Annotated in this window: 217 protein-coding genes and 1 tRNA gene (2 of these 218 cut by a window edge); 99 read left to right on the plus strand and 119 right to left on the minus strand. The window is 34.3% G+C overall.

What is annotated here, in order from left to right; translation table 11 throughout:
• The 6 genes from ACFQ0I_RS01015 to ACFQ0I_RS01040 form a co-directional block, all read left to right on the plus strand.
• Position 1: a 1-nt sliver of an alpha/beta hydrolase gene (locus tag ACFQ0I_RS01015; RefSeq protein ID WP_379938553.1), read on the plus strand. The gene continues 941 nt to the left of window position 1, outside the view; only 1 of the gene's 942 nt is visible here; the start codon falls outside the window, past its left edge; only part of the stop codon is in view: it crosses the left edge, with 1 base visible at position 1.
• Between the two features lie 74 nt (positions 2 to 75).
• Positions 76 to 1,464, plus strand: coding sequence for a dipeptidase (locus ACFQ0I_RS01020; RefSeq protein ID WP_379938556.1), 1,389 nt, complete (start codon positions 76 to 78; stop codon positions 1,462 to 1,464).
• Positions 1,465 to 1,570: 106 nt separating this feature from the next.
• Positions 1,571 to 2,431 carry a DMT family transporter gene (locus tag ACFQ0I_RS01025; RefSeq protein ID WP_379938558.1) on the plus strand — a complete coding sequence of 287 codons (861 nt, stop codon included), beginning with the start codon at positions 1,571 to 1,573 and terminating at the stop codon, positions 2,429 to 2,431.
• Positions 2,432 to 2,668: 237 nt separating this feature from the next.
• Complete coding sequence (locus ACFQ0I_RS01030) at positions 2,669 to 3,034, plus strand: BlaI/MecI/CopY family transcriptional regulator (protein ID WP_379938560.1); 366 nt, start codon at positions 2,669 to 2,671, stop codon at positions 3,032 to 3,034.
• Positions 3,035 to 3,123: 89 nt separating this feature from the next.
• A complete protein-coding gene (locus ACFQ0I_RS01035; protein ID WP_379938561.1) occupies positions 3,124 to 4,875 on the plus strand; it encodes a M56 family metallopeptidase in 1,752 nt (583 codons plus the stop codon).
• Between the two features lie 122 nt (positions 4,876 to 4,997).
• On the plus strand, positions 4,998 to 6,098 hold the full coding sequence (locus ACFQ0I_RS01040; RefSeq protein ID WP_379938563.1) for a DUF4407 domain-containing protein: 1,101 nt from the start codon (positions 4,998 to 5,000) through the stop codon (positions 6,096 to 6,098).
• Positions 6,099 to 6,170: 72 nt separating this feature from the next.
• Here ACFQ0I_RS01040 and ACFQ0I_RS01045 read toward each other — a convergent pair whose 3' ends face one another.
• Complete coding sequence (locus ACFQ0I_RS01045; protein ID WP_379938565.1) at positions 6,171 to 6,449, minus strand: STAS domain-containing protein; 279 nt, start codon at positions 6,447 to 6,449, stop codon at positions 6,171 to 6,173.
• Positions 6,450 to 6,670: 221 nt separating this feature from the next.
• Here ACFQ0I_RS01045 and ACFQ0I_RS01050 point away from each other — a divergent pair, with 221 nt between their 5' ends.
• Positions 6,671 to 7,102: a YybH family protein gene (locus ACFQ0I_RS01050; RefSeq protein ID WP_379938566.1), complete on the plus strand. Its 432-nt coding sequence runs from the start codon at positions 6,671 to 6,673 to the stop codon at positions 7,100 to 7,102.
• A 188-nt stretch (positions 7,103 to 7,290) separates the two neighbouring features.
• Here the strand turns inward: ACFQ0I_RS01050 and ACFQ0I_RS01055 are convergent, their stop codons facing one another.
• From ACFQ0I_RS01055 to ACFQ0I_RS01085, 7 genes are all read right to left on the minus strand, one after another.
• Positions 7,291 to 7,869, minus strand: coding sequence for a PhnA domain-containing protein (locus tag ACFQ0I_RS01055; protein WP_379938567.1), 579 nt, complete (start codon positions 7,867 to 7,869; stop codon positions 7,291 to 7,293).
• A 125-nt stretch (positions 7,870 to 7,994) separates the two neighbouring features.
• On the minus strand, positions 7,995 to 8,825 hold the full coding sequence (locus ACFQ0I_RS01060) for a hypothetical protein (protein ID WP_379938569.1): 831 nt from the start codon (positions 8,823 to 8,825) through the stop codon (positions 7,995 to 7,997).
• A 213-nt stretch (positions 8,826 to 9,038) separates the two neighbouring features.
• Complete coding sequence (locus ACFQ0I_RS01065) at positions 9,039 to 9,401, minus strand: MmcQ/YjbR family DNA-binding protein (protein WP_379938571.1); 363 nt, start codon at positions 9,399 to 9,401, stop codon at positions 9,039 to 9,041.
• A gap of 38 nt (positions 9,402 to 9,439) precedes the next feature.
• Positions 9,440 to 10,189 carry a cyclase family protein gene (locus ACFQ0I_RS01070; protein ID WP_379938573.1) on the minus strand — a complete coding sequence of 250 codons (750 nt, stop codon included), beginning with the start codon at positions 10,187 to 10,189 and terminating at the stop codon, positions 9,440 to 9,442.
• Entirely contained in the window at positions 10,186 to 11,430 is a 1,245-nt protein-coding gene (gene hemW, locus ACFQ0I_RS01075; RefSeq protein ID WP_379938574.1) for a radical SAM family heme chaperone HemW, read from the minus strand. The genes ACFQ0I_RS01070 and hemW overlap by 4 nt, the downstream gene beginning before the upstream one ends.
• On the minus strand, positions 11,408 to 12,010 hold the full coding sequence (ruvC, locus tag ACFQ0I_RS01080; protein WP_379938576.1) for a crossover junction endodeoxyribonuclease RuvC: 603 nt from the start codon (positions 12,008 to 12,010) through the stop codon (positions 11,408 to 11,410). The genes hemW and ruvC overlap by 23 nt, the downstream gene beginning before the upstream one ends.
• Positions 12,010 to 12,633 (minus strand): cell envelope biogenesis protein OmpA, encoded by a 624-nt coding sequence (locus tag ACFQ0I_RS01085; protein WP_379938577.1) that lies wholly within the window; start codon positions 12,631 to 12,633, stop codon positions 12,010 to 12,012. Before ACFQ0I_RS01085 ends, ruvC begins: the two co-directional genes overlap by 1 nt.
• An 87-nt stretch (positions 12,634 to 12,720) precedes the next feature.
• Here ACFQ0I_RS01085 and ACFQ0I_RS01090 point away from each other — a divergent pair, with 87 nt between their 5' ends.
• Both ACFQ0I_RS01090 and ACFQ0I_RS01095 read left to right on the plus strand, forming a co-directional pair.
• The gene (locus ACFQ0I_RS01090; protein WP_379938578.1) at positions 12,721 to 13,638 is read left to right on the plus strand and encodes a lysylphosphatidylglycerol synthase domain-containing protein; all 918 of its coding nucleotides are present in this window, start codon (positions 12,721 to 12,723) and stop codon (positions 13,636 to 13,638) included.
• Positions 13,635 to 14,756: a glycosyltransferase family 2 protein gene (locus ACFQ0I_RS01095; RefSeq protein ID WP_379938580.1), complete on the plus strand. Its 1,122-nt coding sequence runs from the start codon at positions 13,635 to 13,637 to the stop codon at positions 14,754 to 14,756. Before ACFQ0I_RS01090 ends, ACFQ0I_RS01095 begins: the two co-directional genes overlap by 4 nt.
• Before the next feature lies 1 nt (position 14,757).
• On the opposite strand, the gene ACFQ0I_RS01100 is transcribed toward ACFQ0I_RS01095, so the two are convergent.
• From ACFQ0I_RS01100 to ACFQ0I_RS01120, 5 genes are all read right to left on the minus strand, one after another.
• A complete protein-coding gene (locus tag ACFQ0I_RS01100) occupies positions 14,758 to 15,234 on the minus strand; it encodes a hypothetical protein (protein ID WP_379938581.1) in 477 nt (158 codons plus the stop codon).
• Positions 15,235 to 15,588: 354 nt separating this feature from the next.
• A complete protein-coding gene (locus tag ACFQ0I_RS01105) occupies positions 15,589 to 16,263 on the minus strand; it encodes a response regulator (RefSeq protein ID WP_379938583.1) in 675 nt (224 codons plus the stop codon).
• A gap of 9 nt (positions 16,264 to 16,272) precedes the next feature.
• Entirely contained in the window at positions 16,273 to 18,111 is a 1,839-nt protein-coding gene (locus ACFQ0I_RS01110; protein WP_379938585.1) for a tetratricopeptide repeat-containing sensor histidine kinase, read from the minus strand.
• A gap of 108 nt (positions 18,112 to 18,219) precedes the next feature.
• Positions 18,220 to 18,366, minus strand: coding sequence for a hypothetical protein (locus tag ACFQ0I_RS01115; RefSeq protein ID WP_379938586.1), 147 nt, complete (start codon positions 18,364 to 18,366; stop codon positions 18,220 to 18,222).
• A gap of 352 nt (positions 18,367 to 18,718) precedes the next feature.
• Positions 18,719 to 19,723 carry a LacI family DNA-binding transcriptional regulator gene (locus ACFQ0I_RS01120; protein WP_379938588.1) on the minus strand — a complete coding sequence of 335 codons (1,005 nt, stop codon included), beginning with the start codon at positions 19,721 to 19,723 and terminating at the stop codon, positions 18,719 to 18,721.
• 165 nt (positions 19,724 to 19,888) lie between these two features.
• Here ACFQ0I_RS01120 and ACFQ0I_RS01125 point away from each other — a divergent pair, with 165 nt between their 5' ends.
• The 3 genes from ACFQ0I_RS01125 to ACFQ0I_RS01135 all read left to right on the plus strand — a co-directional run bounded on the left by ACFQ0I_RS01125 (position 19,889) and on the right by ACFQ0I_RS01135 (position 24,368).
• Positions 19,889 to 20,698, plus strand: a complete 810-nt coding sequence (locus tag ACFQ0I_RS01125; RefSeq protein WP_379938590.1) for an HAD family hydrolase — start codon at positions 19,889 to 19,891, stop codon at positions 20,696 to 20,698.
• Between the two features lie 102 nt (positions 20,699 to 20,800).
• Positions 20,801 to 22,864, plus strand: coding sequence for a protein-disulfide reductase DsbD family protein (locus ACFQ0I_RS01130; RefSeq protein ID WP_379938592.1), 2,064 nt, complete (start codon positions 20,801 to 20,803; stop codon positions 22,862 to 22,864).
• Between the two features lies 1 nt (position 22,865).
• Positions 22,866 to 24,368 (plus strand): aminotransferase class V-fold PLP-dependent enzyme, encoded by a 1,503-nt coding sequence (locus ACFQ0I_RS01135; RefSeq protein ID WP_379938593.1) that lies wholly within the window; start codon positions 22,866 to 22,868, stop codon positions 24,366 to 24,368.
• Positions 24,369 to 24,406: 38 nt separating this feature from the next.
• On the opposite strand, the gene ACFQ0I_RS01140 is transcribed toward ACFQ0I_RS01135, so the two are convergent.
• The 8 genes from ACFQ0I_RS01140 to ACFQ0I_RS01175 form a co-directional block, all read right to left on the minus strand.
• Positions 24,407 to 24,547, minus strand: coding sequence for a DUF5679 domain-containing protein (locus ACFQ0I_RS01140; RefSeq protein WP_308993201.1), 141 nt, complete (start codon positions 24,545 to 24,547; stop codon positions 24,407 to 24,409).
• A 396-nt stretch (positions 24,548 to 24,943) separates the two neighbouring features.
• The gene (locus tag ACFQ0I_RS01145; protein ID WP_379938595.1) at positions 24,944 to 25,360 is read right to left on the minus strand and encodes a PAS domain-containing protein; all 417 of its coding nucleotides are present in this window, start codon (positions 25,358 to 25,360) and stop codon (positions 24,944 to 24,946) included.
• Complete coding sequence (locus ACFQ0I_RS01150) at positions 25,360 to 25,773, minus strand: DUF7793 family protein (protein ID WP_379938596.1); 414 nt, start codon at positions 25,771 to 25,773, stop codon at positions 25,360 to 25,362. The genes ACFQ0I_RS01145 and ACFQ0I_RS01150 overlap by 1 nt, the downstream gene beginning before the upstream one ends.
• Positions 25,774 to 25,777: 4 nt before the next feature.
• On the minus strand, positions 25,778 to 26,188 hold the full coding sequence (locus ACFQ0I_RS01155) for a DUF7793 family protein (protein WP_379938597.1): 411 nt from the start codon (positions 26,186 to 26,188) through the stop codon (positions 25,778 to 25,780).
• Between the two features lie 191 nt (positions 26,189 to 26,379).
• A complete protein-coding gene (locus ACFQ0I_RS01160) occupies positions 26,380 to 30,099 on the minus strand; it encodes a sigma 54-interacting transcriptional regulator (protein ID WP_379938598.1) in 3,720 nt (1,239 codons plus the stop codon).
• A gap of 3 nt (positions 30,100 to 30,102) precedes the next feature.
• Entirely contained in the window at positions 30,103 to 30,474 is a 372-nt protein-coding gene (locus tag ACFQ0I_RS01165) for a response regulator (protein WP_379938599.1), read from the minus strand.
• A gap of 97 nt (positions 30,475 to 30,571) precedes the next feature.
• Positions 30,572 to 33,091 carry a sensor histidine kinase gene (locus ACFQ0I_RS01170; RefSeq protein ID WP_379938600.1) on the minus strand — a complete coding sequence of 840 codons (2,520 nt, stop codon included), beginning with the start codon at positions 33,089 to 33,091 and terminating at the stop codon, positions 30,572 to 30,574.
• 49 nt (positions 33,092 to 33,140) lie between these two features.
• The gene (locus ACFQ0I_RS01175) at positions 33,141 to 35,570 is read right to left on the minus strand and encodes a PAS domain-containing protein (RefSeq protein WP_379938601.1); all 2,430 of its coding nucleotides are present in this window, start codon (positions 35,568 to 35,570) and stop codon (positions 33,141 to 33,143) included.
• Positions 35,571 to 36,092: 522 nt separating this feature from the next.
• Here ACFQ0I_RS01175 and ACFQ0I_RS01180 point away from each other — a divergent pair.
• The 5 genes from ACFQ0I_RS01180 (at position 36,093) to ACFQ0I_RS01200 (ending at position 39,284) form a co-directional block, all read left to right on the plus strand.
• A complete protein-coding gene (locus tag ACFQ0I_RS01180; protein ID WP_379938603.1) occupies positions 36,093 to 36,323 on the plus strand; it encodes a 4Fe-4S dicluster domain-containing protein in 231 nt (76 codons plus the stop codon).
• A gap of 17 nt (positions 36,324 to 36,340) precedes the next feature.
• Positions 36,341 to 37,465: a 3-methyl-2-oxobutanoate dehydrogenase subunit VorB gene (locus tag ACFQ0I_RS01185; RefSeq protein ID WP_379938606.1), complete on the plus strand. Its 1,125-nt coding sequence runs from the start codon at positions 36,341 to 36,343 to the stop codon at positions 37,463 to 37,465.
• The gene (locus tag ACFQ0I_RS01190) at positions 37,419 to 38,195 is read left to right on the plus strand and encodes a thiamine pyrophosphate-dependent enzyme (RefSeq protein ID WP_379938607.1); all 777 of its coding nucleotides are present in this window, start codon (positions 37,419 to 37,421) and stop codon (positions 38,193 to 38,195) included. The genes ACFQ0I_RS01185 and ACFQ0I_RS01190 overlap by 47 nt, the downstream gene beginning before the upstream one ends.
• Before the next feature lie 2 nt (positions 38,196 to 38,197).
• On the plus strand, positions 38,198 to 38,758 hold the full coding sequence (locus ACFQ0I_RS01195; RefSeq protein WP_379938608.1) for a 2-oxoacid:acceptor oxidoreductase family protein: 561 nt from the start codon (positions 38,198 to 38,200) through the stop codon (positions 38,756 to 38,758).
• Positions 38,759 to 38,930: 172 nt separating this feature from the next.
• On the plus strand, positions 38,931 to 39,284 hold the full coding sequence (locus tag ACFQ0I_RS01200) for a hypothetical protein (protein WP_379938610.1): 354 nt from the start codon (positions 38,931 to 38,933) through the stop codon (positions 39,282 to 39,284).
• Between the two features lie 177 nt (positions 39,285 to 39,461).
• Here the strand turns inward: ACFQ0I_RS01200 and ACFQ0I_RS01205 are convergent.
• The 6 genes from ACFQ0I_RS01205 to dnaE form a co-directional block, all read right to left on the minus strand.
• A tRNA-Asp gene (locus tag ACFQ0I_RS01205) sits at positions 39,462 to 39,535 on the minus strand.
• 81 nt (positions 39,536 to 39,616) lie between these two features.
• Positions 39,617 to 40,546, minus strand: coding sequence for a DUF58 domain-containing protein (locus ACFQ0I_RS01210; protein WP_379938611.1), 930 nt, complete (start codon positions 40,544 to 40,546; stop codon positions 39,617 to 39,619).
• Positions 40,547 to 40,553: 7 nt separating this feature from the next.
• Entirely contained in the window at positions 40,554 to 41,099 is a 546-nt protein-coding gene (locus ACFQ0I_RS01215; RefSeq protein WP_379938612.1) for a ClpP family protease, read from the minus strand.
• A 78-nt stretch (positions 41,100 to 41,177) separates the two neighbouring features.
• The gene (gene trxA / locus ACFQ0I_RS01220) at positions 41,178 to 41,495 is read right to left on the minus strand and encodes a thioredoxin (protein ID WP_379938614.1); all 318 of its coding nucleotides are present in this window, start codon (positions 41,493 to 41,495) and stop codon (positions 41,178 to 41,180) included.
• A 205-nt stretch (positions 41,496 to 41,700) separates the two neighbouring features.
• Positions 41,701 to 42,558: a hypothetical protein gene (locus tag ACFQ0I_RS01225; protein WP_379938616.1), complete on the minus strand. Its 858-nt coding sequence runs from the start codon at positions 42,556 to 42,558 to the stop codon at positions 41,701 to 41,703.
• A 745-nt stretch (positions 42,559 to 43,303) separates the two neighbouring features.
• Positions 43,304 to 47,692, minus strand: coding sequence for a DNA polymerase III subunit alpha (gene dnaE / locus ACFQ0I_RS01230; RefSeq protein ID WP_379938618.1), 4,389 nt, complete (start codon positions 47,690 to 47,692; stop codon positions 43,304 to 43,306).
• A 240-nt stretch (positions 47,693 to 47,932) separates the two neighbouring features.
• On the opposite strand from dnaE, the gene ACFQ0I_RS01235 reads away from it, so the two are divergent.
• From ACFQ0I_RS01235 to rimM, 11 genes are all read left to right on the plus strand, one after another.
• The gene (locus tag ACFQ0I_RS01235; protein ID WP_379938620.1) at positions 47,933 to 49,057 is read left to right on the plus strand and encodes an ammonia-forming cytochrome c nitrite reductase subunit c552; all 1,125 of its coding nucleotides are present in this window, start codon (positions 47,933 to 47,935) and stop codon (positions 49,055 to 49,057) included.
• A 179-nt stretch (positions 49,058 to 49,236) separates the two neighbouring features.
• Positions 49,237 to 49,605 (plus strand): hypothetical protein, encoded by a 369-nt coding sequence (locus tag ACFQ0I_RS01240; protein ID WP_379938621.1) that lies wholly within the window; start codon positions 49,237 to 49,239, stop codon positions 49,603 to 49,605.
• A gap of 16 nt (positions 49,606 to 49,621) precedes the next feature.
• Positions 49,622 to 50,494 carry a DUF5777 family beta-barrel protein gene (locus tag ACFQ0I_RS01245; protein WP_379938623.1) on the plus strand — a complete coding sequence of 291 codons (873 nt, stop codon included), beginning with the start codon at positions 49,622 to 49,624 and terminating at the stop codon, positions 50,492 to 50,494.
• A 108-nt stretch (positions 50,495 to 50,602) separates the two neighbouring features.
• Complete coding sequence (locus tag ACFQ0I_RS01250; RefSeq protein WP_379938624.1) at positions 50,603 to 51,583, plus strand: 4Fe-4S dicluster domain-containing protein; 981 nt, start codon at positions 50,603 to 50,605, stop codon at positions 51,581 to 51,583.
• A 17-nt stretch (positions 51,584 to 51,600) separates the two neighbouring features.
• Positions 51,601 to 52,941, plus strand: coding sequence for an NrfD/PsrC family molybdoenzyme membrane anchor subunit (nrfD, locus tag ACFQ0I_RS01255; protein WP_379938625.1), 1,341 nt, complete (start codon positions 51,601 to 51,603; stop codon positions 52,939 to 52,941).
• Positions 52,941 to 53,840, plus strand: coding sequence for a hypothetical protein (locus ACFQ0I_RS01260; RefSeq protein ID WP_379938627.1), 900 nt, complete (start codon positions 52,941 to 52,943; stop codon positions 53,838 to 53,840). Before nrfD ends, ACFQ0I_RS01260 begins: the two co-directional genes overlap by 1 nt.
• Before the next feature lie 78 nt (positions 53,841 to 53,918).
• Positions 53,919 to 54,317, plus strand: coding sequence for a c-type cytochrome (locus tag ACFQ0I_RS01265; RefSeq protein WP_379938629.1), 399 nt, complete (start codon positions 53,919 to 53,921; stop codon positions 54,315 to 54,317).
• A 221-nt stretch (positions 54,318 to 54,538) separates the two neighbouring features.
• Complete coding sequence (locus ACFQ0I_RS01270) at positions 54,539 to 55,762, plus strand: hypothetical protein (RefSeq protein ID WP_379938631.1); 1,224 nt, start codon at positions 54,539 to 54,541, stop codon at positions 55,760 to 55,762.
• Positions 55,763 to 55,837: 75 nt separating this feature from the next.
• On the plus strand, positions 55,838 to 56,899 hold the full coding sequence (locus ACFQ0I_RS01275) for a lactonase family protein (protein ID WP_379938633.1): 1,062 nt from the start codon (positions 55,838 to 55,840) through the stop codon (positions 56,897 to 56,899).
• A 117-nt stretch (positions 56,900 to 57,016) separates the two neighbouring features.
• Complete coding sequence (locus tag ACFQ0I_RS01280; RefSeq protein WP_379938635.1) at positions 57,017 to 57,559, plus strand: 30S ribosomal protein S16; 543 nt, start codon at positions 57,017 to 57,019, stop codon at positions 57,557 to 57,559.
• Positions 57,560 to 57,698: 139 nt separating this feature from the next.
• Complete coding sequence (gene rimM / locus ACFQ0I_RS01285) at positions 57,699 to 58,223, plus strand: ribosome maturation factor RimM (protein ID WP_379938638.1); 525 nt, start codon at positions 57,699 to 57,701, stop codon at positions 58,221 to 58,223.
• 73 nt (positions 58,224 to 58,296) lie between these two features.
• Here the strand turns inward: rimM and ACFQ0I_RS01290 are convergent, their stop codons facing one another.
• Complete coding sequence (locus ACFQ0I_RS01290; RefSeq protein WP_379938639.1) at positions 58,297 to 58,746, minus strand: DUF2383 domain-containing protein; 450 nt, start codon at positions 58,744 to 58,746, stop codon at positions 58,297 to 58,299.
• A gap of 148 nt (positions 58,747 to 58,894) precedes the next feature.
• Between ACFQ0I_RS01290 and ACFQ0I_RS01295 the strand changes: the two genes are divergently transcribed.
• The 5 genes from ACFQ0I_RS01295 (at position 58,895) to ACFQ0I_RS01315 (ending at position 63,372) form a co-directional block, all read left to right on the plus strand.
• Entirely contained in the window at positions 58,895 to 59,614 is a 720-nt protein-coding gene (locus tag ACFQ0I_RS01295) for a tRNA1(Val) (adenine(37)-N6)-methyltransferase (protein WP_379938640.1), read from the plus strand.
• 164 nt (positions 59,615 to 59,778) lie between these two features.
• Positions 59,779 to 60,957 (plus strand): acyl-CoA dehydrogenase family protein, encoded by a 1,179-nt coding sequence (locus ACFQ0I_RS01300; protein ID WP_379938642.1) that lies wholly within the window; start codon positions 59,779 to 59,781, stop codon positions 60,955 to 60,957.
• Between the two features lie 176 nt (positions 60,958 to 61,133).
• Positions 61,134 to 61,898 carry an SGNH/GDSL hydrolase family protein gene (locus ACFQ0I_RS01305; RefSeq protein ID WP_379938643.1) on the plus strand — a complete coding sequence of 255 codons (765 nt, stop codon included), beginning with the start codon at positions 61,134 to 61,136 and terminating at the stop codon, positions 61,896 to 61,898.
• A gap of 58 nt (positions 61,899 to 61,956) precedes the next feature.
• On the plus strand, positions 61,957 to 62,856 hold the full coding sequence (locus ACFQ0I_RS01310; RefSeq protein WP_379939934.1) for a metallophosphoesterase family protein: 900 nt from the start codon (positions 61,957 to 61,959) through the stop codon (positions 62,854 to 62,856).
• Between the two features lie 51 nt (positions 62,857 to 62,907).
• The gene (locus ACFQ0I_RS01315) at positions 62,908 to 63,372 is read left to right on the plus strand and encodes a hypothetical protein (RefSeq protein WP_379938645.1); all 465 of its coding nucleotides are present in this window, start codon (positions 62,908 to 62,910) and stop codon (positions 63,370 to 63,372) included.
• Between the two features lie 7 nt (positions 63,373 to 63,379).
• Here ACFQ0I_RS01315 and ACFQ0I_RS01320 read toward each other — a convergent pair whose 3' ends face one another.
• The 14 genes from ACFQ0I_RS01320 to ACFQ0I_RS01385 all read right to left on the minus strand — a co-directional run bounded on the left by ACFQ0I_RS01320 (position 63,380) and on the right by ACFQ0I_RS01385 (position 75,102).
• Complete coding sequence (locus ACFQ0I_RS01320) at positions 63,380 to 63,709, minus strand: ferredoxin (protein ID WP_379938647.1); 330 nt, start codon at positions 63,707 to 63,709, stop codon at positions 63,380 to 63,382.
• Positions 63,710 to 63,946: 237 nt separating this feature from the next.
• A complete protein-coding gene (locus ACFQ0I_RS01325; protein WP_379938649.1) occupies positions 63,947 to 64,279 on the minus strand; it encodes a hypothetical protein in 333 nt (110 codons plus the stop codon).
• A gap of 6 nt (positions 64,280 to 64,285) precedes the next feature.
• Positions 64,286 to 65,713 carry an NADH-quinone oxidoreductase subunit N gene (locus tag ACFQ0I_RS01330; protein ID WP_379938650.1) on the minus strand — a complete coding sequence of 476 codons (1,428 nt, stop codon included), beginning with the start codon at positions 65,711 to 65,713 and terminating at the stop codon, positions 64,286 to 64,288.
• Between the two features lie 18 nt (positions 65,714 to 65,731).
• Positions 65,732 to 67,219, minus strand: coding sequence for a complex I subunit 4 family protein (locus tag ACFQ0I_RS01335; RefSeq protein WP_379938652.1), 1,488 nt, complete (start codon positions 67,217 to 67,219; stop codon positions 65,732 to 65,734).
• 9 nt (positions 67,220 to 67,228) lie between these two features.
• The gene (gene nuoL / locus ACFQ0I_RS01340) at positions 67,229 to 69,148 is read right to left on the minus strand and encodes an NADH-quinone oxidoreductase subunit L (protein WP_379938654.1); all 1,920 of its coding nucleotides are present in this window, start codon (positions 69,146 to 69,148) and stop codon (positions 67,229 to 67,231) included.
• 344 nt (positions 69,149 to 69,492) lie between these two features.
• On the minus strand, positions 69,493 to 69,873 hold the full coding sequence (locus ACFQ0I_RS01345) for a GxxExxY protein (protein WP_379938655.1): 381 nt from the start codon (positions 69,871 to 69,873) through the stop codon (positions 69,493 to 69,495).
• 298 nt (positions 69,874 to 70,171) lie between these two features.
• Entirely contained in the window at positions 70,172 to 70,489 is a 318-nt protein-coding gene (gene nuoK / locus ACFQ0I_RS01350) for an NADH-quinone oxidoreductase subunit NuoK (RefSeq protein WP_379938657.1), read from the minus strand.
• Positions 70,486 to 71,007, minus strand: a complete 522-nt coding sequence (locus ACFQ0I_RS01355) for an NADH-quinone oxidoreductase subunit J family protein (protein WP_379938658.1) — start codon at positions 71,005 to 71,007, stop codon at positions 70,486 to 70,488. Before ACFQ0I_RS01355 ends, nuoK begins: the two co-directional genes overlap by 4 nt.
• A gap of 3 nt (positions 71,008 to 71,010) precedes the next feature.
• Positions 71,011 to 71,487, minus strand: a complete 477-nt coding sequence (locus ACFQ0I_RS01360; RefSeq protein WP_379938660.1) for a 4Fe-4S binding protein — start codon at positions 71,485 to 71,487, stop codon at positions 71,011 to 71,013.
• Positions 71,488 to 71,492: 5 nt separating this feature from the next.
• Entirely contained in the window at positions 71,493 to 72,557 is a 1,065-nt protein-coding gene (nuoH, locus tag ACFQ0I_RS01365; protein WP_379938661.1) for an NADH-quinone oxidoreductase subunit NuoH, read from the minus strand.
• A gap of 10 nt (positions 72,558 to 72,567) precedes the next feature.
• Complete coding sequence (locus ACFQ0I_RS01370; RefSeq protein WP_379938663.1) at positions 72,568 to 73,689, minus strand: NADH-quinone oxidoreductase subunit D; 1,122 nt, start codon at positions 73,687 to 73,689, stop codon at positions 72,568 to 72,570.
• Between the two features lie 6 nt (positions 73,690 to 73,695).
• On the minus strand, positions 73,696 to 74,157 hold the full coding sequence (locus ACFQ0I_RS01375) for an NADH-quinone oxidoreductase subunit C (RefSeq protein WP_379938665.1): 462 nt from the start codon (positions 74,155 to 74,157) through the stop codon (positions 73,696 to 73,698).
• A gap of 10 nt (positions 74,158 to 74,167) precedes the next feature.
• A complete protein-coding gene (locus ACFQ0I_RS01380; protein ID WP_379938667.1) occupies positions 74,168 to 74,761 on the minus strand; it encodes an NADH-quinone oxidoreductase subunit B in 594 nt (197 codons plus the stop codon).
• Entirely contained in the window at positions 74,752 to 75,102 is a 351-nt protein-coding gene (locus ACFQ0I_RS01385) for an NADH-quinone oxidoreductase subunit A (protein WP_379938668.1), read from the minus strand. The genes ACFQ0I_RS01380 and ACFQ0I_RS01385 overlap by 10 nt, the downstream gene beginning before the upstream one ends.
• Positions 75,103 to 75,376: 274 nt before the next feature.
• Here ACFQ0I_RS01385 and ACFQ0I_RS01390 point away from each other — a divergent pair, with 274 nt between their 5' ends.
• The 8 genes from ACFQ0I_RS01390 to ACFQ0I_RS01425 all read left to right on the plus strand — a co-directional run bounded on the left by ACFQ0I_RS01390 (position 75,377) and on the right by ACFQ0I_RS01425 (position 83,052).
• Positions 75,377 to 75,805: a SoxR reducing system RseC family protein gene (locus ACFQ0I_RS01390; protein WP_379938670.1), complete on the plus strand. Its 429-nt coding sequence runs from the start codon at positions 75,377 to 75,379 to the stop codon at positions 75,803 to 75,805.
• A 6-nt stretch (positions 75,806 to 75,811) separates the two neighbouring features.
• Entirely contained in the window at positions 75,812 to 76,702 is an 891-nt protein-coding gene (locus tag ACFQ0I_RS01395; RefSeq protein WP_379938672.1) for a Fe-S cluster domain-containing protein, read from the plus strand.
• Positions 76,695 to 78,023: an electron transport complex subunit RsxC gene (rsxC, locus tag ACFQ0I_RS01400; RefSeq protein ID WP_379938673.1), complete on the plus strand. Its 1,329-nt coding sequence runs from the start codon at positions 76,695 to 76,697 to the stop codon at positions 78,021 to 78,023. Before ACFQ0I_RS01395 ends, rsxC begins: the two co-directional genes overlap by 8 nt.
• 2 nt (positions 78,024 to 78,025) lie before the next feature.
• Positions 78,026 to 79,036: an RnfABCDGE type electron transport complex subunit D gene (locus tag ACFQ0I_RS01405; RefSeq protein ID WP_379938674.1), complete on the plus strand. Its 1,011-nt coding sequence runs from the start codon at positions 78,026 to 78,028 to the stop codon at positions 79,034 to 79,036.
• Positions 79,037 to 79,038: 2 nt separating this feature from the next.
• Positions 79,039 to 79,635 (plus strand): RnfABCDGE type electron transport complex subunit G, encoded by a 597-nt coding sequence (locus tag ACFQ0I_RS01410; RefSeq protein ID WP_379938675.1) that lies wholly within the window; start codon positions 79,039 to 79,041, stop codon positions 79,633 to 79,635.
• Positions 79,636 to 79,640: 5 nt separating this feature from the next.
• A complete protein-coding gene (locus ACFQ0I_RS01415; protein ID WP_379938677.1) occupies positions 79,641 to 80,249 on the plus strand; it encodes an RnfABCDGE type electron transport complex subunit E in 609 nt (202 codons plus the stop codon).
• On the plus strand, positions 80,249 to 80,824 hold the full coding sequence (locus tag ACFQ0I_RS01420) for an electron transport complex protein RnfA (RefSeq protein ID WP_379938679.1): 576 nt from the start codon (positions 80,249 to 80,251) through the stop codon (positions 80,822 to 80,824). The genes ACFQ0I_RS01415 and ACFQ0I_RS01420 overlap by 1 nt, the downstream gene beginning before the upstream one ends.
• A gap of 179 nt (positions 80,825 to 81,003) precedes the next feature.
• Positions 81,004 to 83,052 (plus strand): M13 family metallopeptidase, encoded by a 2,049-nt coding sequence (locus tag ACFQ0I_RS01425; protein WP_379938680.1) that lies wholly within the window; start codon positions 81,004 to 81,006, stop codon positions 83,050 to 83,052.
• A gap of 90 nt (positions 83,053 to 83,142) precedes the next feature.
• On the opposite strand, the gene ACFQ0I_RS01430 is transcribed toward ACFQ0I_RS01425, so the two are convergent.
• Together ACFQ0I_RS01430 and ACFQ0I_RS01435 are read right to left on the minus strand one after the other, a co-directional pair.
• Positions 83,143 to 84,156 (minus strand): 2-oxoacid:ferredoxin oxidoreductase subunit beta, encoded by a 1,014-nt coding sequence (locus ACFQ0I_RS01430; RefSeq protein WP_379938682.1) that lies wholly within the window; start codon positions 84,154 to 84,156, stop codon positions 83,143 to 83,145.
• Between the two features lie 2 nt (positions 84,157 to 84,158).
• Positions 84,159 to 86,015, minus strand: a complete 1,857-nt coding sequence (locus ACFQ0I_RS01435; protein WP_379938683.1) for a 2-oxoacid:acceptor oxidoreductase subunit alpha — start codon at positions 86,013 to 86,015, stop codon at positions 84,159 to 84,161.
• Positions 86,016 to 86,187: 172 nt separating this feature from the next.
• Here ACFQ0I_RS01435 and ACFQ0I_RS01440 point away from each other — a divergent pair, with 172 nt between their 5' ends.
• The 3 genes from ACFQ0I_RS01440 to ACFQ0I_RS01450 all read left to right on the plus strand — a co-directional run bounded on the left by ACFQ0I_RS01440 (position 86,188) and on the right by ACFQ0I_RS01450 (position 90,826).
• Complete coding sequence (locus tag ACFQ0I_RS01440) at positions 86,188 to 86,538, plus strand: 4Fe-4S dicluster domain-containing protein (RefSeq protein ID WP_379938684.1); 351 nt, start codon at positions 86,188 to 86,190, stop codon at positions 86,536 to 86,538.
• A gap of 263 nt (positions 86,539 to 86,801) precedes the next feature.
• Entirely contained in the window at positions 86,802 to 90,332 is a 3,531-nt protein-coding gene (nifJ, locus tag ACFQ0I_RS01445; RefSeq protein ID WP_379938685.1) for a pyruvate:ferredoxin (flavodoxin) oxidoreductase, read from the plus strand.
• A 119-nt stretch (positions 90,333 to 90,451) separates the two neighbouring features.
• The gene (locus ACFQ0I_RS01450) at positions 90,452 to 90,826 is read left to right on the plus strand and encodes a HEPN domain-containing protein (RefSeq protein WP_379938687.1); all 375 of its coding nucleotides are present in this window, start codon (positions 90,452 to 90,454) and stop codon (positions 90,824 to 90,826) included.
• 39 nt (positions 90,827 to 90,865) lie between these two features.
• Here ACFQ0I_RS01450 and ACFQ0I_RS01455 read toward each other — a convergent pair whose 3' ends face one another.
• From ACFQ0I_RS01455 to trmB, 5 genes are all read right to left on the minus strand, one after another.
• Positions 90,866 to 91,111: a NifU family protein gene (locus ACFQ0I_RS01455; RefSeq protein WP_379938689.1), complete on the minus strand. Its 246-nt coding sequence runs from the start codon at positions 91,109 to 91,111 to the stop codon at positions 90,866 to 90,868.
• Positions 91,112 to 92,251 (minus strand): Mrp/NBP35 family ATP-binding protein, encoded by a 1,140-nt coding sequence (locus tag ACFQ0I_RS01460; protein WP_379938691.1) that lies wholly within the window; start codon positions 92,249 to 92,251, stop codon positions 91,112 to 91,114.
• A gap of 180 nt (positions 92,252 to 92,431) precedes the next feature.
• Complete coding sequence (locus ACFQ0I_RS01465; protein WP_379938693.1) at positions 92,432 to 92,761, minus strand: MGMT family protein; 330 nt, start codon at positions 92,759 to 92,761, stop codon at positions 92,432 to 92,434.
• A 3-nt stretch (positions 92,762 to 92,764) separates the two neighbouring features.
• On the minus strand, positions 92,765 to 93,394 hold the full coding sequence (locus ACFQ0I_RS01470; RefSeq protein ID WP_379938695.1) for a lysine transporter LysE: 630 nt from the start codon (positions 93,392 to 93,394) through the stop codon (positions 92,765 to 92,767).
• A 2-nt stretch (positions 93,395 to 93,396) separates the two neighbouring features.
• Positions 93,397 to 94,071 (minus strand): tRNA (guanosine(46)-N7)-methyltransferase TrmB, encoded by a 675-nt coding sequence (gene trmB, locus ACFQ0I_RS01475; RefSeq protein ID WP_379938697.1) that lies wholly within the window; start codon positions 94,069 to 94,071, stop codon positions 93,397 to 93,399.
• A 177-nt stretch (positions 94,072 to 94,248) separates the two neighbouring features.
• Here trmB and ACFQ0I_RS01480 point away from each other — a divergent pair, with 177 nt between their 5' ends.
• Complete coding sequence (locus ACFQ0I_RS01480; protein WP_379938699.1) at positions 94,249 to 95,307, plus strand: glycosyltransferase; 1,059 nt, start codon at positions 94,249 to 94,251, stop codon at positions 95,305 to 95,307.
• Here ACFQ0I_RS01480 and ACFQ0I_RS01485 read toward each other — a convergent pair.
• A complete protein-coding gene (locus ACFQ0I_RS01485) occupies positions 95,281 to 96,324 on the minus strand; it encodes a sensor histidine kinase (RefSeq protein ID WP_379938701.1) in 1,044 nt (347 codons plus the stop codon). The two genes, ACFQ0I_RS01480 and ACFQ0I_RS01485, sit on opposite strands and share 27 nt — an antisense overlap.
• Entirely contained in the window at positions 96,324 to 97,004 is a 681-nt protein-coding gene (locus ACFQ0I_RS01490) for a response regulator transcription factor (RefSeq protein ID WP_379938703.1), read from the minus strand. The genes ACFQ0I_RS01485 and ACFQ0I_RS01490 overlap by 1 nt, the downstream gene beginning before the upstream one ends.
• Positions 97,005 to 97,202: 198 nt before the next feature.
• On the opposite strand from ACFQ0I_RS01490, the gene ACFQ0I_RS01495 reads away from it, so the two are divergent.
• From ACFQ0I_RS01495 to ACFQ0I_RS01505, 3 genes are all read left to right on the plus strand, one after another.
• Positions 97,203 to 97,544 carry a T9SS type A sorting domain-containing protein gene (locus ACFQ0I_RS01495; protein WP_379938705.1) on the plus strand — a complete coding sequence of 114 codons (342 nt, stop codon included), beginning with the start codon at positions 97,203 to 97,205 and terminating at the stop codon, positions 97,542 to 97,544.
• Between the two features lie 43 nt (positions 97,545 to 97,587).
• Positions 97,588 to 97,692, plus strand: coding sequence for a T9SS type A sorting domain-containing protein (locus ACFQ0I_RS01500; protein WP_379939936.1), 105 nt, complete (start codon positions 97,588 to 97,590; stop codon positions 97,690 to 97,692).
• Between the two features lie 71 nt (positions 97,693 to 97,763).
• Positions 97,764 to 98,744 carry a LuxE/PaaK family acyltransferase gene (locus tag ACFQ0I_RS01505; protein ID WP_379938707.1) on the plus strand — a complete coding sequence of 327 codons (981 nt, stop codon included), beginning with the start codon at positions 97,764 to 97,766 and terminating at the stop codon, positions 98,742 to 98,744.
• Positions 98,745 to 98,876: 132 nt separating this feature from the next.
• Here the strand turns inward: ACFQ0I_RS01505 and tyrS are convergent, their stop codons facing one another.
• Positions 98,877 to 100,172 (minus strand): tyrosine--tRNA ligase, encoded by a 1,296-nt coding sequence (tyrS, locus tag ACFQ0I_RS01510; RefSeq protein ID WP_379938709.1) that lies wholly within the window; start codon positions 100,170 to 100,172, stop codon positions 98,877 to 98,879.
• 141 nt (positions 100,173 to 100,313) lie between these two features.
• Here tyrS and ACFQ0I_RS01515 point away from each other — a divergent pair, with 141 nt between their 5' ends.
• Positions 100,314 to 101,321, plus strand: a complete 1,008-nt coding sequence (locus ACFQ0I_RS01515) for an NAD-dependent epimerase/dehydratase family protein (protein WP_379938711.1) — start codon at positions 100,314 to 100,316, stop codon at positions 101,319 to 101,321.
• Here ACFQ0I_RS01515 and ACFQ0I_RS01520 read toward each other — a convergent pair.
• From ACFQ0I_RS01520 to ACFQ0I_RS01530, 3 genes are read right to left on the minus strand one after another with little or no spacing between them, the layout of a single operon-like run.
• Complete coding sequence (locus ACFQ0I_RS01520; protein WP_379938713.1) at positions 101,281 to 101,829, minus strand: DUF4296 domain-containing protein; 549 nt, start codon at positions 101,827 to 101,829, stop codon at positions 101,281 to 101,283. The genes ACFQ0I_RS01515 and ACFQ0I_RS01520 overlap by 41 nt on opposite strands.
• Positions 101,829 to 103,175 (minus strand): dihydroorotase, encoded by a 1,347-nt coding sequence (locus ACFQ0I_RS01525; protein ID WP_379938715.1) that lies wholly within the window; start codon positions 103,173 to 103,175, stop codon positions 101,829 to 101,831. The genes ACFQ0I_RS01520 and ACFQ0I_RS01525 overlap by 1 nt, the downstream gene beginning before the upstream one ends.
• Positions 103,176 to 103,183: 8 nt before the next feature.
• Positions 103,184 to 103,906: a polyprenol monophosphomannose synthase gene (locus tag ACFQ0I_RS01530; protein WP_379938717.1), complete on the minus strand. Its 723-nt coding sequence runs from the start codon at positions 103,904 to 103,906 to the stop codon at positions 103,184 to 103,186.
• 121 nt (positions 103,907 to 104,027) lie between these two features.
• On the opposite strand from ACFQ0I_RS01530, the gene ACFQ0I_RS01535 reads away from it, so the two are divergent.
• Together ACFQ0I_RS01535 and ACFQ0I_RS01540 are read left to right on the plus strand one after the other, a co-directional pair.
• Positions 104,028 to 104,675 carry a DUF4271 domain-containing protein gene (locus ACFQ0I_RS01535; protein ID WP_379938719.1) on the plus strand — a complete coding sequence of 216 codons (648 nt, stop codon included), beginning with the start codon at positions 104,028 to 104,030 and terminating at the stop codon, positions 104,673 to 104,675.
• 21 nt (positions 104,676 to 104,696) lie between these two features.
• The gene (locus ACFQ0I_RS01540; RefSeq protein WP_379938721.1) at positions 104,697 to 105,446 is read left to right on the plus strand and encodes a uroporphyrinogen-III synthase; all 750 of its coding nucleotides are present in this window, start codon (positions 104,697 to 104,699) and stop codon (positions 105,444 to 105,446) included.
• Positions 105,447 to 105,503: 57 nt separating this feature from the next.
• Here ACFQ0I_RS01540 and pckA read toward each other — a convergent pair whose 3' ends face one another.
• A complete protein-coding gene (gene pckA / locus ACFQ0I_RS01545) occupies positions 105,504 to 107,120 on the minus strand; it encodes a phosphoenolpyruvate carboxykinase (ATP) (RefSeq protein WP_379938723.1) in 1,617 nt (538 codons plus the stop codon).
• A 65-nt stretch (positions 107,121 to 107,185) separates the two neighbouring features.
• The gene (locus ACFQ0I_RS01550) at positions 107,186 to 107,569 is read right to left on the minus strand and encodes a DUF423 domain-containing protein (protein ID WP_379938724.1); all 384 of its coding nucleotides are present in this window, start codon (positions 107,567 to 107,569) and stop codon (positions 107,186 to 107,188) included.
• 79 nt (positions 107,570 to 107,648) lie between these two features.
• Here ACFQ0I_RS01550 and ACFQ0I_RS01555 point away from each other — a divergent pair, with 79 nt between their 5' ends.
• Positions 107,649 to 109,013, plus strand: a complete 1,365-nt coding sequence (locus ACFQ0I_RS01555; RefSeq protein WP_379938726.1) for a saccharopine dehydrogenase family protein — start codon at positions 107,649 to 107,651, stop codon at positions 109,011 to 109,013.
• A gap of 278 nt (positions 109,014 to 109,291) precedes the next feature.
• A complete protein-coding gene (locus tag ACFQ0I_RS01560) occupies positions 109,292 to 109,837 on the plus strand; it encodes a hypothetical protein (protein ID WP_379938728.1) in 546 nt (181 codons plus the stop codon).
• Positions 109,838 to 109,919: 82 nt separating this feature from the next.
• Here the strand turns inward: ACFQ0I_RS01560 and ACFQ0I_RS01565 are convergent, their stop codons facing one another.
• On the minus strand, positions 109,920 to 111,461 hold the full coding sequence (locus ACFQ0I_RS01565; RefSeq protein ID WP_379938730.1) for a glycine--tRNA ligase: 1,542 nt from the start codon (positions 111,459 to 111,461) through the stop codon (positions 109,920 to 109,922).
• Positions 111,462 to 111,691: 230 nt separating this feature from the next.
• Here ACFQ0I_RS01565 and ACFQ0I_RS01570 point away from each other — a divergent pair, with 230 nt between their 5' ends.
• On the plus strand, positions 111,692 to 112,369 hold the full coding sequence (locus ACFQ0I_RS01570) for a ComF family protein (protein WP_379938731.1): 678 nt from the start codon (positions 111,692 to 111,694) through the stop codon (positions 112,367 to 112,369).
• Between the two features lie 58 nt (positions 112,370 to 112,427).
• Complete coding sequence (locus ACFQ0I_RS01575; protein WP_379938733.1) at positions 112,428 to 114,035, plus strand: Ig-like domain-containing protein; 1,608 nt, start codon at positions 112,428 to 112,430, stop codon at positions 114,033 to 114,035.
• Here ACFQ0I_RS01575 and ACFQ0I_RS01580 read toward each other — a convergent pair.
• The 8 genes from ACFQ0I_RS01580 to leuS form a co-directional block, all read right to left on the minus strand.
• A complete protein-coding gene (locus ACFQ0I_RS01580) occupies positions 114,022 to 114,801 on the minus strand; it encodes an amidohydrolase (protein WP_379938734.1) in 780 nt (259 codons plus the stop codon). The two genes, ACFQ0I_RS01575 and ACFQ0I_RS01580, sit on opposite strands and share 14 nt — an antisense overlap.
• Positions 114,802 to 115,028: 227 nt before the next feature.
• Positions 115,029 to 115,520: a hypothetical protein gene (locus ACFQ0I_RS01585; RefSeq protein WP_379938736.1), complete on the minus strand. Its 492-nt coding sequence runs from the start codon at positions 115,518 to 115,520 to the stop codon at positions 115,029 to 115,031.
• A 59-nt stretch (positions 115,521 to 115,579) separates the two neighbouring features.
• Positions 115,580 to 116,725 carry a methionine aminotransferase gene (locus ACFQ0I_RS01590; RefSeq protein WP_379938737.1) on the minus strand — a complete coding sequence of 382 codons (1,146 nt, stop codon included), beginning with the start codon at positions 116,723 to 116,725 and terminating at the stop codon, positions 115,580 to 115,582.
• Positions 116,726 to 116,857: 132 nt separating this feature from the next.
• On the minus strand, positions 116,858 to 118,627 hold the full coding sequence (locus ACFQ0I_RS01595; RefSeq protein ID WP_379938739.1) for a MutS-related protein: 1,770 nt from the start codon (positions 118,625 to 118,627) through the stop codon (positions 116,858 to 116,860).
• A 79-nt stretch (positions 118,628 to 118,706) separates the two neighbouring features.
• Entirely contained in the window at positions 118,707 to 119,405 is a 699-nt protein-coding gene (locus ACFQ0I_RS01600; RefSeq protein WP_379938741.1) for a zinc metallopeptidase, read from the minus strand.
• Between the two features lie 141 nt (positions 119,406 to 119,546).
• A complete protein-coding gene (ald, locus tag ACFQ0I_RS01605) occupies positions 119,547 to 120,647 on the minus strand; it encodes an alanine dehydrogenase (RefSeq protein WP_379938742.1) in 1,101 nt (366 codons plus the stop codon).
• Positions 120,648 to 120,859: 212 nt separating this feature from the next.
• Entirely contained in the window at positions 120,860 to 121,135 is a 276-nt protein-coding gene (locus tag ACFQ0I_RS01610) for a SemiSWEET family sugar transporter (protein WP_379938744.1), read from the minus strand.
• A gap of 125 nt (positions 121,136 to 121,260) precedes the next feature.
• Positions 121,261 to 124,557 (minus strand): leucine--tRNA ligase, encoded by a 3,297-nt coding sequence (gene leuS / locus ACFQ0I_RS01615; RefSeq protein WP_379938746.1) that lies wholly within the window; start codon positions 124,555 to 124,557, stop codon positions 121,261 to 121,263.
• A 144-nt stretch (positions 124,558 to 124,701) separates the two neighbouring features.
• On the opposite strand from leuS, the gene ACFQ0I_RS01620 reads away from it, so the two are divergent.
• From ACFQ0I_RS01620 to ACFQ0I_RS01630, 3 genes are all read left to right on the plus strand, one after another.
• Entirely contained in the window at positions 124,702 to 125,619 is a 918-nt protein-coding gene (locus ACFQ0I_RS01620) for a DMT family transporter (protein WP_379938750.1), read from the plus strand.
• A 106-nt stretch (positions 125,620 to 125,725) separates the two neighbouring features.
• On the plus strand, positions 125,726 to 126,604 hold the full coding sequence (locus ACFQ0I_RS01625) for a cell division protein FtsX (RefSeq protein ID WP_379938752.1): 879 nt from the start codon (positions 125,726 to 125,728) through the stop codon (positions 126,602 to 126,604).
• 116 nt (positions 126,605 to 126,720) lie between these two features.
• The gene (locus ACFQ0I_RS01630; protein WP_379938754.1) at positions 126,721 to 126,975 is read left to right on the plus strand and encodes a DUF3098 domain-containing protein; all 255 of its coding nucleotides are present in this window, start codon (positions 126,721 to 126,723) and stop codon (positions 126,973 to 126,975) included.
• A gap of 2 nt (positions 126,976 to 126,977) precedes the next feature.
• Here the strand turns inward: ACFQ0I_RS01630 and ACFQ0I_RS01635 are convergent, their stop codons facing one another.
• The 6 genes from ACFQ0I_RS01635 to ACFQ0I_RS01660 form a co-directional block, all read right to left on the minus strand.
• Positions 126,978 to 128,102, minus strand: coding sequence for a glycerate kinase (locus ACFQ0I_RS01635; RefSeq protein WP_379938755.1), 1,125 nt, complete (start codon positions 128,100 to 128,102; stop codon positions 126,978 to 126,980).
• A 9-nt stretch (positions 128,103 to 128,111) separates the two neighbouring features.
• Entirely contained in the window at positions 128,112 to 129,803 is a 1,692-nt protein-coding gene (locus ACFQ0I_RS01640) for an alpha-amylase family glycosyl hydrolase (RefSeq protein WP_379938756.1), read from the minus strand.
• 49 nt (positions 129,804 to 129,852) lie between these two features.
• Positions 129,853 to 131,466, minus strand: coding sequence for a sodium:solute symporter family transporter (locus tag ACFQ0I_RS01645; protein WP_379938757.1), 1,614 nt, complete (start codon positions 131,464 to 131,466; stop codon positions 129,853 to 129,855).
• A gap of 20 nt (positions 131,467 to 131,486) precedes the next feature.
• The gene (locus ACFQ0I_RS01650) at positions 131,487 to 132,782 is read right to left on the minus strand and encodes an MGH1-like glycoside hydrolase domain-containing protein (protein ID WP_379938759.1); all 1,296 of its coding nucleotides are present in this window, start codon (positions 132,780 to 132,782) and stop codon (positions 131,487 to 131,489) included.
• Positions 132,779 to 134,125: a glycosyltransferase gene (locus ACFQ0I_RS01655; protein WP_379938760.1), complete on the minus strand. Its 1,347-nt coding sequence runs from the start codon at positions 134,123 to 134,125 to the stop codon at positions 132,779 to 132,781. The genes ACFQ0I_RS01650 and ACFQ0I_RS01655 overlap by 4 nt, the downstream gene beginning before the upstream one ends.
• A 193-nt stretch (positions 134,126 to 134,318) precedes the next feature.
• Positions 134,319 to 137,021, minus strand: a complete 2,703-nt coding sequence (locus ACFQ0I_RS01660) for a TonB-dependent receptor domain-containing protein (RefSeq protein WP_379938762.1) — start codon at positions 137,019 to 137,021, stop codon at positions 134,319 to 134,321.
• 141 nt (positions 137,022 to 137,162) lie between these two features.
• Here ACFQ0I_RS01660 and ACFQ0I_RS01665 point away from each other — a divergent pair, with 141 nt between their 5' ends.
• The 5 genes from ACFQ0I_RS01665 to ACFQ0I_RS01685 are packed head-to-tail and all read left to right on the plus strand — an operon-like array spanning position 137,163 to position 141,096.
• Complete coding sequence (locus tag ACFQ0I_RS01665) at positions 137,163 to 138,188, plus strand: LacI family DNA-binding transcriptional regulator (RefSeq protein WP_379938764.1); 1,026 nt, start codon at positions 137,163 to 137,165, stop codon at positions 138,186 to 138,188.
• A gap of 46 nt (positions 138,189 to 138,234) precedes the next feature.
• The gene (locus ACFQ0I_RS01670; protein ID WP_379938766.1) at positions 138,235 to 139,020 is read left to right on the plus strand and encodes an undecaprenyl-diphosphate phosphatase; all 786 of its coding nucleotides are present in this window, start codon (positions 138,235 to 138,237) and stop codon (positions 139,018 to 139,020) included.
• Positions 139,020 to 139,736 carry a tRNA pseudouridine(55) synthase TruB gene (gene truB, locus ACFQ0I_RS01675; RefSeq protein WP_379938768.1) on the plus strand — a complete coding sequence of 239 codons (717 nt, stop codon included), beginning with the start codon at positions 139,020 to 139,022 and terminating at the stop codon, positions 139,734 to 139,736. Before ACFQ0I_RS01670 ends, truB begins: the two co-directional genes overlap by 1 nt.
• 34 nt (positions 139,737 to 139,770) lie before the next feature.
• Positions 139,771 to 140,316 (plus strand): hypothetical protein, encoded by a 546-nt coding sequence (locus ACFQ0I_RS01680; RefSeq protein WP_379938770.1) that lies wholly within the window; start codon positions 139,771 to 139,773, stop codon positions 140,314 to 140,316.
• 57 nt (positions 140,317 to 140,373) lie between these two features.
• Positions 140,374 to 141,096 carry a hypothetical protein gene (locus ACFQ0I_RS01685; RefSeq protein ID WP_379938772.1) on the plus strand — a complete coding sequence of 241 codons (723 nt, stop codon included), beginning with the start codon at positions 140,374 to 140,376 and terminating at the stop codon, positions 141,094 to 141,096.
• Here the strand turns inward: ACFQ0I_RS01685 and ACFQ0I_RS01690 are convergent.
• A complete protein-coding gene (locus tag ACFQ0I_RS01690) occupies positions 141,080 to 141,697 on the minus strand; it encodes a thioredoxin family protein (protein ID WP_379938774.1) in 618 nt (205 codons plus the stop codon). The two genes, ACFQ0I_RS01685 and ACFQ0I_RS01690, sit on opposite strands and share 17 nt — an antisense overlap.
• Positions 141,698 to 141,881: 184 nt before the next feature.
• Between ACFQ0I_RS01690 and ACFQ0I_RS01695 the strand changes: the two genes are divergently transcribed.
• Entirely contained in the window at positions 141,882 to 142,445 is a 564-nt protein-coding gene (locus tag ACFQ0I_RS01695; RefSeq protein ID WP_379938776.1) for a DNA-3-methyladenine glycosylase I, read from the plus strand.
• Here ACFQ0I_RS01695 and aat read toward each other — a convergent pair.
• The 3 genes from aat to ACFQ0I_RS01710 all read right to left on the minus strand — a co-directional run bounded on the left by aat (position 142,442) and on the right by ACFQ0I_RS01710 (position 144,535).
• Entirely contained in the window at positions 142,442 to 143,071 is a 630-nt protein-coding gene (aat, locus tag ACFQ0I_RS01700; protein ID WP_379938778.1) for a leucyl/phenylalanyl-tRNA--protein transferase, read from the minus strand. The two genes, ACFQ0I_RS01695 and aat, sit on opposite strands and share 4 nt — an antisense overlap.
• A 112-nt stretch (positions 143,072 to 143,183) precedes the next feature.
• Complete coding sequence (locus ACFQ0I_RS01705) at positions 143,184 to 143,561, minus strand: DUF3127 domain-containing protein (RefSeq protein ID WP_379938780.1); 378 nt, start codon at positions 143,559 to 143,561, stop codon at positions 143,184 to 143,186.
• A 104-nt stretch (positions 143,562 to 143,665) separates the two neighbouring features.
• Positions 143,666 to 144,535 (minus strand): flavin reductase family protein, encoded by an 870-nt coding sequence (locus ACFQ0I_RS01710; RefSeq protein WP_379938782.1) that lies wholly within the window; start codon positions 144,533 to 144,535, stop codon positions 143,666 to 143,668.
• 212 nt (positions 144,536 to 144,747) lie between these two features.
• Between ACFQ0I_RS01710 and ACFQ0I_RS01715 the strand changes: the two genes are divergently transcribed.
• Together ACFQ0I_RS01715 and ACFQ0I_RS01720 are read left to right on the plus strand one after the other, a co-directional pair.
• Positions 144,748 to 145,899 (plus strand): sensor histidine kinase, encoded by a 1,152-nt coding sequence (locus ACFQ0I_RS01715; protein ID WP_379938784.1) that lies wholly within the window; start codon positions 144,748 to 144,750, stop codon positions 145,897 to 145,899.
• A gap of 2 nt (positions 145,900 to 145,901) precedes the next feature.
• The gene (locus tag ACFQ0I_RS01720) at positions 145,902 to 146,252 is read left to right on the plus strand and encodes a hypothetical protein (RefSeq protein ID WP_379938786.1); all 351 of its coding nucleotides are present in this window, start codon (positions 145,902 to 145,904) and stop codon (positions 146,250 to 146,252) included.
• On the opposite strand, the gene ACFQ0I_RS01725 is transcribed toward ACFQ0I_RS01720, so the two are convergent.
• Together ACFQ0I_RS01725 and greA are read right to left on the minus strand one after the other, a co-directional pair.
• A complete protein-coding gene (locus tag ACFQ0I_RS01725; RefSeq protein WP_379938788.1) occupies positions 146,247 to 146,636 on the minus strand; it encodes an HIT family protein in 390 nt (129 codons plus the stop codon). The genes ACFQ0I_RS01720 and ACFQ0I_RS01725 overlap by 6 nt on opposite strands.
• A 4-nt stretch (positions 146,637 to 146,640) precedes the next feature.
• A complete protein-coding gene (greA, locus tag ACFQ0I_RS01730) occupies positions 146,641 to 147,114 on the minus strand; it encodes a transcription elongation factor GreA (RefSeq protein WP_379938789.1) in 474 nt (157 codons plus the stop codon).
• 145 nt (positions 147,115 to 147,259) lie between these two features.
• Between greA and ACFQ0I_RS01735 the strand changes: the two genes are divergently transcribed.
• The gene (locus ACFQ0I_RS01735) at positions 147,260 to 147,685 is read left to right on the plus strand and encodes a hypothetical protein (RefSeq protein WP_379938791.1); all 426 of its coding nucleotides are present in this window, start codon (positions 147,260 to 147,262) and stop codon (positions 147,683 to 147,685) included.
• Positions 147,686 to 147,740: 55 nt separating this feature from the next.
• Here ACFQ0I_RS01735 and ACFQ0I_RS01740 read toward each other — a convergent pair whose 3' ends face one another.
• The 8 genes from ACFQ0I_RS01740 to ACFQ0I_RS01775 all read right to left on the minus strand — a co-directional run bounded on the left by ACFQ0I_RS01740 (position 147,741) and on the right by ACFQ0I_RS01775 (position 155,009).
• Positions 147,741 to 150,086 (minus strand): TonB-dependent receptor, encoded by a 2,346-nt coding sequence (locus ACFQ0I_RS01740; RefSeq protein WP_379938793.1) that lies wholly within the window; start codon positions 150,084 to 150,086, stop codon positions 147,741 to 147,743.
• 204 nt (positions 150,087 to 150,290) lie between these two features.
• On the minus strand, positions 150,291 to 150,698 hold the full coding sequence (gene arfB, locus ACFQ0I_RS01745) for an alternative ribosome rescue aminoacyl-tRNA hydrolase ArfB (RefSeq protein ID WP_379938795.1): 408 nt from the start codon (positions 150,696 to 150,698) through the stop codon (positions 150,291 to 150,293).
• A 2-nt stretch (positions 150,699 to 150,700) separates the two neighbouring features.
• Positions 150,701 to 152,242 (minus strand): DUF4301 family protein, encoded by a 1,542-nt coding sequence (locus ACFQ0I_RS01750; protein WP_379938797.1) that lies wholly within the window; start codon positions 152,240 to 152,242, stop codon positions 150,701 to 150,703.
• The gene (locus ACFQ0I_RS01755) at positions 152,242 to 152,811 is read right to left on the minus strand and encodes an AAA family ATPase (protein WP_379938798.1); all 570 of its coding nucleotides are present in this window, start codon (positions 152,809 to 152,811) and stop codon (positions 152,242 to 152,244) included. The genes ACFQ0I_RS01750 and ACFQ0I_RS01755 overlap by 1 nt, the downstream gene beginning before the upstream one ends.
• Positions 152,772 to 153,404 (minus strand): nicotinamide riboside transporter PnuC, encoded by a 633-nt coding sequence (gene pnuC / locus ACFQ0I_RS01760; protein WP_379938800.1) that lies wholly within the window; start codon positions 153,402 to 153,404, stop codon positions 152,772 to 152,774. Before pnuC ends, ACFQ0I_RS01755 begins: the two co-directional genes overlap by 40 nt.
• Positions 153,388 to 153,648, minus strand: coding sequence for a hypothetical protein (locus ACFQ0I_RS01765; protein ID WP_379938802.1), 261 nt, complete (start codon positions 153,646 to 153,648; stop codon positions 153,388 to 153,390). The genes pnuC and ACFQ0I_RS01765 overlap by 17 nt, the downstream gene beginning before the upstream one ends.
• A complete protein-coding gene (locus ACFQ0I_RS01770) occupies positions 153,645 to 154,382 on the minus strand; it encodes a geranylgeranylglyceryl/heptaprenylglyceryl phosphate synthase (RefSeq protein ID WP_379938804.1) in 738 nt (245 codons plus the stop codon). Before ACFQ0I_RS01770 ends, ACFQ0I_RS01765 begins: the two co-directional genes overlap by 4 nt.
• A complete protein-coding gene (locus tag ACFQ0I_RS01775) occupies positions 154,383 to 155,009 on the minus strand; it encodes a 4'-phosphopantetheinyl transferase family protein (RefSeq protein WP_379938806.1) in 627 nt (208 codons plus the stop codon).
• 135 nt (positions 155,010 to 155,144) lie between these two features.
• Between ACFQ0I_RS01775 and ahcY the strand changes: the two genes are divergently transcribed.
• Positions 155,145 to 156,461 (plus strand): adenosylhomocysteinase, encoded by a 1,317-nt coding sequence (ahcY, locus tag ACFQ0I_RS01780; RefSeq protein WP_379938807.1) that lies wholly within the window; start codon positions 155,145 to 155,147, stop codon positions 156,459 to 156,461.
• A gap of 209 nt (positions 156,462 to 156,670) precedes the next feature.
• On the opposite strand, the gene ACFQ0I_RS01785 is transcribed toward ahcY, so the two are convergent.
• The 4 genes from ACFQ0I_RS01785 to ACFQ0I_RS01800 form a co-directional block, all read right to left on the minus strand.
• Complete coding sequence (locus tag ACFQ0I_RS01785) at positions 156,671 to 156,943, minus strand: hypothetical protein (RefSeq protein ID WP_379938808.1); 273 nt, start codon at positions 156,941 to 156,943, stop codon at positions 156,671 to 156,673.
• 136 nt (positions 156,944 to 157,079) lie between these two features.
• The gene (gene rpmA / locus ACFQ0I_RS01790) at positions 157,080 to 157,340 is read right to left on the minus strand and encodes a 50S ribosomal protein L27 (RefSeq protein ID WP_379938809.1); all 261 of its coding nucleotides are present in this window, start codon (positions 157,338 to 157,340) and stop codon (positions 157,080 to 157,082) included.
• 24 nt (positions 157,341 to 157,364) lie between these two features.
• The gene (gene rplU, locus ACFQ0I_RS01795) at positions 157,365 to 157,874 is read right to left on the minus strand and encodes a 50S ribosomal protein L21 (protein ID WP_379938811.1); all 510 of its coding nucleotides are present in this window, start codon (positions 157,872 to 157,874) and stop codon (positions 157,365 to 157,367) included.
• A gap of 102 nt (positions 157,875 to 157,976) precedes the next feature.
• On the minus strand, positions 157,977 to 158,405 hold the full coding sequence (locus ACFQ0I_RS01800; protein WP_379938812.1) for a DUF4199 family protein: 429 nt from the start codon (positions 158,403 to 158,405) through the stop codon (positions 157,977 to 157,979).
• A 216-nt stretch (positions 158,406 to 158,621) separates the two neighbouring features.
• Here ACFQ0I_RS01800 and ACFQ0I_RS01805 point away from each other — a divergent pair, with 216 nt between their 5' ends.
• The 3 genes from ACFQ0I_RS01805 (at position 158,622) to ACFQ0I_RS01815 (ending at position 162,752) form a co-directional block, all read left to right on the plus strand.
• Positions 158,622 to 159,953: a M16 family metallopeptidase gene (locus tag ACFQ0I_RS01805; RefSeq protein WP_379938814.1), complete on the plus strand. Its 1,332-nt coding sequence runs from the start codon at positions 158,622 to 158,624 to the stop codon at positions 159,951 to 159,953.
• Positions 159,954 to 159,981: 28 nt separating this feature from the next.
• On the plus strand, positions 159,982 to 162,057 hold the full coding sequence (locus tag ACFQ0I_RS01810; RefSeq protein ID WP_379938815.1) for a M16 family metallopeptidase: 2,076 nt from the start codon (positions 159,982 to 159,984) through the stop codon (positions 162,055 to 162,057).
• A 185-nt stretch (positions 162,058 to 162,242) separates the two neighbouring features.
• On the plus strand, positions 162,243 to 162,752 hold the full coding sequence (locus ACFQ0I_RS01815; RefSeq protein ID WP_379938816.1) for a heavy-metal-associated domain-containing protein: 510 nt from the start codon (positions 162,243 to 162,245) through the stop codon (positions 162,750 to 162,752).
• A gap of 52 nt (positions 162,753 to 162,804) precedes the next feature.
• Here ACFQ0I_RS01815 and gldD read toward each other — a convergent pair whose 3' ends face one another.
• From gldD to mutY, 4 genes are all read right to left on the minus strand, one after another.
• Positions 162,805 to 163,386 carry a gliding motility lipoprotein GldD gene (gene gldD, locus ACFQ0I_RS01820; RefSeq protein WP_379938818.1) on the minus strand — a complete coding sequence of 194 codons (582 nt, stop codon included), beginning with the start codon at positions 163,384 to 163,386 and terminating at the stop codon, positions 162,805 to 162,807.
• Positions 163,386 to 164,690, minus strand: a complete 1,305-nt coding sequence (locus ACFQ0I_RS01825) for a gliding motility-associated protein GldE (protein WP_379938820.1) — start codon at positions 164,688 to 164,690, stop codon at positions 163,386 to 163,388. Before ACFQ0I_RS01825 ends, gldD begins: the two co-directional genes overlap by 1 nt.
• Before the next feature lie 53 nt (positions 164,691 to 164,743).
• On the minus strand, positions 164,744 to 165,208 hold the full coding sequence (locus ACFQ0I_RS01830) for a single-stranded DNA-binding protein (protein WP_379938822.1): 465 nt from the start codon (positions 165,206 to 165,208) through the stop codon (positions 164,744 to 164,746).
• Positions 165,209 to 165,308: 100 nt separating this feature from the next.
• Positions 165,309 to 166,358, minus strand: coding sequence for an A/G-specific adenine glycosylase (gene mutY, locus ACFQ0I_RS01835; RefSeq protein WP_379938824.1), 1,050 nt, complete (start codon positions 166,356 to 166,358; stop codon positions 165,309 to 165,311).
• A gap of 139 nt (positions 166,359 to 166,497) precedes the next feature.
• Between mutY and ACFQ0I_RS01840 the strand changes: the two genes are divergently transcribed.
• Both ACFQ0I_RS01840 and ACFQ0I_RS01845 read left to right on the plus strand, forming a co-directional pair.
• The gene (locus tag ACFQ0I_RS01840; protein WP_117173525.1) at positions 166,498 to 166,788 is read left to right on the plus strand and encodes an HU family DNA-binding protein; all 291 of its coding nucleotides are present in this window, start codon (positions 166,498 to 166,500) and stop codon (positions 166,786 to 166,788) included.
• Between the two features lie 393 nt (positions 166,789 to 167,181).
• The gene (locus tag ACFQ0I_RS01845) at positions 167,182 to 168,729 is read left to right on the plus strand and encodes an Rne/Rng family ribonuclease (RefSeq protein ID WP_379938826.1); all 1,548 of its coding nucleotides are present in this window, start codon (positions 167,182 to 167,184) and stop codon (positions 168,727 to 168,729) included.
• A 710-nt stretch (positions 168,730 to 169,439) separates the two neighbouring features.
• Here the strand turns inward: ACFQ0I_RS01845 and ACFQ0I_RS01850 are convergent.
• The 3 genes from ACFQ0I_RS01850 to ypfJ form a co-directional block, all read right to left on the minus strand.
• Positions 169,440 to 170,000 (minus strand): REP-associated tyrosine transposase, encoded by a 561-nt coding sequence (locus ACFQ0I_RS01850; RefSeq protein WP_379938828.1) that lies wholly within the window; start codon positions 169,998 to 170,000, stop codon positions 169,440 to 169,442.
• A 44-nt stretch (positions 170,001 to 170,044) separates the two neighbouring features.
• On the minus strand, positions 170,045 to 170,602 hold the full coding sequence (locus tag ACFQ0I_RS01855) for an REP-associated tyrosine transposase (RefSeq protein WP_379938830.1): 558 nt from the start codon (positions 170,600 to 170,602) through the stop codon (positions 170,045 to 170,047).
• A gap of 141 nt (positions 170,603 to 170,743) precedes the next feature.
• Positions 170,744 to 171,643, minus strand: a complete 900-nt coding sequence (ypfJ, locus tag ACFQ0I_RS01860) for a KPN_02809 family neutral zinc metallopeptidase (RefSeq protein ID WP_379938831.1) — start codon at positions 171,641 to 171,643, stop codon at positions 170,744 to 170,746.
• A gap of 173 nt (positions 171,644 to 171,816) precedes the next feature.
• Here ypfJ and ACFQ0I_RS01865 point away from each other — a divergent pair, with 173 nt between their 5' ends.
• A complete protein-coding gene (locus ACFQ0I_RS01865) occupies positions 171,817 to 172,956 on the plus strand; it encodes a lipid II:glycine glycyltransferase FemX (RefSeq protein ID WP_379938833.1) in 1,140 nt (379 codons plus the stop codon).
• Between the two features lie 86 nt (positions 172,957 to 173,042).
• Here ACFQ0I_RS01865 and ACFQ0I_RS01870 read toward each other — a convergent pair whose 3' ends face one another.
• The 4 genes from ACFQ0I_RS01870 to ACFQ0I_RS01885 all read right to left on the minus strand — a co-directional run bounded on the left by ACFQ0I_RS01870 (position 173,043) and on the right by ACFQ0I_RS01885 (position 176,612).
• The gene (locus ACFQ0I_RS01870) at positions 173,043 to 173,411 is read right to left on the minus strand and encodes a DUF4174 domain-containing protein (RefSeq protein WP_379938835.1); all 369 of its coding nucleotides are present in this window, start codon (positions 173,409 to 173,411) and stop codon (positions 173,043 to 173,045) included.
• A 151-nt stretch (positions 173,412 to 173,562) separates the two neighbouring features.
• Positions 173,563 to 174,594, minus strand: a complete 1,032-nt coding sequence (locus ACFQ0I_RS01875; RefSeq protein WP_379938837.1) for an aldo/keto reductase — start codon at positions 174,592 to 174,594, stop codon at positions 173,563 to 173,565.
• A gap of 266 nt (positions 174,595 to 174,860) precedes the next feature.
• On the minus strand, positions 174,861 to 175,820 hold the full coding sequence (locus ACFQ0I_RS01880; RefSeq protein ID WP_379938839.1) for an OmpA family protein: 960 nt from the start codon (positions 175,818 to 175,820) through the stop codon (positions 174,861 to 174,863).
• 27 nt (positions 175,821 to 175,847) lie between these two features.
• Positions 175,848 to 176,612: an exodeoxyribonuclease III gene (locus tag ACFQ0I_RS01885; RefSeq protein WP_379938841.1), complete on the minus strand. Its 765-nt coding sequence runs from the start codon at positions 176,610 to 176,612 to the stop codon at positions 175,848 to 175,850.
• A gap of 170 nt (positions 176,613 to 176,782) precedes the next feature.
• On the opposite strand from ACFQ0I_RS01885, the gene ACFQ0I_RS01890 reads away from it, so the two are divergent.
• From ACFQ0I_RS01890 to ACFQ0I_RS01905, 4 genes are all read left to right on the plus strand, one after another.
• Complete coding sequence (locus ACFQ0I_RS01890) at positions 176,783 to 180,205, plus strand: hypothetical protein (RefSeq protein ID WP_379938843.1); 3,423 nt, start codon at positions 176,783 to 176,785, stop codon at positions 180,203 to 180,205.
• Positions 180,206 to 180,262: 57 nt separating this feature from the next.
• A complete protein-coding gene (locus tag ACFQ0I_RS01895) occupies positions 180,263 to 180,652 on the plus strand; it encodes a hypothetical protein (protein ID WP_379938845.1) in 390 nt (129 codons plus the stop codon).
• Between the two features lie 80 nt (positions 180,653 to 180,732).
• Positions 180,733 to 185,046: a CusA/CzcA family heavy metal efflux RND transporter gene (locus tag ACFQ0I_RS01900; RefSeq protein WP_379938847.1), complete on the plus strand. Its 4,314-nt coding sequence runs from the start codon at positions 180,733 to 180,735 to the stop codon at positions 185,044 to 185,046.
• Between the two features lie 10 nt (positions 185,047 to 185,056).
• Entirely contained in the window at positions 185,057 to 186,181 is a 1,125-nt protein-coding gene (locus tag ACFQ0I_RS01905) for an efflux RND transporter periplasmic adaptor subunit (protein ID WP_379938848.1), read from the plus strand.
• A gap of 9 nt (positions 186,182 to 186,190) precedes the next feature.
• Here the strand turns inward: ACFQ0I_RS01905 and ACFQ0I_RS01910 are convergent, their stop codons facing one another.
• On the minus strand, positions 186,191 to 187,129 hold the full coding sequence (locus ACFQ0I_RS01910; protein ID WP_379938850.1) for a M28 family peptidase: 939 nt from the start codon (positions 187,127 to 187,129) through the stop codon (positions 186,191 to 186,193).
• Between the two features lie 168 nt (positions 187,130 to 187,297).
• Between ACFQ0I_RS01910 and ACFQ0I_RS01915 the strand changes: the two genes are divergently transcribed.
• Positions 187,298 to 188,851, plus strand: coding sequence for a leucine-rich repeat domain-containing protein (locus ACFQ0I_RS01915; protein ID WP_379938852.1), 1,554 nt, complete (start codon positions 187,298 to 187,300; stop codon positions 188,849 to 188,851).
• 58 nt (positions 188,852 to 188,909) lie between these two features.
• On the opposite strand, the gene ACFQ0I_RS01920 is transcribed toward ACFQ0I_RS01915, so the two are convergent.
• The 4 genes from ACFQ0I_RS01920 to ACFQ0I_RS01935 all read right to left on the minus strand — a co-directional run bounded on the left by ACFQ0I_RS01920 (position 188,910) and on the right by ACFQ0I_RS01935 (position 194,298).
• Positions 188,910 to 189,650, minus strand: coding sequence for a succinate dehydrogenase/fumarate reductase iron-sulfur subunit (locus ACFQ0I_RS01920; protein WP_379939938.1), 741 nt, complete (start codon positions 189,648 to 189,650; stop codon positions 188,910 to 188,912).
• A gap of 14 nt (positions 189,651 to 189,664) precedes the next feature.
• Positions 189,665 to 191,677 (minus strand): fumarate reductase/succinate dehydrogenase flavoprotein subunit, encoded by a 2,013-nt coding sequence (locus ACFQ0I_RS01925; RefSeq protein WP_379938854.1) that lies wholly within the window; start codon positions 191,675 to 191,677, stop codon positions 189,665 to 189,667.
• A 10-nt stretch (positions 191,678 to 191,687) separates the two neighbouring features.
• A complete protein-coding gene (locus ACFQ0I_RS01930) occupies positions 191,688 to 192,368 on the minus strand; it encodes a succinate dehydrogenase cytochrome b subunit (RefSeq protein ID WP_379938856.1) in 681 nt (226 codons plus the stop codon).
• Between the two features lie 133 nt (positions 192,369 to 192,501).
• Entirely contained in the window at positions 192,502 to 194,298 is a 1,797-nt protein-coding gene (locus ACFQ0I_RS01935; RefSeq protein ID WP_379938858.1) for a T9SS type A sorting domain-containing protein, read from the minus strand.
• A 201-nt stretch (positions 194,299 to 194,499) separates the two neighbouring features.
• On the opposite strand from ACFQ0I_RS01935, the gene ACFQ0I_RS01940 reads away from it, so the two are divergent.
• Positions 194,500 to 195,792, plus strand: coding sequence for an aminopeptidase P family protein (locus ACFQ0I_RS01940; protein WP_379938859.1), 1,293 nt, complete (start codon positions 194,500 to 194,502; stop codon positions 195,790 to 195,792).
• A 79-nt stretch (positions 195,793 to 195,871) separates the two neighbouring features.
• Here ACFQ0I_RS01940 and ACFQ0I_RS01945 read toward each other — a convergent pair whose 3' ends face one another.
• The gene (locus tag ACFQ0I_RS01945; protein ID WP_379938861.1) at positions 195,872 to 197,194 is read right to left on the minus strand and encodes an aspartate kinase; all 1,323 of its coding nucleotides are present in this window, start codon (positions 197,192 to 197,194) and stop codon (positions 195,872 to 195,874) included.
• Positions 197,195 to 197,428: 234 nt separating this feature from the next.
• Here ACFQ0I_RS01945 and ACFQ0I_RS01950 point away from each other — a divergent pair, with 234 nt between their 5' ends.
• A complete protein-coding gene (locus tag ACFQ0I_RS01950; protein WP_379938863.1) occupies positions 197,429 to 198,085 on the plus strand; it encodes a hypothetical protein in 657 nt (218 codons plus the stop codon).
• A gap of 27 nt (positions 198,086 to 198,112) precedes the next feature.
• Here ACFQ0I_RS01950 and ACFQ0I_RS01955 read toward each other — a convergent pair whose 3' ends face one another.
• Positions 198,113 to 199,801: an FAD-dependent oxidoreductase gene (locus ACFQ0I_RS01955; RefSeq protein WP_379938865.1), complete on the minus strand. Its 1,689-nt coding sequence runs from the start codon at positions 199,799 to 199,801 to the stop codon at positions 198,113 to 198,115.
• A gap of 172 nt (positions 199,802 to 199,973) precedes the next feature.
• Between ACFQ0I_RS01955 and ACFQ0I_RS01960 the strand changes: the two genes are divergently transcribed.
• From ACFQ0I_RS01960 to ACFQ0I_RS01970, 3 genes are all read left to right on the plus strand, one after another.
• Positions 199,974 to 200,753 carry an alpha/beta fold hydrolase gene (locus ACFQ0I_RS01960; protein WP_379938867.1) on the plus strand — a complete coding sequence of 260 codons (780 nt, stop codon included), beginning with the start codon at positions 199,974 to 199,976 and terminating at the stop codon, positions 200,751 to 200,753.
• 68 nt (positions 200,754 to 200,821) lie between these two features.
• Complete coding sequence (locus tag ACFQ0I_RS01965) at positions 200,822 to 201,079, plus strand: hypothetical protein (RefSeq protein ID WP_379938869.1); 258 nt, start codon at positions 200,822 to 200,824, stop codon at positions 201,077 to 201,079.
• Positions 201,080 to 201,147: 68 nt separating this feature from the next.
• Positions 201,148 to 201,396: a hypothetical protein gene (locus ACFQ0I_RS01970; RefSeq protein ID WP_379938871.1), complete on the plus strand. Its 249-nt coding sequence runs from the start codon at positions 201,148 to 201,150 to the stop codon at positions 201,394 to 201,396.
• Here the strand turns inward: ACFQ0I_RS01970 and thiL are convergent.
• Positions 201,386 to 202,426 (minus strand): thiamine-phosphate kinase, encoded by a 1,041-nt coding sequence (thiL, locus tag ACFQ0I_RS01975; RefSeq protein ID WP_379938872.1) that lies wholly within the window; start codon positions 202,424 to 202,426, stop codon positions 201,386 to 201,388. The two genes, ACFQ0I_RS01970 and thiL, sit on opposite strands and share 11 nt — an antisense overlap.
• Positions 202,427 to 202,681: 255 nt before the next feature.
• Between thiL and ACFQ0I_RS01980 the strand changes: the two genes are divergently transcribed.
• From ACFQ0I_RS01980 to ACFQ0I_RS02040, 13 genes are all read left to right on the plus strand, one after another.
• Positions 202,682 to 203,011 (plus strand): HesB/IscA family protein, encoded by a 330-nt coding sequence (locus tag ACFQ0I_RS01980; protein WP_379938874.1) that lies wholly within the window; start codon positions 202,682 to 202,684, stop codon positions 203,009 to 203,011.
• Between the two features lie 49 nt (positions 203,012 to 203,060).
• Positions 203,061 to 204,509, plus strand: a complete 1,449-nt coding sequence (sufB, locus tag ACFQ0I_RS01985; RefSeq protein WP_379938876.1) for a Fe-S cluster assembly protein SufB — start codon at positions 203,061 to 203,063, stop codon at positions 204,507 to 204,509.
• Between the two features lie 31 nt (positions 204,510 to 204,540).
• Positions 204,541 to 205,293 (plus strand): Fe-S cluster assembly ATPase SufC, encoded by a 753-nt coding sequence (gene sufC, locus ACFQ0I_RS01990; protein WP_379938877.1) that lies wholly within the window; start codon positions 204,541 to 204,543, stop codon positions 205,291 to 205,293.
• 77 nt (positions 205,294 to 205,370) lie between these two features.
• Positions 205,371 to 206,684 carry a Fe-S cluster assembly protein SufD gene (gene sufD, locus ACFQ0I_RS01995; RefSeq protein ID WP_379938879.1) on the plus strand — a complete coding sequence of 438 codons (1,314 nt, stop codon included), beginning with the start codon at positions 205,371 to 205,373 and terminating at the stop codon, positions 206,682 to 206,684.
• Positions 206,685 to 206,835: 151 nt separating this feature from the next.
• Positions 206,836 to 207,075, plus strand: a complete 240-nt coding sequence (locus ACFQ0I_RS02000) for a hypothetical protein (RefSeq protein ID WP_379938880.1) — start codon at positions 206,836 to 206,838, stop codon at positions 207,073 to 207,075.
• Positions 207,060 to 207,353 carry a type II toxin-antitoxin system RelE/ParE family toxin gene (locus tag ACFQ0I_RS02005; protein ID WP_379938882.1) on the plus strand — a complete coding sequence of 98 codons (294 nt, stop codon included), beginning with the start codon at positions 207,060 to 207,062 and terminating at the stop codon, positions 207,351 to 207,353. Before ACFQ0I_RS02000 ends, ACFQ0I_RS02005 begins: the two co-directional genes overlap by 16 nt.
• Position 207,354: 1 nt before the next feature.
• Positions 207,355 to 208,569: an aminotransferase class V-fold PLP-dependent enzyme gene (locus tag ACFQ0I_RS02010; protein ID WP_379938884.1), complete on the plus strand. Its 1,215-nt coding sequence runs from the start codon at positions 207,355 to 207,357 to the stop codon at positions 208,567 to 208,569.
• 166 nt (positions 208,570 to 208,735) lie between these two features.
• Entirely contained in the window at positions 208,736 to 209,812 is a 1,077-nt protein-coding gene (locus tag ACFQ0I_RS02015; protein WP_379938885.1) for a M43 family zinc metalloprotease, read from the plus strand.
• Positions 209,813 to 209,906: 94 nt separating this feature from the next.
• Complete coding sequence (locus ACFQ0I_RS02020) at positions 209,907 to 210,680, plus strand: META domain-containing protein (RefSeq protein WP_379938886.1); 774 nt, start codon at positions 209,907 to 209,909, stop codon at positions 210,678 to 210,680.
• Between the two features lie 130 nt (positions 210,681 to 210,810).
• Positions 210,811 to 211,233 (plus strand): SufE family protein, encoded by a 423-nt coding sequence (locus ACFQ0I_RS02025; RefSeq protein WP_379938888.1) that lies wholly within the window; start codon positions 210,811 to 210,813, stop codon positions 211,231 to 211,233.
• Between the two features lie 70 nt (positions 211,234 to 211,303).
• A complete protein-coding gene (locus tag ACFQ0I_RS02030) occupies positions 211,304 to 211,627 on the plus strand; it encodes a DUF59 domain-containing protein (RefSeq protein ID WP_379938890.1) in 324 nt (107 codons plus the stop codon).
• A gap of 65 nt (positions 211,628 to 211,692) precedes the next feature.
• Positions 211,693 to 212,199: a DUF2480 family protein gene (locus tag ACFQ0I_RS02035; protein ID WP_379938892.1), complete on the plus strand. Its 507-nt coding sequence runs from the start codon at positions 211,693 to 211,695 to the stop codon at positions 212,197 to 212,199.
• A gap of 78 nt (positions 212,200 to 212,277) precedes the next feature.
• On the plus strand, positions 212,278 to 213,204 hold the full coding sequence (locus ACFQ0I_RS02040) for a DUF3078 domain-containing protein (protein ID WP_379938894.1): 927 nt from the start codon (positions 212,278 to 212,280) through the stop codon (positions 213,202 to 213,204).
• A 55-nt stretch (positions 213,205 to 213,259) separates the two neighbouring features.
• On the opposite strand, the gene ACFQ0I_RS02045 is transcribed toward ACFQ0I_RS02040, so the two are convergent.
• The gene (locus ACFQ0I_RS02045; protein ID WP_379938895.1) at positions 213,260 to 215,521 is read right to left on the minus strand and encodes a transglycosylase domain-containing protein; all 2,262 of its coding nucleotides are present in this window, start codon (positions 215,519 to 215,521) and stop codon (positions 213,260 to 213,262) included.
• A gap of 21 nt (positions 215,522 to 215,542) precedes the next feature.
• Positions 215,543 to 216,757, minus strand: a complete 1,215-nt coding sequence (hflX, locus tag ACFQ0I_RS02050) for a GTPase HflX (RefSeq protein ID WP_379938896.1) — start codon at positions 216,755 to 216,757, stop codon at positions 215,543 to 215,545.
• A gap of 197 nt (positions 216,758 to 216,954) precedes the next feature.
• On the opposite strand from hflX, the gene ACFQ0I_RS02055 reads away from it, so the two are divergent.
• On the plus strand, positions 216,955 to 217,926 hold the full coding sequence (locus tag ACFQ0I_RS02055; RefSeq protein WP_379938898.1) for an endonuclease/exonuclease/phosphatase family protein: 972 nt from the start codon (positions 216,955 to 216,957) through the stop codon (positions 217,924 to 217,926).
• Here ACFQ0I_RS02055 and ACFQ0I_RS02060 read toward each other — a convergent pair.
• Genes ACFQ0I_RS02060 through ACFQ0I_RS02070 form a run of 3 tightly spaced genes read right to left on the minus strand, consistent with a single transcriptional unit; the run spans position 217,923 to position 222,625 of the window.
• Positions 217,923 to 218,300 (minus strand): hypothetical protein, encoded by a 378-nt coding sequence (locus tag ACFQ0I_RS02060; RefSeq protein ID WP_379938899.1) that lies wholly within the window; start codon positions 218,298 to 218,300, stop codon positions 217,923 to 217,925. The two genes, ACFQ0I_RS02055 and ACFQ0I_RS02060, sit on opposite strands and share 4 nt — an antisense overlap.
• A 50-nt stretch (positions 218,301 to 218,350) precedes the next feature.
• The gene (locus ACFQ0I_RS02065) at positions 218,351 to 219,787 is read right to left on the minus strand and encodes a DUF5689 domain-containing protein (protein ID WP_379938901.1); all 1,437 of its coding nucleotides are present in this window, start codon (positions 219,785 to 219,787) and stop codon (positions 218,351 to 218,353) included.
• A gap of 12 nt (positions 219,788 to 219,799) precedes the next feature.
• Positions 219,800 to 222,625, minus strand: a complete 2,826-nt coding sequence (locus ACFQ0I_RS02070) for a carboxypeptidase regulatory-like domain-containing protein (protein WP_379938903.1) — start codon at positions 222,623 to 222,625, stop codon at positions 219,800 to 219,802.
• 127 nt (positions 222,626 to 222,752) lie between these two features.
• On the opposite strand from ACFQ0I_RS02070, the gene ACFQ0I_RS02075 reads away from it, so the two are divergent.
• The gene (locus ACFQ0I_RS02075; protein ID WP_379938905.1) at positions 222,753 to 223,811 is read left to right on the plus strand and encodes an endonuclease/exonuclease/phosphatase family protein; all 1,059 of its coding nucleotides are present in this window, start codon (positions 222,753 to 222,755) and stop codon (positions 223,809 to 223,811) included.
• Between the two features lie 56 nt (positions 223,812 to 223,867).
• On the opposite strand, the gene ACFQ0I_RS02080 is transcribed toward ACFQ0I_RS02075, so the two are convergent.
• The 5 genes from ACFQ0I_RS02080 to ACFQ0I_RS02100 form a co-directional block, all read right to left on the minus strand.
• The gene (locus tag ACFQ0I_RS02080) at positions 223,868 to 224,305 is read right to left on the minus strand and encodes a hypothetical protein (RefSeq protein WP_379938907.1); all 438 of its coding nucleotides are present in this window, start codon (positions 224,303 to 224,305) and stop codon (positions 223,868 to 223,870) included.
• Positions 224,306 to 224,407: 102 nt separating this feature from the next.
• Complete coding sequence (locus ACFQ0I_RS02085) at positions 224,408 to 227,062, minus strand: TonB-dependent receptor (protein WP_379938908.1); 2,655 nt, start codon at positions 227,060 to 227,062, stop codon at positions 224,408 to 224,410.
• Between the two features lie 167 nt (positions 227,063 to 227,229).
• On the minus strand, positions 227,230 to 228,849 hold the full coding sequence (pgi, locus tag ACFQ0I_RS02090) for a glucose-6-phosphate isomerase (RefSeq protein WP_379938910.1): 1,620 nt from the start codon (positions 228,847 to 228,849) through the stop codon (positions 227,230 to 227,232).
• A 3-nt stretch (positions 228,850 to 228,852) separates the two neighbouring features.
• Positions 228,853 to 230,124 (minus strand): peptidoglycan DD-metalloendopeptidase family protein, encoded by a 1,272-nt coding sequence (locus tag ACFQ0I_RS02095; RefSeq protein WP_379938912.1) that lies wholly within the window; start codon positions 230,122 to 230,124, stop codon positions 228,853 to 228,855.
• A protein-coding gene (locus ACFQ0I_RS02100) for a tryptophan 2,3-dioxygenase family protein (protein WP_379938914.1) crosses the window boundary here: on the minus strand, positions 230,106 to 230,686 show its 3' portion. Its footprint extends 337 nt past the window's final position; only the last 581 of its 918 coding nucleotides appear in the window; its start codon lies off the right edge, out of view; the stop codon is at positions 230,106 to 230,108. The genes ACFQ0I_RS02095 and ACFQ0I_RS02100 overlap by 19 nt, the downstream gene beginning before the upstream one ends.

A 230,686-nucleotide genomic window follows, 5' to 3' on the forward strand; every position in this document is an offset into this window, starting at 1 on the left:
ACAATAAGCTTCTTTCAAAGAATCAATCAAAAAGTTTTCTTTTTCGTACTTTTGAAATAACTATAAAAATACTTCATGGATAACATACAATCTTATATTAAAGATCATAAAGACCGATTTTTAAACGAACTCATCGAATTACTTAAAATCCCTTCAATAAGTGCTGATTCTGCTTATAAAACTGATGTTTTAAAAACAGCCGATGCTGTTAAAACAAGCTTAGAAAAAGCAGGTTGCGACAGGGTTGAAATCTGTAAAACAGATGGCTACCCAATTGTTTATGGCGAGAAAATTATTGATAAAAATCTACCTACGGTTTTAGTATATGGGCATTACGATGTACAACCACCAGACCCGCTAAATTTATGGAACTCACCACCTTTTGAACCTGTTATAAAAAAGACGGATTTGCATCCAGAAGGCGCCATTTTCGCCCGAGGTGCTTGTGATGATAAAGGCCAAATGTACATGCATGTAAAAGCCATGGAATTTATGACCTCTACAAACCAACTACCTTGTAATGTAAAATTTATGATTGAAGGCGAAGAAGAAGTAGGGAGTTCCAACCTTGCCATTTTTGTAAAAAACAATCAGGAGAAACTAAAGAATGATGTTATATTAATTTCTGATACTGGCATGATCGCCAAAGATGTACCTTCTATAACCACCGGATTACGCGGATTGAGTTATGTTGAAGTAGAAGTTACGGGTCCCAACCGCGATTTACATTCTGGTTTATATGGTGGCGCTGTGGCAAACCCTATCAATGTGTTAACCAAAATGATTGCATCGCTTCACGACGAAAACAATCATATTACCATTCCTGGATTTTACGATAAAGTTGAAGAGCTTTCAAAAGATGAACGGGCAGAAATGGCAAAAGCACCTTTCAACTTAGAAAATTATAAAAAAGCATTAGATATAGAGGCTGTTTATGGCGAAACAGGATACACCACCAACGAACGAAATTCCATACGCCCAACTTTAGACGTGAATGGTATTTGGGGTGGTTATACTGGTGAAGGCGCCAAAACCGTTATTGCCAGTAAAGCCTATGCCAAAATATCCATGCGTTTGGTACCGCATCAAGACTGGGTAGAAATCACCGAACTTTTCAAAAAACATTTTGAAAGTATCGCACCAAAAGGCGTAACCGTAAAAGTAACACCGCATCATGGTGGTCAGGGTTATGTAACACCCATAGACAGCATTGGTTATCAGGCAGCAAGTAAAGCCTACCAAGATACTTTTGGCAAAACCCCAATTCCGCAACGTAGTGGTGGCAGCATCCCTATTGTGGCGCTGTTCGAGCAAGAACTTAAAAGCAAAACCATATTAATGGGCTTTGGCTTAGATAGCGATGCCATCCATTCGCCCAACGAGCATTTTGGCGTTTTCAATTACCTTAAAGGGATTGAAACCATCCCCTTATTCTATAAATATTTCACCGAACTTTCTAAATAATTTTTGGGTGTTACCACCTTTTACTTTTAAGAAGTAAAAGGTGGTCGCGCTTTACGCACTACACGGTAGTTTGCTCCAATCGCTAACACGAAAGGCTAACTTCAAAATGAAAAACCAACACAGCGAACACCTAATTTTACTTGTATTAGCTACTTTATTTATAAGTACTTCGGGTGCCTTGGGTAAATATATCGACTTACCAACACCTGTAGTTATCTGGTGGCGTTGCTTTTTAGGCGGCCTGTTTTTATATGCCTTTTGTAGATATAAAAAGTTCGAATTAAAAATACATTCCAGAAAAGATGCGATTGCGATTTTAATAAGTGGCCTGCTATTAGGCATGCATTGGATAACCTATTTTTACGCTTTAAAATTATCGAATGTGGCCATTGGCATGCTTTCACTGTTTACCTTTCCAATAATAACAGCGTTTCTTGAACCCCTATTTATAAAAGTAACATTCGATCCTATTTATCTTCTATTAGGAGCCATCATTCTATTTGGTGTTTATATGCTCGCTCCGGAGCTCGATATAGAAAGCACCCATGTAAAAGGTATTTTATTTGGGCTACTGTCGGCCTTCTTTTTTGCTTTGCGCAATATCATGTCTAAAAAACTAACCTTTAACTATAGTGGTACACACATTATGTTTTATCAGGTTATAGTACTGAGCATTGTTCTTGCGCCAACACTTTTTTATTATGGCACATCCGGAATAAAAACAGAATTCCCTTATGTTATTATGCTCGCGCTTATAACAACCGCTATCGGTCATACAATGTTGGTAAACAGCCTGAAGCATTTTACAGTAAGTACGGCAAGTATTATAAATGGCATCCAACCTATTTTTGGTATTATTATCGCCTATATTTTTTTAAATGAAATGCCAACATTTAATACGTTTATTGGAGGCTCGTTAATTCTTGCAACTGTTATAATTGAAAGTGTTCGGTCTAGGAATAAATAGAAATCATCATTTAATTTTTCAGACCTCACAGGTTTTAAAAACCTGTGAGGTCTTTTTTTATACAATTTTGTAACAAATTAGCTGCTTCAAACATTTTTAAATTCATACAACATTTATTATAAAAGTGTACGGTCTAGGAATGAGCAAACTATCTTAATGATTATATTTTACACTCTACATTTGTAGAATTAAAATATTTATTCTATGTTTGTAGAACAAATTCTAACTTTATAGAACATGCAATTATCAAAATCCGAAGAAGAATTAATGAATTACTTATGGGAGCTTGAAAAAGCATTCATGAAAGATTTACTTGAAATTTATCCAGACCCGAAACCAGCCACTACTACAGTTGCAACACTATTAAAGCGTATGGCAGATAAAGGTTTTATTGCCTATAAATTATTCGGAAATTCAAGAGAGTATTACCCATTAGTAAAAAAGAAAGACTACTTCTCTAAACATGTAAATAGTTTAATAAAAAACTTTTTTAACGATAGTGCATCTCAATTCGCATCTTTTTTTACCAAAGAAACCAATCTTACAAAAGAAGAGTTAGAGCATTTAAAAAAACTAATAGATACCGAACTTAAAAACAAATAGTCATGATAATTTATCTTATAAAATCAGGGTTATGTTTAGCTATATTTTATAGTTTCTATAAGTTCTTATTAGAAAAAGAAAGTTTTCATATGTTTAAACGTTTTTACCTTTTGGTGGCTTTAATATTAGCATTTGGTATTCCATTTATAACATTTACGGAGTACATTGAGGTTACACCTCAAATTTCCTTTTCAACTATACCAGAATTATCAAATGAAATTAACTCAACAATAGAACCTCAATTCACAAACTACATTCCAACTACCTTTTGGGCTATTTATGGCGTTGGTTTTTTCTTATTCAGCATAAAATTCATCAAAAATTTACTCAAAATAACAAACAAAGTTAAACGTAATCCAAAATTAAAAATCAAGCGTTTTACAAATGTTCTATTACAAGAATCCACTATACCTCATACCTTTTTTAGTTACATTTTTTTAAACAAGCAAAAATTTGAAACCAATCAAATTCCCAAAGAAGTTTTATTACATGAGGAAACACACGCGTTGCAAAAACACAGTTTAGATGTGTTGTTTATTGAAGTGTTACAAATCCTCTTTTGGTTTAATCCATTAATCTATTTTATAAAACACAGCATCAAATTAAACCATGAGTTTTTAGCAGATCAAGAAGTTTTAAATAAAGGTATTGCGCCTTCTGCATATCAACAAATACTATTGGCATTCTCATCAAATGCATCAGAACCTCAGTTGGCAAACGCCATTAATTATTCATCAATCAAAAAACGATTTACAGTCATGAAAACAAAAACAACAAAACAAACCTTTTGGATTAGAGGCTTTATTCTATTGCCTTTACTAGCTTTTTTAATTTATAGCTTTAGCGACAAAGTAACCGTAGAAAAAGAATTAAATTTAAATGAAAATAATTTAATTCAAAAATACGAGAAAACCATTCTAATTTTCATGAACTTTAAAGATGAACTTCTAATAAATGATGATGAAAAAACATATGAAATAAATGCGCTTAAGACTCAGTTAAAAATTTATTTAAATACACTTTCAGAATTACAAAAAGAAACTCTAACAGTAGACTTTAGGGCAGATTCTAAATGTTCTAAAGAAGCTATACTAGAAGTAAAAACCATTTTAAGAGAGCTTGGGCTATTTAAAGTAACTTTTAAACAAAATTCTACAATAACTGCGACGCCTGAAGAATTAATTGAATACAATAAAATGGCGAAACATTATAATGCTAAACCTGCAAATAACCGAATTATAGATTTATTGGATCTAAAACGATTAGAAACAATCTATGGTGTAATGACCGAGGAACAAAAAGCCAATGCTGAACCATTTCCTAATTGTCCACCTCCGCCGCCCCCACCTCCATTAGGTGTGCTTTTAGAAAATTATGATCACCCATCTGACGAATTGCAAAAGGCATACAACGATTACTCTAAATTAGCAGAAGCCTATGGAAAAGCAATGCAAATATATTTTAAAAACAAAGAAGGAAATATTAGTAATTTAACCATGCAATATAGAGATGTTATGATTCTTTATAAGCATCTAGAAAAAGTTGCAGAAAACGAAAAAACAAATACGATCCCACCACCCCCACCTCCACCTGCGCCAAAAGTGAAACAAGGGGAATTTTCTGATATTTCGCCACCTCCAACTCCTCCAACACCAAAATCACCTTTAGATTATGTTATAGACATGGCTAAAAAAGGAGCTACGTTTAGTTTTGAAGGAAAACCAATTTCTTCGGATGAAGCCATAGATTTATTAAAGAAAAACGATGAACTAAATATTTCATCGTATTCTAAAAACGGAAAAAATATAGTAAATATTCAAAGCAAACCTATCGAACATTAATTTCAATAAAGACTTTTATAGACCTGCTACGTTTAAACCTAGCGGGTCTTTTTTTGAAAATTATGTAACAAATTGATGCTGTTTACGTTCTAATAGTCAATCATCAATCAAAATCTATCATTATGTTAAAGCAATTCTTCATTATTTGCTCAGGCTCAGACACCGATATTTTAGAACAATGCTCTAAAGGCGAACAAAATAAATACGCCGGTATTGGCGCTACTGTTTTTTTTACGGCTTTTATGGCATTTATTGCTGCTAGTTATGCGCTTTATACCGTTTTCGACAATATTTACACGTCTGTTTTCTTCGGACTCATTTGGGGTCTTCTTATTTTTAATTTGGATCGCTATATTGTTTCAACCATTAAAAAAACAGGGAATGTTTTAGACGAACTTATTCAAGCAACTCCAAGAATTTTATTAGCGGTAATTATAGCTGTTGTAATTTCTAAACCATTAGAACTTAAAATCTTTGAAAAAGAAATCAACCAGGTGTTACTAGAGCAAAAAAACGACTTAACCCTTGCCAACCAAAATCAAATTGCAAAACAATTTAATCCTGATATTGACAATCTTAACAACGACATATCAGGTTTACAGCAACAAATAGCTGCTAAAGAAGCTGAAGTAAATACTTTGTACGACACTTATATAGCCGAAGCCGAAGGAACTGCTGGCACTAAATTATTGGGCAAAGGTCCTGTTTATAAAGAAAAGCGAGATAAACACGATGCTTTATTAGCAGAATTGCAACAGCTTAAAGAAGAAAACAAAGCAAAAATTGCAGATTCTGAATCTCAAATAGCCAAACTAAAAGGCGATTACCAAACACAGGTTATATCTACACAGCCTATAATTAATAATTTTGATGGGTTAATGGCACGCGTAAATGCTTTAGGCAAGTTGCCTTGGCTGCCATCTTTATTTATATTTCTGTTGTTTCTGGCTATTGAAACTTCGCCTATTTTTGCCAAATTACTATCGCCAAAAGGAGCTTACGATTTTAAATTAGAAGACCAAGAAACAGCAATAAAAACGAACGTACTTCAAAATAAAAAGCAGCGTGAAGTGATGATAAAAACCGACTTTACCATTAACGACAGGATTTATAGCGATTTAGAAAACGACGACGAGCTTTATACCTACAAGCGCACAAAAGTGAGGGAACTTATGCAGCTTCAGGCAGACGCCTTTTACAAACAACAACAAGACATACTATAGTTGCCTGTAATTATAGGCACAACTATGTTCAATGGAAAAATCGAGAGTTACTTCGAAAAATAATATTATAAATTATGCTGCCATTTCAGATTTGAAATGATTGTATAAATCTTTACATCCTAAACCAACAATTGATAGATTTTTATGTCTTGCAATGGCTTCTCTGTGTAGTTCTGCAAAGGCATTAACTGCATAGCGATCCATACTTGTTACATTCTCAATACTAATAGTAACGTTATCTAATTTATCAAAAATGTTTTTGAATTCACTTTGAAATACGCCTAAATTACTTTTGTTTAAACTACCTTGAATCTTATAAAAATTGTTGCAGTTAGTGATTTTTAATTCCATAATACGTTGAGTTAAAATTATTAAACAATAAATCTGGGCTATTAATCAGGGAATCATTACGTAAATATATAAATTCAAGTTACTTACGCACATTTTTTTCGACCAATATGTATTTCTTTAGACAAAGCAATTTTGTTTGTCATTTTTATCGATGAGTAACCAATTTAAAATAAAGATTTTGCTATTTTTACCAGCATCTCAAATAAACATCTATTCTATATATGAAAAAGTTAATCGTATTATTATTCTTGATTTCAACTTTTAATAGCTTTTCTCAAACCACAGAAAAAGAGGACAAAGATGCTATTATGGCTGTTTTAAAAGCGCAAAGATTGGCTTGGTCTAAAAATAATATTGCGGAATATATGGAAGGTTACTGGAAGAGCGACTCATTAAAATTTTATGGTAGCCATGGGGTAACCATGGGTTGGGAGAATACTTTAGAGCGCTATCTGAAAGCATATCCTACCGAAGACCATACAGGTAAATTAAGTTTTAAAATAAACGATATTTCCAAAATAAGTACTGATGCTTATTATGTTTTAGGTGAATACCATATAAAAAGAGAAGTTGGAAATGCTGATGGTATTTTTATGCTTGTTTTTAAACGTATTAATGGCGTATGGAAAATTATAGCAGATACTTCTTGCTAATTTAACGCCGACTTGATTTTAATTTCTGAACTGCGTTAGGGATAGCAGTGAAAATCCTTTTTAAAACCTTGGTAAAAACAAATTTTGGACTTAACTAATATTTGACAGATAGCCACGTCCTTCGTCCTCGCTATGAGTTATTAAAAAGATTGAAACGTATAGCCCGACCTTTAGGGAACGCCCAAATATTATAATTTTTTAACGTATTTAGTAATAATTACAATTTGCTGATTGTCTACTTTACCTTCAATATATTCGGCATTTTCGTGGTCTAAACGAATATTTCGCACCGCAGTTCCTTGTTTTGCCACCATACTGGAACCTTTTACCTTTAAATCTTTTACCAACACCACCGAGTCTCCGGCTTCGAGAATAACGCCATTTACATCGCGGTGAATTATTTTATTGGCTTCGTCTTCGTGCTCGCCAGTTGCCCGTGCAAGCGCTAAAGCTTCATCGTCTAGATACATCATGTCTAACAAATCTTTTGGCCAACCTTCGTTACGCAGTCGTTGCAGCATTCTCCATGCCATTATTTGAACTGCAACAAATTCGCTCCACATACTATCGTTTAAACAACGCCAGTGGTTTACATCCATTTGGGTGTTGCCTTCAATTTGGTCTAAACAGGTACTACAAACCAACAAGCTATTGTCTACACTCTCGTTTAAGGAAGGCGGAATTGTGTATTGTTTTAAGTCTTTGGTAGCTGCACATAATTCGCAAGTAGTGTTGCTTCTGTTTTGTAGTGTTTGTAATACGCTCATTGTATAATTTTATATTTTACAATATTACGTTTAATAAAAAGTTTCCGCAAGTTTAGATTCTTAAGAAGTTTTAAAACAAAAAAAGGACACCTCTAAGTGTCCCTTTTTTATATTTAATAATAGGATTATTTGGAAAGATCGTATATAAATGTGTACAGATAATCCCCATGAACCCCTGTAAAATATTTACCCCAGGCTTTACCTTTTGCTTTATTGGCTTCGTTGTCTGGAAATGCTGCATTCATTAACTCATTACTTCTATCAAACATTTTATCTAAATCGGCTAGCGAATCAATAAAAAACGCTTCCATAAACTCTGTTTTATCTGAACCCCAAGCATGTACATTTGGATAGTACGCTTTTACAACTTCATTTTTTTGAACAATCGCAGCATTACCTTCCAGTCTTAATTTTTCGAACTCTTCCATGGTGCCATCTTCTGGAAAAGCAAAATGACTTTTTCTTACGTAGCACACCATATCTTTTGTTGGTTTTTCGGCCATTAATTTAGCACCCGGTATAGTCGCATAAATTTCATCTGAATGTTCGTTGGAATAATAAGAGTTTAGGTTTTTCATGAATGCTTTACGCTTAGTTTCATCTGGCCATGCCGCCATTATTAACTCATTATTTCGTTTACCGAACTTACCTATATCTTCCCACGACGCAAATGTTTGTACCGTTAGAAACTCGGTATTATCGGCGGTCATATTATGCAAATAGCTGGAAGCTCCCATTATAAATTCATTTTTCATGGTTACTTTTTCATGGTATTCTTTCGCAGCCGCCTTCCATTCAGACATTTTAAAATCTTTTTTATTCATATTCCAGTGATTGGTTGTCACGGTAATAAACTCCGGTCTTTTCGGTGCATCTATTTGCGCAAAAATTGTCGTTGTACTAAACATTAATAGTGCTAGCACTATTACAGCAAAAAATTGGTTGTTTGTTTTCATAATTTTTAAAAATTAAAGTTAGTATAATGGTTAACTGATTAACATTACTACTTAGGACGAAAAATAAATGGGGAGTATTTCGCAAACGCTACTTTACTTTCTGTGGGGGAGAATTAATTTTTAAAACAACAATATACAAAATATTTTTTTACAAATATTTAATTTTCAACAATTTAAATAAACACACGAATTAACGTAAGAAAAAGAAACTTGTTATTTTAGACTTTCGCGAAGTTTTTTTGTCAAGCTTTTTACCACTAAATCGTATGAATGGTCTATAAGCTCCTGAATAAATTTGGGCTGCAAATCGCCATCTTGAATATATACGGAATTCCAATGCTTTTTACTCATGTGATATCCGGGTTGTATACTACTATATTCTGCTCGAAGTTCTTCGGCATAATCGGGATCGCATTTAAGATTTATAAATTTTTCACCCGATTCCCATTTTTTCAATCCAACTAACGCAAACATTTTACCCAAAACTTTAAAAACGAGTGTGTCTTCATCAAAGGGAAAATCTTCGGTGACACCTTTCTTTTTTAGACAATATTCGTGGATTTGTTCAATGTTCATTTTAAAAAATTTATTTTAAATTTTACATGAAATCTCAATCATTCCAAAATTTTAAATAACACCGGCTTACTTGGAGTAGCATCGTTTTCAAAAGGGGCAATTTGCAGATTTAAAAAATAGGTACCATCTTCAATGCTGTTTGGAACAAAAATAAACTCGGTTATGGTGGCATCCATTCTCAACGTTCCTTTGGTATTCCAAAAGGCATTATGTGCTAACAATTCGCAATCGTCTCTTTCTTTATCGACACTTGGTAAATCAACAAGTAAATGATTAACGCCTTTCTCCCTGAGGTATATAGCCACTTCTTCCAACAGATAGGTAGGATTAGTGTTGGAATATTGCTTCGATAATTTATCCGTCATATTAGGAATGGTTCTAAGCACAACGGCATCTCGTTTTTTATTTCCTAACGCAAATTGAATTTGCTTTTTTGAAATTACAAAATCACCTTTAAGCTTTTCTGGAGCTACCGTAATTACTTCGGCCAAAAAGAAAAATTGTTTTAAATTTTGATTGATGGAATGTACCGTTTCGGTAATATGACCAACACATTCTGTGTGTGTACCATGTGAATGCGGATTAAAGTAAATATTATTAAAATTGATGCAGGCACCATCTTTAACCGTTGCAACCCATTCCCCATCTTTTACAGGTTCTATTTTGGGCTCTTCTAAATACCATGCATTTACATTACTTTTTGAAGCACGCATGGGTATAGAAATATCTAAAGCTTGTGTTAAATCGATTTGATATTTTTTGGAATTGTACTGAATGGTTGCGATCATGATAAATTAATTTTAAAAAGGTCTGAGGCAATACCGTCGCTTAAAAATTTTCCTTTTTTAGTGACTTGTATTTTCCCGTCATTAAGATACAACATTTCATTTTTTAAATGAAAATTAGCCTGCTCTAAAAGATACTTTTTATACTGTTTTCCAAAATCTTGCTCAACTTTTTCTAAAGAAACCCCCCAAATGGTTCGCAAGCCAGTCATGACATACTCGTTATATTTATCGGTAATTGAAAGTATTTCCGTTTCTATGGGTAGCACATTTTGCTCTAAAGACTTAATGTATTTTGAGTTGTTTCGCACATTCCAACCGCGTTCGTTTCCATTAAAGGAATGCGCCGAAGGACCAATACCTAAATAGGGTTTCCCTTGCCAATAGGCCGAATTATTTTTACTGAAATAATCGGGCTTCCCAAAATTTGATAATTCGTAATGCACAAATCCACTAGCTTCCAATTTTTCAATTAATATATAAAACTGCTCTTGTGCCAAATCTTCATCTACATTTTTAATGACACCTTTTTTAATAAAAGTATCTAATGCTGTTTTTGGCTCGACGGTTAAAGCATAACTGGAAATATGCGGAATATTATAACTTAAAACGGTTTCTATATTTTTAATCCAGTTTTCGGTACTCAATCCGGGAATGCCGTAGATTAAATCAATAGAAATATTATCAAAATGTTTAGTTGCTTCTTCTAAACAATCCTTTGCTTCTTCGGCGTTATGGGCACGATTCATGAGTTTTAAATCGGCTTCGAAGAAAGATTGAATGCCAATCGAAAGTCTGTTGATTCCAATTTCTAGGTAATCTTCAAAAATAGTTCTCGACTGCGCTCGAACTGACACCAAATCGTCGGGGTTAGCTTCTAAAGTTATTTCAGGATTTTCAACAACGCTATAGTTTTTATAAACTTCAGAAATTAACAATCGTAATTCATCCATAGTCAATAAACTTGGGGTTCCGCCACCAAAATAGATTGTTTCTACGGTTTGATTTTTTAGTTCATCCTTACGCAAAACCAATTCTTTTACTAAGGCATTAACAAGTTCATTTTTCTTTTTTAAGGTTGTGGAAAAATGAAAATCGCAGTAATAACACGCTTTCTTGCAAAATGGGATGTGAATGTAGATTCCGGCAGCCCCACCTAACCTCCCCAAAGGAGAGGAAGACGTTTCTATTTTATTATAATTGTTTTCAACCAAAATAAAATTAGCTTTTATTCTTTCGTGCATTTACAACCGTCACTCCTTTTTTACCACCTTCAGAAGTCAGAGCGCTATTTTGTTTCACAAAAGCATCCCAACCGGAATAACTTTTACCAATTTCCACTTTCCCTGAATTATAAAAATGACATACCGCTGCTGCTAAACCATCGGTCGCATCGAGATTCTTCGGTAATGATTTTAAACCTAGTAAACTTTGCAGCATTTTGGCAACTTGTTCTTTACTGGCATTTCCGTTTCCTGTAATAGCCATTTTTATTTTTTTTGGAAGATATTCTGTAATGGGAATTTCTCTACTTAAACCAGCGGCCATGGCAACTCCTTGCGCTCTACCAAGTTTTAGCATACTCTGTACATTTTTTCCATAAAAAGGGGCTTCAATAGCAATTTCGTCTGGGTGATGCGTATCAATAAGTTCGATGGTACGCTCAAAAATGAGTTTTAGTTTTAGGTAATGGTCGTCGTACTTTTTTAAATCCAATTCATTTAACTGCAAAAAAGACATGGTTTTACCAACCACTTTAATAAGTCCGAATCCCATAATGGTGGTTCCAGGATCTATCCCTAGTATAATTTTTTCTTTACCCATTAATTACAGTATTTACACGCATTTAACGATACGGAAATACCCAATGTAACATACATTAAATCACCGTTAAACGAAAACCCATCAACATTTACATCATATTTGTCTTTTCCTGCTAAAGAATACACATAACCCAAATCGGTAAAAATAGACATAGAACTCGAGAGTCCGTAATGAAGTTCCATCCCGCCCAAAGCATTAAAAAAGGTGCTTCTATTTTCACTAAAATCGCCTAAAGGTTGAATAAAACTTATTCCAGGTCCCGCGTGTGCAACTACTGCAATCCGGTCTGGCAAAAAGCTTAATAGCGATCGAAGATTATAAACCATTTGAGCGTTTACACGCGTATAATTTAGCTTGTATTCTAATGAAGATTCATCATTTGTTGAACGATTAAAACCAACATCAAGTTTCGCGCCTAAGGTTCTAGAAAACATATGCTGCAAGCCAATGTTAACCGTTGGGAAATTAACATATTGTGAATAATAACCCCCATTATCAGTAGTTTCTTTTGGATTATTTACTCCAACAGCAAATTGAATTTTCCACAACTCAGAATTTGTTTGGGCATAACTTAGCGTTGACACTAAAACAGCTAAACTTATTAAAATTTTTATTTTTTGCATTTTAAAATATGAGGCGTTATGATAATAATCGTTTAATTTGTGACGATGCTAAGTGCTTTATCATACAAATCTAAACAATTCTTTTTTGTGCTTATTAAAATTAGCATTGTACTTATTGCTTTTTATTTTATCTACCAAAAACTTATAAATAATACCGATTTCATTGATTTTTTAACCCAAAAAAAGACTTTTTCATTTAAAAATATGTTGTTTTTGTTGCTTTTAAGTGGTTTTAACTGGTATTTTGAAATAATAAAATGGCAGACCTTAGTTACTCCATTAAAAAGAATCGGTGTAATGGAATCTGTTGAACAAAGTTTAGGAGCTTTAACAGCCTCCTTATTTACACCTAACAGAATTGGCGAATATGGCGCCAAAGCCATTTATTATCCTAAAGCCTATAGAAAGCATATTGTACTTATTAACCTAATAAGCAACCTGCTACAACAGAGCATTACTGTAATTTTGGGCGTATTAGGTCTTTCTCTATTTATTTTGAAATACCATATAGTTGCTTTTAACATGAAATGGGTACTATGGCTAATAATCATACTTGCTATTCTCGTATTGGCAGTTATACTACTGAGAAAATCCAAATACTTTATAAAATGGATTTATTTTGAAAAAATTAAAACATTCCTTTTAACCTATCCTAAAAAAACTATAGCATATGGGCTTGGTTTTTCACTGCTACGATATTTACTTTTTTCATTTCAATTTTATTATTTGCTAACTATTTTCGGAATTGAAATTTCTTATCTCGAGGCTATGCCCGCCATAACAAGCATGTATATTTTAGCTTCGGCCATTCCTAGTATATTTATTTTTGATGCCGTTGTAAAGGGTAGTGTTGCGGTTTTTCTTTTTGCTTTTATTGGCGTAAATTCCATTACAATTTTAAGTATCGTGGGTATTATGTGGCTGTTTAATTTTGCGCTGCCAAGTATTATTGGAAGTTACTTTGTTCTGAAATTTAAATTTCCAAAAGACCCTATATTATCATGACAATACTCAGCATTATAATAACCTTATTATATCTTATTTTAATAGGGAGTTTCGCTTTCGGATTTGATAAAGTCGCCATTTTTAAAATTAAAGATTCACTTTCGGTTACAAAATTTTCGGTAGTTATTCCTTTTAGAAATGAAGCTGAAAATTTACCGCTTTTATTAAACGCTATACATTCGTTACAATACCCAAAGGAACTATTTGAAGTTATTTTTGTTGATGACGAATCGGAAGATGATTCAGTCGAAATAATAACCAAAGCCACAGCACATTACCCTAATATAAGCGTTGTAAAAAACGAAAGAACGTCAAATTCACCCAAAAAGGATGCCATTTCAACAGCTATTAAGATTGCTAAAAACGAATGGATTATAACTACAGATGCCGATTGTGTACTGCCAAAATATTGGCTGAATAGTTTTGATGAATACATTCAAAAAACTAATGCTATCTGTATCGCAGCGCCTGTAAGCTACATGGAAATGAACAGCTTTTTAAACCGATTTCAAATATTTGACATGCTTAGTTTACAAGGCGCTACGATTGGGGGTTTTGGCATAAACAAACCTTTTTTGTGCAATGGCGCTAATTTTGCATACAAAAAAGAGCTTTTTTATACCGTAAACGGATTTGAAGGCAACACACATACTGCCAGTGGAGACGATATTTTTCTATTAGAAAAAGTAGCCAAAAAATACCCAACCCAACTTCATTATTTAAAAAGCGTACAAGCGGTTGTGTTTACCAAAGCACAACCAACCTGGGCTGCTTTAGTGTCGCAACGCGTACGTTGGGCTGCAAAAACAAGCGCTTATAATAATTGGTTTGGCAAGCTTACAGGACTCATTGTATTACTCATGAACACCCTTATTATTACCAGTACTTTACTTGTTATAGTTGGCGCTTTTAATGTGAAGGTGTTTTTTTACCTATTGATAATTAAATTCAATATCGATTTCTATTTAATATATAAATCGGCTGTTTTTTTTAATCAGAGAAGCGTGTTAAAAAGCTATATCGTTGCTTTTTTATTTTACCCGTTTTTTAGCGTTTATGTTGCAATTACTTCCATTTTTTCGAACTACACCTGGAAAGGACGTTCTTTTAAAAAATAAACTAATCTGCCTTAATAATTATAGGTAATTTAAACTCGGTTTTAACCTGTTGCCCGCGCTTAATAGCCGGATATATTTTGGGTAAAGAATCGAGGCTAGAGTGGATTAATTTCTCGATATCTGGAATTTCTTGAATTGTAAGACTATCAATTTTAACATCTATTAAAGAGATGACACCTGTTTCTGAAACCTGAAAACGCAGATTCAAAGTATCGGTCACATCATGCGTTACAATAATAGGCTCGTTTTCAAGATATTTTAGAATATGCTTGGTTAAAATTTCAGTAAAACAACGCGTTTTTTCATCCTTGGTTTCTAACGAATCACAATTTGAAAACGACGGATACACATCGACATCATTCCAATTAAATGTTTTTAGTTCTTCATTTAAAATAGCTTCCGAAGATGTTTTTTTCACATTAAAATACTCGCAAGAAACGAGGAATGTAACTAATAAAAAAACAATGACGTGTTTCATGAATTATAACTAGGCTGGAAAAGTACAATTTTTTTTAGATTTTAAAATCCTTAAAAGCAGTAATTTCTATAAATTTTGATTATTAAAATGACATAAACGAAGAAGCCCTATGGGTCTCTCACCTCCATAGGGCTATTGTAAATTGCTATTATCAACAAAAAAATTGAGGGATTACTAATTTTTCGAAGTGTTGATGCTACAAAGATAAGAAATCTTAACCTCTTCGAACTGCGGGAAACCCGTAACACCATTACGGGTTACATGCAAAACTCAACTATATCAGGCGTTTACAAAGGGTAAAAAAATGAAAATAAGACAAAAATATCTTTACAAGTAAGAATCAACTTCCTATTTTTAAACAAATCCTTTTGTTCTGGCAGCTTCTAAAAGTGTTTCGTCTTGACCGTCTTGAACCTCAAAAATTTCACGAAGTTGTTTTTTTCGCTTTTCAATGGCACTTAAAGAAATATCTAAATGTGATACTAAGTTTTTGGTTTTCACACCTTGAGATAACAAATGAAGTATTTTTCTATTTTTCTCGTCTATTACTATATCGCTTGAAATGGCTTTTCTTATAAAACTATTGACTGTACCACTATAAAATGGCGGATTATGCAACACACCTTGAAAGGCGCTCGCCAGTTCGCTAGAAGTTAAATCACTCTTAATTAAAAACCCTTCTGGATTTATGGTTTTAATAATATTATGAATTCTGAAAGATTCATTAAACATGGTTAAAATTATAATTTTGGCATTGGGCAATACCTTTCGCGCATACGAAGCTAAATCTTCACCAGAAGTCATTAATCCATCTTTTGATGGTGGTAAACTTATATCTACAAACAGCACATTATAGGGGGTTACCTTTTCTACAGATTTATCCATAAAGGCGATGGCTTCGTCGCAATTATTTGCAATGTCTATTTCTAATATTTGATGTTCTTTTTTAGTAAAAAGTAATGTGTTTTGATACCCTTCAATAATCATGGGGTGATCATCAATCATTAAAATTTTAATTTTCTGGTTCATATTTGGGGGTTAATTTATTGGCACTTCTATGGTAACTATTGTTCCTGAATCTTTTTTGGAAGTTATATGTATTGTTCCGTGAATATCTTGAATTCTAGAGTTCATGTTTTTAAGTCCAATTCCTGATTTAGCCTTATTTACATCGAAACCAGAACCATTGTCTTCAATCTTTAAAGTTATAATATTTTCGTTTAATTTTAAACTAATATTTACAAATGTTGCGTTGGCATGCTTGTAAATATTATGAAGCGTTTCTTGAATAATTCTGTAAATATGAATCTTCTTTTTATTAGACACCTCGTCCCAATCTATAGAATTGTCTTTTTCGAATTTATAATCTAACTTATAAACTAAAGTCTGAGTTTCTACTAGCGTTTTAATAATATCTATAAATCCAGAACCAGACACAAAATCGGTGTTTAATTCATGCGACACTTTTCGAATATCTTGCTCAATAACTTGAAGCTCGTTAATATACTGACTTCTGGTTTTTATGGCTTCTTCGCTACTATTAAAATTTAAACTATCTAAACTTAAGCGGGTACCAAACAAACGCCCTAAAATACCATCGTGTAATTCTTGTGAAATTCTTTTTTTCTCGATAGCTCTGGCTTCTTCAATACTTTCGTTTTGAGAAAGCATCAAATTATATATTTCTTCGTTGGTGGCTTGCTGGGTTTGAATAAACTGTAATTCTTTATTTTTATTTCGCTGATTAATTACTAAATACAGAAGAAAAGAAGCAATGATTAATACGACCGAGATAATTAAAAGCCACATACGCTCTTTCGCTATTTGAATATTTTCTCGTTCTAATTGACTGGTTTCAAAACGGATGCGCGCAAACTTATTTCGTATAATTCGTTCATTCTTTTGCAGGCTATCATTTAGATTAATATAAGCTCTTAAATGTTTGGCTGCAGCATCGCCTTCTTCAATTTTTGAAAGCAAAAGCAGCGATTTCAACAAATCGTCATTATGATACTTTTCTGAAATATCTTTAGCTATATAGGCATAATTCTTTGCCAGTTCTTTTTTACCCTGATCGTTATAGAACTCGGCTATATGTTGATTAATTATAATAGATGTATAACCTCTGTGATCTATACTGTCGCATATTTTAAGAGCTTTAAAATATAAATCTGGAAGTTGGCTGTACTGCTTTGATAAATACAATGTATTAGCATAATTATCAAGCACTAATGCATACATGCCTGGGTTCTCTTTACGCAATCCCTTTTTTTCAAGAATTTGTTTATAGTAATTTATAGCCAGATCGTACTGCTGCGCATTTTTATAAGTATTAGCAAGGTTATTGATGGTAGCATCAATAATGTATTTGTTATCGCCTTTTAATTCTTTTTTAAGCTCTATAGATTTATTAAAATATTTTACAGATTCGGCGTATTGATCCAGTTCTTTAAAAACAATCCCTAAATTATTATACACAAAAGACTTTAGCCTTATAATATCTTCTGTTTCTTTTAAGGATTCTAACAAGGTTAAGGCCTCTACAGACGCCACCTCACTACCTATAAAATCCTTTTCGTTTTTTTGAATAACAGCAATACCATATAAGGTTAAGGCTAGTTCGTATTTGGCATCTAATTCCTTAAATAGCTTTTCTGCTTTATGGTAATAATAAAAGGCACTGTCTGTTAAAGCCGAAGTCTTTCTATAAAATTCAGCAATGTTGTAATGTGCCTCTGCAATTGATAAAGAATCAATTTTTTTCGAATTATAAATATACTTTTTTACTGAATCGATTTTTTTTAAATCATTCGGTTTCTGACTAAAGGAATAACTTATAAAGCCAATAACAACTACAAAAAAGAATTTAAGCTTCAATGATTAGGAATTTGTAAGGATTCCTTCAAAAGTATTTATAATTATTTGATAAAAAAAGCCCTTTGCCATCAGCAAAGAGCTTTTATATAAACTATTTGATATTTTTAATTAATTATCAATATCACCACCAGTGTAAATGGTGTTTTGAGTTTCTGGACTTGCAAGTACATCATCTTCATTTAAATCTTGTTTTGTGCAAGACGTTAATGCTGCGAAAAATAATGCTAAAACTAAGGTAATTTTTAGGGCTTTCATATTTATTGATTTTAAGGTTAATTATTTTTTTCTAAATTTTTAATAAAACAGCAACTAAGACTTCAAATAAAAATCTTCGTTAGAGGGAAAAAATGGATAATTAACTTTAAAATCGCATGCATATAAAAACGCACAGACTTTGTTTACATACTATTTTGAGGGAAATGACTTTACAGTCAAAAAATGGATTAATGATTCTTAAAAAGCAGAGGGAGTTGTTTGTTGCGCTAATTAAGGAGTACTAATGTAAGGCAAAACAGGTTCATCAAAACAATATTTTCGATTAAATGTATTATTTTAACGATTAAGTGTTATTTATGTGTCGTTTTTAATCCTATTATTCGAAATAATCTTACAATGTTGAGTTGCTTTTTATCAAAGTGGTCTTTACTATTTTGGTTTTAATATCTTCTTCTGCGTCCTTATTTTGAAGCCTATTAATTAATAATTGTGCAGCATATGCCCCAATTTCTTTTGCATGCTGCCTGATGGTTGTAAGCTTAGGTAAGGTATGATAGGAATCTGATTTGCTAGCAAAACCTATAACCGATATATCCTTAGGCACTTTTAGTCCTAAATTAATCGCCGCATTAATGGCTATAATACCAGATGAACTATCGGCTGCAATAACCCCATCAATCGTTTTATTTTTCTTTAAAAAATTAAGTATCTTTTTTTGATGATCATCCTTTTTCTTAACCTTTAGTATTAAGTTCGGATTTAAATTGTGTTCTAAAATAGCCTTCTTATATCCGCGTTCTCTTAGTTTTCCAACGCTCAAACCATCTAAAGTAGTTATAAAAGCAATATTTTTACGTTTTTCTAAAACCATACTTTTGGTAGCGTTGTAAGTAGAATCAAAATCATCAACAATCACCTTATCGCACATTACATCATGCGCCACTCTATCAAACATTACAATGGGCAAACCTTGACTAATGGTTTTTTTAAAATGTTCTATTTCATTTTTCACTTGAGTTTCTTCAGCAACCGATAAAATAAAACCATCTACACTACCATTTGCTAATAAACGCAAACTATCTTTTTCCTGATCTAACGATTCATTAGAAATACATGTTATAATATTATAACCGTATTTCGCAGCTTCTCGCTCTATACCAAAAAGCACCTTAGCCAAAAAATGATTTAAAATATCAGGAATAATAACCCCTATCGTTTTTGTCTTATTTTGCTTTAAACTAAGCGCCACTTTATTGGGTTTGTAATTGTACAATCCTGCCAATTCTTTCACACGTCTAATAGTTTCTTCGCCAATTTCTTCGCTGTTGTTTAAAGCTTTAGAAACTGTAGAAATAGAAACATTTAACTCTTTTGCTAATTGTTTTAAGGTTACCATAATAATAGACGTGTAAATTAAATTTATCGCAATTTACAAAAATACCTGTATCAAAATAAGCTATAAATACGAAGCGAAGAAAATATTATTAACAAACCATGACTTTACCGCCTTACTAGCGCATATTCTAGTTAAGAGTAGTATTTTTGTAACTTAATTTTAACTATGGATTTTTCAAAAGTAAAACTAGTAGTTTCCGATATGGACGGTACGCTACTAAACACAGAAGGTGAAGTTAGTACCCGTTTTTTTAATCAGTTTTCGCAATTAAAAAAGCACAATGTCCATTTTGTAGCGGCTAGTGGACGTCAATTTCACAGCATTGTAGATAAGCTTCATACGATTCAAAACGATATTTCTATAATTGCTGAAAATGGCGGCATTATGAAATTTGATGACAAAGAACATGTTTTACTCAAATTAACAACCGAAAACATTACAATAGCCATTGAAACATTACGAAATATAAAAGATATTTTTATTGTTTTATGTGGAAGAAAATCAGCTTATCTAGAGACAAACGATTCTGAATTCATTTCGAGATTTAAAAAATATTATTCAAAATACAGCATTGTAGAAGATTTAACCAAAGTTACTAATGATGACTTTTTAAAAATCGCTGTTTTTCATTTTGAATGTTCTGAAACAAACATTTATCCGCATATCGCTTCTTTAAAACCGGATATGCAAGTACTAGTCTCTGGTCAAAATTGGTTAGATATTTCGCATGCCGAAGCAAATAAAGCCTATGCTTTACGTATTTTACAACAAGAATTAGGCGTTACAAAAGCAGAAACCATGGTTTTTGGCGATTACAACAACGATTTACAAATGTTAGAACTTGCCGACTATAGTTATGCTATGGCCAATGCCCATATTCAAGTAAAAAAAATAGCCCGTTACGAAACAAAAAGCAATGCAGAACAAGGCGTCGAAATTATTCTCGACGAATTAATTTCAACTAAAATAGGTTAACGCCAATTTGTTATAAAAAATTTAACACGAATAATTATTTAGGTATCTTATCTTGTGCCGACCAATACCGAAATAGTATTAGATAAAATTCAAAATTTACACATGAAAAAATTAGTTTTCATTTTCCTTTTAACATTCAGCACCGCCTTAATTGCACAAATACAAAATCCTATAAAATGGTCTACCTCGGTTGAAAAAATATCGGATAAAGAATACGATCTTGTAATTACTGCCGAAATAGAACAGGATTGGCATTTATACTCGCAATACACCGCCGATGGAGGTTCGTTACCTATTTTCATTTCTAAAAAAGAAGATGAAAAAAACTTCGAACTAATGGGGAAAGCTAAAGAAAGCGACACGGTTAAAAAGTACAATGATATCTTTGAAGTTTATGAAACGTTTTTCGAACATAAAGCCGTTTTAAAACAACGCATTTTGTTAAAAAACGACAATGTAACCCGTGCGAATATTAATTTAACCGGACAGGTTTGTAAAGAAGTTTGCCTTCAAATAGACGAAGATTTTAGTTTTGCTTTAACATCAAACAGTAATACTGAAGCCATAACAACAACTGCTCCCGCTAACAATGATGCGGTAAACAATTTACTTTATGGCATGTCTGTTGATGATCTTAAAAAATCTGATTTAGCCTGCGAAAACGGAAGCATCGCCAATGTTGCAACAACTAAAAACAACAGTAAATCGCTCTGGAATATTTTTGGTTTAGGATTTTTGGGCGGATTACTTGCTTTGTTAACACCTTGTGTATTCCCAATGATTCCATTAACCGTGAGCTTTTTTACAAAAAAAGGAACTCAAAATAACAAAGCCGGGGTATACAAAGCGCTACTTTATGGCTTTTTTATATTTGCCGTATACATTCTGCTAAGTGTTCCTTTTCATTTATTAGATACTGTTAATCCAGATATTTTAAACGACATTTCAACCAATGTTTGGCTTAATGTAATCTTCTTTTTAATCTTCATGTTTTTTGCATTTTCGTTTTTTGGTTATTACGAATTAACCTTACCGTCAAGCTGGACCAATAAAACCACACAAGGGGAAAATGCAGGTGGTATTTTAGGCATCTTTTTTATGGCATTAACTTTAGCCATTGTATCTTTTTCGTGTACTGGACCTATTTTAGGATCTCTATTAGCCGGTTCTTTAACTGCCGATGGTGGTGCATGGCAACTTACAGCAGGCATGTCTGGTTTTGGGGTTTCGTTAGGGTTGCCGTTTGCTTTATTTGCTATGTTCCCCAATTTATTAAATGCACTTCCAAAATCTGGTGGCTGGTTAAATACTACCAAAGTAGTTTTAGGATTTTTTGAATTGGCACTGGCCTTTAAGTTTTTATCGAATGCCGATTTAGTGAAACACTGGGGAATCTTAAAAATCGAACCGTTTTTAATATTATGGATTATCATTTTTGCTGGTTTAGCATTATACCTTTTTGGGAAAATTAAATTCCCACACGATTCGCCTATTAAAAAATTATCGTTTTCAAGAATATCATTTGGTATTCTGGTTTCTGCGTTTGTAATTTATTTAGCTTCAGGATTTAGGCTGAATAAAGAAACAAACACCTTTAGTTCGCTTACACTTTTAAGCGGATTAGCACCTCCGGTAGGCTATAGTTTTATGTACCCAAACGACTGTCCTAATAATTTAACATGCTTTAAAGATTTAAAAACTGGCATTGCCTATGCTAAAAAAGTTAACAAACCTATTATGTTAGACTTTACTGGTTATGCCTGTGTGAATTGTAGAAAAATGGAAGAACACGTGTGGTCTTCAAAGAAAATAGATAACTATCTTAGAAATGATTATGTGATTATTTCGCTGTATGTAGATGACAAAAAAGAATTACCCCAAGAAGAGCAAGTTTTGGTAAATAGAATAAATGGTGGAACGCGTAAATTAGTTAACTACGGACATAAATGGGCTAATTTTCAAACGCAGTTTTTTCAATCGAATTCACAACCATTTTATGTTATTTTAGATTCCGAAGGGAAAAAAATTATCAGTGAGGCGGTTGGTTATACCCCCGATGAAGTGGCTTATGCAGAGTTTCTTGAATGTGGTTTAACGATTTCAAAAGAACTAAGTCAAAAAGAATTCTCGGGATTTAATTTCACAGCGCCAGAAACTAATAAATAACATGGCAAATAACCGAGTAACCAATAAAGCAAGCAATACCAACCTAGAAGACTATTTTAAACCTTTTAGAAAGGATATTATTGGTTTAAATCAGGAATTTGAATCGCCTTATGGCATACAAAAGATTATTTATGCCGATTGGACAGCAAGTGGTAGATTATACAAGCCTATTGAAGAAAAAATACGCGATTCCATTGGTCCGTTTGTAGCAAACACACACACAGAAACGTCTATAACTGGCTCTACCATGACCTTGGCATACCATGAAGCCAGAAACATTATTAAAAGACATGTAAACGCCTCAACAGACGATGTACTTATTACCGTTGGAACAGGAATGACCGGTGCTATTAATAAGTTTCAACGTATTTTAGGATTAAAAGTTTCTGAAAACTTAAAAGATTACACACAAATTCCCGATGCGTTAAGACCCATCATTTTTGTTTCACATATGGAACATCATTCTAATCAAACCTCATGGTTAGAAACAATTGCGAAGGTTATTGTGATACCTTGTAATGATGAAGGACTTATCTGTTTTGAAAGTTTTAAAGCATTATTAGAACACTATCAAGAGCATCCCATAAAAATTGCCGCCATTACAGCCTGTTCTAACGTTACAGGTATTCGAACAGATTATTATCAAATAGCACGAATTATTCACGAAAATAATGGCTTATGCTTTGTCGATTTTGCATGTTCGGCTCCGTATGTTACTATAGACATGCATCCTGAAAACGAAAACGACTATTTAGATGCCATCACGTTTTCTCCGCATAAGTTTTTAGGAGGACCAGGAACTTCTGGCGTGCTTATTTTTAACAAAAAACTGTATAAAAATTTAGTGCCTGACAATCCAGGAGGCGGAACGGTTTCGTACACCAATCCATGGGGAAATCATGATTATATTGATGATATTGAAACCCGAGAAGATGGCGGAACTCCCGGTTTTTTACAAGCTATAAAAATTGCCCTATCCATTAAGTTAAAGGAAGCAATGGGTGTCGAAAATATTCTTGCCAGAGAGCACGAGTTAAATGCTATCGTATTTAAAAGGCTTTCAGACATTAAAAACCTTCATATTCTAGCTAAAAACCACACAAACCGATTGGGTGTTTTTTCATTTTACATTGAAAATGCTCATTATAATTTAATAGTGAAATTATTAAACGATCGTTTTGGAATTCAAACACGTGGTGGTTGTTCTTGTGCTGGTACTTATGGTCATTATTTACTGCACGTAAATCAACAAACATCTAGAGCAATCGAACAAAAAATACTGGAAGGTTGTTTAGTTGAGCGACCAGGTTGGATACGTATGTCGATTCACCCTACTATGACCAACGAAGAAATTGAAAATATTTGCAGCGCCATTGAAGCTACAGCGAAACATTTTGAAGAATGGCAAATAGACTACACACATGACGCCATGAAAAATGAATTTATCCACAACAGCCATATCGCCACAGAAAAGCATATAATAAAAAACTGGTTTAATTTATAGCTATAAATTAAACCAGTTTTTTTAAGTTATAAGACAGCTTATTTACCTAAGATTCTAAACATTCCTGTTCCGCAAGTAGGGCATTTACCTTTCATTGCTTTTCTACCATTTTTCATAGTAACTTCAGCAGCGTCTTTTATCTCTTTTTTGTCTTTACATTTTACGCAATATCCTTCCATGATTTGATAATTTTATTAAATAGTTAAATTAAGATTTTATAAATGTAAGTTTTATTCTAAGTGCGTGCAAATAAAATACTAAATTTATCTTAATTTCTTTAACGAATATCTGGAATTGGAGTTTCCTTTTCGACAAGTTGCCCCTACCGACTTTTTAAGTATTCCATTTATTTTTTAATCAGGAAGCTTTGTGTAAAAATTTTTACATAATAAGTTTACGAAAAATACAATGGCATTTTAATCAAAAAACACTTATTAAATACCATGTAATATGTTGTTTATCAAATTATTGCAAACTAAATATGATTGTCTATTGAAATAGGAACGTATAAATAAATGAAACGCCTTTCGATTTGTTTCCCGCTTTGAAATTAACTAAACTATAAAACCAACCAATTAAATAGCAATTGCGTTATTCTCATTTAACCTAACTTCCGAAACATCTAGATACATAGATACATAACTTTCAATATTGCCATTTATATCCTTTAAAGGCACAATCGTGGTTTCTAAGCAGAATAATTCGCCCGATTTAGCTCTGTTCTTTAAAACGCCTTTCCAAACATCGCCATTTTCTATAGTTTCCCACAAATTTTTGTAATACGGTTCTTTGTGAAGTTTTAAAGAAAACAAACTATTTACAACGCCTAATAGTTCATTTTCCTGAAATCCGGTTATTCTACAAAATCGGTCGTTGGCATAAACAATGCGTCCAAGCTTGTCTGAAACCGAAATAGCAACATTACTTTTTATAAATTGTGATATGGCCATTTCTGGGTTTATACGCCACATGTAGTGTTTAAGTGCTTCCATTAGTTGTGCATGTTTTTAGCTTCAATTGAATAATTCAAAGCATCATTATAATTATCGAATATTATAAATGGCTTAAGAGGTTCGTAAATTCTTTTATATGAATTAATTAATAATTTCATTTTTAATGAGTTAACAACATAAGCTTCGCTAATAATTAAATTATGAAACTCAAGACTCGTTGCCAATGTTTTGGCGGCATTTATAGAAAACGTTCCTTCCGTATTTCTTAAATCTATTAAAATGGGTACTTTTTTACCCTCGCATAACGTATTAACTGCTTTTAAATATGTTTCTAGTGTTTCTGTATTTAAATAGCGATGCGAATCAAGGTGCCGAATTTCACAAAACAATATTCCGTTATCGATCCAAAATTTAGACTGGTCTAATTGCAGGCTTTTGATTACGCTAGTCATATTATTAATAGGCGTTAAAAACATAATTGGTTTCTAAAGAATACTTAATGGCATTTTCATAACTCCTAAATACTTTATTAGGAATTACAGGGTCTTGAATCCTTTTGCAAAAAAGGATCGTGAATTGCATAAAATAGGAGTTTACTACAAAAGATTTTGAAAGTATAGCCATTTTAAGCTCTGGGTTTTTAGCCAGAATTTTAACAACCGAAAACGCATTGGCATTGCTAAGTTGTCTAAGATCTATAAGTAATGGATAATAACTTCCGTTTGATAATAAGGCTATGGCTTTTAAAAAGTCTTCTATAAAATCGTCTTTAAATTGATTATCGCATTCTTTGGGAATGAATACGCAAAAAAGAACACCATCTTCCAGCCAAAATTTTGCTTTTCTACATTTAATAGGATTGTTCATAACTGTTATTCAATTTAAAAACTGAACAACAACTGGTGTGCCAATTAATTCCTACGCGGCATTAAAATATATAACTAATTGATTTATAATATTTTATAAAATTACGCTCAAGGAGAGATGAAAATACTAACTCACGGTATACCGCAACTTAAACATGTAAGATTTTACAACCCACGGTATGCCGCTACTTTTTAAGGCTTAGAAATATCTAGTTTTGTCATTTTATCACGAAGTGTACTCGGTTTAAGGCCCAACAAAGTCGCTGCGCCATTATTACCACTAATTTTCCAATTACATTGCTCTAATACACGCAGAATATGCTGCCGTTGAACAAAATCTAGAGATAAGTTCTTACTATTAATAGATGATTTTGATTTTTGAACCTTAGATTCAAAACCAGGTATAATTAATGTTTCGTTTGCCGACAAAATGGAAGCGCGTTCTATTAAATTTTCTAATTCGCGAATATTTCCTGGCCAATTATAAGCTATTAATTGCGCCATCGCTTCATCTGAAATGTATTTAATATTTTTTGAATATGCTTTATTAAATTTATCCACAAAATGCTCAACTAACAATGGAATATCATCTTTTCGGTCTCTTAATGCAGGCACCGCAATTGGAAACACATTGAGCCTAAAATATAAATCTTCTCGAAATTGTTTTTTCTTGATTTCTTCTTTAAGATTTCTATTGGTGGCAGCAATCACTCTTACATCTAACTTTTTCATGCCAGTGCCACCAACAACCTCAATTTCTCCTTCTTGTAAAAATCGTAATATTTTGGGTTGCATATCTAACGGCAGCTCTCCAATTTCGTCGAGGAACAAGGTACCGCCGTCTGCCAATTCAAACTTTCCAATTTTATCGCTATAGGCACCTGTAAAAGATCCCTTTTTATGACCAAAAAGTTCACTTTCAATGAGCTCTCTGGGTATGGCTGAACAATTCACTTTAATTAAAGGTTTACTATTGCGAAGGCTGGTATTATGAACCGCCCTAGCCAATAACTCTTTACCTGTACCAGATTCCCCCGTTAGTAATACGGTGGCATTTGTAGGCGCTACTTTTTCTATTTCGGTAAGCACATTACTAAATGCTTCGCTGCCATACACCATTTCTTCATAATTGAAAACCAAATCGATCTCGTTTCTTAAATAGATGTTTTCTTGCTCTAAACGATTTCTTAGAATATTTAATTCTTTATTCGCTAGTATAAGTTGTTCATTAGCTAAAATCGCTTCTTTTTCTGCAATCTTTCGCTCGTGACTTTCAATCATTAACGATACTAAATTAGCTATAGAAGTTGCAAATTCTTCTTCTTCATAACTCCAAATCCTAGCCGTATCTATCTGCTCAAAACACAAAACGCCATAGGTTTCATTAACACCCTGAATAGGAACACTTAGTTTCGATTTTATATTTAACGGTATGAGGTATTCTTCGGTAAAACCTTTGGTGTATTTACTAGTAAAAACGTCGGGAGCGTTTATTGTTTTATTTTGCATTAAATAATCAAAAAAAGCCTCATTCCCTTGTTTACGTATTACCAAGCCACTTTCAAACTTCTTATCTTTTTTAATGAATAATTTTTCTGAAATTAACTCTGTTTTATCATTATTAAACTTCAAAACGTTTACCCTCTCAACATTTAAGGTTTCGGCCGAAAGCGCTGTTATTTTCTTTAAAGCTTCGTTGTAATCGGTGCCCACCAAGCTTGCCAATTCCATTATTACATTCTTTCTATCGGCAGATTTTTTGGCATTATCTTCTAATAACTTTCTGGCTTTATCTTCTTCAGACACATCTTTTACCGTTCCAAACAAGGCAATAACCTCTCCTTTATCATTTTTTATATTCCCTGATAAAAACGATGCTAAAAATTTTTCACCATTTTTTTTATAAAACTCCAATTGAAAAGATGTTGTTTCTCCGGTAGCTACTTCATCTTTTATAGCTAACATTAATTCCAAATCTTCTGTTTTAGCAAATGGGTAAGGTAAATTAATCCCAAGGAGTTCTTCTTCTGAATAACCAAGAATGTTGCTTAACGAATTATTCACCATTAAAATTTTACCTTCCAGATCTACGATTAACAAGCCCTCTTGCATGGATCTGATTAGCTTATCTGAAAATTCTTTTGCCGCTTTTAATGCTTCTCTGGCTTTAACTTTTTCTGATATATCTTGTATTGATGCAAAAAAGGCGACATCTGTTCCCTGATTATCTTTTACTCTAGAAATAGACATATATACCGGAAAGCGCTCACCATTTTTACGTTTAAAAACCGACTCGCCACTTTTGTCAATTCCTAATAAAGTTTTATCTACAATATCATTTATTTCGTCAAGATATTCAGGTGGCCAATACGGAAAAGGAGGTTTGATACCCAATAATTCTTCTTTGGAATATCCGGTAATTCTACATAATGCTGGGTTTACATGAATATGATTTTTATTGGCATCGATTACAGAAAGTCCATCCTGCATAGAGTCAATGAGGCTCTCAGTAAATTCTTTTGCTGTTTTTAGTTCTAACTCGGCTTTTTTGCGTTCGGTAACATCTCGGGCAACTCCCAATATTTTGCCGTCATTTTGAACCTTTGCCGATATCTCTAAATCAATAATAGATTTGTTTTTATGCGCAAATTTTCTTGAAAACACGATAGCCTCTCCTTCAAGTAACTTTTTTAGGTTTTCTTGGTCTTGAACTAAGTCTTCCAGAATGATATCTTGAATTTTAAATTTAGAAAACTCTTTTTCGGTATATCCTAAAACAACATACGATGCTCTATTGAAACTATATATTGTTCCGTCTAAAGAAAAACTTATAATAACATCTGTTGCCTGATCAAATAATAATTTATACGATTCGTCTTTTCTTCTAATTTCTTCGACCGTTCTGTACTTTTCAATGGCAATATTGGCTAAACTTACTGCAAAATTAAGCTCTTGAATCTCGTCTAGTGAAGGCGTTCTAACAGTTTTACTAGATATCGCCAAGGTTCCTAAAACCGTATTGTTTTTTGATAATATGGGTAAAGACCAACACGATTTTATATTGTGTTTTAATGAAATTTCTTTAAACTGGTTACATAATGCATCGTTACTAACATCTGAAACTATAACCGGTTTTTTGGTAAAAGCTGCTGCTCCACAAGAGCCAGCCTCTTTACTTACCGGAACTTTTTTTACTGCCGAATAGTAGTCTTTAGGCATTGAAGGTGCAGATTCCAAGCTAAGGTGAGCTCCGTCTGCATCCAACAATCTAATTGCGCCAAAATAATCTGGATGAATCGATTCGTAGTTTAAAAGTAATTTATCGAAAATTTTATTTAACGGGGTATTAACCGCTATTAAATCAAGTATTTCATTTTTATGAATTAATAATTGCTCTGCCTTTTTACGCTCAATGACTTCATTTCCCAGATCTAAACTTTTTTGTTCGAGCTTATTAATAAGGCGTTCGCTATATAATTTTAAAACCTCACCTTCTGATATTCTTACTTTTTTAGCGTATTTAACCTTGGTTTTTACAGAATCGAACATATCGTTTACAAGGTAAAGTAACTCGTCGTGATCTATTGGTTTTCTTAAAAACTGAGATGCACCTAATTTTAATCCGAATTCTTCATCTAATTTTTCGGTGTACGTAGAAGTGTAAAATATGAATGGAATATTTTTGAATACTTTTTCTTTTTTACAGGCCTGACAAAATAAATACCCATCCATAATAGGCATTAAAATATCTGAAATAATTAGATCTACATTACTATTTTCGTAAAGCATTTTAAGACCTTCCTTACCATTACTAGCTTCAATAACATTAAACCCTGCTTCTTCAAGAATAACTCTTAGCAAGTATAAGTTTTCGTATGTATCATCTACTATTAATACCGTTTTTTTACTCATTACTTATTTTGAATTAATAATACTTTCCATTTGTTTCACAAACGTTTCTGGGTTAATAGGCTTCTCTAAATACCCGTCTGCACCTGCTTCGATTGCTTTTTCTTTATCGCCACCCATCGCGTATGACGTTACCGCAATTATTGTGGTGTTTTTTGGCAATCCGTTATGTCTTAATTTGTTACATATTTCGTAACCATCCATATCTGGAAGCTGTATGTCTATTAAAATAATTTCAGGATTATTTTCATGCGCCATTCTCAACCCATCTAAACCATTAAAAGCTTTAAGAATTTTGTAATTACTTTTTTCGAGTAAATAAGATAACATATACATGTTTTGCTCATTATCTTCAATTATTAAAATAGTAGACTTCATAATTTTATGTTTGTATATATTTTACAATCAGTGAGTTATTTAAATATACTAAAATTGCACTCAAAAAAGCAAATCGCAAATTAAGTATTTATAATTTTTAAGATGGCTCTAACGGTAATTTAAAAGTAAACACACTCCCCTTGCCCACTTTACTTTTAGCTTCTATAGTACCTCCTAGTTTTTCGATTAAATTTCTACAAATGGCTAATCCCAGCCCTGTCCCTTCATGACTTCTACTTAAACCACTATCTAATTGAATAAATGGCATAAATAATTTATTAAGGTCTTTGGGAGCAATGCCAATTCCCTGATCTTTTATTTGGGTAATAAGCATATCATCGACGACATCTACCTGCACTGTTATACTGCCTTTATTAGAAAACTTAATAGCATTAGAAATCAAATTGAGCAATACCTGTTCAACGCGTCGTTCATCGCTATTTAAGGTGATATGCAATTGCGATATTTCTGTTTTAAATACCAGTCCTTTTTTAGCGGCCTGAGGCAATAAAAAGTCTAAAGTCTTTTCTAGTATTTTTAAATAATTAAAAGGATACAGAGAAACTTTTAATTTTCCTGCTTCAATTTTCGAGATATCTAACACATCATTAATTAAACCTAGCAGATGCTGCCCGCTAGTTTTAACCATGGTAAGTTGCTTTTTTTGTTCTTCATTTAAAGGGCCCGCATATTCCTTTAATAGAATACCCGTAAAACCAATTATAGAGTTCATGGGTGTTCTTAATTCGTGCGACATGGTGGCTAAAAACGAAGATTTCATTAAATCGGCAGATTGTGCCTTAACTTTTTCTTTTTCTAATTCCACAGATTGAAAATTTAAATCTTCTAACAGATTTAATAATGCTTCTTTACCTTCATTAAGCTCTTCGGTTCGTGAGTTTACTAATTCTTCGAGATTGTTTTTATAGTTTAACAATTCCCGTTCGTTTTCAATTCTTTCCGTAATGTCGGAAGCTATTCCAATATAGCCATATATATTATTTTTAGAATCGACTAGTTCTGTGGCTTTAACGGATAGGTAAATAACCTTTCCTTTTTTATCGAGAAATCGTAACTCTGTTTTAAATTCGCAATTATTAGAAAAGGCTTCTTGCCATTCCTTTAGCACTCTGTCTTTATCTTCTGGATGCAAGGCATTGTGCCAGCCAAAACGCATTGATTCTGTAAAATTCATGCCAGAATACTTCATCCATTCTTCGTTTACATAGGTACACTCACCTTCCATATTAATATTAAAAATGGCCACTGGCGCATTAGATGTAAGACTACGGTAAAGCAAAGCACTGTTTGTTAAAACTTCTTCGAATTCTTTCCTTTCGGATATATCTTGAATAATTCCGAAGGTTTTTATTGCAATTTGATATTCGTCGTAAACCGTTTCGCCATGATCGTTAACATACTTTATACGCTCATTACTAAGTTTTAATCGATACACGATTTGATAAGGCTTTTTATTTTTTACTGCTTTTGCATACGCCTCTCTCACCATGGCTCTATCGTCTGGATGAATAGTTTCAAAAAAGGCTTCAGAAGTTACTTTAAATTTCTTAGGGTCTTTTTCAAAGATCCTGAACATTTCTTTAGACCACGATAATTTATTTGTAACTAAATCTAACTCCCAACTACCTAATTTCGCTATTTGCTGTGCTTTATTTAGGTTGGCTTCACTTCGTTTAATTTGTTTACTGGTAGTTTCGTGCATTAAACTGAGTTGTGCTTCCTGCTTTTCAAGTTTTAAATTAATAAGTCTTTCCAAGCGTTCTGATTGTCCTGCAAAAAACCAAACACCCCAACCACCAAAAATTGCAACAAAAAACCCAATTAATGCAAACCATACAGCTGCGTTAACTTCTTGTTGTGCTGGAACCACATAGAGTTTCCACTCGCCGTAATCCATTTCAATGGGTACTGCATAATTTTTTAATGTAGCTATATCGCTTTTTAAAAAAAAATCTTCTTTCCCGGTATCTTGATTAACTCTTGATAATTGATATTTAAATTGATTAGCATTAGAAGCATCGATGTTTAGGTCGTTGAAAAAGGTGGAAAGTTTAGTAACTACCGCAGCAAAACCTGAAAATTTGCCTTTTATAAAAATGGGGTGCCTGCTTATCATGGCCACCCCACCTTGTTTTAAATTTACGGGACCTGCGATAAAAAAATCTTTTCTTTTAATGGTTGCTAAAGCACCACTACTGGCCGTAGAACTTTTAAGTATATTAAACCCAATAACTTCATTGTTTTTTAGCGGATATACGTGTGTTATAAACCCTTCGCTATCAACCAATTCTACCACATCAAAATATTTGTTTCTATCTAACAATTCAATTGCTATGGTGTCAAAATCTGTAGGTATGCCATTACGCTCTACTATGTAAGCCAGGGTTTTTGTAGCTGTATAGCTGTACATAACTAAGGCTTGTAACTTCTCTTTAATTAAATTTACATGATTAATTATTTCCTTTTTCTGATCATTTTCATTGATTACATACTTTTGATAAGCAATAATTTGTATAACAATTAGTAGACCTATAAAAGTTAAAATACCAGCAGCTAAGGGTTTCTTAAAAAAAAGATATATGGGATGACTTTTCATAAGTAAGCAAAATTAAGCAGGTATTTTCTTTTATACCTTAATTTACGCATCATTTTCTCGATTGTAATTCTTTAATAATGTTTTTAAGTTCTTTCATTTTTAATTCTCTGCCTACAAACAATTTATTCATGCGTTGTAATTCGGCATTTTTAAAATTAACTTCTTCGGTTCTTATTTTTACTAGTTCTTCAAGATTATTTCTATACTTTTCTAATTCTGCTTCAGCATTTTTCTTTTCAGTGATATCGACTACAGTAATCATAACATGATCTTCATTGTACAGTTGAAGTGCTTGCAAAGAGATTAATATAAAAAGTTCTTTTCCATTATTCAACAGGTATTTTAACTCGATGTTTGAGGCATAGCCTTTTTCACTAAACTCACTCCATAATAAGGCTTCATTTTCTAAGTTTTTCGGGTCATCAAAATTAAACAGTCCTATTTCTACGGCTGTTTTGCCTAACATGTTTTCTCTTTTAAAGCCAACAATGTTTGCTAAGGCATCGTTTACTTCTATAATCGTTTTTTCTTTATTTAATATGGCTTTACCAATAACATTCGACTCAAAAGCTTTTGAAAATTTTTCTTCACTCTGTTTTAATTCTATCTCGGCATTTTTACGATCGGTAATATCTCTAATTACTCCAATTAGAAACTTATGCCCATAATCATCGATAAAACGTGTTTTTTTAGTTGAAATAATACGTTTATCCGTTCCATTTAAGGTTAATGTTTCTTCATTAACGTTTTCTACCCCGGTGGTTAACACTTGCTTATCAATCTTTAAAAAACTTTCTTGTTCGTCTGGATGTACATTTTCTGCGAGTGTTTTGCCTATGATATCGGATCTCGTTAAATTAAAAATGGCACAAAATGCATCATTAACTAATATTAATCGGCTTTCTTCATCTTTTACAAATAAGGGGTCTCCGATATTGTTAATAATTGTATCTAGATTTTTTTCGCTTTCAATAATTTGTCCTTCAATTTTCTTACGCTCTGTTATATTTGTAGCTACAATACCTAATACCATTGGCTCGTTAGAAATTTTATCTCTTATTAAAAAACCAGACATTTCAATAGGGATTAACTTGCCTGTTTTAAAATTTTTAAACTCAACTTCTCCATTCCATTTACGTTCCTTATAAATGCTAGGTATATGTTCGTTAATAATTATATCGTGATAATTTTCTGGAAAAAATTCTGTTATTGAAGCTGGCAATGCGTCTTTTTCCGCCAAACCTACTAAGCTTCTACCATTAGAATTTAAATAAATAGGCACACCTTCTAAAGATGCTAAACCAACAAAATCGTCGCTAGTCTCTATTAATGACAACAACATTTGATTATTGCTTTCTGCCTCTTTCTTTTCGGTTATATCTGTAAAATATATGGTTAATCCTTCAGGCGATGGATAAATTCTGTTTTCTAGCCACATACGGAAAGGCGGGTAATATTCTTGCAAATACTGTGTTTGTTGCGTTTCTACAGCCTTATAATACAAATTATAGAAAGGCAAACCCACGCCTTCTGGAAATTCTGTCCAGATATGTTTTCCAATTAAACTCTCGGGCGATCTTCCTAAAATTTCACCAGCTTTAATATTAACATAGGTATAACACCAATTGGTATCTAAGGACACAAATCCATCAGAAATATTTTTTAAAGCGCTTTCTATTTGAGACACCAATTTTTTTTCAACCTCAGCTTTCTCTGCTTTTAGATTGATGTATCTTTTTCTATACTTGAATATTGAAAATATATCTCGATTTTGATTCGCAATAAAGGAAGCTGTTGATTTTGTTTCGTTATCAAAATATGTCACATAAAAATAGAGCAATATTGAAAACACAAGTGCACCCAACGATTTCCCTACAAGATGACTTACTAATGATGATTTAAATAACGGCGTCCCTGAGAACAAAGCAACATTAAAGGCAATGGCATCAAAAATTAGAATTGAAAAAAGCGTGATAAAAAGAATTGCAAAATAATGCAGTTTTTTAATTCTTGACACTAAGTATTGATACAGTATAAACAGCAACAAGAAATCTAATATTAAAATAGTGGTACCACCAATAAAGTATTTCAAATCTACTCTAAACAAAGAATAAGAATTTATCGATGCATTTTTAATTATTTCCTGTAAATAAGTAATTTCAAACATTAAAGTCATGATAATATTTGAGATTACAATACCAATAATAAGTGCCCTTGCACTGGCCACTCCTTCTTTAATATAAATGAGCAAAACCGCAAATAATACCGCACTAAACAAAATAATGGAACCCGGGTATATTACATAATCCGCAAAAAAATTAAAACTGAAAGCGCTGCCTAAATTAGCTTGCAAATACTGCAAGGAACCTAAAAGTATATAAAGCGGTGCTAAACCAAGTTTTACTCTAAACTTAAACAATATAAGTATGCTTGAAGCTACCAGTAAAAATTCTAAAAGAATAGTAGTATATAAGTTCATACAATTTTAATTTCAATACATGTATTTAAGCTAAACCTGTCTTTTAAATTGAAATAATAATTAAAACTTAACCACTAAACCAATTTCACAAAATCACCACTTAAATCTAACAACTTATTTATTATGAGGCCAATGCTTAATTAGTTTACAAAGCAATTAACTTACACGTATACTAAAACAGCGTTATAAAAATCATTGTAAGATACAATTTACATTTAAAATTATCAAACTACAGTTATTCAATTATTAAATATTTGTTTCACAACAAAAAGTATCGCAGTTTTCTGAAAAAGCTAACCGAAACTTGACTCTTTAGCGGCACTTCGAAAGCCTATGTATCTCCCATTTTTTAACAATTTAAAAATAAAATAAATTATAATTTTTACATCAAAAAAATAACATTGAATTACCGGAATCACATTTATAGAAATGTTGACATTTATCATGTTTTTTCTTGCTAACAAGCCATATCTTTAAGAATTATTTAATTATAGGTTAATATTAACAACTAATATTAAGAAAATGGCAAAAGTAAAAGGAGCAATAGTAGTTGATACAGAAGCTTGTAAAGGCTGTGAGGTCTGCATCCCCGTTTGTTTGGAAAATGTTATTGGTATGTCTACCAATATTAATCGTAAAGGCTACCATTATGCGGTTATGCAAAACCCCGAAGCGTGTACCGGTTGCACTAATTGTGGTATTGTTTGCCCCGATAGAGCAATTATGGTTTATAGAGTTAAAGTATCTGCTTAAAATAATAAAACTTAAACATGTCAGAATTCAAGTTAATGAAAGGAAATGAAGCATTGGCCGAGGCTGCTATACGCGCCGGAGTAGATGCTTATTTCGGTTATCCCATAACACCGCAATCAGAAGTTATAGAATACCTAATGGCAGAACAACCCGAAAAACGAACTGGAATGGTTGTTTTACAAGCCGAAAGCGAAATTGCTGCCATTAATATGGTGTATGGCGCCGCAAGTACCGGTAAAAAAGTATTAACCTCATCATCTAGCCCAGGTATTTCTTTAAAATTAGAAGGAATATCCTATTTAGCTGGAGCAGAATTACCTGCCGTTATTGTAAATGTGGTGCGTGGTGGTCCTGGTTTAGGCACTATACAACCATCGCAGGCCGACTATTTTCAATCGGTAAAAGGTGGGGGCCACGGCGATTACAAACTTTATGTACTCGCTCCTGCCTCTGTACAGGAAATGTCTGATTTTGTATCCGACGCCTTCAAAATTGCATTTAAATACCGTGCGCCTGTTCTTATTCTTTCAGACGGCCTTATAGGACAAATGATGGAAAAAGTGAAGCTTCGCGATCAGCAACCCCGCATGACGAACGAAGACATTATTAAAAATTATGGTTCGTGGGCCACAACAGGCAAAAAAGGAAGAGAACGTAATATAGTTACTTCTCTGGATTTGCAATCTGAAAAAATGGAAGCCAGAGTTCATAGATTAATGAAAAAATATGAGCGCATGGAAAAAGAAGATTTGCGCTACGAAAAAATATTATGCGATGATGCCGACTATTTAATTGTGGCTTATGGTTCTAGTGCAAGAATTAGTCAAAAAGCAGTAGAGCTAGCCAGAAAAAAAGGCATTAAAGCAGGTTTATTAAGACCCATAACCCTGTTTCCATTTCCAAAACAACCGCTATTAGAATTAACAAATCAGGTAAAAGGCATTTTAAGTGTTGAATTAAATGCGGGACAAATGGTTGAAGACGTTAGGCTTTCTGTAGAACATAAAGTACCTGTAGAACATTTTGGACGAACTGGAGGCATTATACATACGCCGGAAGAAGTTTTGGAAGCTTTAGAACAAAAAATTATAAAAAATGGAACTATTAGATATCATAAAACCCGAGAATCAAGTATTCTGTAAAACGCAATTAATGACGGATGCACCGCTGTCTTACTGCCCAGGCTGCGGACATGGTACAGTGCATAATTTAGCCATGGAAGTTATTGATGAAATGGGGATTGTAGAAGACACTATTGGCGTTGCCCCTGTTGGGTGCTCTGTCTTGGCTTATGATTTTATGAATATTGATATGACGCAAGCTGCCCACGGTCGCGCACCTGCCGTAGCCACTGCAATTGCCAGAACTTGGCCAGAAAAATACGTATTTACCTATCAAGGCGATGGCGACCTTGCCGCAATTGGTACCGCAGAAACCATTCACGCTTGTAACCGCGGCGAAAACATTGTTATTATATTCGTTAATAACGGTATTTATGGAATGACAGGTGGACAAATGGCACCAACAACTTTAGCGGGCATGCGCACCTCAACCTCGCCATACGGCAGAGAAATTGAAAGCATGGGAAGTCCGCTAAAAATTACAGAACTGGTTGCTAATTTACCCGGAGTTTTTTATGCCACACGACAGTCTGTTCACACCCATAAAAACGCAAGAAAAGCAAAAAAAGCTATTCAAAAAGCTTTTGAAAATATACGATTAAAAAAAGGATTATCGTTTGTTGAAATCGTTTCTAATTGTAATTCGGGTTGGAAAATGACACCTAATGAATCAAACATTTGGATGGAGGAACATATGTTTCCCTATTTCCCTTTAGGTGATATTAAAGTTGATGGAAAATTAAAATTGTAATCATGACAGAAGAAATTATTATAGCAGGTTTTGGCGGTCAAGGCGTCCTTTCCATGGGAAAAATATTAGCCTATTCTGGCATTATGGAAAACAAGGAAGTAAGCTGGATGCCATCCTATGGACCAGAAATGCGCGGTGGCACAGCCAATGTAACGGTAATATTAAGTGACGAACGCATAAGCTCGCCCTACCTGAAACTATACGACACCGCCATTATTTTAAACCAACAATCCATGGATAAATTTGAGGCTAGCGTGAAACCTGGAGGCATGCTATTCTACGATCCTAATGGTATTTATGATCACCCCACAAGAACTGATATTCAAATTTTTCAAATTGAAGGCACCAAATTGGCTTCCGAAATGGAAAATAAAAAAATTTTTAACATGATTATTTTAGGAGGTTTTTTAAAGATAAAACCCATTGTTAAATTAAAAAGCGTGATAGATGGTCTTAAAAAATCACTTTCGGAACGTCATCATCATCTAATTCCTTTAAATGAAAAAGCCATTTATGTTGGAATGAATAACATTAAACCAATAAAACAACTTGATTTAGTTTAATTAAAGAAAACACTCTAAACTATTTCTAACAAAACAATTAAGCATTCCTTTTTTCTTCATAGAGAAAAGGAATGCTTTCGATTCACGATTAAGTCATTTACCATACCCCCACATGATAATAGTCATTCATAAAAGCTATTATATATCATATTTTAGCCATTAAACGTAAGTTATGAAATCAAAGTCCTTATTATTTATCGGCATTATCTTATTAGTGGCGGGTATTCTTATTAAAAAAATGACGACCATGGATGCCGTTGGATTAGTTGCAATAATAACTGGGGCTACATGTAAATTAATCTACATTGTTTTTAAAATAAAAAACGGCGAATACAAACCAGGAACCGAGTTATATCTTTTAGCCTTAGGATTATTATTATTTTTTACAGGCATCTATCTAAGAGGTATACAACAAAACCTGATTCAGCCCATTTATTTGATTGTTTCAGGCATAACTCTTAAAATAATTTTTATCATTAAGTTTATTCAGATTATTCGATTGAATAGAAAGAAGGAATTGTCATAAAACAAAAAGCTATAAAACAAAAAAGCATCCCGATTTTCTATGAAGAAAAAAGGAAAGCTTCTCATTGGAATACCAAATTACTCTGGTAAACTACTCCCTAGATTTCTCTAGGAACAACACAACTTCTTATAAGTGCCAAAAAAAGCCCTAATCTCTTAGAGCTTTTAGCAATTTTTGCGGTCTGGACGGGACTCGAACCCGCGACCTTCGCCGTGACAGGGCGACATTCTAACCAACTGAACTACCAGACCGTTGCATTATTGCGGTTGCAAATATACACGCCTTTTTTAATATGTCAAATCTTTTTTTATATTTTTTTGAAACTATTTTCACTAAACAAAGGTTTTGCGCTCTATCATATACGTAGTGAGGATGTTATTAAAATTATCATTAACATCTGCTTCCACATATTTTATCTTGTATTGTAAACATTTTAGCTTTAAAGCGTCAAAATAACTGCTTACAGCTTTACTATAATTCTCTTTAATCGTATCAGCATACAAGTTAATATGCTCTCCTGTTTCCACATCTATAAACCGTTTTGGCTTATTATCGAACTCAAAATTTAATTCCTTTTCCTTATCAAACACATGAAATAAAATTACTTCGTGCTTATTATATTTTAAATGACGTAATGCTTCAAATAACTTGTTTTCATCTTCATTGGTTTGAAACATATCGGTAAATAAAAATATCATAGAACGTTTATGAATTTTTTCGGCTATTTCGTGTAGGTATTTATAGGTTTCTGTATGTTTACGTAAACGTCTTGAACTAACGGCCTCACTTAAATGATTTAATAGCATTTGATGATGACGCTCACTACCCTTTTCGGGGGCATAGTAATCGTACGCATCGCTATAAATACTTAATCCTACTGCATCTCTTTGTTTTTTAAGAATCTGCATTAAAGAAGCCGCAGCTAAAACTGAAAACGCAATTTTATTTAGATTATCGATAGAAAACGAGCGCATTTCAGGATAATGCATCGAGCTACTATTATCAATGATGATATGACACCTTAAATTGGTTTCGTCGTCATAACGTTTGGTATATAGTTTCTCGGTTTTCGCAAACAACTTCCAATCGATATGCCGCGTGCTTTCGCCTTTATTATAAATTTTATGCTCTGCAAATTCTGCCGAAAACCCATGGAACGGACTCTTATGCATCCCCGCAATAAAACCCTCTACCACTTGTTTTGCAAGTAGCTCCAGGTTTTTAAAACCTTCTGCTTTATTGAGTTCTTCCTGAATATCCAAATCAATATTATCCTAAAATAGCATCAACAATACCGTACTCTACCGATTCTTTCGCCCCCATCCAATGGTCGCGATTAAAATCTTTCATTACTTTTTCAAAAGATTGCCCACAATTATCTGCTAAGATTTGCGCACTCAACTCTTTTGTTAAAATAATTTCTTTGGCCGTAATTTCTATATCACTAGCTTGTCCTTGTGCACCTCCGCTTGGTTGATGAATCATAACACGAGCATGTGGTTGTATAAACCTTTTTCCTTTTTGGCCTGCGGAAAGTATAATAGACCCCATAGAAGCTGCAAATCCTGTACAGATAGTAGAAACTTCACTTTTTAATGACTTAATACAATCGTAAATAGCAAAACCCGAAGTCACATAGCCACCCGGACTGTTAATGTACAATTGAATATCTTTAGTTTCTAATGCATCTAAATACATCAATCTATCGATAACATGTTTTGCCGATTTATCGTCTACCTGCCCCCATAAAAAAACTTTACGTTGTTCTATAAATTTACTATCAATAGCGTCTTGAACTTTATTTTTATCACTCATGTTTAATTAATTTTCATCTAAAATAAAAAAAGGTTTACCATAACGGCAAACCTTTTAAGTTTTCTTTTTGTTTATCGACTATAAAAGTGAATCTATCGCCTCTGTATAAGCATTTTTAGGTGCTACACCAACTTGACGTCCAACTACCTCTCCATTTTGAAACACCAAAACTGTAGGTATATTACGTACTCCATATTTTGCAGCAAATTCTTGGTTAGCGTCCACATCAACTTTTCCTACTACTGCTTTCCCTTTATATTCTTCGCTAATTTGCTCTATTATTGGTCCAACCATTCTACAAGGACCGCACCAAGCTGCCCAAAAATCTACTAAAACTGGTTTACTGCTTTTCAGTACTGTTTCCTCAAACGTTGCATCTGTAATTTCTAATGCCATAATATTTATTGTTTTTAATTCGTATTCTATTTTCTTCGTACAAAATTAGTCAAAAAAAACTCGAAAGCTTACAGCGTTACTATTTGTTTTACTTATAACCTTATCAACAATGGCTATTTGGTTTTTTAGACTTATTAATATCCCTAAATATAATAAAAAAAGAGCTACCAAAATGAATAGCTCTTTTAATTTATTTCAAGAAATTTTAATGATGCCTTTTTCTACCTAATTCTATTTCGGTAACGCTGCCATCTGCTGCTGTTTTTATAGCAATATTATCGCAAGTACCATCGCCATAATCTACAGTTGTTACGCCGTTGGCATTAGTATAAGTTTTAATTCCAGAGGCAATATACTTACACTCTGCTGGCTTTACTAAAGCAGGATCTATCACCATGCTATACACCGCTCCGCTTGCATCTGTAAATTCAGAAGAACCCGTAATGGTTTTTTCATCGTCGGTACACGTATCTGTGTCTGCTCCAGCCGTAATTTCTACAGTTCTAGTACCTACTTTTGAAATAGTGCCTGCATCCGTTACTACAGAAATATCTACAGAACCTGTCATTTCCGGATTTCCATTGGCATTGCTTGCAGTATATGTGTACGATTTTGAACCATTTACTAAATAGCCATTTATACTTAAATTGGTAATTGTAATTGATCTTTCTGCACTTGTATCTGTTTTAGAACGCAGTTTAGTAATAGTTCCGGTAATGATATTACCATCGCTATCTGTACAATCGCCCGTAAACGTAATTGTTAATTTTCGTGTTGTATCTGTTTCTTCATAAGTAATATCGACACAGTCTTTAAAATACCCTGAGCGACCACGCTTCGAGGTGCCATCAGTTTTGGAGTCTAGCGATGTTTTACCCGTTGATTGATATACTCCAAAAGTACTTTCAGAATAAAGTGCTATGTTATCTAATACGCTTTCTGCTTCTTCAGCGATAGCTTCTGATGAAAAAGAATCATCACTTGATAGATTTGATGAATCATCATTTTGGCAGGATACAAATCCGAGTGCCATTAAAACCATTAAAATTTTAAATTTGTTCATAAATAGGATTTTTAAAGTTATTACAAGGTCTATAACAGTTTTATAGACCGATTTATTATATAACAAGCATTCTTTAAAAATTCCTACCCTTAAAAATGAATTATTTTTTGAATCACTCTTAAACTTCGCGTCTTTAATATCTAAACCTGCTAGCCCACAGCTACCGCTAAGCTCCAGCTTAGTGGCCGGATGAGTAAATGTAAAGTCGATTTAATTCTATAATTTGCGGATAGTTCTGTCCGCCACTAAGCAGAGCTTAGCGGGAGCGTGAGAAAACAAAATGATTGTATGATTTTTATTGTTGCCGCCACTAAGCTGGAGCTTAGCGGGAGCAGAGACATCTAATCACGCTGCTGCTGAATTATGCTTTGTGGCAAATTGAATAAGTGTAACCTAATTTAACTCGAAGATTTATCGCATGAAGTACGCAGCTACTGCTAAGCTCTGCTTAGTGGCCGCGTGAGTAAATGTAACGTCAATTTAATTCTATAATTTTTAACTAGTACTGCACTCGCAATAGCGATTGAAACGGCATCCTTTTTTGTGCTGATATTAACTTTGAATTAAGCATTTAACACCCATGAATATTTTAAACTTGATGAGATACTGAAACAAGTTAAGCACAAAAAAGATATAGTGGAAAGCGCGGTGCTTTAGCAATTGCCCAAATAATTAAAGCTTGAATGATACTATCACTTTTAGAATTATAAAATTTCATCCCGATAGCTATCGGGATTCGCAGGAATTAGTTTAACTTAAACATCACGTTTTCATTTTCTAACTCGTTTAAAAGTTCTTGCGATACTTTAACTTTTTGCTTTCTACTAGGCATTTGAAGCTTTATTTGTTCCTTATTATCGTATACCACGAAATTAAGCATTTGGCTACCCGGATGCATTTGCAACAGTTCTTTAAGTTTTAAGATTTTGGCTTCTTTTAAATCGTCGATATTTATTTGAATGGACAACTTTTTGGCATAATTTTCCATGACGTCGTGCAGCAATTGAAAACTATTAAATTGCAACCTAGGATCACTTTTCTTGCCCGTTTCTTTATTTACCCAACCTTCGCGAATCATGGTTTTTACAAATACGAAGTTGTTTTTCATTAAAAAGTGCCTGAATCTTAAATATTCTTCGCCAAATATTCGAAACTCGAAACTATCGGTATAATCTTCGACGGTAAACGATGCCCATCCTTTACCTTGTTTACTTACACGATGTTGTACATCGGTTACCACGCCGCCAAAAACTAATTCTCTATTTACATAGGGTTCCAAATCTTTAAACAATGCCAAACTCGCGTTGCAAAAGGTGTTCATTTCAATTTTAAAATCGTCTAACGGATGCCCTGAAATATAAATGCCGACTACTTCCTTTTCGCGTGCCAATTTTTCCATGGTACCCCATTCTTCGCAAGGTGGCACTTGTGGTTCTGCTATTTGAACGTCGCTAGCATCGCCAAACAAACTTACTTGCGCCGAATTTTCGTTCTCCTGATGCTTTGCTCCATAACGAATGGCTTTTTCAAGAAACGTAATCCCATCGCCTTCGTCTTGAAAATATTGTGCACGATGCGTTTCTTTAAATCCGTCGAATCCACCCGCAAGCGCCAAGTTTTCGAAAGCTTTTTTATTTGCTGCCCGCAGATCGATGCGTTTCGCAAAATCGAAAATAGATTTGTAGGGGCCGTCTTTTTTACGATTATCTACAATGGTAATAACCGCTCCATGACCTACACCTTTTATTGCGCCCATACCAAACCGAACCGCATTGTCTTTATTTACTGAGAATTTATAAAATGATTCATTCACATCAGGACCAAGAACATCCAACTTCATGCGCTTACATTCTTCCATAAAGAAGGTGACCTGCTTGATGTCGTTCATATTATTAGACAGTACCGCTGCCATATATTCTGCTGGGTAATGCGCTTTTAAATAGGCAGTTTGGTAGGCAATCCACGCATAGCAAGTGGAATGCGATTTATTAAATGCATAACTAGCAAAGGCTTCCCAGTCTTTCCAGATTTTTTCGAGTATTTTGGCGTCGTGACCATTAGCGCTTGCCTGCTCTACAAATTTGGGTTTCATTTTATCGAGAACCGCAATTTGCTTTTTCCCCATGGCTTTTCGCAGTACATCGGCTTCACCTTTTGTAAATCCTGCGAGTTTTTGAGACAGTAACATTACCTGCTCCTGATACACCGTAATTCCATAAGTTTCCTTTAGGTACTCTTCCATAGCATCTAAATCGTACTCGATAGGCTCTTCCCCATGTTTTCTGCGCACGAAACTAGGAATATACTCCATAGGCCCCGGGCGATATAGGGCGTTCATGGCGATTAAATCTTCAAAAACGGTTGGTTTTAAATCTTTAAGATGTTTTTGCATTCCGGGAGACTCATACTGGAATACACCAACGGTTTCACCTTTTTGGAATAATTCATAGGTCTTTTCATCATCTAGTGGAAAGGTGTCTGGATCGAGCAAAATGTTATGCTTCGCTTTCACGATTTTAACGGTATCCTTTATTAAGGTTAGCGTTTTTAATCCCAAGAAATCCATTTTCAACAATCCTGCTTCTTCAACAACCGAGTTATCAAACTGGGTAACATATAAATCGGAATCTTTGGCTGTGGCTACCGGAACAAATTTGGTAATGTCGTCTGGAGTAATAATAACCCCGCAGGCATGAATTCCTGTATTTCGCACAGAGCCTTCTAATGCTCTCGCAGTATTTACGGTTTCGGCTTCTAAATCGCTGCCTTCGGATATATTTAAAAGTTGATTTACTTTTTCTAAATCTTCAGCTCGAAACTTACTACTTAACTCCTTTTCACTTAAACCAAATATTTTATTTAGTTTAGACATGGTAGGAATTAGTTTGGCAATTCTGTCGGCATCAAACAAGGGTAAATCGAGTACACGAGCGGTATCGCGAATAGAAGATTTCGCCGCCATAGTACCATAGGTGATTATTTGCGCCACTTGATTGCTTCCGTATTTTTTAATTACGTAGTCCATAACCCTGCTTCTGCCTTCATCATCAAAATCAATATCGATATCGGGCATACTGATACGATCTGGATTTAAGAAACGCTCAAAAAGCAAATCGTATTTAAGCGGATCTATATTGGTAATCCAGAGGCAATACGCGACCACCGAACCTGCAGCAGAACCACGACCCGGACCTACCGATACATCCATATTGCGGGCTTCGCGAATAAAGTCCTCAACAATTAAAAAATATCCTGGATACCCCGTATTTTGAATTACCTCTAATTCGAAATCGAGTCGTTCTGTTATTTCATCTGAAAAATTTTCTCCATAACGTTTTTTAGCACCTTGATAGGTTAAATGCCTTAAATAGGCATTTTCACCGCGTTTTCCACCATCGATTAAATCTTCTTCATTTTTAAATTCTTCTGGAATATCAAACGCGGGTAATAACACCTCACGTGCCAAATCGTAGGCTTCCACTTTATCAATAATTTCCTGAATATTACTAATAGCCTCCGGAACATCTTTAAAGAGCGATTTCATTTCTTCGGGAGACTTAAAATAATACTCTTGGTTTGGTAAACCGTAACGATAGCCTCTACCCCGGCCAATTGGTGTGGCTTGCTTTTCGCCGTCTTTTACACATAATAATATGTCGTGTGCATTAGCATCAGCCTTTTTACAATAATAGGTGTTATTGGTAGCTACTAATTTAACATCATGTTTTTTAGAAAACTCTATCAATACGGGGTTTACACGATTCTCGTCTTCTTGATTATGACGCATTAATTCGATATACAAATCGTCTCCAAACAAATCTTTCCACCAAAGCAAGGCTTCTTCAGCTTGATTTTCACCAATATTTAAAATCTTACTTGGAACTTCGCCATACAAACTTCCTGTTAAAACAATTAAATCGTCTTTATATTTTTCTATTAATGCTTTATCAATTCGTGGTAAATAATAAAAACCATCTGTAAATGCTAATGATGATAGTTTGGCTATATTATGATAGCCGTTTTTATTTTTAGCCAGCAGTACTATTTGATAGCCATTATCTTTTCGGGTTTTGTCTGCATGATCTTCGCAAACAAAGAATTCGCATCCAAGAATGGGTTTTATTTCTGTGGCAGTAGGAGTTTCTCCTTTACTAATAGCGGCTTCGTTCTTAGATTTCACAACTCTATTATGGTTGCTAACTGCTTTTACAAAGTGAAACGCCCCCATCATGTTGGCATGATCTGTAAGCGCCACAGCGGGCATATTATATTGAGCCGCTGCAGCTACTAAATCGGTAACACTTATAGTGGATTGCAATACGGAAAATTGCGAATGGTTATGAAGGTGAACAAAATCGACTTCTTTTAAATCTGAGACGTTTTGCTTTATCTCTTCAGTAGAAATACTATCAACCTGTGCGCTTTTTAATCGCTCTCGGATGTTAGCACTTTCTCGTTTAAGATTGATATGCTTTAATCCGATGAGTTGAATTACATCTGGATTTGCCTCATTAAACTTACTAAAATAATCGGGCTGAACATCTAATTGTTCTTTAGTAAACTCTCCTTTTCTAATTAATTCGAAAAAGCATCGCGTAGTTGCCTCTACATCGGCAGTGGCATTATGTGCTTCTTTAAAGGGCTGGTTAAACAAAAACTCATGCAACTCGGTTAGGGTAGGCAATTTAAATTTTCCATAACGACCACCGGGAATCTCGCACAAACTGGCGGTATGTTCTGTACAGGTATCTAAAACTGGTAGTTCTTGTAATGGATTTGCCACATTGCCTCTCACAAATTCGGCGCCCATAATATTAAGGTCGAACTTTACATTTTGCCCAACTACAAACTTCGTTTTACTTAATGCTTCATTAAATTTTTCTAAAACTTCTGCTAAAGGAATCCCTTGCTCTTGTGCCAATTCTGTAGAAATACCATGTATTTTTTCGGCATCATATGGGATATTAAATCCGTCGGGCTGTACTAAATAATCCTGGTGCTCGATACAATTTCCTAAACCGTCGTGTAATTGCCATGCAATTTGAATACACCGTGGCCAATTATCAGTATCGGTAATAGGTGCGTCCCAGCGTTTAGGCAAACCAGTAGTTTCAGTATCGAAAATTAAGTACATTTTTATTTAAAGTTGTTTGGTTTTAAGTCGTTTAGCGTTTTTAAACGAAGATTATAAAAATACAGAAATATATCACTTTGAAAAGCAAAAGTTATTAAGAGTTTTAAACAAATCTGCGTGCGATTATGTCTTAAAAAGAATTATTCTAAAGTAAATTTCACATGACAAAAGTCATGTTATCTGTAACAAATGTTACCTACTTTTAACATAATTTAAAACTAAATTATCAATCTAGTCATTATGAAAAATTTCAAGCTAATACTAAACGTACTTGTTGTTGTAACAAGTTTTATGTTTTTTCAATGTACGAGCGACTACACACCTATTCCTGGTCCTGCAGGAGCAGATGGAGCTCAAGGTTTAGATGGTGCCGATGGTGTTGATGGTGCCGATGGTGGAAACACTTGCTTAAAGTGTCACAACAGCGATTACAAAGTAATTCAGAACAGCACTTATTTGTCGTCTGGCCATGATATAGCAGCTGCTCTTGCTGGTAGAAGTGGAGCCTGCTTAAATTGTCACTCTAATGAAGGCTATATAGCTTCTGTGGCATTACGCGACCTTACAACATCTTATGTAACCGGAACTGCAACAAAAATTACTTGTTCAACCTGCCACTCTGGAGGTCATACAAGTGCTGGGGTTGCTGTAAGCGGAACAGACGCTGCTTTAAGAGCGGCTGGTTCTTATCAATTAGTAGGTGTTGGTACATCTGCACCTGTTATTGATTATGGTAATAACAGTAATAACTGTATACATTGCCACCAAGTAAGAAGAGCAGGCGCTGGATATGTAGCAAATTCTGATTCTACTTCTCCAAACTTTGGAAAGGTTGCCATAAGCGGTTCTTATGGTCCACACTATGGTGGAGCAGTTACCTTATTAGAAGGTATTGACGCAAACCTTATTGCAGGATCAACAGCTTACCCAACTGCCGGGTCTAACCCACACCGTACAGGCGCGTCTTGTGTGTCTTGCCATATGGGATCTGAGAGCGGAGGTTTAGGTAACCACTCTTTCAAACCTGTTTTAGAAAACTGTAAAAAATGTCACACAGGAGCTGGCGTAGTAAGCTATGATATTAACGGCGGACAAACAGTCGTTAAAAACTTAATGAAAGATTTAGCTAAAGAAATCGTGCGATTATACCCAGCTAATTTCAGTTTAACAACTGGTTCAGCTGACCCTAAAGATGATGGAATGTTAGTAATGCCATCGTCATCAGTGCAAATTCCTGAAAGAGTTGCTAAAGCTGTATATAACTATAGATTTTTATACCAAGACCATTCATACGGATTACACAACCCAACGTATGCTAAAGCTCTTATGAATAATTCTATTGCAGATCTTAAATTAATACCATAATTACGTAGAACAATAAGTGCTTTAAGAAAGCTTTAGAAGTTCTATAATATATACTAAGAAAGATAATTTGTTCACGGGAACCCTTCCGGTGCCCGTGAACTTTTAAAAATATCTTGAACCTTATAATAAGTATTAACTGAACGTTTTACAAAAGTTAATTAACCTTAAAAATTAAACAAATGAAAAAACTATTGCAAATAGTTCTTGTTAACAGTTTAGCTTTATTCTTTTTTTCATGTTATTATAATGAATTACCAGAGGAAGTTGAAGTAGTAATTCCACCAGATACGGTAGTTTCATTCGCCGATGACATCGCACCAATATTTGCAACATACAACTGTACTCAATGCCACAAACCATCTGGTCAAAGTCCAGATTTAAGCGTAGGAACTGCATACAATGCTTTAGTGCCTTCTTACGTAAAAGCAGGAAGCAGCGGAACTAGTACGCTTTATACTTTTTTAGCAATCAATGGACATAGAAATGTGGATTCCGAATCGCTTGCTTTAATTAAAAAATGGATTGATGATGGTGCAGCCAATAACTAATAATAAAGACGTTAAAATGAAAAACTATAAAATATTACTGCTTGCTTTCTTAATAGCTCCTCTTATAACGTTTTCACAAGAAAAAGTAAAGGATTCTGTTGTAGAAAAACCAGAACGTCCTGCTTTTGAAAGCTCAACGCTTATTGACAATCAAACCAATGTCTTGTTTAATAAAAACACGTTAGAAGTTATGATGCAGCACAGATTCGGTTTGATTGATGAAGAAAATTCCTTATTAGGTATTTATGGAGCCAATTCAAATATTAGAATAGCATTATCATACGCTATTTTAGACTGGGTAACTGTTGGATACGGGATAACTAAAAAAAATAGACTAAGTGATTTTAGCTTAAAAATTGGATTATTACAACAAACCCGTTCGGGAAGCACACCAATAAGTTTAACATATTTTGGAAATGCTGGTATTGATGGACGTTCAGGAAGCTCGAATGATGGACTATTTGTTACTAAACAAGATAGATATTCCTATTTCCACCAACTAATTATTGCGAAGCGATTTAATTCAAATTTATCATTGCAGTTAGCACCGTCTTTTTCACACTACAATACGGTAGACTATTCTATGGAAAATGATCGCTTTTCTATTGCCTTGGGTGGACGTTACAAAATAAGCCCTCAAACCGCAATTATATTTGATTACAGCCAACCAATAACACAATTAAACGATGATCCAACAACTGGTTTAAGCTATAATAATCCGGGTATAAGCCTTGGTGCAGAGTTTGCTACTTCTGCCCACGCTTTTCACATATTCGTAACAAATTATAGCGGTATTGTACCACAGCAAAATTATATGAAGAATACAAATGATTTTTTTAACAAAGGAATCTTAATTGGATTTAACATAACCAGAAATTATAATTTTTAATACTTTAAAGTCAACAACTTTAAGACATTAATCGCTGTAAATTTAATCTTTGACACCAGTTTATATTTAAGGCTGTCAAATATCAAAATTTATTTAACAAGGTGAACTATGGAAAAAAAAGAAGATCATAAGGAAGGAGCAAACAGGCGTAATTTCCTAAAATTAGGATTACTCACCAGTGTTTCTGCTGTTGCGGGCTTGTCAATAATGTCGAATTCTGAACAAGAAAAAGCAGCCTCTTCAGGTGAAAAAGTTAGAGTACTTACGCCCGATGGCAGAATGGTGGAGGTTGACGCAGAAAGCATAAACAAATATCCTGAAGCACATATCACTCCTGCAGAATCCAGAAAAGGCATTCCTGATAGAAAATTTGTAATGGTAATAGATTTGGCAAAGTGTAAAAATGCCAGAAAATGTGTTGAGAGTTGCCAAAAAGCCCATAAACTTGATTATCATGAAGAGTTTATGAAAGTACAGCTTATTCAAGATAACGAAGAAGGCTCGCCTTACTGGTTCCCAAAACCTTGCTTTCATTGCGATGAACCACCTTGTGTTACCGTTTGCCCTACTGGCGCAACTTTTAAACGTGAAGATGGTATTGTTTTAATTGATAACGATCGTTGTATAGGTTGCAAGTTTTGCGTAACAAGTTGCCCGTATTCTGCGCGTCAATTTAACTGGGGACACAAAGCTAAATTTAATGATAAATCGCAACCATATTCTCCAGAAACCAGTGTTCCAGCGGCAGAAGGAACTGTTATGAAATGTGATTTCTGTCCAGATATGTTACGTCAAGGAAAACTACCGCACTGTGCGCAATCTTGCCCAATGGGCGTTATTTATTTTGGCGACAAAAATGAAGATATCGTTACCAATGGTGAAGAAACCGTTCGTTTTTCTGAATTAATTAAAAATCGTGGCGGTTACAGACATTTAGAACATTTAGGCACAAAACCAAACGTGTATTATTTACCTGCTGTAAACAGACAATTCCCGTTAGAACGCGGATTTGATGTTGAACCAGATATTATTGAGCGTTACAAAGATGTTCCTTATGTACAAGACTTAAAAAACAAAGGTGAAATTTAACTTAAACACTCTTAATTATGGATTTAGACGTTAGAAAAAGAGAATTGGTTAAAGAGTTTTCGCCAATGCTAGAGAAATCTACCCGAACCTCAAAAATTTGGATTGGTTTTTTAATTGCTGTTATTATTGTTGGCATTGTTGCTTTTGTAATACAAGCAGTAAAAGGTCACGAAGTTACAGGCATGAGAGACAATGTTGTCTGGGGTATTTATATTATCAATTTTATATTCTTTGTGTGCCTAAGCTATTCTGGCGCGTTTATCTCGGGGATTCTACATTTCTTTAAAACACCTTGGAAAAATTCTGTTGGCCGAATAGTAGAAATAATTACGGTGCTTTCACTAATAATTGGGCCTATTTTTATTTTATTATGTATTGGAAGATTAGACAGGTTACATTACCTATTCCTTTACCCTAGAATACAATCGCCTATTACTTGGGATATCATTGCTATTATTACCGATCTTATTGGATGCTTTATATATTTATACCTAACATTTATACCAGATTTCGCTATCCTACGTGATAATAGTGAGAATGCTCCAAACTGGAGAAAAAAACTGTATAAAAAATTGGCCATTGGTTATTATGACACGCCGACTCAGCGCGAAAAACTGCATAAAATAACAAGAACAATGTCTGCTATGATTATTGCTTTGGCAATTATAGCCTATTCCGTTCTAGCTTGGATATTTAGTTTAACCGTACAACCAGGATGGAACAGCTCAATATTTGCGCCTTATTTTATAATTGCAGGATTGTATTCTGGCGTTGGAGTAATCATCATAGCCATGTATTTAATTCGTAAATTTTACCATTTAGAGCATTATATTCGAAAAGTACACTTTATAGGAGCAGGCATCATATTATTGGTGATTTCTTTACTATTTGGGTATTTCACGTTCAGCGAATATTTTTCAAGATGGTTTAGCCATAAAGTGCACGATATTAATTTGCTTAACACCCTATTTAGCAGGTATTTTTGGATGTTCATTTTCGCAAATTACATTGGCGTTTTAGTACCCATTGTTATTCTATTCTTTAAAAAATTCAGAACAATAAATTCCATAACCTTTGCAGCCGTGGTTGCAGTTTTAGGATTATGGTTTAACAGATACCTGATTATTGTTCCAACGCTAGAAACGCCCTATTTGCCAATACAAGACACAAGACCAGAATATATTCATTATTCTGCAACCTGGATAGAATGGGCTTTAAGTTTTACGGGGGTAGCCGCCTTTATCTTATTCTTTATTTTATTGATGAGATTGGTTCCAATAATTTCAATGTCTGGGATTATCGATAATGAAAGAGCTCAAAAAAGAAGACCAAAAAATGTAACTAAAAATCAGAACTAATGAAATCCATATTTTATAAATATTTTGCATTTGCTTTGATAGTTGGTTTATCGCTAAACACTAACTCATTTGCGCAGAATGTTGATGTTGAAAATTATAGAATGATGTATAATTTTAAAACCGTCAAAAATTCTGATAATGCCAGAACTCTTGAAGTTAGTTTTATTGCAAGAAATAAAGAAGACCGAAAAGATAACGTTCCAGTGTTTGACGCCGAAATAAAATTTTTCAACACTTTAAACGACGAGGAAGTTTTAATTGGCACTTCAAAAACAAACAACGAAGGGATTGCTAGATTAATACTTCCTGAAAATCATAAGTATTTGGCTGATGAGGACGGATACATCAATTTAAAAGCGCTTTTTGAAGGCACCGATGCCATTGATGAACAAGAAGAAACACTAAGCGTTAAAAACCTTTATTTAGAACTCGATTTACAAGAAATAGACAGTGTAAAAACAGTGTTTGTTAAAGCCTATTTAAAGGATAGCGAAGGAACAATATTGCCAGTTGAAGAATGCGATATTAGAATATCTGTAAATGGCATGATTTCTAGAATGAAAATTGAAGATGGAACCATTGAAAATGGTGAATTTGAGTTCGAAATGCCAACAAATATTCCCGGTGATGCTAACGGAAATTACACGGTTTTTGCAATTATTCAAGATCATGATGAGTTTGCAACTGTAATTCAAGAAAAAAACGTAAATTGGGGGGTGTTCACCAAACTTGCCGCTAACGATAGTAACACGTTATGGTCTGAAGCTGCGCCAATATGGATGTATATAGTACTAACCATATTATTGGTTGGTGTTTGGGCAAATTACGCCTACACCATTAAAAATTTGTTTTCAATTAGTAAAGAAGGCAAAGAACTAAAAATGAAAACCAAAGAATAATTTTTAATAAATTTAAAAATTATTAAAAACGGCACTGTATTTGATTAACTTAACAATAAATTTAACAGTATTTTTACCATGAAAACAATTAAAACATTAGCAATTTTAGGATTTATTTCTTTTGCTCTATATTCTTTCACAACTGTAGTTCAGAATGAATGGAAGGTACCAGCAAAATATGAAAAAATGAAAAATCCGACTGACCCTAAGAAAGATTTAAACGTAGGAAAATCTCTTTATGACAAACACTGTAAATCTTGCCACGGTAAAGCTGGTTTAGGTGACGGACCAAAATCTAACGAAGTTGACGGCGATTTAGGAGACTTTTCAAGTAAAAAATTCCAAAGTCAGTCAGACGGCGCTCTTTTTTACAAAAGCTACATTGGAAGAGACGACATGCCTAATTACGAAAAGAAAATTCCAGACGAAGAAGATGTTTGGTTAATAGTTAATTATTTGAGAACATTAAAAAAGTAATCTAATTTAAATACTTTTTTAATTACATTAAGAAAAGCTGAACATAAATGGTTCGGCTTTTTTTATTGAAAAAACACAAACCCTATTAAAAATAATTATGTAACATATGTTACGAAACATGACAAATATCATTCCCTAATTCATACTCCATAACTATCTTTAGCTTTAATTACTTTGAAATCAATTATTGCGTTTATATAAATTATTGACTTGAGCTAAACATGAATAAATCATTTCGTTATATAAGTATTTCTCATAATACAGCATCCACTTTACAACGAGAAAAATATCACATTTCTGAAGAAGAAAAAGTAGCTTTAACAACGTTAATTTGCGATTCTTTTAATGATATTTCTGGCTTGTTTATTTTGGCAACATGTAATAGAACCGAAGTCTATTTTGAGGCTACAAATACCACCTCCAATGCTGTTTTAGATGTGTTGATGAACTTCAAATCTGTAACTAATCCAGAGGCCGAAAAACCATTGTTTAACTCTAGCAACGACACAAAAGACAGCATCAAACATCTGCTTGAAGTTTCATCGGGCTTAGCGTCACTCGTTTTTGGTGACGCCGAAATTATTTCTCAAATAAAAAAGGCACATCAGTTTTCTATGGCGCACAAACTACAAGGATCTCTTCTAGAGCGTGCTTTACAAGCTGTTTTTAAAACCCATAAACGCATAAGTAATGAAACCGATTTTAGAGACGGAACCACTTCTGTGGCTTACAAATCTCTCAAGGTAATACGTCAATCTTTCGATAGTGCTTCGGTAAAATCAAAAAAAATATTATTTATTGGCGCTGGAGACATTGTAAAACAATTATTTAAATACAATTCCAAGTTTAATTTTACCAATATTTACATTGCTAATAGAAGTGAAGAGAAAGCTATTATTCTATCGCAAACTAACAAATGTAAAACCTACCCATGGGCCAATGTACTTTCGAATAATTTTGATGATTTCGATGTCATTATAAGTGCCGCCAGTAATTGTCCGAACTTAATAAATACAATTAACCCACTAATCAAAAAAACCTTATTAATAGATTTAGCTGTTCCTTGCAACATTAATAAAGAATTAGCAAAACAAAACGATATCATTTTTCACGATTTAGATTCCATTTCTGTAGAATTGGAAGAAACTAAAGAAAACCGTTTAGCGGCTACTAACGAAGTTAATACTATTATTTTTGAAGAAATAAACTCCTATAACGAATGGCTTGAAGGTGCCTCTTTAAGAGCACTTTTAGCGGCATGTAAAATAAACTTAAACAATAAGCTTCAAAATTATTTTGACACCCCGTTAGAGGAATCTGAAATTAACTTAGTAACAAATCAAGTTATGAAAAAACTTATTGTTAATAATCAAATATCAGCATCTTCGAAAGTTATTGATAGTTTAATTTCACAAGAAATATCATTATTAAATCTTAAACAATAGCATAAAGTATTACATTTATATTAGCGAAAAATAACGCAAAATATCATACATTTAAAACTTAAAAATATATATGATATGGCTCGTTCACTATTCATCCTTTGCATTTTTATGTGCTATTTAAATTTTGATGCCCAAAACCTTCCCTTGTACGTTGGCACGTATACAAACGGAGACAGCGAAGGCATTTATCAATTGCAATTCAACACCAAGACCGGCGAACTTAAGAACCTTAAATTAGCCGCGGAAATAGAAAACCCCTCGTTTATAACCTATTCGCCAGATAAACAGCATATATATGCCGTAAGTGAAAGTCTTGGCGGCACAGTTTCTGCGTTTAAAGTGCAACCATCCGGATCGCTACAATTTTTAAATAAACTGAGTAGCAATGGTACTGCTCCGTGTCATATAGCCACAAACCAAGCAGGTGATAAAGCCGTTGTATCAAATTATGGAGGAGGAAGTGCGTCTATTTATACACTTTCAAAAGACGGGAGATTACTGAATACCTTCCAAACATTTAATTTTAATACCCTCGATAAAATATCTCATGCGCATTCTGCGCAATTTTTAAAAGACGAGTTATTTATTGCCGATTTAGGCACAAACGCCGTTTATCAATACATTTTAAAGAATGATAAATATGTATTAGAAACACCAAATTTAGTTGCCATGCCCGGAAACCCTGGTCCGCGACATTTTGCGATAACCAAAAACGGACAATATATTTATGTTATAAATGAATATGGCGGCTCGGTAACATCTATTAAAAGAACATCCAGCGGATTTGAACAGATTGATTTTGATAATACTTTAGACGAAAATTACAGAGGAAAAAATTCGTGCGCAGACATTCATTTGTCTAAAAATGAAGACTATTTATATGGCTCCAACAGAGGCGAAAACTCCATCGTGGTTTTCAGCCGAAATAAACGTGATGGTACGCTAGAAAAAATTCAAACTGTTCCAGTTCGTGGCGACTGGCCTAGAAACTTTACGTTAGACCCAACAGGAAAATTTCTGTTAGTAGCAAACCAAAACAGCAATAATATTTCCGTTTTTAATATAGATTCATCTTCGGGCAAACTTACTTTTTTACAAAGTATTAAAGCGCCATCTCCCGTTTGCTTATTGTTTTAAAAAAAATTACAAATAATTCCGTTTCAAAATAAAATAACGTATTGATAATTAAAAAAATATAGTATCTTTGCGCCCTCATTAATAACCGAGGTCGAGAACCTCAAATAATTAATTATTATGCCAGTAAAAATTAGATTACAAAGACACGGTAAAAAAGGAAAACCTTATTACTGGATCGTTGCAGCGGATACCCGCTCAAAAAGAGATGGTAAATACCTAGAAAAATTAGGTGCTTACAATCCAAACACAAACCCAGCAACCATAGAATTAAACATTGATGGTGCTGTTAAATGGTTACAAAACGGTGCTCAACCAACAGACACTGCAAAAGCTATTTTATCTTACAAAGGTGCATTATTAAAAAACCATCTTGCAGGTGGTGTTAGAAAAGGCGCTTTAACAGAAGAACAAGCTGAAGCAAAATTCACTGCTTGGTTAGAAGAAAAAGCTGGAAAAGTTGGCGCTAAAACTGACGGATTAGCAAAAGCACAAGCTGAAGCAAAAGCGAAAGCGTTTGAAGCTGAAAAAGCTGCTAACGAAGCACGTATTGCTGCTGCTGCACCAGTTGTAGAGGAAGAAGCTGAAGTAGTTGAAGATGTTGTTGAAAACACAACAGAAGAAGCAACAGAAGCAGCTCCTGAAGTAAAAGAAGAAGAATAAAAAAATAATTTTTTATACTTTTAAACTCCGATATTTTATCGGAGTTTTTTGTATATAGAAATGTCACATCGAGCGCAGTCGAGATCTCATTAAATTGACATTTAAAAGTTCTCGACTGCACTAGAACACATAAAATATAATGAAAAAAGAAGATTGTTTTTACTTAGGAAAAATTGTAAAAAAATACAGTTTTAAAGGCGAACTTTTAATTAAGTTAGACACCGACCAGCCAGAGTTATACGAAGATCTAGACGCCATGTTTATCGAGGTTCGCAATACTCTAATTCCCTTTTTTATTGAAAGCTCTCAATTGCATAAATCAGATTTATTACGCGTGCAATTTGAAGATGTTACCAGTGAAGCCGATGCCGACGCCTTAATAAAAAGCGATGTGTATTTACCTTTAGAATTTCTACCTAAATTAGAAGGTGATAAATTTTATTTTCACGAGGTCATTGGATTTACCATGGTAGATGTTAACTATGGTACCGTTGGTACTATTGTAAGCATTAACGATTCTACTGCTCAGGCATTATTTGAAGTTGAAAACAACGGCAAAGAAATTTTAATACCAATGAATGATGAATTTATTGATAAGGTAGACAGAAAAGCGAAAACCATCTTTGTTAAAACCCCCGAAGGGTTGATAGACCTCTACTTATAATTTTAAGTTTTCATAACAAAAACAAAGGCTAATTTTTTAAAAAATTAGCCTTTGTTTTTACTTTAAACTTGTGTTAAACAACAAATTCCTCATGGCGCTTCATCGCATTCATATTACTATAAATGCTATCGCGTTGTTTTACCAATAGCTTACATACAGATAAAGGCAAATTAATTTCGCGTAACACGTCGTTGTATTTTTCAATACTCAATCGTTTTAACGCAACAACCACATCCATCAAATCATCCTCGTTGTTTAATAACAGCAAAGTTTTAAAATCATGCCACTTTTTATCAAAATTACTGCTCAACCCATTAAACTTTTTAGGCTGACCATCTAATTTTATAATTTCGACTTTCAATTGTCTACTAAATTCATTTCTTTCAAAACCTCGTTCTCTAAAGAATGCTTTTAAGTTATCACCAGTTGCTAATTCAAGTGCTTCCAAATACACTTTTTCCGTTTCATAATTCATAATTAACAAATTATTAAGCTTCGCTAAAATTCTTTCTGAAGTCTTCATATTAATTTTTTTAAAGTTTGTGGTTTCCCTACACTATCATATACGTATGTATAACTAAGTTTAGAACTAGAAATTATTAATTTTAACATACTTTAGCATACTTTAACTATTTTTCACTTTTATTCAAGATAATTTAGCATCGAAATATATGACTTCACATAAACCTTTTGTTTTTAAACAATTTCAAGTTCAACAAGATAAATGTGCGATGAAAATTGGTACAGATGGTGTTTTGTTAGGTGCTTGGGCCACTGTTACACACCATCCGTTTTCTATTTTAGATATTGGAGCTGGCACAGGAATTTTAGGACTCATGTTAGCACAACGTAGCAATGCAGAACTTATTGATGCTATTGAAATTGATGATGATGCTTATGAACAATGTGTTGATAATTTTGAAGCATCGCCATGGGGCGACAGACTTTTTTGTTATCATGCATCGCTCGAAGAGTTTGTTGATGAAATAGAAGACACTTACGATTTAATTATTTGCAATCCCCCATTTTATTCCGACGATTACAAGTCTGAAGATTCTCAACGCGATTTAGCTCGGTTTAACGATGCAATGCCTTTTAACCACCTAATGGAAAGTGTTTCAAAATTACTATCGGAAGACGGTATTTTTTCGATTATTGTTCCGTTTAAAGTAGAAGCCGAAATTATTAAACTTGCCCAAAACTTCAATTTACAACCTAGGAGCATATTGCAAGTAAAAGGAAATCCAAATTCCGAAGTAAAGCGAAGTTTATTAGAATTCACTTTCCGCGAAAGCGCAGTAAAAAAAGAGCATCTTATTATTGAAACCGAACGTCATCAATACACCGAAAATTATATAAATCTTACCAAAGATTTCTATTTAAAAATGTAATAGACTACTAAGAATTAATTAAATTTGAGAAACTAAAATGATGAATTCTCAAAAAAATAGTTCAATTGCTGAATATTTTATTTTGAATACCTCATTAAACTCAAAATTAATGACTCGACTGGTAGTACATCCACTTGCATTAATTTCAAAATAAAATTGACCAGATGAAACCAGATTTATTTGAAGCACCGGACTATTACAACGTAGATGCACTTCTTTCTGAAGAACACAAATTAGTGCGCGAAGCAGCTCGCGAATGGGTAAAACGCGAAGTATCCCCCATTATTGAAGACTATGCGCAAAAAGCAGAATTTCCAAAGCAAATACTAAATGGATTAGCAGAAATTGGTGCTTTTGGGCCTTACATCCCCATGGAATACGGTGGTGCAGGATTAGATCAAATAAGCTACGGATTAATTATGCAGGAAATTGAACGTGGTGATTCTGGTATTCGCAGTACGGCGTCGGTACAATCGTCACTTGTTATGTATCCCATTTGGAAATACGGTAACGAAGCGCAACGCCAAAAATACTTGCCAAAATTAGCGAGTGGCGAGTGGATAGGTTGTTTTGGATTAACAGAGCCTGACCATGGCAGTAACCCCGGCGGCATGGTCACTAATTTTAAAGACAAAGGAGATCATTATTTATTAAATGGTACGAAAATGTGGATTAGTAACGCTCCATTTGCGCAGGTTGCAGTGGTTTGGGCAAAAGACGAAACAGGGCGTATTCATGGCTTACTGGTAGAACGGGGAATGGAAGGCTTTACCACCCCAGAAACACACAACAAATGGTCTTTACGAGCATCGGCCACTGGAGAGCTTATTTTTGATAATGTTAAAGTGCCAAAAGAAAATTTACTCCCTAATAAATCGGGATTAGGCGCACCTCTTGGGTGTTTAGATTCCGCTCGCTATGGCATTGCCTGGGGCGCTATTGGTGCTGCCATGGATTGCTATGATACCGCATTGCGATATAGTAAAGAACGAATGCAATTCGGCAAACCTATTGGCCAATTCCAACTGCAACAAAAGAAATTGGCAGAAATGATTACTGAAATAACCAAAGCACAGCTCCTTACCTGGCGACTTGGCGTCCTTAAAAACGATAACAAAGCAACCTCAGCTCAAATATCTATGGCAAAGCGCAATAATGTAGACATGGCAATTACTATTGCACGTGAGGCAAGACAAATATTAGGAGGCATGGGAATAACAGGAGAGTATTCTATTATGCGCCATTCTATGAACCTAGAAAGCGTCATAACTTATGAAGGCACACACGATATCCACTTACTAATTACCGGATTAGACATTACTGGTCTTAATGCCTTTAAATAACAATCTAAAATAATTCTTTACATTAATTTAAATATGCTTCTAACACCAGTCAGGTTTAAAAAATCCTGACTGGTGCTTTTTTTTAAAAGACATCATGATAAGGTCAAAGTAACGCCATTTTTTACTTCAAATAACTGAAAATGAATAAATTCATATCTTTATAAAAAAACTTTAAAATGAAAAAGATTATGTATTTACTCATATTTGCGCTTACACTTATTTTAAGTTGCAGCAATGAACTAGCATTACCAGACTCAAATGACACTACAAAAACTATTGTGCCCAATCTCCCAATTGTAGACACAACACCACCTGAAACGACCCCTCAAACTCAAAAAAACTATAAGATTTTATCACTTGGAGATAGTTACACTATAGGACAAAGCGTATGTGAAACGTGTAGGTTTCCTGAACAATTAAAATCCAGATTAGTCAGTAATTTTGATGCGGACACTAGCTTCGAGTTAAAAATTATAGCCCGAACAGGCTGGACAACATCAAACCTATTAAGTGCTATAGCAACTGAAAACCCATCGCAAGATTTTGATTTGGTTACCCTTCTTATTGGCGTCAATAATCAATACCAAGGAAAACCATTTTCTTTGTATGAAACTGAATTTGTAAAACTTGTTGATATAGCTAAAGTAAAAGGCAAAGGAGACAAACGCAATATTATTGTTATTTCTATTCCAGATTACGCCTATACCCCATTCGGCAATGGCAATGCCACTATTTCTGCAGAAATAGACAAATACAATCAGTTCGCCAAAACCTACTGTGATGCCAATAATATTACATACATAAATATTACAGACATTACCCGGTTAGGATTAATAACCACAGAATTTGTTGCCTCAGACGGACTTCATCCATCGGCGCTGGCATATTCCAGATTTGTAGACCGTATTTTACCCAAAGCCATTGAAAAACTGAAAGATTAATCGTAATCTCGCATTAAATTAGTTTTATTTAAACCGCATTTTTGTGTACTTTTATTCTATGCTATCATCCAAAAAGAGACTCGATAACGCTTACAAAAACGCCAAAGTTGTTGATTTTGATAACGACAGTAAAATTATTTTATTTAGCGACTGCCACCGAGGTGATAATAGTTTTGCCGATGATTTTGCGAACAACCGAAACATTTACTTTCACGCCTTAAAGCACTATTACAACGAAGGTTTTCAATATTGCGAACTCGGAGATGGCGACGAACTCTGGGAAAACCTAACCTTCAAGCCCATTTTTGAAGCGCATAAAAATGTATATATGCTGTTGCAGCAATTTCATAAAGAACATAAGCTGCATTTAATTTGGGGAAACCATGATATGGTATATCAAAATCCGAATTATGTAAAGAAATATTTATCAACATATTTTGATGCTAAAACAGGTAAAGACGAAGAATTATTTAAAGATATTACTTACCACGAAGGCATTGTTTTAAAACATCGAACAACCCAACAAGAAGTATTTTTAACCCACGGACATCAAGCAGATTGGTGGAATTACTTATTTTGGAAATGGAGTCGGTTTATGGTAAGAATTCTTTGGAAACCACTCAATGTTATGGGCATTGCAGACCCAACGAGTCCGGCAAAAAATTATAAGGAATTAATAAAAATAGAACGCCGAACCAAAAAATGGATTTCAGATAACAACAATCTGGTTACCATTGTTGGGCATACACATCGCCCACGTTTCCCAGAACCAGGCGATATAGCTTTTTTTAATGATGGAAGCTGCGTGCATCCGCGAAGTATTACGGGTATTGAAATAGAAAATGGTGCTATTTCACTTATAAAATGGCAAATAGACACCAACGATGATGGCGTGTTGCAAATAGTAAGAGTCTTGTTAGAAGGTCCGAGAAAATTAATTGATTATAAGACTATTTAACTTTTTTAAGCAGCCAATCTCATTAATAACCATCCTATTAAAAACGATTGTATGAAAACGTATAGCTTCTTATTTCTATTCAGCTTTATATTCTTGGGGTGTTCATCTGAAGATGAAACCAAGCTAAATAATGATGATTATTTAATCTTTGGTCATTTTTACGGTTTTTGTGTTGGTGAAAATTGCATTGAAATTTTCAAATTAACCAATAACACTTTATATGAAGATTCTAATGACAACTACAGTATTAACCCTCTTAATTTTGAACCTTTAGAATCTACTAAGTTTGAATTAGTAAAAGATTTAATGGGTTATTTTCCTGAAAAATTATTAACCGAAAATGAAGACATTATAGGCTGTCCGGACTGTGCCGATGGTGGCGGGTTGTATATTGAATATTCGAAAAACGGCATTGTAAAACATTGGAAAATAGACCAAATGAAAATGAATGTGCCTACATATTTACATGCGTTTATGGATAAGCTCAATGAAAAAATTGCTCTAATAAACCAGTAAGTAAATTCTAACACTCGGGTGCTAACTGCACTTCGAGACCGTGTAAATCTGGTGAAATCTGTATCTGGCAACCTAATCGACTATTCGCTTTTACATCGAAAGCTTCAGAAAGCATTGCTTCTTCATCATCACTCATTTGTGGCAAGTCTGTATTACTTAAAACATAACATTGGCAGGACGCACACATGGCCATTCCGCCACAAACACCAATAGTTCCTTCGGGAGCAAGCTCGTAAGAACGCACTACTTCCATAAGATTCATGGCCATATCTGTAGGAGCACAAATTTCGTGTTTTTTACCTTCTCTATCTGTAACGTTTATTTTAATATCTACCATCGCTTAAGTAACTATTATAATTTAGGATTTACTAATTCTATTTTAAATTTCTCTTTTTTTACAAGAGCGAAGGGCAAAAGTAAGACTAAAATTTTTAAAACCAAATCTAATTCCTATTAATTTTATAGGAATAGTAGGTTTATCAAAAAAATCAGGTATAAAATTATGATTTCGCAACGATTTATGTCTGAATTTGAGAACTAATTAAAATTGAAAAATTAATGTTTTTAAGATGCGCTATTCCGCCTTGCCATTATTCCAGTAGTGCGGATTGGTAGAAGTTGTTTTTTGATTCCAGTAATCTTGGGTTACTTTATGCCCATCTAAGGTTTTAAGTTTACGCTGAAAAACCCAAATAGTAGGGTTAAAAACCATGTCGGTTACAGCCACAGTATATAATTGAGGTTCTTCTTCTGTCTTTCTAGATTCTTCTTCAATAATCACTTCAAAACCATTATGTTCTAAGAGTGTCTTTAAAAATTCTTTTCTATCGACATCAACGCCTTTTTCAACAAAAGTCACTCGTGTTTCGCCAATACTTCCAAAGTTATGTTTTCCTGTTAAACCCATAATTTTTTAATTAAAAACATTACTTAATTGATATATATAATCATACAACGGACTGTATAAACCTAAAACCAGAATACCAATAACTGTCATTATCAACCCTAAACGCATGTAAACTTTATTCTTAAAATACGGAATAGCATGGTCGCTTTTTCGTAAAAACATGGCGCGAACCACTAACAAATAATAGTATAAGGATATGGTAACATTTACCACTGCTAAAAAAACTAACAGATAATACCCCTTACTTGCCGCCGCCGTAAACAAGAAAAATTTACCAAAAAAACCAGCAACTGGTGGGATTCCAGCCAGCGAGAATAATGCCAGCATCATTACTAAACTAAGGTTAGGATTTGTTCTGTACAAGCCTTCATAATCGTTCATGTTCTCTTTTCCTGTCTGTAATGAAATGGCTTGCACTACGCCGAATGCCGCCAGATTTGAAAAAACATAAATCATAACAAAATACACAACCGTTGCCGTACCAAGTTGGTTTCCAGTAATTAATCCTAACAAAATAAATCCTGCTTGTGCAATCGACGAAAATGCTAAAAAGCGTTTCATGTTTTGTTGACGCAACGCGAATAAATTTCCAATAAACATGGTGGCGATAGCGATAACATATACCACATGTTCCCAAACTGGCATTAAAGGTTTTAAAACGGTAAAAAGCAAAATCATTAATATAAAAACTGCGGCACCTTTAGAAATAACCGATAAGTATGAGGCTACACTAATTGGCGCGCCTTCGTAAACATCGGCAGTCCAGAAATGAAACGGCACTAACGAAATCTTAAATGCCAAACCTGCAAAAAATAGCAACATACCCAAGATGGTTAAATTGCTTGATGTAATCGCTTCTGCGATGCTATCGAAATAAATAGACCCAGCAGTGGCATACAACATGGATATGCCAAATAAAGAGACACCGGAGGCTAGAGCAGCCGATAATATTAATTTAATACCTGCTTCGCTTGATATTCTTTTAGTAGTCTCATAGGCAGCTAAGGCAGCCACTGGAAGTGTTGATAATTCCAACCCAATATAAAACATTAAGAAATCGCCAGCGGAAATCATAAAATACATACCCAACAGCGAAGAAAACAATAAAATAAAAAATTCGCTACCTCTGTTTTCCCTCACTATTTTTTCATTTAACCAATCTGCCGACTGTAATAATAAAATTAGCACACCAACATTCAATACATTTTTAAAAAAATGAATCATCGCATTGGTTCTAAACATACCGCCAAATAAACTACTTGCTTCTAATGAGAAAAAGCCAACGGCAGTATGTATCCCAAATAAAAATATGGCCAAATGAACAATACTATGTTTTTTGTCTTTATGAATAAAAATTTCTGCAATTAGTAATCCCATGGTAATTACCAACAGTAAAATTTCTTGTCGCATCAATAAAAAGTTACTAAAATTCATTTAGTCGATTCTTTTAAATTATAAAACTCCTTGAATAAAAGGTTGCAAACTTGCCATAACTAATTCGCTTAACCAGAACGGTAAAACACCAATACCAACAATTGGTATTAGCAATAAAAATATTCCCGCTTTTTCGTACCATGTAGCATCAGGCAATTGTAAAAAGGCTTCATTTTTAACAGGTCCCATTAACATAATACCCACCACTCGTAAAATATAAACTGCTGTTACTACAATTGCAGAAACCGATACAATCGTTGCGACTCTATAAAACATATTGTCATGCTGAAATGCGCCAACAAAAATGTTCATTTCGGCAACAAATCCGCTAAACCCTGGTAATCCTAACGACGCTAAACCGCCAATTACATATATCACTGATATAAAAGGAATCACTTTTAGTAAGCCTCCCAACTTCGTGATATCTCTGGTGTGTGTTCTTCCATATATCATGCCTATTAAAGCAAAGAATAATGCCGTCATAAACCCATGTGAAAGCGATTGTAAAATAGCGCCATTCCAAGCGGTTTTGTTCAGCATTAATAAGGCGAACAACACCATTCCTAAATGGCTAACCGAAGAATATGCGTTGATATATTTTAAATCGGTTTGTTTAATAGCGGCAAACGCACCATAAATAACACCTATAGCAGATAAAATTATAAAGAACCATGACCAATGCATCGCACCTGCCGGTAATAGAAACATGGCAACTCTAAAGACACCATAACCTCCTAATTTCATTAAAACGCCAGCATGCAACATGGATACTGCTGTTGGCGCTGAAGCATGACCATCGGGCGACCAGGTATGAAAAGGAAACAATGCACCTATTACTGCAAACCCAATAAAGGTTAATGGGAAAAATAGTTTTTGAGCTTCGAATGGAATGTTTACCTGAGCAATTTCTAAAATATTAAAGGTTAAAGGACCGCCATCGGCGTTGGAATTAAAATAGATTCCTAAAATACCTACCAACAATACTGCTGAAGCTCCCATTAACATAAGCGTTAATTTCATGGCGGAATATTCCTTTGGTCCACTACCCCAAATCCCGATAAGCAAATACATAGGAATTACAGCTATTTCATAAAACACGAACATCGTGAATAAATCGATTGAAATGAAAAATCCGTAAACACCTGTTGAAAGGACAATAAGCGAAATGAAGAATTCTTTAGGAAGCTCTTCCATTTTCCATGAAATAAAAACGCCAGCTAACACCACGATAGCTGTTAACAAAATAAGTACAACAGAAATACCATCAACTCCAATATTGTAATGAATATTGAATTCTTTAAACCAGACCAAATCTTTAGAAAAAAGCATGATGCTGTCGTTCACTGCGCGTTCTCTGAAATACGCAAACAATAAATTAATTGCCATAGCCAGTTGAACAACACTACCAATCATGGCTACTAGTCGAGCCTGTTTTAATCCTTTAGCAAACACCAATACTAAAATGGTGATTACTGGTAAGATGACAAAAAGTGATAAAATATCCATATTATTCGATTAGTCTGTCCATAAATAAATAAACACTATTGCGATAACTACAACCCCAGAAATAAACGCAAATGCATAATCCTGCACTTTTCCAGATTGCAAACCTTTAATTTTGTTTGATGCTGAAACCGTTGAATTACCTATTAAATTCATAGTGGCATCTACTACATTTCTATCGAACCATGCAGCGGGCGATGAAACGCCTTTAAATAAAATTTTCTTGGTAACGAAAAGATAAATTTCATCGAAATAGAACTTATTATAAGTCCATTTATAAAAGACTCCAAATCCTCTTGCGAAACGCTCTGATAAACTATTTTCATTTTTGTATAAGATCCAAGCCAGCGCAATTCCTATAAGGCCAACACCAACTGCAACCGCAGCGAGTGGGTAATTTAAATGCGCCTCAAATCCGGCGCCATCGGCACTTACAAATTCACTAAAAGGAATAAAGCCTCCAACAATACTTAATAATGCCAAGACCATTAAAGGAAACGTCATAGATAATGGCGATTCATGAGGTGCGTGTTTATAAGTTGTTTCTTTTCCCCAGAAAATGCCGAAGTACAATCGAAACATGTAAAAAGCCGTTAATCCTGCTACAAAAACACCAACAGCATATATTAATTTATTGTGCTCGAAAGCGGCTACTAAAATTTCATCTTTACTCCAAAACCCCGCAAAAGGAGGTACGCCTGCAATGGCTAAGGCCGCAATTAAAAAGGTAATATTTGTAATAGGCATGTATTTTCGTAATCCACCCATATCGGTAATTAAATTACTATGAACCGCATGAATAACAGATCCTGCTCCTAAAAACAATAAGGCTTTAAACATGGCATGCGTAAACAAATGGAACATGGATGCCATATAACCAACACCATCATGACCGTCGTAACCAGAAACACCTAAAGCCAGCATCATATAACCCAATTGCGACATGGTAGAAAATGCCAAAACACGTTTTATATCGGTTTGTGTAACGGCAATAATAGCCGCAAACAGTGCTGAAAAAGCTCCAACAAATGCTACGATATTTAATGCGAAACCATCTTCTATAAAGTAATACATTGGGAATAATCGTGCTACCAAATACACGCCGGCAACAACCATGGTAGCGGCATGTATTAATGCAGAAACAGGGGTTGGACCTTCCATAGCATCAGGTAACCAAATATGTAAAGGGAACATGGCTGATTTTCCTGCGCCACCTATAAAAATTAATATTAACGCCCAGGTTAATGCCGATAAGCCCATAAATGATGTTGATGCCCAGTTTAAAATAGCTGGTCCTTCAGGGTTATTTAAATTTAGAAAATTGAAAGTCCCGGTATAATATCCAACTATTAAAATGCCTATTAAGAATCCTAAATCGGCAAAACGGGTAACTATAAATGCTTTTTTAGCCGCCGAAACTGCCGATGGTTTGGTGTAATAATACCCAATTAAAAGATAGGATGATACACCAACCAATTCCCAGAAAATATAAATTTGAAATAGGTTTGTTGCTAAAACCAATCCGAACATAGAGAATGAAAACAGTCCTAAAAAGGCAAAAAACTTGGTATAACCATCGTCGCCTTTCATATAGCCTCGACTGTAAATATGTACCATTAAAGACACAACAGATACCACAATAAGCATCATAACCGAAATCGGATCTATTAAAACACCCATATCGATAGTGAGTGTTTCGGTGAAGTTCATCCAAGTTGTTTTGGCGAAAAGGGCTTGATACGTGCCATTCACTTTTCCTAATTTGAAAAAATATTTATAGGCGGTATAAAATGAAAGAATCGTAGAAATTGACAGACCAGCAACTCCAATATATCCTGAAACAGCTGGTTTAATTTTTTGATTAAAAATCCCTAATAGCAAAAAAACCAGCAATGGAATTAAAGGAATTAATATGATATACGTTAGATTCATAATAATATTATGAGGTTACAAAATTGATATTTTATATGTATAGACATCTTTATTTTCATTGTGTGCATTGTGCTTTTTTATTGCTCTTTGTGGTTTTTTCTTAACCACAGAGAACACCAAGTTTTACACAGAGGTTACAGAGTTAATATTTTATATGTTAAGCCACCATTATAGTCATTGTGTTCTTTGCGCCTTCTTAGAGCCCTTTGTGGTTATTATTCTTAAACACAGAGATCACAAAGTTTGGCACAAAGTTCACCCAGTTTATATTTTAAATGTTTAACCATGATATTCTATTTAAGCTTGTGTATTTTATGCATTATTTTGTTAATCCATGTTTGATTTTAAAGCGTTCCATTAATTACTCGTTTTATACCATTTTTTAACAAGGTTACATTGAAATTAATCAACAATCCCAATTTATATTCGCCCAATTTCATATAGGTTAATGTTTGAGCCAAATGCACATCATTTAAAGCTTCAACACTTTTTAATTCAATTACAACTTTATTCTCTACAAGTAAATCTATTCTATATCCACATTCTAAATTAACATCTTCAAACACCAGTGGCATTGGTTTTTCCTTTTCAACTTTTAATCCAACTTTTTGGAGCTTATAATACAAACATTCTTGATATGCACTTTCTAACAAACCAGGACCTAAAGCCTTATGCACTTCAATTGAGCATCCAATAATTTCCGTCGCAATATTATTTTCTGTCATTTTATTTTCCGTTCATTGTGTTTTTTACTACTTCTTTGTACACTCTTCGAGTGATTTTTTTTAACCACAGAGATCACCATGTCTTACACAGAGATTACAGAGTTGATTTTTTATATGTTTAGCCATCTTTATATTAATTGTTTTATTCGCGCTTTCTTAGTGCACTTTGTGGTCATTTTTTTTAACCACAGAGATCACCATGTCTTACACAGAGATTACAGAGTTGATATTTTATATGTTTAGTCATCTTTATATTCATTGTGTTCTTTGTGCCTTCTTAGTGCTCTTTGTGGTTATTTTAATACTTCATAATTTCAGTGTCTTTAACCTCAACAGAACTTATTTGCCTGTACAGATTTATAATGATGGATACTGCCAAAGCAGTTTCAGCAGCTGCCACAGCAATTATAAATATGGAGTACAAAACACCCTGCAACATATCTGGATATAAATATTTGTTTATAACCACAAAATTGATAGCTGATGCATTCAAAATAAGTTCAACGGAAATTAAAATAGAGATTAAATTTTTTCTGGTAATGAATCCGTAAACACCAATAAAAAATAAGATGGATGTTACGGTTAATAGTTCGTAAATGCTAACGCCTAAAATCATAAAGTTTCATTTTTATCGGTTAGTTTTTTTCCTTTCGCAATTACTATCGCACCAATCATGGCAGCTAATAATAAAATACTAATAACTTCAAAAGGCAGTATAAATCCGCCGGCATCATAACTCAATAGTAAAACTCCAATATCGGCTACCGTAGTGGTTTTAGTGTTTTCAATAACCTGAAAATCGTGTGAAAAAATGGTATATAAAAAAACACCTAAACCAATTAAACATGCTAAAGCCGTTATAATTTGCTTGGATAATTTTGCCATTTCAAGCTCCATCTCGATATGATGCACCAACAGTACCGAGAAAATGATTAAAACAATGATGCCTCCTGCATAAACCGTTAATTGGATGGCGGCAAGAAAATTATAATCTATTAAAAAATAAAGTCCCGCAATTCCACATAGCACGAACAATAAATATACGACCGAACGCAACATTTTTCTGCTTGTAACAGAAGCGATGGCAAACACAATCATTATAGCGGCCAATATGTAAAATATATATTTTTCCATAGTTTAATCTTCTATTCCATCTTTAACTTTAGACCCAGGTCTGTTTAAAACCTTTGTTAACTGACTTCTATCGTAAACCGAATTTTCAAAATTCTGAGCCCAAACAATAGCATCGGTTGGGCAAGCTTCAATGCATAAACCACACATAGTACAAAGCCCTAAATGATAGACGTGCTTATCGATAAACTTTTTCTTTTTGCCAGTTGCTTCATCAATGCCTCGATCCCAAATAATTTCAATACTTCCATTGGGGCATGCAATTTCACATTTCTGACAACCCGTACACTGGTGTTCGTTGTTTTCATCATGCGGCATCACCACTTCACCACGAAACCGCTCAAACATTTTTAAAGTGGCTCTGTTGTCTGGATATTCTTGTGTAATAGCGCCTTTTCTCGACTTTAAAAAATACTTTCCGGTAATACTCATACCTGTAAGTAGTGTTTTTATGCCTTTATATATATCTGAAAAATAGCCCATAGATTTTAAAATTTAATGGTTAAATCTAACCAAACAATGATGGCCATTATTACAATGTTTACCAAGTTTATTGGCAGTAAATACTTCCATTCTAAGGTGAGTAATTGGTCTACACGTAACCTTGGAAATGTCCATCGAAACCACATCATTAAAAATACCAATACCAATGTTTTCCCTAAAAACCAGAAAACTCCCAACCATGGAATGGAATCGGTAATTCCGAATGGCGACAACCAACCACCAAAAAAGATGGTCGTTGCTATGGCAGCAATAATGAACATGTTTATAAATTCTGCCAAGAAGAAATACGCAAACTTCATCCCCGAATATTCGGTATGGAAACCTGCACCAAGTTCCGATTCGGCTTCAACCATATCGAATGGGGCTCTGTTAGTTTCGGCAGTTCCAGCAATCATATAAATCATAAAAGCGATGATGGCAGGAATATGTCCTTGAACAATTAACCAGCCACTTTTTTGTACTTCAACAATTTCTGAAAGTTGCAACGATCCTGTAATTAACACCATAGTTAACAGCGATAAGCCAATAGATAATTCATAACTTATTGTTTGAACGCCACTACGCATGGCACCTATTAATGCAAATTTGTTGTTACTCGCCCAACCACCTAATAGTATTCCAATAACACCGATGGAAGATATTGCTATTAAAAAGAAGATGCCAATATTAATATCGAAGGCTTGAAATCCTTGTGTAAACGGAAAAACCGCCAACGCCATTAATGATGTTACAATTACAAAATAGGGCGCCAAATTGTATAAAAATTTATCTGCTTTTACCGTACCTGTTAATTCTTTTGAAACCAGTTTTAAGGCATCGGCCATGGTTTGTAACAAGCCCCAGTACCCTACTCGGTTTGGTCCGATTCTCAATTGAAACCATGCGGCTACTTTTCGTTCCAACAGTACTAAATACAATCCGGCAACGGCAAAAATGGTTAAATAAATTAATGCCACTAAAACCATGGCCGTAATATTTGCGGCACCTTCTGGCATGATACCAATTAGCATTTCCTGAATGGATTTTGTTATATTTAAAGCGATGTTCATAGTATACATATTATCTATCAATATCAGGAATTACAAGATCTAGTGTTGCCATACTCGCTACCAAATCGCCAATTTTACCCCCAACGGCGATATGATTTAACAAGGATAAATTTGAAAACCCAGGAGAACGGAATTTAATGCGATACGGATTTTTAGTCCCCGTGCTAATAACATACACTCCCAATTCGCCTCGCGCTGTTTCTACACGTTGGTAAAATTCGCCTTTAGGCAACTTAATTACGGCGTTAGTTGCTACCTTATGTTCTCCTTCCGGAATATTATCAATCAATTGTTCGATTATGGATAAGGATTCCCACATTTCTTGTATTCTAACTTGGTAGCGCGCAAAACTATCACCTTCTGTTTTTAAAGCTTCATTAAAAGTAACTTTATCTAAGGCACTATACGGATGGTATTTTCTAACATCGCAAGAATACCCAGAACCGCGACCCACTGGACCTGAGGCACCAAATGAGATAGCATCTTCTTTTGAAAGAATACCAACGCCTTTCATCCGTTTCTGAAAAATGACATTACCTGTTAAAAGCGAATCGTATTCTGGAATCTTTGTTTTAAAATGAGCGACAAATTCTTTGGTTCTTTTCACAAAATTGGGGTGAATATCGAACATTAACCCACCAGGAATATTATAATTCATGGTTAATCGTGCACCACAAGTTTCTTCGAAAATATCGTTAATCATTTCGCGGTCTCTAAATCCATAAAAGTAGGTGGTTAGTGCGCCAACATCCATTCCCATAACACCCCACCACAAACAATGAGACGCAATTCTGGTAAGCTCATCAATAATTGTTCTTATAACTTTTACACGGTCTGGAATTTCTAATTGAAGTGCATTTTCTACGGTTAAACAAACCGCTTCGTTATTAATATGAGAAGACAAATAATCCATCCTGTCGGTTAAATGAACGATTTGCTGATAGCTATCACGCTCACTCATTTTCTCAATAGAACGATGAATGTATCCTAAATCTGGCTCTACTTTTTTAATTATTTCACCATCAATAGTTAGAATTAGCCTTAAAACACCATGGGTTGCCGGATGTTGCGGCCCCATATTAATAAAATATTCTTCAGATTTAAAGTTGTTATTAACCAGTACTTCTTCCATATCTACCTATTTAATAACCATATTAATCTCGTCTTCATAATCTTTTCTCAATGGAAATCCTTCCCATTCATCGGTTAAAAACAAACGCTTTAAATTAGGATGGTTATTGAATTTTATTCCAAAAAAGTCAAACACTTCGCGTTCGTGAAATTCGGCAGTTTTCCAGATATCGCAAACGCTATCAAAGGTTGGATTTTCTCTGTCGGCCGTTTTCACTTTTACCACAATCGTGTGTCTATATTCTGTTGATTCTAAATGGTACACAACACCCAATTCTGGTTCCCAATCTACACCGCTTAAACAGAATAAATAATCGAATTTCGTATCGCTATTCGTTTTCAATTTCAACATTAATGGATGAAGTTGTTCGGGTTGAACCGTTATATTCAAGAATTGAGATCCTTCTTCAGAAAACTCTAAATCAGGAATCCAGCCACTTATTAAATTTTGTAAAGCTTCGTTGGTCATAGTTTTCAATTTAAAGGCCTTCATCAAATCCGTCAATCGGATTTTCCTTATTCTTCATACTTTCCGTTCTAATTTTATCTTGAAGCATCAGCATACCTTGTAATAAAGCTTCAGGTCTTGGCGGACAACCAGGAACGTAAACATCTACCGGAATTACATGGTCTGCACCCTTTACCACCGAATAGGTATTGTAAAAAAATGGTCCTCCAGAAATAGCACAAGCGCCCATGGCAATTACATATTTTGGTTCTGCCATCTGGTCGTATAATCGGCGTAATACAGGCGCCATTTTATTTACAATAGTTCCCGCTATAATGATTAAATCGGCTTGTCTGGGCGAAGGTCTTGCAACCTCGAAACCAAATCTAGAATAATCATGGCGCGCAGCACCGGTTTGCATCATTTCGATGGCGCAGCAACTGGTACCAAAGTAAAGCGACCAAAGTGAATTTGATCGCCCCCAATTTATAATTTGGTCTAATGAAGTAACAATCACGTTAGCTCCATTTCCCGCAGGAATAACTTTTCCTGGAAAATCTTCTGGAAATTTATGGTCTCGGTCTTGAACTTCAGAGATAAATCTTTTTTTGTCGTCTACTCCCATTTTAATGCTCCTTTTTTCCACGCATACAATAATCCTAAGCCTAAGATGAAAAGAAATATGCCTATTTCAATTAAAGCCACAAAGCCCACATCTTTAAAAACAACGGCCCAAGGAACTAAAAAAGCAACCTCAACATCAAAAATTAAAAATAAAATGGCAAACAAATAATAACCCACTTTAAATTGAACCCAGGTTGGACCTTTGGTTACCATTCCGCTTTCGTAAGGCTCTCGCTTTTGCGGATTATCGGATTTTGGTGAAATTACATTTGATAAAAAGTTTGCTCCCGCTACTAAAACAATTCCTGCAAGTAAAAATACAATGATAGCTTCTGAACCCATTTAGTTTTGTTTTTTAATGGCAATTAAAATTAGCTTGTTTAATTCTATAGTTTACTGACATTTATCAGGTTATTATTTTTAAATAATAAATAACTTCCAATCATTAAACTGAATTTAAAGGTAATAAATTCATTTTATTTATTTCATACCTATTTTGTAATTAAAATAGTGAGATTTTTATAAACCTGACATAAATCATATAATTGGTTAACCAGTTTTTATAATTTCACAGGCTCAAGATCACCATAATATAGATTTTTGAAAACAAATAATTATGAATTCACAAGCAACCAATAATAATACCTTTGTTCATTCTGGCGTTGTTTCTAAAATAAAAGGAGACCGTGTTACTGTTACTTTAGAGCAAAATATTCATTGCGAAGCTTGTCATGCAAAAGGGTCTTGTGGCATGTCTGAAACCGAAAGTAAAGAAGTTGAAATCTCGAATCCTGAAGTTTCGTTTAAAATAAACGAGCCGGTAAATGTTGTTTTAAAGAAAGCGCTCGGTTTAAAAGCCGTGTTTTGGGCTTATGTATTTCCTTTTATATTAATGTTTTCATCGTTACTAATTGCCTCAAATTTTGTTCCCGAATGGATAGCAGGTTTAGTGTCTCTTTTTATACTAATCCCCTATTACATAGTCCTGTATTTTTTAAAAAATTCTTTTAAAAAAACTTTTGAAATTTCCATATTAAAAATCTAAATAAGAATGACAGATTCCATTTTATACAGCGTTCTTTTATTATCCTCATTAGGTGTAATTGCCGCTATAGTATTGTATGTAGTTTCTAAAAAATTCTATGTATACGAAGACCCTTTAATAGCCGAGGTTGAAGACATCTTGCCTGCTGCTAATTGCGGTGGTTGTGGTTCTCCTGGCTGTAAAGCATTTGCCGAAAAATTAGTGAGTTCTGAAGATATCTCAGCACTATTTTGTCCTGTAGGCGGTAATGATGTTATGAAACTCGTTTCTCAGGTTTTAGGTAAAGAAGTCGCAGAAAAAGACCCAACGGTTGCGGTAATGAGATGCCAAGGCGCTTGTGATGTAAGACCAAAAACAACCGAATATCAGGGTCCAAAATCCTGTGCCATTTCTGCGCTAATTTATAGTGGAGAAACCGATTGCCAGTATGGGTGTTTGGGCGATGGCGACTGCGTTACCGTATGTAAATTCGACGCCATGTATATGGACGAAACTACAGGGTTGCCAGTAATTATTACCGATAAATGTACTTCTTGTGGTGCTTGTGTTGAAGCTTGTCCTAGAGACATCATTGAAATGCATCCAAGACATAAACGCGATTTAAAAGTATTTGTGGGTTGCGTAAACGAAGACAAAGCAGGTATTGCTAAAAAAGCTTGCGATGTTGCATGTATTGGGTGTTCTAAATGTGAAGACATTTGCCCAAAAGATGCTGTAATCATGAAAAACAACCTTGCTTATATAGACCCTGTAGTTTGTACGCTTTGCAGAAAATGCGTTGAAGTTTGCCCTACACACTCTATTATAGAAACAAATTTCCCTCCAAAAAAAGTAAAAAAAGTTGAGGCTGAAGTTGAAGCAAATGTTGAATCTGTAAATTTAAAAACCGATGCTTAAAACATTTCCAAAAGGAGGTATTCATCCACCAGAAAATAAAATAACTTCTACAAAGTCTATTAAAAGGATGTCTGTGCCAAAAGTGGTTTACGTACCCATTGCTCAGCACATTGGGATTCCGGCAGAAATAGTTGTGGATGTAAAAGAGCAAGTAGAAATTGGTCAGGTTATTGCCAAATCTGGCGGTTTTGTGTCTTCTAACATTCATTCACCTGTAGCAGGAACTATCACCAAACTAGACAAAATTATAGACACTACAGGTTACAAAAAACAATGTATTGTTATTAGAACAGATGTTAAAAACGAAGCTAATTTTCAAGACATTGCCTATCCTCTAAAAAAAGAAATTGAGTTAGAACCAAAAGACATATTAAAAAAAATAAACGACTTTGGCATTGTTGGTCTTGGTGGGGCTACGTTTCCGGCGCACGTAAAACTAAGTGTTAAAGAAGGAACTACCCTCGATCATCTTATAATTAATGGGGTTGAATGCGAACCGTATCTTACGGCAGATCATCGCCTAATGCTGGAAAAAGCTGAAGAGATTATCGTGGGCATTAAAATTTTAATGCACGCTTTACACATAGACAAGGCTATTATTGGTATTGAAAACAATAAGAAAGATGCCATAGATATTTTCAAAAAACTTACCGCCGATGAAAAAGGCATCAAAGTAGCGGCGTTACAAGTAAAATATCCGCAAGGAGGCGAAAAACAATTAGTACGAGCCTTATTAAATAGAGAAGTTCCTAAAAACGGTTTACCACTAGATGTTGGTGTTATCGTACATAATGTGGGTACTATTTATGCCATATACGAAGCCATTCAACATAATAAACCTTTAATAGAACGTGTTGTAACTGTAACTGGAAAGAAATTAGAAAACGCTTCTAATTACTGGGTAAAAATAGGCACGCCTATCACAGATTTAGTGAATGAAGTTGGCGGCTTACCAGAAGGCACTCGTAAAATAGTCAATGGCGGCCCAATGATGGGAAAAGCTATTAAAAACACCGATGTTCCGGTTACAAAAGGGACTTCGGGAATTTTGGTTATTTCTGAAGATGAAGCCAGTAGAGGTGAACCAAAAAATTGTATTCGCTGTGGCGAATGTGTAGAGGTATGCCCTATGGGATTAGAGCCTCATCTTTTAATGAATTTCTCTGAAAAAGGACTTTTTGAAAAAGCATCAGATGAGGATATTATGACTTGCATTGAATGTGGTTCATGCAGCTATGTATGTCCTTCTCACAGACCATTATTAGACTACATCCGATTCGGAAAAGATATTGTAAAAAAATTAAATACTGCTAAAAATTAAATATGAGTACTCAACCAATAATTGTATCTGCTTCACCGCACGTGCATTCAGACAGGACTTCAAAAAAACTCATGTACGATGTTGTGATTGCCTTAATTCCTGCTTTTTTAGTTTCGATTTATGTTTTCGGAATTGGGGCATTAATAGTAACATCAGTCGCAGTTATTTCTTGCTTGCTTTTTGAATATGTCATTCAGAAATATTTATTAAAAACTGAAGTAACCATCGCTGATGGATCTGCATTAATAACAGGGCTTTTACTGGCATTTAACTTACCTTCAAACTTACCTATCTGGATGATTATTTCGGGTAGTTTAGTAGCCATTGGAATTGCTAAACTTTCGTTTGGCGGATTAGGTTTTAATATATTCAATCCTGCATTGGTAGGTCGCGTGTTTTTACTTGTGGCCTTTCCAGTTCAAATGACCAGCTGGCCATCTGCAGTGGTAAACAATACAACACTTGTAGATGCTGTAACTGGTGCCACGTCGCTTGGAATGATAAAAGAAGGCTTGATGTTCGGTGAAACCATGACGCAAATAAGCAGCAAAATTCCATCCACCATGGATATGCTTTTCGGATTTACAGGTGGGTCAATTGGAGAAATATCGGCACTAGCCTTACTTCTTGGTGGCTTGTTTTTAATATTTAGAAAAGTTATTTCTTGGCATATTCCCATAACAGTGCTTGCTACTATGGCAGCTATGACCGGGATTTTTTGGTTAATAAATCCAGAGCACTATGCTAATCCATTAATTCATATTTTATCGGGTGGCGCATTAATAGGTGCATTCTTTATGGCAACCGATTTGGTTACAAGCCCCATGACTAAAAAAGGCATGGTTGTATTCGCCATTGGTATTGGAATAATTACTGTTGTTATCAGGCTTTGGGGGGTATACCCTGAAGGTATTTCGTTCGCCATTTTAATTATGAATGCCTTTGTTCCACTTATTAATAAATATTTTAAGCCCCGAAGATTTGGCGCTAAAATAAAAGCTAAAATCGTGTAATTATGAGTAAGAAAGAATCAACTTTTTTAGGCATGTTAATGTCGCTTTTAATCATCACTCTTGTATCTGGATTATCCTTAGGCTATGTAAACGATTTAACCGTTGGCCCTAAAGCAAAAGCCAAACTAGAAAAAAAGGTTAACGCCTTAAAACTTGTGCTTCCAGCGTTCGATAATAACCCCGTTGAAGATATGACGCTTGTTAAATCGGAAAAAGTTTCAGATAGCGTAGAAATATATCCCGCTTACCTAAACAATGAATTTGTTGGTGCTGCAGTTATTGGCTCGACCGATAAAGGATTTAGCGGTTTAATTAAAATTATGATTGGTTTTAAACCCACTGGCGAAATTGAAAACGTTGTGGTCTTAGAACAAAAAGAAACCCCTGGTTTAGGAACAAAAATGAAAGAAGACGCCTTTTTAAAGCAGTTTAAAAATGTAAATATCTCTTCGTTCAATTTAAAAGTAAAAAAAGATGGTGGTGAAGTAGATGCGCTAACGGGAGCCACAATTACTACGAGAGCTTTTTGTGATGCTACTCAAATGGCTTACGATGCTTTTATAAAAAATAACAGTTCATTAGTTGAATTAAAAAATTAAGAATTATGGCGGAACGAATAACTCAAACGCAAAATTTTTTAAAAGGAATTATCAAGGAAAACCCAATATTCGTTATGCTATTAGGGATGTGCCCTACACTTGGTGTAACATCTTCTGCATTTAATGGTTTAGGCATGGGTGCTGCAACTGCTTTTGTATTACTAATGTCGAATGTTGTGGTATCGCTCGTTAAAAACTTTATACCAGCGAAAGTTCGAATTCCTGCTTTCATTATCATCATAGCATCCTTTGTAACTATTGTTGAAATGATTTTAGAAGCATTTGTACCATTTTTATATGAACAACTAGGGATTTTCATCCCATTAATTGTTGTTAACTGTATAATTCTTGGTAGAGCCGAAGCATTTGCTTCAAAAAACAATGTTGTTTCTTCTGCAATTGATGCCTTAGGAATGGGATTAGGCTTTTTATTAGCTTTAACCGTACTTGGTGCAGTGAGAGAGATTTTGGGCAACGGAAGCTTATTTGGTTTTAAATTTGTTGCAGAAGGAGCTAACACATTTATCTTGTTTATTCTTCCTCCTGGAGCTTTTATTGCATTGGCTTATTTAACTGTATTATTTAATAAAATTACTTCTAAAGCAACCGCATAATGGACTACATAATTATTTTAATAGCAGCTGTTTTTGTTAACAACATTGTATTATCTCAATTTTTAGGAATTTGTCCGTTTTTAGGCGTTTCCAACAAAGTATCAACATCGGTAGGTATGTCTGGCGCTGTGTTATTTGTAATGACTATTGCTACTACAGTAACATATTTACTTTATGAATACGTTTTAATTCCTGCCGGATTAGATTATTTAAGAACCATCGCATTCATTTTAGTAATTGCAGCATTGGTTCAAATGGTAGAAATAATGTTGAAAAAAGTAAGTCCGCCACTATATCAGGCATTAGGGGTTTTTCTTCCTTTAATTACTACTAACTGTGCGGTTTTGGGAGTCGCCATTTTAGCATTAGGATTAGAAAACGGAAGCCTTTTAAAAGCGGTGTTTTATGCTATTTCTAACTCCATAGGTTTTGCGGTAGCATTAATAGTATTTGCAAGTATTAGAGAACAATTAGAACTCGCAGACATACCAAAAGGCATGAAAGGAGTTCCAATTAATTTGCTAGTTGCCGGACTTTTATCTTTGGCATTTTTAGGGTTTACTGCTTTGGTTTAAACTTAATATTTAGATTCATTGTTACTTCAGAGATTAATAATTCGTCGACTTTACGAAATTATTAATCTCAACACTACTAAATCTTAAAATAGAATTGGATCAATTGCTATTAATTTGTTAAAATCAGATAATTATTGAATTTTAAAAATAAATTTGCGAAAACTATTAAACAATTCTAAATGAACTCTAACATTACTAAACTTTTTCTGGCCCTAATTACACTATTGGGTTTTAACCAGATTTATGCTCAACAAAGCGGCGTTGGTATCGATTTATCTTTAATGGATACGTCTATTAGCCCAAAAGATAATTTTTTCAATTTCGTAAACGGAACCTGGTTAAAAAATACCGAGATTCCTGCAGACAGACCACGATGGGGAAGTTTTGATGAACTAAGAAAAAGAACAGACTTTGATGCATTGGCTATTTTAGAAGAAGCTGCCAAAGATGAAAAGTACACCTCCGATACCGACCAAGGAAAGGCCATCAATTTGTACAAATCCATAATGGATACTGTTTCAAGAAACAAAGCTGGTATTAAACCATTAAAACCATATTTAGAAAAAATTAACGCTGTAAAAAGCATTGCCGAACTACAAAAATTAATGATAGACATGGCGCCAAAAGGCGGCATTGGCTTTTTTGGTGTTGGCGTAGGGACAGATGCTAAAAACAGCAGCAGAAACGTTGTTTACGTGAGTCCTGGAGCTTTAGGGCTACCAGACCGAGACTATTATGTTTCTGATGATGCCGATTCAAAAGAAAAACGTGAAAAATATGTACTTCACATAGCAAGAATGCTGCAGTATCTAGGAGAAAAACCAGCTGTTGCTTTAAAGAATGCTCAAAAAATTCTAGCCTTAGAAACCGCTATGTCTAAGCCAAGATTAGATAGAGTTGAAAGAAGAGACAGAAGGAAATCGTATAACCCAATGACCATTGGAGAATTACAAAACATAACAAATGCCATTAACTGGGAAGCACAAATTGTTGGAATCGGTTTGCCAAAAGTTGACACTCTAATTGTTATGCAACCAAAATACATGCAGGCACTTCAAGACATCTTTGTTGAAAACAAAATTGAAGATTGGAAAGCCTATATGCGTTGGACATTACTTAATAAAGCTGCCGATAATTTATCAACCACCTTAGAGAAAGCTAATTGGGAATTCTACGAAAAAACCTTAAACGGCGCCATTAAACAAAGACCTCGCAACGAAATTGCGCTTCAGGTTGTAAACGGACCAACGGGTGAAGCTTTAGGAAAATTGTATGTAGAAAAAATGTTTCCTGCAGAAGCAAAAGAAAAAGCCCAAAAAATGATTAAGAATGTTATTCGTGCTTACGAAAACAGAATTAATAATTTAACATGGATGTCTCAAGACACCAAGGTGAAAGCTATTGAAAAGTTGAATAAAATGACTATCAAAATAGGCTATCCAGATGTATGGAAAGATTATTCTGCTTTAACAATTAAAAGTCCAGCTGAAGGTGGTACTTATTTTGATAATTCGCTTTTAGTTACATCATGGAATTTTAATAGAAATATTGAAAAATTGAGTAAGCCTGTAGACAAAACAGAATGGGGTATGTCGCCACAAACTGTGAATGCCTATTTCAACCCTTCTAATAATGAAATTGTATTTCCAGCAGCAATTTTACAACCCCCTTTTTATGATTACAAAGCTGATGAAGCGGTAAATTATGGAGGAATTGGAGCTGTAATTGGTCACGAAATATCGCATGGTTTTGATGATTCGGGATCTAGATACAATGCAGATGGCAATCTGGTAAACTGGTGGACTGATGAAGATTTGAATCAATTCACAGCACTTGGAACTGCTTTAGCAGATCAATATTCAGCATTAGAACCATTACCGGGAATTAAAGTAGATGGCAAATTTACTTTAGGAGAAAACATTGGTGATTTAGGTGGAATAAACGCCGCTTATGATGGGTTACAGTTGTATTTAAAAGAAAATGGAAATCCGGGGCTAATAGACGGGTTTACTCCAGAACAACGCTTGTTTATTTCGTGGGCAACCATTTGGAGAAGCAAAATGCGTGATGAAGCCATTAAAAATCAAGTAAAAACAGATCCGCATTCGCCTGCAATGTATCGCGGCTATGTTCCACTTCTAAATCTAGATACGTTTCATAGTGCCTTTGAAATAAAACCAGGCGATGGTATGTATCTGGCACCCGAAAAAAGAGTTAGAATTTGGTAAAAATAAAATCCACAAAAAAACCTCAAGCTTTCCTTGAGGTTTTTTTTGCTTTGATGTAATCCATTTTAATTTCGTTACATCTTACTTAAACTATTTAATTTCATATGTATCACCAGAGAAAAACAAATCGTCTGTCTTGCGGAATTTCGATTTAGATTTAACCTCAGCAGTTAACACATCTTCGCGTTCTTCTAAAGTAATATCATCACAACTCCTAATGATTCCAGTTACCAACGGATACTGTAACCGAACCAACATTTGATGCAGAGTTGGATCTTGTTCTTTAGCGTTATGAACCAATAAATCTTGCTCAGTTATGCCATTTTCTCCAATTGTAACAACTTCTAATGTTAAACGGTTTAAGACAAGACCTTTATCTTTGTTTTTACCAAAAATCATTGGTTTTCCATGCTCAACAAATAACTGCTTATCTTCTCTTACACTCTTATCAGTAAATTGAGTATAGCACCCATCATTAAAGATCACACAGTTTTGAAGCACCTCAATTAATGAGGTTCCGTTAAACTTTTCGGCATCAACAAACATCTGTGTCATCTCTTTTGGCGTATTACCTCCTATTCTTCCAAAGAATCGAGCACGCGCTCCAATAGCTAACTCACCTGGGGAAAATGGAGGTTGTGTATTACCATAAGGAGACGATTTTGTCTTTTGCCCGATTAATGAAGTTGGAGAAAATTGTCCTTTAGTCAATCCGTAAATTTCATTATTAAAAAGAATGATATTTAAGTTAATATTTCTTCGTAATACATGAATAAAATGATTACCACCAATAGCCATAGAGTCGCCATCGCCGGTAATAACCCAAACACTTAAATTAGGATTCGCCAATTTCACTCCAGTGGCAATAGCGGGAGCTCTACCATGAATACTGTGCATTCCGTAGGTATCCATATAATATGGAAATCTGGATGAACACCCAATTCCGGAAACAAAAACCACATCCTCTTTTTTAACACCCATTTCTGGAAGTGCTTTTTGCATGGAGCGAAGAATTACGTAATCGTCGCAGCCTGGGCACCATCTTACTTCTTGATTACTTTCAAAATCTTTATACGTATATTTATTTTCAACTATTGCTTCCATAACTATTTAACTAATTGTTTAAAGGTTTCAATTAATTCGTTATTGCCAAATGGCAATCCTTGTATCTTATTAAACTGAGACAAATTCAATCCATCAAAATTCATTTTTAAAACTTTAGCAAACTGTCCGTTATTTAATTCGCAAACAACAATTTTTTTATAACGTTTTAGAATTGATTCGGTGTTTTTAGGCAATGGATTTATATATTTAAAATGCGCATAGCCTACATTCTTATACCCAATATCATCAAGGTACTTAACGGCCGAATGAAGTGATCCATAAGTTCCACCCCAACCTACAACTAACAATTCGCCACTATCGGCAAACTCTGTTGTTAAATCTGGTATAAAGTTTTGAACTCTTTTTATTTTTTCAGCCCGAATTTTAGTCATGTATTCATGATTTTCTGGAACATAAGATACGTTGCCTGTTAGTTTATCTTTTTCTAAACCACCAACGCGATGTTCTAAACCTTTGGTTCCTGGTATTACCCATTTTCTTGCCAGGGTTAATTCATCTCTTTTATAAGGTTTCCAATCATCTACAACTTCTCTAAGAATATTATTTTTAATTTCTGGCATTTCGCTAACACTCTTAATTTTCCAGGGGGCAGAACCATTAGCAATATACCCATCAGTTAATAATATTACGGGGGTCATATGTTCAACCGAAAGTTTTGCGGCTTCAAAAGCCATATCAAAACAGTTTGCAGGTGTACTGGCCGCTAAAACAATTACTGGGCTTTCGCCATTTCGTCCATATAGCGCTTGTAGTAAATCTGATTGCTCTGTTTTTGTTGGCAAGCCTGTTGAAGGTCCTCCACGTTGTACATTTACAATTACTAGCGGCGTTTCAATAATCATTGCCAAACCAATAGCTTCTCCTTTTAATGCCAACCCCGGACCCGAAGTAGTCGTAATAGCTAAATCTCCTGCAAATGAGGCCCCAATAGCCGATGTAATACCAGCAATTTCATCTTCTGCCTGAAATGCTTTTACACCAAAATGTTTATGTTTAACCAATTCGTGTAAAATATCTGTAGCCGGTGTAATAGGATAAGACCCTAAAAACAATTCCAGTCCAGCTTTTTCGGCAGCTGCCAAAAAGCCCCAAGCCGTAGCTGTATTTCCCATTATAATTCTATAGGTACCCGCAGGCATTTTAGCCGGCGATATCGCATAGGCATTAGGAATTAACTCTAAAGTTTCGGCAAAATAATAACCGGTATTAAGCACTTTGGTGTTCGCTTCAATAACGTTGGGTTTTGCTTTAAACTTTCTATTAAAAAAATCGATGGTGTGGTTGGTAGATCTGTTATACATCCAATAAACCATTCCTAAAGCAAACATATTCTTGGTTCTGGTAATATCTTTATTATCTAAACCTTCAATATCTTTAAGAGCCTCTTTTGTAAGCGAGGTCATAGCTACTTGAATTACCCGATAATTTTCTAAGCTACCATCTTCTAAGGGATTGGTTGTGTATTGTGCTTTTTCTAAATTTTTCTTTATAAACGCATCGGTATCTACAATAATAGTATGACCGGGTTTTACAGCGTGCAAATTAGTTTTTAACCCCGCAGGATTCATGGCTACTAATAAGTCCACTTCATCACCAGGCGTACTAATCTCTACACTTCCAATATGAACCTGAAAACCAGACACACCATATAAACTGCCTTGAGGCGCACGAATTTCTGAAGGATAATTTGGAAACGTTGCAATATCATTACCAAACATCGCAGAGGTGTCTGAGAATTGTGTTCCAGTTAATTGCATACCATCACCAGAATCGCCTACAAATCTAATAATGACTGATTCGAGAGCTTCCGGCTGATGCTTAATTTTTGTTGTTGTCATACCTTTGATAATTTAAAAAGATTAACTAAATTTATCGGTAGTTGATAAAGTGTTTTACTTAATTTCTAAAGATAATTTCACTTTTTAATATGAAATATGACATTTGTCACATTAAAACTCTAAAATGAACTATATTTTTACAATCATTAAAATATTTAAAAATAATTAAATTATGGCTATAATTATTACCGACGAATGCATAAACTGCGATGCCTGTATCTCAGAGTGTCCTAATAATGCAATCTACGAACCAGATCAAGCATGGGCTTATGCAGATGAAACTGCGTTAACAGGCACTATTAAACTTCCAAGTGGTGGTGAAGCGGATGCAGATGCAGAAAACGATCCTATTTCAGATGAATTTTATTTTATCGTTCCAGATAAATGTACCGAGTGTAAAGGGTTCCACGACGAGCCTCAATGTGCTTCTGTTTGTCCGGTAGATTGTTGTATCCCTGATACGAATCATGTAGAAACCGAAGACGCTTTACTTGCTAAGAAAGCCTGGTTACACGGAGAATAAATATAAATTCTCAAAAAAAGTAAATTTTTCTATTCATTATAAACTCAAAGTTAATTTAAGTTAACTTTTTAAAAAGCGATTATTTAATACGTATTAAATAATCGCTTTTTTTATGTATAAATAACCAAATTTTCAAACAAAATTGGTTAACCACTTCATTGTTAAAATTTTGATACCTGACATATGTCATAGAATTTAACTTCTATTGTTTATAATTTCACGTCAATATTATTAAAAATCTGATCTAATTAAATATTTCTATTATGGAAAAAGAATTTGAAAAGCTCATCTGCGATGCAAATGAAGCTGTGGCGAGAGTAGCGCACAAAACCAATGAGGTGTGTGCTATTTACCCGATTACCCCTTCTTCGCCGATGGGGGAACATGCAGAACTTTTTAGTTCGAAAGGGAAAAAAAATATCTGGGAAAATATTCCCCGAATTGTTGAAATGCAAAGTGAGGGTGGTGCTGCAGGAGCTGTTCATGGTTCTTTACAAGCTGGTGCTTTAACTACTACTTTTACTGCCTCTCAAGGCCTTTTATTAATGATTCCTAATATGTATAAAATTGCAGGGGAATTATTACCATGCGTTATTCACGTAGCTGCAAGAACAGTTGCAACACATGCTTTATCCATTTTTGGAGATCACTCCGATGTGATGGCGTGTCGTCAAACAGGATTCGCCATGTTATTTGGTGGTTCTGTGCAAGAAGCTCATGATTTTGCATTAATATCTCAAGTAGCAACCTTAAAATCTAGAGTGCCATTTATGAATATTTTCGATGGCTTTAGAACGTCGCACGAAATTTCTAAAATAGATGGAATTTCAGATGCCACCATCAAAGCGATGATGCCAGAAGATAAGGTAATGCAACACAGAAAAAGAGCCTTAGACCCTGATAGTCCAGTTGTAAGAGGTACTACCCAAAACCCTGACGTATTCTTCCAAGCAAGAGAAGCTTGTAATTTGTTTTATGACAAAGCTCCAGCAATTGTTCAAGAAACAATGGACGAATTCTATGAACTAACTGGACGTAGATACAATTTGTTTGATTATCTAGGTCACCCTGAAGCAGAAAGAGTTATTATTATTATGGGTTCTGCTGAAGGTCCTGTAAAAGAAGCGCTAAAAGTAATGTTAGCCGATGGAGAAAAAGTAGGTGTTATTTTTGTTCGCTTATTTAAACCGTTCTCTATTGCTGCTTTTGTTGATGCTTTACCAAAAACAGTGACTAAAATAGCTGTTTTAGACAGAACTAAAGAACCAGGAAGCGTTGGCGACCCACTTTACTTAGATATTGTAACTGCTCTTAACGAAAGCAGCAGAGAAATGCCAACTGTTGTTGCAGGTCGTTACGGTTTATCGTCAAAAGAATTTACACCTGCAATGGTTAAAGGTATTTATGACGAATTGTCTAACAAAAAACCTAAAAACCACTTTACTATTGGTATTAACGACGATGTAACCTTTACAAGTTTATACTACGACCCATCATTCGAAACTAAAACATCAACCATTAACTGTATGTTTTATGGATTAGGATCTGATGGAACTGTTGGAGCAAACAAAAACTCTATTAAAATTATTGGTGAAACTACAGATAATTACGTACAAGGATACTTTGTATACGATTCTAAAAAAGCAGGTGCACAAACTATTTCGCATTTGCGTTTTGGTCCAGAACCAATACACTCAAGTTATTTAATAGATAAAGCAGATTTCATCGCCAGTCATAAATTTAATTTTATTGAAAAATTTGATATGATTGCCGAATTAAAGCACGGAGGTACTTTCTTGCTTAATTCACCTTATTCTAAAGATGAAATTTGGGATAAATTACCAATTCAGATTCAAAAAGGAATCATTAAAAAAGAAGTTAAGTTTTATGTAATTGACGCAACTCAAGTGGCTCATGATGCCAAACTTGGTAAACGTGCCAATACCGTATTACAAACTTGTTTCTTTGCTATTTCTGGAATTTTACCACGAGAAGAGGCTATTCAAAAAATTAAAGATGCCATTGTAAAATCGTATTCTCACAAAGGAGAAAAAGTGGTAAAAATGAATTTCAACGCGGTTGATAAAGCCTTGGAAAATTTATTCCAAGTAGATTATCCAAAAGCAGTTACCAGCGAAACTCAAATGCTATCGGCTATGAGAGGTGCTCCTGAAGGATTCGTTACCGATGTTTTAGAAAAAATATTGGCTGGATTTGGAGATGAACTTCCTGTAAGTGCATTTACTGTAGACGGAACTTTCCCTACAGGAACTACACAATACGAGAAGAGTGGTATTGCCGATTTTATTCCAGTTTGGGATGACGAAAATTTATGTACACAATGTAATAAGTGTGTTGCCATTTGTCCTCACGCCGCTATTCGCTCTAAAGTAGTTAATAACGAAGATATTGCTAGTTTCCCAACCTCTTTAAAAAGCGTACCCGCAATTGGTAGACCATTCTCTAAAGAAAATGAATCTTATATCTTACAAGTTTCTCCAGAAGATTGTACAGGTTGCGATCTTTGTGTAGCGGTTTGTCCTGCTATTTCTAAAGAGAAAGAAAACTTCAAGGCTATTAATATGCACAAGAAAATTGAAGTTGATGAAGAAGAAAATGTTAATTGGGATCACTTTGTTTCCTTACCATATTACGACAGAACTGCGTTGCAAATTACTAACCTAAAAGGCTCGCAATTCTTAGAACCATTATTTGAATTCTCTGGAGCTTGTTCTGGTTGTGGTGAAACACCATATATTAAAATGATTACTCAGTTGTATGGCGATAGTATAATGATTGCCAATGCTACAGGATGTTCTTCTATTTATGGCGGAAACTTACCAACTACCCCTTACAAAACCAATGAGTTTGGTAGAGGACCAGCCTGGGCAAATTCGCTGTTTGAAGATAATGCCGAATTTGGTTTGGGTATGAAATTAGCACTTACTAAAAAACAAGAAATCGCTGTAGATTTATTAAAATCTTTAGAATTGTTAGTAGGCAGTGAACTTGTGGATGCTATTTTAAATAATCCGGAAGAAACCGAAACAGAAAAAGCCAAAAAACATGCTGATATCTTAGAACTTAAGAAAACCTTAGAAATCATCAATAGCGATGATGCGGCTAAATTAAGTCAATTAACAGAGTACTTACGCAAAAAAGCAGTTTGGATATTTGGAGGCGACGGATGGGCGTATGATATTGGATACGGTGGTGTAGATCACGTTTTATCAACCGGAGAAGATATTAATATTTTGGTAATGGATACCGAAGTTTATTCGAATACTGGTGGACAAGCATCTAAATCGACTCCTCTAGGCGCAAGTGCTAAATTTACTATTGGCGGTAAAAAAACCAGCAAGAAAAGCATGGCATTACAAGCAATTTCTTACGGAAACGTTTATGTAGCTCAAATTGCAATGGGAGCAAAAGACATGCAGTCTTTAAGAGCCATTCAAGAAGCAGCCGCTTATCCAGGACCATCATTAATTATTGCCTATGCACATTGTGGTGAACATGGTTATGATTTAAAACATGCTATTACACAACAAGAAAAAGCGATTGATTCCGGTTATTGGCCATTGTTTAGATTCGATCCTTCTAAACCAAAAGGAAAACGATTTAGTTTAGACTCTAAACAACCAAGCATTCCATTAAAAGACTTTATGTACAACGAAGCTCGTTTTACAAGAGTAGTTAAAGAAAATGCCGAATTAGGAGCCGAATTATTAAATCAAGCTCAAGATGAAGTTCATTCTAAATGGGAACGTTTAGAACTTTACAGAGATATGTAATTAAGTATTAAAAAGATTATTTAACTTTGACCTTAATAATCTTTTAAAAAAATTCTCCATGCTACAATTTTTAGTAGCATGGAGAATTTATAATACAAGCAATAAAATTTTTATTTATTATGGAAAATGACTCGAATAAATTCCTTTTAAATGCTGCTCAAAAATTAAATCAGGCAAACAAAGAACTTTACAAACCTAAAGAAGATATTGTATCTTTTTTAGTTTGCAAAAATTCACAATTTGCTATAGAAAATTATTTGAAAGGGTATCTTTTGAAAAATGATGTTGACCCAAGTGAATTTAAAACCATTACTAGTCTTTACGAACAATGTAAACTTATTAATAAAGAATTTGAAAAAGTAAATTTAACAGAATTCGACTGCAAATCTGTAGATACAGAATTAAGATTTTGTAACGACGTTTCTAAAGTTAGCAATTGTTATAGTATTGCTGATAGCTTAGACACCTTGTTAAGACAACAAAAAATCATTTAAACTTTACCACTAAAACTAACTAACTATGTTGTTCAATCGTTAAGATTGAATGTTAAGTACGCGCTCTATTTGGGGCGCGTACTTTTTTATAGTCATTTCTACTCCAGATTTCAAGGTCATTTGATTCACACTGCAACCAACGCAAGCGCCTTGTAACTGAACTTTTACCAGTGTATCATTCTCTTCAATAGACAATAATGAAATATCTCCACCATCGCTTTGTAAAAAAGGGCGAATCTCATCTAAAGCTTTCTCTACATTTAATCTCACTTCTTCTGTAGTCATCTATTTCTTTTTAACTGTTGAACAACCAGCCATAGTTGTTATTTTAATAGCCTCTGTTGGAGGTAAATTTTCGTTGCGGTTAACAACTTCCTGAACTACATTTTTGGCTAATATTTCAAAAGCACTTTCTAAAGGTGTTGCGGTTTGCAAAGCTGCTGGACGACCAACATCACCCGCCTCTCGAATACTTTGTACTAAAGGAATTTCACCTAAAAACGGCACTTTTAAATCTTCAGCTAAATTTTTAGCACCTTCTTTTCCGAATATATAATATTTATTATCTGGTAATTCTTCTGGTGTAAAATAAGCCATATTTTCAATAATACCTAATACTGGCACATCGATACTTTCTTGTTGAAACATTGCAACCCCCTTTTTAGCATCGGCCAGTGCCACATGTTGTGGTGTACTAACTACAACGGCACCGGTAATAGGTAACGCCTGCATAATACTTAAATGAATATCGCCGGTTCCTGGTGGTAAATCAATTAACAGAAAATCAATTTCTCCCCAATGCGCATCAAAAATCATTTGATTTAATGCTTTTGCTGCCATAGGCCCACGCCAAACAACCGCCTGATCTGGTTGTGTAAAGAAGCCAATCGATAATACTTTTACCCCGTAATTCTCAACAGGTTTCATTTTAGATTTTCCGTCGATATTTACTGCTAATGGGCGTTCTGCCTCCACATCAAACATAATCGGAATTGATGGTCCGTAAATATCGGCATCTAACACCCCTACTTTAAACCCCATTTTAGCTAAGGTTACAGCTAAATTAGAGGTTACTGTAGATTTTCCAACGCCACCTTTTCCTGAAGCCACAGCTACTATATTTTGAATTCCAGGAATAGGATTTCCTTTCATCACATTAACTTTTGGTGTTGCCGGCGCATCTACTTTTACATTCACTGTAATTTTAGCCTTTTCGTAAACCAGATCGTGAATGGTTTTTAAAATATCTACTTCGGTTCGCTTTTTTGCTTGCAAACTTGGGTTTGTAATGGTGATATCTACAATTACCTCATCGCCAAAAGTGACTACATTTGTTACAGCACCACTTTCAACCATATTTCTTCCTTCACCCGCCACTGTAATTGTTTCAAGTGCTTTAAGTATGTCTTGTTTGTTTAGTTTCATTTTTTTTTGAGATCATAGAAAATAGACCAAAGAATAAAGATTATTAACCACTAATTCTTGCTGCTATTTTCTTTAATTATAATATTTATTAAGAATAATTCTAATATACAAATATACAGTGAATTGTTTAGAATTTAAAGCGCTTTTATCGAAATGATTTAAGGTAAAACACGGTTTTTTTTACAATTCCTCTGAAGGATTCCAAAACACCTTTTCGAAATTTTGAATTTGGTTGTCAACAACCTCAATCCCCTCACTTTCCAATAGTTGCTGCATCAGGTTAGTGCCATCAAAATGATGTTTTCCGGTAAGTAGCCCTTTTCTATTTACAACACGATGCGCGGGTACATCTTTATTATGAGAACCATTCATGGCATACCCAACCATTCTGGCGCTTTTTCTGGCTCCTAAATAATTTGCAATAGCCCCATAACTTGTAACTCTGCCGTATGGTACAAGTTTAGCAACTTGATAAACCTTTTCAAAAAAAGTTAAAGTTTCTAGTTGCATTCGCTACATTTCCTTTATAATATTAATCAGTGTTATTATGGAAATCACTCCTGTTATTCCGCCAATTAAATAATTCATACTTTTTTGAGAACTAATAGACTTGTCTTTAATTTTATCAAAAAAGAAAATATAAACATACAGCATAACAAAGGTGCCCATTGCTGCTCCTGCAACGTAAGATATAATACTAAACAGACTAAAATCTAACCAACCAAATGATGCCAAAGTTATGGTCATATACGCCTGATAAGGAATGGGAAACACATTTATGGAAGACAAAAACAACCCTTGAAAAAACCGACTATGTTTACTCCTTACACGGGCGTCTAAAATCTGAGGTGGTTGTTTTTTGGCGACAAGCAAAAAGTAAATCGTAATAAGGACAAAAATAACAAAAGCCACTCTTTGAAGTATATCTACAACCTCAACGTGCTTACTTAAATACCTTGCAAAAATAGCGGCTATATAGGTTTGTATAATTACAACAACACATACACCTATAGAAAACATGACACCTCTTACATGGCCTTCTTTTAAGCTTATTTTAGCAGCCGTCATATTTAGCAAACCAGGAGGAATAACACCAATAAAAGCGACCAATAATCCTAAAAAGAAGACGATAGTTATATTCAAACCTATTTAATTTTAAATCTAATATACGTAATTGGTTTGTTTTGCTCTAAATATTGCGACTCGTAAAATGTTTGAATACTTGTAACTTCTTCTGGACTTCCTTCTTGCTTATATACATTATGGTTAGCGTATAACACTTCGTGTCCGGCACCATGTAATAAACCAAGTGTATAACCATGCATAAATTCGCTATCGGTTTTTAAGTTTACCACGCCTTCGGGCTTTAAGATGGTTTTATAACGATTTAAAAACTCTGCATTCGTCATACGATGCTTGGTACGCTTATACTTAATTTGCGGATCGGGGAAGGTTATCCAGATTTCATCTACTTCGTTACTAGCAAAAGCGTATTCGATAAGCTCTATTTGGGTACGTAAAAAAGCCACGTTTGGAATACCTTCTTCTACGGCTGTTTTAGCGCCTCTCCAAAATCTTGCGCCTTTAATATCGATTCCTATAAAATTTTTGTTAGGATATTTTTTTGCTAATGCTACCGAATATTCTCCTTTTCCACACCCTAATTCTAGCACCAATGGGTTGTTATTTTTAAAAACATGCTCGTTCCAATTGCCCTTTAAAGCAAATGAATGCCCTACTAACTCGTTTCTGGTTGGCTGAAATACGTTAGCAAATGTTTCATTTTCTTTAAATCTTCTTAATTTGTTCTTACTACCCACGTTATTTTTTAGTTTTTTAATAATTCGGTAAAATTAAGGAAATCTAAGAAAGAGTTTATATGCTTATCTTTGTTTTTAGCAAAAATAACTGCGTGAGGGATTGCAACGGCATCCTTTTTTGTTTTTTCAAAAAAGATATAGTGTAAAGCCCGACCCTTGTGGGCACGCCCAAATTACATGAAAAAGAAAAGAATTTTAGTTGCACCACTTAATTGGGGACTTGGGCATGCTACCCGATGTATCCCCATTATTCGTGCGTTAATGACTGAAGGATATCTGCCAATTATTGCCAGTGATGGTGCTGCACTTATGCTTTTACAGAAAGAATTTCCAGAGCTTTCCTCTATTCAATTGCCCGCGTACAATATAAGTTATACAAAAAATGAGAAATTCTTAAAACTGAAATTGCTTAAGGACTCTCCAAAGGTGATTCAAGCTATTAACAGAGAAAAAAAAATGATGAAAGATTTGGTTGAGATACACCAAATTGCTGGTATTATTTCTGATAACCGATTGGGTGTTTACAGCAAACGGGTTCCGTCTGTTTTTATTACGCATCAATTAAATGTTTTAAGTGGCGCTACCACTTGGTTAAGCACTAAAATTCATGAAAAATTTATTAAAAAGTTTGATGTATGCTGGGTCCCTGATGTTGATAGTGAGTTGAATTTAAGCGGTAAATTGGGGCATACCGACCATCATGAAATTGAAACAAAATATATTGGTGTATTAAGTAGACTTAACAAAAGGAGCCTAAACACCGCAAACGATGTTATGATTTTACTTTCTGGACCTGAGCCGCAACGAAGCTTACTTGAGGAAAAACTATTGGTAGCGTTTAATAACTTTGAAGGTAAGGTAGTATTTGTAAAAGGTGTGATGGATAGGGAACAAACCATACAAATAAAGGGACATACCACTATATTTAATTTTATGACGTCGCGATTGCTTGAGAAAACTATTAACGAAAGCGACTTGATAATTTGCCGATCGGGTTACACATCGATAATGGATTTAGCAAAACTTAATAAAAAAGCGTTTTTTATACCAACTCCCGGACAATATGAACAAGAATATTTAGCCAAGAGATTTACTGAATTAGGAATGGCGCCAAGTTGTGCACAAGACGAGTTTACAATTGATAAAATTAAAGCGATTGACAATTATTCAGGTTTAAAATCCTTTGATTATCAAGTAGATTTTAAAGAATTATTCAGCCTTTTCCAAGGTGAATGAAAATTCGCTTCCCACACCAAATTCGCTTTCTACATAAATTTTTTCGTTGTGTGCTTCAATAATATGTTTTACTATGGAAAGTCCTAGCCCAGAGCCACCTTCTTTTCGAGAACCACTTTTATCTACTCTGTAAAACCGTTCGAACAAACGCGCTAAGTGTTTTTTCTCTATACCTTCGCCATTATCGGTTATTCGAACAATAACTTTGTTTTTAATTAAGTTTTCTACACTAACTTCGGTTGTGCCATTTTCTCTTCCATACTTGATGGAATTTACGATAAGGTTAATAATTACCTGTTGCATACGCTCTTTATCGGCATAAACCAAAACGGGTTTAAAATAATCTGTATCGAAGGTTAAAGTAATATCTTTTTTAGCGGCTTTCATTTCGAGCATATCGAACACATTCCTGATAAGTTCAATCATATCAAACACTTCAAGATTTAAACTTAAATCACCAACCTCTAATTTGGTAATCATATCTAAATCATTAATGATGTATCCGAGACGTTCAACAGCTTTACTGGCTCTTTCTAAATATTTTTCTCTAAGATTCTTATCGTTCATGGCGCCGTCCAACAGTGTTAAAATATAACCTTGAACTGTAAATAAGGGCGTTTTTAATTCGTGCGATACATTGCCAATAAATTCTTTTCGGTATTGTTCTCTAACTTTTAGAGTTTCTATTTCAATTTTTTTATCGCGGGCAAATTTGTCGATCTCTTCAGTTAGCGTTTTCATATCGGTAGTGATAGGACCAGTTGTCATGTTTGAAGACTCGAGAATCGTTAAATCGTCGTATATTTTTTTTACTCGTCTATATATAAAACGTTCTACCCTGATTTGAACAATAAAAAATGAAAACACATAAACAATGACAACAAAAGGTACTAGCTCCCATAAGTTTATCTCGTGGAAAACATATAAAAAAACACTCCATAAGAGCGTTATAAATAATGTTATGTATAGCGATGTTTTAATCGCAAACTTATAAGATTTTTTAAATTGTATCTGCATTAATCTACAAACTTATAGCCTACTCCTTTTATGGTTTTAAAGCTATCATCTCCTATTTTTTCGCGAAGTTTTCTAATATGAACATCAATGGTTCTACCACCTACAATCACTTCATTTCCCCAAACAGAATCTAATATTTCGTCGCGTTTAAAAACCTTTCCTGGTTTAGATGCTAACAAAGATAACAATTCAAATTCCTTTCTTGGCAAAACAATTTCTTTTCCGTTTGAAGTGATTTTATATTCGTCGCGGTTTATAACTAAACTTCCAATTTTAAGGGTGTCCGCAACCTCATCTTCTTTAAAACGTCTAAGTAGCGCTTTTACTTTACTCACCAATACCTTAGGCTTAATGGGTTTTGTAATATAATCGTCGGCACCTGCATCAAAACCAGCCATTTGTGAGTAGTCTTCGCCTCTTGCCGTTAAAAACACAATGAGAGTATTTTGTAAATCTGGGTTTTTCCGAATTTGTTCGCAAGCTTCAATTCCGTCCATTTCTGGCATCATGACATCTAAAATTATTAAATGCGGAAGTTCTTTTTTTGCTTGCTTAACCGCTTCTTTTCCGTTTTCGGCGGTAATAACTTGGTAGCCTTCGCTTGTTAAATTGTAACCAACTATTTCTAAAATATCTGGTTCATCGTCTACTAAAAGTATTTTAATGTCTTTTTTTTTCATTGTAAAACAAATATTCTTGTTTATAAAGGTAAAGATAAAACTAATAAGAAGAATTTAAACTAGATATGAAATTAATAACATTAAGGTAACAAACTGGATACGTGAATTTAACGTTTCGATAAACGAACTAAATCTTTAACAGATTTTTGGCATCAAATTTGTTGCTTTTAACTACCTTTACATCACCAAATTGAACCTATGAAAAAAAATTACTTTCTATTTTTATTTTTAGCCTTAACATTTTTGATAACCCAAAAGGGATTTGCTCAAGACCATGTTAACACACAGGTTGTGTCTCAAAATATTGAAGACCTAACAATTTACCCAAATCCAGTTACAAACGGTAAAGTATTTATTTATATTTCGTCCAAACAAAATTTAACTAAGAAAGTTGAGTTTTATGATGTTTTAGGCAAACAAATATATTCTACGATGTTAACTGGTAAAGAACTTAATGTTTCCGCCTTAAGTAAAGGTGTTTATATTCTTAAAATAACAGAAAACAATATAAGTGAAACTAGGAAATTAGTGATAAAGTAACTCTAGCATAATATTAGCTTGAAAACAGGTTCTTAACGAAACTATTAGTAATAATGTATTAAATGTTTCAAAATTAAATGCTGGTATTTATGTTATGAAAGTGCAACAAGACAATGCCATAACTACTAAAAAACTAGTTATTGAATAAATCTCAAAACTTAACAATTTTTAAAGCGTTACCATTTGGTAGCGCTTTTTTATTTTATCTACTTTTGTTTTATGATTGACCCAAACACTATATTCCATATTAAAACCGAAAAACAATTTGAAGATTTGGCTCTGCAAATTTTTAAATTTCAGTTTGAAAACAATCGGGTGTATCGTTCGTTTTGCGATTTATTATATAAACATCCTAGCGATGTTAAATCTATTTACGATATCCCATTTTTACCGATTCAGTTTTTTAAAACCCATACCGTAGTAAGCTCCAAAGCCCCTGTCCAAACTACATTAACAAGCTCTGGAACAACGGGTAGCCAAACAAGTAAACATGCTGTTACTAATTTAGAAATCTACAACCATAGTTTTAATAAAGGATTTGAACAGTTTTATGGCAACATTGAAGATTATGTTGTTTTAGCCTTATTACCATCGTACCTTGAGCGCGAAGGTTCCTCATTAATTTACATGGTTGATGCGCTTATAAAACAATCGAAACACACAGATAGTGGCTTTTATTTGAATAATATTTCAGAATTAAAAGACACGTTGATTCGTTTAGATTCACAAGGACAAAAAGTGCTTCTAATCGGAGTTTCTTTTGCACTATTAGATTTGGTTGAAGCCTATCAATTCAACCTTAAAAACATAATCGTTATGGAAACTGGCGGTATGAAAGGACGCCGTAAAGAATTAATTCGCGAAGAATTACACATGCAATTAAAACAAGGTTTTGGAGTAGACAATATTCACAGCGAATATGGTATGACCGAACTTTTAAGTCAGGCTTACTCAAAAGGCAATGGCATTTTTAAATGTTCGAATTGGATGCGAATTTTAACCCGTGATACCGAAGACGCTTTAACTATTTTACCATTTGAAAAAGCAGGTGGTATTAATATAATAGATTTGGCTAATATAAATTCCTGCTCCTTTATTGCGACTCAGGATTTAGGAAAGGTAAATAACGACGGTACTTTTGAAATTATTGGACGTTTTGATAATTCTGATATCCGCGGTTGTAATTTAATGGTTCTGTAAAAATATTAGTTTATTGATGTAAGTTATAAAAACAAATTACGACTTAAATTAAAACTATGAAAAAGAAGGATTAATTTTTTAGTTTTATTGGTTAGTATAAAGCCTGATTTAAAAATCAGGCTTTATTGTTTTTTAGACGATTCTTAAAACAAAATAATTTTTTTTACCACGCTGTAAAAGCACAAATTTATTATTTATCAGGTCTTTTGAAGTAATGGTATAATCGTCTTGCACTTTCTCTTTATTAACAGAAATAGAATTTTCTTTTAACGCACGACGCGCTTCACCATTCGATTTTAAGAAACCTCCTTTTTCTGCCAAGGCCGCAATAATATCTAAACCAGATTCTATATCTGATTGAGGTATTTCGGTTAACGGAACACCATCAAACACATCTAAAAAAGTTTTCTCGTTTAACTTTTTTAAATCGTCTCCAGTAGAATTTCCGAATAAAATTTCACTTGCTTTAATGGCATTATCTAATTCATCTTTAGAATGTACCGTCGTTGTAATTTCTTCTGCCAAACGTTTTTGCAACGCACGTAAATGTGGCGCTTCTTTATGTTCACTAATTAGCCCTTCAATTTCTTCGCGGGTTAAAAACGTAAATATTTTAATGTATTTTTCTGCATCAACATCGCTTGTATTCAACCAATATTGGTAAAATTTATAGGGCGATGTTCTTTCGGCATCCAGCCAAATATTACCGCCTTCAGTTTTTCCAAATTTAGTACCATCAGCTTTTGTGATTAACGGCCAAGTAAGGGCATAGCCTTTCCCTGCATCAATACGACGGATTAACTCGGTACCCGTAGTAATATTTCCCCATTGATCGCTACCACCCATTTGCAGTGTACATTGCTTATCGCGATATAAATGCAAAAAATCGTAACCCTGTACGAGTTGGTAAGTAAACTCAGTAAAGCTCATGCCAACAGCAGACTCTGATGATAAGCGTTTTTTTACCGAATCTTTAGCCATCATATAATTTACGGTAATGTGCTTGCCAACATCACGAATAAACTCTAAAAACGAAAAGTTTTTCATCCAATCGTAATTATTCACAATAATAGCTGCATTTTCAGCATCACTTTCAAAATCTAAAAAGCGTGATAACTGCTCTTTTATAGCATCCTGATTATGTCTTAATGTTTTTTCATCAAGCAAATTACGCTCAGACGACTTTCCAGATGGATCTCCAATCATTCCTGTAGCGCCTCCTACAAGGGCTACTGGTTTATGTCCTGCCAATTGAAAATGTTTAAGTCCCATAACACCAACCAAGTGTCCAATGTGCAATGAATCGGCGGTTGGGTCAATCCCAACATAAGCACTACGCATGGCTTCCATTAAGTGTTCTTCAGTTCCTGGCATGCTATCTTGTATCATACCTCTCCACGTTAATTCTTCTACAAAATTCTTTGTCATTTTTTTCAATTTTCACAAAACTATGGCAAAGATAAAAATCAATGTATAATTCCCTTGGTTTTAAAGTTGAAAGTTTCAATCTTTATTAGAAACAATTCTAATAGCCTACAATGAAGACTAAATATTCACTATTTTAGACGCATGATATTAGTAACAGGAGGCACAGGCTTAGTTGGAGCGCATTTGCTTTATCAACTTGTAAGCAATAACGAAAACGTTCGGGCAATTTACAGAAGCGAGCGTAAATTAGAACATGTAAAAACTGTTTTTGGCAATTACACAAGCGATTACGATTCTATCTTTAATTCTATCGATTGGGTACAAGCAGATATATTAGATATTCCTGCACTTTCGGAAGCGTTTATAAATATTACTCATGTGTACCATTGCGCTGCCTTTGTATCTTTTGAACCCGATAAATACAAACTTTTAAGAAAAACCAATATTGAAGGCACTGCTAATATTGTAAATCTTTGTATTTCGAATACCATAAAAAAACTTTGTTATGTAAGCTCGATTGCAACTTTAGGCAAACCCATAAACAGCACCTTTATTGATGAAGTAACTGTTTGGAACCCTGAAGACAACAACAGCGTTTATGCCATAACAAAATATGGCGCAGAAATGGAAGTTTGGCGTGGTTCTCAGGAAGGACTCGATGTAGTAGTGGTTAATCCTGGTATTATTTTGGGCGCCGGAATATGGAATTACGGCACAGGAAGCCTATTTAAAAAAGCACATAAGGGTTTAAAATATTACACTTCTGGAACCGTTGGCCTTATTACCGTTGAAGATGTAACAACACTTATGATTGCTTTAATGAAAAGTGCCATTATAAATGAACGATTTGTTTTAGTGGCTGAAAACTGGACTTATAAAGCGTTTTTACAAACTTTAGCTGAATCTGTAAATACAAAAAAACCTGAAAAATTAGCAAAATCCTGGTTGCTCTTTTTAGGCTGGAAATTAGACTGGTTAAAACATAAATTAACGGGCAAACGCAGACAACTAACCAAACACATTGCTATTTCTTTGGCTACAGAGAAAAATTATAGTAGTGAAAAAATTAAAACAGCGCTAAACTATAACTTTAAAGATGTTAAAACGGCTATTCACGAGATTGGAGCTTTGTATTTGAAACAGGACTAATCAATATCTCTTTTCCTTTTAAAGCTTTCTTTTTTTGTTTTATTTCAGACAACGAATCCTTTTTAGTTTTCAATTTTAACGAATCTTGAGTTTTTAAGGAGTCTTTTATTTTAATAGCCTCCAAAGAATCTCTTTCTCGTTTTTCAAATTCCCTTTTCTCTTTAAGTTCCTGCGCTTTAAACACTAATTTCAAGGCTTCTAAACTATCTATAACTTTATCGTAGATTTCTTTATAATCCTTTACGTAATAGGCGTAATAGTTATTGCTCATGGCAAACTGTAAACTATCGATGCCATGCTTTTCAAAAACATATGTATCAACCTCTATACCATGCTCTTTCATAATGTTTTTATTAATATACGTCGCCGAACCAATTAATTTTGCATCGATTAAAATATCGACCATTTTAGCCTTCGAAATTAAATTATCTGGCTTTTTTGGCGCCCCTATATTACAAGAAAGAACGGTTAATAAAATACAGCTATAAAGGGTAAATTGTTTTAACATTATCTAGAAAAAGTTAATCGCTTTGCAGATTTTACACCGTTAAATTTAGCATTCTGATAAACCAAACTACCATTTACAAAGGTATGTGTTATTCTCGATTTAAACGTTGTGCCTTCAAATGGCGACCATCCACATTTGTAAAGAATATTATCTTTATTAACGGTCCACGGATTATTTAAATCTACCAAAACTAAATCGGCAAAATACCCTTCTTTAATATAACCTCTTTTTTCAATTTGAAATAAAATAGCTGGATTGTGGCACATCTTTTCCACAATTTTTTCTATTGAAATTTTGCCTCTATGATACATTTCCAACATGGCAGGTAACGCATGTTGCACTAATGGACCTCCTGATGGCGCCTGGGTGTAAACATTATTCTTCTCGTCTATAGTATGCGGCGCATGGTCTGTTGCGATAACGTCTATTCTATCATCCAGTAAAGCTTCCCATAACTGTTCTCTATCTTTATCGGTTTTAACAGCTGGATTCCATTTAATAAAAGTTCCTTTTTTATCGTAATCTGCATCAGAAAACCATAAATGATGTATGCAAACTTCGGCAGTAATGCTCTTATCTTTTAACGGGATTTTATTGCTGAATAAACTTGTTTCTTTTCCTGTAGAAAGATGAAAAACATGAAGTCTTGCCCCTGTTTTTTTTGCCAATTTAATAGCATTTGATGATGACAAATAACAAGCTTCTTCGCTTCTTATAATGGGATGGTATTTTACTGGAATATCGTCGCCATAAGTCTCGAAATGCTCCTGAAAATTCTTTTTTATAGTCGCCTCATCTTCACAATGAACGGAAATTAACAGTTTTGTGCTTTTAAATATTTTCTCGAGTACCTTAACATCATCAACAAGCATATTCCCTGTAGAAGACCCAAGAAATAATTTTAATCCTGCCACAGTTTTAGGATCTACCTTTAAAATTTCCTCTAAATTATCGTTTGTACCACCAAACATAAACGAATAATTTGCAGATGACGATTTGGCTGCTATATCGAATTTACGTTCTAATTGTTCTATGGTAGTTGTTTGCGGATTGGTATTCGGCATTTCTATAAAAGACGTAATACCACCGGCTATAGCCGCTTTAGATTCGGTTTCGATAGTGGCTTTTTTTGTTAAACCTGGTTCTCTAAAATGAACCTGATCGTCGATAGCTCCAGGCAACAAATATTTGCCCTCGGCATCAATAACATGCACATCTGAAGACTTCGCGCTAATTGATTCGCCAATTTCTTTTATAAATTCACCTTCTATTAAGATATCTCCTTTAAAAATAACCTTTTCATTAACAATGTTGGCATTTTTAATTAGTGTTGTTTTTGGTTTCATAACCTTCTCTACTTTTTAAATAGACTTTTTAGTCTCATAGCAATTACTCCAAAAATTGCTTCAGAAATTATGCCAGAACTTAATTTTGACACACCCTGTGTTCTGTCTGTAAAAACGACAGGGACTTCAATAATATTAAATTTCTTTAAATATGTTTTAAATTTCATCTCAATCTGAAAAGCATACCCTATAAATTTAACCTTATCTAAATTTATAGTTTCCAGCACTTTCCTTTTATAGCACACATATCCCGCGGTTGTGTCATGTATTTTCATGCCGGTTATTATTCTAACATATCGCGATGCAAAATACGACATTAAAACGCGCGACATAGGCCAATTCACCACATTTACGCCCGTTATATAGCGAGAACCGATGGCTAAATCGGCACCACCAACATGACAAGCGGCGTGTAACCTTACCAAATCTTTAGGATCATGCGAAAAATCGGCATCCATTTCAAAAATATATTGATAGTGTTTTTTTAAGCACCATTTAAACCCGTGAATGTACGCGGTTCCTAATCCAGATTTTTCTTTTCTTACTTCTAAAAACAGCCTTTCAGGGAATTCTTTTTGAAGTTCCTTTACTTTTAAACCTGTTAAATCTGGCGAATTATCATCTACAATAAGCACATGAATAGCTTCCGATTGAGAAAACACAGCTCTTATTATAGCTTCTATATTTTCAATTTCATTGTATGTTGGTATAATTACAACCGTATCTGTCATCCTTTTCTTTTAAAGACGTGCATTCAATTTTAAGCAAATGTACACCATTCGTCGAATATTTATTTTAAATATTCCTTAATAATTAATCTAACTTCTGAAATTTTTATAATAATTTTACAGTATGCTTAGAGATACTGTATCGAACGATTTTTATACAATTGTACTTGTATTAGGGATATTAATTATTGCCATAGCAAAATTAGTGTCTCCTAAACGGTTCGACGATTTTGTTTCGGTTTTAGGCAATTCAAAATACATTAAAATCTATTCTAGAGAACAGAAATTTTTAGACAAATTTGATGCTTTATTGTTTATTAATTTAATTCTTTCTACGTCGCTTTTTAGCTTTATAATGTATCAATATTTTACTAAAACTAGTACGATATCGGTAGATTTAATGATAAAAATTTCGTTTGGAATTTGTGTTTTCATCTTAATAAAAGTGCTTTTTGAACGCTTAATTGGCAGCCTTTTAGATATTGACACTGCCATAGACCAATACCTCTTTCAGAAAATAAGCTATAAAAATTTTTTAGGAATTTTATTAATTCCCATTAATGCCATTTTAATATATAGTTTTAGCCCAACTATGCTGTTTTTTTATATATCGTTTGCATTATTATTTGCAGTAATTATTACCGGATTAATAACTTCTCTTAAAACGCATCAAACTTTAATAAAACACAATATTTTTTATTTTATTTTGTATCTTTGCGCTCTCGAAATCGCCCCTTTTATCATTTTATATAAGGTGTATATTTCGAAATAAAAGATATAACTACCTACGCTTATGAAAGTGAAAACCATTTTAGTATCTCAACCAGAACCTAAAATAGAAAACTCGCCTTACTTCGATTTAATAGAAAAGCAAAAAGTAAAAATAGATTTTAGACCTTTTATTCATGTTGAAGGTGTTTCGGCAAAAGATGTTAGAGCGCAAAAAGTGGATTTAAATCACTATACAGCCATTGTTTTAACAAGTAGAAATGCTGTAGACCACTTTTTTAGAGTCGCAGAAGAAATGCGATTTAAAGTGCCAGATACCATGAAATATTTCTGTCAGTCTGAAGCGGTTGCCTTTTATTTACAAAAATACGTTGTATATAGAAAGCGCAAAATTTATGTAGGAAAGCGAAACTTCTCTGAACTTTCTCCATTAATTAAAAAATATAAAGACGAAAAGTTTTTATTGCCTAATACGGATAAAGTGAAAGATGAAGTTCCGAACACATTAAATGCTTTGGGAGTGGATTGGAAACAAGCTATATTTTACAGAACTGTTATAAGCGATTTAACTGATTTAGCAGATGTATTTTACGATATTTTAGTGTTTTTCAGTCCTTCTGGTATTGATTCGTTATTCCATAATTTTCCAGATTTTAAACAAAATGAAACTCGCATTGCCGTATTTGGAGACACTACCATTAAAGCTGTTGAAGAAAGAGGCCTACGTGTAGACATTGCGGCTCCTACTCCGGAAACCCCATCAATGACTATGGCATTAGAAAAATATATTGAAAAAGTAAATAAAGGAAAATAAAACTACCTTACACATATAAAAAAGGGATGATTTTAAAAATCATCCCTTTTTTATTTTTTAAAATGCGTATCGTTGCGGACCACCTCGTCGAATTTCTTCGCTTGCATAAGGTTCAAATTTCTTAAAATTCTCCCTAAACGCATTGGTTAGTTTAAATGCGGTTGTATAGTACGCTTGGTCGTCATTCCATGTCGCTCTCGGACTTAAAACACTAGTGGGCACTCCAGGACATTCTCTGGGCTGTGCCACTCCAAAAACCGAATGAATATGATATTTATCGTATTCATACAATCCTAAATCGCCATTTAAAACCGCATTAATCATGGCTCTTGTATATTTTAATTTCATTCTCGTTCCAACGCCATAAGGTCCTCCAGTCCATCCCGTATTTATTAACCATACATTAACGCCCGAGTCGGTCATTTTCTGACTTAACATTTCGGCATACTTTGTAGGATGCAACGGCATAAACGGCGCCCCAAAACACGCCGAAAAAGACGGTTGCGGTTCTAAAACACCAGCCTCTGTTCCTGCCACTTTAGCCGTATATCCAGAAATAAAATGATAGGCGGCCTGACTTGGTGTTAATTTAGAAATTGGAGGCAACACCCCAAAAGCATCGGCGGTTAAAAAGAAAATGTTCTTTGGGTTTTTTCCTATAGAGGGCGTTTGTATATTCTCAATATGATACAACGGATAACTAACACGTGTGTTTTGAGTAATGGAGGTATCATCAAAAAGCACATTATTTTGGGCATCTAATTTTACATTCTCAAGAATGGCACCTTTTTTAATCGCATCATAAATTTCTGGTTCGTTTTCTCTAGAAAGATTAATGACTTTAGCATAGCACCCACCTTCAAAATTAAAAACAGTATTTTCGGCTGTCCAGCCATGTTCGTCATCACCGATTAAACTTCTATTCGGATCGGTAGACAAGGTTGTTTTTCCCGTTCCAGACAAGCCAAAGAAAATAGCCGTATCTCCTGCTTTACCCACGTTGGCACTGCAATGCATTGGCAAGGTGTTTTTGTATACGGGAAGTATAAAATTTAAGGCAGAAAAGATTCCTTTTTTAATTTCACCGGTGTAACCTGTGCCACCTATTAGTGCAATCTTTTTTGTGAAGTTTAAAATTGCAAAATTATGCTGACGGGTGCCATCTATCTCTGGTTTTGCCATAAACCCTGGGGCATTAATTACAGTCCATTCCGATTTAAAGTTTTTTAATTCTAACTCCGTTGGACGCAAAAACATATTATATGCAAACATGTTGCTCCACGCATATTCATTTATTACGCGAATATTTAATTTATAATGTGGGTCGGCGCAGGCGTAACAATCCCTTACAAAAACTTCTTTATTCGATAAATAGGCAACAACTTTGTTATATAAACTATCAAATTTACTTGGCTCAAAGGGTAGATTTATATGACTCCACCAAACTTTATCTTCGGTAATAGCATCTTTTACAATAAATCGATCTAGCGGAGATCTGCCGGTAAATTCACCTGTGTTTACAGCCAATGCTCCAGAGGATGCTTCAACACCCTGCCCCTTTTCAATTGTAATGTCATGGAGTTGTTCAGGATCTAACTGATACCTAATTTGAGCATTTGATATGCCATATTCATCAAGCGATATTGTTTTCTTTGTGTGGCTTTCCTTTGTCATAAAATAAAATATGAATTATACATTACTCAAAATTAAGATAATATTTTTACATTTTTCTTGTTTTATCATTTCATTTTTAAGAATTCAATAAATAGACGCACCCACGCCCCTATTAGCAACAATCCGCCAATAGGCGTAATTATTCCAATTATTTTAAAATCGAAAGTCGTTAATGCATTTGTTGCTAACCCGTAAATAGACCCGGAAAAAAACACAATTCCAACTAATGTTAAATAATATATGAGATGTTTTGCTTTTATTGAGATACTGTTTATTGAACCAACAAACAAGAGAAACAACGCATGATACATTTGGTATCTTACGCCAGTTTCGAAAGTCTGTTGCGCCTCAACAGTAATGAGTGCTTTTAAACCATGGGCTCCAAAAGCACCTAACACTATTCCTGTTATCCCTAAAATAGCTGCTGTAATCAATATTGTTTTGTTCATATTAATATCGTGTTTTAGTCCTAAATTACCTTTGTATTTCTTAAATTAGATGCTACAAAATTACTTAACAAATCTTACTATGCGAAAGGTTTTGCTTATTGGTTCTGGTAAATCTAGCTCCTATTTATTAAAATACCTACTAAATAAATCAGCTGAAGAAAACCTTTTTATTACGGTTGGCGATATCAATATTGAAAATTCTAAAAAAATTATAGGCAATCATGAAAATGCCGCCACCATTTGCCTCGATATTTTTGATGAAACTTCCCGTAAAGATGCCATAAAAAATGCCGATATCGTCGTTTCGATGCTGCCGGCAACTTTACATATCGAAATTGCAAAAGATTGTATTGCATTTGAAAAGAACATGGTAACAGCTTCGTATGTAAGCCCCGAAATGCAAGCTCTAAATGATGATGCAAAAGCCAAAGGACTTATATTTTTAAATGAAATTGGCGTAGATCCTGGGATTGACCATATGAGCGCCATGCATGTTTTAGATCGTATTCGTGATAATGGTGGAAAAATAATACTCTTCGAATCGTTTGCTGGTGGCTTAATTGCACCAGAAAGTGACAACAATCTTTGGAATTATAAATTTACCTGGAACCCAAGAAACGTGGTAACTGCCGGACAAGGTGGTGCTGCGAAATTTTTACAAGAAGCCACGTATAAATACATTCCGTATAATAGGCTATTCAGACGTACAGAATTTTTAGATATAGATGGGTTTGGTCGTTTTGAAGTCTATGCAAACCGCGATTCGCTTAAATACCAATCTGTTTATGGCTTAGATAATATAAAAACCTTGTACCGAGGCACCATACGGCGTGTTGGCTTTTGTAGAGCATGGCATATTTTTGTATCTCTAGGAATGACCGACGATAGCTATATTATTGAAGATAGCGAAAACATGAGTTACCGCGATTTTGTCAACGCTTTTTTACCTTACAGCCCGTCTGATTCGGTAGAGTTAAAGTTAAGGCATCAGTTAAAGATTGATCAAGACGACATTGTGTGGGATAAACTGGTAGAACTCGACATTTTTAATGCCAAAAAACCTGTAGCACTCAAAAAAGCAACGCCAGCACAGATACTCCAAAAAATATTAATGGATAGCTGGACGCTTGATAAAACAGACAAAGACATGCTCGTGATGTATCATAAATTTGGCTACGAAAAACATGGAAAACAGTATCAAATAGATAGCAGTATGGTTGTTTTAGGCGAAGATCAAACGTTTACCGCCATGGCCAAAACCGTAGGATTACCCGTTGCCATGGCGACATTGGCGATATTGAATAAAAAAATAACAGCACGTGGCGTTCAGATACCCGTAATTAAAGAAATATATCAACCCATTTTAAAAGAATTAGAAACGTTTGGCATTCAATTTCACGAAAAAGAAGTTCCTTATCTGGGTTACAACCCTCTAAATAATTAAAATTTGGGTGTTCCCCTACGGGTCAGGCTTTACGTTACAAGTCCTCGCTCACCCCGATAGCCATTGGGGTCGCTGTGGGCTTTTCACTTCAATCCTTAACGCAGTTTTAGCCACAATGTAAGCTACTTAAGTTCAATTCAAAAACAGGAAAAACAACACTAAATCCGCCAATTTTAAAGTCAAATTATCAATTCAAAAATAATCTACTTCTTAAGTAACATTTTTCACATTTTAACACCCTAATGTAGTATATTTATCACACACAATTTTATTCTTTTATGAAAAAACCTTTACTATTCCTGCTTATTACTTTTTTAGTGACTTTAAACACGTTTTCTCAAGAAACAAAAGATTCAAAACCTGCAATATCCAGAAACCACGAAATAAAACTCGGGGCTATCAAACTACTTTCTGGCGGCATTTTTGAAGTAAGTTACGAATATATACTAGACACCAACCAAGGGTTTGGTGCTGCACTATTACTTAATTTAGACACAGGAAACCAATACGTAGAAAATTATTCATTAACACCGTTTTACAGAATGTATTTTCAAACCAAAGAAGATTATGGTGCAAAAGGATTTTTTGTTGAAGGGTTCGTTTCTTTTTTTGGAGGTAAAAACTACTATTATACTTACGATATGCTAAACACCATCGACGATAATTTTTTTGATACCTCGGTTGGATTAAGTTTAGGTAAAAAATGGATTAATTCGGCTGGATTTGTTTTCGAATTTAAAGTGGGTGCAGGCAGAAATTTACTTAACGGTAGCGAATTCGATGCCCTATTTAAAGGGGATTTATATATTGGTTACCGTTTTTAAAAACAATATATTTAAAATACAAAACCCAAGCAAATGCTTGGGTTTTTCTATTTTATTGAGATTCCTGCTTTCGCAGGAATAATTACATTTTCATTAACCAAGTACGAACATCAACCTCTTGTTTAATTATATCTCTTAAGTCTTCAATTTTAACACGTTCTTGTTCCATAGAATCTCTATGACGAATGGTAACCGTGTTATCTTCTAAAGTGTCATGATCTACAGTAATACAAAATGGCGTACCATTGGCATCTTGCCTTCTATAACGTCTTCCAACGGCATCTTTTTCATCGTAATCTACATTAAAATCCCACTTTAAATCGTCTACAATTTGTTTTGCGATTTCTGGCAATCCGTCCTTTTTCACTAACGGCAAAACTGCTGCTTTAATAGGCGCCAATACACTTGGTAATTTTAATACGGTACGTGTGGTTCCGTTCTCCAGTTCTTCTTCCACCAACGAGTTTGAAAATACTGCTAAAAACATACGGTCTAACCCGATGGATGTTTCTAACACATAAGGCACATAGCTTTTATTTTCTTCAGGATCGAAATATTGTAATTTTTTACCTGAATATTTTTCGTGTTGCGATAAATCGAAATCGGTACGCGAATGAATGCCTTCTAATTCTTTAAACCCAAATGGGAATTTAAACTCGATATCGGCAGCAGCATCGGCATAATGCGCTAATTTTTCATGGTCGTGAAAACGGTAATTATCGGCTCCCATGCCTAAGCTTAAATGCCATTTCATTCTGGTAGCTTTCCAATGCTCATACCACTCCACTTGCGTTCCTGGTTTGATAAAAAACTGCATTTCCATTTGTTCGAACTCACGCATTCTAAAAATAAACTGTCTTGCTACAATTTCATTTCTGAAGGCTTTACCAGTTTGCGCAATACCAAACGGAATTTTTAATCGGCTTGTTTTCTGAACATTTAAAAAATTCACGAAAATACCTTGTGCTGTTTCTGGACGTAAATACAAATCCATAGCGTTTTCGGCCGAAGCTCCAAGCTTCGTGCCAAACATAAGGTTAAACTGCTTTACATCGGTCCAGTTTCTGGAACCTGTTAATGGGTCGGCAATTTCTAATTCTTCAATGAGCGCCTTCACATCGGCTAAATCTTCGTTTTCCAACGATTTTGCCATACGCGACAGCGTGGTATTTATTTTTTCTTGATAGTCTACAACACGTGCATTGGTTGTAATAAACTCTTCTTTATTAAAAGCATCGCCAAAACGTTTAGCTGCTTTTTCTACTTCCTTATCAATTTTGGCTTCAATTTTAGCACAATAATCTTCTATAAGCACATCGGCTCTATAGCGTTTTTTAGAATCTTTATTGTCAATTAAAGGGTCATTAAACGCATCTACGTGCCCTGAAGCTTTCCAAGTAGTTGGATGCATAAAAATGGCTGCATCTATCCCAACAATATTATCATTCATTTGCACCATGGCTTTCCACCAATAGTCGCGAATGTTTTTCTTTAATTCTGCACCGTTTTGTGCGTAGTCGTAAACTGCACTTAATCCATCGTAGATTTCACTACTTTGAAACACGTAACCATACTCTTTTGCGTGAGAGATTACTTTTTTAAATTGATCGTCGTTATTTGCCATGGTGCAAAAATAAAAAACCGCATCAAACTTAATGCGTTCTTTAGTAAAAATTAAGTCTTGTAATCACTTATTTTTAATTGCGTTAGGGATTGAAGCAATTGTTTGAGCTCTTTTTGTGACGTTAGGAACAAAAAAGCGAGTGCGGAAAGCCCGACCCTTGCGGTAACGCCCAAAAAATTCTTAATAATTTATCTTTTTTAATTAAGTTTACATAACCACATAGCTCATAGATGTTTAAACCACTCGTTAATTTGTTTTTTCCGAAAGTTTGTTATGCTTGCCTTAATATTTTAAGCGATAATGAAGATACGATTTGTGTAAATTGCAGGCATGATTTACCGGTGACTAATTTTCATTTTGACAATGATGATTCTGTAGCAAAAGCACTTTATGGTCGCGCAAAAATAGAACACGGCACCGCACTTTTCCGCTTTGAAAAAAAGGGCTTGGTGCAACAGCTTATTCATGGTTTAAAATACAAAGGGTACGAAACCATTGGCTATGCTTTAGGAGATTGGTTAGGTGGCGAATTAAATGAATTGGACCATTACAGAACTGTTGATGTTGTTATTCCTGTACCACTGCATAAAAACAAACTTAAAAAAAGAGGCTATAACCAAGTTGCTAAATTTGGACAGCAAATAGCGAAAGCCTTAGAGGCGCACTACGAGGATGACGTACTTATTAAAGTAACCAACACCACATCGCAAACCACCAAGAGCAGATTTACCCGCTGGAATAACACCGACGAACTATTTACAATAAAAAATATAAATTCAATTGAAAACAAACATGTACTTTTGGTTGACGATTTAATAACAACAGGCGCTACTTTAGAAGCTTGTATAACGGTATTACAAAAAGCAAAAAACGTAAAAATTAGTATTGCTACTATGGCAATAGCTTAGGCAGTATACCGTTATATCTTTAAATTTATGTAGGTTTGCAAAATATTTAAAATTGGTGATGAACAAAACCCTTTCAAATTTTATTTTACTAGTATTTATAGGTCTTGTAATTGTAAATTGCGCAAACAGAGGAACTCCTGAAGGCGGACCAAAAGACACAACCCCTCCAAAAATAGTAGATGAAATCCCAAAAAATTACACCACTAATTTTAAAGGAAAGGTAATTAAGATTTATTTTAACGAATATGTTAAGGTAAAAGACCTGCAAAAACAGCTGATTATTTCGCCACCCATGAATACGCAGCCAGAAATAACACCGTTAAGCACTGCCAGTAAATACCTAACTATAAAAATTTACGATACTTTACAGGCGAACACCACGTATGCCTTTAATTTTGGGAATAGCATAGTTGACAATAACGAAGGAAATCCGTATCCATATTACAGATATGTGTTTTCTACAGGCGATTATATCGATTCGTTAAGTGTAAAAGGTAATATTGTTGATGCACTAAAATCTAAACCTGAAACCTTTGTAACAGTAGGGCTTTACGAAGTAGACTCTACATTTAACGACTCCATTATTTACAAAAAGCCACCCAAATATATTACCAACACCCTAGATAGCGTAACTACATTTTCTATAGACAATATTAAAGCGGGGAAATATATGCTCATGGCGTTAAAAGATGTGAATAGCGATAATAAATTTCAGCAGAAAGCTGATCAAGTCGCGTTTAATAAAACCTTTATAACGGTTCCGACAGATTCCTTATACACACTTAAATTATTTACTGAAGAAAGAGATTTTGTTGCCTCAAGACCACAAATGGTTGCCAACGAAAAAATTGCTTTTGGATATGAGGGTGATTTTTCTAAAATGAACATTAAAATAAAATCTGAAGTTCCTGAAGATTTTAGTTACCGTATTACTAAAGATGAAAAAACCGACACTCTTTATTATTGGTATAAACCAAAATTAGAGGTCGATTCGCTTAATTTTAAAGTAACACATGTTAATTATGAAAAAGATTTTACTGCCAAAATTAGAAAACAAAAGCAAGATTCTTTAACTATAAAAGTAAGTCCGAGTGGTACTATTGGCATGAATGAAGCTATATCTCTTAGAGGAAGCACACCTTTAGACCGTTTTGATACTTCTAAAATTACGCTTATTGATAAGGATTCTGCAAAGGTTGATTTTACTACCAAATTTGACACGTTGAACAATACTTACGCCCTCGATTTTAAAAAGAAAGAGGATAACAAATATAACCTTCTAGTGTTACCAGGTGCTTTTACAGATTTTTACAATAAAGAAAATGATACCTTAAAAATAGGTTTTGGCACCAGAAAAGCTTCTGATTATGGTTTTGTTAGATTCACGTTGGTGAATGCTAAATATCCGCTTATTATTCAATTAACTGACGAAAAAGGCGAAGTAAAAGTAGAACAATACACCACCAAACCCGAAGTGGTCGATTTTTTAAATCTAACACCAAGCACCTATTACATTCGCGTAATACACGATGCTAATGGCAATGGCAAATATGATAGTGGTAATTACTTGAAAAAAATTCAACCTGAACATGTTAGTCACTTTAAAGAAGTGGAGGTACGAGCAGATTGGGGATACCCAGAAACACTCGAATTTACGTCAGAATAAAAGCATCTTTATCGTCTAAAAATTTAAGTTTATTACGATAATAAGTAATGTGATGGCGATCTAACACCGCAATTTCAATATGTTCTTTATTTGGGCGAAGTATGGTAACGGGATTTCCTAAAACATCGTAAACAGCCGAATGACCTGTGTATTCGTTTTCGGCTTCATCTAATCCCACCCTATTTACGCCAATAACATAGCACATGTTTTCGATGGCGCGCGCTTTTAACAAAATGTCCCAAGGCAAAATTCTAGGTTTTGGCCAGTTTGCTACATAGATTAGCGCATCATAGTCTTCTGTATTTCTAGCCCAAACAGGAAAACGCAAATCGTAACACACTAAGGGGCAAATTTTCCATCCTTTGTATTCTACAATCACTTTTTCTGAACCTGCTGAAAAGACTTTGTCTTCGCCAGCAAGGGTGAAAGTATGCCGTTTGTTGTAAGTAGTAATTAATCCAGATGGTTCTACAAAAAGCAAACGATTATAAAACTTGCCAGCTTCTTGTATTATAAGGCTTCCAACAATGGCTACCCCTGTTTGCAACGCCATTTTTTTCATCCATTCCACACTTTTCCCGTCCATCGTTTCAGCGACGGCAGCGGCATTCATGGTAAAACCGCTGGTAAACATTTCTGGCAACACAATAAGATCTACTGGAGTAATGATACTCTCAATTTTTTCAGAAAAAAGCTTTCTGTTTTTTTTCGGCTTTTCCCAAATTAAATTGGACTGAATTATTGCTACTTTAAGTTGATCTTCCATAGCTTAAAAGTAATTATTTTTTTATTACTTTTTAATTTTTAGCTTATGAATTTATACTTGATTTCAGGCAAAATAAGTTACCTAATTACGGTTGAAAAAGACACTCATTTTAAAAACAAGGATATCATAACTGAGGAACCACTAAATGAATTGATTTTCTTTTAAAACACAATTTGAAGCAAAAAAAAAGGAACAATAAATTGCCCCTTTTCATTACTATCAGAAAACTAAAGTTTTCTTCTCGCTTTTTCTATATCTTCTTTTAAACCATCGATTTTTTTAAGCCATTTTTCTTCATCATTAGGTGATAATTTACCTTTATCTCTTAGTCTTTCATATTTGTCTATCGCCTTGTTATAGTCGTTAGTGGCTTTTTCAAATCTAGATTCCGATTTTTCTTTTTGTCTTAATTCTTTTTCGGCTGCTTTTTGTCTTTTTTCAGCTTGTTTAATTCGCTTTTCGGCCGCTTTTTGTTCTTTCTCAGCTTCTTTAATCTGTTTTTCAGCTAATTCACGTTCCTTTTGCATGGCTTTTTGGCGTTCTAAAGCTGCCCTAATTTCTGTTTGATCTTCTATTGATAATGTATTGGTTACATTCTCTTTGTCTCTTAAAATAGTTTTTCCTTTAACTTTATAAGTAACACCTCCATAGGTAACTTCTTGAGCCTGTGCGCCCAAAGCGAAACCCAAAAACACTACTACAACTACAAATAATTTCATGATATTTTTTTATTAAACTGTTATACACTTTAGACTATAAAACCTTAAAAAGGTCACAATTAAATACTGTTTAAAATAGCAGCGGCCCTTTTTAAAGTATCGTCTGTTTTCGCAAAACAAAACCGAAGCACTTTATTATCTAAATTATTACTATTAAAAACCGACAATGGTATGGATGCTATTCCAGATTCGATGGTTAAACTTTTTGCATAGTCAACATCCATTTCATTGGTAATTTTTGAGTACTCTAAAATTTGAAAATACGTGCCTTTGGAAGGTGTAAATTTAAACCTAGAATCCTTTATTAAATTTAAGAATAAATTCCGTTTTCTTTCGTAAAAATCTGATAATTCTAAATAATGTTTTGGCTCTTGCATATAGTCTGCAATTCCCTTTTGGGTAGGATGATGTATGCAAAACACATTAAACTGATGAACTTTTAAAAATTCCTGCATCAACTCTTTTGGCGCACAACAATACCCAATGCGCCACCCTGTATTATGGAAGGTTTTACAAAATGAAGCAACCACAAAACTTCGCGATTTTAAATCGGAAAATAAACAGGCGCTTTGATGTTTTTCGTTATCATAAATCATGTGTTCGTAAACCTCGTCGCTTAACACAATAATATTTGTGTTTCTGGTTAAATCCTGTAACTGCAGCATATCTGCTTTAGAAAAGACCGTTCCCGTTGGATTATGAGGCGTATTCACAATAATCATTTTGGTGCGACTATTTATTTTTTCTTTAACAACGTTCCAGTCGACTTTAAAATTATTAAAAGTCTGTAATTGTACAGACACTGCTTTTCCGCCATTTAATTCGATGGCAGGTTGATAGCTATCGTATGCAGGTCTGAAAATAATCACCTCGTCATTTGCTTTTACAAAGGTGGTAATGATTGTAAAAATTGCCTGGGTAGCACCCGCCGTAACCGTAATTTCGTTTTCTGGGTGATAACTGGTATTGTAAAGTAATTCGAATTTTTTGGATATGGCATTTCGCAATTCCAAATTCCCTTGCATGGGTGCGTAGTGGTTATAGCCCGTATTCATTGCTTTTGCAACCAAATCGATTAGCTTCTGGTCGCTATCAAAATCTGGAAACCCCTGCGATAAATTAATCGCATTGTGCTCTGTTGCCAAGGCACTCATTACCGAAAAAATCGTAGTGCCTACATTTGGAAGTTTCGATTTAAAGTTCAATGTTTCAAGTTTAAGGTTAAAAGTTGCTCGCAAAGTCGCAGAGACGCAAAGTTGAAAATTTCCAAAAAGAGTACTCTTACTGTTGGGGATATATAATCTTCGGTCATCCGTCTTCCGTCTTCCGTCTTTAATTTACACAATATTCATCTTTTTCAATAAAAAAGAGGCATTCATATTTTTGCAAATACCTTGTTTTAAGGTATAATCAAAATACAATTCATCATTAATAATTTCGGCATCAAAATAGTAGTTTTTTACATCTTCCAGCTCCTTTTCAATGTCACATAAACTTAAATCGTGTGTGGCTATGATGCCCGTTGCGTTGGAGGCTACCAGTTTCTCAACAAATTTCCTAGAGCCAATAGCCTTATCGGTGCTATTGGTTCCTTTTAAAATTTCATCTAAAACAATAAAATAAGGTTCTTTTACTATAGCATCTACTATAAATTTTAATCGTGTTAATTCTGAAAAGAAATACGAGCTATCATCGGTTAACGAATCGGTTGTGCGCATGCTTGTAATAAGTTTTACTGGCGAATAGCAACTTGACTTTGCACAAACCGGCAATCCAACATTCGCCATAACAATATGTAAAGATACCGTTCTTAAAAATGTACTTTTTCCAGCCATATTCGCACCTGTAACAATAAAAAACTGCTCGTTATTTATCGTTACATCGCTATCTACACGCTTTTTCTTATTCAATAACGGATGCCCTAAACTATCAGCTTTTATAATCGAAGATTTTTCTTGAATGGCAGGAAACACAAAATCGGGATGATTAAATGCAAAGTTTCCTAACGAATTATAAGCGTCGAAAAATGACACTACTTCAAACCAATCTGACACTTTATCGGCATGTTCCTTAATCCATTGTTCGATATGAAAACTATTTTTAATATCTGAAAGAAAGTAGCCATTTCCGAAAATGGCCCAAATTAAATTATTTCGGTTATCTAAAGCATCCAGTGCCTTTGAAAGCTCTCTAAAAATAATTGACGCTTTTTTACCTTCTTGCTGAATTTGTTGCTGTTTTTGCTTTAATAATTCGGATGAAAACAATTCATTTTCAATCAAATCCAACAAGGATGCATATTGACGAAAAGTTTCTTTAACCTTATCGGTTTTTGAAGACAGCAGGTTTATTTTTTTCAAATAAACACCCGTGATTCCTAAACCAATTAGCAACCAATAGCCAATAAAAGTAGCATCAATCACGTTAAAAATGCCTAGAACAAAAATAAGTAGAGACATCATCGAAAAACCTAATGGAAGCCATTTTACCGATTTAGACAAAAAAGATTCGTATTGTTTCAACCAACTAATAATGTGCGTTGCAGGTGTTTCAACAGTTACTAAGCCAGAAGTTGCCGAATAAAACTGACGCCATTGTGGTTTTGTGCTTAATTCTTTAATGGCATCTTGCCTTAATACAATGTTTTCTATGTTATTTGCTTTTAAAGCATCTGCCAATTTTTGAGCACCTTCATTGATGGTTGTTCTATTAATAAATTGGAAAAACGATCCACGACCAAACAAATCGATATCTAAACTATAAAAATGGCTAGGGTCTTGATATTGCAACCCGGTTTCTCTTTGATGAAAATCACCCGACGCAATGCTTATTTCATCTTTATTAATATCGACCAAAGCTTCATTAAACTGTTTTTTTGCCTTAACATCATTATATTTTGATAATAAAAACAGAAAAACAACAATCCCAGAAACGGCAACGGTAACGGCTAGTTGCCAGTATTCAAACATGACGTAAATACCCATAACTACCATTATAAAAACCAAAAGACGGTACAAGCTTAAAGCTGTCATTTTTTTATACAAGCTTTTCGTTTCTGCTTGATAGATCTCTAGATGTTTCTGATAATAGGATAATGGACTGTTCATTAATATGTTTATTGAAAAAGTAAAGAAACAAAAAAGCCCTGAGAAATTTCAGAGCTTTAAAGTTATAATTTGTTTGAGTTTAGTCTCTAGAACCTCCAAATACTTGAAGTGCCCAATACACTAAGGATGCTAAGGCACCAATAGCAGCTACTAAATAGGTTCTTGCGGCCCATTTAAGTGCATCTTCAGATCCCACATATTCTTGTTGAGACACCATGTTTTTGTTTTTTAACCATGCTAAAGCACGATTACTTGCATCGTATTCTACTGGTAAGGTTATAAAACTAAAGGCTGTTGCAAAACCCATCATAACCAAACCTGCAACGGCCACATAATAACCAATGCCTAATCCGGCGGCAGCTCCTAACATTAAGCCGCCAATAACTACCCATTGCGACATTCCAGAAGTAACGCTAACAATAGGCACTAAAGCCGAACGCATTTTTAACCATTCGTAAGCCTGTGCATGTTGAACAGCATGACCACATTCGTGGGCTGCCACAGCTGCCGCAGCAGCATTACGTTGGTTGTAAACCGATTCGCTTAAATTAACCGTTTTGTTTTTAGGATTGTAATGGTCCGTTAATTGTCCTGCCGTAGAAATTACCTCAACATCGGTAATACCATGGTCTGCCAACATTTTTTCGGCAATTTCTCTTCCGCTCATACCATTGCGTAATTGCACTTTAGAATACTGCTCGAACTTACGCTTTAACTTACTGCTCACTAACCAGCTTACAAGAGCAATTCCACCTAATAATATATAATATCCAATCATTGTTTTTAAATTTTAATTTCGATTTAAATATAACAAAAATCCCGCCATTTATTACATATGAAAAAATGTCAGTATTTCTAATACTCAAAAACCCCTGAAATATAATCTCAGAGGTTTTTTTAATCTAAAAAATTTTAGGGTTTATGCTTCAGCAAATTCTAAATCGAATGCTTCAGCTATTTCTTTGTAAACAATCTCACCTTTTACAATGTTTAATCCTTTTGCTAAAGATGGTGTGTTTTCGCAAGCCGCTTCCCAACCTTGATTTGCTAATTTAATAACATATGGTAAGGTTACATTGGTCAACGCCATAGTTGATGTATAAGGTACAGCTCCAGGCATATTGGCAACACTGTAATGCACCACATCATCAATAATATACGTAGGGTCCTGGTGTGTTGTAGGTCTGGTAGTTTCAAAACAACCGCCTTGATCTACTGCCACATCAACCATAACGGTTCCTGGGCGCATTTCCTTAAGCATATCTTTTGTAATTAATTTTGGTGCTTTTGCGCCTTTTATAAGGACACCACCAATAATTAAATCGGCATCTTTTATATGTTTTCTAATATTGTATTCACTTGAAAATTCGCTAACTACGTTGTTTGGCATCGAATCACTTACATAACGTAAAGCTTTCATATTAATATCTAAAATATAAACACTTGCACCTAAACCGGCAGCCATTTTTGCAGCTTGATAGCCTACAACACCAGCTCCTAAAATAAGTACTTTAGCTGGAGGCACTCCTGGTACGCCTCCTAATAAAATACCACGACCCATAATAGGTTTTTCTAGATATTTAGCCCCTTGTTGTATAGACATTCTACCTGCTACTTCAGACATTGGGATTAATAATGGTAAGGTTCCATCGGCTTCTTCTACCGTTTCATAAGCTATACAAATAGCTTTGCTTTTAATCATGGCATGAGTAAGCGGCTCGCTTGATGCAAAATGAAAATATGTAAAAACTACCTGGTCTGGTTTTATTAAACTGTATTCTTGTTCAATAGGTTCTTTCACCTTTACAATCATTTCGGCAATATCGTAAACTTCCTCAATGGTATCAAGAATAGTTGCGCCTGCACCCTCATAATCTTCATCTAAAAAACCACTATTAAAGCCTGCATTTTTTTGCACATAAACTTCATGATTTCTTTTAGTAAGTTCGAATACACCAGAAGGTGTCATACCTACTCTATTTTCATTATTTTTAATTTCTATAGGAACACCAATTTTCATAATTTATTATTTTAAGTTAGTCTGAAAACGTATGCTAAATTAAAATATTTGATTGATAATATCTTATTATATTTAAAATTTTATGATTTATTTTAGACGAAAAGTCGTATTCACTGAAAAAACAATAAAATACTGGTGTTTTTAAGAAATTTATTATGCATTTTATTTCATCAAAAAAATGATAAAAATCATCATCTCACATTTTCAAGACATTATTTTTTTCGATATGTTATTTTAAAATAAATAAGTAGAAATGCAGAACCTAAAGTGATGGTATTCGCCATAATCATTGATGGGCTTTCTTTGTAATACCCATACACTAACCATAAAAAAACACCAACAAAAAACATGAGTAACATGGAAAAAGATAATCCAGAAACATCTTTCGTTTTCCAAGTTTTAAAAACCTGTGGCAGAAATGCCGCTGTGGTTAGAAAAGCAGCAATAAATCCGATTGTTTCGATATAATTTGAACTAGCTAATTCCATTAATGATTTTAAAATTCCACGTTAATGCGAACGATAGTGAAGCAACCTCATAATACATTCTACAGTATTAATTCGCCGTTCCAAACTAAAAGATTCCGCTTTATTACATTTTACTCGTAATAACGTTACCCTACAATATTCACAATTTTACCAGGAACAATAATGACCTTTTTAGGTGTTCTTCCTGCTAATTGCTCTTGGGTTTTTTCGTGTGCCATAACCGCTTCTTCTATTTGCTTCGCATTAAAATCTAGTGGTAATTCTAATGTAAAACGTGTTTTTCCGTTGAAAGAAATCGGGTAGTTTTTACTACTTTCCACCAAATAACTCGCGTCGAATTCTGGAAATGCTGCCGTTGCAATAGATTCGTTATGCCCTAATTGATTCCATAATTCCTCGGCAATATGAGGTGCGTAGGGAGATAGAAGAATTAATAAAGGTTCTAAAATTTCTTTTGAAGTACATTTTTGAGCCGTTAATTCATTTACGGCAATCATAAACGTAGATACCGAAGTATTGAAAGAGAAATTCTCAATATCTTCCTGTACTTTTTTAATGGTTTTATGAAGTGTTTTTAGAGCCTCCCCTAACCCCTCCGAAGGAGGGGAACTCGTTACGTAAAAACTTCCGTTTTCTCCTTGATGGTATAATTTCCAAAGTTTCTTTAAAAAATTATGTACACCTGTAATACCTGCAGTATTCCAAGGTTTGTATTGCTCTAACGGGCCTAAAAACATTTCGTAAAGACGTAGACTATCGGCGCCATAATCCACACAAATTTGATCGGGATTAACGACGTTGTATTTGGATTTAGACATTTTTTCGACATCTCTACCTACTTTATAAACACCATCTTCCAAAACAAATTCAGCGTCCTTATATTCTTCTCTCCAGTTTTTGAAGGCTTCAATATCTAATTCATCGGAAGCATTAACAAAAGATACATCTGCATGAATTGGTTGGACATTTAATCCTTTAGTTAATCCTTTTGATACAAATTTATTTTCTCCTTCAACTCTATAAACAAAAGCACTAGTCCCCAAAATCATCCCCTGGTTTATCAGCTTTTTAGCATATTCATCAACAGGCACCAAGCCTTTATCAAACAAGAATTTTTGCCAAAAACGAGAATATAATAAATGCCCTGTGGCGTGCTCGCTTCCACCAATGTATAAATCGACATCTTTCCAGTAATTAAGCGCTTCTTTACTCGCGAACTCTTCGGTATTATGCGCATCCATGTAGCGATTAAAATACCAGGAACTTCCTGCCCACCCTGGCATGGTGTTTAACTCTAAGGCCCCACCTAACCTCCCCGAAGGGGAGGAATTTTCAAACTCCTCTTTTGATACTATCTTAGCATCATCACCATACTGCAACCAATGCCATTCTTTGGCGTTTCCTAAAGGTGGCTCTCCGGTTTCGGTTGGTAAATATTTTTCAACTTCGGGTAAACGTATTGGTAAATGTTTCGCATCAATCATTTGCGGCATACCATTTAAATAATACACTGGAAAAGGTTCCCCCCAATAACGCTGACGACTAAATACGGCATCGCGCAAACGGTAATTGGTTTTTCCTTCGCCCTGACCAAGTTTCTCTAATTCTTGAATGACTTTTTTGGTCGCTTCTTTATATGACAAACCATTTAAAAAATCGCTATTAGCAATCACCACATTGTCTTTTGAAGCATAGGCTTCTTCAGAAATATCAACCCCTTCAAAAATATTTGGGATGGGGATGTTGAAATGCTTTGCAAAATCGTAATCGCGTTGGTCGCCGCAAGGTACCGACATAACGGCTCCGGTTCCATAACCTGCCAACACGTAATCGCCAATCCAAATCGGAATCGGTTTTTTAGTAAACGGATGTTCTGCATAGGCGCCTGTAAACGCACCAGAAATGGTTTTAACATCGGCCATTCTATCGCGCTCACTACGTTTTGCGGTTGCTAAAACGTAGGCTTCAACCTCAGCTTTTTGTTCTGCGGTAGTTATTTGTGACACAAGTTCGTGTTCTGGCGCAAGCGTCATGAAACTAACTCCGAAAATGGTATCGGGGCGGGTTGTAAATACCTCAATCCCCCTAGCCCCCGAAGGGGGAATTTGCTCACTCATATGTGAATCACTTTTTACTGATTCTCTCTGTGATAATGCTTCTTGAATGATTTTTAAAACACTATCTATATTACCTAAAACCTCTTCATTTGAAAAACGAATGACTTTGTAATAATCATTTTCAAGAATTTCAGTTCGCTTTGCATCTTCTTCCAATTGATTTTCATGGATTTTGCCATCTACTTCAACAATCAGTTTTTTATCTAAACAAACAAAATCAACTATATAATCACCAATTAAATGCTGTTGTCTAAATTTAGCTTCAAGATTTTTATTTCTGAGTTGAGTCCATAATGCTGTTTCTGCCTCCGTTGGATTTGCGCGCATTTCTTTAGCACGTTCTAATAACAAATGCGAATTATTCCCACCAGTCAAATACCCCGCACGCTTAGGCGAACCCGTTTTCTCTTCCCCTTTGGGGAAGGATAGGATGGGGAATGAAACACTCGCCCCCACCGATTTTCCAATCCAGTTACGTTGGCTTTCCTTTAAAGAATCGGTCCAATCAATAGTATCTAAACCTTGAAGCAAACGTTCTGCATAAGCCGAAATACGCATACTCCATTGGGTCATTTTTTTTCTAATTACTGGATGTCCGCCACGTTCTGAAACTCCATTAACAATTTCATCATTTGCTAATACGGTTCCTAATGCAGGACACCAGTTTACTTCGGTTTCGGCTAAATAAGTCAGTCTGTATTGAAGTAATATTTGTTGTTGCTTTTTCGAATCAAAAGCGTTCCATTCTTCCGCAGAAAATGGTTCGATAGTATCATCGCAAACGGCATTTACTTTTGAATTTCCTTCTGAAGCAAATAATTTTTCTAATGTTGCAATATCTTCAGCTTTATCAGCGTCTTTATTATACCATGAATTGAACAATTGAATAAATATCCACTGTGTCCATTTGTAATAACTTGGATCTGAAGTACGCACTTCGCGCGACCAATCGAATGAAAATCCTATTTGATCTAACTGGCGTCGATAGGTTTTGATGTTTTCTTCGGTTGTAACCGCAGGATGTTGCCCCGTTTGAATGGCATATTGTTCGGCCGGTAAGCCAAAACTATCATACCCTTGCGGATGCAATACGTTAAACCCTTTGTGACGTTTGTATCGTGCATAAATATCGGAGGCAATGTACCCCAACGGATGCCCAACATGTAAGCCTGCACCACTTGGGTACGGGAACATATCTAACACATAAAATTTAGGTTTATCTGATTTGTTTTCAGCTTTAAACGTTTGGTTTTTTGCCCAGTAGTCTTGCCACTTTTTCTCGATTTTATTGAAATCGTATTTCATCCTGTTGTATTTCCGCTTTTAAAAGCGCAAATTTAAGGTTTATATAGAAATATAGACACTTAATACATAAAAAATGAATTTCTAAAACCGAATATAAATTATTAACCTATTTTTGGGCGTGCAAATAAAAACACACGCTGATTCTTGATTAAATCTAATTACAAAGCGCACCTTGCCTTATTTAGTGCGAATTTAATTTATAGCATCAATCATTTTGTAGCCAAAGGGATTATGCCCGAAAAAATTAATGCAACACCGCTTGTGTTTTTTAGGGTTTTAGGTGCTGGCATTATGTTTTGGTGTGTTAAATTTTTCATTAAAGAAAAAGTCGAAAAAAAAGATTTTTTCAGGCTTATGCTTTGTGGTTTGTTGGGTGCTTCCTGCAATCAACTTGCTTTTTTTCATGGGTTAAGCTTAACATCGCCAATAGATACATCTATTATTATGACTTCGGCACCCGCTGTTGTTTTTGTTTTTAGCGCCATTATTTTACGAGAAAAAATCACTAGTTATAAATTATTAGGACTTAGTATTGGTGCTATTGGTGCTATAGGCTTAGTCTGGTACGGACAAGTTACGCAAGGCAGCAGCACCTTTGTTGGCAACCTATTGGTGTTTCTTAATGTTTGCTTCTTTTCGCTTTACCAAGTAATTGTAAAACCATTAATTACCAAATATCACTTTATAACCATTATTAGTTGGGTGTTTTTATTTGGGTTACTGTTTTTAATTCCGTTTGGGTTAAAAGATGTCATCTATGAAACCAACTACCAAGCTTTTAACTTAAACACGTATCTTGTTATTGGATTTATAATTGTATTTACCACATTTTTCACATTTCTATTTAATATTTATGCGCTTAAACAAGTTTCGCCATCGGTTGCTGGTAGTTACACCTATACACAGCCCGCTATAAGCTTCATCATTGTTATTATTCTGACGTTGTTATTTGACAATAAAACGTATAGCGGCGATATTAATATTATAAAAATTATGAGCTGTTTTATGGTTATTATTGGGGTTTACCTAATTAGCAAAAAACCAAAAGCACTTGCACAATAAGCCATCAGATTTTTAGGTATTCCCACAACATTTTTGATATATTTAAGTTTAATAAATTGAGATTGCTTATACTTTACTATTTTTGCAGCATTAATCCACTATTTTTATGAGTTCAGCTTTTGAAAGAGACCAAAAACGCCGACTAATTTCCTCGTACTTTTCGGTAGTACTAAGTATTGCCTTGGTTTTATTTTTATTAGGATTGTTAGGTATGTTAGTTTTAAATGCCAAAAAAGTGTCCGACCATTTTAAAGAACAAGTTGTTGTAACGATATATTTGAAAGAAACCGCTAAAGAAGTTGAAATTAAGCAACTCGAAAAAAGCTTAGCAATGGCAGATTATGTAAAATCTACCGAATACGTTACAAAAGAACAAGCTGCCGAATTTTTAAAAGCTGAAAACGGAGAAGATTTTATGGATTTTGTGGGTTACAATCCTTTACAAAACTCCATCGATGTGCACTTAAAAGCCGATTTTGTAACTTCTGAACATTTAGAGAAAATTTCGGAAGAAGCCACTTCCAAGAACTTTGTTGATGAAGTAACTTACGACAATGATTTGGTAAACTTAATGAACGAAAACGTTCAAAAAATAAGTTTCTGGGTACTGGTAATCAGTGGTATTTTTACCATCATAGCTGTTTTATTAATTAACAGTTCTATCAGACTATCTGTTTATTCAAAACGATTTACTATAAAAACCATGCAAATGGTTGGCGCCACCAAACAATTTATCCGCAGACCTTTTGTTTGGAAAAGTGTGCGCTTGGGCATTATTGGCGCCATAATAGCCTTAATTGGAATGGCTATTGTTTTGTATTATATCAATAAAACATTTCCGGAATTAGGCTTAGTAGATAGCCCTGCTTTAATTGTGCTCCTTTTTGCATTTGTATTTGCGTTAGGCATTATTATAACCTGGATAAGCACGCATATTGCCACACAACGCTTCTTGAATTTAAAAACAGATCAGCTTTATTATTAGTTGGTAGTTGTTAGTTGTTAGTTGTTAGTTGATGGAAGCATAAATTAGATTTCTATTAACAGGTTAGTTTTAAATAATTCATTTACTTTGCAATAAATTATTCTACGGGAGTCATTATGGGAGAAAAAAAACAAAAAGAGGCCTCAAAACCAGTATTTATCTTCGGGAAGAAAAACTATAAATTTATGTTTATAGGTTTAGCCTGTATTGCCTTAGGCTTTATTTTAATGTCTGGTGGTGGTAGCGACGACCCTAATGTTTTTAACCCCGAAATTTTTAGCTGGAGACGTATTAGGCTAGCGCCAACACTCGTGCTAATTGGGTTTGGCATTCAGATTTATGCTATTTTATTAAATCCAGACAATAAATAGTCTTAAACTATAGTTTTAGCAAATTTTTCAGCCATTAGTTTTACATAGTTATAGCTGTTTTTCATCGCATCATTCAAGTCTTTTGAATAATTTATAACCGCATCGGCATACTCAATTCCAAAGCTGGCAATGTCGCTGTCTTCCAAATCTATCATACCGCAAAATGCAGCGACTTTTATCTGTTTCGCTTTCGCGGAAGTCATTACCCCTTTAATTGTTTTGCCAGAAAAAGTTTGAACATCTAATTTACCTTCGCCTGTAATAATCCAATCTGCCTTATCCAGTTTAGAATCAAACTGAGCTAAATTTTTAACCAATTGAATCCCTGGCTCTAATTTCCCATTTAAAAACACTTTCGAAGCAATGCCCATACCGCCGGCGGCACCAGCACCTTGAACGGTTTGTGGATCGATATTAAAAACAGATGCAATGATATTTGAAAAATCTTGAAGGCCTTGATCTAGAAGTTTTACATCTGCCTCAGTTGCTCCCTTTTGTGGTCCATAAACATAGGCTGCACCATCTTTACCGTATAACGGATTAGTAACATCGCAAGCAATTTCGAATGATACATCGTTTAGTTTCGGATGAACCTGTGTAACATCTATCGTCACAATTTTTGATAAATTGGCACCGATAGGTTTGACATCATGTTCATTTTCGTCTAAAAACCGATACCCTAAAGCCGTTGCCATTCCAATTCCACAATCGTTTGTAGCGCTACCGCCAATGCCCAAAATAATTTTTGTAGCACCTTTATTAATGGCATCCACTATCATTTCACCAGTACCTAAAGTTGTGGCATTTTTACAATCAAATTGTTCTGGATTTAGCAATTTTACACCCGAGGCTTCAGCCATTTCAATAAAGGCTGTTTTTGACGTTTCAGAATATAAATAAGAAGCTGTTACAGGTTGAAAAAAGGGGTTATTAACAGTCACATTTACGACCTTTCCCTTCAGATAGAAATTAACAACTTCAATAGTACCATCGCCACCATCTGCCAAGGGCAACTTCACAACTTGAATATCTGGATGCATTGTTTTAAGACCTGCTTCAACAGCATTACAAAATTCTAATCCTGTTAAAGAGTTTTTAAATTTATCTGGTGCTATAACAATTTTCATTTTTTTCTATTATTTAACTTTAAACCAGTAAAAACTTAAAGGTTGAAGCTTCCAAGTATCTGCTTTAACTTCTTTATTAGCGAACAAATCGACCACATTGTTTGCAAGCGAATTTATGTTTTGGGAAGCGGTGCTAAAGTTATAAATGGCGTAAATAGTATCATTATCATACACCCGTTTTATTACAAACACTTTATCATTGGCTAGTTTTGCATAGGTAGCTTCTCCATACGGGTTAAACGCCTTTTGATTGCAACGAATGCTTAAAATTTTCTTATACGAATTATAAATACGGTTTCTTAAAGAATCTTTTTCCTTGAGCTCTTTTTCTAAACTATTAAAATTAAGTTTTTCTCTGTTAATTCTTCGTTTAATACCCGATTCTTCAACACCTTTATAATAATTTCTAGAACCCACTAAGGAATGAAAATAGATTCCGGGAACACCAGGAAATGCCAGCATTAAAGATTGTGTTAGCATCATTTTGGCGACTCTATTGTCGTCGCTTTCATTGGAATCGCTCAATAAATCTAAATAATTACAATTTAATTCATAAGGCGATTGCGACCCATCTTCGTTGTTTTTATAACCAACTTGTCCGCCGTGTTTTTCTGCACGTTTAGCTAAATCTAAAATTTCGCTATCGGGGATAATACCTTGTAATGGGCGCATTCCTAAACCATCGTGACTTGCAGTAAAATTAAAAAAGCACACCTTATTACTTGGCATTTGCAACGACGATGCCCAATTGGTTAATACGGTTACATCTTCTTTCATTACCGAATAAACCAATAATGGCGCAAGTGTAAAATTATAAACCAAGTCGGCTTCATCTTCGCCATTTCCAAAATAGGAGATGTTTTCTTTATGAGGCACGTTGGTTTCTGTAATTAAATATAAGTTTGAAGTAAGTGTTTGAATCACTTCTTTATACAATTTAATAATTGTGTGCGTCTGTTCTAAGTGAATACAATTGGTACCGATTTCTTTCCATAAAAACGCGATGGCATCTAATCGAATAAACTTAGCGCCTTTTGCGGTATAATGAAGCAATACATCGAGAATTGCTAAAAATACTTTTGGCGATTGAAAATTCAAATCCACTTGGTCTTCGCTAAAGGTTGTCCAAATATGCTTTACTTCTCCATTTTTAAGTTTGAAAGGTGTTAAAAGTGGTAATGCGCGAGGCCGAACAACTTTTGATAAATCTATTTCAGGATTTACTGCAATAAAATAATCTTTATAATCTTCCTCTTGTGCTAAATACGATTGAAACCACTGTGATGATTTAGACATGTGATTAACCACCGCATCAAACATTAAACTACTGGTTTCGGCTAAGGCTTCAATTTCTTTCCACGTTCCTAAATCTGGGTCTATTTCATAATAATCCGTTACTGAAAAACCATCATCGGACGTATAAGGAAAGCAAGGTAAAATATGTGTTGAGTTGATTTCTGGTAAACAATAGGTGTCTACGAACTTCTTTAAGGTTTTTAAATGTGGCATACCTTCTTGCTGTACATTATCGCCATAAGTAATTAAAATGGCATCTTTTTCATTTAAAGGCTGAGCTTCATTTTTAATTTTTGATTGATACTTTTCAATTAGATTTTCAATGCCTGTATACATAGCAGTTGCATGCTCTCCATAAAGATCTTTTAATGTGTTTATTGTTTTGTTTTTATCTAATTTTTTCATGATAATGTGTTTCAAAATTAATAATGACTCTTACTTAAATTATTCACCTTTACGACAACATACTTGGCAGCGCTATACTGAACAGCACAATAGCAACGAAAAACCCTGCTAGAATGAATACTTCTTTTGATAAAATATCCTTTCTATGAACAGTGAATTTTACATTAAGATCATCCTTAATCTTAACCTTGTATAATTCACTCACTACTAATGCAATAATTAGTGTTAAAATAAATCCAGTTAAATTAAACCAAATCCAAAAAATGTTATCAAAATTTATTTTAATTAAAATATTTATAATAACCCCACCAATAAGGCCGGCATTCATTCCAATATGGTTTACACGTTTAATGAAAATGGCGATTACAAACGTTGCTAAAATAGGTCCGTTAAATTGTGATGAGATGATATTAATTAATTCTATTACAGTTCCTTCGCTATTGCCAAATAAATAGGCTGCGCCAATACAAACGATGCCCCAAAAAATAATGGACATTTTAGAGTATTTCATATAGGTTTGGTCGTCTAATTTTTTAGTGCCTCTATTAAAAATATCTTCAACCGTAACAGCTCCTAAGGAATTGATGGTAGAACTTAAAGACGACATGGCAGCCGATAAAATACCTACAATTAAAATCCCAATTAATCCATGAGGTAAATATTTGATGATGAAAACTGGAATCATTAAATCTGGCTTCACACCACTGGTTGCATAAAATTCTGGGTAATGTGTTTGTGTCATGGCGGCTATTTCTGTAGAGAACTCAGGAACAACAGTAACCAGTCCACCAATAATAAGCCCCATAATACAATAAACAAATACCACCGGAAAGCGCAACAAGCCATTAGCCATTAACAATTTTTTAATGGTGCTTTCATTTCTTGCAGATAACAATCTCTGCGCCTGTGTTTGGTCTGTTCCGTAATACGAAAGGTATAAAAACAACCCACCTAAAACCATTGGCCAAAACCCGTATTCATCACCTGACACTCCTAAGTTTGAGAAATCTATTATTTGCAATCTACCAGCATCAAAACCTGTAAATTCCGGATGACTCCCTAAGGTTTGCCACCCATAAACAAGACAGATTAAAAGTCCTAAAAACAATATTATCATTTGTATGGCATCACCCCAAACAACCGCTTTCATACCACCCATATAAGAATAGGCAATGGTTATCACAATGATTAATGCAATGGTATAATGGAAACTAATATTTAAAACTGCCTGTAAAATCATGGCAATGGCAAAAACAGCAACCCCAGTAGATAAAGACCTCGCTATTTGAAAGACAATACTTAAAATGATTCTTGTTGATACTGAAAATCGTCTTTCGGCAAACTCATAAACACTCACAATATTTGCTCTATAAAGTGGTGGAATTATTAAAACCATAATCCCTATCATCGCCAAAGGAACCGCTAACTCGAAGGTTAACCATTTCATCCCACCATTTTGAGCGAGCCCCACAAATGCCGGAGCAGAAATAAAACTTATCGCCGATAATTGTGTTGCCATTGTAGATAAACTCAATGGAAACCATCCCATGCTTTGTCCGCCTAAAAAATAATCTTTCGCATTTTTATTTTCTTTAAAAAAATAGCCTAAGCCCAAAAAGCCGACTAAGTATGCTATAACAATTGTAAAATCTAACCAGTTCATATTGTGTTTTTAAAAGATTATTAATTATTTATTAAATCGAGGTACAATGCAGCGCTCCATGAAAAATCGGAACCGCCATAGCCTTTACTGTCTGCTTTATATTCTGATTTTCTTGCGTCGAAATATTCGTAAAACCCTACTTTATCTAATATTTCAATGCTATCAAATTTTATCTGTTGTGCTAAATCTTTATAACCATAATCCTGTAACCCATAATAAAGTATCCAGTTTAAATTTATCCAAACAGGACCTCTCCAATATTTTTTAGGATTGAATTTTTCACTTGTTGGGTCGAATGATGCCAACAAATACATGGAATCGCCTCCAAATTTAGACTGCATAGTTTCTATTAATTCCGCCGCTTGTTCTTTGGTAGGTATTCCGGCATACAACGGCGAAAATGATGATGAACTAACCAATTTAATTGGTCTTTCGTTTCTTAAATCGTAATGCACATAGGCCTTTAACTCCTTGTTATACAATTTAGAATTAAACGATGCGATGCTTTTCGCATTCCAACTTTTTAATTGCTCGATTTTAGATTCATTACCTCCAATTAATTCATACATATTAATTAGTGCATGGTTTGATTTAATCAACATGGCATTAAATAACGGGTCTTGAACCAAAAATGGCGAATGCTCTGCTATTTTAGCATCATCGTAATTATGACTCTTCGCAATATCAATAATGTGTAAATAATGGTCGTATTCCCTTTGTGTTGGGCGTTCTTCTGGGTTTACATGCGATGTATCTCTTCGTTCAAAAGTGTAAACCGGCGGATTCATAGTTTCAAAAATACTATCCCATAAAGGCGAATTATCGGTGCCCGATTCCCAATTATGATAAATATAAACCAGTCCTTCATTTCTAGGATCTCTGTTATTATAGAAATATTCGTGGTTTTTGAAAACTTTATCAATCGTGCGTTTAATGAAATTTAAAGACGCTTTTTTGTCTTTTGAAATCTGATAAATTTTTTCAATTGTAAAACCAGTTACAGGAGGCTGCGTCATTCCAGTTGAAGGATATTTTTTATTTGATAACGGATGCAAATCTGCTCTATGAAAATTTGGCCCAGGAAAATAACTATCACTTAATTGATGAAATACAATGTGAGGGATAAATCCGTTTTCCCATTGTGCATCTAAAAGAGTTTCTATTTCCTTTTCGGCTTTATCCATGTCGTAATGCGCAAACCCAATGGCAATAAAACCAGAATCCCATAACCATTGGTATGGATATAAATTTTTACTTGGTACAGAGTAGCCGTTTCTCCAGTTGGCATCTAATATTGCTATGGCTTTATTTTTCATTTTTTCAATATGGATTTTAATAAATCTTCAAGGGCATCTAATGACAGGTTTTGTTTTCCAATCTTGTAATTTTCGTTAACCGCTTCTGAATATTTGGATTTATTTGAAATTAAATCAATGGCTTTATTTGATGCATTGGCAATAATTTCTGGAGCAACAGCTGCTAATCCATCTTCTTTTACCGTATGCGTATCGCCTAAATCGACGGTGTTAAATTTAAGATGCAAAATATCTTGCACAAAAACAGGGTATTGATAGCTGATAACAATTTTTTTAGCAACTAATGCTTCAATAAATTGATTGCCCCAACCTTCTAAAAGACTGGTGTACGTAACGATGTCGCAATTAGCGTAACAATCCCATAAGGAGTATATTTTCTTGCTATTGGTTTGATGTCTTTCGTGATCGACGTATTCATTAACCCATTTAATATTAATGTGTTTTGAAAGGGCATAATTCATTATTTTTTCAAAATACGGGTCGTCTTCATTTAATCCAACCATTAAAAAAACAATGCTGCTATCGGCTTGAAAAACTTCGTCGTTGTATAATTTCTTTCCGACTAATTTTTGCTTATTGGCATTTAATTCCGCCACAAAATCCAGCGCTAATTCTATCCCTTTTCTGGCTACAATTCTGGTTGCCTGTAAAATAATTATATCGTTCTTTTTAATACCAAATGTGGTTCTGAAATCTTCATTATAGGCATCTACAACCCAGTTGTTATCGAACTCAAAAACGTTAGGAACAACGGTACTTTCAATGCCTCTTCTTTTAAATAATTCGTTTTTAGCAATGTTATTTATTACCACATGCTTAATTCTTGGATGAACCGGAGGAAATATTGTATTCAAATAATCTTGAACAAAAGAACAGGTTGGGTGGCTGTATTTTTCTCTTTCCCAATGAAAATCGTGATGATGACATAAACATTTCACATCAGAATTTTTTATGGCATTTGAAAAACCTAAACCAGCAGATAAGTTCCAGCCTAATGAAAACATATTATTAACCATTAAAAGGTTAATATTTTTCTTTTTAATGATTTCTATAAGTTTTGTCTCAATTGATTTTGCTTCTCTTTCTATTTCCTGCTTAAACTCATCTTCGTTTTTATAAGAATGAAATTTAACATAGGCATTTTCTACCACTTTATTGTTGGTGGCATCGTTATAATGTAACTCTTTAATAATTTCAACATCTTTTAAAACGCCCATAGAACCAGCAATATAAATTACGTTATGACCGAGGTTTTCAAGTACCAGTTTCCATTTATCCATTTCTAAAGAAACACCATCGGTTTCTCCTACTCTAAAGTGACAAAGTGCTATTGTTAATTTCATGCTGTAATTTTTATGGATTGCTTTGAATTTTAAAATAAACTCACCACCTACACTTAGCCATAAGTGATGAGTTGCTATTAACCAATTTCTTGATTATAATTTGGAATTTAATTTGATAAAAAACCCATCACCAGTATCTAGTAATAGTGATGGGTAAAATACTCAATCAAACTAAACTTACTTTTTTTGAACCTTAGAATTTAAAGGTGGCATTAAAAAATACACGTCTTGGTAAAATTGGACGCCCTACAAAATATTGTTCTGTAGTTGATTGCGTGAAAGCTCTAGGGTCACCTTCTGATAAACCTTGGCTATCCCCTAAATTAAATACTGAGAAACCAAGTCTTAAATTTTTATCATCTTCAAAACCAATGGTATACCCTGCTCCAATTCTTAAAACTGTAAAGCCATCAAGTTCAACTAAATTCGCGTCATCATTAAATTGACTACCTCTAATGTTAGCCGATGCAAAAGCATCAACCTTTTTATTATCATAATCTAAACGTAATGTAGACAAAGTTGTAGGCTGTCTTCTTAATTGTTTTCCAACGTTAGCCCCATTTGTAACAGTCCCTTCTACTAATACATTGCCATCGACAGTTCCTGATTGCAATACCGTTCTTTCATCAGATTTAAGCTCGTGACCTTGATATGTGAAATTTCCGTTGAAAGAGAAATTTTCTGCAAATTTCCAATCCCATGATACCTCTGCACCAAGAGTTTCTGTATCTTGAACTGTTTTAATACCATCAACAGTACCTATAGATCCGCCGTAGTTTAACCTTTGAATAGCAACTCTATCAACCAGAGTTGTATAGTAAGCCGCAAATGTTCCTGAGAATTTGCTATTTGCGTATTTTAAACCTGTTTCAACTTGATAAATATTTTCAGGCTTGTAATCTCCTGCAATAACCCCATTACTTACAACATTTATACTTCTGGCTAATGGGAAGAAATAACCTTTAGACATGTTAGCGTAAGCATTCAATTTATCATTAATTTTATACAGTGCCGCTAAGGAAGCTGCAAAACCTGTAGTACTAACTTCGGCTCTAGTAAAACCTCCTGTTGCATATCTTACATTCTTTAATGCAGGAGTTAAACCAGCATCAGTATATACTTCTTTAGATGCAATACCTCCATTTTCTCTACTAGCCTTTTGATTTTCAATACGGAAACCAACATCTATACGCCATTTATCTAGAATCATCTCATCTGTTAAATAAAAAGCAGTTCTATCTTGTGTTAAGAAAGTATTGGCTGTTTGCCCTATTCTTGCACTTAACCCATTTTGAGAAAAAATAACTGGATTTCCACCAGCGTCTGTAAACGAAAGATTTACTAATTGTGGCGCATCGTTAAATGCTGATAATGTTCTAAATTGATAATTATTATCTTCTCCTTGAGAAGATGTCATATAAGTTCCAAATGTAACGTTATGTTCAACTATGTCACCCGACAACTTTTTAGTTATACTAAATTCACCTGTTAAATCTGAAATAGGTCTGTTTCTATCTACATTTAAATTATCGATTATTCTATCATTTGCTCCAAGAGCCGTACCCCCCATATAAGTAGCATTTATATTAGTAGCACCTGCATAACCATACTTAGCTAAATAATCACTTAAAGTAGCTGGCGCATTTACTGTTCCATTAGCTGCTACATACAATCCAAAATCGTTCACATACTCAGAAACCTTAACTTTTGAATTAATTTTCCAATCATTTCCCAAATCATAGTTAAAATCGCCCATCACATAAAAACCTTTTGTATGGACACCGTCTCCAATAGGACTTCTGTATTCTCCTGCAGGCGTTAAAAAACTAATATTTCTAACATGTGAAGAGTTTAATTGATAAACTGTTTTGCCATCATTACCCGTAATACGTTCTCTTGAATCACCATCTAATGGAAGGCCTAATAAAAACTGTGCTTTGTCATCAATAAATTGAGTATACACTGTTACTGATCCCTTATCAAATTTCTTTTTCAAGTTTCCTCTAAATTGATATCCTTTTGAAGGCAATCCAAAATCTAACGGTCCATCATCTTTACGAACCCATCCAGTTAAAGCATAATAGGTATTGGAATCGTCGCTTCCAACTTTACCACCAGTATAAAACTCTGTTTTCACTCTTCCTTTATCAGCGAATTCAAAATTTATAATGTTTTCATCATTGGTATCACCAGTTTTAGAAATGTAGTTCATTACACCAGCGGTAGAACCTGCACCATACAAGATGGATGAACCACCACGTACAAACTCCATACCTTTTACTCCTAGGTCAACTTTTGCATAAACATCACCAGCCGTAGAACTTAATCCATATCCGGCTAGAGTTAAACCATCATACTGAATAGGAGAAAAGTCGTTTTGACCACCAGATGGTAATCCCCTAACAAAGATGTTAGTTGCGGCTTCACCACCACCACCATCGGCAACAATACCTGGGATGGAAGCAACAATATCCGCCTGACTATTCGCATTTAAACGTGTTAATTGCGTCGCCTTCATAGAAGTAATAGAATTTGGTGATTCTTTTTGAGATCTAAAAGTAGAAGATGCTGTAAGTACCACTTCATCTAAAGTATTTCCTCCTTCTTGTAAAACAATCTGCACCTTAATGGCAGATCCGGTTATATTAACCGCTTGCTCTTTAGTTTCATATCCTAAATAGGATATTTTTAATTTTTGCGCACCTGTAAGATTTGCTGTAAAACTAAAATTTCCATCAAAATCTGATGTAGCTCCAGAAGTACTTCCTATTAATAGGATGTTTGCTCCTGTAATTGGGACACCTGCATTGTCTTTAACAGTTCCTGATATTTCCGTTTGCGAAAACATTGCAGAAATGCCAAACAAGCATAAAAATGTTAAAATTGTTTGTTTCATTATATTTAGTATTAGTTAATTATTTGACGAATTTATTGTAATATACGCAATTTATATGACATAAATTTGCCATATTTGCATGCAAACGTTTGCGAAAACGTTTGCGGTATCATTTTTTTTAACAAAAAAACTTAAGAAGCCATGAAAAAAGGTGTGACAACTTTAAAGAAGCTTTCTAAAATTCTAAACCTATCTGTATCAACAGTTTCCAGAGCTCTAAATGATCATCCGGATATTAGCGACGAAACCAAAGAGAGCGTCAAGAAATTAGCGCAGTCTATGAACTATGTTCCTAATATTTTTGCAAAAGGGTTTAGAAAAAGCAAGTCGAATATATTGGGCGTTCTTGTACCCAGTATTACCCACTATTTTCATAGCACGATTTTAAAAGGCATTCTGGAAGAAGCCTCCATGAAAGGCTATAGAGTTATTATTTCGGAATCTAATAACGATGTTTTGCAACAAACCGAAATGTTAAATACCCTAACCCAGTTTGGGGTAGACGGCATTTTAGCATCGCTTACTAAAAAAACTAAAAATGTTGATAGCATTTTACCCGTTTTTAGTAAACTACCTGTAATTCTTTTCGATAAAGTTTCCAATAAAATTCCCTGCACGCGCATAATTACCAATGATGAAGAAGCCGCATATAATGTTGTAGAACACCTGATAAATATTGGTAAAAAAAGAATTGCCATTATTAAAGAACGAGAGTTCTCTTATAATTCTGAAAAACGATATACCGGATATTTAAAAGCATTAAAAGACAACAATTTAGAAATAGATGAAAAAATTATTATTAGTGTTGACGACATCTCGCAACAACAAGGAAAAAGAATGACCAATATATTATTAAGCCTGAAACAAAGACCCGATGCTATTTTTGCCATTACAGACGGTGCCGCAATTGGCGTGATTCAAACATTAAAAAAATTCAATATTAAAATTCCCGAAGAAATTGCTGTGGTTGGATTTAGCAACAATATAAATTCAACAATTATTGAACCAACACTAACAACCGTAGACCAACCTGGAGAAACACTTGGCAAAACCGCTGTGAAGTACTTAATAGAAGAAATAGAAAGCAACACAGACATTGTAATGCATAAAACCATAGAACTAAAAAGCTCCCTTATAATTAGAGACTCCACATTTAGAGCAAAATAAATGCGCGTTTTGCAAATTAAAATATCGTTTTTAATACATTTGCCGCATGAATTATATAGAAGCTATTATTTTAGCAATCATTGAGGGCATCACCGAGTTTTTACCTGTGTCGTCAACCGGACATATGATTGTTGCATCGTCATTTTTCGGAATTGCGCACGAAGATTTCACCAAACTTTTTACCATTGTTATTCAATTAGGAACCATAATATCTGTAATTGTTCTCTATTTTAAACGCTTTTTTCAAAGTTTAGATTTTTATTTTAAACTCTTGGTTGCTTTTATTCCTGCGGTTGTTCTAGGTTTATTATTTAGCGATGCCATCGACGGTTTGTTAGAAAACCCCATAACCGTAGCTGTGTCTTTAATTATTGGCGGTGTGTTACTGTTAAAGGTGGATGACTGGTTTGGCGACGAAGAAGGCACCGAAATATCCTATTTAACGGCCTTAAAAATTGGCTTTTTTCAATGTCTTGCTATGATTCCTGGAGTTTCTAGAAGTGGCGCGAGTATTGTTGGTGGTATGACACAAAAATTATCTCGTACCGTAGCTGCAGAATTTTCGTTTTTCTTAGCGGTACCAACCATGTTGGGTGCCACCGTTAAAAAAAGTTACGATTATTATAAAGCAGGTTTTGAATTAACCCAAGAGCATATCAACCTTTTAATTATTGGAAACGTAGTTGGTTTTATAGTTGCTTTAATTGCCATAAAATCTTTCATCACTTACTTAAGTAATCACGGTTTTAAAATTTTTGGTTATTATAGAATTGTTGCAGGCGTAATTGTGCTGTTAATTCACTTCTTTGTTCAAAAACTAACTATTATTTAATGACTGTTGAAGACTATCAAGCGGGTCAAGCATTATTAATTGACAAACCACTGCATTGGACTTCCTTTCAAGTAGTTAACAAACTGCGATGGGAAATTCGGCAAGCCTTCAATATAAAAAAAATAAAAGTGGGTCACGCAGGTACTTTAGACCCCTTAGCAACGGGCTTATTGGTGCTTTGTACTGGAAAAATGACGAAACAAATAGACACCTTTCAAGCACAAATTAAAGAATATACCGGTACGATTGTAATTGGTAGCACCACGCCTTCTTTTGATTTGGAAACAGAAATCAACGAAACATTCCCAACAAGCCATATTACTGAAAGTTTAATTAAAGAAACCACCAAACAATTTATTGGCGATATTCAACAATATCCACCTGTGTTTTCAGCTATTAAAAAAGATGGAAAACGTCTTTATGAATTTGCTAGAGCTGGTGAGGATGTTGAGATTAAACCGCGTAGTGTAAACATTTCAGAGTTTGAAATTACAAATATTGACACTTCAAATGTGAACAAAACAGGTGCTATACCTGTAGATTTTCGTGTGGTTTGCAGCAAAGGCACTTACATACGCTCGTTAGCAAACGATTTTGGTAAAGCCTTACAATCTGGCGCACATCTTTCTGCACTACGACGAACCAAGATTGGCGATTTTGATGTTGCACATGCGCTTTCAATAGAAACTTTTATAAAAAATCTTCCTTCGGAATAATTATTGATACTATGGTTTTCAAAAACTTAATTATATGAAGCCATTTTATGTAATATTCTGCATTATTTTTTTTGTTTCATTATCTTCTAATTCACAAATTGAAAAAGAAAAAACAAATGGTATTTTTTACAAAATATCATTAGCAACTACACTATCTATAAATGAAGATTATGTTGCTTTTGATGAAGACGACTCTAGCACACTTATTGAACCAAGTGCCCTGTTTTTAAACAATACTATTGGTTATAAGTTTGACCAACGTACAATGTTAGGATTAAACTTTGAATACAATTGGCACTCTAAACAAGGACTTCATTTTTTTCCAACCTATTTAAACCTACAGCATAATATACTTGTTGATGATACCAGTTTATTTGTACGTGGTGGCTACGGAACCCTTTTAGGCATGGGAAAACAATTTGAAAAAGGAAATATGTACAAAATAGGATTGGGTATCGAATCCGTGGACATAAACAATGCCATATTATTTGGGCTAGATTTTTCGAGAAAACGTTTCGGGAACCATAATTTAGAAGGCATTTCGAGCGTATCAATTTTTTTAGAATTTATGATTTTCTAATCTTTTTAGCTTAAATTGTCGTATATATAGTATTATTTAGATTTTTAAAGACCCTATTTGCATTTATCAGACCAACATAAAGCACTACTAATCACGCTCCTACTTTCAGGAACGGTGCTATTGGTTGTTTTTAATTTAACTTTAAAAACAGGCGAGGATTTAGCTGCGGAAAGCTATTACGAAATAATTCCTGAGAAAGATATTTCTCCAGAAGAAGCTAAAATACTTGAAGCCTTAGAGAAATTTAATGCCAGTAAAGCCGAAACAAACAGTGCATTTAACGAAACTGAAAAAAATAATCAATATGCGCAGGCGTATCAAAAAATTGAGCCGCCAGAAGATTATGTGCCTGCAACTAGTGAAGAAAATGATGGCACCGACGAAAGTTCTAATAGCATTGGTGAAAACAAACCTTTAAAACCGGCAGTAAACAAAGAGCAGTTATCGTCTTTTAGTAAAGTAAATGAATTATTGAAAAATCAGCAAAATGCCGGTGTAAACACAAAAAGCACCATTAGTTTTTCGCTGGTAAAGCGCACAAAAGTTTTTATTCCTATACCCGTTTATTTATGCGAAGTTGACGGGAAAATTGTCATTAATATTACCGTTAATAGTAAGGGTGATGTTATAAATACCTATTTGAATAACTCTTCAACCTCTTCGAATGCCTGTTTAATAGAAACGGCTCTGAAATATGCTAAAGAATCACGGTTTAGCGCAGATGCCACCAAAGACTCTCAATTAGGATCTATTACGTTTAATTTTATTGGCAAACACTAGGTTCGAATTTACAAAGCATCTCAATAACATCTTTAATAATATTCTGGCCTTTATCATTATTATACCAATGCTGTAAATCTTCTTTAAATTCTGGAGTTAGCGTTCCATACATAGCCTTAAAACGGTTTACATAACTTGTAGCTTCGCTTGGACGTGGTCCATAAGTATTAAGCACTTCACCCGTTTGGTCATCAATCATTATTAATTTAGGCACAGAACGACTACCAAAAGTTAAAAACATATCCATTAACTCGAGGTTTTCATCGCGCAAAACAATTCTTAAATTTATATGCTTATTTAATTCTGCTATTTTATTCAAAACAGGAACCATATGTGCCGCATCACCACACCAACTTTCAACGATAACTAACCAGGTAACTGGATGTTCAAATTCCACAATCTTTTTTTGCGCTGCTGCCGAAACTTTTAAAGTTTTGTCCCAACGCTTCATACGCGTCTCGTTTAATTTCGTAAATCTCACAAAAGTTTCCGATTTATCATTTCCAGTGGTTGCGTTTTCTTCAGCTAAAGTTTTAACCAAATCTCTATATTCCTGATACGATATGCTTCCTTTTAAACTATTACTAATTATCGAATTCATATTACTTTTGTTTTAATAACTCCAATTTCAATGAGGCAAATTTAGAGTGTGCATATTTTAAATTAGATGATATTTGTCATGATACACTTATTTACTCACAAACCACAGACAAGGGCAACTAATTTATTGACCAGTTTATTTTAAAAGATTATATTCGTTGCACTTGATTTTTAATGATTTAATTATGACAAAACAAAGATGCGCTTGGTGTGTAGGAGATGATTTGTATGAAGCTTATCACGACCAAGAATGGGGCGTTCCTGTTTATGATGATGCTACTATTTTTGAATTTTTAATCTTAGAAACCTTTCAAGCTGGGTTAAGTTGGATAACCGTTTTACGCAAAAGAGAAAATTTTCGAGCTGCTTTTGATAATTTTGATTACCATAAAATAGCGACATACAATCAAAATAAAATTGACACCCTGCTGCAAGATGCTGGAATAATAAGAAATAAACTGAAAATTCATGCAACCATAACTAATGCTGAGGCTTTTATAAAGATTCAAGAAGAATTTGGAAGCTTTGGCAAGTACATTTGGGGATTTGTAAACGGAAAACCTATAAAAAACAAACACAAAACCATAAAAGATTTACCCGCCACCTCGCCAATTAGTGACGCGTTGAGTAAAGATTTAAAAAAACGCGGATTTAAATTCGTGGGTTCTACCGTTATTTATGCCCATATGCAAGCCACGGGTATGGTGAAAGATCATGAAGTTAACTGTTTTAGATACAGCGAAGTTTAAGTTTTTAAAAACTCTAAAAATACCTCTCGAGGTATGTCTTCTGCTCCCAAACTTTCTAAATGATTGGTGTAAACCTGGCAATCTATTAGTTTATAATTGGTGTTTTGTATAAATGTAATGAATGCCACTTTGCTGGCGTTACTTTCTTTGGTAAACATACTTTCGCCACAAAACACGCCATTATTCAAATCTACGCCATAAAGACCTGCAACTAATTTGTTATCTCTCCAAACTTCTACAGATTTTGCATATCCTAAATTATGAAGATTTACATAGGCTTCTAACATATCGTTAGTTATCCAGGTATCAAACTGACCTTCTCTTTTAGTTTTAGAACATTCTGTAATCACGCTTCTAAAATCCTTATTAATCGTTACGGTATAATCACATTTTTTCAACACCTGTTTCATACTTTTTGAAATTTTTAGCTTTTCTGGAAATAGCACAAAACGCGAATCTGGAGACCACCATAATATGGGTTCACCTTTGCTATACCAAGGAAAAATACCCTGCTTGTAGGCGTGCACTAAACGCGCTACCGATAAATCCCCTCCAATAGCTAACAAACCTTCTACAGAAGCCTCTGTTACATCCGGAAACCATATGTCTTTAGTTAATACGTACATTGGCATTTATAATGCAATAAAAATAAAAAACCTCAACATTTTAATAAATATTGAGGTTTTAAAAATTATTATCTTGAGATTTCCGCTTACGCGGGAATCACTGTTTTAGTATTTAAAACGGTAAATCGTCGTGATCTTCTTCGTTTAAATCGCCTGCTGGTTCAAAAGCATCTGCTGGTGGAACCGGCGGAATATTTCCTCCTGAAGCATCGGCTTGTAACGCTTCAATTCTCCAACCTTGAATAGAGTTAAAATATTTAGTTTCTCCTTGCGGGTTTACCCACTCTCTTCCACGTAAATTAATACTAATTTTTACCTGCTGTCCTTCTTTATAGCTATTTAGCAAATCACATTTGTCTTGAACAAACTCCACCATAATATGTTGTGGGTATTGCTCTTCTGTGGTTACTACTACCTCTCTTTTTCTAAAACCATTGCTTCCAAAAGTTTGAGTATCACCTACCATTTTAATTCTTCCTTGAACTTCCATTTATTCGTATTTATTTCTGTTTATTACTATTTTTCAGATTCCTGTCTACGCAAGAATGACTATATTATTCGATACCTCGCTACGTTGTAGAGAGGATTATTTTTTCAACTTAACAATACTTTCCAAGCACTTTCAACATCACCAAAACTTAAATAATTACGTGCCAATTTATGTTTTTGTCTGTGTGTAGCCGTTTTTATTTTTGGATACCGGTCGCTAATATCATTAATAAAAGCATCTACTTGTTCTTGGGTTGGCAACGCTTCTACATTCCCTAACATACCCAAATCATTTCCGGTTAAAACCATACTATTTCTAACGTCTTCAGGAAAATTATCTACACCAATTCCTAACGTCGTTAATGGCTTCGGAATTTCAAAAAACCCTTTTTTTGCGCGACTATAAAAACTTCCACCTGCCCTGGCCACTAAATCTAATTTTACTTGATTTATGCTGCCATCTTCATCTAACACCTCTTCATCAATATGAAATTTTACAATTTCACATATAATTAAATTACCTGCGCCTCCTTCAACCCCTAATTCAATAACATCATTCACCTTACATTCAAACTGCACCGGTGATTCTGCTACGCGATACGGCTTAACAATATCCGATTTAAGCATGGTTAATCCAGCTTTTTCAAATTCATTTACACCTGCAGGATACTCTGTACTACTTAATGATACTTGTTGCACCAAATCAAAATTCACCACATTAATTACAACTTCTTTCGTGTCGAGAATATTTCTTAGTGTATCTTTAATAGAATTATCCGTAACACGACGTGCGGGCGAAAACACCAATATTGGTGGATTGGCACTAAAAACATTAAAAAAACTATACGGCGACAAATTCGCATTTCCATGAACGTCTATGGTGCTTGCAAAAGCTATAGGTCTTGGAGACACCGCACTTAATAACAAACCATGTAATTCCTTGGTTGATAGACTTTTTGGATTGAATGACGGCATTTAAATTTTTTAGGTTATAACAAATCTAACAATTTAATTTTATAAATTCACAACGAAATATTTATGATATTTTTCGCCTAGTCTTAAAACACGTAATGTTAATTATTAAGCAAATGTAACGATAATGTCGTTTAACTAAAAACCATTTTACTAACAACAAGCACAATAATATTAACAGATTTGCATTATATTTCATAACTAATAATTTGATAATGATTTTTACGAAATACAGTAATGCCCTCCGCTGGTTTATTATTGCCGCATCATTTACTATAGTATCGCTTATTTTATGGAAAACTTATGAGTTTTTTCAGCATTTTAAAGATGAGGAACGCACTAAAATGGAAAATTGGTCGTTTGCCCAAACCGACTTTATAAATTCTGACACGAATGCAAATTTAGACCTGACGCTAAAAATACTTAATAGCAACAAAACAACGCCTATGTTGGTTATTAACGAAGATGGAGAATTGGTGAGTTATAACAATTTAGATGACAAAAAAATAACTGATTCTGCATATGTTAAAAAACTAATTTTAAAATTTGAGGCAGAAAACAAACCGATTCCTGTAAAATTAGGAGATACTATTATAAGTACTATTTATTACGGCAACTCAGAACTATTAAACAAACTAAAATACTATCCGCTCGCTTTATTACTGATTGTTTTTTTATTTGGAGCCGTTATTTTCTTTTTCTATCGAAGCAATAAAAATGCCACTCAAAATAAATTATGGTCGGGTATGGCAAAAGAAACGGCTCATCAAATTGGCACACCATTATCTTCGCTAATCGGTTGGACCGAAATTTTGAAATCTGAAAATGTAAACCCAGATTATATTACTGAAATTGAAAAAGATGTGGATAGATTACAAACTATAACCGAGCGTTTTAGCAAAATTGGTTCCATCCCAACCTTAGAAAGAGCAGATATTGTTGCCGAAACCATAAATTCTTACGATTATTTAAAAGCACGGTCTTCAAATTTAATAGATTTTGAATTAATTACTCCAGATGGTGAAATTTTAGTAAATTTAAACAAACAATTATACAGTTGGGCTATAGAAAATTTGGTTAAAAATGCCATTGACGCCATGAAAGGTCGTGGAAAACTAACCGTTGAGATCTCGCAACTAGAAGATACTATAATGGTTAACGTAACAGATACTGGAAAAGGCATTGAAAAAAAGCATTTTAATACGATATTCGAACCTGGTTTTACGACAAAAAAACGCGGTTGGGGATTGGGTCTGTCGCTAACAAGACGTATAATTGAAGATTTTCATGAAGGCAAAATAAAAGTATTGCATTCGGAAATTAAAAAAGGAACGACCTTTCAAATTAGTTTAAAACGCGCACATTAGCTATGGCAACATCATTTATAACCATAAAGGAAGTCCCGATAAGCAACAACTGTCCGGAATGTTTTAATAATACGGGGTTAAAAATTATTTATAAGCAAAAATTTGTAGAAACTAAATATTATAAATCTATTACAGATACTATAACGCAAGACATTATTTGCGATAATTGCCATACCACCATTTACCCTGTTAGATGGACTGAAGATATTGAGCGCGTGGTTGCATATCAAAAAAAAGTGTTGTCGCCTAAAACAGCTTCCACCTATCTTAAAAAAAGAACCTGGGTAATCGCTGCCTCCACGATACTTACTATACTCATTATTGTTTCGCTACTAATTTACCTGCAATTATAAATGCGCTTTAATTCGTTTAGCAACGTCTTGAAATTCTTCGGTAGTTAATTTTACTTTCTGTATAAAACGAGCATCATCCATAGAATGTAACGGAATTAAATGAACATGTGCATGAGGCACTTCTAAACCAATAACCGTGACTCCTACCCTTTTACAAGGAATCGCTTTTTCGATGGCTTTAGCAACTTGTCTAGAAAACTGCATTAAACCAGTATAAGAAGCTTCATCCATATCAAAAATTTTATCAACTTCCTGCTTCGGAATACAAAGCGTATGCCCGATAGCATTCGGATTAACATCTAAAAACGCTAAAAACTCGTCGGTTTCAGCAATTTTATAACAAGGAATTTCTCCTTCAACTATTTTCGTGAATATTGATGCCATGATATTATCTTGAAATCTCTATTATATCAAATTTCATAACGCCGTTTGGCACTTGAATTTCTGCAATTTCGCCAACCGATTTCCCTAATAAACCTTTCCCAATAGGAGAATTTACCGAAATTTTACCAGAGGCTAAATCCGCTTCACCATCGGCTACCAAGGTGTAAACCATTTCGGCACCATTGGTTTGGTTTTTTATCTTAACTTTAGACAACACCAATGCTTTAGAAGTATCTAATTGCGATTCGTCAATAATACGCGCACCAGCTAAAGCGTCTTCAAGTTTAGAAATTCGCATTTCTAACATTCCTTGTGCTTCTTTTGCGGCATCGTATTCGGCATTTTCACTTAAATCACCTTTATCTCTCGCTTCAGCAATAGCTCTAGAAGCTTTAACACGCTCTACATCTTTTAACTGCTTAAGTTCGTCTCTTAATTTTTTTAATCCTTCAGGTGTATAGTATGATACTTTACTCATAACTTCATCGTTTAATAATAATAAAATGCTGAAACGAGTTCAGCATAAAAAAAATCCCGCACATACGAGATTGAGTAACAAATATACAAAATATTTAACTCATTTTGCTTAATGTTGCATACTGAAAATTATTATATTCTTAAATATGAGACCCTTTTTATACACTATCTGTTTTATTTTTTTAGCTGGATGCGCAGGCATTACAGAAAACGAAAATTGCAAATACCTATTAGATATTAATTTTAATATTCCAATAAATTTAAGTTTACCACAATACAGCCAACTGCAATTTGCTGGTAATTCAATATATGTTTCTAACGTTGCAAACGGAGGAATAATTATTGCCAGTACCGGAGCCGATTTTCTTGCCTGGGACGCCAGAGACCCAAACCATGCACAAACATCTTGCTCTATTCTTGTTAATTCTGGTTTAGAAGCCACTTGTGGTTGCGACGACAAAAACACCTACAGTTTAGTAACGGGACAAGCCTTAGGGAGTGATGCGCTTCCTTGTAGTTTAAAAAATTACCGGGTTCAAAAAACAGGGAATATACTTTACATTTCTAATTAATAAAAAAGCGACTCAAAAATGAGTCGCTTTTTTTAATCCCAACAAAATCAGCTCATTAAAACTTCAATGTCATCCCTACTAAAAAGTTTGTTGTTGCCTGTGGATAATAAAAATTCTCTGTAATAGCATCATCGGTAGAACCTACTGGTCTGTAATAATAGCTATAAGTGTATCCGTTAGATACATATTCTGTATTAAAAATATTGTTAACTAACAGATTAAAGGCTACCTCTTTAATCCATGACGGGTGATACTTGAACGAAGCGCTTAAGTTATTTACAAAATAAGCATCCATACTTTTGCTATCGATTGAGGTGTTATCTAAATATTGCTTACCTACATACTTAGAAATAAATCCTATATTCAAATTCTCTAAAGGCGAATAGCTTAAGGTTCCACCAGCAATCACATTTGGTGAAAACGATATATCTGTATCGTCATACGCTGTTGAAACTGCTTCATAAACCACAGTATCGTAAGTGTTTGGATCGTATTGAATATCGTAAACTACATAATTAAATGCTTTTATTTTATTTTGACTAAACGTCGCATTCGCGTCCACTCTAAAAGCATCAGAAAGCTTATAACCTGCCTGTAATTCTATACCTGCTCTATAACTTTTTTCAACATTTTCGCGTATTGGATCGCCAACATCGTCTAAATCGCCCGTTAAAACCAACTGATCTTTATAGTTCATATAATAAAGGTTAGCTGTAGCATAATAACGAGGTGCTTTTAGTTTATATCCAAATTCATAATCTACTAAACGCTCTGATTTTGGTAAAACTGGGTTTTTGGTTAAATCGTCTCTATTAGGCTCTCTATTAGCAACCGCAACAGATCCGTAAACCGAATTAAAATTATCTATAGTAAAAGTGATACCAGCCTTTGGATTGAAAAAGTTATAGCTTTCATTAACAGCAATATTTAACAAATCGGAACTTAAGCCGTTTGCTTTGTAAGTGACATGTCTGTATTGGGCATCGGCAAACGCAAACCATTTAGAATTAATGGTATATTCTGCCTTTATATAGCTGTTAAAATCGCTTTTTTCTCCTAAATTATTGTAATAATTTGTTCTTATGGGCACAGAAACAGGAAAAGAATCCCAAATTAATTCACCAAAATGATCACCATCGTATTTATTGTAACCACCTCCCAAATAAAGATTTAGATTATTTTTCTTGTAATTCATGGAATACACCAACGCATAAAAATCGTTATCTAACCAACGTCTTCTTATAACGTCACCTTCTTCATCGGCATCGGCACTACCTGGAAAATAATCACCTAATTCTTCATCATCTTTATATTGCTCAAAATACCCTTTTCCGCGAGTATAATTTCCAGAAATGTTTGCAGAAAAATTATTGCTAAACTGATGTGATACGTGCAGCTGATAATGCGTTTGCTCATAATTATCTACTTCATTATCATAAGTATAATAATTATAAGTACGCCCAGAGTTTAATAGATTATCTTCCTCTGCCGGAGACGGGTAGTTTCTATCAATAAATGCTTGAATACCTTGCGCATCTCCTTCTACAACCGCTTCTGGAGTACCATACCAAGATTGATATGTTTTTTCTTTACCACCAAATACAATGGCTTTTACAGACGTTTTTTCGTTTATAAACCCCGCTTCAACATAATACGAAGACAAATCTGAAGTTGCTCTATCGATATAACCATCACTCATAATTTTTGATAGACGTGCTTCTGTATAAAAATTGTTATTCAAACCAGAACCCAAACTTATATTATGCTTTCGGGTTCCATACGATCCGATAGCATGTGTTGTTGTAGCATATCCCTTTTCTGAAGGCTCTAAAGTCATAATATTCAAACTAGCTCCAAAAGCACTCGAACCATTTGTACTGGTTCCAACACCACGTTGCAACTGAATATCTTCAACCGAAGAAACAAAATCTGGCATATTAACCCAATAGGTTCCTTGGCTTTCTGAATCGTTATACGGAATACCGTTAATTGTTACGTTTACACGAGTTGCATCGGTTCCACGCACACGAATACCTGTGTAACCAACACCTGCTCCGGCATCACTTGTTGTAACTACCGATGGCATTTGGTCTAAAAGAATTGGTAAATCTTGCCCCAAATTGGTAGACTCCAAATCTTTTTTTGTGATGTTTGAAAATGCTACCGGTGTTTTGTCTTTTGCCCGTGTAGCCGACAACAGAACTTCTTTTAATTGTTCAACTTTTGTTGAATCTTGTTTAACTTGATTTTCTTGTGCACTAGCAAGAAAAGATAACACGAAAAGTGCTAAAAATGGGAATAAATTTTTAGTTTCATTCTTTTTATTTAGAAAGATGAAACTGAATCTTGTTAAAAAGTAATTATAACTTTTTGAAGAACATTTAAGAATAGAAGATTTCATGCGATTATGAATTTATAATCGAATAAAAAGAGGTAATTATTCTTGTTGTTATTAATTTAAAATGGTGACTATCACCTTCCTTAGCAGCATTACCTGCTCAGGTTCAATGGGTATGATCTCAGCCGATTATTGGCACCCCTTTTTTGAGAACGTTGCAAATGTAATTATCAATTGTCAATTATCAATTATCAATTGAGATTTTTTTTATTCTAAATCTGGTTTTTGCCTATTTGTCTTTTTTTCAGATAGGTTACGCTTACTCTTTAAACGCTTTTTTACAGCTGCTCTTGGTATTTTTGTTGGAATTCTTTTTTTGGGAACAAACAATCCACTTTCTATAAGTTCGAAAAAACGCTTCGTTACAAGTTCTTTGTTTTTATGCTGACTTCTTGTTTCGTCGCATTGCATAATCAGTAACCCATCTTTGGTGAATTTTGTGGAAAGCTTATTTAAAAGACGGGCTTTTTGGGCTTCATCAAAAACCAAAGATTCATGAATATTGAAAGTCAATTCAATTTTAGAAGATACTTTATTTACATGTTGTCCACCGGCACCAGAACTTCTAATGGCTTTAAAAGTTAACTCTAATGTTAATGCATGCTTATCGAACATTACTATACTTGATGGGCAGGTTTCAATAAATCGTTTACCGTTTTTACAGGATTAAAAGTAGAAACAGGAACTTCAACGAAAATAGAATTCCAATGCGCCATACTGCCATTCCATAAACCGGGAAGTTCTAAAGCTTTAATTTCGACACCGTTTTGAGATTTTAATGTTATAAAAGCAGCCTTAGCATCTACATATTGCATTAAATCAAATTTTTCACCTTTATAATTTCTAACACCACACACCAAATCTGTTGGGTTAAAATGGGTCGCATTTCGAGCAATTTCCTTTTGTTCCTGGTTATCAAAATCTATTTGAGCAAACTCAATTATTTGCAACGATAATTGTCCGTTTTCATCTTTTACCCAAAATGGGCCACCTCCAGGTTCTCCTTCATTTTTAACCATCCCACAAACTCTAATGGGTCTATTAAGTCTTCCGTGTAAATAGCAAGCCCTTTCATTTAAAGTCCCTTTGTAATGATTGGTATCTAGTTCTATATTTAACCTGTTTACTGCAAACAATTCTATGTTACTTAGTTCTTCTTCTATAATGGAGGCATCTTCAAGTCGTTTTAAATATTTAAACGTCTGTGTTTGTATTTTTAACAATATACCAGCCAATAATTTTTTATACTCTGATGCTTTTTTATTCTGTTCAAAAACAACAATATTATCAATGTTTTTTATAAAAATAAGATCATTATCTAATTCATTCAAGTTTTGAAGTAGTGCACCGTGGCCTGATGGTCTGAACAACAAACTACCTGTTTCATCTCTATACAAGTCGTCTGTTGCAGTAATTGCAATGGTGTTTGTGGCTTGACTTTGAAATGAAAAAGACACATTAAATGACGTGTTCGTTTTTTCTTCTATCCCTGCTTTAATGTTTTTTAATTCGTTATGAAACATGTTTTCGTGCGCATCTGAAATGGTAAAATGCAAATTCGCTTCATTATTAGAAGACGCATACAAACTTGCTTCCAATAAATGCTCTTCAAATGCCGTTGCAACATGATTTGAGTACTTATGAAACGGCAACAATCCTTTTGGAAAAAAACTATAGTTCAAACGATTTTCATCGAGCATGGTTTTTACAAATTCTAAAATTTGTTGGGTTAGCGACAAATCGTTAAAATTGGAAACGTGTTTTTTTATTTCGGACATAACATCGTCATAAAACGGTAACAATTTATATCCGTTTAAAAACGTTTTCATGTCTTGATTACGCTCACAATAGGTTTCGATGCTTTCTTTATTAGAATCAAAATCCTTTAAAAATTGAAATAAAAATTTAAACATTCGTGAAGCAGCCCCAGATGCAGGAACAAACTTTACAATAGATAAATCTTTCCTTTTATTATCAAATAAATCAATTGAATCTTGCCAACAATTAGAATCCACTTTAAGTATTCCGTTTCCTATCCCAGAAGCTTCTACTAAATTAGAATACGTCATTCCTGATTTTATAAGTTCGACTTGTTCCTGAACTTTCTCAATAGTTAAACCCAAACCTTTTATTTGCTGAATATCCTTTTCTATAAACATTATTTCCGGTTTTTTAATAATTGATCTATATGTTTTGTTGCTGTTTCTAATCGTGTTTTTTTATCGCCTTTAAGCAAAACATAAGGGCGTTTATGAGTAATTAAAGCTTTTTCGAAAGCCTTAAACATCGCTTCTCTTTCTTCGGGTTTATCTCTTAAATCATCGGCTTCCCAAGGGGTGTCAATATAAGTTAAAAAATACAAATCGTATGTATTTTCTAACGCATATTTTTCAAGAATTGGGTCGCAAGTTCCTAAATAATAGGTTTCTGAATATACCTTGGTTTCTAGCAAGTCGGTATCGCAAATTAAAACGGTGTCTGTTTTCTGCGCTAACTTGTTTTCTAATTTAATCTGTCCTTTTGCAATGGGTAATAAATCTTCTGGCTCGCAGGTTTTACGCTCGTTATTCCATTTATTTTGAAGATATTCGCGCGCATATTCTGGCACCCAAACCGAATTGTAATATCTTGCCAAATGTCTAGACAAGGTAGTTTTTCCAGTTGATTCCGGACCAAACAAAACAACTTTTATGCAGTTTGCGGGTTTTTGCTTAAGCTTTTCTTCCATGCGATGTAGCCTTGAATTGCTAATATAGTAAAGATTAAATATTGTAGCGATAACATCCCCAAACCTCTATAGCCGTAAAGTGGTATGGTTATTACATCGCCAATTATCCAAAGTGTCCAGTTTTCAAGTTTTTTAATTGCCATATACCACATGGCAGTAAAAAATATTCCTGAGGTTACAATATCTATATAATTTGGAATTTGTAATGTGTAATTAAATCCTTTGTAAACCAAATAGGTTACCAACATTGTTATTAGAAAAAGAAAAACTCCGATTTGTTTTTCTTTTAAAGTTGTTCTTGAAATAGGCACCACTGGTTTATTTTCTTTTTTTCTTGACCAATTCCACCACCCATAAATACTCATAATGGAATAATAAAAATTCATCATCATATCACCAAAATATTGATTGATATATAGTAGATACACTGTAATTACAGTACAAATAATGCCCGTTGGGTATACTAAAATGTTTTCTTGTTTTGCATACCAAACACTTAAAATTCCAAAAACAAAAGCAATAGCTTCTAAAATTATTTGATAAGTTGGCGCTTCATGGTACGCATTTAAAAAGAAATCAAAAATGTGGCTCATATTCGCTTCTGTCGGTTTTTACAATCTTCATGGTTAATACACAGATATCCTGATTTTGAAAAGATGTCTTTATTTGTTCTTGTAAAAATGGCATTAAAGTATCATACTCACCAAAAATTTGGGTGCTTAGTGGGTTTTCTAAAACGGTAAATTCCGAATTCCGTAATGCCTTAATGAAATTTATGACATGTATTTCGTAATCGTTTTGTAATGGTGATAAGGTTAAATCTACTGATATTTTCATTGTATTGTTTCTCTTTTTATTTCTTCAAAAAACGATTCATTTTCTTCAAAAGCGGTTCCAATAACTACTAAATCGGCACCCGATTGATAGGCATTTTCCAATTGTTTTCTTGTTCTTATACCACCTCCAACAATTAAAGGCACTTGTAATTCCTGTTTAACTAATTTAATTATGGTTTCTGAAACTGGTTCTTTAGCGCCACTTCCTGCTTCTAAATAAATGAGTTTCATCCCTAATAATTCTCCAGCTTTTGCCGTTTCTACTATTTTTTGAATAGGCTCTCGAGGCAAAGGCTTGGTTCTACTTACATGCTCGACCGCGGTGATGTTTCCACTTTCAATTAAAATATAACCCGTTGGAATCACTTCTAAGTTGCTATCTTTTAATTTTGCAACCGATTGTACATGCTTTTCAATTAAATATTCGGCATTTCTACCAGAAATCAAGGATAGAAATAGAATAGCATCGGCATTGTTTGTTATTTGCGTAACATCACCTGGGAATAAAACAATAGGAAGTTTGGTATGCTTTTTTATTTCCTTAACTACCAAATCAGTAGCTTTTTCTTTAACAATGCTGCCTCCTACAAAAATATGAGTTACCAACGACAAGTCAATCTTTTGAATTATGCCTGATAGACTTTCTAGCTTCGCCTTATCGGGATCGATTAAAACGGCCAATAGTTTTTTGCCTTTTAATGTCGATGCTGTAATGGAATTATAGATATCTTTCATTTAAGCTATGGCGTAGGCACATGTAAATCCTTCAAATTCTAAAAAATGAATATTATAACGGCTTTTTTTCGATTTATAATTAATCCAAGCAACAGTTTCTTGTTCATTATCAGATGCGGGAATGACCAAACAGTGCTTTTTAAAACTTAATCCCGGAGTTGCATACAATTTGTACAACGATTCCTTTACACACCAAATAACCGTTAGTTTTTTAATATAATTGGAAGCGTCTCTATTCAAATACAGAAACTCATAATCGATAAATTTATGAGCTATAATGGTGATTTTATCCCGTTGCTTTTCAATATCAATACCAATAACCTTGTCGCTTACAATCACAGCCGAAAAATTAAAGGAATGGGTTATAGAAATATGTTTTCCATCCTTTAAATGTGGTTTTCCGTTGGCATCATAAAACAAGTCCGAATCCTCATAACCAAAAGCTGCCAACAAATGGCGAACACTTAAAAACCCGCGTTGATGCAATTCACTTTTCATACCTAATACGCGATTTAAACTTTCTGGCCTTAAATTTACAGACTGAAATAATTCTTCATAAGACTCTTCAATCTTCCAGATTTTCACAGTTGTTTGTAAATCAGGATTAATGTTTTTATAAAGTGGCATTTAGTATTCTGAAAGTTATTAGTTATCTTTGCGCAACTTATGGTATAATAAACTTTTTGGGGTAGCAATTTAGCTATTTTAATTGCGAATCCAAAGATGTTTTTATTTTATAAAACAAAAAAAAGAAAAATTGATATGAGTACAAAAACAATTCCTTACGTAGCTAATAAAGTAAAAGATATTTCACTTGCAGCTTGGGGACGAAAAGAAATAGAATTAGCCGAGGCTGAAATGCCAGGTCTTATGAGTTTACGTGAAGAATACGGCAACTCGCAACCCCTAAAAGGCGCTAGAATTGCTGGATGTTTACACATGACCATCCAAACAGCGGTTCTTATTGAAACCTTACAAGCCTTAGGCGCAGAAGTTACCTGGAGTTCTTGTAACATTTTCTCTACACAAGATCAAGCTGCTGCGGCAATTGCTGCTGCAGGAACATCGGTTTACGCTTGGAAAGACATGACCGAAGAAGAATTCGATTGGTGTATAGAGCAAACACTTTTCTTTGGCGAAGACAGAAAACCATTAAACATGATTCTTGATGATGGTGGCGATTTAACCAATATGGTTTTAGACCGTTACCCAGAACTAGTTTCAGGCATAAAAGGATTAAGCGAAGAAACCACTACTGGTGTTCACAGACTTTACGAACGTGTAAAAAACGGAACCTTACCAATGCCTGCTATTAATGTTAACGATTCTGTTACTAAATCAAAATTCGATAATAAATATGGTTGTAAAGAATCTGCCGTAGATGCGATTCGTCGCGCAACCGATATCATGCTCGCTGGAAAACGCGTAGTGGTATGTGGCTATGGCGATGTTGGTAAAGGTACTGCAGCCTCTTTTAAAGGTGCTGGTAGTATTGTAACCGTTACCGAAATCGACCCAATTTGTGCTTTACAAGCTGCTATGGATGGTTTTGAAGTTAAAAAACTAGAAACTGTTGCTCCAAATGCCGATATCGTTATTACAACTACAGGAAATAAAGATATTGTACGTGGCGAGCATTTTGAAGCTTTTAAAGACAAAACTATTGTGTGTAACATTGGGCATTTCGATAACGAAATCGATATGGCTTGGTTAAAGAAAAACCACGGTCACACCAAAAACACCATCAAACCTCAAGTAGATAAATATACCGTAAACGGAAAAGACATCATTATTCTTGCCGAAGGACGTTTGGTAAACTTAGGTTGTGCTACAGGTCACCCAAGTTTTGTAATGAGTAACTCGTTTACAAACCAAACCTTAGCTCAAATTGAACTTTGGACCAATAACGAGGCTTACCAAAATGATGTGTATATGTTACCAAAACATCTTGATGAAAAAGTAGCAAAATTACATTTAGCTAAAATTGGTGTAGAACTTACCGAGTTAAAACCAGACCAAGCTTCATACATCGGCGTATCCGTTGAAGGTCCTTACAAACCAGAATACTATAGATACTAAATTGTCATACTGAACTTGTTTCAGTATCTCATTATAAATTAAAAATCCCAAGCAATTACGTTTGGGATTTTTTCTTTCTGGGCAATTGCTAAAGCACCGCGCTTTCCGTTTCTAGTTTTGCAAAACCATAAATGGCAGTTTTGCAAAAGCTAACCACTACAATCGCTATTGCGCCTTATAGGTCAGTTCATATACATTTTATATATTTATCATTCCACCAATTCTTTCTCAAAATACCACCACAAACTAGAATCTATGGTTGCCTTTATACGATTAATATCAACATTTTCATTTATAAAAACGGTTAGACCTTCGTGCGCTCGATTTTGCTCAACGCTTTCATTAATTTCAATATGATCTATTTCAGTAAAGTTTTCTAAATGATGTTTTATTCTATTATCTAAAGATTCATCACTTAAATAAATTTTAATAGTCTGCTCATTCGGGGAATTTCTAATTTCTGATCTAAAAGGATGTAGCATGAGAAGTATTATTAAGTAAAACAACAAGTTATCTGTAAAAACAGTAGTATAAGTTACTAAATAATTTCAATAAAATCAATAAAAAAACCCTTTCTGAAAACAGAAAGGGTTCAATACTTTAATAAACTCGCAATTCTTATCCTTCAAAAGGAACTATAGAAACATACGATTTATTATCTTTTTTCTTTGTAAATTTTACTACACCATCAACATAGGCGTGTAATGTATGATCTTTTGAAGAATATACATTTTCACCTGGGTGATGTGTATTTCCTCTTTGTCTAACGATAATGTTTCCTGCAATAGCAGCTTGACCACCAAAAATCTTAACACCTAAGCGTTTTGATTCTGATTCTCTACCATTCTTCGAACTTCCGACTCCTTTTTTATGTGCCATTTTATTTCGATTTTAGATTTTAATTTAACTTAAAGCAGCTATTAAATCAGCTTTTTTCATTGCAGAAATTCCATCAATTCCTTTGGCTTTAGCCATCTCTTTCAATTCTGCAACAGTTAAACTGTTTAAATCTTGAGTAGCTTCAGCTTTTTTTGGAGCAGCAACTTCTACTTTAGCTTCTACTTTTTTCTCTTCTTTCGCTGGGGCAGCTTTTTTTGCTCCCGAAGCAGCAATACTTTCTATTACAATTTCTGTTAAAGATTGACGATGACCGTTTTTCTTACGGTAACCTTTACGTCTTTTCTTTTTGAAAACTATAACTTTATCACCTTTTAGGTGCTTTAAGACTTTTGCTCCTACTTGAGCTCCGTCTATAGCTGGGGCGCCTACAGTAACTTTGTCACCATCAGCAATCAAAAGAACATTATCAAAAGCAACTTGCTTTCCTTCTTCTGTTTGTAAACGGTGTACAAAAACCTTTTGGTCTTTAACAACTTTAAATTGTTGCCCTGCTATCTCTACAATTGCGTACATAGCGTAACGTTTTTATTAATTAATTTTGTTCAAAAATGAGTGCAAATATACTGCTAATTAATTAAACTACAAACGTTTTATTTAAATTGAGAAAAATTTCTATTATTTTTTAAAATATTGCATGACTACAAGTGTCGAAATAACAGTAGTTGCAAGCCCCATAATAAAGACTACAAACGTAACCATCCCCACATCTGCATCTAATCCGCCACGTATCGTTTTAAGCAATTCTGGCAGAAAATCTACATTATATTCGGTGGCATAAAACAAGAAAAAAAGAGTAAATAAGAACGCAGCAATAAATCCGGTGATGATTCCTGTTTTAAAACCCGCGCCGTATGAAAAAGCCTCTTCGTTTTCTAGTTTGGTAATTCGTATAACTTCAAATATGCCACAAGCAGTGATTACCGCATTAAAAAAACTAAAGACTGGACGAATATGATTATTAAATAAAGCCAACACCAAAAAATACGCTATTAACACAGCACTGGTAACCAAACCATACCTAAGTGGAAGAGATACATTTTTCATAAGCTATTCGTTTATTTTTAATAATTAGTTGATTAAATTACTAATTAACAACATCTTAAGCAAACATAATTAAACTTATTTACCTGCTAAATAAATTAAAGCGGCTCTTTATATGGTAATAAAAATAGCGCTTGGTAATTATTTGAGTTCTAGATTATTTTGCAGGTTTGTCAGAAATATACTAAATTGCGTCAAAACTTACAAAACAATCATTACATGAAAAACAATATTTATTTCCTAACCATACTACTACTGTTAGGACTATCTGCTACTGCGCAAAAAGTAGCTTTTGAAGAATACGATTTAGAGAATGGTTTGCACGTTATTCTACATCAGGATAACACCGCACCTCTAGTTACTACGCAGGTTTTATACAATGTTGGAGGAAAAGATTTAGGTGGAGATAACAACCCAGAGCGCACTGGATTTGCGCATTTCTTTGAACATCTATTGTTTGAAGGAACTAAAAATATTGAACGTGGCAAATTCATGGAAATCGTTTCTGCCAATGGCGGAAATAATAATGCGGGTACAGCGTTAGATTACACCGTGTATTACGAAGTTTTTCCTTCAAATAATTTAGAATTAGGCCTGTGGTTGGAATCTGAGCGCATGCTACACCCTATAATTAACCAGATTGGTGTAGACACCCAACGAGAAGTTGTTAAAGAAGAAAAAAGGTCTAGTTATGACAATCAACCATACAGACAGTTTGTATTTGCAATTAGCGAAAATCTATTTAAGGTGCATCCCTATAAAAATAAAAATATAGGTGAAATGGAGCATCTTAATGCTGCTACTTTAGATGAGTTTAAAGCGTATTTTAAAAAATATTACGGTCCCAATAATGCCGTTTTAGTCATTGCAGGTAATATCGATATCCCTACTACTAAAAATTTAGTAGCAAAATACTTTAAAGATATTCCTAGCGGAGAAAAGGTTGTTAGAAACTTTCCTAAAGAAGAACCTATAACCGAACCTATAACCGCTAAGTTCTACGACCCTAACATTAAAATTCCAGCAGCTATGGCAGCCTACAGAATTCCGGGATTTGCAGAACGCGACTCGTATGTGCTTCAAATGATATCAACTTATCTTAGTGATGGTAAAACCTCTAAATTATACAAACGACTTGTAAACGACAAGAAAATGGCACTTCAAGCAGGCGCGATTAACATTGCACAAAAAGACTATGGCGCTTATGTTCTATTCGGCCTTCCGTTAGGTGATAATTCGCTTGAATCGTTAGTGGCAGAAATCGACGTTGAAATTAAAAAAATTCAAACGGAATTAATCTCAGAAAGAGATTTTCAAAAAATTCAAAATAAATTAGAAAATCAATTTGTTAATTCTAATGCTAGTGTAGAACGTATTGCTGGCTCGTTAGCACAATATTACATGCTTTACGGGAACACCAATCTTATTAATAATGAAATTGAGATTTACCGCTCTATTACCCGAGAAGACATTAAAACGGTGGCTAATAAATATCTAAAACCAAATCAACGATTACTTTTAGACTATTTACCAAAAGAAACTGAACAATAAAATTTTCATGAAAACAAAACACATACAAATGAAAACCAAAATATTTGCGTTACTAACCCTGTTTTTATTATCAATATCTGTAATTGCCCAAGTTGATAGATCTAAACAGCCACAGCCAGGACCTGCTCCTAAAATTTCTTTAGATGTTCCAAGTGAATTTCAACTTAAAAATGGTTTAACCGTTTTGGTTGTCGAAAACCACAAATTACCTCGCGTATCTTTCACACTAACTTTAAACAATCCGCCAATTTTAGAAGGTGATAACGCCGGTGTAGCTAGTTTGCTTAGCGCTATGTTAGGAAATGGAACTACAAGTATTTCTAAAGACGCCTTTAATGATGAAGTCGATTTTTTAGGTGCACGACTAAATTTTGGTTCGCAAAGTGCCTCGGCAAGTGCGCTAAGCAAGTATGCCGATAGAATTATGCAATTAATGGCAGACGCCGCTATTAATCCGCTTTTAACTGAAGAAGAATTCCAAAAAGAAAAAGACAAACTGCTAGAAAATTTAAAATCTAATGAAAAAAACGTTTCTGCCGTGGCAGATCGCGTTGGAAGCGCTTTATCCTATGGCGTTAAGCATCCTTACGGTGAATTTATTAAAGAAGAAACCGTTAACAACGTTACTTTAGATAATATAAAAGCATTTTACAAAACAAATTTCACACCCAATAACGCCTTTTTAGTTGTGGTGGGAGATACAGACTTGAAAACGGTTAAAAAACAAGTAAAAAAATACTTTGGTAATTGGCAAAAATCTACACAAATACCTAACAAAATACCAGCACCAAACAGTAATGTAGCCAATACGCAAATTAATTTTGTAGATATGCCTAATGCCGTACAGTCTAACATTTCCATCACGAATACCGTAGATTTAAAAATGAACCATCCAGATTACCATGCGGCACTCATTGCCAACTACATTTTAGGTGGTGCTTATGAAAGTTACTTATTTATGAATCTTCGTGAAAAACATGGCTATACTTACGGCGCTTACTCATCTATTGGAGCCGACAAATATGCAGCTCGTTTTAGAGCCGAAGCCGAAGTTAGAAATGCAGTTACCGATAGTGCCGTTGTTGAAGCCATTAAAGAAATTAATAGAATAAAAACAGAGTTGGTCGATTCGGTAAAATTAAAAAATGCCAAAGCAAAATATGTAGGTAATTTTGTTATGGGCGTAGAGCAACCAGCTACCGTTGCTCGCTATGCCTTAAATATTAAAACGGAAGACCTTCCTGCCGATTTCTATTCAACATATCTAGAAAAAATCAATGCCGTAACTGCAGAAGATGTAAAACGAGTTGCAAACACCTATTTTAAATCTGAAAACGCTCGAATTATTATCGTTGGAAAGGGTAGCGATGTAATTAGCAATCTCGAAAAAACTGGGATTCCAATCAAGTATTTCGATAAATATGCAACCCCAACTGAAAAACCAGAATTTACAAAACCTATCCCAGCAGGTACAACAGCCCAAACTGTGTTAGACAAGTACTTAAACGCCGTTGGTGGTAAGGCTGCCGCAAAAAATGTAAGCACACTTTTAATGAATGCTAACGTTACTATTCAAGGTGCTCCTTTTACACCAACAGCCGAACTTAAAATAATGGCTCCAAATAAAGAATCTATGGAAATGAGCATTGAAGGCATGGGAACCATTGTTAAACAAAAATTTAATGGAACAAAAGGTTATGTAGAACAACAAGGCATGAAGAAAGAGATGACTGAAGCGGAAATTGCTTCAAAAAAAGATGAGTATTCTATATTTCCAGAATTATACTATGATGCTTCTAAAACTAGCTTAGAAAGTATTGTTTCTATCGATGGACAAGACGTTTATAAAGTAAAAATTGATAACGGAGACAAACCATCATTTAGATATTACAACACAGAAACCGGATTATTAATGCGTGTTGAAATTACTGTTGAAGCACAAGGAAATTCGATGGTTACCATCCAAGATTATTCCAATTATACTTCTGTAGGCACCATGAAATTGCCTTTTATGCAATCGGTTAAAGCGGGTCCTCAAACCATAATCATGAATATGACAAACGTAAAGATTAACGAAGGTGTTAAAGACACGGATTTTAATTAAACGTGCTTCAAAAATAACTAATATTAAAAGTCCGAGGTTAGTAGCTTCGGACTTTTTTTTTATTCTTTTAAACACCCATTTTATTCAATAGAATTACTTGTTTCAAATTGTATGAAATAAATCATTAAATTTGATGCAAAATAAAATCATCTAAAATCCGTTTAGACCTTAAATAATTGATACTCATGAAAAAACTAAGAACTATTTTTACAATTTTAATGCTAACTACCTTCATTGTAGCATGCAAAGACAAAACTAATCCAGAGGTAAAAACTGTTGAAGTAGAAACAATGGCTGCTAAAACAACCGACCCAAATGCAACCTATGCCAAAGCAGAATTTACCATTGATGGTATGACATGTGCCGTAGGATGCGCAGCTACTATTGAAAAGAAAATAGCTAAAATGGAAGGCGTTAAATCTGCCAAAGTAGATTTCGATAAAAGATTGGCGATGGTTGAATATGATGTTGCTAAAGTAACTCCTAACAACTTAATAGAAACTGTTGCTAAAGTGGGAGACACTTACAAAGTAAGCGACATGAAAACAATTAATGCATCTAGCTGCAATAAACCATGTGATAAAACAGGTTGCGAAGGCAAAACGGATGCAGAAAAAGCGGCATGCCAAAAAGCTTGTACTGCTAAAAATGCATCAACCGATACGAAAAAATCATGTTGTGCTGCAAAGGCATAATTAGAATATCTCTATAAAAAAAGCCTCTTAATTTAAAATTAGGAGGCTTTTTTTATTTCCAATGTAACGACTCCATAATCCGAATCATGTCTTTTTGTATATAATTTGCTGCTGGCAAAATGGAATCGTAATTAGGTTTCGCTTTAAAATACAAAGACCCGATTAAAAAATGCTTCACACTGTCGGTTACATAAAACTGTGCCGGAGAAGCCACATTCCCTTTTACTTCAGAAAACACACCGTATACTTTTCTTTCTTTATTCTCGTAAGGGAAAAACGGAATTTCGTCTGCTTTAATGGTATGTTCTAAAGTGAATTTTTGTGCATCGCGTAAAAAGTCGGTCAGGTTTTTTTCATCACCATCTATGGCTTTATAAGTTAAAAAGATAGTCCCTTTTAAACTTGGGTATTCTATATTGATGCCGTAGCTTTCTGTTGGCGCAACGAGTTTTTTAGACTTCATACTAGAAACCAAGGTATTCGTTTCGAAGGTCAAAGGCACTTCAGAAACTATTTTTGCATACTTGGGTTGCGGATACACAAGTCTTAAATAAGCTTTTGGCTTTGGCGTATAGTCTTCTTTACACGAAAAACACATTGTTGCAATGGCCAAAAATAGAATATAATACTTCATTAAGTAATTGTAAATTTTACAAGTTTAATTCGCTTTTTATCTAAAGCTTCAATTTTAAAAACATAATTTTTAAAGCTAACATCACTATTTAGCTTTGGGAAACTGCCAGAAATTTCTAGAACAAAACCCGCTACTGTTTCGGCGTCTCCTTTGCTTTCTTCAAAAGCATCTACATCTTCAACTTTTATAATTTTATAAAAATCTTTAAGGGCCGTTTTCCCTTCAAACACAAAATTATGGTCGTCGAGTTTAGAATAAGTTAAATCTTCATCATCAAACTCATCACTAATATCGCCCACAATTTCTTCAATTATATCTTCTAAAGAAATTAGTCCGGAAGTACCTCCATATTCATCAACAACAACAGCTAAATGCACCTTTTTATCTTGAAACTCTAACATTAAATCATCTAACTTTTTGTTCTCTGGTACAAAAATAGGCTCTCGAATTAAGGTCGTCCAATCAAACTGTTTTCGCTCTAAATAAGGCAGCAAATCTTTTACATATAGAATTCCTTTTATAGTATCTATATTATCTTTATAAACCGGAATTCTGGAATAGCCATTCTTCTCTATTTCTTGTAAAATTTCGGTATATTTTTGCTCGATGTTTAATGCAAAAATATCTATTCGCGGACGCATAACTTGTTTGGTATCGGTATTGCCAAAAGACACAATTCCTTGCAAAATTTTATGCTCTTCTCTGGTAGTATCTTCTTCACTTGTTAGCTCTAAAGCCTGAGAAAGCTGATCGACACTTAAATTAGATTTCTGCTTACCTAGTTTATTATGAATGCCTATTGTAATGCTTCGCATTGGTAAACTTATAGGAGATAACAACACATCTAACACCTTTAATGGATAAGCCATAAAGGTTGCAAATTTTAAATTATTTCTACTGGCATAAATTTTTGGAAGAATTTCGCCAAATAACAAAATTAAGAAGGTTACTATAACTACTTCTAGCGTGAATTTTAAAATAGGTGAAGAAATGCCGGAAAAGACATCGCCACTTAGGTAGGCGAACAATATAACAATAGCTATGTTTATAAAATTGTTAGCCACCAATATGGTTGCTAATAATTTTTTAGGACGTTCTAACAACTTAGCTATAATATAAATACGTTTAGATTTGGCGCTCAAGCCTTTTTCTACATCGGTTCTGGTAAGTGAAAACAATGCTACTTCGGCACCAGAAATAAGAGCAGAACAAAATAGCAGCAAAAACAATAATACAAAACCAAAAACAACCGAAACATCAATTGCCATTACTAAACTTTTAAAACTCGTGGGGTCAGGATCCAAATATATTTGTTTTAGTTACACTTAGAATTCTCAAATTAGGGAGAAATTTAATTTTAAAATGGAAGATCGTCGTCTTCATCTATGATTTCATTAGTATTTTTTTCGATAGAAGCTGGTTTCGAAGTACCTTCCGGTTTAACTGAAGTGCTTTCAGACTTAGCCGCATTGCCTTCACTCTCTTTCTTAGTGGTTAAAAACGTAAAATCTGTACATTGAATTTCGGTAGAATAGCGCTCAACACCACTTTCGTCCTGCCATTTTCTAGTTTTAAGCCTTCCTTCTATATATACTTTATCGCCTTTGCTTAAATATTTTTCGCAAATTTCGGCTGCCTTGTTTCTTACAACTATATTATGCCATTCTGTATTTGTAACACGTTCGTTGGTTTGCTTGCTGGTATACGTTTCGTTTGTTGCCAAAGGAAAACGACCAACACAGCCACCACCTTCAAAATAATGCATTTTTACTTCATCACCCAAATGCCCAATTAGCATTACCTTATTTAATGTTCCAGACATATGTATTGTTTTTATAGGTTAGCAAAATTACTCAATTACATTACATTTTAAAGACTTGCACTCTCTTTTTTTAAAATTACTAAAAAAATCAATTATTATTCTAAAAGGAACTAAAATTAAAACTTTCAATAAAATTTCCAATTAAAACGGGCACCGCAAATTCGCGAATTTCACTTAATGGAACACCTACTTTTAAAGGACTATCAATAGTTACAATCCAAAACTTAGTGTACAAATGTTGATGCGACAATTTATGAACAATAACTTCCTGATTATATAAGGACAAATCGAAAGTCTTGTTTTTAATTAAATCATGAGTTTCTGCAAACTGTTTAAATGTTTCGAAACTCATGTTTTTATCCGTTTCTATTAAAGGAAACTGATATAAGTTTTGCCAGATCCCTTGTCCTTCGCGTTTTTCTAAAATTGTTTTTTGGTTGGAAGAAATTAAAACCAGAAAATTGAAATACTTCTTTTTAACTTTTAGCGCTTTTAATTTAACTGGAAGTTCGTTTACCTTATTATTATTAAATGCAATACAACTTATATTGAAAGGACAGATAGCGCAATCGGGATTTTGTGGCTTGCATTGGGTGGCGCCAAACTCCATAATGGCCTGATTAAATGTTGCTGGATCTTGCGTATCGATAAGTTCTTGAGCTAATTGCTTAAACTCTTTAGCGCCTTTAGAGGAATTAATAGGTGTGTCTATTCCAAAATAACGCGAAAGCACTCTATACACATTCCCATCTACAACTGCAGACGCCTGGTTAAAACAAATAGATGCAATAGCACTCGCCGTATAATCGCCAACACCTTTTAGTTTTAATAGCCCTTTATAGTTGTTCGGAAATTCTCCGTTCAATTCATCAACAACATATTTCGCTGTAGCATGCAAATTTCGGGCTCTAGAATAATACCCTAGCCCCTGCCATAATTTTAAAACATCGCTTTCTTCTGCCTTTGCTAAATGAAAAACAGACGGGAATTCATCCACGAATTTGCCGTAATATGGCAACCCTTGCTTCACTTGTGTTTGCTGTAAAATTATTTCTGACAACCAAATGAAATAAGGATCTTTAGTTTGCCTCCACGGAAGCTCTCGCTTATTATTTGAGTACCAATGTTTTAATGTTTTTCTGAATGTCATTCATCAAATAAATAGAATTTGTAAAAATAAACGTTTATAATCTTAAATTTTAATGAATTAGGTTTGAAATATTGAATTTTAAATTCCTATATTTGCATCCCTTTAAGAATTTATAGTAACTTAAAACAATATATTAAAAATGACGAAGGCTGATATAGTAGCAAAAATTTCTGATAAATTAGGAATTGAAAAAGGTGATGTTCAAGCAACTGTTGAGACATTCATGGAAGAAGTAAAATCTTCATTAGAAAGTGGTGATAATGTTTACCTACGTGGTTTTGGTAGCTTTATTATTAAAACAAGAGCTGAAAAAACTGGTAGAAACATCTCAAAAAATACTACCATTAAAATACCATCTCACAATATCCCTGCATTTAAGCCAGCAAAAGTTTTTGTTGAAGGCGTTAAAACAAATGTAGACGTTAAGTAAAACATTAAAATAAATTATTAATTTAAAAGACACTATTTATGCCAAGTGGTAAAAAACGTAAGAGACATAAGGTAGCGACGCACAAACGTAAAAAACGTAGACGCGCTAACCGTCACAAAAAGAAAAAATAAGCCTTAAAAAGTAGTTTATATAAACTACTTTTTTCGGTTAAAAACAAAAACGTTCTTTGAAATGAGTTCATTAAATTTTTAGACGCTATTGGCGTTTTATGAACTCCACGGATAAATCCCGATAGCTATCGGGACCTGTGAAAAATATTGTTTAATCCATCTGTACAATTCAGTTGTCAGTTTTCAGGAACAGTTTTCAGTAACATACTGCAAACCGTAAACTGAGACTGTGTACTAAAAAGTACGGATAAAAATTAACTTAATGGATAAAGAATTGATTATTCGATCTGGTTCCGAGCATGTTGATTTTGCCTTATTAAAAGATGGAAAACTTATTGAATTACAGAAAGACGAAGATGGTAATAACTTTTCGGTTGGTGATGTGTTTATAGCCAAAATACGAAAAGCTGTTCCTGGACTAAATGCTGCATTTGTAAATGTAGGTTACGAGAAAGATGCATTTTTGCATTATCATGATTTAGGTCCAAAACTACCTTCCCTTTTAAAATTCACAAAAAGTGTAAGCACAGGTAAACTAAAAGATTTTACTTTAAAAAATTTCCCATTTGAAAAAGATATTGATAAAGACGGAAAGATTTCTGACGTCTTAAAATCAAATCAATCGCTATTGGTACAAATAGTAAAAGAACCCATATCCACCAAAGGCCCTAGAATAAGCTCCGAGCTTTCTATTGCTGGTAGATATATCGTTTTAGTACCTTTTTCTAGTCGTATTTCTATTTCTCAAAAAATAGAAGACAAAGAAGAAAAAGACCGATTAAAACGACTGGTAAAAAGCATTACGCCGCCAGGTTTTGGCATTATTGTACGCACCGTAGCACAAGGCAAAAAAGTAGCCGAATTAGATAAAGATTTACAAAATTTGTTAGGTCGTTGGACCGCAATGTGTAAAAAACTTAACAAAGCACATCATCCAAGTAAAGTGTTAGGAGAAATGAATAAAGCCTCGTCTATTTTACGAGACATATTTAACGACACCTTTACCGCTATTCATGTAGATGACGAAGCGCTTTTTATTCAAATTAAAGATTACGTGCAAGAAATTGCACCAAAAAAAGAATCAATAGTTAAATTGTATCAGTCTAACGTCCCCATTTTTGAAAAATTCGGAATTGAAAGACAAATAAAAACCTCGTTTGGCAAAACCGTTTCCATGGCCAAAGGTGCGTATCTTATTATAGAGCACACCGAAGCGCTTCACGTTATAGACGTAAACAGCGGAAACCGGTCTAACAAAGCCAATAACCAAGAGGATACTGCATTAGAAGTTAATCTAATTGCGGCCACAGAAATGGCTCGCCAGTTGCGCTTGCGCGATATGGGAGGTATTATAGTAGTCGATTTTATTGATATGACTAATGCCGAAAACAGGCAAAAGCTTTTTAATCACCTTCGCGATGAAATGAAGGACGACAGAGCTAAACACAAAATATTGCCTCCAAGTAAATTTGGCTTGATACAAATTACTAGACAACGCGTTCGCCCAGAAATGAACATTAAAACTAAGGAAGAAAACCCTGATGAAATAATGAATAGTTCTGAGGTAGAAGCACCAATAGGCATCGTGCAAAAAATAAATCACGACCTAGAACAATTAATTAAAAAAGACTATAAAAAGTTGACCTTAAACACACATCCTTTTATAGCAGCCTTTTTAACAAAAGGTTTTCCATCAACACGTTCTAAATGGTTTTTAGAACACAAAAAATGGGTTAAAATTTTACCAAGAGATGCTTACACGTATTTAGAATATCATTTTTTCGATAAAGATGGTAATCAAATTAAATAACTTCAAAAGCCTTACTTCCCGATAACTATCGGGATTAGTGAGGCTTTTTTGTTTTTAAAAATTTCTATTTGGGCAATTGCTAAAACACCGCGCTTTCCGCTGTATCTTTCTTGTGCTTAACTTATTTCAGTATCCCATTAAGCTATTTCTATAATTTCTAATATGATGTTTAAACAAACTTATGGTTACGCACAAAAAAGGATGCCGCTGCAATCGCTATTGCGAGTCTAGTACTAGTCTCAAAATGCCGTTTTAAATTAAACTTACAGCCTCACTCTTATCGCTACTAAGCAGAGGTTTGTGGTAGCACAAAACTATACAGAATAAATCTAAATATTTTAAGAATTAACTACTACCCACGCTACCGCTAAGCTCTAGCTTAGCCGCAACAACCTCGCTACCGCTAAACTCCAGCTTAGTGGGAGTTTATTACTAATCATAAAATATAGTCTTAAATTAATTTTACAGACTCACTCCTACCGCCACTAAGCCGAGATTTGTGGTAGCAGAGGTAGCAGAGGAGTGTAGTACTACTCTCAAAAAGCAGTATTAAACTAAATTTGCAGACTCACTCTTACCGCCACTAAGCAGAGCTTAGCGGTAACACAATACAATACTGAGCAAATCTAAATATTTTATGAATAACTGCTACAATGAAGCCCCCCCGCTACCGCTAAGCTCCAGCTTAGTGGCTACAACACAAAGCATACTCAACCCAAAAAACCAGTACTATCAATCTTCAAAACCGTATGGTCGTCTTGAAAATTTCTCGCACTAGAATATTTCCAATCCACAGGGTTCGTAACAAAACCACTTTCAACTGGGTTATTGTGAATATAATCAATTTTTTGTTTTATAACCGCTTCAGTCCATAATTCTATAGGCTGGTTATGATGTTGCCAAAATTGATATTTAGAGTCATTGGATTTAATTTTAGCGGCTCGTTCAAAAAACCATAACAAATATTCCTTTCTACTTTCTTGCGGATTATTTTTAATAGCTTCAATAAGTTTCTTTGCAGTAAAACTTTTAAAATCTCTTAACAATCCATCAGGCTCATCAATATTTGACCTGAAAATTAAATGAACGTGACTGGGCATAAAACAATAAGCATATAATTCCATCCCTTTCTTTGCTCTACAGTATGCTATACTATCAACTAATACATTAAAGTAAATTTGCCGAGTAAAAACATCTAACCAATATACCGTAGCGAACGACACAAAGTATAAGCCAGATTTATTATGGAATTTATAATTTCTACTCCCCACGCTACCGCTAAGCTCCAGCTTAGTGGCAACAACTTAAAGCATACTCAACCCAAAAAACCAGTACTATCAATCTTTAAAACCGTATGGTCGTCTTGAAAATTTCTCGCACTAGAATATTTCCAATCCACAGGGTTCGTAACAAAACCACTTTCTACCGGGTTATTGTGAATATAATCTATTTTTTGTTTTATAACCGCTTCAGTCCATAATTCTATAGGCTGGTTATGATATTGCCAAAATTGATATTTAGAATCATTGGATTTAATTTTAGCAGCTCGTTCAAAAAACCATAACAAATATTCCTTTCTACTTTCTTGCGGATTATTTTTAATAGCTTCAATAAGTTTCTTTGCAGTAAAACTTTTAAAATCTCTTAACAATCCATCAGGCTCATCAATATTTGACCTGAAAATTAAATGAACTTGACTCGGCATGAAACAATAAGCATATAATTCCATCCCTTTCTTTGCTCTACAGTATGCTATACTATCAACTAATACATTAAAGTAAATTTGCCGAGTAAAAACATCTAACCAATATACCGTAGCGAACGATACAAAGTATAAGCCAGATTTATTATGGAATTTATAGTTTCTACTCACAAGTCTAAAATACAAAAGGCTTTATTTTTCTTACTCATATGTCCACTAAGCAGAGCTTAGCGGTAGCACAAGCTTTCCACTACCAACCCTAACACGGATAAAACAATCGCCTCAATTTATAAATTTGTTATTAAATAATCTTTACAACGACGTCGCACTAAAGGTATCACCTTGCGATAAATCGCCCGTATCAAAACCTTTTTTAAACCATCGCATGCGTTGTGCAGAGGTCCCATGTGTAAACGAATCAGGTACTACCCTACCACTCGATTGTTTTTGCAATCGGTCGTCACCAATAGCGTTGGCGGCATTCATAGCTTCTTCTAAATCACCTGTTTCCATCATACGAGTCATTGCTTGCGAATGATGCGCCCAAACACCCGCTAAAAAATCGGCCTGAAGCTCCAACATCACAGAATATCTGTTGTATTCTGTTTGACTTACTTGCCCTCGTAAACGATTCATTTTATCGGTAGTACCATTTAATTTCTGAATATGATGCCCAACCTCGTGTGCAATAACATAGGCCTGTGCAAAATCTCCCGGAGCATTTAAACGACCTTCCATCTCATCAAAAAAACTTAAATCGATATATAACTTTTCATCACCAGGGCAATAAAAAGGTCCTGTTGCACTAGACGCCGAACCACATGCCGATGCTACCGAACCAGTAAAAAGCACCAAGGTTGGTTCTCTATAATTTTTTAATAACTTATTCCACACGTCTTCTGTATTGGCTAGAATAGTAGCACTAAATTCTGCTAATTCTTCATCTTTTTCGGTTGGGTTATACGGTGCAGACGATTCGGTTGCTACAGAGCCACCACTCAAAAGATTAGTTATTAAACTCAAAGGATTCTTACCTAAAAGAAAAGAAATAACCAAAAAAGCACCTACAATAAAAAGTCCCACTTTAGAAAAAAGTAATCTTACTAATGGAATTAATAAGGTAGGACTAAATCCTCCTAAACCACGTCCCGAACTACTTTGCCCTCGGCGGTCATCAATGTTTGAGCTTTTTCTTCTTCCTTGCCATTTCATGTTTTTTATTTTTTAAATTTTTGCTGTTTCAATTTACACATATTTTCTAAATGTTAATTTAATTAGATTTAAGTTATTGTAACATTTCACCCAATGCTTCGTAAACAGTTCTTTTTCAATGGTTTTTTTAATAAAGGTGGTAATCAATTTGTATATAATTTTAAATTACGTATATGATTCCTTACATTTGCCGCAAAAAAGTAAAAAGCATGATTTGTGAGTTAGAACGAAAAGATATTGAAGAATTCAAAACAACAAATATATTACCTCAAACTCCTTTTTGGGGGCGCGTAAAAAAAAATCAAGGATTTATACCACAAGGGTTTGAATTAACTATTTCTAAAAACCTACTATTTAGTACCGCTAGTTCCTCAGAAAAAGTAGTTGAAGACCTATTAATACTAATTAAATACGTAAACGATGACACCTGTATTGCTTACGTTCCTTACGGACCAAAACTAGAACCTAGCTTTGAAAACCAAGGTTTATTTTTAGAATACTTATCCGAATCTATAAAACCATACCTACCTTCAAATTGCATCTTTATCCGTTACGATTTAATTTGGGAAAATCAATGGGCTGTTGAAGAAGCATATTTTGATAATTCAGGAAATTGGCTAGGGCCACCACCCAACCAAACACAAGAATTCAGAATGAATTTTGGCACAACCAATTGGAACTTGCAAAAAAGTGTGCAAGACAACCTTCCTAAAAACACTTTTTTTCTCGATTTAACATTAAACGAGGAAGATTTGTTGTCTAACATGCGTTACAACACAAGATATAATGTAAAAAAGGCCAATAAAAAAGGTATTAAAGTCCGTGAATACGGCATTGAACATATGGATATCTGGTATAAATTATATCTAGACACCGCCACTCGACACGGCATTCCTTTACAAAATAAAGAGTTTTTTACAACCATTTTGAAGAACCAAGATAATACCAAAAACGGTACTACTGTGAAGATGCTCATGGCAGATATTGATGGTAAATTTCTATCTTCTATGTTTTTAGTTTTAACTAAAAAAAGAGGCACTTATTTATATGGCGCTTCTAAATCGTCAAAAAACAACGCAATGGCAAGTTATGCGCTGCAATGGGAATCTATACGCATCGCCAAAGCATGGGGTTGCACCGAATACGATATGTTTGGTTCCGCTCCAAACTTAAGCAGGAAACATCCACTACATGGCGTACATGTTTACAAAAAAGGATTTGGCGGCGATTTATTTCATAGAATGGGCTGTTGGGACTACCCTTATAACAAAAAGCTATACGATTTTTACAAGCTTCAAGAAGCCACAAATTAAACTAAGAGCATTACTCAAGGTTTCATTCTTAACGAGTGGTGCAAAAGTTAAGTTTCCAAGCAATCCATAAATACTAGGGGCTAGATTTATTTTTCCCTGGCGTTCAATTCAGATTTGCGCATAGGCATCACATCAATCACACGAAACAAGGCTTCGCAAGAAATAAAATCTGATTCCCTTAATTTGGTGCCGCCGTCTAAGCCAATCAAAACTACCTGAAAGGGAATGTTAGTTTTTTGGTATGCTTTATATACCTGGGTTGATTTATGCCATTTAGAAGTAGCGCTTAACCCTATCTTATACCCAGCTTTTGTTATTTGATAAACAATTAATTTCCGGTCAACTAATCCGTTATTACAAGCTTGTAATTCTTTAATTTGATTTTTATAATCCGCATTATTTATATCTTCGGTTAGCAACAAAAGCACTCTGTTTTTCCATGTATGTGATTCCATATTTTGTGCGTTAACATGGCCCATCTTTATAAAAATAGAAATTAATAGTATTGCTTTTAAAATGGACATCTCGTTTTTTAAGTTAAAATTATCACTCTTTCTCATGTCACTCCGCTACAATTAAACCACAAGATTCCTGCCTGTGCAGGTATTAGGTTGCTGGATTAGGAATTACATCATTAACCGCATTAATTTGCGCTAACACCTCATCGCTTAAAACAACATTGATACTCGCCACATTCTCTTTAAGCTGTTCTAAATTGGTAGCGCCAATAATGGTACTGGTTACAAAAGCTTGCTGGTTTACAAAAGCTAAACTCATTTGTGCTAGAGTCATGTTATTATCCTCTGCGATTTTTAAATATTGTCTGGTCGCTTCGGTACATTGTGCACTGCTATATCTCGAAAATCTTGGAAACAAATGCAGTCGGGCGTTCTCGCCTTCAATTCCTTTAATGTATTTGCCCGAAAGCACTCCAAATGCCATTGGAGAATATGCCAACAGGCCAATATTTTCGCGTAAAGACACTTCGGCTAAATCGGTTTCGAAAGTTCTGTTTAGTAATGAATAGGCGTTTTGAATGGTTTTCATTCTAGGTAAACTATGTGTTTTAGATTCTTCTAAATAACGCATTGTTCCCCATGCATTCTCGTTCGATACACCAACATGTCTTATTTTACCTGTTTTTATTTGCTCATCTAAACCATGTAAAATAGCGTTAAAATTATCGCTCCATTCGGTATCAAGTGTATATGCTCGTATTCCAAATCTGTTAGTGCTGCGTTCTGGCCAATGTATTTGAAACAAATCGATATATTCTGTTTGCAATCTTTTTAATTCGCCATTTACAGCGTCGTTAATGGCCTCCTTACTAAAACCTGTTGTGCGAATGTGAGCTGTATAATCGCCGGGACCTGCAATTTTAGAAGCTAATACGACTTTATCTCTATGGCCTGTTTTTTTTAACCAAGTACCAATAATGTTACTAGTTCTACCTTGTGTTTCGGCTGTTGCCGGCACCGGATACACCTCGGCGGTATCGATAAAGTTAACGCCTTTTTCGAAGGCATAATCTAATTGCGCATGCCCTTCGGATTCTGTGTTCTGGTTTCCCCAAGTCATAGATCCGAGGCATATTTTACTAACTTTTATATTGGTGTGTGGTAATATTGTGTATTTCATTTTTTGGATGTTTAGACTTTTAGATCGTTAGATGGTTAGATTGTTAGACTTTTAGATTTTTAGACGGTTTCTATTAGGTTTTTAGATAATATGTTAAAGATAAAAAAAACCTTTCAGTTCATTAGGAACTGAAAGGTTTAAAAATGTTTTAAGGTTTAGGTTGCGTTAGCGATTGCAGCGGCATCCTTTTTTGCAATTAAAAGCAAAAAAGATATAGCGTAAAGCGCGACCTCCCGATAGCTATCGGGAGTGGTAACGCCCAAATACTAATTCTCTTTTAACAACTTAGTAAGTTCGTCTAATTTAGGCGTTAAAATAACTTCTATGCGTCGGTTTTTTGCTCTACCTTCTGGTGTATCGTTAGTTGCTATTGGCGCAAATTCACCACGACCTGCAGCGGTTAAATTTTCGGCATTAATGGAAGCATTTTCTCTTAAAATAGTTACAATAGCCGTGGCACGTTTGGTAGATAAATCCCAGTTGCCCACTATTTGCCCACTGCCTTGGTACGGCACATTATCGGTATGCCCTTCGATTAACACGGCTATATCTGGGTTTGTTGCTAACACAGTTCCTAATTGCTGCACCGCTCTTCTACCCTCGGTACCAACGGCCCAACTTCCTGAACTGAATAGCAATTTGTTTTCCATAGAAACATATACTTTACCATCGCGCTGCTCTACGGTTAAACCTTTACCTTCAAAATCGGTCAAGGCTTTAGAAATCGCCTCTTTTAACGCAGTCATTGCCGCATCTTTATCTGAGATTACTTTTTCTAGTTCTGCTACGCGGTTTGAACGGTTTGCTAATTCTTGTTTTAGTTTTTCTAAACGTTGGTTTTCTTCTGCCAAGGCTTGTTCTTTAGCCTCTAATTGTGCTAACAGCTCTCGGTTTTTTTCTGAATTTGCAGCAATAGACGCCGAACTATTTTTTTCTAATGCATCGTATGATGACTTAAGCGCATCTAAATTTGCCTTAGTTGCATCGAAATCGCCTTGTAGTTTATTGCGCTGTGCAAGCACTTGTGCGTAATCTGCTTTAAGTTGTTTTAATTCGTTTTCAGCCTTTGTTTTATCGAAAAGTAAATCTTCATTTTCGTCTGAAAGCTTACGGTTTGCTTGCTTTAAATTGGCGTATTTAGATTCTAAATCTTTATAGATTTTTGGAGACACGCACGAAGAAATAAGTACGAGTGTTAAGGCAACTAAGAAAATTCTTTTAATCATTTTTATACAGTATTTAGGGTTTGGTTTTTAAGTTTCTATTTCTAATAAAATTGGGCAATGATCGCTATGCACTGCATCCGACAATATAACGGCTCTTTTTATCTTTTCTTGTATGGCTTTAGAAACCATGGCATAATCTAATCGCCAACCTTTATTATTTGCTCTAGAATTTGCCCGGTAACTCCACCATGTATAATTATCTGGCTCTTTATTTAAATGCCTGAAAGAATCGATAAATCCGCTATTTATAAAACCTCCTAACCATTTGCGTTCGGCGGGTAAAAACCCAGAGGTATTACTTAAGCCTTTTGGATTATGAATATCGATTTCTTCGTGACAAATATTGTAATCGCCACAAATAACTAAATTAGGGATGTCTTTTATTAATTTATTGATATACTCTTGAAACATATCCATGTATTCAAACTTGTGATCCAATCTGGCATCATTTGTTCCTGAAGGCAAATACAAACTCATAACGGAAACTCCATCAAAATCGGCTCTAATATTGCGACCTTCAAAATCCATCGAATCAATTCCTGTGCCATATTCTACATGATTAGGCTCTATTTTACTTAAAATAGCAACCCCACTATACCCTTTTTTTTGAGCACTAAACCAATAGCTATATTTATACCCTGCTTCAGCAAAAAGTTCTAAATCTAATTGCTCTTTTAACGCTTTAATTTCTTGCAAACAGATAACGTCTGGATTGGCACTTTTTAACCAATCTAAAAATCCTTTATTTATGGCTGCTCTTATACCGTTTACGTTGTATGAGATTATTTTCATTTACTTTGTTTTAATGAGACCCTAACCTACGTTGGGATGACTCGTTTTTTTAAAACGAGTTAATTTCAGCTAAAATAAATAATGCGTTACTTTTACACTATTAATTTGGAGTTGTTTTTCACGAAAACTATTAACAAAATATTTTAAACTATTTAGAGTTTAAATATCAAATGAAGTTTATAACCTTTCTTTTTCTCTTTTTTATTGGGTTTTGTGCGCTGGCGCAAGAGCAGAATTCAAATTATAGAACTAAAAAAGTTGCTATAAACGATTCTATTGCAATTGACCATGTGAGTATTAATCCGAATTATTTTTCAATTAAAATTAATAATACTACGGTTGTAGATTCTTCTTTTTATAAGGTTGATTTTAAAAAAGCTGTTTTGTACTTTATAAAACCTATTGAAACTGATTCTATTAGCATTAATTATTTAAAATTTCCGGAGTTTTTAACTAAAACATACAAGCAATTAGATGAAGCTATCATTGTTGAAAATACCGAAAATATAAAAACACTTTATCAATTATCTGCACCTAACAACACCAAAGATTTTGTTCCTTTTGATGGTTTAACCACCACCGGAAGTATCTCGCGTGGGGTTACCATTGGAAATAATCAAAACTCGGTTTTAAATAGCGAATTAGACCTTCAAATATCGGGAAAACTAAGCGACAAGGTATCGCTTCGGGCATCCATTCAAGATGCTAATATCCCGTTACAAGAAAGTGGTTATAGCCAGCGATTAGACGAATTCGACCAGGTTTTCATTGAATTGTACAGCGACCGTTGGAATATTAGAGCAGGCGATATCGATCTACAAAATAACGATTCTTATTTTGCACGCTTCTCCAAACGTGTGCAAGGTTTATCAATAAACGCAAAATTGGGTGAAGACCATGCGCAAACCAATGTGTTTGCCGCTGGTGCTTTGGTGCGCGGGCAATTTACAAGAAGCTTATTTACCGCACAAGAAGGCAACCAAGGGCCTTATAAATTACAGGGAGAAAATGGCGAATTGTATGTGCTTATAGTTTCAGGTAGCGAAACTGTTTATGTAAATGGTGTGGTAGCGCAACGGGGCGAAGACAAAGATTATATCATTGACTATAACGCTGGCGAAATTATATTTAATTCCACGTTTCCCATTACCTCCGAAATGCGAATTACGGTCGATTACCAATATAGCGAACGTAATTATTCGCGCCTCGTCGCTTTTGGCGGAAGCAGATTTGAAAGCAAAAAACTGAATATTGGCGTTGCTATTTATTCTGAAAATGATGCTAAAAACCAAGATTTGCTGCAAAACCTATCGGAAGCACAAATTCAAATACTTTCAAATGCTGGTGATGATGAATCTCAAATGGTGGCATCTTCTGAAGTTTTAGAATCATACAGCGATAACAGAATTCTATATAAAAAAGAACTTATTAACGGGGTTGAAGTCTTTGTTTTTTCTAACAATCCGGACGACACGTTATACCAAGTTACCTTTACCAACGTAGGACCTAACCAAGGCGATTATATTTTAAAGAGCACCAATGCCATTAATAACATTTATGAATATGCAGGCATTTTACAAGGTAGCTACGCTCCAATAATTGAATTAATTGCGCCTATAAAACTTCAATTAGCGATGATAAATGGAAACTACACACCAACTAAAAAAACAGATATTGGGTTTGAATTGGCAGCAAGTAAAAATGATTTAAACTTATTTTCAAACTTAGATGATAGCGACAATAATGGGGTGGCAGGAACATTAAAAATTTCTCAAAATCTTAAAAAAAATGATAGTTTATGGAGCTTAAACGCCTTTGCCGATGGTGATTTTATTTCCAAAAACTTTAAAACCATTGAACGCTTATATAATGCCGAATTTAACCGAGATTGGAATTTAGATAACAGTGCTACAACAACCTCTACCCTAGATTTTGGAGATCAAACGTTATTAACTACCGGATTGCGCTTAACTCATTTAAAAAAAGGCATTGCTACCTATCAATTTGAACATTTGGGATACTCTGGATATTTCAATGGAAACCGTCATATTTTAAATACCAACTTGATGCTTAATAAATTTAGAATAGCATCGTATTCCAGTTTTTTAAATGCTACTTCAACCGCAAATACTTCTACATTTTTAAGGTCTTCAAACACCTTAACATATAGCATGAATAAAAGTTGGCTAGGAACAAAGTTGGCTATTGAAGCGAATGAACAGACCACTATCGCAACCCAGGAACTAACGGCTTTAAGTCAGAAATTTAAATCGTACGAAGTCTTTTTTGGGGTGGGCGACAGTACAAAAATTTTTACCGAAATAGGCTATAAAAACCGAGTGAATGATAGCATCAGAAACAATCAATTACAAAAAGTAAATACCTCCAACACCTTTTATTTAGATACAAGGCTCATTCAAAATACTAACACTAATTTGTCGCTTTATGCTAATTACAGAACCTTAAATAATGTCGACCAAACTATAGATGATGAACAATCTATAAACTCCAGATTGCAATTCAGTCAGAAATTATTCAAGCAAATAGTGCAATGGAACACCCTTTTTGAAACCAATTCTGGCACCTTGGCACAACAAGATTTTACTTATGTAGAAGTAGAGCCCGGTCAAGGCACTTACATGTGGATAGATTATAACGAAAATGGCATTCAAGAATTGGAAGAATTTGAAATTGCGCAATTTCAAGACCAAGGCAAATACATTCGCGTATTATTACCCAATCAAATCTATTTAAAAACACATCAAAATAGATTCAGTCAAACACTTACAGTTAACCCGTCACAATGGTCGGTTTCCAAAAATAAATCACAAAAATTCTGGTCGCATTTTTATAACCAAACCAGTTATTTAGTTGATAGAAAACTAAAACGCGATGGCAGTAGTTTTAACTTAAATCCGTTTGAAAGTAGTTTCGATAATCAATTGGCATTGCAACTAAACTTAAGAAATGTATTGTTTTATAACCGAGGTAAACAACGCTATACTACCTCTTACACCTATCTTTCAAATAAAACTCGCAGTATTTTATCGATTGGTTTTATTGAAAATGCATTGAAAAGCCACCAACTAAATTTCAACCATAAATTTGCCGTTAATTGGTTAATAACCCTTCAATCTGATTTTGAAAATAATGAAAGTACCAGTGAAAATTATGCTAGTAAAAATTACAACTTTAATGAAACGCGGTTAAACCCCAAACTAACTTATTTGTTTAATGATAATTCGCGTTTCGATGTTTATTATCAGCATGCCAGTAAAGAAAATATTATAGGTGATTTAGAAACTTTAAAACAACAAAAATATGGCACGTCTTTTACGTTTTCAAGCAGTCTGAAAAGTTCTATTATTGGGGAGTTTAACTTTTTTTCGAACAAGTTTGAAGGCAGTTCAAATACGCCTGTTTCATATCAAATGCTCGAGGGATTGCAGCCAGGAAAAAACTTTACCTGGAGCTTATTAGCACAAAAAAAACTAACTACTTTTTTAGATTTAAATCTAAGTTACTTTGGCAGAAAAACTGAAACCAGCAAAACCATACACACCGGAACTGTACAGTTAAAAGCCTATTTTTAAAGAACTTGTAACTTATATTACATAGTTACATCCTTTTTTTATTAATTTAGCGTGCATATGACTAAACTAGTTGCCATATTATTTTCTACTTTGATATTATTTCAAAGTTCTAATATTAGTTTTGATGATCTATCAAAATTACATAACCTATTAGAACATGCTAAATATCATGAGGCAAATTATGGCGATAGTTTTATTGATTTTTTGGCAGAACATTATGATGAAAGTAAAGGGCAACATGATTTTGATCATGAAGAACACCAAAATTTACCGTTTAAACACCATCAACAGTGTACACATATCTCACATGATTTTACAGTAACTACGCCATATTTTTTTGTTACTAGCGATTCTAATTTTTTAGAAGTCCCTGTTAACTTTTTCTATCAAGAACCGACTTCTTCTTTCGAAAAACGTCCCGTTTTACAACCACCAAAAAACGCTTAATTCGTCTCTTACTATTTCCTTTTAAAACGATTCAAACACACTGTTTAGAATAGCATTTATCAATTTTATTAACACAAATTATGTTAGAAACCATAATTAAGTTCAGTTTAAAAAACAAGCTTGTCGTTCTACTATTTATAGGTTCTGTTATAGGATTTGGAATTTTTTCGTTAACCCAAATTCCCATAGGTGCCGTCCCCGATATTACCAATAACCAAGTTCAAGTTATTACGACCTCCAGAAACTTATCTACACAAGATGTAGAGCAGTTTATTACATATCCTGTAGAACTTGAAATGGCAAATCTTCCCGGAGTTGTTGAAATTCGGTCGGTCTCAAAATTCGGATTATCAGTAGTCACTATAGTTTTTGAAGATAAATTGGGGACTTATTTACCCAGACAATTAATTGCCGAAAAAATTAAAATGGCGTCCGAAAAAATTCCGAATGGTTTTGGAACTCCCGAAATGGGACCCATAACCACAGGATTAGGGGAAATTTACCAATATATTTTAGATGTAAAACCGGGTTACGAAAACCGCTATACGACAACAGAGTTAAGAACCATTCAAGATTGGATAGTAAAACGTCAATTATCGGGAATACCCGGCGTAGTAGAAGTTAATACTTGGGGTGGTTATTTAAAACAATACGAGGTTGCCATAAATCCAAAAAAACTCAAAGCAATGAATATCGCCATTTCAGATATTTACAATGCTTTAGAAAAAAATAACAGTGTAGCTGGTGGTGGTTATATTGAAAAAACCAATAAATCCTTTTTTATTCGTGGCGAAGGATTAGTAAACTCCTTAAACGATATTGAAAACATTGTTGTAAAAAATGAAACCTTTCCCATATATATAAAAGATATTGCCGAAGTTGGCTTTGGAAGTGCCACACGTTTTGGAGCTATAACAGGTAATGGTGAAGGCGAAAAAGTACTGGGACAAGTCATGATGCTGAAAGATGGCAACTCGAAAGAAGTCATCGACGCAGTAAAAGAACGCGTTGCTTCTATGCACAACACCTTACCAGAGGGCGTATATATTAACCCCTTTTTAGAACGTAGTGAACTTATAGCAAAAACAACCTTTACGGTAGCCGAAAACCTAATTTTAGGATCGTTGATAGTTATTTTTGTGGTGGTTTTGTTGTTAGGAAACTTACGCTCTGGCTTGGTTGTGGCTTCGGTAATTCCTTTAAGTTTATTGTTCGCCATTTCGCTAATGAATATTTTTGGAATCGATGCCAACTTAATGAGTCTTGGCGCCATAGATTTCGGAATTATTATAGATGGTGCTGTAATAATAGTAGAATTTATTGCCTTTCAAATTACTTCACAAAGTTCAAAAATTAAGCTTCAGTCACAAGAAGAACAGCAAAATACTATAGATAGCGTTACTTTAAAAAGTGCCTCTAAAATGATGAATTCGGCCATATTTGGTCAGCTCATTATCCTCATAGTTTTTATTCCAATTCTTTCATTAAGCGGTGTGGAAGGTAAAATGTTCAAACCCATGGCCTTAACTTTTAGTTTTGCTTTAATTGGTGCTATGCTTTTTTGTTTAACCTATGTGCCTGTTATTTCTTCAATGTTTTTAAAACCAGACAAACAAAGTGATAAAAACATATCGGTTAAGCTAATGAAGTTCTTAACAAAAATGTACAAACCTTCCATTCATTGGGCGTTAGAGTTTAAAAAAACAGTGTTGTCGCTCGCCGTATTACTTTTAGCGGGAAGTATTTGGATTTTTAGTAATATGGGTGGTGAATTTGTTCCGACTTTAGATGAAGGCGATTTTGTAATTCAGCCTGTTTTAAAAACCGGAACATCGCTTAGTAAAACCATTGAAATTACCACAAAAATTGAACAAATATTAATCGATAATTTTCCTGAAGTAGACCAAGTAGTGAGTAGAATTGGAGCTGCCGAAGTTCCTACAGACCCTATGAGTATGGAAGAAAGTGATGTGATTATTAAATTAAAGCCAAAAAAAGAATGGGTTTCGGCCAAAAGCAAAGACGAACTAGCCGATAAATTTAAAGAAGCGCTTTTAGTTATTCCTGGAATGGAAGTAGAATTTACGCAACCCATCGAGATGCGGTTTAACGAATTAATAACCGGTGTACGCGCCGATGTAGCCATCAAGATTTTTGGTGAAGATTTATCGGTTTTAGCAAAAAAAGCAGCCGAAATTAAAACTTTAATACAGAACGTAGAAGGTGCTTCAGATATTACTATTGAAAAAGTAGAAGGCTTACCGCAAATGAGCGTTACCTATAATCGAAATAAAATTGCACGCTATGGATTGAATATTTCAGATATCAATCAATTAATTTCAGCAGGTTTTGCAGGAGGAACGGTAGGTAATGTATTTGAAGGCGAAAAACGATTTGATCTCGTAATTCGCTTAGATGAATCGCATCGAAAAAATATTGAAAACCTCCAAAATCTGTATGTCGATACCCCCAGTGGCACAAAAATTCCTTTAAGTGAACTGGCAGAAATAAAATATACAACCGGACCTGCAAAAATATCGAGAGATGACACGAAACGTCGCATCGTAGTTGGCATTAATGTTAGAAATAGAGACTTACAATCGGTTGTAAACGATGTGCGCCGTATTATTGAAACTAAGGTTAAACTTCCTGTAGGATATAGCGTTGCTTATGGTGGTCAATTCGAAAATTTACAAAGTGCCAAAGCCCGATTAATGATTGCTGTTCCGATTGCTCTGTTACTCATATTTATTATGCTTCATTTTGCTTTTGGTTCGCTAAAAGAAGCCTTTATGGTTTACACTGCCATACCACTCTCTGCCGTTGGAGGTATTCTATTATTATGGCTTCGAGACTTGCCTTTTAGCATTTCGGCAGGCGTTGGTTTTATTGCTCTTTTTGGTATTGCAGTGTTAAACGGCATTGTTTTAATAGAGCATTTTAAAGAACTTAAAGAACACGGCATTACAGATATAGAAGAACGCATAAAAAGAGGTACAACAGAACGATTACGCCCTGTGCTGTTAACGGCGGCCGCTGCTGCATTAGGCTTTTTACCAATGGCTATTTCTACCAATGCAGGCGCCGAAGTTCAACGTCCGCTTGCCACCGTTGTTATAGGAGGTTTAGTAACGTCTACCGTTCTAACTCTTATTGTATTGCCTGTGTTATATGCTTGGTTTGAAGAAAAAACAAAAATTAAAATGAACAAAAAAGGAATTGCATCAATAATTATAATAATGCTATCTGTTTCATTACACGCACAACAACCACCACTTTCGATTGAAGAAACTTTGAATTTAGCTATTGAAAATAATGCTGGTTTAAAAGCATCTTCATTACAGGTCGAAGAATCGGATGTTTTAATTGGTAGCGCATTTAATTTTGATAAAACTTCGCTGTTTTATAACTACGACGAAAACAATATTGCCATAAATGGCGAACCATTAAAGGTTTTCGGTATTTCGCAAGATTTTAAATTCCCAACCGTATATTTTGCAGACAAGAAGGTCAATAAAGCACAGTATAGCCTACAGAAATCTTATTATAATATTGCGCTTCAAACACTAAAACGAGAAGTTAATATGGCGTATTACGAGTTAAGTTATGCTAAAAACAAAGCAAAAACATTTAAGTTCTTAGATAGTTTGTATAAAAACTTCGCACAGGCTGCAGAACGCCGTTTTGCTTTGGGTGAAACCAATTATTTGGAAATGATTACCGCCAAATCTAAACAAAAACAAATAGAAACATTTTATAAACAAGCGCAACAGGAAGTTATTTTGCTAACCGAACAATTAAAGAAAATCGTTCAGGTTGATGCTATTCAAATACTAGACGAACCATTAATAAAATTAGAATTACAAGCTATTTCCATAGAGAATAATGCTGGTTTATTGTTGTTTGAAGAGTCTAAAAATTATTACAAAGCAGTCCATCAGCAAGAAAAACAAAATTTACTACCCGATTTAAGTGTAGAATATTTTCAAGGTTCTAATAACACCTTAAATGACCAAATAAAAGGATACCAGTTTGGTGTAAAAATTCCATTGTTATTTAGCGGACCTGCTTCAAAAATAAAAGCTTCAAAAATTGCACAAGAAATAGCTGAAGAACAAAAACTGGATTACACATTTAAATTAAATGCAGAATACCAATCGCTGTTAGCCAAACTTCAGCAATACAACGAAGCTATTAATTATTATGAAACACAAGGTAAAAGCCTTTCCGAAGAAATTATAAAAACTGCCGAACGCACTTTTAAAGAAGGAGAAATCGATTTTTTTCAATACTTGCAAAGCATCGAAACGGCAAAGGATATGGAATTAACATACCTTAATAATCTTAACGATTATAATCAAACCATTATCGCCATTAACTATTTAATACTTTAATACATCTAACATGAAAAACATATATATCTTATTCATTTCACTTGCATTTGTGGCCTGTGGCAATTCAGAAAAAAATAATGAATCCACTTCTGAGGCCGATTTAAATTCTAACACCATTGTAGTAACGCCTGCACAATTTAAAGGCGAAGGCATGCAATTAGGCACACTCCAAAAACAGGATTTTAATGGAACTGTAAAAACCAATGGTATGATTGATGTTCCACCAAGTAATAAAGCCAATGTTAGTACTTTTATGGGCGGATACATTACTAAAACGCCGTTATTAATTGGCGATAAAGTAAAAAAAGGGCAGCTTTTAGTCACCCTTGAAAATCCGGAATTTGTAGAATTACAACAACAGTATCTAGAAATTGCCGAACAACTTAATTATTTAAAATCGGAGTTTGAGAGACAAAAAACATTGCATGATGAAAACATTACTTCTCAGAAAAACTTTTTAAAAGCCGAAAGCACTTACAAAAGTAGTTTAGCGCACTATAACGGCTTACAAAAAAAGCTGAAAATGCTAAATATTAATCCCACTTCCGTAGAGCAAGGACAAATAACCTCAACAGTAAATATCTACGCACCTATTGAAGGCTACATTACTAAAGTTAATGTAAGCAATGGCACCTACGTATCGCCAGCCGATACAATTTTAGAAATTATTGATACTGCACACATACATTTAGAATTAATCGTATTTGAAAAAGATATTCTAAACATTAAAAAAGGTCAAAAAATAAACTTTAAAATTCCTGAAGCATCTGCAAAAACTTTTGAAGCCGAAGTACATTTAGTTGGAACGTCTATCGATGCAACCAATAGAACCGTGAAAATACATGGGCATATTAAAGATGAAAAAGAGGCTAGCTTTATTGTTGGAATGTTTGTTGAAGCCGAAATAGTAATAAACAATACTAATAGTTTTGCATTACCAAATACTGCCGTTGCAGAAATTGAAGGCGACTATTTTGCTTTAGTTTTAGAAAGCAAAAGCGCTAACTACACGTTTAACAAAACAAAAATAAACGTAGGCAAACAAACCGAAAATTATATTGAAGTTCTAAATTATAATGATTTTTCAGACAAACAAGTATTAACTAATGGCAGTTTTATGTTATTGTCGGAATAATAAAAAAATTTAATTATTTGAAAGCTGTAAACTATTATCCACCTTGTTAAATACAGACATAATAACTTTTACAGCTTCAATATAAAACTCGGGGTGAATATTCTCGTAATCGTCTGTTGGTTGGTGGTAATCCGCATGGTCGTCAACTCCAAAATACAAAAAAGGAATACCTCTTCTATGAAAGGACACATGGTCTGAAGCGTAGGTCCAGTTTTCATTCCAATTACCTTGATCGTGCCCTTTTAATAGGCTTATGGTCGTTGAATATTCATGGTTAGAGATAATTTGCTCAAGCGTTTTATTAAAGACGGTTCCTACGGCAAATAGTTCATTCTTATCACTTCTACTAATCATATCCATATTAAGATTTACTACTATTTGCTTTAACGGAATAATACTATTGTTTACGTAATATTTAGAACCCTCCATCCCTAATTCCTCAGCATCAAAAGCAGCTAAAATAACAGAATGCTTAGGCGGATTGTTTTTAAAATATTCCACAAAACTAAATAAGGCACTAACCCCAGAGGCATCATCATCTGCCCCATTATAAATTTGTCCGTTTTTAATGCCCTCATGGTCGTAATGTGCACTAATTACAACATATTTTTGTGGATAGGTGGTGCCTTTTACATAACCTAAAATATTAACACCGTTATAAGTAGTGTCTTCATGCGTAAAAGTAAAAGGCTGTTCTAAACTTTTTCCCAGTGGCAAAATAGCATTATCAGTAAACTCTTTAATAATATAGTTTGCGGCTTTTAGGGCTCCGGGAGTTCCTGTTCTTCTGCCTTCAAAAGCATCAGAAGACAAGGTTTTTATATGATGCAGGAGTAACGTATCATTAAATATTGGCGCTTTAATGGAACTGGTAGTATTTTCTATTTGCCCATACGTATTAAAAACTGATACACACAGCAACAAACAAAAGCATATAATTTTTCTCATGTGATAATTTAAAGATTTAAATCTAAACAAAAAACCCAAGCTACAGCCTGGGTTTTAATTATTATCGATGAAAGGAATTTGTTATACTGATTATTATCATTGTGATTTTCTCTTAGTTTTTAGAAATTATAACTTCTGACGTGGAAATAATCTATTAATCAATATAAAATGAAAACAAAACTACTATTGTACGTTATGTGTTGTTTTGCTATGCTTTCCTATTCACAAAACACGTACGTACCAGACGACAATTTTGAACAAGCTTTGATAGCCCTCGGCTACGATACAGCTCCTTTAGATGATTATATACCTACCGCTAATATTAGTTCGGTAACAGATTTGAATTTATACAATAAAGGGATTAGCGACCTTACTGGAATTGAAGATTTTACTGCTTTAAATACATTATATTGTGGAAATAACAATCTTACAAACCTAGACATTTCTTATAATACATCACTTCAGAACCTCAGCTGTCATGCAAACAACTTAACAAGTTTAAATACAAGTGCAAATACTGCACTTACTCAATTAGTCTGTTCTTATAATAATATAAGTAATTTAGATCTTAGCAATAATGTTTTATTAGAATATCTGAATTGTGAAGATAACAATTTAACCGTTTTGAATACCCTAATGAATACAGCACTAACTAGCTTATCATGCTCTAATAACCCTATAAATAATTTAGATGTTAGTGCTAATACGTTATTAGTTTCATTAGATTGTTCAAATAGTATGATTAGTAGTTTAAATATTAGCAATAATCCTTTATTAATCTCTCTATCATGTTATTCAAATAATATAAGTAGTTTGGATGTAAGTAATAACACTGTTCTTCAAGCTTTATATTGTTATTCAAATAGTCTAAGCAGTTTAGATGTAAGTGCCAATACCGCCTTAAGAACATTGCAATTTCATAACAATAACATTAATGCTATTGATGTTAGTAATAATACCGCATTAATTTATTTGTATACTTCGAACAACAACATAAGTAACTTGGATATTAGTAAAAATATTGCTTTAATAGTCCTAACCTGTGAAAGTAATAATTTGAATAGCTTAGATGTAAGTAATAATACTTTGTTAGAAGGTTTATATTGTACAGATAATAGTATAACTACGTTAGATGTTAGTAGCAACCCTAATTTGGATGCTCTTAATTGTAACTATAATAACATTGTTAGTTTAGATATAAGTAATAATCCAAAATTAAAAGGCTTGTTATGTAACACTAATAATTTAGAAAGCCTGGATATAAGTAATAACCCTAATATAACGTGGTTTTATTGTGATAATAATAACTTGTCTAGCTTAAATGTTAAAAACGGTAATAATATTAATTTTAATGATTTTGATGCCAGAAATAATCCTAATTTAAACTGTATAAATGTAGATGATGCTATTTGGAGTACTGCCAATTGGACTAATATTGATTCACACTCTATTTTTAGTGAAGATTGCGCCGCATTAAGTATTGAAGATTTAGGGGCTTCTAATTTTAATATTTATCCTAATCCAGTAAACGATTTGTTAACGATTAACCTCAATGAAAAGGCAACTTTTAGCCTAAGCAATTCGAACGGTCAGTTATTAACAAAAGGCGTATTATACCATGGTAAAAATGAACTGAATCTTTCTAATTTATCCAGTGGCTTCTATTTTATAAAAATTAAAAGTGCAGACGGCATTGTAACGAAAAAACTAATAAAACTGTGAGAACAAAAAACCCAAGCAATTGCTTGGGTTTTTTATTCAGATTAAACTGTATTCTTTATTAAATACTAGCTTTCATTAATTCTCTGTTCATGCGAGCGATATTGTCTAAAGAAATTCCTTTAGGACATTCTATTTCGCAAGCACCAGTATTGGTACAGTTTCCAAAACCTTCTAAATCCATTTGAGTTACCATATTACGTACACGGTCTGCAGCTTCAACTTGACCTTGTGGTAACAAAGCATATTGAGATACTTTAGCGCCAACAAACAACATAGCAGAAGAGTTTTTACAGGTCGCTACACAAGCACCACAACCAATACAAGTTGCAGCATCCATAGCTTCATCGGCAGCATGTTTAGAAATTGGAATCGAGTTAGCATCCTGAGTGTTTCCAGAGGTGTTTACCGAAATATATCCACCAGCTTGCTGAATACGCTCAAACGCTGTTCTATCAACCACCAAATCTTTTATTACTGGAAATGCAGCGGCTCTAAATGGTTCGATAGTTATCGTATCACCATCTTTAAACATACGCATATGCAATTGGCAAGTGGTAATACCTCTATCTGGTCCGTGAGCTTCTCCATTAATATACATAGAACACATACCACAAATGCCTTCACGACAATCATGATCGAATGCTACTGGTTCTTCTCCTGCATTTACTAATTGTTCATTCAAAACATCCATCATTTCTAAAAAAGACATGTGTTCTGAAATATCAGTTACTTTATAATCGACCATTTGACCCTTTGAATTTGAGTCTTTCTGTCTCCAAATTTTAAGTGTGAGATTCATCATCATATCTTTTCTTATTTGTATGAACGTTGTTTTAATTCTATATCTTTAAATTCTAATTGCTCTTTGTGTAATACGGCATCAGCTGGTTCTCCTTTATATTCCCAAGCAGCAACAAAAGCAAAATCTTTATCATTACGTTTCGCTTCTCCTTTTTGAGGACCATCTGTTTCAGCAGATTCTTCTCTAAAATGTCCACCACAAGATTCTTCACGCATTAAAGCATCTTTTGCAAATAATTCGCCTAACTCTAAAAAGTCTGCCACACGACCTGCTTTTTCTAATTCAGGATTCATTTCATTTGCAACTCCTGGTACTTTAACATCTTTCCAGAACTCTTCACGTATTTGTTTAATTTCGGCCATAGCTTCTTTTAAACCTTTTTCATTACGTGCCATTCCTACTTTATCCCACATTACTTTTCCAAGTTTTTTGTGGAAATAGTCAACAGATTTTGTTCCTTTATTATTGATGAAGAAATCAATTCTATCTTTTACTTCTTTTTCTGCTTCATCAAACTCTGGAGTATTTGTTGGAATTTTACCTGTACGAATATCGTTTGATAAATAATCGCCTATTGTATAAGGCAATACAAAATAACCATCAGCTAACCCTTGCATTAAAGCCGAAGCTCCAAGTCTGTTTGCTCCGTGATCTGAGAAGTTTGCTTCACCAATACAATATAGACCATCAACTGTAGTCATTAAATTGTAATCTACCCAAATACCACCCATAGTATAATGTGTTGCTGGGTAAATCATCATAGGTGTTTTGTATGGATTCTCATCAACGATTTTCTCATACATCTGGAATAAGTTTCCGTATTTTTCTTCAACGATAGCTTGTCCTAAATCGTAAATTTTTTCCTTTGAAGGATTTGATATATTTTGAACTTTAGCTTGTGTTTTTCCGTAACGTTCGATTGCCGAAGCAAAATCTAGATAAACCGCTTCTCCTGTTGCATTAACACCAAAACCTGCATCGCAACGCTCTTTAGCGGCTCTTGATGCTACATCACGAGGTACTAAATTTCCAAATGCTGGATAACGACGTTCTAAGAAATAATCCCTATCCTCTTCTGCGATTTCAGTAGGTTTTAATTTTCTCTGTTGAATAGCCTTAGCATCTTCAATCTTTTTTGGAACCCAAATACGACCATCGTTACGTAACGACTCAGACATCAACGTTAATTTTGACTGATAATCGCCTGAACGTGGAATACATGTTGGGTGAATCTGTGTAAAACAAGGATTTGCAAAATACGCACCTTTTTTATGAATTTTCCAAGCTGCAGTAGCATTACTTCCCATGGCATTGGTAGACAAGAAGTAAACGTTTCCGTAACCTCCAGTCGCAATAACTACAGCATGAGCCGAATGTCTTTCTATTTCGCCAGTAATTAAATTTCTAGCAATAATTCCTCTTGCTTTGCCATCAATTTTAACAACATCAAGCATTTCGTGACGATTAAACATTTCAATCTTACCACGAGCAATCTGACGGTTCATTGCAGAATAGCATCCTAATAATAATTGCTGACCTGTTTGTCCTTTAGCATAAAATGTTCTTGACACTAATACACCACCAAACGAACGGTTATCTAACAATCCACCATAATCGCGAGCGAAAGGAACACCTTGAGCCACACATTGGTCGATAATATTTCCAGACACTTCAGCTAAACGGTATACATTCGCTTCACGAGATCTGTAATCACCACCTTTTACGGTATCATAAAATAAACGGTATGTTGAATCGCCATCGCCCATATAATTCTTTGCCGCGTTGATTCCTCCTTGCGCTGCAATAGAGTGCGCTCTACGTGGCGAATCTTGATAAGCAAATGCTTTTACATTATAGCCTAATTCTGCCAAGGTTGCCGCAGCAGAACCTCCCGCTAGACCCGTTCCAACAACGATAATATCTATGTGTCGTTTATTGGCAGGATTAACTAAATTAATATGATTTTTATAATCTGTCCATTTACTTTGAATTGGACCATGTGGTACTTTTGAATCTAATGCCATATATCTGAGATTAATGGTGATTTAAATGATGAAAAAGGGCAACAACTATAAATCCTAATGGAATTATAATTGAATAAGCTTTTCCTATATTTTGTAATGTTTTCTTTCTTCCTGCAGTAACACCCATTGATTGGAATGCCGATGTAAAGCCATGTGCTAAATGCAACCCTAATAAAACAAAGGCCACAACATAGGCTGCTACTCTCCAGATAGGTATAAATTTCTCTTGTAATTCATGGAAATATCGGTAACCATCAATTCCTTCATGAACTCCAGACCAATCACCTTGAATGTATTTAGTATTTAATTCTGGAAACCAGAAATCAATAAAATGTATTATAATGAATGCTAAAATTACAAGACCACTGTAAATCATGTTTCTACTCATCCAGGTTGAGTTTGCCGCTCCATTATTTTTGGCGTAAGCCACTCCATTTGCTTTCTTATTTCTTAGCTCTAATACAAAGCCCATTACAAAATGAAAAACAACACCAAAGATTAATACAGGTTGTAATGCAAACTGTACCAATGGGTTTGTTCCCATAAAATGTGACAATTCATTAAACGCATCTGCACTAAAAACAGATGTTATATTTACCGCTAAATGAATAATTAAGAAAAACATGAGGAAAAAAGCTGAAAGCGCCATGGCCACTTTTCTACCTATTGAAGAATTAAAAAATCCGCTCATTATATTGAATTTATTTATATGCTTGCAAATGTAAGTTAGGATAGCGTTTTAGACAACAAACATTTGTCATGTTTTTGTTATTTAGAATGATTTTAAAGAAATGCAAGGGATTTGCTTCTTTTTTTTGAAAAAATTATTCAAGAATTATCTTCTTAGTAATCATAGCCTTATCGGAATAAATATTCACAAAATACATCCCTTTTGAAACACCTTGTAAATTAATAGTTTTTATTCTTGATGCATTTGTCATATCGAATTTAGCCATAAGTCTTCCTCTAATATCGTAAATCACCACTTTTTCTAAACTAATAAGAGATGAATTGTTAATATTAAATATGCCTTTATTTGGATTAGGATAAAGACTTATTGCTGCTGTTAATTCTTCTTCTTCTATGCTTAAATAGCATGGGTGATTCGTCATAACTTCTAAACCTGTGCAGGAGACAATCGTTGTACTTCTGGTTTGAATAGTAGTTGCGCAGGCAATATTTCCCGTACCCAATACCCGCTGTTCTTCGGAAGTTGAAATCGCATAATGCATCACATCATTTGTGTTGTTAACATGCCCTAATTGATGTCCATGCCCTAGTTCATGCAGCGCTACACTTTCAAAATCATACTCTCCAATTTCTGTTGAATTTATGTCTGAACTATAATTCCAATCTGTTGCATCATCAAAAACAATATCAAATTCATACACATACCAATTTATAGAACTATTTCTATTAACAATACAACCGCTATAATAAAAAGTACATTGACCTAATACACCATTGTCTAATTCATTATTAACATCAAATCTTACGACATTTACACCATCACTGGCTGCCACGTTTGTATTTGTGGTTGCTCCTGTAACCCAATTAATACCGGTACCACAACGCCAAGAATCTAATGCTCTCAAAAACGCAGCTTTTGCACTAGCATTATTATCAAAACCTGTAAACATTCGCCAAGTATACCCACCAGAAAAATTATCATCAACATGCTGGGTTCTGTAGGCTACATCTGTTCCCGGATTTATATCATCTGCCACCACATTGATTTCTGCATAGGTCACGGTTAATTCGGCCACTGAAGTTGCAGAAGCACCAGCACTATCCGTAACCTCTATAATACCAGTTCCAGCATCCGAGGGAACCTCTACAGTTATTTGGGTGTTACCCCAAGATAATATTTGTGTACTTAAGGCACTAATTAAGGTTGCTCCACCATCGTCGGCGTTACTAAAAGAAACTTTACCGAGCGTACCCGGTGCACTACCAAATCCTGTCCCATTTATTGTAAGCACAGACTTAGTGCCAGCACTAATATTTGTTGGACTAAACGTTATGCCGCCTGGAGCAAGTAAACCTTTGTTAGCTGCACTCTGTTTGGATTCCAAACTTAAATTTTTAACTTCTACCACATCACTTTTCGTGATAGCCATTATTTCGCCGTAAAAAGCTGATGTAATCCCTTGCTTTTTATTGAACGGATTTATGGCTTCATCCTTAGTTAAATTGTATTTATAAAATCCTTGTAAGGACCCATAGGTTTTAAACTGTTTTTTAGCTGATTTTTGTTTTATATTAATATTATTGTCATAAAGCATAAAAACACCTGTATCATTTGTACGCAGTTTTAAACTTGGCGTAACAATTTGCGCCGATAAACCTACTGTTCCTCCTTCAGTAATAATTTCAATAGTTTCTAGAGCTTCTCCTTTAAAAACCTTATAAACTTCAACCGTGTTGACTGTATAAATATTTTTATGTTCTGCATCCCAAAAAGAACTTTTGGATAGCACTTTACCTTCAATAACTAAACTGGAATTCGTTATTTGTTTCTCTAGTGATGTTTCTTTAAGCAAGATTTGACTAAACAGATTGCTCCCGCCTAACCCTAAAAAGCACGAAATCAGCATAATATGTTGAAGTATTTTTTTCATAGCATTTAATTATTCTATTCAATTCTAAGCAGTAGTGAATCAAATATAACAAAAATCAGGCTTGTTTTATTAACTTTTGCTACTTTTAGCATGCTTTAACTTGTTATACCGCAAAACAAGCAACCAATGCAAATACCAATCATATATAACTGATTCATAATTATTTGCATCATATTATAGAAATAATAACATATTATACTTATGAAATATTCACCAATAAATTCTAAGCTTTTTATTGAAAACAGAAGAAATTTTACAGCTAAAATGAAACCTCATAGTTTGGCTGTTTTTAATTCTAACGACATTTACCCTATTAGTGCTGATAGCACAATGCCTTTTGAACAGCATCGCGATATATTCTATTTAAGCGGTGTAGACCAAGAAGAAAGTATTTTAGTTTTGTTCCCAGACTGCCCAAAAGAAAAACATCGCGAAATTTTATTCTTAAAAGAAACCAACGCCCATATTGCTGTTTGGGAAGGCGAAAAACTAACAAAAGACGCGGCTTTTAAAACCAGTGGTATTAAAACCGTTTATTGGCTGCAAGACATGGAAAAAATCATGTTTGAATTAATGACGCAATGCGAAACCGTTTACATCAATACAAACGAGCATTACAGAGCGAATGTAGAAACAGAAACACGCGAAGATCGCTATACCAAATGGCTTAAAGAAAAATACCCTGCGCACAGCGTCGCGAAAAGCGCTCCCATTTTACAACGATTACGCTCTGTTAAAAACCAAATAGAAATAGACTTAATTCAGCAGGCCTGTGATATCACTGAGAAAGGGTTTCGTAGAATTTTAAATTTCGTAAAACCTGATGTTTGGGAATATGAAATTGAAGCCGAATTTATGCACGAATTTTTAAGAAATCGTTCTAAAAAATTCGCGTATACGCCTATTATTGCTTCGGGAAATAACGCCAATGTTTTGCACTATATAGAAAACAATAAACAATGTAAAGCAGGCGACTTAATTTTAATGGATGTTGGTGCAGAATATGCTAATTATTCAAGCGACTTAACACGAACTATCCCAGTTTCAGGCAAATTTACGAAACGACAAAAAGAAGTCTATAATGCAGTAAACCGAGTAAAAAACGAAGCAACAAAAATGCTATTACCTGGTACGGACTGGACCGAATATCATATAGAAGTTGGAAAACTCATGACATCTGAATTATTAGGCTTAAAACTTTTAGATAAAGCCGATGTGAAAAACGAAAACCCAGAATGGCCTGCGTACAAAAAGTACTTTATGCACGGAACCAGTCACCATATGGGTTTAGATACTCATGATTATGGTATTTTAACCGAACCTATGCAACCAAATATGGTGTTTACTGTAGAACCAGGAATTTATATTCCAGAAGAAGGTTTTGGTATTAGATTAGAAGACGATGTTGTGATTCAAAAATCTGGCGAGCCCTTTAATTTAATGCGCAACATTCCTATAGAAGCCGATGACATTGAAGCGCTTATGAATTCTTAATTTCAAAAAGATTTATAAAATTAAAAGGGGCGTTATATATAACGCCCCTTTTTTGCATGCAACACTAAAATATCGTGATTTATAGAGTGACTAATTCAAATAAATAATCGTTTAGTTTTTGCAGCGTGTTAATTTTGTTTTTAGTATCTACTAGTAATGAAATATTGTTATTACTTCCGCCATAAGAAATCATTCTAATTTTTACATCTTGTAATATTTGAAATAACTTATAAGTTTCAGAATGATTTACTACGGAATGCCCTACCAAACAAATAATACTTTGGTTTTTATCCACTTCAATGGTTGCAAATTTCTCTAATTCCGCAATGATTTTATCAAGATTTTTATCATCATCAATTGTTAAAGAGACTGCAACTTCAGAAGTTGTAATCATATCGATGGAAGTTTCATAAACTTCGAATATCTCAAACACTTTTTTCAAAAATCCATGCGCCTGAAGCATTCTTCCAGATTTTATCTTGATAGCTGTTATGTCATCTTTAGCCGCCATAGCTTTAACTCCTGTTTCAGAATGATCGTCGTTAATTAAAGTGCCATAAGCTTCTGGATTCATGGTGTTTTTTAATCGTACAGGAATATTAAGATTTCGAACGGGAGTTACCGTTTGAGGGTGTAATATTTTTGCTCCGAAGTATGCTAATTCCGCCGCTTCATCAAATGATAAATTCGAAATTGGTCTTGTGTTGTCAACATAGCGCGGATCGTTATTATGCATCCCATCAATATCTGTCCAAATCTGAACTTCTTCAGCATTGATAGCGGCCCCAATAATGGTAGCTGTATAATCACTTCCTCCACGTTGCAGATTCGAAATTGCTCCTTTATCATCTAAACAAATAAAGCCTTGCGTAATATAAATTTCGGATTCTTTTGTATCGCTAAAAGTTGTTTTAAACTTCGCTTTTATATAATCTAAATCTGGATCTTTTGCCGCATCAATTCGCATAAAATCTAAAGCGGGTAACAACGCTGAAGAAATCCCTTCCTGATTCAAATAACTGTTCACCATATACGTAGAAAGCAACTCACCTTGAGCTACAATCTGATTTTCTAATGCTACAGAAAATGGCTTCGCAGTACACTCTACCAATAGGTTAAAAATACCCGAAACATAGGTTTTAACATCCTTGTTTAAAACTGTATTTGTAATGAGATTATCAATTACGATAAAATAGGTGTCATGCAACTTATTAATTTTATCGATAGCTGCATTCGATTCATTATCCGCAATATCCTTAGCAATCGCAACTAACTGATTGGTTGTTCCTGACATTGCAGATAACACTACAATCTTTCTTTCGCCATCGTTGATAATGTTTTTAACATTACATATGTTCTCAACCGTTCCAACCGAAGTTCCACCAAATTTTAATACTTTCATACCTTTTCTTAATGTCTTATTTTAATTCAGAATCATATTCTACAACGAGAAATCATAAATTCTGAGTACTGCTTTATAATTTAAGGCGCTAAACTATAACTCCTTAGCCTAAAAAAGATATTTATTAAAAAATATGTTTATTTTTGCACATATTGTTAAATAATTAACATGATGCGGCAATGATTCAATATAATGATTCACTGCCAGAACCCGTTAAACTTTAATATTAAAGCTATGAAAACCGTATCGAACTGTGTAGAAGACATTTTAATTACACAACCCTATTTAGAAGAAGCGCTTTCTAGAAATATTATAAATTTTAGTGCGCTTGCTATTGAACTTACGGAGCCGATAAGTAAAATGCTTAAAAAAGAAGTAAAACCGGGTGCTATCATGATGGCCTTAAGAAGATACAATCCACCACCTGCCTTATCTAATTCTGTAAAGATGAAAAAGTTTATGCAGAACTTAGGTGACATAACGGTGCGCTCCAATTTAACGGATTTTACCATTAAAAATTCTGAAACCATCATTGATAATCACGCAAAAATATTAGAGCGCATCAATCAGGAATCTAAATTGTTTTACACATTTACGCGCGGAATTCATGAAAGCAATATTATTATTTCGAGCAGTTTAGACGATTTTATAAAAGAGAATTTAAAAAACGAAAGTTTTATTGCGGTTCAAGATGGCTTGTCTGCCATTAGTGTCAACCTTCCGCAGGACAACTCAAAAATCGCCGGATTATATTACCAGTTTTTTAAGCGATTAGCCTGGGAAGGTATCGTACTTTACGAGGTTATTTCTACCACCAACGAATTTACCATTTTAGTGGAAGACGAGTTTGTAGACAAAGCCTTTACCGCTATTAAAAAGGTTAAAGCATAACCCTTTTAACTAATTATGCAGTAAATTTTAGCAAGCAACAATTGGTTGTGGTATTTGAATATGTTGGCGATACATTTGCCAAATTTTAAAACCACCGGCAACGTTACAAACATTGGTTATACCATTGTTTCTTAAAATTAATTCCGCCAAATAGCCTCTCAATCCTTTTTGACAAAAGATAATTACCTTTTTGTTTTCAAATGAAATGCCATTCAGGTTTTTTCTTAAGTCGTCTAGCGGATAATTGATAGCTCCCGGAATGGTTCCCTTTTCATATTCTTGAACGGTTCTTGAATCTATCAATAAATATTCTTCTTCAGAGTTATTGTTGATGAATGCTTCTAATTCTTCAACCGTTATTTGTTCACTTCTTTCATTTAAAATATTCTCCGTAGCATAACTTGTAACAATTACCGGATCCTTTGCAGGCGAAAATGGTGGCGCATAAGCTAAATCCAACTGTGCTAAATCTGTAATTTTTAATTTCGCATAGATAGCCGTACTGAGCACATCTACACGTTTATCGACTCCAACTTCACCAAAAAGTTCAGCTCCTAAAATTTCTTCACTTTCTGGATTATAGTAAATTTCTGTGATTAAGTCCTTTTGCCCAGGGTAATATCCCGGTGTTGAACCTGCTACTGTCAAGACCGTTTTAAAAGGAATCCCTTTTTGTGTCAATACCGTAGCATTCATGCCTGTTCTGGCTAATGTATAATTGAACACTTTAACAATGGCCGTTTTGTAAGCCCCTTTAAATTCGATAATTCTTCCTGTAGCATTAGCTCCTGCAGCACGACCAGCTTTGTTGGAGTGTGTTCCTAAAGGAAAATAATCGTATTCATTAGTTTGCAAATTTTTAATGGATACATTATCTCCGGCTGCATAAACATCCTTAATAGATGTTTCCATGAACTCATTTACTTTTAATGCGCCATTAGCTATTGCTTCTGCACCTTCTTCCAACAACAACCCTGTATTTGGGGTAATCCCAACGCTTAATATCACAAAATCTGTTTCAATTTTTCTTCCATCTTTGGTAACAACAGCGTATATCGTGCCATCAGCATCAATATCGAATTTAGATACTAAAGTTTCTGTTAATACTTCAATGCCTTCTGCTTTTAAAACATTGCCCGCAAAATTTCCGAATTTTTCTTGCCACAAATTTAAAACATGCGACGAGCCTTCTATTAAAGTAACTTCGTTGCCAGCTTCTTTTAAATTTTCAGCAACTTCCACCCCTATTAATCCCGCTCCAATTACAGTAATATGTTTCGATTGGTTTGTGAGTCCTTCTTTAGTAATTTTATCAAAATCATGCATAGATCTACAAGTCGACCAATTGGTAGCAAATTTTATATTTTCTATTGGCGGAACGATTGAACTTGCTCCAGTCGCAAAAATTAATTTGTCGTATTCATATCCTTTAATGTTTGAATAAACTATTTTATTTAAAGTATCAATTTTGACGATTTCTTCATTTAAATGCACATCAATATTAAATCTGTTTTTAAGTAATTCAGGCTTTACAACCATTAATTGCTCTCTGCTTTCTATAACTCCAGAAAATGCATAAGGCATTCCACAGGTTGCGTAACTAATATGACTACCTTTTTCAAACAAAAGAATTTGAGCGTGCTCGTTTTCTCTTCGTGCTTTAGCTGCGGCAGACGGACCTGCAGACAACCCTCCTATAACTATGATTTTTTTCATTTACTTTAAATTTCTACGCAAATTTGACTCAAAACTTTCAAATGAATTGTAACAGTTATCACTATAACGATTGCGATACTATTAAAAATTCGATATTCAACACATTATACTTTGCCTGTTTTAACTGTTTTATTAATTAGGCAATTATATCTTTGCATAAGATACACGCGTTATGATATTAAAATTTAAAGGCATCGACTTATTTTATACCGACGAAGGCACAGGTACTCCGGTAATTCTACTGCACGGCTTTTTAGAAAACCTTAGCATGTGGCAAGACCTTACGCCAGAATTATCTAAAAAACACCGCGTAATTTGCATCGATTTATTAGGACATGGTAATACGGCATGTTTAGGTTACATCCATTCCATGGAATTGATGGCAGAAGCTGTTGAAGCTATCCTTAAACATTTGGAAATAAAACAATCTGTTTTATTTGGACATTCTATGGGCGGTTACGTCGCACTGGCCTTTGCTGACAAAAATCCGAAAAATGTACTGGGTTTATGTTTAATGAATTCTACCGCACTGGCAGATACCACCGAAAAACAACTCAACAGAGATCGAGCTATTAATGCCGTGAAACAAAACCACAAAACTTTTATTAGAATTGCAATAAAAAATCTATTCAGACCAAAGAACCGTATATTATTTAAAGAAAAAATAGAATTAGTTATTAACAATGCTTTACAAACTCCAATTCAGGGGATTATAGCTGCGCTTGAAGGAATGAAAATCAGAATTAATAGAGAACATGTTTTAGAATCGACGGACTTTAAAAAAATGATGATTATAAGTAAAAGAGACCCAGCTTTAGATTATGATTCGTTAATAACTCAAACTAAAAACAGAGACATTTATATAGTGGAATTTCCAGACGGACATATGAGTCATATTGAAAATCAAGACGAATTTAACTCACACATTGTGCATTTCATCGATTTTATTTAACGTTTTGTCGCATTATTTAAATATTTTTATTACATTTATATTCTTAATGCGCTCAAAACATGAAAATTATGAATAACAAACCTACTTTTATCCCAAAAATGTACTGCAATATATTCGGACATGATTTTGAAGTAACTAAAAATGTTACCTATTATGTAAAAGAGTACACTTGTACACATTGCAAAAAACAGTTAACAACAAACAGCAATGGCAGCTTAATTGAATTAACTCCAAAGTTTAAAGAAATCAATGCAATTTTAGAACGTATTCACAACGCTAAAACTGAACGTTCAAAGGAAAAAACAGTCCTTTCGTCGATTTATTAACAGGTTGTTAATAACTTATATTTCATTTTCATACCTTAATAGACCCTAACGTATTAATTAGTATTTAAATGAAAAACATTCAGTGCCTTGTGTTTGGGCATGACTACGAAGTAACACGTAATGTTACCTACCATGTAAAGGAATATTCGTGTATAAACTGCCAAAAACAACTTACCACCAACGGGAATGGTAAACTCGTTGAATTAACACCAAAATATAAAGAAATTAACGATGTTTTAGAACGCATTCATCAGAAACGCATTTCAAAAACCAATCGTCAAAAATTTAATTGTGACTTATTAGTTTTTAGTCATTAAAATTTTTCCAACCCTGTGCTTTTATCGGAATTCTAGCATCGCCTCGCGTTACTAAATGCATGCCTGCGCTCGCATCTTTCATAAATCCAATGACACTTAAACTTGGATTCGCCTTTATTTTTGGAAAGTCTTCTTGCGAAATCGTAAATAATAATTCGTAATCTTCACCGCCATTTAAAGCAATCGTTGTACTATCAATATTAAATTCTTCACAAGTAGAAATTACTTGAGGATCGAGTGGTATTTTATCTTCGTATAAATCGCAACCAACATTACTTTGTTTGCATAAGTGAATTATTTCAGACGACAAGCCATCACTTATATCAATCATAGAAGTTGGTTTAACATCTAAATCTTTTAAAAGTTGAATAACATCTTTACGAGCTTCAGGTTTTAATTGACGCTCTATTATATAGGTGTAAGGTTCTAAATCTGGCTGATTGTTAGGGTTAACTTTATACACTTCCTTTTCTCGTTCTAAGACTTGCAAGCCCATAAATGCGCCACCTAAATCGCCTGAAACCACCAACAAATCATTTACCTTGGCCCCAGATCGATATACTTCATGTTCAACTTCACCAATGGCGGTAACAGAAATTAAAAGTCCTTTATTCGAAGATGTGGTATCACCACCAACAACATCAACATTGTATAATGCCGCCGCCGTTTCGATACCCGCATATAAATCTTCCAGTGCTTCTAAAGGAAACCTATTTGATACTGCTATGGACACTGTAATTTGTGTTGGCACCGCATTCATAGCATACACATCCGATAAATTTACCATAACCGACTTATAGCCTAAATGCTTTAATGGCATATAACTTAAATCGAAATGCACGCCTTCAACTAACAAATCTGTACTAACAACAATTTTTTTATTGTCAAATTTTAATACAGCCGCATCATCACCAATTCCCTTTAATGTGGATGGTTGATTCAGCTTAAAATTCTTCGTTAAATGGTCTATAAGTCCAAATTCGCCTAAATCACTTAATTTAGTCCGTTGTTGATTTTTGTCTTCTATCATGCTGCAAAAATAAGAAGCTTATTTAGATATCTAAATACGCTTTCACTATTAAAAATATAATTTATGCTACTTAAACATGTAATTACGCAACAAAATTGACATTATATTACGTATAAAAAAAACCTATCAAACTATATGCTAATATAATGTAAGGTAATATGGTAATACGTGACTTATATTGTATATTTGTATCCTATTTAGAAACTGTCTTAATAAAATTCATGTTAAGAAGAGCCTAAATTAAATAAAAAAACTATGATAAAAGTTTCTGAAACAGCTAAGAAAAAAGTTATCGAACTTATGAAAGAAGATGGCTTTAACCCTACTACGGATTACGTGCGAGTAGGTGTTAAAAGTGGCGGTTGTTCTGGATTATCTTATGATTTAAAGTTTGATAAAGAAAATCAAGAAGGCGATAAAGTATTTGAAGACAATGATGTTAAAATCGTGGTAGACAAAAAAAGTTTCCTTTACTTGATTGGAACAACTCTAGAATATTCTGGAGGTTTAAATGGAACCGGATTTGTTTTTAATAACCCAAATGCTAATCGCACTTGTGGTTGTGGCGAAAGTTTTTCACTTTAATCCCATCCCAACCTTCCCAAACGGAAGGAGTTAAATTTGACTAAAAATTATGAATAAATATACCGAAGACGATTTACGGGAAGAACTTAAAACTAAAGAATACGAATACGGATTTTATACCGACATAGAATCTGACACGTTTCCTATTGGTTTAAATGAAGATATTGTTCGTGCTATTTCTCTTAAAAAAGAAGAACCCGAATGGATGACCGAATGGCGTTTAGAAGCGTTTCGTGCATGGAAAGAAATGATTGAACCTGAATGGCCTAATGTGAAATATGAAAAACCAGATTTTCAGGCTATTTCATATTACTCTGCACCAAACAGCAAACCTAAATACAATAGTTTAGATGAAGTAGACCCAGAATTATTAGCAACATTTGCAAAACTTGGGATTTCTTTAGATGAACAAAAAAAACTTTCTGGAGTTGCTATGGACGTGGTAGTCGATTCTGTTTCGGTAGCTACTACATTTAAGAAAACACTTGGCGAAAAAGGCATTATTTTCTGCTCCATTTCTGAAGCTTTGCGCGAACACCCCGATTTAGTAAAAAAATATATTGGTACCGTAGTGCCGCAAAAAGATAATTTCTATGCCGCTTTAAACTCTGCCGTTTTTAGCGATGGAAGTTTCTGTTACATTCCAAAAGGTGTAAAATGCCCTATGGAATTATCTACTTATTTTAGAATTAACCAAGCTGGTACTGGGCAATTTGAAAGAACCTTAGTTATTGCCGATGAAGGCAGTTATGTAAGTTACCTTGAAGGTTGTACAGCACCAAGTCGCGATGAAAATCAATTACACGCAGCCGTTGTAGAATTAATTGCTTTAGACAATGCTGAAATAAAATATTCTACTGTACAAAACTGGTATCCTGGAAATGCAGAAGGAAAAGGAGGCGTTTTTAACTTTGTAACCAAACGTGGTATTTGCGAAAAGAACGCTAAAATCTCATGGACACAGGTAGAAACTGGAAGTGCTGTAACTTGGAAATACCCATCATGCGTATTAAAAGGTGATAATTCGGTTGGAGAATTTTACTCCATTGCAGTTACAAACAATTACCAACAAGCCGATACCGGAACAAAAATGATTCATTTGGGCAAAAACACCAAATCAACCATTATTTCTAAAGGTATCTCAGCAGGAAAATCTCAAAATAGCTACCGCGGATTGGTAAAAATTAGTCCGAATGCCGATAATGCTCGCAACTTCTCGCAATGCGATAGTTTACTAATGGGTAACGAATGTGGCGCACACACCTTTCCATATATCGAAGCTAAAAACAAATCGGCCAAAATAGAACACGAAGCAACCACTAGTAAAATTGGCGAAGACCAAATTTTCTATTGTAACCAACGTGGTATCGATACCGAAAAAGCGATTGCTTTAATTGTAAACGGTTTTAGTAAAGAAGTGTTAAACAAACTACCCATGGAGTTTGCGGTAGAGGCTCAAAAACTATTAGAAATAAGTTTAGAAGGCTCAGTTGGATAAAATATTATAAAACAAGAATCAAATTAGCAACATGTTAAAAATAAATAACTTACACGCAAGTGTCGAGGACAAAGTCATCTTAAGAGGCATCAATTTAGAAGTAAAAGCTGGTGAAGTACATGCTATTATGGGACCAAACGGTTCTGGAAAAAGTACTTTAGCTTCAGTGATTGCAGGAAAAGAGGAATACGAAGTAACCGAAGGAAACATCGCCCTTAATGGTGAAGACATCGACGAATTAGCAGCCGAAGAACGTGCACACAAAGGTATATTTTTATCATTTCAGTATCCTGTTGAAATTCCTGGAGTTTCTGTTACCAACTTCATGAAAACTGCGATTAACGAAACGCGTAAAGCTAAAGGTTTAGAAGATATGCCTGCTAAAGATATGTTGAAGTTAATCCGTGAAAAATCAGAGTTATTAGAAATCGACAGAAAGTTTTTATCACGTTCGCTAAACGAAGGGTTTTCTGGTGGTGAAAAGAAGCGTAACGAGATTTTTCAAATGGCTATGTTAGAACCTAAATTAGCTATTCTTGATGAAACCGATTCTGGTTTAGATATCGATGCTTTAAGAATTGTTGCCAATGGTGTTAACAAACTAAAAAGCAAAGACAATGCGGTAATTGTAATTACACATTACCAACGTTTATTAGATTATATCGTACCAGATTTTGTACATGTGTTGTATAACGGACGCATCGTAAAATCGGGTGGCAAAGAATTAGCGCACGAGCTTGAAGAAAAAGGATACGACTGGATTAAAGAAGAAGTGAACGCTTAAAATTAGTTTTCAGTTAGCAGTCTCAGTATACAGCAACTTACTAACGACTAACAACTAACGACTAACAACTAGAAACAATGGATTTAAAAGAAAAATTAATATCATCCTTTTTAGCATTCGAAAACGGCGTCGATACAGACACGCACATTCATAATGTTCGAAATGAGGCTATCAAAATATTCGAAGAAAAAGGCTTCCCTACCAAAAAAGAAGAAGCCTGGAAATACACCTCTTTAAACAGTATTTTAAAAGAAGATTATAGCGTTTTCCCAAATCAGGAAAACACCGTAGAATACAACGACGTTAAAAAATATTTTATTCACGATATCGACACCTTTAAAGTAGTGTTTATAGATGGTAAATATTCCTCGCATTTATCGCAAACAACGCACGACGGGTTTGATGTATGCTTAATGTCTTCGGCCTTAACAAAACCAAAATACCGCATCATTGTAGAAAATTACTTTAACAAAGCAGCTACAAAAGATAGCTTGCCGTCGTTAAATACGGCATTTTCAAGCGAGGGTGTATACATTCATATCCCAAAAAACAAATTAGTACAAAAGCCCATTCAAATCTTGTATTTTTCAACAGGTAACGAGTCGGCTACCATGTTGCAACCACGTAATTTAATTGTGGTAGACGAGAATTCGCATGTCCAAATCATAGAGCGTCACCAAAGCTTAACAGAAAACACGGTTTTAACAAATAGTGTTACAGAAGTCTTTACCAATAAACGCGCCATTGTAGATTATTATAAGATTCAAAACGATACTTTAAACGCAACACTTATAGATAATACGTTTATTAAACAAAAACAAGAAAGTGTGGCATCGGTACACACATTTGCGTTTGGCGGCAAATTGGTACGCAACAATTTAAATTTTTACCAAACTGGCGAACGTATCGAATCTACCTTAAAAGGCATCACCATTATTGGCGATAAACAGCACGTAGATCATAACACATTGGTGCATCATATCGAGCCAAATTGCGAGAGTCATCAAGATTACAAAGGCATTTTTGGCGAAAATTCCACTGGGGTTTTTAACGGTAAAATCATCGTTGAAAAATTAGCGCAAAAAACCAATGCATTTCAAGCTAATAATAATATTTTAATTAGCGATAAGGCCACCATAAACACCAAACCTCAACTCGAAATTTTTGCTGATGATGTAAAGTGTTCTCACGGCTGTACCATCGGGCAACTAGACGAAAGCGCCATGTTTTACATGCGTTCGCGTGGTATTCCAGAAAAAGAAGCCAAAGCACTTTTAATGTTCGCCTTTAGTAATAACGTGTTAAGTTCGGTTAAAATTCCAGAAATTAAACAACGCATAACTAAAATTATCGCGAACAAATTAGGTGTTAATCTTGGGTTCGACCTATAAAAAAATTTTTTTGAAGCTATTTCCCGCTATCCGCTATATCTTTTTTGCTTTGGAAAAAGCAAAAAAGGATGCCGCTACTATCGGGGCTAGGACATATTAGAATGTAAAGCATTCAACAAAAAAGATTATCTTAGTGTTAAAATTGGGCGAAATGGATATTGCAATATTAAAAAAGAAATTGATAGATAAAATTCAATCAACCAAAAGCAATGCGTTGTTGGAAGAAATTAATCTACTCTTAAGCTTAAGCGAAGACTCTGAAAATGAAGTGTATCACCTTAATGAAGAACAGCAAAATGCTATCGCTGAAGGAAGGGAAGATATTCAAAAAGGAAGGTTTTTAACAAGTAAAGAAGCTAGCGAAGACATTCAACAATGGTTAAAGAAATAATTTGGTCTGCTAAAGCACAACAAGACAGAAAAGATATTTTTGACTATTGGAACCACAGAAATAAATCAAAATCATATAGTATTAAACTCAACATTCTTTTTGAGGCGACTATTAAAATTATTTCAAAATACCCAGAAATAGGAAGATTAACTTCAAATAAAAAAATTAGATTAAAAATAGTTAAAGATTATTTTATTTTTTATGAAATATCAATGGAAAAACTATTTATTCTCACCATTTGGGACAGTAGACAGAATCCCAAAAATCTAAAATTATAATATGTTCAACGTAGAAACCATTCGAAAAGACTTCCCCATTCTTTCTCGCAAAGTAAACGGTAAACCTTTGGTGTATTTTGATAATGCTGCCACCTCACAAACGCCACAACAGGTTATCGATGTTATTGTAGATTATTACTCAAATTACAACGCCAATATTCATCGTGGTGTACATACCTTAAGTCAGGAGGCTACAGATAAATACGAACAAGCGCGACAAAAAATTCAAAAACATTTCAACGCAAAACATGCACACGAAATTATATTCACTTCGGGTACCACCCATGGTATTAACTTAGTGGCTAACGGTTTTGCATCCCTATTAAAAAAAGGAGACGAAATAATAGTTTCGGCATTAGAGCATCACAGTAACATCGTGCCATGGCAAATGCTTTGTGAGCGCACTGGTGCTACTTTAAAAGTCATCCCAATGAACCAAGAAGGCGAATTGGTAATGGAAGAATTTGATACACTTCTATCAAATAAAACAAAACTTGTTTTTGTAAACCATATCTCAAACGCTTTAGGAACCATCAATCCAATAGAGTATATTATTGAAAAAGCACATCAGGTTGGTGCTGCCGTTTTAATAGATGGAGCGCAATCTTGCCCGCATATCAAACCCGATGTACAGGCTTTAGATGTCGATTTTTATGTGACGTCGGCTCACAAAATGTGCGGACCAACAGGCGAAGGTATGCTATACGGAAAAGAAAGCTGGCTAAAAAAATTACCGCCTTATCAAGGTGGTGGCGAAATGATTGCTGAAGTTACTTTCGAAAAAACTACCTATGCCGAATTACCTCATAAATTCGAAGCGGGAACGCCAAACATTTGTGGTGGTATTGCTTTTGGCGCCGCCATCGATTATATGAATGCCATAGGATTTGATGCTATTGCCAATTACGAACACGAACTTTTAGAATACGCAACCAACCAATTATCGCAGATTGATGGTTTAAAAATATACGGTACTTCAAAACATAAAACATCGGTAATCTCATTCAATCTAGAAGGTATTCACCCGTACGATGCGGGCACTATTTTAGATAAATTAGGAATTGCCGTTCGCACCGGTCACCACTGTGCACAACCAATAATGGATTATTTTAATATTCCGGGAACCGTACGCGCTTCATTCGCATTTTATAACACGAAAGCCGAAATTGACAGTTTGGTAACTGGTGTTAAAAAAGCAAAAATGATGCTTTCTTAAACAATATCTCCCCTTTTTTTCTCGGACATTTTTCAAAATTAGATTTGTTATTAATATAACAAAATCGCTTGTTTTGTAGAATAATTAACAATTTAATTGCCAAAACTTTAATATTTTTTCAAATTTTTTTTATATTCAGCTCGACTAATTCAAATATATTTAAAATATGAAAAAATTACTTTTAAGTATGGCCACTGTAGCCTTGTTATTTACAGCATGTAGTGACGATTCAAAAGAAGCCCCTCTGCAAGAACAACAAATTGATATGAGCGACTTTTATGTTTACACAGAAAGCAGTGAAAATTTAAGTTCTAAATCTGCTAACTCTAATAAAAATTATACTTCGTGTTATACCATGGAAGTATTGAACAAACAACTTAGTGAAAATCCAGGGCTAGAAAAAAAAATGTATGATGTAGAATTTCATACAAGAAAATTTATCAACGCCAAAGGCAAACCAACAAATCCTGGTGGTGGCAATACCGGTGGCTCTGATACAGAAGAAGATATTGATGTACTTCCAATTGATGATGGTTTAGGAACCATTACTATTCCTGTGTATTTTCATATTGTATTACCAAATGCGAACGACGTAACGAATTCGCAATTACAATCTCAAATGAATGTATTAAACAGCGATTTTAATAGTTCAAACACAAACCAATTACCTTCAGGCGCTACCAATTTTGTTAACGACGCCACCACTACTAATATTAACTTTACTTTAGCTGGTACTTACAGATATAACAATAGCACGGCTTCATGGGGTACCAACAATGCGGTAAAAGCAGCCTACCCGCCTATTACGCCAGAAACTCATTTAAATATTTGGGTGTGTAATATTGGTGGTGGTATTTTAGGATATGCACAATTCCCGGGAGGTAATTCAAATACAGATGGCGTTGTTTTATTACATTCTAGTTTGCCAGGTGGCTCTGCAGCGCCTTACAATTTAGGTAGAACAGCAACTCATGAAGTTGGGCATTATTTAAACTTACGCCATATCTGGGGTGATGGAAGATGCAATCAAGATGATTTCGTTTTAGATACCCCATCCTCTGATGGTGCGAATTACGGATGCCCTTCTTATCCAACCATTAATTGTAAATCAACAGATATGACCATGAATTATATGGATTACACCAATGATAGTTGCATGTACATGTTTACAGATGGACAACGCAATAGAATGCGTGCTATTTTCACTTCCGGTGGTGCACGAGCATCCATGGCAGGAAATTAAAACCCATTATTTTATTAAAATATAAAAAGACGCCAACTTTGGCGTCTTTTTTGTAAGTTTAAAAGCATTCATCAAAAACAATGACTCTAAACACATGAAATTAATACTTATTTTTTTAAGCCTTTTTGCTCTAAAAACCTGCGATAACACTCAAAAATATATGGATGCGCAAAATACAACGCTTAGTGGCGATTATCAGATTAATTACATTGCAGATTTAAACTTAAACGACCATAATCTTACCATTGCATTTGATGCCGAAACGAAGCAAGTTTCAGGGTTTTCAGGCTGTAATAGATTTTCTGGAACCTATACTGTAAAGAAAAACACCTTAAAAATGGGGCCATTAGCCTCTACAAAAATGTTTTGCGACCACTCTAAAAACAACATAGAAACCAAGCTATTGGAGCTACTATCAAAAGTAGATACTTTTAAAACTAACGGTGATACTTTAATTTTAGCTTCTAATAAAAACATCCTGATTAAAGCCAATAAAACAGAAAAAGAAGAAGAGTCAATTAGCTTTGAATATTCGGCGCATTCAAGGGGAACATTCAAGCATATTATTATCAGCAAAAAACAATTTTCCATTCAAAATAATAGAGGTGATGTACCTCTTGTTAAAAAAAGCAATCAAGCCCATTGGAATACACTTTTAAAAGCGTCAAAACCAATCGATATAGAAGCTATTCCAAATTTAAAAGCGCCTTCAGAAAAACGATTTTATGATGGTGCCGCCATTGCAAACCTAAAAATTATTTACAAAGGAAAAACCTTCGAAACACCTAGCTTCGACCACGGAAATCCTCCAAAAGAAATCGCCGAACTTGTTAAAGAAATCTTATCTATTTCAGAAAACATTGAATAGCAACATTTCTTGTTGTATTTTTGTTTGAAATTAAACAGTCAGGTCGAGCGCAATCGAGACCTCAAAATTAAGTTCTATTTATAAAAACCTCTCCCCTGCGCTCGAGGTGACAAACATTAAATTTATAACCGTGACTATTGAAGACATACAAAACGAAATAATAGACGAATTCTCAATGTTTGAAGATTGGGAGGAACGTTACCAATATATGATTGATTTAGGGAAAGATTTACCCTTAATTGACGACCAATACAAAACCGATAGCAATATTATTAAAGGTTGCCAAAGTAAAGTTTGGGTACATGCCGAAATGAAAGACGATAAAATAGAGTTTACCGCCGATAGCGATGCGATTATTACCAAAGGCATCATTGCTATTTTAATTCGGGTATTTTCAAACCAGCATCCCAAAGACATCATTGACGCCGATATGAGCTTTATTGATAAAATTGGATTAAAAGAACATTTATCGCCAACTAGAGCGAATGGTTTAGTTAGTATGATAAAACAACTAAAAATGTATGCTATCGCATATCAAACACAATTAAAATAATTCCTGTAAAAACAGGAATCTAAACAAAACGTTTCCCGCCTGCGCGGGAATGACAAAAAAAATTAAAAAAATGAGTGAAGCAATAGATACTGCCTTGTTAGGCGAAAAAATAGTAGGTGTTTTAAAAACAATTTACGACCCAGAAATCCCTGTTGATATTTATGAACTAGGATTAATCTACGACGTATTTGTTAACGAAGATTACGACGTAAAAATATTAATGACTTTAACAACACCTAACTGTCCGGTAGCAGAAACTTTGCCTTTGGAAGTTGAAGAAAAAATTAAATCGTTGAACGAAGTTAAATCTGCCATTGTAGAGATTACGTTCGATCCGCCTTGGACACAAGATTTAATGAGTGAAGAAGCTAGGTTAGAATTAGGAATGCTATAAGTCAGTTTTCAGTCTCAGTTTTCAGCATTGCATCAAAATATTCAATACCTTAACAACATACATTTTTGGAAGACGAAATTATAAATCGCGTAGCGAATAGCAAATTAGTAACGGTAAACCTAGAGGATTATTACCCGAAAGGCCCTCGTGTGTTATTTGATATTAAAGACTGGCTTTTTGAAGGATTGGTTTTACGCGAAAAAGATTTTAGAAACCAGGTTGCCGAATTTAATTGGGCGCAATATCAAGATAGCTACGTTGCCTTAACCTGCAGTACTGATGCCATCATTCCTGGGTGGGCGTTTATGCTGATAAGCATTCAGTTGCAGCCTTATGCCAAACGCGTTATCATCGGCGATTTAGAAGCCTTAGAAACGGCCATTTATCAAGATATTATTACCAATCTGGATGTTTCTGAATTTAAAGATATGCCAATCATTATAAAAGGCTGTTCAAAAAAACCAGTTCCGCAGAATGCCTACATTATGCTGGCAAACAAGCTAAAACCCGTTGCCAAATCTATTATGTATGGCGAGGCGTGTTCTTCGGTGCCGCTTTATAAAAGCAAATAATTTTTAAAGTAATGTGACCAATTGACTAATTTGTGTCTTATTAGTATGGTTAAACAAATATTCACAAACTTAATTCATATGAAAAAACTTTTATTATTACTTAGCTTATTTATTGCTGTTAGTACAATAAATGCACAGACTAAAGAAGAATTACAAGCCCAAAAAGCCGAAAAACAGGCTGCAGGTAACGCATTAATTAGCGAAGCCAAAGCTATACAAGCCAAAATAGACGCACTTCCAGGTTGGAGAAAAGGCGCTTTTGGTACCATAGGTGGAAGCTTATCAAATTTTAACAACTGGTACGCTCAAGGTGCACCGAACAATTCATCGGGTAATATAGGCTTTACATTAAATGCTTATGCGAATTTAATTGAAGACAAATTCTTCTGGAGAAATTCGTTATCAACCAATTTAAACTGGGTAAAATTAGATAATAAAGACAACCCTCTTGACGACGACAGCTTTAAAGCAACTACAGATGTCTTCAATATTTCTTCTTTATACGGACGAAATATCACCAAAACATTAGCAGCTTCGGGCTTAATGGAATACAGAACTACACTTTTAAATAACTTTAACGACCCTGGCTATTTAGATTTAGGGGTTGGAGCCACTTGGACACCAATAAATAATTTAATCGTGGTGATTCATCCATTAAACTACAATTTTGTATTTAGCGAAGGGGATACCGTTTTCGAATCGTCTCTAGGTGCTAAAATTGTTGCGGACTACACACGACAAATTGGGGCGGTAAATTTTAAAACTAATTTATCGATGTTCCAAAGTTATAAAAGTGCGGATTACTCAAATTGGACATGGACAAACTCATTTAGCTATACCTTATGGAAAATGATTGGTGTTGGTTTCGATTTTGGTTTAAGAAACAATAAACAAGAAGCTTTAAATTATGCTTTGGCGCAAACACCAGCAGAAGCAACGTCGTTTGACGATTTAGACAACAAATTACAAACTTATTACACCGTTGGTTTAAGCTATAAGTTTTAATTAAAAAATTCCCTTTTATATAATAAGAAAGTGCTTCGTAAACGAAGCACTTTTTTTATTGGTTTTTACGCTGCTTATCGCCTTTAAATTTTTTCGTTTTATTCTTCTTTTTAAATAACCGTTTTAAAAAGCCATCACGTTTGGTGTCTTCGCAATTTAAATCGGAAATAACAACATCAGAAGGCGCTTCAAAACGACTTTTTGTAATGCTGTTATAATGCCTATCCTTATTTAATTTCGAATAAAACTTAGCAAAAATTGGCAATGCAGAATTAGCGCCTTGTCCTAACCTAGTGCTTGTAAAACCAATGGCATGATTATCGTGACCAACCCAAGTAACCGTTACTAAATTTGGCGTAATACCTACAAACCAACCATCTTTATTGTTTTGTGTTGTTCCTGTTTTTCCTGCAATATCATTGGTTAAATTGTACGTGCTTCGCAATCGTGATGCCGTACCCGTGTTAACGGTCGATTTCATAATTTCAAGCATTACTTGCCGCGTATAATCGCTAAAAGCTGCTTCTCTTTTTTCTGGTTCAAAAGACACCAGGATACGTCCGTTTCTGTCTGTAACTTTGGTAATACAATAAGGTTTTACAGGCATGCTACTATTTACATAACTGGCATAAGCACCGGTAAGTTCTTTTAAATTTATCTCTGCGACTCCTAAAGCGATGGAAGGTAAATTGGGCAATTCTTTGTTAATACCCATTTTACGAGCCTGTTCTAAAACCTTATCGATTCCTACCTCATTTATCACTTTTACGGCGATGGTATTTACCGAATTACTCAACGCCATTTCAAGATTATAGTTAATATTAGGATCTTCGGTTTCACCGCCAGAATTGGTAGGTGTCCAGTTATCGTAATTGGTATAGGTTATTGGTGCCAACGAAAAATAGGTGCAGGGTTTCATACCATTTTCAATCGCTGCCGTATAAACAAAAGGTTTGAATGTAGAACCTACCTGTCGTTCGCTTTGCGATACATGGTCGTATTTAAAGTAACGATAGTCAATTCCGCCAATATAGGTTCTAATAGCGCCTGTTTTAGGCTCGACACTTAGCATGCCCGTATTTAAAAACTTTAGATAATGTTGTAAACTATCCAACACACTCATTTTTTTAACGGTATCCCCCTTCCAGTCAAACACTTCTATTGCATTCTTAACAGCAAATGAATCCTGTATTTGCCTATTTGTTAATCCAGCTGTTTTAAAGGATTTATATTTGGGTAATGCTTTAACAGCTGCTTCAACCAACTGTTTATTTTTTCGCCATGGTGCTTGATTTCCAAAGGACGCTTCAAATTCCCGTTGCAAAACAGACAAATGTTCTTTCATGGCTTCTTCTGCCAGTTGTTGCATACCAACATCGAGCGTTGTGTGTACAATAAGGCCATCACGATACAAATCATACGGCTCTCCATCAGGATTTGTAATAGTTTCTAAAATAGTCGCCAATTCTTTTTTAACCTGCTCTCTAAAATAGGGTGCGATGCCTACATTATGATTAAACGATTTATAATCCAATCCCAAAGGTTTGCTAGCATATATATTTACAGAATCTTGATGAATGCTGCCATATTTCCCCATTTGACTAAGCACCACATTACGACGTTGTAAACTTCTATCTGGATGCAATCTGGGGTTGTAATAACTATTCGCCTTTAAAGAGCCTATTAAGGTCGCTGCTTCAACATGATTTAACTGTTTAGCAGGTTTATTAAAAAATTTGCGGGCGGCACTTTCTATGCCATAGGTGTTATCGGAAAATGGTACAGTGTTAAGGTACATGGTAAGAATTTCTTCCTTAGAATATATCTCCTCAATACGTTTAGCAATAATAGATTCTCGAAACTTGTTAATTACCATGCTGAAAGATCTGTAACTAGTTCTTCCATACAGATTTTTAGCCAGTTGTAAGGTAATGGTGCTTCCTCCTCCAGAAGATTTATCTTGCAGAAGAATGCTTTTAACAAACACCCGCAACAAACTTACATTGTCTATACCATCATGTTCATAAAAGCGAACATCCTCGGTGGCCACCAAAGCATCAATAAGGTGTTTCGGAAAATCATCAAAGTGCAAAGGCTGCCTATCGTAAATATAATATTTACCAATTAACTGCCCGTCTCTATCCAAAACCTGAGTAGCTTCTTCCTGCTTGATAGAACTTAGTTCGTTGGTGTTTGGCACCTTTCCAAAAAGTCCTAAATAAATACTAAAATAAAGTGCTAAAAAGAATACGAGAACCGAAGTAAAAACGATTAATAACCACTTTATCCATTTCTTTTTAAGTATGTTTTTAATCATCTTCATATGTTATTGAAATGACTAATTCATTTCATCGTAATCGGGGTATAAAAATTTGTTATACGGAAAACGCGTGACATGAATTTCGCGAACCTCATCGTAAACACGTTTTTTAAAATCTTCTAAATTCTCTTTATTTAAAGCCGAAATAAACAAGGCATTATCCTTTCCAACTTTACTCATCCACGAGCGTTTCCATTCGTCTAAAGTGTAATGTACGGATGTTCTTTCTGTTTCTAAATCATCCGCATCTAACGGTTCTGCCTTATAAGCATCAATCTTATTAAACACCATAATGGTGGGTTTGTTTGAGCTCTTTATTTCGCCTAAAATCTTATTTACAGACTCAATATGCTCTTCGAAATTTGGATGCGAAATATCTACTACATGCAACAATAAATCGGCTTCTCGAACTTCGTCCAGCGTACTTTTAAAACTCTCGACCAATTGTGTTGGCAGTTTACGAATAAAACCAACCGTATCACTCAACAAAAACGGTAAGTTTTGAATCACTACTTTTCTAACCGTGGTATCTAAAGTCGCAAATAATTTATTTTCGGCGAACACTTCGCTTTTGCTTATTACATTCATTAACGTAGATTTCCCCACATTCGTATACCCAACCAATGCGACACGCACCATGGCGCCTCGGTTTCCACGCTGCACGGACATTTGTTTGTCTATGGTTTTAATTTTTTCTTTGAGTAAAGCTATTTTATCGCGAACAATACGTCTATCTGTTTCAATCTCTGTTTCTCCAGGACCACGCATACCAATACCCCCTTTTTGACGCTCAAGATGCGTCCACATCCCTCTTAATCGTGGTAATAGATATTCGCATTGCGCCAGTTCTACCTGCGTTCTTGCATAACTTGTTTGTGCGCGTTGCGCAAAAATATCGAGTATCAAATTGGTTCTATCTAATACTTTGCAGTTTAAAATTTTACTTATGTTGCGTTCTTGGGATGCCGATAATTCGTCATCAAAAATGGCTGTTCCTATTTCGTTTTCTTCAATATACTTCCGAACATCATCAATTTTACCAGAGCCTAAAAATGTTTTGGGGTCTGGTCTTTCCATTTTTTGAGTAAAGCGTTTTACCACCTCGCCACCTGCGGTGTAGGTTAAAAACTCTAACTCGTCTAAATATTCTTCCGATTTAATTTCGTTTTGATCTTTAGTAATAACACCTATTAAAACTGCTTTTTCTAAAGAAACATCTTTCTTCTCTATCATAAAAAAAACTTTAAAAAACTCCTTGAAACTAAATCAAGGTTTCCTTTTAAATTGTGATTCCCCATCCTCAAGTTTCGAGAGCAGGAATCTAAATAAAAATAGTTTCCACCATTATATCAAGGTAAAAACTCAACTCTTGCAAAGTTACATAATTGCAGCCATTTTAATTTTTATATTTTTAAAGCTAATTTTAGTTTATGAACGATTCTATTGAAGACCATATGGCGGAACATAATTTACGAGCGATTGCCTTTTACAATGTTGAAAATTTGTTCGATATTTATGACGATACGCGTACCTACGACGACGATTTTCTTCCAATTAATGTTAAAAAATGGACACCCAAACGCTATGACAATAAACTTAGAAAATTAGGTTATACCATTTCTAATATCGGAAAAAAAGAAACGGGGAACCATCCGGCTCTTGTTGGACTAGCAGAAGTGGAAAATGCCAAAGTTATTGAAGATTTACTTGCAACCAACCCCTTAAAAGATTGCCATTACAAATTCGTGCATTATAATTCTCTAGATGAACGCGGCATTGACGTAGCCTTATTATATGATACTACAGCTTTTGAAGTCACACATTCTGAAGTGTTTAGAATTTTTTTAGAAAATAGCGAAGGTTTACCCGATTATACCCGAGACATATTATTGGTTTCTGGATTGTTAGATGGTGAAGCTATTCATGTGATTATAAACCATTGGTCGTCTAGACGTGAAGGTGAAAAAGAATCGGAACCAAAGCGTATGGCAGCATCCAATAAAGTAACCGAGATTATTGCCAGATTACGAGAAGCATCAGACGGTGTTAAAATTATTGTTATGGGCGATTTTAACGACAACCCATCCAACAATAGTATGAAACAGCTGGTTGAAAATTCAAATTTATTTAACCCAATGGAAACCTTGCGTTCATTTAGCCGAGGCACCACCTACCATAACCGCCAATGGAATTTATTCGACCAAATAATTGTATCCACCAGTTTTTTTGATAATACTCCAAATCGGTTTGAATATGAAACTGCCAATATCTTTGATGAAGACTTCTTAAAAATCCCCAAAGGAAAATTTAAAGGGTCGCCCTTTAGAACTTATGCTGGCAAAAAATATGCCGGTGGTTACAGCGATCATTTTCCGGTGTATGCTGTTTTTAAAAAGAATTAAGCCGCCTGAAAAAGAATAAAAGCCAGCACTAAAACACAAATTGGCAACAATAAAAGCAACCAGATATTATACGGTGATTTTCCTTTTTGTGTCATTTTGGAGTTAATCATCATGCGCCTTTTTCCTGTGTATTGCATCCAATTTTTAAAGAACACAAATGCTGAAGCCAAAATAAATATAGACCAAGCTTTTTCTTTTGACATGGTGATTATATTCATTTGACTAAAAAATTTAGCGAAGAATACACCTAAAAGTAAAATTAAAGTACATTGTAACACAGAAATATAAACAATAGCAATACCGTTAGATTTTTGTTTGTATTTAGGTTTGAAAAAAGTGAAAATATTATAGAATAGGATGTCGAAAGTGGTCATGGATTCGTGATTATATGAATTTGTATTTCACTTTTCAAATTTAATGTTTATTACGGTGTATAATCAATACTAACTTCATCCAACTCATAAACCCCGTCAAACGACTCTTGTCCGCCTCCTGTATACTTAAATGCAATGTGTATAGTACCGGTGGCGCAAGATAAATCGACATTTCCAGAATTAAACCAAGGCACAAACGAATCGGAATCTTTTACCACATAGGCCGCAGATAACACGCCCCAAGTAGCCGTTTTAATATTTGCAGTTGTACCATCCCAATTTAAGGAATACAACACCTCCATAAAACTGCTATCAGCCAAACTATTGGATGTTTTAAACCTGAGTGTTACTCCATTTTTACCCGTTAAATTAATGGCTGGTGTTATTAACCAAGTAATATTACTAACATCACCAGAACTAGCAGTTTGCACCCGTGCCGAACGCCCTAAAGAGGCGTTAGATGAGGTTGAAGAAAAAGCTTCCCATCCTTCGGATCCAACTTCTATATAATTGGTCCAACCGTTGCCTGAAATTAATCGGTTATTTGTTTGCGATTCGAAATTTTCATAAAACAAATTGGTGGTTCCGTAAGTCGTAGCTAATCCACAATTTAATTCTAATGGATCGCATCGTTCTGAAGTATCAAAATTAACATCAGCTGTACTGTTAATCATCAGCACATTAAAATCGTCGCCATAATCCCTGCCGAAAATACCTTGTATAGATCCTTTCCCTTGCGGAACTGGTAACGATTTAAAATCGGCAAACGTACTAGTTTGCAACATTACAGAAACGCCTGAACTACAACTTTCCAAAATACGAAACCCATCAAACTCATCGGTAGATTCGCCAGCAAAAGTGGAGCCCAAATCGAATCGATTTACTTGCATATTGTTTAATTGAATAAGGGTGTTTTCGTCCCTATCTGTCAAATCCTGAATGTTTGCAATTTTTGGGGTTAGGGTTACTACTTCAGCACCTCTTAAAATAATATTTCGATATTCTGATGCCTGAATTTGCTTCAAACTATTGGAATCTCCTTTACCAATAGCTATTACACCATTTGATAAGCCAATTGTTAAACCATTCATTTTAACATATACTTTTCTTCCAACTTCATAGGTGTTATATAGACTGCTCGCATTTATTTCAATTTTTAATCCTAAACGCGGATCGTTATCTGGGTCACTATCATCCATTTTATTTTGAATGATTAATTCTTCGAAAAAATTACCGCCTTTATCACTGGAAATAACATAACCTGTAATGTACAAATCCTGTTCATCACGTATCAAAACAGTTGCATTTCCACCATTAACCGCCTGCTCATAGCGCTCAACGATGGCTTTAAATGTTGTAATACTATTTGCTGAAATATTAGGTTCTAAAATGCTAGTATCTGGAACCGCATAGTCGTCGTCTTGCACACACCCGATAAAACTAACAACCATTAACATAGCTGTTAAAAATTTATTTATGTTATTCATAATTCCTATATTTTAAAATCTATAATTCACATTAATAAAATAAGTTGCGCCTCTACCATACCAATATTTTGAACCAAACACAGGTTTATTTAAGGCTTTATCATCTCTTAACTCACTAAAATTGGCATTTCTCGATTGTTCAAATCCGCCTGTTTTATATACTTCGTCTAAAAGATTATTTACACTTGCAAACAGACCAATATACTTATCACCAATGCGCCACGATTTTCCTCCAGTAAGATTTATAACCATATAATCGCCAAACCGTTCTTGCTTTAATAATGTCTTGGCAAGATTTTCATCATAATCATTAAAAGGCTGTCCATCAACATCTGTATTAAAATTGGAGCTTCGGGTTAACGGACTGATATCGATATACGTGTTGCTAAAAAAGTTTGCGGTTGCTCCAAACCACCAATAATCGGGGTCGCGGTATTCAAAACCCACCGAATAGGCTGTTTGCGGGCCTGCAGCTAATTTGTAATTTTTTAAATTAGATGGTCCTAAGTACACATTGGTAAAATCTTCAGAAGACAAATACAAATCTGGGTTATTATTATAGATAAATTGACCCATTGCCAAAGCACCTTTTAGTTTAATATCTGTAGTAACTTGGGCTTCCACACCTAATTCTGCACCAATATGTTGTTTTTGAACACCTTGAAGAATTTCCTGTACAAAATTGGCATTTTCATTAAACCCAGTGTCCGAAAATGCATTGATAGCCCCTATACCATCGGCAAAGAAAAATGAGATTTCATTCGCATCTTTTATTTGTGTGTAATAACCCGTTAATTTGGCGTTTACCAATGCCGATCTAAAAATATAACTCGCATCGATACTGCTAATTTTTTCTTCGGAAATATGAGGTACTATATTATGGTTTTCTCTCGAATTTGAATAGGTGTTCTGAATGGAAGGGGCTTTTGAAATATAGCCAACATTAACATCGAACACATGTTTGCCTGAAAATTTATAGGTGGCTCCCGCTTTGGCACCAAATCCTAGAAAATCGATTTTTTGTCCTTTTCCAAAAGATTGATTTCCAGGAAACGAACCGTTTTCAAAAATACCCTCGCGTTGATAGCTTGAGTTTGTTACGCTTCCTGCCACATAAAAATCTATCTTATTGTATTTAAATTGAGAATTTGCGTATAAACTAATAATGTCGGCATTAAAAATATAATTGTATTTAAATATATCTCCAACGCCAACAATTCTATTTGGATTTTGCAAATTGTTTTGAATTGCTTCCGGATTATTTACAAAATCGTTGGCATACCCATCTACATCCAAATAGCCATTTGCACCAAGTAAATCGAGCACCTTGGCATAATTTTCAGATTGCAACGACTTATAATTAATCGATGCATTCAATAATATATGTTCATTAATTTGAGAATTCAAAGTAGAATTAAATGACATTTGTTTGTCGTCTACGCGATCTTCATACAAGGCATAAATGGCATTCCCTCCTTGTGTTGCATTACTAATATTAGCACTGTATAAATCGTTCCAATTAAGTTGCCCATTGTTTAAAAATTCCTGTTGCGCTATATAGGCAAAACCTAAATCGTTTGGAAAATTGCGTTCAAAATAACTTGGTAATTTTTGATAATAAGTACCGCTTGGGTTAGAGCCACCCCCTTCAGGAAAACCATTCACTAAATCGGTACCATTATAATCCAACCGGCTATTTCCTTGTTTTCCGAATTGATAGGCAACGGTGTTGGCAAGCGTTGTTTTTCTAGTAATTTCCCAATAATGACTTAACATCACAATCGGTTCGTCAACCTCTTTCATTCTGGAATTTCGTTTTTCACCATCTTGCCAACCCCAATATTCGTTGTATTTAATGCCTTTTAAATCGTAAACTTCTTGGGTGTTGGGGGAAGATTTTCCACGTCTGTTTGGTGCATAAACCCCCGTAAAATTTATACTATGCTTATCATTAATTTTCTTTTCTACAGAAGCAAAAAAGGAATTGGAATCGTATAAAGTTGCTTCTTGATAGCCTTCGTTACCCCAACGTCTTCCTAACGAAATGGTATACGCCCAATTGTTTTTTAATAAACCTGATGCATAGGTTGCCATCAAACGGTTCGTGTAACTTCTATTGGATGATGAGTAGGTAACACGACCACCACTTCTATACAAAGATGCTCTTGTATTAATATTTGTTGAACCTAAAACGCCACCAAAATTATAATTGGATGGCGTTAAACCCGATGTTAATTCTTGATTTCGTAAAACATCGTTTATACCACCCCAATTGCTCCATTGCGGTCGCCCGTTAAACAGTTTATTCATTTCGATACCATTAATTAAAACGGAACCGTTATCGGAATCTAAACCTCGCATTCTAAAAAATGACGAACTAAACTCGAAAGCTGCTGTGCGCTGAAAAACATCGAGCGACGATTGAAGAATTCCAGAAATATTATCAATGCCGCCAATATCATCATCTAATTCATCATCAGACAGCATAATCGTAAACAAATCATGCGATTCTGATAAATCAACTTCCAAAGTCATATCCGAAATATCAACAATTTTAAACTCGTTAACTATAATTGGATATCTTTTGGTAATAAACCCTTCCTTCGAAATTCTTAATATTTGTTCACCCAATGGCACCGTTTCAGAAAATACAAACTCGCCTTTACTGTTTGTTCGGGTAAATTGTTTGGTTTCTTCAATGGTGATAACAACCTCTGGTATAGGCTCGAAAGTAACACCGTCTTTAACGCTGCCCTTTATAATGGTTTGTTGCCCCGAGCTGCTTAACACGGAAAACAATCCAAAGCAAAAAAACAATAATTTCTTATTCCACCCCATTGAAATAATTTAATATATTAGTAACCAAGCTATTATTTAAAAAACTAATTTACATTATTTATTAATTAATATTTAATTTTGGTTTAACTTTTGTAGTAAAAAGATTCGTCACTTTATCAGTTTTTTAATGAAATACGTACAATTTTCAATCTTAATTCTTTTTTCGTGTGCTTTAATACACGTACAAGCACAAGAAAAAAAACTATTTAAGATCCATACCGTTGCATTTTACAACCTCGAAAACTTATTTGATACCATAAACGATCCTACCAAGTTTGATGAATCGAGCCCGATTATGGAATTAAAAACAAATCGAGCCGAAATTTATACTAAGAAAATAAAAAACATGGCGCGTGTTTTATCGGATATTGGAAAAGAAGATACCAATAACTCGCCCGCTATTATTGGGGTTTGTGAAGTTGAAAACAAAGAGGTTTTAGAAGATATAGTAAACGACACTTTACTGAGAGATAAAAAATATGGCATTATCCATTATCATTCGCCCGATATTAGGGGTATTGATGTTGGCCTTTTATACCAAAAACAATTATTTAAACCCATAAATACGAGTAGTCATGAATTAAAAATTTATGATAAAAGTGATGGATCTCGTATTTATACCAGAGACCAATTACTAGTAAGTGGCGAACTGGAAGGTGACTTGATACATGTTTTAGTGAACCATTGGCCCTCTAGAAGTGGTGGTGAAGCAAAAAGCAAACCTAATAGAGAGGCCGCAGCTAAATTATCGAAGTATTTGGTAGATTCGCTTCAAGTGATAGATCCTTATGCCAAAATATTTGTTATGGGCGATTTAAACGACAACCCTACCGATTCGAGTATTAAAAACGAATTGAAAGCTGAAAGGAACAGAAAAAAAGTAGCTTTAAAAGGCCTATATAATCCCTATGAAAATTTCTTTAGAAATGGATTAGGCACAACCGCTTATCGAGATGCATGGAGTTTATTTGATCAAATATTATTAACCAAACCGCTACTGGAAAAAGATTTTTCATCGTTCAGACTTTATAAATCTGGCATCTACAATAAAAATTATTTAATAGATAAAAGCGGCACTTATAAAGGCTACCCAAAACGAAGTTGGTCTTATGGTGGCTTTACAGATGGGTTTAGCGACCATTTCCCTGTATATGTTTATGTGGTTAAAGAAGTCACTGCAGAGTAAAAGAACCTTATTAAAAAACAAAAAAAAGCGACTAAATAGTCGCTTTTTTTTGTTTTCTAACTTAACCAGTCGCTCCATGGTATTCGCGATAAAAGTAATACCAAAGCTAGCGTATAATAAATAGCTAATGTTTTTAATTTAAACTTAGACGTTAATTTCTTTTTATGTTTAGAATATCCAATAGTAATTAATGCCACCGCAATGATATTAACTAAGGGATGCTCTACCAGGTATAATCTTGCCAAAGCATTTTTCATAACTTCGCCTCCTAACTCAGCCCATAATTCGAATCTTGGCGACACAAAGTACAACACTAAACCTATAAGCAGTTGAATGTGCGAAACGATTAAAGTAAAAAGAGAAATTCTAAAATCTTTAGCTTCATATTCTTTATCGCCAACGGCTTTAATAATAGCATTTGCTACTGCAATAATTAAAATAATTACTACTAGATAAGCCCAATACGAATGGAGGTTTTTTACGACGTTATACATGTAATGAATATTTTAAATTTATAAAAACAAATGTAGTAAATTATGAAATAAAAAAACCGCTTCTATTGAAGCGGTTTGAATTAACACTTATTTATTTTTTGATTAGAATTTTAATCTCATACTAAAGTTCCAAGTACGACCATAACCAAAATAAACTTGGTTTGATGTAGATACACCTTTATAAGTAGCATCACCAGTACCTGCATGTATATTAGTTAATGACTCTGCGATGTACTCTTCATCTAAAACGTTATTAACATTTAATCGTAATACAAGCCCATAGTTGTCATTTATTCTCCAATCATAAGTTAAACCAGCATCCAATAAGCTATAAGATGGTAATTTTACAGAACCTCTGTTGTTAGCTGTAGAAAATTCAGAATCTGTTGGTGCAAAAGCAGCGTATAAATCGTCGTAACTATACCAGTCAGCATCAATACTGAAACCTTTTAAGAATTCATAACGCCCACCTAAACCATAAGATGTTTGAGCAGCATCACCCACTTTAGTACCGTCAAGATATAAAGGATCTCCTTCTGCAACTACATTTTGATTGTCGTCGTAAACAGTTTGTGATGCATTACCATCATATTTCCAATCTCCAAAAGACGCAAATCCTTTAAACATTAACTCACTTGTTGGTTTATAAGTAAAATCAATTTCAACACCTTGATGTAATTGTGTTACTCCCTGATATTGGTAAAATCCGTCACCTGTACTTAAACTTCCGCTTACAACTCTATCAGCCCAAGTAGTATGATATACGTTAACGTTTGCCGCAAAGGTATTTCCTCTAAAACCGTAACCACCTTCAAAACCAGTGATTTTTTCGTTAGTTAATAACGGGTTCACAACATTTCTAAAGTTTAAGAACATATTATCTTGATATGGCTGGCGTGAATAATGACCTGCATTAACAAATACATTATGTTGCTCATTAATATTATAATTAGCACCAGCTTTTACGTTGTAACCATCGTTTGTTACTTTTTCAGACTTCTCATTACCTTTAACATAATTAAAGTAATCAAAACGTTGGTTTGATTGTGTAGAATAAGCTCCTTGAACGAATGCCGATAGATTATCTTTAGCATATTCTAATTGACCGAAACCGCCTATATAACGAATATTCTCTGGGTTATCGTAGCCAATTCTTTGACTTCTTGGTGTATTGTGAAATGTTGCCGCCCATGCATTAGCGCTATAAGCCTCAGTTACATAGTAACCTGTATCAGCAACTCCTGTAGTAGCAGCTGTTCCTTGTTGTAAATTTGTTGTATCGTCATCCCAACCATCTAAACCTAAGAAATCAACAACACGTCTGTAATGCTCACCGTGGTAAGATCTACCATCAAAACCAACATTAAAACTTAATGTTTCGCTTAATTCGTGGTTAAAATTCGATACAATTCCATACCATTTATGTTCATTTACACTAGATCTGATTACATCAACCTTTCCTTGAGCATAAGTAGTTCTTCTAGATCCAACAAGCAATCCGTCTGTTCGTGGAATAGATTGATTAATACTAGTTTGTTTATCTAAATCAAAATAATCACCAACATCTGAACTATAATTTCTTAAACCAATAGAACCTCCTCTACCATAAGAAGCATAAAGTACTGTGGATAAATTAGATTTTTCGTTCATTGTCCAGTCCCAACTTAAATTGGCAATTGGTTTGTGGTAATAATTACCAGCACCTGCAGCTATTCTTTCTCCATCTAAAAGACCCCATTGATCATTATATTTTAAACCTTTGTCTAATAACTGAGCAATTGTATATCGATTTCTTTGATTATGATTTTGTGGAGCACCAGTAACTAAGAAGTTAAAAGTGTGGTTTTCATTTGGCACATATCCTACAGAGAAAAAGTAAGTCTGTCCTGTACCGTACATTTCTTGGTTGTAACCATCACCTTGCCAGTGACCTAATAAAGATGAAAAAGACCATCCTTTTTCATTTAAACCAGTTGAATAATAAGCTGTTGTTTTTAAATAGTTATTATTTGCAACCATAGTTTGGAAAAAACCACCCTCTCTTTTGTCAACTGTTTTAGTAACAATATTTATTGTACCACCAACAGATGATATCGCTAATTTTGAAGAACCTAAACCACGTTGCACCTGAATTGCGTTTGCCACATCGGTAACACCTTGCCAGTTAGACCAGTACATTTTACCATCTTCCATTCCATTAATTGGCTGTCCATTGATTAAGAATGCGGTATTAGACTGATCGAATCCACGCGTATTAATTCTCGCGTCACCAAATCCACCACCACTTTTAGTAGCGTAGATAGAAGGTGTAGATTTTAATAATTCTGGAAATTCTTGATTACCACCTTTAATCGCAATTTCTGCTGCCTTAATAGTAGATACCGCAACAGGAGTTTGTCTGTCTTTGGCCAAATCGATAATTCCAGAACCAGTAATTACGATCTCATCAAGTGAATTGTCAGACGACAATTTAATGTTACCTAAATTGGTGTTTCCATTAAATTTAAGAGTAACTGAACCGTAGCCAACAAATGAAATAACTATTTGTCCTGCAGTTGCTTTAGTTTGCAACTTAAACTTACCATCAAAATCTGTAGAAGCACCATTGGTGGTTCCTTTTTCAACAATATTTGCACCTGGTAATGGCGAATTAATTTCGGCATCAACAATAGTACCCGTTACAGTACTTTGTGCCATAATAGTTGTAGAGCATAACAACACTACATAAAAAAATAAATACTTCGTGATTTTTTTCATAATAAAGAAATAATTAATTGAATTAGTCGCCACAAAAATACGTATAATTAGTTGATATATATTACCCAATTGTTAAGAAATTTAACAATTTGTTGATAAAAATAAAGGTGTCAACAATTGAATTATTGACACCCTTTATGAAAAAAAGATAAATATCTTATTGCAAATTACGAATTTTGCTTATAAAAATTCAATAAATTTGATGTAGACGAGTCGTGCTTGTTAATAGAATCTGCGTTAAATTCTTGTAAAATTTTACTCGCTAATTGTTTTCCTAATTCAACCCCAAATTGGTCGTAACTAAAGATATTCCATATTATGCCTTGAACAAATATTTTGTGTTCATAAGTCGCTATTAATTTCCCTAAACTTTCTGGTGTTAGTTTATTAATAAAAATAGTATTTGTTGGTTTGTTTCCTTGAAACACTTTAAAAGGCTTTAATTCGTCTGACGCACCTTCTGCTACCACTTCGGCTTCTGTTTTACCATTTAATAACGCCTCGGTTTGTGCCAAAAAGTTAGACATTAATTTATCTTGATGGTCTTTGTTACCATGTAACGACTTTACAAATCCAATAAAATCTACCGGGATTAATTTAGTTCCTTGATGTATTAATTGAAAAAAGGCGTGTTGTGAATTTGTACCAGGTTCTCCCCAAATAAGCGTACCTGTTTGATAATCTATAGGATTGCCACTGCGGTCTACACTTTTACCATTGCTCTCCATAATACCTTGCTGTAAATAGGTAGCAAACTGATTTAAGTATTGCGAATATGGAATGATGGCTTCGCTTTCTGCATTAAAGAAGTTGTTATACCAAACACTTATTAAAGCTAAAATAACCGGGATGTTGGATTTAAAGTCTTCATTTTTAAAATGATTATCCATTTTGTTGGCACCTTGCAACAAACTATCAAAGTTTTTGTAACCTACGGCTAAACTAATGGTTAAGCCCACAGCGCTCCATAAAGAAAAACGACCTCCAACCCAATCCCACATTGGGAAAATGTTATTCTCGTCTATTCCAAAGGCTTTCACATTTTTAATGTTTGTTGAAACAGCCACAAAATGTTTAGCAATAGCATCTTCGTTAGCAGATTTTAAAAACCAAGCTTTGATGGTATTCGCATTTGAAAGCGTTTCTTGTGTCGTAAAGGTTTTAGAAACGATAACAAATAAGGTGGTTTCCGGGTCTAATTTTTTAATAACTTCATTAACATGGTCGCCATCTATATTACTTACAAAATGGGTGGTTAAATGATTTTTATAATACTGAAGCGAATCTACAACCATGGCCGGACCAAGATCTGAACCGCCAATACCAATGTTAACCACATCGGTAAACGCTTTTCCTGTAAATCCTTTTCTTTCTCCGTTAACAACTTCGTTTGTAAAGGCTTCAATTTTTTGTTTTACCTGATATATTTCTGGCATCACATTTACACCATCTACCTTAAAATCGGCATTTTTTGACGCACGCAATGCGGTATGCAATACGGCTCTTCCTTCGGTTTGATTTATTATTTCACCAGAAAATTGGCTGTTAATGGCTTCTTTTAGCTTAACCTCTTCGGCCAACTCTAATAAATACTTTAAGGTTTCTTCTGTTATTCTATTTTTAGAATAATCCACATAAAAATCATCCCATTTTACTGTGAATTTATTTGCTCGCTCCTTATCTTGAGCAAACAAATCTTTCATGTGTACATCTTTTATTTTGCTAAAATTTTCCTGAAGTTTTGTCCAAGCTTTTGTCGCTGTTGGATTGATAGTTGGTAATGACATAATCTATGTTTTTTGAGTTACAGTTGGTTTGACCTCTTTTTCTTTGGATTCATCAAAAACAGGTAACGCATCTAATTTACGCTTTATTGGTTTTATAAAAGTTAAATAATCGCCTTTAAGGGATTCTTTAATTGGTTCAGATTGCGATAATTTTTCTTTAAACGGGTCAACTTGCTTACCATTTTTCCAAAAACGATAGCAAACATGCGGCCCACCGGTATTTCCGGTCATCCCAATCCAACCAATTACATCGCCTTGTTTTACATGCTGCCCCACATTTACTTTGCGTCTTTGCATATGCAGGTATTGGGTCTCGTAAGTGGAGTTATGCCTAATTTTTACATAATTACCATTACCGCCTTTATACTGCGATTCCGTTACCGTTCCGTTGGCAGTTGCTAAAATAGGCGTGCCGATAGGTGCTGCAAAATCGGTTCCTTTATGAGGACGCAATGCAAAACCATAATAAGCAATTCGCCTGTTTAAATTATATTTTGAAGAAATTCTACTAAATTGAACTGGTGCTTTTAAAAAGGCGCGTCGTAAATCTTTAGCAGCTTCGTTATAATATTCATAAATATTCTTTATTGAATCTGTTCGGTACCTAAAGGCGTAATACGGTGTTTTTTTGTGATTAAAATACGCAGCTTTTACGTTTTGAATGCCTGCATAAATGGTATCATCTATATACTTATCGGTATAAATTACTTTAAAGGTATCACCTTTTTGAAGGCGTGTAAAATCAATGGTCCAAGCATAAATTTGTTCTGCCAGCATGTTGGTTAAAATTGGACTTATCCCCTTTTTATCTAAGGTTTCAGAAATACTTGTATTTAAAACGCCTGTTACCGTTCTTTCAACATATTTAATAGGCTTTCTACTGGTGTAGGCATGAATGGAGTCTTGAAAATTAATTACCACATACTCTTCCATATTAGGCTGATAAATAAAGCACTTTGGTCTTTCTAAAGAATCTTTAGAACATAATAAGGTATATGGCTTTCCTATTTGCAGGCGTCTAATATCGAACGTATCTCTGGCTTTTTCTGCGATAGAAAATATTTTTGGGTACTCAATTTTGTACCTATCTAAAATAGCACCGAAACTATCGCCACTTCTAATGGTATCTCTCTTTACTACAAAATCACTAAGATTAAAACCGAATTCGTAAATGTCGGCTGGTTTTTCTTCCACGATTTCAGGGATTTTCACCTCTTCTTTACAGCCTATAAAAACTAATGCTACTGCTAATAATACTAAATATTTGTTCCCCATTCTTCGATTTCTTGTTTTGTCCATAAACTTGGAAAAAATATTCTCTTTTGATATTTTGGATGCATGTATTTTACCCATTCACTTCCTCCTGTTGCATCGGCAGTTTTACCACCAATATTTAAATAATGATTTGCTGTATTATAATGTGCCATAACCCAATTAATATTGACTGTATAATCAAAATGACGCATGGCTTTAACTAACTCTGGATTTTCTCGATCTTCCTGTGGAAGTGATTTAAATTTAGAGTATAAATTGTTTGTGCTATAAAACTGTGCAAATCTAAGGAATTCGTCTTTATATTTTTCTTCAAAAACTGTTAATGTGTAACTTTTTTTGCCTGTTTTATAATCTTTCCCTGCGGCCTGCCAATAGAGGTGTTCGAAGGCATTTTGATATGAAGATTTTCTATCTATGGAATCTCTAAATCTTTTATCGATTAGATTGATAAGCTCTGTTGAAGCAAATTCTATTTTCCGATATTGTGCACTTTGAAATCCGCTTGCTGGTGTAAGTGTGGTTCTGAATTTATTGTATTGATCAACGTCCATACCATCTTTCA

It is taken from the genome of Mariniflexile aquimaris, assembly GCF_042676825.1.
GTDB lineage: Bacteria > Bacteroidota > Bacteroidia > Flavobacteriales > Flavobacteriaceae > Mariniflexile > Mariniflexile aquimaris.

Excerpts from the sequence above, each read along its gene's own strand:
- sufD (WP_379938879.1), top strand. The coding sequence starts at position 205,371 with ATGGATTTAAAAGAAAAATTAATATCATCCTTTTTAGCATTCGAAAAC.
- ACFQ0I_RS01740 (WP_379938793.1), bottom strand. The coding sequence starts at position 150,086 with ATGAAATCTTCTATTCTTAAATGTTCTTCAAAAAGTTATAATTACTTT.
- ACFQ0I_RS01180 (WP_379938603.1), top strand. The coding sequence starts at position 36,093 with ATGGCAAAAGTAAAAGGAGCAATAGTAGTTGATACAGAAGCTTGTAAA.
- ACFQ0I_RS01905 (WP_379938848.1), top strand. The coding sequence starts at position 185,057 with ATGAAAAACATATATATCTTATTCATTTCACTTGCATTTGTGGCCTGT.
- ACFQ0I_RS01410 (WP_379938675.1), top strand. The coding sequence starts at position 79,039 with ATGAGTAAGAAAGAATCAACTTTTTTAGGCATGTTAATGTCGCTTTTA.
- ACFQ0I_RS01200 (WP_379938610.1), top strand. The coding sequence starts at position 38,931 with ATGAAATCAAAGTCCTTATTATTTATCGGCATTATCTTATTAGTGGCG.
- ald (WP_379938742.1), bottom strand. The coding sequence starts at position 120,647 with ATGAAAATTGGTGTTCCTATAGAAATTAAAAATAATGAAAATAGAGTA.
- ACFQ0I_RS01265 (WP_379938629.1), top strand. The coding sequence starts at position 53,919 with ATGAAAACAATTAAAACATTAGCAATTTTAGGATTTATTTCTTTTGCT.
- mutY (WP_379938824.1), bottom strand. The coding sequence starts at position 166,358 with ATGACATTCAGAAAAACATTAAAACATTGGTACTCAAATAATAAGCGA.
- ACFQ0I_RS01490 (WP_379938703.1), bottom strand. The coding sequence starts at position 97,004 with ATGAAAAAAAAAGACATTAAAATACTTTTAGTAGACGATGAACCAGAT.
- ACFQ0I_RS01070 (WP_379938573.1), bottom strand. The coding sequence starts at position 10,189 with ATGATCGCAACCATTCAGTACAATTCCAAAAAATATCAAATCGATTTA.
- ACFQ0I_RS02095 (WP_379938912.1), bottom strand. The coding sequence starts at position 230,124 with ATGGGGAACAAATATTTAGTATTATTAGCAGTAGCATTAGTTTTTATA.
- rimM (WP_379938638.1), top strand. The coding sequence starts at position 57,699 with ATGAAAAAAGAAGATTGTTTTTACTTAGGAAAAATTGTAAAAAAATAC.
- sufB (WP_379938876.1), top strand. The coding sequence starts at position 203,061 with ATGAATAAATATACCGAAGACGATTTACGGGAAGAACTTAAAACTAAA.
- ACFQ0I_RS02075 (WP_379938905.1), top strand. The coding sequence starts at position 222,753 with ATGAAATACGTACAATTTTCAATCTTAATTCTTTTTTCGTGTGCTTTA.
- hemW (WP_379938574.1), bottom strand. The coding sequence starts at position 11,430 with ATGCACGAAAGAATAAAAGCTAATTTTATTTTGGTTGAAAACAATTAT.
- leuS (WP_379938746.1), bottom strand. The coding sequence starts at position 124,557 with ATGAAATACGATTTCAATAAAATCGAGAAAAAGTGGCAAGACTACTGG.
- ACFQ0I_RS01465 (WP_379938693.1), bottom strand. The coding sequence starts at position 92,761 with ATGCAACTAGAAACTTTAACTTTTTTTGAAAAGGTTTATCAAGTTGCT.
- dnaE (WP_379938618.1), bottom strand. The coding sequence starts at position 47,692 with ATGTACTTAATTTTCGATACTGAAACTACTGGTTTGCCTAAACGCTGG.
- ACFQ0I_RS01395 (WP_379938672.1), top strand. The coding sequence starts at position 75,812 with ATGACAGATTCCATTTTATACAGCGTTCTTTTATTATCCTCATTAGGT.
- ACFQ0I_RS01290 (WP_379938639.1), bottom strand. The coding sequence starts at position 58,746 with ATGAAGACTTCAGAAAGAATTTTAGCGAAGCTTAATAATTTGTTAATT.
- ACFQ0I_RS01345 (WP_379938655.1), bottom strand. The coding sequence starts at position 69,873 with ATGACAGAAAATAATATTGCGACGGAAATTATTGGATGCTCAATTGAA.
- ACFQ0I_RS01560 (WP_379938728.1), top strand. The coding sequence starts at position 109,292 with ATGAAAAAACCTTTACTATTCCTGCTTATTACTTTTTTAGTGACTTTA.
- ACFQ0I_RS01060 (WP_379938569.1), bottom strand. The coding sequence starts at position 8,825 with ATGAAAACAAACAACCAATTTTTTGCTGTAATAGTGCTAGCACTATTA.
- arfB (WP_379938795.1), bottom strand. The coding sequence starts at position 150,698 with ATGTTCGATAAGCATGCATTAACATTAGAGTTAACTTTTAAAGCCATT.
- rplU (WP_379938811.1), bottom strand. The coding sequence starts at position 157,874 with ATGTACGCAATTGTAGAGATAGCAGGGCAACAATTTAAAGTTGTTAAA.
- ACFQ0I_RS01140 (WP_308993201.1), bottom strand. The coding sequence starts at position 24,547 with ATGGAAGGATATTGCGTAAAATGTAAAGACAAAAAAGAGATAAAAGAC.
- nifJ (WP_379938685.1), top strand. The coding sequence starts at position 86,802 with ATGGAAAAAGAATTTGAAAAGCTCATCTGCGATGCAAATGAAGCTGTG.
- ACFQ0I_RS01710 (WP_379938782.1), bottom strand. The coding sequence starts at position 144,535 with ATGCCGTCATTCAATCCAAAAAGTCTATCAACCAAGGAATTACATGGT.
- ACFQ0I_RS01535 (WP_379938719.1), top strand. The coding sequence starts at position 104,028 with ATGCTTAGAGATACTGTATCGAACGATTTTTATACAATTGTACTTGTA.
- ACFQ0I_RS01440 (WP_379938684.1), top strand. The coding sequence starts at position 86,188 with ATGGCTATAATTATTACCGACGAATGCATAAACTGCGATGCCTGTATC.
- ACFQ0I_RS01530 (WP_379938717.1), bottom strand. The coding sequence starts at position 103,906 with ATGACAGATACGGTTGTAATTATACCAACATACAATGAAATTGAAAAT.
- ACFQ0I_RS01380 (WP_379938667.1), bottom strand. The coding sequence starts at position 74,761 with ATGGGAGTAGACGACAAAAAAAGATTTATCTCTGAAGTTCAAGACCGA.
- ACFQ0I_RS02020 (WP_379938886.1), top strand. The coding sequence starts at position 209,907 with ATGAAATTAATACTTATTTTTTTAAGCCTTTTTGCTCTAAAAACCTGC.
- ACFQ0I_RS01690 (WP_379938774.1), bottom strand. The coding sequence starts at position 141,697 with ATGAATTCGATAATTAGTAATAGTTTAAAAGGAAGCATATCGTATCAG.
- ACFQ0I_RS01300 (WP_379938642.1), top strand. The coding sequence starts at position 59,779 with ATGAAACCAGATTTATTTGAAGCACCGGACTATTACAACGTAGATGCA.
- ACFQ0I_RS01720 (WP_379938786.1), top strand. The coding sequence starts at position 145,902 with ATGGCAACATCATTTATAACCATAAAGGAAGTCCCGATAAGCAACAAC.
- ACFQ0I_RS01385 (WP_379938668.1), bottom strand. The coding sequence starts at position 75,102 with ATGGGTTCAGAAGCTATCATTGTATTTTTACTTGCAGGAATTGTTTTA.
- ACFQ0I_RS02045 (WP_379938895.1), bottom strand. The coding sequence starts at position 215,521 with ATGATTAAAAACATACTTAAAAAGAAATGGATAAAGTGGTTATTAATC.
- ACFQ0I_RS01575 (WP_379938733.1), top strand. The coding sequence starts at position 112,428 with ATGAACAAAACCCTTTCAAATTTTATTTTACTAGTATTTATAGGTCTT.
- gldD (WP_379938818.1), bottom strand. The coding sequence starts at position 163,386 with ATGAAGTATTATATTCTATTTTTGGCCATTGCAACAATGTGTTTTTCG.
- ACFQ0I_RS01425 (WP_379938680.1), top strand. The coding sequence starts at position 81,004 with ATGAACTCTAACATTACTAAACTTTTTCTGGCCCTAATTACACTATTG.
- ACFQ0I_RS01165 (WP_379938599.1), bottom strand. The coding sequence starts at position 30,474 with ATGAAGTCTACTATTTTAATAATTGAAGATAATGAGCAAAACATGTAT.
- ACFQ0I_RS01625 (WP_379938752.1), top strand. The coding sequence starts at position 125,726 with ATGAGTTCAGCTTTTGAAAGAGACCAAAAACGCCGACTAATTTCCTCG.
- ACFQ0I_RS02080 (WP_379938907.1), bottom strand. The coding sequence starts at position 224,305 with ATGTATAACGTCGTAAAAAACCTCCATTCGTATTGGGCTTATCTAGTA.
- ACFQ0I_RS01135 (WP_379938593.1), top strand. The coding sequence starts at position 22,866 with ATGGCAAATAACCGAGTAACCAATAAAGCAAGCAATACCAACCTAGAA.
- ACFQ0I_RS01330 (WP_379938650.1), bottom strand. The coding sequence starts at position 65,713 with ATGAATTTTAGTAACTTTTTATTGATGCGACAAGAAATTTTACTGTTG.
- ACFQ0I_RS02010 (WP_379938884.1), top strand. The coding sequence starts at position 207,355 with ATGTTCAACGTAGAAACCATTCGAAAAGACTTCCCCATTCTTTCTCGC.
- ACFQ0I_RS01150 (WP_379938596.1), bottom strand. The coding sequence starts at position 25,773 with ATGACTAGCGTAATCAAAAGCCTGCAATTAGACCAGTCTAAATTTTGG.
- ACFQ0I_RS01920 (WP_379939938.1), bottom strand. The coding sequence starts at position 189,650 with ATGAATCTCACACTTAAAATTTGGAGACAGAAAGACTCAAATTCAAAG.
- ACFQ0I_RS01495 (WP_379938705.1), top strand. The coding sequence starts at position 97,203 with ATGAAAAAAAATTACTTTCTATTTTTATTTTTAGCCTTAACATTTTTG.
- ACFQ0I_RS01095 (WP_379938580.1), top strand. The coding sequence starts at position 13,635 with ATGACAATACTCAGCATTATAATAACCTTATTATATCTTATTTTAATA.
- ACFQ0I_RS02085 (WP_379938908.1), bottom strand. The coding sequence starts at position 227,062 with ATGAAAAAAATCACGAAGTATTTATTTTTTTATGTAGTGTTGTTATGC.
- ACFQ0I_RS01935 (WP_379938858.1), bottom strand. The coding sequence starts at position 194,298 with ATGAAAAAAATACTTCAACATATTATGCTGATTTCGTGCTTTTTAGGG.
- ACFQ0I_RS01020 (WP_379938556.1), top strand. The coding sequence starts at position 76 with ATGGATAACATACAATCTTATATTAAAGATCATAAAGACCGATTTTTA.
- ACFQ0I_RS01970 (WP_379938871.1), top strand. The coding sequence starts at position 201,148 with ATGAAAAACATTCAGTGCCTTGTGTTTGGGCATGACTACGAAGTAACA.
- ACFQ0I_RS01485 (WP_379938701.1), bottom strand. The coding sequence starts at position 96,324 with ATGCAGATACAATTTAAAAAATCTTATAAGTTTGCGATTAAAACATCG.
- ACFQ0I_RS01515 (WP_379938711.1), top strand. The coding sequence starts at position 100,314 with ATGATATTAGTAACAGGAGGCACAGGCTTAGTTGGAGCGCATTTGCTT.
- ACFQ0I_RS01520 (WP_379938713.1), bottom strand. The coding sequence starts at position 101,829 with ATGTTAAAACAATTTACCCTTTATAGCTGTATTTTATTAACCGTTCTT.
- ACFQ0I_RS01035 (WP_379938561.1), top strand. The coding sequence starts at position 3,124 with ATGTTTAAACGTTTTTACCTTTTGGTGGCTTTAATATTAGCATTTGGT.
- ACFQ0I_RS01525 (WP_379938715.1), bottom strand. The coding sequence starts at position 103,175 with ATGAAACCAAAAACAACACTAATTAAAAATGCCAACATTGTTAATGAA.
- ACFQ0I_RS01810 (WP_379938815.1), top strand. The coding sequence starts at position 159,982 with ATGAAAACCAAAATATTTGCGTTACTAACCCTGTTTTTATTATCAATA.
- ACFQ0I_RS01305 (WP_379938643.1), top strand. The coding sequence starts at position 61,134 with ATGAAAAAGATTATGTATTTACTCATATTTGCGCTTACACTTATTTTA.
- hflX (WP_379938896.1), bottom strand. The coding sequence starts at position 216,757 with ATGATAGAGAAGAAAGATGTTTCTTTAGAAAAAGCAGTTTTAATAGGT.
- ACFQ0I_RS01640 (WP_379938756.1), bottom strand. The coding sequence starts at position 129,803 with ATGAAAAAATTAGATAAAAACAAAACAATAAACACATTAAAAGATCTT.
- pnuC (WP_379938800.1), bottom strand. The coding sequence starts at position 153,404 with ATGAGCCACATTTTTGATTTCTTTTTAAATGCGTACCATGAAGCGCCA.
- ACFQ0I_RS01830 (WP_379938822.1), bottom strand. The coding sequence starts at position 165,208 with ATGTCTGGAACATTAAATAAGGTAATGCTAATTGGGCATTTGGGTGAT.
- ACFQ0I_RS01235 (WP_379938620.1), top strand. The coding sequence starts at position 47,933 with ATGAAAAATTTCAAGCTAATACTAAACGTACTTGTTGTTGTAACAAGT.
- ACFQ0I_RS01660 (WP_379938762.1), bottom strand. The coding sequence starts at position 137,021 with ATGAAACAAACAATTTTAACATTTTTATGCTTGTTTGGCATTTCTGCA.
- ACFQ0I_RS01785 (WP_379938808.1), bottom strand. The coding sequence starts at position 156,943 with ATGCTACATCCTTTTAGATCAGAAATTAGAAATTCCCCGAATGAGCAG.
- ACFQ0I_RS01405 (WP_379938674.1), top strand. The coding sequence starts at position 78,026 with ATGAGTACTCAACCAATAATTGTATCTGCTTCACCGCACGTGCATTCA.
- ACFQ0I_RS01170 (WP_379938600.1), bottom strand. The coding sequence starts at position 33,091 with ATGAAAAGTCATCCCATATATCTTTTTTTTAAGAAACCCTTAGCTGCT.
- ACFQ0I_RS01185 (WP_379938606.1), top strand. The coding sequence starts at position 36,341 with ATGTCAGAATTCAAGTTAATGAAAGGAAATGAAGCATTGGCCGAGGCT.
- ACFQ0I_RS01925 (WP_379938854.1), bottom strand. The coding sequence starts at position 191,677 with ATGGCATTAGATTCAAAAGTACCACATGGTCCAATTCAAAGTAAATGG.
- ACFQ0I_RS01800 (WP_379938812.1), bottom strand. The coding sequence starts at position 158,405 with ATGAAAAATGTATCTCTTCCACTTAGGTATGGTTTGGTTACCAGTGCT.
- ACFQ0I_RS01900 (WP_379938847.1), top strand. The coding sequence starts at position 180,733 with ATGTTAGAAACCATAATTAAGTTCAGTTTAAAAAACAAGCTTGTCGTT.
- ACFQ0I_RS01085 (WP_379938577.1), bottom strand. The coding sequence starts at position 12,633 with ATGCAAAAAATAAAAATTTTAATAAGTTTAGCTGTTTTAGTGTCAACG.
- ACFQ0I_RS01295 (WP_379938640.1), top strand. The coding sequence starts at position 58,895 with ATGACTTCACATAAACCTTTTGTTTTTAAACAATTTCAAGTTCAACAA.
- ACFQ0I_RS01805 (WP_379938814.1), top strand. The coding sequence starts at position 158,622 with ATGAAAAACAATATTTATTTCCTAACCATACTACTACTGTTAGGACTA.
- ACFQ0I_RS01715 (WP_379938784.1), top strand. The coding sequence starts at position 144,748 with ATGATTTTTACGAAATACAGTAATGCCCTCCGCTGGTTTATTATTGCC.
- ACFQ0I_RS01840 (WP_117173525.1), top strand. The coding sequence starts at position 166,498 with ATGACGAAGGCTGATATAGTAGCAAAAATTTCTGATAAATTAGGAATT.
- ACFQ0I_RS01175 (WP_379938601.1), bottom strand. The coding sequence starts at position 35,570 with ATGAACTTATATACTACTATTCTTTTAGAATTTTTACTGGTAGCTTCA.
- ACFQ0I_RS01650 (WP_379938759.1), bottom strand. The coding sequence starts at position 132,782 with ATGAAAAATAAAGCCATAGCAATATTAGATGCCAACTGGAGAAACGGC.
- ACFQ0I_RS01955 (WP_379938865.1), bottom strand. The coding sequence starts at position 199,801 with ATGAAAAAAATCATAGTTATAGGAGGGTTGTCTGCAGGTCCGTCTGCC.
- sufC (WP_379938877.1), top strand. The coding sequence starts at position 204,541 with ATGTTAAAAATAAATAACTTACACGCAAGTGTCGAGGACAAAGTCATC.
- ypfJ (WP_379938831.1), bottom strand. The coding sequence starts at position 171,643 with ATGAAATGGCAAGGAAGAAGAAAAAGCTCAAACATTGATGACCGCCGA.
- ACFQ0I_RS01065 (WP_379938571.1), bottom strand. The coding sequence starts at position 9,401 with ATGAACATTGAACAAATCCACGAATATTGTCTAAAAAAGAAAGGTGTC.
- ACFQ0I_RS01670 (WP_379938766.1), top strand. The coding sequence starts at position 138,235 with ATGAATTATATAGAAGCTATTATTTTAGCAATCATTGAGGGCATCACC.
- ACFQ0I_RS01325 (WP_379938649.1), bottom strand. The coding sequence starts at position 64,279 with ATGGGTTTAACAGGAAAACATAACTTTGGAAGTATTGGCGAAACACGA.
- ACFQ0I_RS01145 (WP_379938595.1), bottom strand. The coding sequence starts at position 25,360 with ATGGAAGCACTTAAACACTACATGTGGCGTATAAACCCAGAAATGGCC.
- ACFQ0I_RS01025 (WP_379938558.1), top strand. The coding sequence starts at position 1,571 with ATGAAAAACCAACACAGCGAACACCTAATTTTACTTGTATTAGCTACT.
- ACFQ0I_RS01055 (WP_379938567.1), bottom strand. The coding sequence starts at position 7,869 with ATGAGCGTATTACAAACACTACAAAACAGAAGCAACACTACTTGCGAA.
- thiL (WP_379938872.1), bottom strand. The coding sequence starts at position 202,426 with ATGATAGAAGACAAAAATCAACAACGGACTAAATTAAGTGATTTAGGC.
- ACFQ0I_RS01765 (WP_379938802.1), bottom strand. The coding sequence starts at position 153,648 with ATGAAAATATCAGTAGATTTAACCTTATCACCATTACAAAACGATTAC.
- ACFQ0I_RS01390 (WP_379938670.1), top strand. The coding sequence starts at position 75,377 with ATGAATTCACAAGCAACCAATAATAATACCTTTGTTCATTCTGGCGTT.
- ACFQ0I_RS01595 (WP_379938739.1), bottom strand. The coding sequence starts at position 118,627 with ATGAACAGTCCATTATCCTATTATCAGAAACATCTAGAGATCTATCAA.
- greA (WP_379938789.1), bottom strand. The coding sequence starts at position 147,114 with ATGAGTAAAGTATCATACTATACACCTGAAGGATTAAAAAAATTAAGA.
- ACFQ0I_RS01665 (WP_379938764.1), top strand. The coding sequence starts at position 137,163 with ATGAAAAAAGGTGTGACAACTTTAAAGAAGCTTTCTAAAATTCTAAAC.
- ACFQ0I_RS02000 (WP_379938880.1), top strand. The coding sequence starts at position 206,836 with ATGGATATTGCAATATTAAAAAAGAAATTGATAGATAAAATTCAATCA.
- ACFQ0I_RS01750 (WP_379938797.1), bottom strand. The coding sequence starts at position 152,242 with ATGTTTATAGAAAAGGATATTCAGCAAATAAAAGGTTTGGGTTTAACT.
- ACFQ0I_RS01695 (WP_379938776.1), top strand. The coding sequence starts at position 141,882 with ATGACAAAACAAAGATGCGCTTGGTGTGTAGGAGATGATTTGTATGAA.
- ACFQ0I_RS01580 (WP_379938734.1), bottom strand. The coding sequence starts at position 114,801 with ATGGAAGATCAACTTAAAGTAGCAATAATTCAGTCCAATTTAATTTGG.
- ACFQ0I_RS01215 (WP_379938612.1), bottom strand. The coding sequence starts at position 41,099 with ATGAGTGATAAAAATAAAGTTCAAGACGCTATTGATAGTAAATTTATA.
- ACFQ0I_RS01945 (WP_379938861.1), bottom strand. The coding sequence starts at position 197,194 with ATGAAAGTATTAAAATTTGGTGGAACTTCGGTTGGAACGGTTGAGAAC.
- ACFQ0I_RS01250 (WP_379938624.1), top strand. The coding sequence starts at position 50,603 with ATGGAAAAAAAAGAAGATCATAAGGAAGGAGCAAACAGGCGTAATTTC.
- ACFQ0I_RS01280 (WP_379938635.1), top strand. The coding sequence starts at position 57,017 with ATGCCAGTAAAAATTAGATTACAAAGACACGGTAAAAAAGGAAAACCT.
- ACFQ0I_RS01610 (WP_379938744.1), bottom strand. The coding sequence starts at position 121,135 with ATGGAATTAGCTAGTTCAAATTATATCGAAACAATCGGATTTATTGCT.
- ACFQ0I_RS01960 (WP_379938867.1), top strand. The coding sequence starts at position 199,974 with ATGATATTAAAATTTAAAGGCATCGACTTATTTTATACCGACGAAGGC.
- ACFQ0I_RS01030 (WP_379938560.1), top strand. The coding sequence starts at position 2,669 with ATGCAATTATCAAAATCCGAAGAAGAATTAATGAATTACTTATGGGAG.
- nuoK (WP_379938657.1), bottom strand. The coding sequence starts at position 70,489 with ATGATTTTAGGCGTTAGCATTTACGAACTATTAACCGTAACATCCATC.
- ACFQ0I_RS01570 (WP_379938731.1), top strand. The coding sequence starts at position 111,692 with ATGTTTAAACCACTCGTTAATTTGTTTTTTCCGAAAGTTTGTTATGCT.
- ACFQ0I_RS01115 (WP_379938586.1), bottom strand. The coding sequence starts at position 18,366 with ATGAAAGCCCTAAAAATTACCTTAGTTTTAGCATTATTTTTCGCAGCA.
- ACFQ0I_RS01980 (WP_379938874.1), top strand. The coding sequence starts at position 202,682 with ATGATAAAAGTTTCTGAAACAGCTAAGAAAAAAGTTATCGAACTTATG.
- ACFQ0I_RS01120 (WP_379938588.1), bottom strand. The coding sequence starts at position 19,723 with ATGGTAACCTTAAAACAATTAGCAAAAGAGTTAAATGTTTCTATTTCT.
- ACFQ0I_RS01725 (WP_379938788.1), bottom strand. The coding sequence starts at position 146,636 with ATGGCATCAATATTCACGAAAATAGTTGAAGGAGAAATTCCTTGTTAT.
- ACFQ0I_RS01415 (WP_379938677.1), top strand. The coding sequence starts at position 79,641 with ATGGCGGAACGAATAACTCAAACGCAAAATTTTTTAAAAGGAATTATC.
- ACFQ0I_RS01155 (WP_379938597.1), bottom strand. The coding sequence starts at position 26,188 with ATGAACAATCCTATTAAATGTAGAAAAGCAAAATTTTGGCTGGAAGAT.
- ACFQ0I_RS01315 (WP_379938645.1), top strand. The coding sequence starts at position 62,908 with ATGAAAACGTATAGCTTCTTATTTCTATTCAGCTTTATATTCTTGGGG.
- ACFQ0I_RS02055 (WP_379938898.1), top strand. The coding sequence starts at position 216,955 with ATGAACGATTCTATTGAAGACCATATGGCGGAACATAATTTACGAGCG.
- ACFQ0I_RS01880 (WP_379938839.1), bottom strand. The coding sequence starts at position 175,820 with ATGATTAAAAGAATTTTCTTAGTTGCCTTAACACTCGTACTTATTTCT.
- ACFQ0I_RS01335 (WP_379938652.1), bottom strand. The coding sequence starts at position 67,219 with ATGGATATTTTATCACTTTTTGTCATCTTACCAGTAATCACCATTTTA.
- ACFQ0I_RS01320 (WP_379938647.1), bottom strand. The coding sequence starts at position 63,709 with ATGGTAGATATTAAAATAAACGTTACAGATAGAGAAGGTAAAAAACAC.
- tyrS (WP_379938709.1), bottom strand. The coding sequence starts at position 100,172 with ATGACAAAGAATTTTGTAGAAGAATTAACGTGGAGAGGTATGATACAA.
- trxA (WP_379938614.1), bottom strand. The coding sequence starts at position 41,495 with ATGGCATTAGAAATTACAGATGCAACGTTTGAGGAAACAGTACTGAAA.
- ACFQ0I_RS01225 (WP_379938616.1), bottom strand. The coding sequence starts at position 42,558 with ATGAACAAATTTAAAATTTTAATGGTTTTAATGGCACTCGGATTTGTA.
- ACFQ0I_RS01245 (WP_379938623.1), top strand. The coding sequence starts at position 49,622 with ATGAAAAACTATAAAATATTACTGCTTGCTTTCTTAATAGCTCCTCTT.
- ACFQ0I_RS01915 (WP_379938852.1), top strand. The coding sequence starts at position 187,298 with ATGAAAACAAAACTACTATTGTACGTTATGTGTTGTTTTGCTATGCTT.
- ACFQ0I_RS01100 (WP_379938581.1), bottom strand. The coding sequence starts at position 15,234 with ATGAAACACGTCATTGTTTTTTTATTAGTTACATTCCTCGTTTCTTGC.
- ACFQ0I_RS01355 (WP_379938658.1), bottom strand. The coding sequence starts at position 71,007 with ATGGAAAAATATATATTTTACATATTGGCCGCTATAATGATTGTGTTT.
- ACFQ0I_RS01455 (WP_379938689.1), bottom strand. The coding sequence starts at position 91,111 with ATGACTACAGAAGAAGTGAGATTAAATGTAGAGAAAGCTTTAGATGAG.
- ACFQ0I_RS01050 (WP_379938566.1), top strand. The coding sequence starts at position 6,671 with ATGAAAAAGTTAATCGTATTATTATTCTTGATTTCAACTTTTAATAGC.
- ACFQ0I_RS01585 (WP_379938736.1), bottom strand. The coding sequence starts at position 115,520 with ATGAAATTATTTGTAGTTGTAGTAGTGTTTTTGGGTTTCGCTTTGGGC.
- ACFQ0I_RS01965 (WP_379938869.1), top strand. The coding sequence starts at position 200,822 with ATGAATAACAAACCTACTTTTATCCCAAAAATGTACTGCAATATATTC.
- ACFQ0I_RS02040 (WP_379938894.1), top strand. The coding sequence starts at position 212,278 with ATGAAAAAACTTTTATTATTACTTAGCTTATTTATTGCTGTTAGTACA.
- ACFQ0I_RS01635 (WP_379938755.1), bottom strand. The coding sequence starts at position 128,102 with ATGAAAATTGTTATAGCACCAGATAAATTTAAAAACTCTTTAACAGGA.
- ACFQ0I_RS02030 (WP_379938890.1), top strand. The coding sequence starts at position 211,304 with ATGAGTGAAGCAATAGATACTGCCTTGTTAGGCGAAAAAATAGTAGGT.
- ACFQ0I_RS01910 (WP_379938850.1), bottom strand. The coding sequence starts at position 187,129 with ATGAGAAAAATTATATGCTTTTGTTTGTTGCTGTGTGTATCAGTTTTT.
- ACFQ0I_RS01420 (WP_379938679.1), top strand. The coding sequence starts at position 80,249 with ATGGACTACATAATTATTTTAATAGCAGCTGTTTTTGTTAACAACATT.
- ACFQ0I_RS02065 (WP_379938901.1), bottom strand. The coding sequence starts at position 219,787 with ATGAATAACATAAATAAATTTTTAACAGCTATGTTAATGGTTGTTAGT.
- ACFQ0I_RS01270 (WP_379938631.1), top strand. The coding sequence starts at position 54,539 with ATGAATAAATCATTTCGTTATATAAGTATTTCTCATAATACAGCATCC.
- ACFQ0I_RS01430 (WP_379938682.1), bottom strand. The coding sequence starts at position 84,156 with ATGGAAGCAATAGTTGAAAATAAATATACGTATAAAGATTTTGAAAGT.
- ACFQ0I_RS01190 (WP_379938607.1), top strand. The coding sequence starts at position 37,419 with ATGGAACTATTAGATATCATAAAACCCGAGAATCAAGTATTCTGTAAA.
- pgi (WP_379938910.1), bottom strand. The coding sequence starts at position 228,849 with ATGTCATTACCAACTATCAATCCAACAGCGACAAAAGCTTGGACAAAA.
- ACFQ0I_RS01895 (WP_379938845.1), top strand. The coding sequence starts at position 180,263 with ATGACTAAACTAGTTGCCATATTATTTTCTACTTTGATATTATTTCAA.
- ACFQ0I_RS01705 (WP_379938780.1), bottom strand. The coding sequence starts at position 143,561 with ATGGAAGTTCAAGGAAGAATTAAAATGGTAGGTGATACTCAAACTTTT.
- ACFQ0I_RS01195 (WP_379938608.1), top strand. The coding sequence starts at position 38,198 with ATGACAGAAGAAATTATTATAGCAGGTTTTGGCGGTCAAGGCGTCCTT.
- ACFQ0I_RS01125 (WP_379938590.1), top strand. The coding sequence starts at position 19,889 with ATGGATTTTTCAAAAGTAAAACTAGTAGTTTCCGATATGGACGGTACG.
- aat (WP_379938778.1), bottom strand. The coding sequence starts at position 143,071 with ATGTACGTATTAACTAAAGACATATGGTTTCCGGATGTAACAGAGGCT.
- ACFQ0I_RS01260 (WP_379938627.1), top strand. The coding sequence starts at position 52,941 with ATGAAATCCATATTTTATAAATATTTTGCATTTGCTTTGATAGTTGGT.
- ACFQ0I_RS01360 (WP_379938660.1), bottom strand. The coding sequence starts at position 71,487 with ATGGGCTATTTTTCAGATATATATAAAGGCATAAAAACACTACTTACA.
- ACFQ0I_RS01375 (WP_379938665.1), bottom strand. The coding sequence starts at position 74,157 with ATGACCAACGAAGCTTTACAAAATTTAATAAGTGGCTGGATTCCTGAT.
- ACFQ0I_RS01600 (WP_379938741.1), bottom strand. The coding sequence starts at position 119,405 with ATGATTGGATATTATATATTATTAGGTGGAATTGCTCTTGTAAGCTGG.
- ruvC (WP_379938576.1), bottom strand. The coding sequence starts at position 12,010 with ATGGGTAAAGAAAAAATTATACTAGGGATAGATCCTGGAACCACCATT.
- ACFQ0I_RS01870 (WP_379938835.1), bottom strand. The coding sequence starts at position 173,411 with ATGGAATCACATACATGGAAAAACAGAGTGCTTTTGTTGCTAACCGAA.
- ACFQ0I_RS01450 (WP_379938687.1), top strand. The coding sequence starts at position 90,452 with ATGGAAAATGACTCGAATAAATTCCTTTTAAATGCTGCTCAAAAATTA.
- ACFQ0I_RS02070 (WP_379938903.1), bottom strand. The coding sequence starts at position 222,625 with ATGGGGTGGAATAAGAAATTATTGTTTTTTTGCTTTGGATTGTTTTCC.
- rpmA (WP_379938809.1), bottom strand. The coding sequence starts at position 157,340 with ATGGCACATAAAAAAGGAGTCGGAAGTTCGAAGAATGGTAGAGAATCA.
- ACFQ0I_RS01480 (WP_379938699.1), top strand. The coding sequence starts at position 94,249 with ATGAAAAAGAAAAGAATTTTAGTTGCACCACTTAATTGGGGACTTGGG.
- ACFQ0I_RS01680 (WP_379938770.1), top strand. The coding sequence starts at position 139,771 with ATGAAGCCATTTTATGTAATATTCTGCATTATTTTTTTTGTTTCATTA.
- nrfD (WP_379938625.1), top strand. The coding sequence starts at position 51,601 with ATGGATTTAGACGTTAGAAAAAGAGAATTGGTTAAAGAGTTTTCGCCA.
- ACFQ0I_RS01865 (WP_379938833.1), top strand. The coding sequence starts at position 171,817 with ATGATTCCTTACATTTGCCGCAAAAAAGTAAAAAGCATGATTTGTGAG.
- ACFQ0I_RS01770 (WP_379938804.1), bottom strand. The coding sequence starts at position 154,382 with ATGAAAGATATCTATAATTCCATTACAGCATCGACATTAAAAGGCAAA.
- ACFQ0I_RS02060 (WP_379938899.1), bottom strand. The coding sequence starts at position 218,300 with ATGACCACTTTCGACATCCTATTCTATAATATTTTCACTTTTTTCAAA.
- ACFQ0I_RS01655 (WP_379938760.1), bottom strand. The coding sequence starts at position 134,125 with ATGAAATTAACAATAGCACTTTGTCACTTTAGAGTAGGAGAAACCGAT.
- ACFQ0I_RS01130 (WP_379938592.1), top strand. The coding sequence starts at position 20,801 with ATGAAAAAATTAGTTTTCATTTTCCTTTTAACATTCAGCACCGCCTTA.
- ACFQ0I_RS01755 (WP_379938798.1), bottom strand. The coding sequence starts at position 152,811 with ATGGAAGAAAAGCTTAAGCAAAAACCCGCAAACTGCATAAAAGTTGTT.
- ACFQ0I_RS01845 (WP_379938826.1), top strand. The coding sequence starts at position 167,182 with ATGGATAAAGAATTGATTATTCGATCTGGTTCCGAGCATGTTGATTTT.
- ACFQ0I_RS01875 (WP_379938837.1), bottom strand. The coding sequence starts at position 174,594 with ATGAAATACACAATATTACCACACACCAATATAAAAGTTAGTAAAATA.
- ACFQ0I_RS01160 (WP_379938598.1), bottom strand. The coding sequence starts at position 30,099 with ATGAGTAAAAAAACGGTATTAATAGTAGATGATACATACGAAAACTTA.
- pckA (WP_379938723.1), bottom strand. The coding sequence starts at position 107,120 with ATGACAAAGGAAAGCCACACAAAGAAAACAATATCGCTTGATGAATAT.
- truB (WP_379938768.1), top strand. The coding sequence starts at position 139,020 with ATGACTGTTGAAGACTATCAAGCGGGTCAAGCATTATTAATTGACAAA.
- ACFQ0I_RS01240 (WP_379938621.1), top strand. The coding sequence starts at position 49,237 with ATGAAAAAACTATTGCAAATAGTTCTTGTTAACAGTTTAGCTTTATTC.
- ACFQ0I_RS02015 (WP_379938885.1), top strand. The coding sequence starts at position 208,736 with ATGAAAAAATTACTTTTAAGTATGGCCACTGTAGCCTTGTTATTTACA.
- ACFQ0I_RS01040 (WP_379938563.1), top strand. The coding sequence starts at position 4,998 with ATGTTAAAGCAATTCTTCATTATTTGCTCAGGCTCAGACACCGATATT.
- ACFQ0I_RS01540 (WP_379938721.1), top strand. The coding sequence starts at position 104,697 with ATGAAAGTGAAAACCATTTTAGTATCTCAACCAGAACCTAAAATAGAA.
- ACFQ0I_RS01565 (WP_379938730.1), bottom strand. The coding sequence starts at position 111,461 with ATGGCAAATAACGACGATCAATTTAAAAAAGTAATCTCTCACGCAAAA.
- rsxC (WP_379938673.1), top strand. The coding sequence starts at position 76,695 with ATGCTTAAAACATTTCCAAAAGGAGGTATTCATCCACCAGAAAATAAA.
- ACFQ0I_RS01815 (WP_379938816.1), top strand. The coding sequence starts at position 162,243 with ATGAAAAAACTAAGAACTATTTTTACAATTTTAATGCTAACTACCTTC.
- ahcY (WP_379938807.1), top strand. The coding sequence starts at position 155,145 with ATGAGTACAAAAACAATTCCTTACGTAGCTAATAAAGTAAAAGATATT.
- ACFQ0I_RS01555 (WP_379938726.1), top strand. The coding sequence starts at position 107,649 with ATGCGAAAGGTTTTGCTTATTGGTTCTGGTAAATCTAGCTCCTATTTA.
- ACFQ0I_RS01550 (WP_379938724.1), bottom strand. The coding sequence starts at position 107,569 with ATGAACAAAACAATATTGATTACAGCAGCTATTTTAGGGATAACAGGA.
- ACFQ0I_RS01940 (WP_379938859.1), top strand. The coding sequence starts at position 194,500 with ATGAAATATTCACCAATAAATTCTAAGCTTTTTATTGAAAACAGAAGA.
- ACFQ0I_RS01645 (WP_379938757.1), bottom strand. The coding sequence starts at position 131,466 with ATGAACTGGTTAGATTTTACAATTGTTATAGCATACTTAGTCGGCTTT.
- nuoL (WP_379938654.1), bottom strand. The coding sequence starts at position 69,148 with ATGAATCTAACGTATATCATATTAATTCCTTTAATTCCATTGCTGGTT.
- nuoH (WP_379938661.1), bottom strand. The coding sequence starts at position 72,557 with ATGAACATCGCTTTAAATATAACAAAATCCATTCAGGAAATGCTAATT.
- ACFQ0I_RS01435 (WP_379938683.1), bottom strand. The coding sequence starts at position 86,015 with ATGACAACAACAAAAATTAAGCATCAGCCGGAAGCTCTCGAATCAGTC.
- ACFQ0I_RS01885 (WP_379938841.1), bottom strand. The coding sequence starts at position 176,612 with ATGAAAATAATCTCATACAACGTAAACGGTATAAGAGCAGCCATAAAT.
- ACFQ0I_RS01045 (WP_379938565.1), bottom strand. The coding sequence starts at position 6,449 with ATGGAATTAAAAATCACTAACTGCAACAATTTTTATAAGATTCAAGGT.
- ACFQ0I_RS01630 (WP_379938754.1), top strand. The coding sequence starts at position 126,721 with ATGGGAGAAAAAAAACAAAAAGAGGCCTCAAAACCAGTATTTATCTTC.
- ACFQ0I_RS01275 (WP_379938633.1), top strand. The coding sequence starts at position 55,838 with ATGGCTCGTTCACTATTCATCCTTTGCATTTTTATGTGCTATTTAAAT.
- ACFQ0I_RS01890 (WP_379938843.1), top strand. The coding sequence starts at position 176,783 with ATGAAGTTTATAACCTTTCTTTTTCTCTTTTTTATTGGGTTTTGTGCG.
- ACFQ0I_RS01950 (WP_379938863.1), top strand. The coding sequence starts at position 197,429 with ATGAAAACCGTATCGAACTGTGTAGAAGACATTTTAATTACACAACCC.
- ACFQ0I_RS01105 (WP_379938583.1), bottom strand. The coding sequence starts at position 16,263 with ATGAACCAGAAAATTAAAATTTTAATGATTGATGATCACCCCATGATT.
- ACFQ0I_RS02005 (WP_379938882.1), top strand. The coding sequence starts at position 207,060 with ATGGTTAAAGAAATAATTTGGTCTGCTAAAGCACAACAAGACAGAAAA.
- ACFQ0I_RS01735 (WP_379938791.1), top strand. The coding sequence starts at position 147,260 with ATGAGACCCTTTTTATACACTATCTGTTTTATTTTTTTAGCTGGATGC.
- ACFQ0I_RS01505 (WP_379938707.1), top strand. The coding sequence starts at position 97,764 with ATGATTGACCCAAACACTATATTCCATATTAAAACCGAAAAACAATTT.
- ACFQ0I_RS01460 (WP_379938691.1), bottom strand. The coding sequence starts at position 92,251 with ATGAAACTAAACAAACAAGACATACTTAAAGCACTTGAAACAATTACA.
- ACFQ0I_RS01310 (WP_379939934.1), top strand. The coding sequence starts at position 61,957 with ATGCTATCATCCAAAAAGAGACTCGATAACGCTTACAAAAACGCCAAA.
- ACFQ0I_RS01370 (WP_379938663.1), bottom strand. The coding sequence starts at position 73,689 with ATGGAAGAAGTACTGGTTAATAACAACTTTAAATCTGAAGAATATTTT.
- ACFQ0I_RS01775 (WP_379938806.1), bottom strand. The coding sequence starts at position 155,009 with ATGCCACTTTATAAAAACATTAATCCTGATTTACAAACAACTGTGAAA.
- ACFQ0I_RS01930 (WP_379938856.1), bottom strand. The coding sequence starts at position 192,368 with ATGAGCGGATTTTTTAATTCTTCAATAGGTAGAAAAGTGGCCATGGCG.